Consider the following 230,686-nt stretch of genomic DNA (forward strand, 5'->3'; position numbering starts at 1 on the left):
GGGGGCGCTCGGGCTGGGGGGGGCCGGGGCCCGGCCCCCTCCGCGGCGGGCCCTGGGCGGGGCGGGGGGGGGGGCCGCCCGCGCCGCCGCCGCCCCCCCCCCCCCCCTCCCCCATGCTCAGGCCTCGACGGTCCTGCCGTCGTGCAGGGCGATGGCGCGCTGCATGGCTTTGCGGGCGCGCGGGGTGTCACGGGCGTCGTGGTAGGCGACGGCGAGGCGGAACCAGGTGCGCCAGTCCTCCGGCGCCGCCTCCGTCTCGGCCCGGCGCCTGGCGAACACCTCGTCGGCCGAGTCGCGGTCGACCCGGCCACTGGGCAGGCGCTTGAGCTCGTCCACGGGCAGGCCGCCCTCGGCGTCGAGCTCGGCGGCGAGGGCGTTGGCCCGGCGGACGAACTGGGTGTTCTTCCACAGGAACCACACCCCGATGACCGGCAGGATCAGCACCGCGACGCCGAAGGTCACGGTCAGGAGCGTGCCGGACTGGATGAGCATGACGCCGCGGCTGCCGACCAGCAGGAAGTAGAAGACCAGGACGGCGGCCGTGACGGCGTAGGACAGCTTGGCTCGCATGGTGCCGGTCAGCCCAGGTCCAGGAAGTTTTCCAGGCCGAAGGTCAGGCCCGGGGCCGTCACCACGCGGCGGGCGCCCAGCAGGATGCCGGGCATGAAGCTGCTGTGGTGCAGCGAGTCATGACGGATCGTCAGGGTCTCGCCCTCGCCGCCGAGCAGGACCTCCTGGTGGGCGAGGAGACCGCGCAGCCGGACGGCGTGCACGGGGACGCCGTCGACGCTGGCGCCCCGGGCGCCGTCGAGGGCGGTGGCGGTGGCGTCCGGGGCCGGGGCGGTGCCGGCCGCGCGGCGGGCCTCGGCGATGAGCTGGGCGGTGCGGGTGGCGGTGCCGCTGGGGGCGTCGACCTTGTTCGGGTGGTGCAGTTCGACGACCTCGACCGACTCGAAGTACGGCGCGGCGATCTGCGCGAACTTCATGGTGAGGACGGCCCCGATGGAGAAGTTCGGGGCGATCAGCACACCGGTCCGCGGGGACCGGTCGAGCCATCCCCTCAGCTGCGCGAGACGCTCCTCGGTCCAGCCCGTCGTACCGACGACGGCGTGGATGCCGTGGCCGACGCAGAAGTCGAGGTTGGCCATCACCGAGTCGGGCGTGGTCAGTTCGACGACGACCTGGGCGCCGGACGCGGTCAGTGCCTCCAGCTCGTCGCCGCGGCCGAGGGCGGCCACCAGCTCCATGTCGTCGGCGGTCTCGACCGCTCGGACCGCCTCGGATCCGATCCGGCCCTTGGCACCGAGGACCGCCACGCGCAGCTTGCTCATCTTGTTGCTTCCTTACCGACAGGGTTGGGCGGGACCGACAGGCTCAGGCGACGGCGTCGTGCAGCCGGGCCGCCTGCTTGTCCTTCAGCGGGCCGATGACCGACAGCGAGGGCCGTCGTCCGAGGATGTCGCGGGCGACCGAGCGGACGTCGTCCGGGGTGACCGACGCTATTTTGCTCAGCAGGTCGTCGACGGACATCTGCTCGCCCCAGCACAGCTCGCTCTTGCCGATGCGGTTCATGAGCGCGCCGGTGTCCTCCAGGCCGAGGACCGTGGAGCCGCGCAGCTGGCCGACGGCCCGCTCGATCTCCTCGTCGGACAGGCCGTGCTCGGCGACCTGGTCCAGCTCGTCCCGGCAGATCTTCAGCACGTCGTGCACCTGCGACGGGCGGCAGCCCGCGTACACGCCGAACAGGCCGCAGTCGGCGAAGCCGGAGGTGTACGAGTACACGCTGTAGGCCAGGCCGCGCTTCTCGCGGACCTCCTGGAAGAGCCGCGAGGACATGCCGCCGCCGAGGGCCGTGTTCAGCACGCCGAGGGCCCAGCGGCGCTCGTCGGTGCGGGCCAGGCCGGGCATGCCGAGGACGACATGCGCCTGCTCGGTCTTGCGGCCGAGCAGCTCGACGCGGCCGGCGGTGCGCAGGGCGCGCTGCCCGCCGCGCGGGGCGATGGGCTGGGCGTCCTGGTCCGTCAGCGCGCCGGCCTTCTCGAAGGCGGCGCGGACCTGTCGTACGACCTTGTTGTGGTCGACGTTGCCCGCGGCGGCGACCACCAGGTGGGTGGGGTCGTAGTGCTTCTTGTAGAAGCGGCGGATGCGGTCGGCGGTGAGGGCGTTGACCGTGTCGACGGTGCCGAGGACGGGGCGGCCGAGGGGGTTGTCGCCGAACATGGTGTGCGCGAACAGGTCGTGCACACAGTCGCCCGGGTCGTCCTCGGTCATGGCGATCTCTTCGAGGATGGCGCCCCGCTCGACGTTGACGTCCTCCTCGCGGATCAGCGAGCCGGTCAGCATGTCGCAGACGACGTCGATGGCGAGCGGCAGGTCGGTGTCGAGCACACGCGCGTAGTAGCACGTGTACTCCTTGGCGGTGAACGCGTTCATCTCGCCGCCGACGGCGTCGAGCGCCGAGGAGATGTCCAGGGCCGACCTGCGGGTGGTGCCCTTGAAGAGCAGGTGCTCCAGATAGTGCGTGGCGCCGTTCAGGGCCGGGGTCTCGTCGCGGGAGCCGACGTGCGCCCAGATGCCGAAGGTGGCGGAGCGGACCGAGGGCAGGGTCTCGGTGACGATGCGCAGGCCGCCCGGGAGGGTGGTCTTGCGGACCGTGCCGATGCCGCCGGTGCCCTTGATCAGGGTTTGGGTACGGGCGACGGCCCGCGCCTCCGAGGAGGGGCGGGCCGTTGCCTTGGAGCTACGCGACGTCACTTGTCGGCGTCGTCCTTCGTGTCGTCGGAGGAGGCCTCTTCCTCACCCTCGATCACGGGGATGAGGGAGAGCTTGCCGCGGGAGTCGATCTCGGCGATCTCGACCTGGACCTTCTGGCCCACACCGAGGACGTCCTCGACGTTCTCCACGCGCTTGCCGCCGGCCAGCTTGCGGATCTGCGAGATGTGCAGCAGACCGTCCTTGCCGGGGAGCAGCGAGACGAACGCGCCGAAGGTCGTGGTCTTGACGACCGTGCCCAGGTAGCGCTCGCCGACCTCGGGCATCGTCGGGTTGGCGATGCCGTTGATGGTGGCGCGGGCGGCCTCGGCGGAGGGGCCGTCGGCGGCACCGATGTAGATCGTGCCGTCGTCCTCGATGGTGATCTCGGCGCCGGTGTCCTCCTGGATCTGGTTGATCATCTTGCCCTTGGGGCCGATGACCTCACCGATCTTGTCGACCGGGATCTTCACGGTGATGATCCGCGGCGCGTTGGGGGACATCTCGTCGGGCCGGTCGATGGCCTCCATCATCACGTCGAGGATGTGGAGACGGGCGTCGCGGGCCTGCTTGAGGGCGGCGGCCAGGACGGAGGCCGGGATGCCGTCCAGCTTGGTGTCGAGCTGGAGGGCGGTGACGAACTCCTTGGTGCCGGCGACCTTGAAGTCCATGTCGCCGAAGGCGTCCTCCGCACCGAGGATGTCGGTGAGGGTGACGTAGTGCGTCTCGCCGTCGATCTCCTGCGAGATCAGACCCATGGCGATACCGGCGACCGGGGCCTTCAGCGGCACACCGGCGTTCAGCAGCGACATGGTGGAGGCGCAGACCGAGCCCATGGACGTCGAGCCGTTGGAGCTCAGCGCCTCGGAGACCTGGCGGATCGCGTAGGGGAACTCCTCGCGGGTCGGCAGGACCGGGACGAGGGCGCGCTCGGCGAGGGCGCCGTGGCCGATCTCGCGGCGCTTGGGGGAGCCGACGCGGCCGGTCTCGCCGGTGGAGTACGGCGGGAAGTTGTAGTTGTGCATGTAGCGCTTGCGGGTCACCGGGGAGAGGGTGTCCAGCTGCTGCTCCATGCGGAGCATGTTGAGGGTGGTGACGCCCAGGATCTGGGTCTCGCCACGCTCGAACACGGCGGAGCCGTGGACGCGCGGGATGGCCTCGACCTCGGCGGCCAGGGTGCGGATGTCGGTGACACCGCGGCCGTCGATGCGCTTCTTCTCCTTGATCACGCGCTCGCGGACCAGCTGCTTGGTGAGCGAGCGGTACGCGGCGGAGATCTCCTTCTCGCGGCCCTCGAACTCCGGCAGGAGCTTCTCGGCGGCGAGGCCCTTGACGCGGTCCAGCTCGGACTCGCGCTCCTGCTTGCCGGCGATGGTGAGCGCCTGGGCGAGCTCGGGCTTGACGGCGGCCGTCAGGGCCTCCAGGACGTCGTCCTGGTAGTCGAGGAAGATCGGGAACTCGGCGGTCGGCTTGGCGGCCTTCGCGGCGAGGTCCGACTGGGCCTTGCAGAGCACCTTGATGAAGGGCTTCGCGGCGTCCAGACCGGCCGCGACGACCTCCTCGGTGGGCGCCTCGGCGCCGCCCTCGACCAGCTTGATGGTCTTCTCGGTGGCCTCGGCCTCGACCATCATGATCGCGACGTCGCCGTCCTCCAGGACGCGGCCGGCGACCACCATGTCGAAGACGGCGTCCTCGAGCTCGGTGTGGGTCGGGAAGGCCACCCACTGGCCGCGGATCAGCGCGACGCGGACGCCGCCGATCGGGCCGGAGAAGGGCAGACCGGCCAGCTGCGTGGACGCGGAGGCGGCGTTGATCGCCACGACGTCGTACAGGTGGTCGGGGTTGAGGGCCATGATCGTGGCGACGACCTGGATCTCGTTGCGCAGGCCCTTCTTGAAGGACGGGCGCAGCGGGCGGTCGATCAGGCGGCAGGTGAGGATGGCGTCCTCGGAGGGGCGGCCCTCACGGCGGAAGAAGCTGCCGGGGATCTTGCCGGCGGCGTACATCCGCTCCTCGACGTCCACCGTCAGCGGGAAGAAGTCGAGCTGGTCCTTGGGGTTCTTGGAGGCGGTGGTGGCCGACAGCACCATGGTGTCGTCGTCCAGGTACGCCACGGCGGAGCCGGCGGCCTGCTTGGCCAGGCGGCCCGTCTCGAAGCGGATGGTGCGGGTGCCGAAGGAGCCGTTGTCGATGACGGCCTCGGCGTAGTGGGTCTCGTTCTCCACTAGCGATCTCTCCGTTTACTTGTCGTCTTTCGTCCCTCGGCTGCCCGTGTGGCAGGGGGACATTCCGGAGATGCGCGCCGTGCTGTGCGGGCCGGTCTTCGATCGAAGCACCCGGGTCTCTTCGCCCGGGGGCCACTACCGAGGACCGGCGGCGGCTGGGTGCGCTTCTCCTCAGTCTGTCTCAGTGCATTCTGTCGTGGTGCGTCATGCGTTGTGCTACCACACTACAAAGCAGGGGTGACACTCCGCACGTACAGCAAAGGGAGCGGCCCCCTCACGTGGGAACCGCTCCCTGTACGCCGAGCTACTTGGCGCCCGCCGCACCGCGGCGGATGCCGAGGCGGTCGACCAGCGCACGGAAGCGCTGGATGTCCTTCTTGGCGAGGTACTGCAGCAGGCGGCGGCGCTGACCGACCAGGATCAGCAGGCCACGGCGGGAGTGGTGGTCGTGCTTGTGGGTCTTCAGGTGCTCGGTCAGGTCGGAGATCCGACGGGACAGCAGCGCGACCTGGACCTCGGGGGAGCCGGTGTCACCTTCCTTGGAACCGAACTCGGAGATGATCTGCTTCTTCACTGCGGCGTCGAGAGACACGCGAACTCCTCATGGTCTGAGACTGGCCACCGAGTGCTCCCGGTCTGCATCGCGGGAGAGCTTCCGTTACTCGGGAGGCGGGGATCCGCTGGGCGCGGCCTCCAGAGCGCTGTTCAGCAATGCTCCGGGGGTGCGTACACATACGGCCGTCACTCAGGGTACCAGCCCGAGGTCGGCGTCCGTCGCCGGGTTCCCTTGGCCGGGTGCGGGCCGGGGTGCGGCCACTAGGGTGAGCCGTCGGACAGCTCAACCACGCGGGGAAGGGGTCACGGGAGCATGGCGGAGACCGAGGCGGAGATCAAGGCGCGCAAGGAACGGGAGCGGGACGAGCTCTACGCGCTCGACATCTCCGGTGTCGAGTGGCACAGCGCGCCGGGGACCGAGCAGCACGAGGAGCGGGTCGAGATCGCGGACCTGCCCGGCGGTGCGGTGGCCATGCGGTCGTCCCTCGACCCCGGCACCGTGCTGCGGTACACCGAGGCGGAGTGGCGGGCCTTCGTGCTGGGGGCGCGGGACGGGGAGTTCGATCTGGAGCCCGGCTCCGACGAGCGGCCGTAGCGGCTACGGCTGTAGCGGCTGCGGCCGTAGCCGCTACGGCCGTTTCGTCAGCCTCTACGGCAGCCTCTACGGCCGTTTCGTCGCGGCGCTCTCGATGCCGAGGGCCAGCCACACCCAGGCCTTGCCGTCGGTGTCGGACGGGCCCTCGGCCACCTTGGCGCCGAAGAAGACGCGGCCGCTCTCGACGACGGTGTCGGCCAGCGACGCGGAGGTGAGGCTCCACCCCTCCGCGGGCAGCGCGAACTGGAGGTACGGGGTCTGCGCGCCGGTCTTCGGGTCCAGGGCGAGCAGGGCCGTCGGCGAGATGTGGTCGGTGCTCTCGCGCAGCGCGAGGAGCCGGTCACCGCTCATCCGCAGCGGGCGGAGCAGGGCGTTGCGGCCGGACTCGAACTTCTTGACCGAGTGGCCGGTGGTCAGGTCGAAGCCGACGATCCAGTTGGAGTTGTCGATCAGGTCGCCCTGTTCCTTGCTGGTCAGGAAGACCTGTCCGGCGCCGACCGTGACGGACGGGCACTCGTCGGCGGCGAGGTGGGTGACCTCGTCGGCGCACTCGGCGACGTAGGCGCCGTTCTGGAGCGGCACGGTCGTGCGGTACGCGCCGTGCTCGTCCAGGGAGATGATCTCGGTGATGCCGACGTCGCCGGCCGAGGTGGCGAGGACGGCGGGGTCGGCGGAGAGCATCCGGACGTCCCGGACGCCGGGGGCGAGGTCGTGGGTCCACCGGGTCCGGCCGGTCCCGGGGGCGAGGGCGCGCACCTTGTAGGTGCTCGCCTCGGCCGAGCCGGCCGGGGCGTCGTCCTTCCAGCAGGAGAGGCGGACGAGCAGCGCGCGGCCGCCGGCGGCGCCGAGCGTGTTGCAGTCCTTGTCCGCCTTCACCCGCCAGCGCAGGTCGCCCCGGACCATGTCGTAGGCGTCCGTGCCGCCGCCCCAGGTGACCGCGACGGTGGCGTGTGTGAGGGTGACGCCGGGGGTGTCCTGGGTGCCGGGGCTTCGCGGGGCGCCGAAGCCGTTGCCGGACACCGGGAACTTCGCCTGCCACACCAGCTTGCCGTCGTCGAGGTCGACGAAGGCGACGTGGTCGCACAGGGCGTCCTCGTCGAGGCTCGCCCGGAAGAGGACGGCGGTGCGGTTCTCGACGCTGACGTGCCGGGTCTTTCCGCAGATCGGTCCGGCCAGCGGGAGCTTCCAGGCCTCCTCGCCGGGGGCCGCGTCGGTGCCGATCCGCACACCGACGAGGGTGCGGTTGACGCCCTTGGCGAGGATCTTGTCGGTGGCCCACAGGCCGGGCATCTCGTAGCGCTCGCCGGGAGACATCTCGCTCTCCGAGAAGCGCACCGCCATGACCCCGGTGGTGTCGGCGGGCGGCTTCTCGGTGGTCTCCCGGACGTCGAGCCGGTCCTGGCGCTGGGCGGCCGGGGGCTTGGGGTCGGCGTCCGGGGCGGACGGCCACCACAGCCAGGCCGTGACGGACAGGGCCGCCACCAGGACGGCGGCCACCGCGCCGAGGAGTACCGCCCGGCGCCTGCCGCGGCGCCGGCCGGCCGCCACGGTGGACTGGGTGTAGACGGACGGGGGTGGGCCGAAGCTCACGCCGGGCACTTCCTTCGTCGATCGTGCTCGCGCGCCTCAGCCCGCGCCCGAGCGGGAGGGGACGCGGTCAGTTGCCTGCCATGGACCGTGCCGACGCGTACACGTCGAACACGGCGAGTGCCAGGGGCACCAGGGTCAGCAGTACGAAGCCCTCGAAGATCTCCATGAACCGCCCCCAGAACGGCGTGACACCACGGCGGGGGGCGATCAGGCCGATCGCGGTGAGCAGCGCGCCGGCCGCGGCGACGGCGGCGGCGAGCCAGACCGAGCGGATGTCGAGGCCGTTGGTGTCGCCCTGGAGGGCGTCGCGCACGTACTCCATGGGCGGGTTCAGGGCGAGCCCGAGGCCGAGGAAGACCAGGGCCGCGAGACCGGCGGCCAGAGTGGCGCCGACCTGCGCGGTGTAGCGGAACAGATGGGCCCGCATCAGCATGGCGATGCCGGTGGCCAGGGCGAGGAGCTGCGCCCACAGGTCGCTGGAGAAGCCGAGGACGATCGAGGCGCCGACCGTGACGAGCGCGCAGCCGCCGACCAGGCCGACGAGCAGCTCGTGGCCGCGGCGGACCTGGGCGGCGATGCGCTGGGTGTCGACGGGCTCCTGCTGGGCGGTCTCCTCGTCGGCGTAACCGCGGGCCGGGTTGGGCGGTTCGAAGCCGATGGGCAGCCGGGCGAAGCGCATGGACAGGCCGGGCAGGAAGGCGAGCGCGCAGACCGCGAGCGGCGCGCAGACGGCTGCCGTCTCGATCGGCCTCAGCTCCGTCAGCATCGCGACGAACGTGGTCAGCAGACCGATCGTGGAGGCGAACACGAAGGCCACGAAGGGGCCGTCGCCGCTCGGCGACACCAGCGTCAGCACCACGGAGGCGACGAGCACCGCCGCGCAGGCGAGCAGGAACTGGAGGCGTCCGATGCCCTGGCCCTCCGACAGCGGGAGCAGTCCGGAGCCGGCCACGGCCATGTTCGGCAGGGCGCCCAGGCCGAGCGCGACCGCGGAGCCCCGGTCGTCGTAGACCCGCGCGCGGACGCACGCCAGGGTGGTCAGGAGGACGCCGGCGACGGCGGCGATGATGCCCTGGAGGCCGTTCATGTCGTGGCGGAGCTCCGAGCTCCACACCACGAACGCGAGCAGCGCGGGCAGCACGCCGCCCGCGACCAGGCCGGCGGCGCGGGTGAGGGTGCCGTTCCACAGCGTGCGGTCCTGGGTGACGGCGGAGGCCACCGCCTCGGAGACGTCGTCGAAGACCGCGGGCGGCAGTGACTCGGCGAACGGACGGAGCGTCAGCAGCTCGCCGTCCAGGATGCGTTGGGCCGCGAAGGAGCGGGATCCGTCGAGGACGGTGCCGTCCCGGCGGACGAGGTGGTAGCCGACCGGGGCGCCCTCGGCGGAGCTCTGCTGCGACAGCCGCAGGATCTCCGGGTAGAGGTCGGCGACCGACACGTCGTCGGGCAGCGCCACGTCGATGCGGCTGTCGGGGGCCACGATGGTGACCCGGCAGAACCCGTACCCGGTTCCCGCCCCGGAAGGGGCTCCGGTGCCCGCTCCGCCGGTCGCGCCGGCCGGCGCGGAGGCCGTCATGCTCACCTGTTGTTCCCCCTCGTCGGTGGTGACGTCGGCCGCGGCGTCGAGCACGCGACCGCCTGTAACGATCCTGTGTACGTTGTGCCGCGCCGCCCGCGCCGCCGGTAATGCGCCGCGTTGCCCGGCAGCGACCGCGTTGCCCGGGAGCAGACGGGAAGCACACACATCGAACAGTGCGGATTGCCCGGCTTGTCGGGGTCCGATTCGCAACTGCTCACACGTCTCACGGGCACCCTACCGCCCACCGTTGTCGGTGGTTGTCAGTAGGATCGCGCTTCGCGACCGACGTTCGCCGGACACGGGGCGGCGGACGGAACGGTCGGTCCGGCAAGGGAATTGGTGCGAAGTGAGCCACATCGTCGTCAAGCGCCCACCGAGAGCACTGCCGAGGGAAGTGCCCACGGACGAGGTCGTGCTGCAACCGCCGCCGGAGCTGCCGCGCGGTCAGCAGGAGGGCGCGCTGATGCAACTCCTGCCCATGCTCGGCATGGGCGGGTCCGTGGTGTTCTTCTTCAATCCCCAGGCCCAGCCGTTCATGAAGATCATGGGCATGGTGATGGTGGCCTCCACGGTCGCCATGGGCATCGCGATGCTCATCCGCTACCGGCGCGGCACCCAGGGCCAGATCGCGGACGTCCGCCGCGACTATCTGCGGTACCTGTCGCAGACCCGCAGGCAGGCGCAGAAGACCGCCGAGGCCCAGCGCGACGCCCAGTACTACCTGCACCCTTCGCCGGAGCAACTGTGGGCGCTGGTCGCCGAGGGCAGCCGGGTCTGGGAACGTCGCTCCGGTGACGAGGACTTCGGGCAGGTCCGCGTGGGCCTCGGCCCGCAGGCCCTGGCCACTCCCCTGCTCCCGCCGGAGACCGCGCCGGTGGACCAGCTGGAGCCGCTGACGGCGGGTGCCATGCAGCGCTTCCTGGCCACCCACAGCACGCTCGAGGACCTGCCGATGGCGGTCTCGCTGCGCGCCTTCTACCACGTGTCGATCAGCGGCGAGCCGGCCACCGTGCGCGGCGCCGCCCGCGCGGTGACCGCGTCCCTCGCCTCGCTGCACTCCCCCGAGGACCTCGTCATCGCGATCGCCACCGCGCGCGAGTCCGCGCCCGAGTGGGAGTGGACCAAGTGGCTGCCGCACCTCCAGGCGCGCGGCGAGGCGGACGGCGCCGGCAGCCGGCGGCTGATCACCACCAACCCGATGGAGCTGGAGGAACTGCTGGGCAACCGGCTCGAGGGCCGCCCGCGCTTCCACCCGTCCGCGCCGCCGGTCCCCGAGCAGCCGCACGTGGTGGTCGTCCTCGACGGTGTCTCGCTGCCGCCGACCTCGCTGCTCGCCAGCCCCGAAGGCCTCCAGGGCATCACCGTCCTGGAAGTGGTGCCCGGTGAGCTCACCACCGGCCGCGGCGACCTCTCCGTCGTCGTGCACCCGCGCGAACTGCGCCTGGAGTCGGGCCACGGCATGGTCTACGAGGGCACACCCGACGTCCTGCCCTACGAGGCGGCGGAGGCACTGGCCCGGCAGCTGGCCCCGCTGCGGGTGGCGTCCGGCGGGGACGACGACGAACCGCTGCTCGCCAACCTGGAGTTCACCGATCTGCTGAACCTCGGCGACGCGGCGGGCGTCGACCCCCGGCGCACCTGGCGGCCCCGCTCGCAGTCCGAGCGGCTGCGCGTGCCGATCGGTGTCGGCGAGGACGGCCGGCCCGTGATGCTCGACCTGAAGGAGGCCGCGCAGGAGGGCATGGGCCCGCACGGCCTGTGCGTCGGCGCCACCGGCTCCGGAAAGTCCGAGCTGCTGCGCACCCTGGTCCTCGGCCTCGCGGTGACGCACTCCTCCGAGACGCTGAACTTCGTCCTCGCCGACTTCAAGGGCGGTGCGACCTTCGCGGGAATGGCCCAACTGCCGCACGTCGCCGCGGTCATCACCAACCTCGCCGACGACCTGACCCTGGTCGACCGCATGGGCGACTCGATCCGCGGCGAGCTCAACCGCCGCCAGGAGATGCTGCGCGACGCGGGCAACTACGCCAACATCCACGCCTACGAGAAGGCCCGCGCGGCCGGTGCCGCGCTCCAGCCGATCCCCTCGCTCGTCCTCGTCATCGACGAGTTCAGCGAACTGCTCACCGCCAAGCCGGACTTCATCGAGATGTTCGTGCAGATCGGCCGGATCGGCCGGTCGCTCGGCGTGCACCTGCTGCTGGCCTCGCAGCGCCTGGAGGAGGGCCGGCTGCGCGGCCTGGAGACCTATCTGTCGTACCGGATCGGTCTGCGGACGTTCTCGGCGGCCGAGTCGCGCGCCGCGATCGGCGTCCCGGACGCCTACGAGCTGCCGAACGTGCCCGGCTCCGGCTTCCTGAAGCACGGCACGGACGAGATGGTCCGCTTCAAGGCGGCGTACGTCTCCGGGGTGTACCGCTCCAGCTCCCAGCAGGCCGCCGCGTTCGGCGGGCCGCTCCCGGTGGACCGCAGGCCCGCCCTGTTCACCGCCTCGCAGGTGCCGGTGCAGTACGTGGCCGTGCCGCGGCAGCGCCAGGAGGAGCAGCCGGACCAGACCGACGACGCGCTCGCCGACACCGTGCTCGACGTGATCGTGCGGCGACTGGAGGCGCAGGGCCCGGCGGCCCACCAGGTGTGGCTGCCGCCGCTGGACAGCCCGCCCTCGCTGGACTCGCTGCTGCCCGGCCTCGCGGCCGTCCCGGGCCGCGGTCTCACCCAGCCCGGCTACGAGGGCGCGGGCCGGCTCGTCATCCCCGTCGGCATCGTCGACAAGCCGTACGAGCAGCGCCGGGACCCGTTGTGGACCGACTTCGGCGGCGCGGCCGGCCATATGCAGATCCTCGGCGGTCCGCAGTCCGGCAAGTCGACGCTGCTGCGCTCGATCGTCGCCTCGTTCGCGCTCACCCACACCCCGCAGGAGGTGCAGATCTACGGACTGGACTTCGGCGGTGGCGGTCTGGCGTCCGTGGCGGGCCTGCCGCACGTGGGCGGCGTGGCCTCGCGTCTGGACCCGGAGAGGGTCCGGCGTACGGTCGCCGAGGTGTACGGCATCATGACCCGCCGCGAGGAGTACTTCCGCACCTCGGGCATCTCCTCGATCGCCGAGTTCCGCACCCGCCGCGCGCGCGGCGAGATCTCCACGACCGACCAGCCGTGGGGTGACGTCTTCCTGGTCATCGACGGCTGGGGCAACTTCCGCCAGGACTACGACGGCCTGGAGCCGGCCGTGATCGACATCGCGGCGCGCGGCCTCGGCTACGGCATGCACCTGATCCTCACCGCCTCGCGGTCGATGGAGGTCCGGTCCAACCTCAAGGACCACCTGATGAACCGCCTGGAGCTGCGGCTCGGCGACCCCATGGACTCCGAGTTCGACCGCAAGGTCGCCGCGAACGTGCCGACCGGTGTCCCGGGCCGCGGCCAGACCCCGCAGAAGCAGCACTTCATGGCGGCGGTCCCGCGCATCGACGGCCTGTCCTCCGACACGGACCTGGCGGAGGCGACGCAGGCCCTCGCCGCCGAGGTCTCCCGGCACTGGCAGCAGCCGGGCGCGCCCGAGGTGCGGCTGCTCCCGCGCGAGTTCCCGGCGCAGCAGCTGCCGCCCGGCAACCGCTTCCCGAACCGCGGTGTCGCCTTCGCGCTCGACGAGGACAACCTGGAGCCGGTCTTCGTCGACTTCGAGCAGGACCCGTTCTTCCTGGTCTTCGGCGAGAGCGAGTCCGGCAAGTCCAACCTGCTGAAGCTGCTCATCCAGCGCATCACCGAGCGCTACGACGGCAACGAGGCGAAGCTCTTCGTCGTCGACAACCGCCGCTCCCTGCTCGGTGTGACACCGGACTCGCATCTGGCCGAGTACATCCCCATGTCCAACCAGATGCAGCACCACATGGACGCGCTGGCCAACCTGATGCAGCGCCGCACCCCGACCGCGGAGGTCACCCCCGAGCAGCTGCGCGACCGCAGCTGGTGGCAGGGCCCGACGGTGTACATCGTCATCGACGACTACGACCTCGTGTCCACGTCGAGCGGCAACCCGCTGTCCGGGCTCACCGAACTCCTGCCGTTCGCCCGGGACGTCGGCGTCCGCTTCATCATCGCCCGCTCCACGGCGGGCGCGGGCCGCGCCGGCTACGAGCCGTTCATGCAGCGCATGAAGGAACTCGGCGCCCAGGGCATGGTCCTGGCGGGCGATCCCAACGAGGGCGATCTGCTGGGCGGTGTCCGGCCGCGCCCGATGCCGCCGGGCCGGGGCGTGTTCGTGTCGCGCAAGCGGGGGAAGCCGCTGGTTCAGGTGGGGCAGGTGCCGGACTCGTACCGGTGACGGGTACCACGCCGGCATGGGGCCGCGTCCGCTTCGGCGGGCGCGGCCCCTCGGCCGTTCCGGGGCGGTGTCCGTGGCGGCGGGTCAGCACACGGGAAAGGCGTGTGGCGGGTCAGAACACGGGAAAGGCGTGCGGCGGGTCAGAACACGGGGAGGGCGTGGAGGGAGGCGTCGTTGCGAACGAAGGCCCGGTTGCCGGCGACCGCCAGGTCGTGGTGATCGGCCTCGGGCAGCTCGTAGGTCCAGCCCTCGAAGCCGTCCGACTCGTACACCGCGTTCACGGCGGTGCGGTACGCGTCGTCGTACATCCAGACGCCGGTGCCCTGGACGAGCAGGGGGCTGTTGCCGCTGCCGCTCTTCCTGGCCCGCCAGACCCTGCTGCCGTCCCCGGTGCGCAGGCGCTCGGGCAGCATCCCGCCGACCGCGTAGACGGAGCCGCCGTGGACCGTCACCGGGCCCCACTCCGCGGGGATGTCGTACATGTCCTTGGTCTCGCGGGACCAGATCTTCTCGCCGTCGGTGATCCTGAGCGCGGTCAGCGTCCTGCCGTTGAGGTACACCACCCCGTTCCGGGCGACGGGCGCGACGGAGGCCTTCTCGGCCTGGTCGCGCCGCTCCCAGACGAACCGGCCGTCGTCCGCCGCGACCGCCAGGACATGGCCGTCCGTCGTCGGGAGCACCAGCCGGCCGCCGCCGAGGGCCGCCTTCGCGGTCAGCATGCCGCGGTACCTCGCCGGCAGCGCGGCGGTCCAGCGGACCCGGGCGTCGGAACGCCCCACAGCGCACAGCCGGTCGTCCTGGGTGAGGACGTGGACGACGTCCTGGTCCGCGCCGAGCAGCGCCTTCACGTCGGCGGCCACCGTCCACCTGGCCTCGCCGGTGGACGGCACGAAGGTCGTCAGCGTTCCCTCCGTGTCGACGGCGGCGATCAGCCGGTCGGACAGCGACAGATACCGGCCGGGCCGCAGCCCCGACCGCTCCCACCGCTTCTTGCCGTCGACGACGTTGTAGGCGGCGATCCCGTCGTCCACCCCGACGATCACGACGTCGCGGACCGGGAGCGGGGCGGGCGACTCGTCGGCGACGACGCCGGACACGCTCCACAGCGCCTTCGGGGACTCGCCGACGACGTAGTCACCGGCGTCCGCGTCGAGCAGCCGGGCGCTGGGCGTCTCGACGGCCGGCGGAAGGCGGAACAGCGCCTCCCTGGCCTCCTTGCGCGACTTCTCCTCCAGTTGCCACCAGCCCGTGGTGGCGCCGCCCACGGCGAGCATCGCGCCGCCGGCGGCCAGACCGGTGAGCAGCCGGCGCCGGGGCAGGGCGGCGGGAGCGGCCGTGTCCGGGGGCGCGGTGAGCTGCCGTATCCGGCTGCGGCGTTCCTCGATCTCGGCGGCGAGCGGGCCGCGCGTCCAGAGCCGGGCGCTGTCGCGGGGCGCGGTGAACGCGGTGGCGATCTCACCGGTGGCCGGCCGTGCGGCCTCGTCCTTGGCCAGGCAGGGCGCGATCAGGGCGTGCAGCTGCGGGGACAGGCCGTGCCACTGCGGCTCGCCGTGGACGACCTCGTACTGCACCGCGGCCACATGCCCGCCCTGGAAGGCGCGCTGCCCGGTCGCCGCGTAGACGAGCACGGCACCCAGCGAGAACACGTCCGCGGCGGAGGTCACGCGCCGGCCCAGGACCTGCTCGGGGGCGCCGTATCCCGGCGTGACCGGGATCTGGCCGGTGGTGGTCAGCGTCAGTCCGTGCTCGGGGCGGGCGATGCCGAAGTCGATGACCCGGGGCCCGGTCGCCGTCAGCACGATGTTCTGCGGTTTGAGGTCGCGGTGCACGAACCCGGCGGTGTGCACGTCCGTCAGCGTGCGGGCGATCGACACCGCGAGGGCGCGCACCCTCGGCTCGTCGAGCGGCCCGTGCCGGTCGACCGCCTCGTCCAGGGTCGGGCCCGCGAGGAACTCGGTGGCGATCCAGGGCCGCCCGCCCTCGGTCCTCGCGCCGAGCACCGCGGCCACGCCGGGGCTGCGGACCGCCTGCGCGGCGAGGGCCTCGCGCACGAAGCGCTGGGAGAGGTTCTGGTCGTGGGCGAGTTCGGGGCGGAGCACCTTCACGGCGGCGACGGTCCCGTCCCGGTCCTGGCCGACGTACACCTTGCCCATGCCGCCCTCGCCGAGCACGCCGAGCAGGCGGTACGGCCCGAGGCGGAGCGGGTCGCCGGTGCCCAGGGGTTTCATCGCTGATCGCCTTCTCTTGAGCGGGTGCGGGTCACTGGAGGGGGAAGGCCGCGAGGAACTTGCCGCCGAGCGCGACGGTCACCCCCGCCTTCTCGTGGGCGATGAAGCGGTCGCCGGTCGTCCGGTAGGAGCGCACGGGCGTACGGGAGGAGAGGTCGATCGCCCACAGCGCCGAGGAGCGCCTGCTGTACGCGTGATCGGTGCCGATGACGGGTGCGGCGGTCAGGTCCGCGTCCGCTCCCCCGCCGCCCTTCTCCGTCCAGCGCACTCGTCCGGTGGCGGAGTCGACGGCGACGAGTCCGAGCCCCTTCTCGACGGCGTACACCACGTCACCGACGACGGCCGGAGGGCCGTAGGTGCGGCCCGGGCGCTCGGTCGAGGAGTTCCACAGCTCGCGGCCGTCGCTCAGCCGCAGCGCCTGGAGGGGGCCGTTGCCGAGGTAGAGGGTGCGGGCGTCCGTCGCGAGCGGCAGCCGGAGTTGGTCCGGTGCGCGGCCGTCGACGGACTTCTCCCAGCGGACGGCACCCGTGCCGGTGTCGTGGACGACGAGCCGGACCGTGCCGTCGTCGGTCTCGCGCAGCGCCACCAGGTGGCGCCCGACGACGCGGGCGGTGATGAAGTACAGGCGGTCCGAGCCCGGTTCACGGGCCGGCAGCGCAGTGCTCCACAGCCGTTGGCCGCGGGCGATGTCGACGGCGAACAGGGACCAGGTCTGCGAGGCCGTGAAGTAGCTGTCGTACGCGCCGCGGCCGGCCACCACGTAGGCGACGTCGTCGGCCGTGCAGAGGAGCTGGCTGTAGTCGAGGACGCCGTTGACGTCCGTGAACTCGGCGAAGGGTTCCACCGTCGTACCGCGGGCGACGTCCACGGCCGCCATGACGAGCGGAAAGCCGCCGGGCTTGCCCGCGTTGCCCTCGGACCCCTCCGGCCGCACCAGCCGGATCAGCCGTCGGCCGTCCGTCGCCACCTGCCAGGTCGGCTCCAGCTGGTCCGACGACCACGAGACGTCACCCGAGGCGGCGTCGATGCCCGCCAGCCCCTTGCCGGCGACCAGCGCGACGAGATCGCCCACGACGAGCGGCGTCGCCGGGATCGAGTCGTCGGGCGGGTCGGCGACCTGAAGCTGCCAGAGCGAGTCGAGCTTCTTCGTCGGCAGCACGCTGTTGCTCGGCCCCACGACCGGCGCGAGGGGCGCGGTGCCGGAGTCCCGGCTCCACGCCCAGGCCCCGGCGCCCGCGGCCACCGCCCCGATCGCCAGCCCGCCGCCCGCCAGCAGCAGCCGCCGTCGCGACACCGCCGCGGCCGGCGGTTCCTGCGCGGTGTCCTCCCGGGGCGGGGCGGGCAGTCGCCGCGGGGTGAGCTGCCAGACCTCGGTGGCGCGGCGGGCGATCTCCGCGAGCAGCGCGTCGGGCAGCCGGTCCGCGAAGTGACCTGTGCCGTCGTGGAGCCGGGCCGCCAGCTCGGCGGTGGTCGGCCTGCGGAAGGGGTTCTTGTCGAGGCACTGGGTGAGCGGCGGGAGGAGGCCGGCGGGTACGCCGGTGAGGTCGGGCTCGCCGTAGCGGACCCGGTAGAGCAGGTCCTGGGTCTGGCCGTGGCCGAACGGGGCCCGTCCGGTGGCGGCGAAGACGAGGACGCCGGCGAGCGCGAAGACGTCCCCGGCCGCGTCGTGGTCCTGCCCGGTCGCCTGCTCCGGTGACATGAAGGCGGGCGTGCCCACCGCGGCGCCGAGCCGGGTGAGCCGGTCGTCCCCGATGGCGCGCGCGATCCCGAAGTCGATGAGCTTCGGCCCGTACGCGGTGACCAGGATGTTGGACGGTTTGAGGTCGCGGTGGACGACCTCCGACCGGTGCAGCAGCCCGAGTGCCGAGCACAGTGCGGCCCCGAGCACCCGCACCGCCGGCTCGGGCAGCGGCCCCGCCACCTCCACGGCCTCGTCCAGCGGCGGTCCGAGGACGTACTCGGTGGCCAGCCAGGGCGTCGGCGCGAGCGGATCGGCGTCGACGACCCGCGCGCCGAACTCGGCGCCGATGACCCGGGCGGCGTCCACTTCGAGCCGGAAGCGGGTGCGGGCGGCCTGGTCGGCGGCGATCCCGGGGTGCATGGTCTTGAGCGCGACGGTACGGCCGCCGGCGGAGCGCGCCGCGTACACGGTGCCCATGCCGCCGCTGCCGAGCCGGGCGATGAGCCGGTAGGGGCCGAGGGCGGCGGGGTCGTCGTGGGCGAGGGGAAGCGGCATGGGTTTCTCGTCGTCGTGACCGGTCAGGGACCGGGGTGCGGGGCCGGGGCGGGGGTCGGCGCGGGGGCGGGCGCGGGAACGGGGGCGGCGGGCGCGGCGGTGAGGGCGGCGGGCGCGGGGGTGGGCGGCTCGACCTCCGCGGACAGTACGGCGGCCGACTGGTGGGCGAGTGCGGCCACGACCCGAGGGGGCAGCCAGCCGGGGACGAGCAGTGCCTCGGCGCGGGCGCCTTGGGAGGCGCCCGACTCGCTCAACTCATCAATGACGTGAGCGACTTGGGGTCGGTCGGCGGGGTCGCGGGCCAGGCAGCGCGCCACGAGGGAGCGCAGCGCCGGGGGCAGCTCCTCCCGTGCGGGCACGGTGTGGCCGGTGGCGGCGTAGGCGAGCGTCGCGCCGAGGGCGTACACATCGCCCATGGCGCGCGGCAGACCGCCGGACGCCTGCTCGGGCGGCAGGCTGCCGGCGTCGAGCCCCGGTACGTCGTGCCGCGGGGCGCCCTCCGGCGCGGCGGCCCGCACCGCGCCGAAGCAGGTGAGCCGGGGCCCGTCCGCGGCGAGCAGCACGGCGGCGGGGCAGAGTCCGGCGTGGGCCAGCTGCTGGCCGTGCAGAACGGCCAGGGTCTCGGCGAGGGCGACGCCGAGCGCGCGCACGGTGCGCTCGGGCAGCGGCCCGCCGAGCACGGCGAGCGCGGTCGGGAGGGGCAGGACGGGCAGGTAGGGGCGGGCGTACCAGGGACGGTCGCCGGGTGCGGCCAGTTCGGCGGCCGGGAGGATCCAGGGACCGAGGAGATAGCGGGAGGCCTCGGCCTCCGCCATGTACCGCCGCGGGTCGGTGGCCGGCAGCGGGGTGCCGATCAGGACGGTGCGGTCGCCGTCGGCGCTGCGGGCGATGAAGCGGTGCTCGGGCACGGCCGTGCCGGTGACGGTGCTCGCGCCGTCCAGCCGGGTGACGACCGTGTACGGGCCGATCCGCCGGGCGCCGGTGTCGGCAGCGGGCATGTTCACCTCTGCCACGCCGTGCGGCCGCGCCGCAGCTGGAGCAGGGCGATCACCGTGGTGGCGAGACCGATCACCGTGGCGGCCGCGGACAGGGAGAGCCAGAGAGGGTCGTAGTGGTTGGGGGGTGGTGCGGTGGAGGCGGCGGAGACGGAACTGTCCGCCGTGTCCTGCCCGCCGTCGGAGGGCGTGTCGTCACCGGCCTCGGCGCCGGACGCGGCCAGCAGGTCGCCGCCGTTCTCCTTCGCGAGCGGGTCGACGTCCGCGGCACCGGCGTCGTAGCCGGCGTCCTCCAGCACCTTGCGCGGCCGGATGAGGCCGTAGCCCAGGTACTTGCTCGGGTTGTCCTTGTCCCAGGACCGCCCGGCCGTGTCGATCAGCGCGCGGGTCACCTGGTTCACCGTCCAGTCGGGGTGTGCGGACCAGATCAGCGCGGCGGCGCCGGAGACGAGGGCGGCGGCCGGACGGGTGTCGGGATCGCCGGCGCAGTAGGCGGCGAAGTCGGCGTCGCACCAGCGGGGGATCTTGTCACCGGGGGCCGCGAGGTCGACGTGGTCGCCGTAGGAGGCGGTCTTCGACACCGTGCCGGAGGAGTCGGAGGCGGTCACGCCGACGACGTACGGATCACGCGCCGGATACCCGATCTCGCCCTCCTTCCCTCCGTCGTTCCCGACGGAGGCGATCAGCAACTTGCCCTTGGAGGCGGCGTATTCGACGGCCGCCTCCTCGTTGCCGGTCAGCCAGCGCGAGCTGAGGGACATGTTGATGATCTTCACATCCGTGTCGGCGGCGGCCGTGAGCGCCTCCGAGAGGTCGGGCGTCTTCCGCTTCTCCTCGGCCCCGGCGCGCATGGTGTCGAGCTCGACGCGGTACGGCACGATCCTGGCACCCGGCGCCAGCCCCTGGATGCCGCCTCCGGCCCCGGTGCCGGCGATCAACTCGGCCATGGTCGTGCCCAGTCCGGTGTAGTCGTCGGTGGGCCGATGGCCGACCGCCTCGGGCACCTCGTCGACGAGGACCTGCCCCTTCAGCGAGGGTGTGTCGGCGTTCACGCCGCTGTCGATGACGGCGACCTTGACCCCCTCCCCGGTGCCGGCCTTCCACATCTGTTCGACCTGCATCGGCTCCAGGTACCACTGCTGGGCCTGGACGTCGTCGAGCGTGGTGGCGGTCGGGGCCGCGGCTGCCGCTCCGGCGATCGGAGCCGGTCCGGCGGCGGGCGCGGCCGATACGACGAGGGCACCCGCCAGCGCGCCCACGACGCGCAGACGCCGCCGCCTGCCCTGTGACCCCATGATGTGGCTGAACCCCGTTCACTCGTACCGCACGTGCCGCCGACGCCCGGCACAACAGCAGGGTGGGCGCCTCCCGCGCGCGCCCACCCTGGAACTGCCTGCTGCTGTGCGAACCGGCCGTGACCTACAGGAAGTAGCTGGCGGCCTTCTTGTCGCCTTCCATGTACGTACCACCGGACTGGCCGACGACGTGGCCGATGCCCGTCAGCGCCTGGTGGATGTCGTTGGCTTCCTTGTCCCAGCGGCGCAGCTTCTCACCGAACTGGTCCTGAGCCTGACCGGCCCAGTACTGCTTGCTGCTCTCGACGAGCTTGCGCAGCTCCTGGAGGTCCTGCTCCAGCTGCTTCGCCTCGTTACCGATGGTCGTGGCCGCGAAGTCCAGACCGTCATAAGTTACGGAAAGACCGTCGTTGTTACGGCTCATGCCTGCCTACCTCGTCTCGCTCGAATTCCGGGTGCTGCCGGGTGATGTCCGGTCGACTGCCAGCGTGCTGCTCTGTACTGCCCTGTACTGCTCGGTGCCGCTCGGTGCCCCGAGGGGCGGGCATCACATGGAGTTGAAAGCAGACGACTGGACCGTGGGGGCCCCGTCCTGGAGGTTGATCCGGTTGACGGAGGCGCGGACCTCGTCTTCCTTGGTGTCCTTGATGTTGCGCGCCGTGGTCATGGCCTCCATGACCTCGCCGAGGATGCCGCCGATGTTCTTCAGCGACTCGTTGATCTCGTACTGCTTCTTGTCGAACTCGGCACGGCCGATACCCTGCCACTGGCCCTCGAGGCCGTCGATGACGCCCTGCAGGTTGTGCACCCGCTTGCGGATGTTCTCGTACTTCTCGAACATCTGCTTCTGCATCTGGACTACTGCTGCATCTTCAAGCTTCTGGTCGGTAGCCATGACCAGCCTTCCTTCCACTGTCTGTTATCCGGTCGATCGGTCCCGTGCCATCGCCCCGCGGCTGTGAGGCGCTGGCACCGCTGACGCCGTCCCCCGTGGTCCACGGCTGTGCGACCACTTGACTCGGCGGCTGATCACATCACCTGGCCCGGCGCGCCCGCATCACGGCCACACCGGCACCGCCGACCACGATCACCGCGGCCACGGCACCCAGGGAGATCCACAAGGTGTTGCTGTCGTCGGCGGCCTCGGTGCTCGATCCTGCCGCCGAAGTTCCCCCGGTTGAAGACTTTTCCGGGGCCTGTGACGCGCCTGATGCAGAAGCGGAGGCACCGGGCTCGGCTCCACCGGCGGAGTCACTCCCCCCACCGTCCTGCGCGTCCTTCGCCCCGGCCTTCGCGAGCACGTCCCCACCATTGATCTTCGCCAACGGATCGACATCCGGGGCCCCGGCGTCGTAGTTGGGGTCCGCGAGGACGACCCGGGGACGGATCAGACCGTACCCCGCGTACTTGCTCGGCTCGTCCTTCGGCCACGACCGACTGGCGGTGTCGAGCAGGGCCCGCGTCACCTGGTTGACGGTCCAGTCGGGGTGGGCGGACCAGATGAGGGCGGCGGAGGCGGAGACGAGGGCGGTGGCGTCACTCGTGCCGCCGTATGTGCAGTACTCACGGAACGTTGCATCGCACCATCCAGGAAGGTCCTCACCAGGCGCTGAGAGGTCAGCGAATCCGTTCGAGGACTTCTGGGCGAATTCCGACACAGTGCCCGTGGAATCGACTGCTGACGCACCGATCACATAGGGATAGATGGCCGGCGCGTCCGGATGACCGTCGTTACCTACGGCTGCAACGAGGAGTTTGCCCTTGGAGGCGGCGTACTTGACAGCGGCCTTGCCCTCTTCCGAGGTCATACCGCCGATCGACATGCTGATGATCTTGACATCAGTGTCCGCCGCCGCCCTCAACGCCTGCCATGACAGCGGCGTCTTCTCCTTCTCAGCCCCCTCTTCAATCCCTTCGAGCTGTACTCGATACGGGACGATCTTTGCTCCCGGCGCCAGGCCCTGGATTCCGCCTCCTGCGCCCGTTCCGGCGATCAACTCGGCCATCGTGGTTCCGTGGCCCGTGTAATCGGCGGTGGGACGGTAGGCGACCGACTTGGGTACCTCGTCGACGAGCACCTGGCCCTTCAACGACGGCGTGTTCGCGTTCACCCCGCTGTCGATGACAGCGACCTTGACTCCCTCACCCGTGCTGACCTTCCACATCTGCTCGGTCTGCATGGGTTCCAGGTACCACTGCTGCGACTTGGCGTCAGCCGCAGCGGCGTTCGGGGCCAGCCCCACGCCCACGGCAGCCAGGGTGCCGACGACTGCGCCCACAGTACGCACTCGCCTACCGCACCACGTCCGGAGGAGCGTCCCTGACTTCATGGTGTTCTCAGTCCTCGCTAGAGCTCAGTTGACGACCGGCGGCACGTCGCGCCGCGGCCTGTTAGGCAGGTGTGTCTCCGGGTCTTCGACGAGGTAGTCGGGACGCGGGGTGCCCTGCTCGTCCCGCTCGTCGTCAGGCTTGCCCCGGCCGCCGGGCCCCCGGACGAGACCTGCTCCTCCGCGGGTCATGCCGTTCCGCTCCGACTGGACGGCCGAATTACGTCCCGTCGGACTTCCCGTCACCGGCCTCGCCCCTCCCGTGGAGCCACCACGAGAGGTACCGCCGGCGCCAGCACCCGCACCGGGCCTCGCTCCGGTCTGAGGCGCTCCGACAACGCCACGCTGTCCGACGCCACCGGCCGACGGTCGTCCGTTGTTCACGGAACCGTTGCCGATCACCGTGCCCCGAGGAATCCTCGAGCCGCCCTTCGCCGTGGCGCCACCGGTGGGAGCGGGCCGTCCTCCGACGACACCGTTCGCACGGCCGGCTCCGGTGGCGGGACCGCTGCCCCGCTGGCCCGTCGCACCGGACTGACGCGGGGTGCCGCCTGACACACCGGACTGCCCCATCGGGAACGGCTTGGAACCGGAACCGCCGCCCCTGCCGGTCGCCTGACCGGTCGCGGTCGGGCGGCCCATCTGATTGGTGCCACCCGGGCCGGAGGTCCGCCCATTGGCGGAGTTGGTCAGACCTGGCTGAGAACGGCCCTGCGCGGTCACAGGGTTACGAAGACCCCCGGATCCGCCAGTGGTCCGACCGGACGCGCGCCCGGGAACGGAAGGTCCGTAGTTGTCGAACATGCCCGACGGGCCGGTGGTGGCCGGCGGTGTCGCGGCGATCGGCGGGGTGTGTCCCGTCACAGGTGTGGTCGTGGTCGGCGGCAGAGTGCCCACACTGTCGATGTTTGTACCGACAGCACTGTCCGGGAGCGTGACCTTCCCAGTGGCGGGCGTAGTCGACGTCGGCGCATCGCTGACGCCCTCCGCACGGGCGCGCCCCTGCTGCTCGACCGGCGCTTGATACTCCGCAGCGGCAGCCCTTCCAGCAGCCCCGCCTACCGCGGCCCCGCCGGTTTCGGGTGATCCCCAGTGTTGCTGCGGGCTGGGCACTCCAACGTCGGGCATCGACTGAAACGTGGGGGGCTTCTCCTGCAGCGCAGCCAACTGCTGGCTGGAGACCGCGTAGTACGACGCCAACCGGTTCATCTGGTTGATCGCCTCTTGACGGTCCTTCTCCACCTTGACCGCAGCGTCGTAGTCGTCCTTCTTCGCGGTCTTCTCGGCGTCGGTGAAGCTCTCGGGACGCTTGAGATTCCTCGGGTCACGCGCCGGCATGGCAGCGCGAACCGACGCGAGGCCCATGGCCGCGGCAGTGATCTGGTCGCCGGCCTTGCCCGCGAACTCGCTCAGGTCGGTGGTGCTGGTGACGAGCGAGCCGCCCCACCCGCGGAAGGCCTCGCCCGCCTGCCCCTTCCAGCGAAGCTTGTCGATACGACCCTTGAGCTCGTCCGCCGCAGCTTTGATGGCGTCGCGTGCGTCCCACAGAGCCTTGCCGGAGGACTCCAGGTCCTCGGAGTTCGTCTGCTCGACCAGGTCGATCATTTCATTGAGGTCGAGGTTCTTGGCGTCGAAGTCCGTGCTGGAGAAGACCGCCTTGCCTGGCGCGGTGGAGCCAACCACCGCCCGCAGAGGATTGGTCACCAACCGGTCGAAGAACCCATTCCCCCCCGAGTGCTCAACGTTACGAGCGATGTCAGCGAAGGAGTTCTGGTTGGAGACGCGCTCCACGTCTCCCTTGTGCTGCTCGTCTGTCATTGTCAGAGCTCCATCTCAGACTTGCCCTGGCCGGCGTACTGATCGCTCCGCTTGTCCTGCATCGAGTCGATCTCCCACTGGATTGCCCAGAACCGCCGCCGCTGGTCCTCTTCAAGGGCATCGAAGCCGATGGACGCACCCTTGACGGCGATCCCGATCGCCTCGATCTGCAGATGCAGCGTCTTGGACAGGGTCGTGAGCTGCTCGTGCACGCTGTTGTACTGGGTGTAAAGGCTGTGCGCCTCCGGGAACACGTCGGAGCGACCGCTGCTCAACGACGTGGGCTTGATCGTCTGCGCGCCCACCCTAGTGGGGTTGCCGGCCGACCCCTCAAGGGTCCGCAGCACCCCGTCCACCCGCGACACGAAGTCGCTCAGCACTTCACCACTGGCCTCCAGGTCCGCCGCCCTGGCCGCCGACACGCCCCCCACCATGTCCGCTGGAAGCACGACGCTCCTCCCCGTTTCCCCGTGTTAACCACCGACTCGATCAGATCGGGCCGACCTCTCGCTCGCCGTACGATCGCAAAGCGAGCTGCGTCAGACAACGCTTTTACCACTGTAGTCAACCTGCACATCGGGTCCAACCGTGGTGTGTCTTAACTCAGTTACGAGACCGGTGTACGCGCCACCGTTTGACCGATTTGCCGGTTCGCGGGGGCCGACGGCGGGATGCGCTCGCCCCCTGCCCACGCCACCCGCCGCCTGCCTCTGCGATCTTTGCAAAACCTCCACCCGTCCATCGCCGAAGCGGTTCCACTCGCGATCTCGTCAACCTCGCGCACCACGCCGGTCGCGGCTCCCCGAGGTGCGCGGAGGGAGAGACCCGGCGTTGCTAGCGTGCCGCCGCCTGCTCTCCCCCGTGGGTCTCGGAGCCCTGCGGGGAGCAGCGCACAGTCGATGATCAGCGCCTGGGGAAGGGGCCTGCGGTGGCCTGGGACGAGTGGGAGCAGTTGAAGAGCGAGGCCGTGCGGCATCGACAGGACACCACCGGCATGCAGCTCAACCACGTCGCCGATCCCGGCGGTGCGCCGTACACCCCTCAGGGTGATCTTGAGGTCGGTCAGAGCGACCTCGCCGCGATCGGAAACGCGGCGTACGAGCTGTACCAGGCGTTCGACCACTACGGCGACCACGCGAGGGCCAACTCGCAGAAGGCCGCGGACGGGCTGCGGAGCGAGGGTTACGAGATCGGCTCGGCCCTGGACCACGTGGCGCAGCGCTGGGTGGACCAGGTGCAGTCGCTCCTCGACGCCACCGCCCACATCTCCAATCACCTCGACTACACCAAGGGCGCGCACGCGGGCGACGAAGTGCACATCGCCGGTGTGCTGAGCGGCATCGAGACCCTCGATCGAGGCTTCGACGAGCGGAAGGCCGACTGAACCGATGGATCTCGACGCACTCCGGTACGGGAACTTCCACCAGCTCGGCGAGGCCATCGGTGACTGGGAGGGCATGGCGAAGCAACTCCGCACCCTGGCCGACGACGCGGAGAAGAACCTGAAGGGCAAGGCGCGGAAGGCGAAGTGGGCTGGCGTGAACGCCACCGTCACCCGCGAGTTCATCGACAGGACGGCGGGAGAGTACGCCGACGCGCACACCCAGGCCGACACCATCGCCCGGATCCTCAAGGACACCCGGGGCGAGCTCATCGGCTACCGCACCCAGCTGAACGACGCCATCGACCGCGCGGTCAGGAAACGGCTGGCGGTGTCCGACACCGGCAAGGGCGGCTTCACCGTCACCGCCGCCGACCGCTCCGAGGACGGGTCCGAGCCGGAGGGCAGGAGCGCGGCAGCTGTACAGAAGGACGTCGATGAGGCGCGTGACGAGATCCAGCGCATCCTCGACAAGGCCGGCGAGAGCGATTCCACGGCTGCCAAGGCGCTGCGCCTCATCGTCGACCAGGCCAAGTACGGTTTCGGGGACGTCAGTTACCGCGATCGGGACGCTGCGGCGAAGGCCATCGCCGAGGCCGACGCGATGGCCAGGATCCTCGCCAAGGACCCGCACGACGTGACGAACACGGAGCTGGCCGCGCTCAACGCCGCTCTGGCCAAGTACAAGGACGATCCCCTCTTCGCCGAGGAGTTCGCCACCCAGGCCGGCCCCAAGAGGCTCTTCGCCTTCTGGGCCGGCATCGCGGACCCGTTCCAGGGGGACTACGACCCCGAACGCGCGGAACAGGCCAAGCAGCTCCAGAAGAACCTCGGCATCGTCCTCGGCCAGGCCACGCTCTCCGACAGCGACCGTATGCAGAGCTGGGAGAAGCGGGTGATCGAGCTGGGCCCGCACCAGCTCGGCACCGACGACGCCGGCAATCCGACCGGCTATGCCGTCATGAGCAACCTCATGCGCTTCGGTGACTACGACGACCAGTTCCTCAACGACTACGGCCGTGAACTCCTCGCCTACGACGAACAGGTCAACGGCGAAGGCATCAGCCTCTGGGTCAACAACGCCAACCAGGGCGACCTCAACTTCTGGGGTTACAAGAACGACCGCGGCCGGGACCCCGTGACCGGCTTCCTTGAAGCACTCGGACACAACCCGGACGCCTCGACACAGTTCTTCGCCGCGCCCGACAGCACAGTCGACCCCACCGATGAGGACTACGAGGTCAACGCCCACCTCAAGTATCTGACGCAGGAGCGCGTCTGGGCCTCCGACGTCACTTTGGAGGGCGACCATGGATATGTGGCCGGCCGTGCCTCACTCGGTCACGCTCTGGAGGCCGCTACGACCGGTTACCCGTTCGACGCCACGGCTGATCAGGTCAAGGCGGGCGGCGATCATCGCACCTCGGCCACAGCGGACGTGATGGAGCAGGTGTCCTGCGTCTACGGCAGTGAAGACGGACCGGAGCTGCTGCACAAGCAGCCGGAGATGGCCACCAGCCTGGGCAAGATGGCCGGCGCGTACATCGATGACCTCAACTACAGCCTCTCGGGGCTGGGCGACTACGCACGCGGCAATGATTTCCCCCAGGCTTACGGCGGGTCGCGAGCCGAGTTCGGGAACCAAGGAGCCATCGACTTCCTCAGCGTGCTGGGACAGAACGAGACATCCCACGGGATCGTCACCGCTCAGCAGCACCTCTACACCTCCAGCCTCCTGGACAGATATCCGCCCACCAGTGAGGTCAATTACGACCACGGTCTCGACGCCCTGATGACCGAGGCGCAGGCAAGGGGAATCCTCGACCACTCGCGAGTGCAGCAGGCATCGGCGGACTACGGGGCCGAGTCCGAGGAAGCGAACAAATCCCTCGGCCGCTCCACAGAGTGGGGCAAACTCTTGGCGGGGGCCGTTGTCGGGGCGGGAGTGGCCGCGCTACCGCTCCCCGGATCAACAGCAGCAGGTTTCGCGGTCGCCCCGCTGGCGGCTGATTTCGGCGGCCAGGTGGTGAATACCTTCGTCGGTCAGGAGATCGATGAGGCAAGCGACGAAGCGAAGGAAGATCCGGTCGAGCGATCCCAGATCACGAGCCGGGAGTTCTACCGAAAGGGGACGGGTGATCTCGGGAGGAGTTACGACGCCTACTTCGCCCCATACCAGGAGGCGAAAACCCGGGCGGACGTCGCGCAGACCACCCTGCAATTGAAGACGACATACTTGGCCATGGGCACAGCGGAGGCGCAGGTCCGCGGCAGACTTCCCTACAAGGATTGATGTGCGACTCCTGAAATCGCGAACCGTGGCCATCGGCGCCCTGTTGCTCTTGTCCGCATGCACTGAGCCCTTGGACGACGCGGAGGAGGCCATGGGCGTCACCGCCCGCGAACTCTGCGACGGCACCCTCAGCGTGGATGCCGCTGGCGCGCTGGGGCGCCTTTCAGGCGCCGAAGCCTTCACGGAGCTCACTGGAACGAACGCGGCCGGTGAACCCAACACCTTCTCGGTGACCAGATCCGTAGCCCATCTGCACGACGAAACGACTGAGCGAAGCAGTTGCGCCATCTACGAGGCGACTGAGGGCAGCGACCAACCCCTTCTTGAAATCGACTTCCTTGCGGTCAGGGAGCATCCGCAACCCTTCACGGAATTCGACGGCGAGCTGGCCCCCTTTCCAGTCGGGGCATACGCGGCTACCGGGAGGTATGGTGCCGATCTCTACTTCACCTGCCCGACCACCGGATCAGGAGACTCACTCATCGGCGACACCCGTTTCGTCAGAGGCCAGATGTATTCCGCCTTGCATCCCCTGCGCGACGAAGCCACCGCCAGAGATCACATGGTGATCCTCAACTCCGTCGCCCGAAAAGTGGCCGATGCAGCGGGATGCGCCGCGCAGGCCCGGCTCCCCGCCAAGGTGCCACCCATGTGAAGTCTGTGCCGTTCCCGTGAAGCGGCCCGCCGAGCGGGGGCCATGTGCCTCTCCCCCGAACCTTCACGCCGGACAATCCACGCACAAAAGACCTGCCCTCCTCCTCCGTCGTATCCGGTTGCTAAGTTGACGACCAACTACGCAGACGGGAACCACGGCAGCCACCTGGCACGAGCTCCGGCGCCGAGCAGCACGGGGGAAGGGGTCCACCCATGGCATGGGACGAGTGGGAGCAGCTCAAGACTCAGGCTGCCGAGAGGCAGTCCACGCAGATGCAGCTCAACCAGTTGGACCCTGGAGACGGGTCACCGGGGCACGCCGGAGGGCCGAGTTCGTTCGGCGATCTGAAGGTCGCGAACGCTTCGCTGACCAAGATCAGCAAATCCGCGCACAGCCTCTACAACGCGCTGTGGGACAAGGCTCGCGTGGCCGTCCCGACCAGTGACTCCGCGGCTGCCGACCTGTCGAAGCAGGGCTTCGCGCTGGGCGCGGGGCTTCAGCATGTGTCGAACCGGTGGGAAGAGCAGCTGAAGTCGCTGATGGACGCCTGCGCGCAGATAACCAACCATCTGCAGGTCACCAAGAAGATCCACTCCGGTGACGACAACTACATCGTGCGCCAGATGAGCAGCATCGCCGCACTGGACTCCGGCTTCGACGAGCGGGTCGGGGCGCCGGGCGAGAAGAACCCGGTCTACGGCGAGAAGAGCGACAAGAAGAAGGACGGGTAGCGGCGCGCGCCGTACACGGCACGGCACGGCGCCACTTCGGCCTCACGCCTCTCACCGACTCACTCAGCCACTGCCGCTCGTAACCTCTGGGGATTGAAGACCGATGGACCTCGACACTCTGCGCGACGCCGACTTCAAGCTGCTGGACGATGCCGTCAAGGACTGGTCGACGCTGGTCAAGCATCTCGAAACGCTGAAGAAGGACGCCGAGGACGAACTGCACCAGGCCGCGAACAAGGCGGACTGGGCCGGTGTGAACGCCCAGGTGTCCAAAGAGTTCATCGGCAAGACGGCAGGCGAGTTCAGCGACGCGCACACGCAGGCCACCACCATCCACAAGATCCTCGACGACACGCGCGGTGAGCTGAAGGGCTTCCACCAGCAGCTCGTCGACGCCATCGAGGGCGGCCGGAAGAAGAACCTGACGGTCATCGGGTACGAGGGCGGCTTCACCGTCACGACCAATGTGCCCCCGGAGGGCCGCGCGGCGCAGGACAAGGACAACCAGAGCGACATCACCGCGCTCCGGGACGAGCTCCAGAAGATCCTGGACAAGGCGAGCGAGAGCGACAACTCCGCCAAGACAGTCCTCATGGCGATCGCCGACCAGAGCAAGCTCGGATTCTCGGACGCCTCGTACAAGGACCGGGACAGCGCCGCGGAGGCCGTCAAGCAGGCTGACAGGCTGGCCGCCTTGGCGAAGAAGGATCTCAACGATCTCACGACCAAGGAGTTCGACGAGCTCACCGCCGGGCTCAAGAAATACGGCAACGACGATCTGTTCGCCGAACGCTTCGCCACGACGCTCGGCCCGCAGAAGACGCTGGAGTTCTGGTCCGAGGTCAACGACCCCTACGGCAAGGGCAATTTCGATCTCCACCGCGAGCGCCGGGATCAGTTGGACGATCTTCAGCGCAACCTGGGCATGACACTCGCCAACGCGACGCAGAGCGACTCGGTCGCGATGACCGAGTGGAAGCGCACCATGATCGACAACGCCGACCAGCCGATCTACGGCACCAAGGGCGGCCCCATGGGCTTCCAGGTCATGAGCAATCTGATGCGGACCGGGGACTACGACGACCAGTTCCTGAAGGAGTACGGCACCAAGCTCATGGCCACGGAGCGCAAGCTCACCGGCAATGGGGAGCATGCCAACACGGCATGGCAGCACCAGATGGCCTCCGGTCCTCGGCTGAACCACATCGGTGAGGACAGCGGCGCTGACCCCCTCACCGGCTACCTGAAGGGCCTCTCCAACAGTCCGGCCGCGGCCACCGAGTTCTTCAACCAGGAATACATCTCCAAGAACGATCCGGATAACCCGTTCGAACGGGACTCGGACGACGAGAACGACTACAAGGGCAAAGTCACGCTGTCCAACTTCCAGTATCTCTTCGAGGAGCGGGAGTGGCCTCAGGAGAGCGACAGCAAGGGGGACGACCTTCATACGGGGCAGAACAATCTGGCTCTCGCGCTCGAAGCCGCTACGACAGGGCACCCTGCGGGTGAACTCCCGACTCCGGACACGCCTGCTCACAACAGTGATCAGGCCAGGCTCTTTAACGCCATCGTCACTTCGGTAGCAGACGACCCAGGACGCCTCACGGATCACGAGTACATGTCCGACAGCGTGGGGCAGATCGCATCCGAGTACCTTCCCGATATCAATCGGGCCACTACTGACGTATCAAGGGACTCAAAAACTTGGGAGGACATCGAAAGGCTCTATCCGCTGCAGGGTGCTGACGCCAAGCTGAATCACCCGGATGTGACCAAGTTCCTCTTCGCGGTCGGGCAGAACGATGAGGGGTATGCCGCCGTTGAAGTCGGCCAAGAGGCCTACATGTCCAAGTTGATGGAGCACCACCTCAATCCCGACTTGCCGGCCAACCAGAAGTACTCAGACACCAAAACTACAGTTGAGTATTTTGCTGAGCGTTCAGGCGAGATCTCGGGAACGCTTGGACTCGCCCGCCAAGAGGCCATTGGACAGCCGGGCTCCGACGAGGACAAGGCCTTCGATCACTCCATCGCGCAGCGCAAAAACCTGATCTCAGGCGCTGTTGGCACCGTCGTCGGAGTCGGCACGTCTTTCGTCGCGACGCCTTGGGTCGGCGCGGCGGTGGGTGGGGGCGCCGGTACCGTGACGAGCATGGTTCTTGAGCAGATGTTCAAGGATGCGGAAGGGCACGCGCTGGAGCAGAAGTACAAGCAGATGGGCGATAGCTGGCAGGCCGCTCTCACCACGAACAACGAGTACGTGGGCACAGCCGCCTTGGCCACTGCCGAGAAATATCATCTCGATGGCGAGGACATTGACAGCTGGTCCAGGGAAGCAGCCCGCCAGGGCTTCATCAACGCACGCGCCATCCTCGATGGGCAGGCTCCCGGTAGCACAACAACTCCCGGATAAGACAACGATCTGAGCGAGCAGAATATGAGACGTTTTCAGCACCGCGTGCGACTTCGGCCTGCGCTGGTCACCGTGGGAGTGACCGCACTTCTCGCTGCGGCCTCAGGCTGTACAGAGGACCGCGAGAAGCCGCAGTATGCGGTTCCGCAATCTGCTTGCGGAACACCTGTCAACTCGAAGGAACTTGCCGACTTCCTGCCCGCCGGGGAGGAAGTGACTGTCAAGACGACCTCGAACACCGACAACGTCCGGAAATGCACCATCTCCATCGACGGCAAGTTGATCGTTCAAACGTCGCAGGAATGGTGGAACGAGATGTCGACCTTTGAGTTCGCCCGCGGCATGACGTTGGATGACCCCGACCAACAGTCAAGCGACGGAAGGTACCTCTACTCGGGCTATCAGGCATTCGGTAAGGCATTGAACTGTCGGAGCGACAACCACAAGGAGCAGGTGCTCTTCACAGCGGTTCAAGCATCTGGCTCGAAGCATCGAGATGCCGACGCAATGAGGCAGCTCATCATCGACTTCACTCGCGCGGTGGAGACCTCTGAAACATGTGCTTGACGTCAGACACCGGTCGGCCACGGAGATCCCCGTGATAAACGGGTGGCCTACCGTGATAGCCCCGAGCAGGCAGAGGAAGGCAAAGCCTCTCCGCCACCCCTCACGCACCCCCTGACGATCAGCAAGCACCCTTCCGGGTCGTCACGTCGAGCGTGTAGGCCAGGTAGGTCAGCGTGCTCTCGCCGCCGGAGATGCCGGGCGGGCTGTAGTCCTGGTCCTTGTCGCGCACGCGCTTGACGTGGGTGCAGTATTCGGCGTCGGCGCCGTTCGCGGTGACGCGGAAGTACGCGTCGGCCTCCGTGTTGGTGCCCAGCGGTGCCGCGTCCACCCCGTCCTGGGGCGCGTCGCCGCCGCCGTTCTCGACGATCTCGGTCTCGATGAGCGATTCGTACTCCTCGAAGTACATCGGCTCGCCGGTCCGCCCGTCGACCCGGTGGAGCGAGCCGTCCAGCTCGGACGTGGCCTGCTCCACCGCGCTCTTCAGCTCGTCGTCGCTCCACTTCGAGTCGTCCTCCGCCCCCAGCCCCTGGACGCCCACGACGACGCAGGCCACCGCCATGACGACGAGGGTGATGCGGGCGACCACGAACGCCGCGTCCGGGAGTTCCGGGGCGGAGGGGTTGAGGGATTCGCGCCAGCCTCGGACGCGGTCCGCCTTCACGCAGGCCATGAGGATCAGCAGGGCGGCCAGGACGAAGAGGAGGACCGACATCTTCACCATCATGCGTGGCCGCCCATGCCGTGCCGGCGGCGGCGGGCGTCGCGGATGGCGACCGCCGTTCCGCCGAGGCCCGCGACCAGGACCAGGCCGCCGACCACCACGTAGGTGCCCAGGCGGGTGTTGCGTTCGTCGGCCGTCTCGCCGAAGTGGACCGGGGCGACGGACGGGGCCTTGGCGCCGACCAGGTTCTCCTGGGGGCGCGGGGATTCGATGGGGTTGGCGGGGTCGACGTCGGTGAGGGCCTTGACCGGGTCGATGACGCCCCAGCCGACGTACCTGTCGTGGCCGGGGATGGTGCGTTCGGCGGTCTGCTCGATCTGGGCGACGATCTGCTGGGGGGTCCAGTCGGGGTACTTGGCCTTGAGCAGGGCGGCGACGCCGGCCACGTAGGGGGCGGAGAAGCTGGTGCCGTTGTCGGAGCAGTGGCCGTCGCCGGGGACGGTGGAGATCATGTCGACGCCGGGCGCGGCCACGCCGACGAAGCCGCCGGACTGCGAGAAGGAGGCGCGTTCGTTGTTGCGGTCGGAGGAGGCGACGGCGAGGACGCCCTGGTACGACGCCGGGTAGGTGATCTTGGTGTTGCCGCCGAGGCCGTCGTTGCCGGCGGAGGCGACGACCACGACCCGCTTGCCGAGGGCGTAGTTCACGGCCTGTTCCAGGCTCGCGTCGGGCTTGACGGCGTTGGCGGTGTCCTGGGAGATGTTGATGACGTCGGCGCCGACGTCCACGGCGTGGCGGATGGCGAGCGCCAGGCTGTCCGCCGTTCCGTTGCCCTCGGCGTCGTTCTGCTTGATCGGGATGATGGTGGCCTCGGGGGCGAGACCCACGAAGCCGGTTCCCTTGGCGGGCCGCGCGGCGATGATGCCGGCGACGCGGGTGCCGTGGCCGACGGTGTCGGTGGTGCCGCTGGCGTTGCCGCGCTCGATCTCCTCGCCCTCCTTGTTCTTGGCGGGGAGGAGGTTCTTGCCCTTCGACGCGTCGACGGCCTTCGTGAGCTGCGGGTTCTTCACGTCGACGCCGGTGTCGACGACGGCGACCTGGACGCCCTTGCCCTTGGTCTGCGCCCACAGTTCGTCGAGGTTGACGCGTTGCAGCGCCCAGGGCCTGCCCTCGTACTTCTTCGACGGGAAGGTGCACTGGCCGCTGTCGTCCGCCCGGGCATCGGGGGCCGGGAGGACGAGCTGCGTCGTCGCGGTGAGGGCGGTGGTGGCGAGCAGTGCCGCCATCGCCGTGCGGCCGCGCCTGTGCCTCATGTCGCCTGCCTTCAGCATGGGTTCGCTCTCCTCCGGCTACGCGCCCTGCGGCTGCCGCGCCGCCGCCTCCGACAGCCGCGGTCCGGTGGGCAGGAACGTCGACCAGGCCGCGGGGACGGGCGTGGGGTCGACCTTCTCGTAGCCGAGCCGGGTCTGGGCGATCTTGGCCTCGGCGAGCTGCTGCTTGCGCTGCTCGGCGGAGGTGCCGATGCCCTTGTCGTCGTCGGTCGCGCCGTCGCTGTTGGACTGCAGGGCGTAGCGCAGTCCGGTGTCGGTCACCAGGAAGACGCTGCCGGCCCGGGTCTCGGTGCCCTGGAACTGGCGGTAGAGCTGTCCGGAGCCGGGGGTGACGTACGCGCTGGAGGAGCCGGTGGGCAGCTGCGCGGGGAAGTCGGTGCCGGCCCAGGTGGACAGCGTGGTGGCGCCGCTCTTGGTGTCGACGGAGCGCAGGGTGTTGCAGACGGTGTTGCGGCCGCTGGTGGCGCTGGAGCCGTCGTTGACCGTCCTCGGCTTGTACGTCGGCCACTTCTTGCCGCCGAGGAAGGTGGTGCTCTCGGCGACCGCGCCGGGGCTGACCTGCTGGGCCTCGCCGGTCTGGCCGGTGGCGATGAGGGCGCCGCTGTTGAGCAGCAGCGTGGCGGTGAACTCGGTGATGCGGGCCACCTCGCCGGGCAGGACGACGTAGTACTGCATGCGGGTTCCGTCGTAGGCCTTGATGACCATGCCGACCTTGTCGTACTTCCCGAGGCTGTCCGAGGCGCCCGCCGCGGTGCCGGGGTCGCCCTTGATCGAGGGGATGGTGACCGGGTCGCCCTGGTGCAGGGTGTCGAGCCAGTCCTGGGAGACGCGCTGCGGGGCGCGGCCCTGGGTGTCGAGGGCCTTGAGGAGTTCCTTGTCGGTGGGGTCGGCGAGCGGGTAGGCGGAGCCGCGGGAGTCGACGACGTACTGCGACTTGCCGTCCGGGCCGACGACGTACATCAGGTCGCCGCCGGAGAGCTTGTTCCTGCCCTCGGTCTTCGCCCACTCCTTCTCGGCGAGGACGAACGCCGCCTTCTGGATGGCGCGGCCGCCGTCCGAGGGGCGTTCGCAGACCGCCCAGCGCTTGGCCGCCTCGGCCTCGTCGGCGGAGGGCAGCCGGTCGGGGGCGTACGGGATGCCGATGGTGGCACCGTGCGGCGGCTTGCCGCTGTCGAGGACCTTCTCGTCGACCGTGATGATGCTGTTGTTGTTCGGGTCCAACAGCAGCTTCGCGGACGCCATGTTGAGCACCGGGTGCAGCTGCGTCTTGCCGTCCGTCTTCAGCACGACGTAGCGGGTGGTCGAGTCGCTGGCGACGATGACGTGCTCGCCGGGGCTGTCCCAGCCCTTGGGCGCGGTGGGGCTGAAGAGGCCGATGGCGCCGAACACCGCGAGGATCACCACACCGACGACGAGGCCCGGCCAGACCGCGCTCAGCGGCTTCGGCGCGGCCTCCTCCGAACCCGACGGCGAGGGCCGCAGGAACGACGCCAGTGTGCGGCGCTTCGCGAAGGTGTAGGCGTTGAGTTCATCGCGGCGTGATGCCATCTGTGTCCGCTCTCTCCCCGTTGCGGAGCCCTGGGGGACGGTGACGGCCCGTCGCCCGCTCTTGGTTGCCTCTGGTGCCTCAGTTGTCAGAGTCGGCCCCTACTATGCCTGTTGCGCGGCAGTGCATGTGTCATGGGTAGGCCGCTCAGAGCCGGCAGAAGCCCGTGGACAAGGCTTTTCGGGAGAGATTCGGGGGTTTTGGAGTGATGGCTTCCGCAGCGCGGACCCGGTCGCGATCGCAATCGAGGTCACGATCGGGTGGCAGCGGCCCGGCGGGCTCCCGCGGCCCGGCCGCGGCGGCAGGGGCTGTCACGCCGCACCTCAGAGCCCGTTCGGGGCGCGGAGGCTCGTTCGCCATGCAGCGGCTGGTGCTGCTGGAGCTGGCGGCGGCGCTCGTGGTGTGCGGCTGGATCGTGGGCACGTACGCACTCGTGCCGGCCGCCACCGTCGCCGCGATCCTCGTGGTGATGGCGCTGGTACGACGCCGGGGACGCTCGCTGCCCGAGTGGCTGGCCGGTGTGCAGGCGCTGCGCTCGCGCCGCCGCAGAGCCGCGAACACACCGGTGCCGCCGGGCACCGACTCCGGTCTGGCGCCCGCCGTGGAGTGCGACCCGAGCCTGCGCACCTACAGCTACAGCCGCGGCAACGACCGCGACCAGCGGCCCGTGGGCATGGTGGGCGACGGCGGTTTCCTCACCGCGGTGCTGCAGGTGGAGGCGGACTTCGGCGCCCTGCGTGCCGAGCGCGGCCGCAGGCCGCTGCCGGTCGCGCTGGTGCGGGACGCACTGGATGTCGACGGAATCCGCCTGGAATCCGCACAGATCGTGTTGCACACCCAGCCCGCGCCGGCACCGCACCTGCCGCAGCAGTCGGTGGTCGTGACCAACTACACACAGTTGCAGGCGCAGACCGCCTCCCCCGCGGTCCGCATCCTGTGGATCGCGCTGAAGCTGGACCCCGAGCTGTGCCCGGAGGCGGTGGCCGCGCGCGGCGGCGGTCTCGTCGGGGCGCAGAAGTGCCTGGTGCGGTCGGCGGAGCATCTGGCGAGCCGGCTGACGGGTGCCGGGTTCCAGGTGAGTGTGCTCACCGAGGAGGAGGTCACGGCCGCCATCGCCACCTCGGCCTGCGCCAACCCGATGGTGACCGCCCAGGCCGGGCAGAGCGACGCGGGCCGGCGGCGGACCGAGGAGACCAGCCGCAGCTGGCGCTGCGACAACCGCCGGCACACCACGTACTGGGTGCGCCGCTGGCCCGCGCTCGGCGGCTCCGGGACCGGACTGCCGCAGCTGGTGGCCCAGTTGACGTCGGTTCCGGCGCTGGCGACGACGCTCAGCCTGACGCTGGCCCAGGGCGGGCAGCGGGAGGTCTCGCTCACCGGGCATGTGCGGGTCACCGGGCGCAGCAGCAGCGAGCTGGCCTCGTCCCGGCGGGAGCTGGAGCGCGTGGCACGGCAGGCGCGCACCGGGCTCGCCCGTCTCGACCGGGAGCAACTGCCCGGAGTACTGGCCACTCTGCCGCTCGGAGGTGCCCGCTGATGGCTGCCATGACGACCTCACCCACGACGCCCGCCTCCCCGGGTCCCTCGGGCTTCCCGGGTTCCGCCGGTTCCTCCGGTTCCACCGGCGGGGCCGACGGCACCGGGTTCGCGGAGCGCCTGCGCACCGGCTTCGGCCTGCTGGGGCCCCGGCACCCGCGGCACACCCTGCCGGTCGACCAGTTGGACGCGCTGGCGCTGCCCATCGGTGACGACGGCGTCGTCGTCGGGGTCACCGCGGAGGGCCACCCGGCCGTGCTCGGCGTGAACCGTCCGACGCCGTACGACGTTCTGCTGATCGGCGGTCTGTGGACGGCCCAGGTGCTCGCGCTGCGCGCCGCGGCGACGGGCGCGCGGGTCGCGGTGGAGACCGGCCGTGCGCAGCACTGGTCGCAGGTGGTGCAGGCGGTGGGCGGCGGCCAGTCCGGGATGACCGTGCACGACGTGGGCCGGGTGCCGCCGCTCGGCGCCTCGGCGGGCAGTCCCGTTCTGGTGATCCGGGACTGCGGCATGCGGCCGCCGCGCGGGCGTGTGGTGTCGGCGCCCTGGCAGTCCGTGCTCACTCTGCTGCCCTATCTCAGCCCGGTGGCACCGCGGTTGCTGCGCCAGGCGCGGCTGGTCGGTGTGCAGCGGGTGTCGCCGGACGAGGCGGCCGAGATCGGCCGGGTCATCGGCCTGCCGCGCGCCGAGTTCGAGCCGCTGCCGACCCTCGCCGACGGTGTGACCCTGTGGTGCACGGACGGCGACCGCCAGTACGTGATGACGCAGCCCACGGACGCCGAGATCGGCCTGCTCGGTGTGGCCCGCCGAATGGACTGACCGGTGGCGGGGCCCGAGGAGGCTCCGCCCGCCGCGACTGTCGGTTCGAGGGCAGCCGCCCGGCTTTGTGCCGGACGGGCATCAGGGGCGGACGCGCCTGCCTCGTCCGCCCCTTTCTTGATTAGGCTGGGGCGGGGCACGCAGCGAGTACCCGGCACAGGGTGATGCGCGTTCCGGGGGTGACCCGGGGGGACAGCCCACTGATTCGAACGACAGCAAGGGTCGCCCCCAGACGGTATGAGGGTGCTCGACCACACCAGGAGGAACTGTGAGCAGCGATCGGGACGGGATCCGCGGGGGCTGGGCGACGCCCGGCGATGACCAGCCCGACGCGGAGGCCGCCGTCGAGACGACGGGCGAGTTCACCATCGACTACGCGCCACCTGCCTGGTACACGCAGAACGCGTCCGGGAGTTCCGACGGGGCGGGCATCACGACGAGTTCGGGCGGTTCGGCCCCGTCGTACGCCACGCCGTCCACGCCGCCCGCGGCGCCCTCCATGCCGCCGGCCGCGCCGCCGGTGCCGTTCGCTCCGGCGACGCCTGCGTCCGGTACGCCGTTCACCACTCCCCCGCCCGTGCCGCCCACCGGCGGCCCGTTGGGCGTGCCCCGGCTGCCGGAGGGCAGTGGCTTCGAGCCGCAGCAGCCGGTCCCGCCGCAGCCGGCGCCGGTGGAGCCGGCTCCCGCCGCGCCGCCGGTGACCGCGCCGGAGAGCGCCTTCGGTGCCGGCGATCTGGAGAGCGGCGCCACCATGCGGTTCTCCGCGGCCGCGCTGAAGCGGGAGATCGAGGAGCGGTCCGCGGCGGCCGAGTCCGAGGCGAACGCGCCCGCGACGGCGTCCGCGACAACGTCCGCGACCGAGGGGAACGCTGACGGTCGGGCAACCGCCGAGCCGGGTACGGGCGAGAGCGAGGGCGACCAGGAGTCGGCCACCGCCGCTGCCGACGGTGACGCGGACATCGCCGCTCCGGCGGCCGAGCAGCCCGCCGAGGGCGAGGGCTTTGGTGCCGGCGACGACGCGGCCGAGGGCGAGGGCCGGCACGTCGTCGCGGAACCCTCCGCCGCCGAACCGCAGGAGCAGGACTCCGCGGAGGACCCGGCCACCGCAGACGCAGCCGCAGCCGCGACCGACGAGCCCGAGCCCGAGCCCGATTCCCAGTCCGCGTCCGCGCCCGCGCAGGATGACGCAGAAGCGCCGGCCGGAGCCGAAGCCGAGACCCAGGCCGGCACCGACACTGACGCAGGCGCAGACGCAGGCGCAGGCGCATCCGCCGACGCCGACACGGACACCGACACCGACACCGCCCAGGGCGAGGACACCCAGCCGGAGGCCTCGCACCCCGAGCCCGCCCAGGCGGCCCCGCTCACCCCGCCCGCCGCGGCCGTCCCCGCCCAGCCCGAGCCCGCCCAGCCCCAGCCCGCCGAGCCCGCCCCGCAGGCGCCGCCCGCCGCCTGGGCTCCGCAGCCGGCCCAGCAGGGCGTGCCGCCGCTGCCGCCGTCGTACCAGCCCGCCGCGCCCGCCCCGGCCGCCCAGTGGCCCGCGCAGCCCCAGCCGCAGCCCCAGCCGACGGCCGCGCAGGGCCAGCCGCCCGTGCCCGCGCAGCAGCCGCCGTTCCAGCCGCAGGCGCCCCAGCCCGCGCCCGCCGCCTGGAACCCGGTCGCGCCGACCCCGGCCGCTCCGGGCATCCCGGACCAGCAGCAGCCGCCCGCCGCCCCGGCTCCGGGTCCGCAGCCCGGCTACGGCTTCCCGCAGCCCGGCATGCCCCAGGCCCAGGGCGGCTACGGCTTCCGGCAGCAGCCCGGCGCCCCCACCCCGCCCGCCCCCGACGCCCAGGGCGGTTACGGATTCCCGCAGCCCGGCATGCCTCCGGCGCAGGGCGGTTACGGCTTCCCGCACCCGGGCACGCCGCAGGCCCAGGGGCAGCCCGGCATCCCCGCGCAGCACCCCCAGCAGCCGCACGCCCAGCCCCAGCCGCCCGCCCAGCCCGACCCGGCACACGCACAGGCACAGGCACAGGCACCCCAGCAGGCACCGCAGGCGCAGCAGACGCAGCAGACGCAGCAGACGCAGCAGCAACCCCCACACATCCCGCACCCCCAGACCCCTCAGCACCCGCAGCACCCCCAGCAACCCCAGCACCCCCAACAGCCCCACCCCCAGACCCCTCAGCACCCGCAGCACCCCCAGCAACCCCAGCACCCCCAACAGCCCCACCCCCAGCCCCCCGTGGACCCCCGCACCGGTGCCGCCTGGCCCCAGCCCTTGCAGCACGACCAGCGGCAGCCCACCAACCCCGGTGCCGCGCCGCTCGGTTACACCGCGGCCGTGGAGCTGTCCTCCGACCGGCTGCTCAACAGCCGTAGGCAGAAGCCGAAGAGCAGCCGCCCGGCACCCGGCGGCGGCCGGTTCAAGATCGGCGGGAAGAAGGAGGAGGCCGAGCGGCAGCGGAAGCTGGAGCTGATCCGCACGCCGGTGCTGTCCTGCTACCGGATCGCCGTGATCAGCCTGAAGGGCGGTGTCGGCAAGACGACGACCACCACCGCCCTCGGCTCCACGCTGGCCACCGAGCGGCAGGACAAGATCCTGGCGATCGACGCCAACCCGGACGCCGGCACCCTGGGCCGCCGGGTGCGCCGCGAGACCGGCGCGACCATCCGCGACCTCGTCCAGGCGATCCCGTACCTCAACTCGTACATGGACATCCGGCGGTTCACCTCCCAGGCCCCGTCCGGGCTGGAGATCATCGCCAACGACGTCGACCCGGCCGTCTCCACGACCTTCAACGACGAGGACTACCGGCGCGCGATCGACGTCCTCGGCAAGCAGTACCCGGTGATCCTGACCGACTCGGGCACCGGTCTGCTCTACAGCGCCATGCGCGGCGTACTCGACCTCGCCGACCAGCTGATCATCATCTCCACCCCCTCGGTGGACGGCGCGAGCAGCGCCAGCACGACGCTGGACTGGCTGTCCGCGCACGGGTACGCCGATCTGGTGTCCCGCTCGATCACCGTCATCTCCGGGGTCCGGGAGACGGGCAAGATGATCAAGGTCGAGGACATCGTGACGCACTTCGAGACCCGCTGCCGCGGGGTCGTCGTCGTCCCCTTCGACGAACACCTCGCCGCCGGTGCCGAGGTCGACCTCGACATGATGCGGCCGAAGGTGCGGGAGGCGTACTTCAACCTGGCCGCCATGGTCGCCGAGGACTTCACCCGCCACCAGCAGGCGCACGGCCTGTGGACCAACGACGGCAACCCGCCCCCGGTGGCGGCCCCGCCGATGCCGGGCCACCAGTTCCAGCAGCCCGGCTACCCCCAGCCCGGCCGGCCCTACGCCCCGGAACAGCCGTACGCCCAGCCGGGCCAGCCCCCCGCCGAGCCGGGCCATCCCGGTCAGCCCTACCCGCAGGCCGGCGGCCAGCAGCCGTACCCGCAGGCCGCCCCGCAGCCCTACCCGCAGCAGCCCTACCCGCAGCAGCCCGGCCAGCCGTACCCGCAGCACCCTGGTCACCCGCAGCCCGGCGCGCCCGAGGGCCCGCCGCAGCAGTGACCCCCGGGCATGACGAAAGGGCGGCCGGTGCCTCGCGAGGCACCGGCCGCCCTTCGTCGTCCGACCGCCGCTGAGCGGCGGGGAAAGCAGCGGTTACGCCGACGGCTCCTGGGCCGCCACCAGCTCCCGGCACTGCTGCACGTCCTTCGCCATCTGCTCCAGCAGCGCCTCAAGCGTCTCGAACTTCGCCTGTCCGCGGACGAACGCCAGGAAGTCGACGGCGACATGGAGGCCGTACAGGTCGAGGCCCACGCGGTCGATGGCGTACGCCTCCACCGTGCGCTCGGTGCCGTCGAACTGCGGGTTGGTGCCGACGGAGATGGCGGCCGGCATGGACTCGCCCTGCGCGTGCAGCCACCCGGCGTAGACGCCGTCGGCGGGGATCGCGGTGTGCGGCAGGGTCTCCACGTTGGCGGTGGGGAAGCCGAGTTCACGCCCGCGCTGGGCGCCCCGCACCACGACACCCTCGACGCGGTGCGGGCGGCCGAGGATCTCGGCGGCGCCGGCCACGTCGCCCTCGGCGACCAGGCGCCGGGTCAGGGTGGAGGAGAACGGCTCGCCGCCGCCCGCCTCGCCGGTGACGTACAGGTCGACGACCTCGACCTCGAAGTCGTAGATCTTGCCCTGCTCGGCCAGGAACTCGACGTTGCCCGCCGCGCGGTGGCCGAAGCGGAAGTTCGGGCCCTCGACGACCGCCTTGGCGTGCAGCTTGTCGACGAGCACCTTGACGACGAAGTCGGCCGCGGACAGCTTCGAGAACTCGGCGGTGAACGGCAGCACCAGCACCGCGTCGACGCCCAGCTCCGCCATCAGTTCGCAGCGGCGGTGGTGCGGGGCGAGCAGCGGCGGGTGGCTGCCGGGGCGGACGACCTCACTGGGGTGCGGGTCGAAAGTCACCACGACGGCGGGAACGCCCAGCTCACGGGCGCGGTCCACGGCGTGCCGGATGATGAGCTGGTGTCCGCGGTGGACTCCGTCGTAGGAGCCGATGGTGACGACGCTGCGCCCCCAGTCCTGGGGGATGTCCTCCAAGCCACGCCAGCGCTGCACTGTGACCGCTCCTCGAACCCGTGTCTGACTCTTACGGATGCCTCTTATGCAGGTCTAAGGGTGCCATGCCGGGTGCCCGCCGCCCGCATCGGCATGGGCGCTGTGACCCGTCGCACCCGCCGGACCGCCGGCCACGGTCACACGGGCACCCGCACGCCCGCCAGATTCTCCAGCATGCGACGGGTGCTGGGGCCGACGAGCGCGGCCCAGTCGCCGGGCGCGTCGGCCAGCCAGCCCGCCATCCGCGCGGCGAAGCCGGGCACCTCCCGGCCCAGGTCGAGGAGGCTGCGGTCGAACCGGGTCGCCCCCTCGGGGCTGCGCACGAGGCGCAGTCCGGTGCCGTGCACCAGCTCCCGCAGTCCGTCCGGGGTGTGCCGGGCGGCGGCGCGCAGCAGCGCCTCCAGCACGGCCGGGTCCTGCTCACGGGCCAGCAGGACGTCGCACAGTTCCCGGCGCAGCGGACGGGAGGCGGGCTCGCCGGGGTCGGCGAGCACGGCGGCTAGGGCGGCGCGCACCGGCGCGGTGCCGCCGTTCAACAGGCCGGTGACCAGCGGGAACAGCTCGGTACGGACGGCTGGTCCGTGGTTGAGGAGGCGATCGGCGTACTGGGCGACGGGCTCGGCGAGATCAGGGCGCAGCGCCACCGCCTCGCGGACCAGGTCGGCGACCCGGCGGGCCAGGGCGGGAGCGGTGACGTCGGCGAGCGCGCGCAGCACCTCGCCGATGCCCTCCGGGTGGCGCAGCCGGGCGCGGAAGGCGTCCAGGACCGGCTCGGGATGGGTGGTCAGGGCGGTCGCCAGGGCGCCGGGCGGGAGCTGGGGGTCGCCGGCCGCGAAGAGGTCGAGGGCGCGGGGCAGGTGGTGGGCGCGGGTCCGCGGGTCGCGGACCAGGAGGCCGAGCGCGCCGCCGTGCAGAGCGCTGTCGGCGGGGCGGGCGAGCAGGGTGAGGGCGGCGTGGCGCAGCAGCTCGGCGTCGGCCTCGGTGCGGGCGTACGGCGCCGTGCGCAGCCCGTACGCCACCGCGGCCGCCCGCCGTGCCGGGCGCCTGTCGTGCGCCCAGCGGTCCACGGCCCGGCACACGGCCGCCGGCTCGTCCTCGGCTAGCACGGCGAGGAGTTCCTCGCCGCGCGGGTGCCCGCTGTCGGCCAGCACCTCGGTCAGCTCGTCCAGCGCCGCGTGCCGGTGGGTGTGCAGCAGCGCCTGCGCGGCCGCCGCGACGGTGGCGTGCGGGGTCGCGGGCAGCGGACGCTCGTCGTCGAACCAGCGGGTGAGCAGCGGCTGTACGGCGGTGGGGTCGGCGGTGAGGAGCCGGGCGACGGCGTCGAGGTAGCGCGGGGCGGGGGCCTCGTGCGGGGCCGGGTCGGCGAGGACCAGACGGCGCAGCAGGTCGAGGCGGTCGGCGTCGGCCAGCCGCAGCCCGGCCCAGAAGGCGGGGCCGAACTCGCCGGGGACGGGGCGTCCTCGGCGGCGCCGGTCGACGACGCCGTCGGCGAGCAGGTGCAGCACGGTGCGGTAGGGGGTGGCGTCCGGGACGCGCGGCAGGACCTCGGCGAGCAGCCGTGCGGCCCACCATGGGTGCGGGTCGGTGTCCAGGGCGTGCGCGAGGTCGGCGACGTGACGGGCGAGGTGGTCGGGCCCCTGCTGGCGGGCGACGAGGAGGAGGGCCTGGACGACGGGTCCGATGCGGTGGTGCGGGACGGGCAGGGCGTGGGCGTGCCCGGGGTCGTGCGGCTGGTGCACGAGGGCGCGCAGGGCCTCCGGAAGGTCCAGGTGGATGCCCTGGATCCAGTCGGCGAACTCCTCGTGGGCGAAGCGGTAGCCGCTGCCGGCGGGCACGAGCAGTCCCTCGGTGAGGACGGCGGAGGCCCAGCCGGTGCCGCCGCCGAGGCGGGCCGGTGCGGGTCCCCAGGGGAAGATCTCCTCGAACGACCGGCGGTCCAGTTCGCCCTGTCCGGGGCCGAGGCTGCGACGGGCGGCCTCGTGCACCTGGCCGGAGACCTTGGCCGCCAGACGCCGTACGGCGGTGCCGCGCAGGCCGTTCTCGGCGGCCAGCCGGACGGCCACGCGCAGGCACATCAGGTCCAGGTGGGCGGAGCAGACGTCGTGGTGGTCGAGCGGGGTGGCGTGCGGTGCGTCGGGGACGGCGGCGCGGACCTCGCGGAGCAGCCGGAGGGTGAGGGGGTGCCGGGCGTCGGGTGCGGCGAGGGCGCTGTCGGGGATGCCGTAGCGGGCGCGGGCCTGCCGCGCCTCGGCCTCGGTGAGATCGCCGAGCGGGACACAGGGCGGCAGCCCGGCGTGCGGCGCGGCGGCGGGCGCGCCCTCCGGCGCCGTCGCGTGCCGCGCGCCGCCGTGCAGCGTCTCCGCCGCGAACTGTGCCCCCGCCGTCTCCCAGTACTCCGCCCGGCACGCCACCACCAGCCGGGTCCCCGTCTGCCGCAGCCAGGCGGCGGTGCCCTCGGTCCAGGCGGCCAGGCGGTGGGCGAGGACGGGGGGCATCTCCTCGGGGCTGTCGAGGAGGAGCAGCAGCGGGCGGCCGGAGGCGCGGGCGACGTCGGCGAGGCGTTCGGGGGTGATCTCGCCGAGGGGAGCGGGCCGGGACAGGCCGGAGGCGGCGACGATCCGGGCGGCGCGGGCCAGCGCGCGGCGGGCGGCGTCGGCGACCGAGGTGTCCTCGTCCTGGAGGTCGGCGCCGCGCAGCCACAGGGTGGGCGCCGGGTCCGCGCGGCGGTCGCGGCGGGCGGCGTGGGCGGCGAGCTCGGTGGTGCGGCCGCTGCCGGGCGGTCCGACGAGGGCGAGCACCGCGGCCGGGCCGTGCTCGAACGTGGCGAGCTCCACGGCGACGGAGGTGCGCTCCACCGGCTCGGTGTCCAGGCGCCCGGCGGTGGCGACGCGTCCGGCCAGGGCGCCGGGCGGGCCGTCCTGCCCGACCGAGGTGGCGGTCAGCTCCAGGACCCCGGCGAGGTTCAGGTCGGCGCCGTAGGCGGGCACCGTCGCCGCGTTGCGGGCCAGCAGGTCGGCCAGCGGGCCGGGGCCGGCGGGGCGCAGGGGGACGGCGAAGCCGCAGTCGCGGTGCCCGGAGCGCAGGGCGGTGCCGAGGACGGCGACGAGGGCGCCGGTCCCGGCGTCCACGACCGGTCCGCCGGCCGCGCCGCCGCCGAGCCGCAGCGCGTCGCGGCCGGCGGTGCCGATGGCGAGGTCGAGGGCGTCGTCGAGGTGGTGGCGGCGGTCGGTGGCCGTGTAGGTGACGTCGGCCGGGCCCAGTACGCGTGCCTCGCGCCAGCAGCCGGCGGCGATCCTGACGTAGGTGCCGGTGTCGATCCGGTCCCGGACGGTGAGCGGCAGCGGCTCCAGCCCGAGCCCTTCGGCGCGGACGAGCGCCAGGTTCCGCCGGGGCAGCGGGGTCACCGCGTTGGCGGTCACCACCTGGGTGCGCTCGCCGTCGGGAGTGCGCAGGACCAGCCGGGGCAGGCCGTCGACGGTCTCGTGGCTGGTGAGGACGGTGCCGTGGTGGTCGGCGACGACGCCCACGCCGCGCAGCCGCCCGGCGAGGTCCTGGATGTGGACCAGGGAGTCGTCGCGGGGCGCGGGCCGCGGCGGGGGTGGCACGGGGGCCCGGGGCCCGTCCGTGCGCCCCGGAGGCTGCTCGGGCTGCTCCTGGGGCGGCTGTCCGGAGCGCTGCCGCGGCGGCTGCTCCGTCCGCCGCCCCGGACGATCCTGTGGGCGGGGTCCGCCCCGCCGGCCCGGTGCCGCCATGGTCGAACCTCCCCGCCGTGCCGTTGTGCCTGGCTCCGACGGTAGGGGCGGGATGATCAGCGGGACAGATCGCGCGATGAACGCGCCCCCTTGTGCTCCCCCGGTTCACTCCGAGCGCCTGCCCGGACGGGTGAATGCCCGGTGACCGCTGGATACACCCTAGGGGTGGGGGAACCGAGGGGGGACCGTGGAGCGGCGGAGGGGCCACACCCCGTGACCGCCGCCGCTCCACGGGCGGAGCGTCCGCCCGCGGTCAGCCGAAGACGGCGAGGCTCTTGGCCTTGCCCCGGTGCGCCTCGACGAGCGCCAGGAAGCGGCCCTCGGGGTCGAAGACGGCCACCGCGCCGCTGCCCGCGTACTCCTCGGGCATCTCCAGCCGGACGCCGTTGGTGAGCAGCCGGGCGCGCTTGGCGTCCACCTCCCAGCGCGGGAACGCGGCGGTCGCGGCCTCGGCGATCGGCATCACGGTCAGCTCCTTCTGGAGCTCGTCGAGCGTCTTCGCGCTGTCCAGCTTGTACGGCCCGACGCGGGTCCGGCGCAGCGCGGTGAGGTGGCCGCCGACGCCGAGGCCGGCGCCGAGGTCACGGGCGAGGGCGCGGATGTAGGTGCCGGAGGAGCAGACCACCGACACCACCAGGTCGAGCACGGGAGTGCCGTCCTCGGCGACGGCGTCGCGGACGTCGTACACCGCGAACGACTTGACGGTGACCGGGCGGGCGGGGATGTCGAACTCCTCGCCCTCGCGCGCCCGCTTGTAGGAGCGCACGCCGTCGATCTTGATGGCGCTGACCTTGGACGGCACCTGCATGATCTCGCCGGTCAGCTCGGCGATGCCGGCGTCGACGGCCTCCCGGGTGACCTTGGAGGCGTCGGTGGTGGAGGTGATCTCGCCCTCGGCGTCGTCCGTGACCGTGTTCTGGCCCAGGCGGATGGTGCCCAGGTACTCCTTCTCGGTCAGGGCGAGGTGCCCGAGGAGCTTGGTGGCCCGCTCCACGCCGAGGACGAGCACGCCCGTCGCCATGGGGTCGAGGGTGCCGGCGTGTCCGACGCGCCGGGTCTTCGCGATGCCGCGCATCTTGGCGACGACGTCATGCGAAGTGAAGCCCGACGGCTTGTCCACGATGACCAGGCCGTCGGGCGGGGTGGGCTTGCGGTTCATTCGGCGATGTCGTCCTCGTCCTCGCCCGGCTTGCGGTACGGGTCCGCCTCACCGGCGTACTTGGCGCCGGAGGCGGTCTCGCGCACCTTCTCGTCGGAGGCCCGCGCCTTGTCGAGCAGGTCCTCGATGTTCCGGGCGGTGTCCGGCAGGGCGTCGGCGACGAAGGTCAGCGTGGGGGTGAACTTCACCCCGGCCGCCTTGCCGACCTCGGAGCGCAGGATGCCCTTGGCGCTCTCCAGTCCGGCGGCGGCGGCGTTCCGCTCCTCCTCGTCCCCGTACACGGTGTAGAAGACGGTCGCCTCCCGCAGATCGCCCGTCACCCGGGTGTCCGTGATGGTGACGTGCGAGCCGAGCCGCGGGTCCTTGATCCCGCGCTGCAGCTTCTGGGCCACCACCTCTCGGATGAGGTCCGCCAGCCTCTTAGCCCGCGCGTTGTCGGCCACTGGTCCGTCTCCCGTTCTTTCTCTTCATTACGTTCTCAAGGCTGGGTCGTCAGTCGTCTTCGCCGTGGAAGCGCCGGCGCACCGACAGCAGTTCCACCTCGGGGCGGCCGGCGACCAGCCGTTCGCACCGGTCCAGCACGTCGGTGAGGTGCCCGGCGTCGCCGGACACCAGGGCCAGACCGATGCCGGCCCGCCGGTGCAGGTCCATGTGGTCCACCTCGGCCGCGCTGACCGCGTACTTGCGCTGGAGTTCGGCGACGATCGGGCGGACGACGGACCGCTTCTCCTTCAGCGACCGTACGTCGCCGAGGAGCAGGTCGAAGGACAACGTCCCCACATACATGTGTGTAACCGGTTCACCCGCCGGTACGGGATCGATGGCCCTGCCGTTCGGGGGCAGGGACATCAAGAACGGTACCGCGCGGTCGCCTCCGGCTCGACCGGGTTTCGCCGCGGGCCGTGCCGCGGCCGGGCAAACCGCAGTGGCCGACAGGACATGCATCCCGTCGGCCACTGTCGGTCACCAGCCGTTACACGCGCGGCTTCTCGCGCATCTCGTACGTCGCGATGACGTCGTCGACCTTGATGTCGTTGAAGTTGCCGAGGTTGATACCACCCTCGAACCCTTCGCGGATCTCGGTGACGTCGTCCTTGAAGCGACGCAGGCCCTCGATGTTGAGGTTCTCCGCGACCACCTTGCCGTCGCGGATGAGGCGCGCCTTGGTGTTGCGCTTGACCTCGCCCGACCGGATGAGCACACCGGCGATGTTGCCCAGCTTGGACGACTTGAAGACCTCGCGGATCTCCGCCGTACCGAGCTCGACCTCTTCGTACTCCGGCTTGAGCATGCCCTTGAGGGCCGCCTCGATCTCCTCGATCGCCTGGTAGATGACCGAGTAGTACCGGACGTCCACGCCTTCGCGCTCGGCCATCTGCGCCGCGCGGCCGGCCGCGCGGACGTTGAAGCCGATCACGATGGCGTCCGAGCCCATCGCCAGGTCGATGTCGGACTCCGTGACCGCACCGACGCCGCGGTGCAGGACGCGGATGTCGACCTCTTCGCCGACGTCCAGCTGGAGCAGCGAGGACTCGAGCGCCTCGACGGAACCGGAAGCGTCACCCTTGATGATCAGGTTCAGCTGCTGGACCTCGCCGGCCTTGAGCACCTTGTCCAGGTCCTCGAGGGAGACACGGCGCGTGCGCTTGGCGAACGCGGCGTTGCGCTCACGGGCGGCGCGCTTCTCGGCGATCTGACGGGCCGTACGGTCCTCGTCCACCACCAGGAAGTTGTCGCCCGCGCCCGGGACGTTGGTCAGGCCCAGGACCTGGACCGGCGTCGACGGGCCGGCCTCGGCCACGCTGTTGCCGTTGTCGTCGTGCATCGCCCGGACTCGGCCGTACGCGTCGCCGACCACCATGGTGTCGCCGACCCGCAGCGTGCCGCGCTGGACGAGGACCGTCGACACGGCACCACGGCCGCGGTCGAGACGGGACTCGATCGAGATGCCCTGCGCGTCCTGGTGCGGGTTGGCCCGCAGGTCGAGCGAGGCGTCCGCGGTGAGGATCACGGCCTCCAGCAGGGAGTCGATGTGCAGACCCTGCTTGGCGGAGATGTCGACGAACATGGTGTCGCCGCCGTACTCCTCGGCCACCAGCCCGTACTCGGTGAGCTGACCGCGCACCTTGGTCGGGTCGGCGCCCTCGACGTCGATCTTGTTGACCGCGACCACGATCGGCACGTCGGCCGCCTTGGCGTGGTTGAGCGCCTCGACCGTCTGCGGCATGACGCCGTCGTTGGCCGCGACGACGAGGATCGCGATGTCCGTCGACCGCGCACCACGGGCACGCATGGCGGTGAACGCCTCGTGACCCGGGGTGTCGATGAAGGTGATCTTGCGCTCTTCGTCGTTGACCTCGGTCGCGACCTGGTAGGCACCGATGTGCTGGGTGATGCCGCCGGCCTCGCCCGCGATGACGTTCGTCTTGCGGATGGCGTCGAGCAGTCGGGTCTTTCCGTGGTCGACGTGACCCATGACGGTGACGACCGGCGGGCGGACCACCAGGTCCTCGTCGTCGCCCTCGTCCTCGCCGAACTCGATGTCGAAGGACTCGAGCAGCTCGCGGTCCTCCTCCTCCGGGCTGACGATCTGAACCGTGTAGTTCATCTCGTCGGCGAGGAGCTGGAGCGTCTCGTCGGAGACGGACTGCGTGGCCGTGACCATCTCGCCGAGGTTCATCATGACCGCGACGAGCGACGCCGGGTTGGCGTTGATCTTCTCCGCGAAGTCGGTGAGCGAGGCACCGCGCGACAGGCGAACGGTCTCGCCGTTGCCGCGAGGCAGCATCACACCGCCGACCGACGGGGCCTGCATGGCCTCGTACTCCTGGCGCCGCTGACGCTTCGACTTGCGGCCACGACGCGCGGGACCACCGGGACGGCCGAAGGCGCCCTGCGTGCCACCACGGCCACCGGGACCACCGGGACGACCGCCGAAGCCGGGACGGCCACCGCCGCCACCGAAGCCGCCGCCACCGCCGCCGGGACCGCCCGGACGGCCGGCGAAGCCGCCGCCGCCACCGGGACGACCGGCACCGCCACCGCCACCGGGACGGCCGGCGAAGCCGCCGCCACCGCCGGGACGACCGGCACCGCCACCGCCGCCGGGACGACCGGCACCGGCCGGACCACGGCCGCCGGGGCCGGGACGCGGGCCGGCAGCGGGACGCTGCGGCATCATGCCGGGGTTCGGGCGCGGGCCGGCGGGGCCGCCGCCGGGACGCGGACCGCCCTGCGGACGCGGCATCGAGCCCGGAGTCGGGCGGGCACCGCCCGGAGCCTGCGGACGCGGACCGCCGCCCTGGCCGCCGGGGGCCTGCGGACGGGGACCGGCGCCGGGAGCGGCCGGGCCGCCGGGACGCGCGCCCTGCGGACGGGGCGCCTGCGGGCGCGCCATGCCGGCGTTGCCGCCGGAGGTGAAGGGGTTGTTGCCCGGACGCGGACCGGCCGGACGGGCGCCCGGACGCGGCGCCTGGCCGCCGGGACGGCCACCCTGCGCGGCGGGACGCTGGCCACCCTGCTGACCCTGGGCGGGCGCGGGACGGCCACCGGGCTTCGGGGCACCCGGACGGGCGCCACCGGGCCTGGGCGCGGCGGACGGAGCCGGAGCCGACGGCGGAGCGGTGAACTCCGGGGCGGCCGGCGCCGGACGCGGCGCGGGCGCGGGCTTGGGACCCGGCACCGGGCGCGGGCCGGAGGCGGCCGGCGCGGGGGCCGAGGACTGCTGCGGGGCCGCCGCAGGGGCCGCCGGGGCCGCGGGCTGCTGGGCAGCCGGGGGCTTCGGGGCGGCCGGCCTGGGAGCAGCCGGACGTGCCGCCTGCGCCGGGGCGGGCGCGGCGGGCTTGGGGGATGCCTTCCGGGGGGCGGGCTTCGCGGCGGACTTGCCGCTGCCCTGCTGGAAGGCGTCGGTCAGCTTGCGTACAACCGGCGCTTCGATCGTCGAAGACGCCGAACGGACGAATTCACCGAGTTCCTGGAGCTTGGCCATGACGACCTTGCTCTCGACACCGAACTCCTTGGCGAGTTCGTAGACCCGGACCTTAGCCACTTCGCTCCTTTGAGGTCCGGGTTGCGGCCGGACCGTCGCTAGTTCATGGGCGTACTCATCGCGTACTCATCGAGTGCTCATCGCAATCTCGACCTGCTTTCGACTCGCGAGGTACCAAGCCGCACGGTGTTCCGTACGACACGTTTCCTACCGTGTTGCCTGCTCGGCAACTGTTGTCCGCTCGACGTAGTGGCGCAACGCCTTTGTTTCGAGCGCTCCCGGGGCGCGCAGTGCCCTCGTGAACGCCCGACGACGTACCGCCTGGTCGAGACAGACCAGGGCGGGATGCACATAGGCACCCCGGCCGGGCAGCGTACCGCGAGGATCAGGGGCACATTCGTCCTTGATCGCCACGATGCGCAGCAGCTCCGTCTTGGCCGCTCGTTCCCGGCACCCCACACAGGTGCGTTCAGGGCATGCGCGGACCCGCGTCCGGCCAGACACTCTTAAGTCTACCTCCCCGTACGCACCCCACCCCTTTGGGGCAGGATTCGAACAGTTGCTGCGGACAAACCTGTCGTGATCTGAGCGCCGCGCGGCTTGGATCTATTCCCCGGGCTGCTCGGTGTCCGGACGGATGTCGATCCGCCAGCCGGTGAGCCGGGCCGCGAGGCGGGCGTTCTGGCCCTCCTTGCCGATGGCCAGCGACAGCTGGTAGTCGGGCACCGTCACCCGGGCGGACCGGGCGGCCAGGTCCACGACCTCGACCTTGGAGACCCGGGCCGGGGAGAGCGCGTTCGCCACCATCTCGGCCGGGTCGTCCGACCAGTCGACGATGTCGATCTTCTCGCCGTTCAGCTCGCCCATGACGTTGCGCACCCGGCCGCCCATCGGGCCGATGCAGGCGCCCTTGGGGTTCAGGCCCGAACGGGTGGAACGGACGGCGATCTTCGTACGGTGACCGGCCTCACGTGCGATGGCGGCGATCTCGACGGACCCGTCGGCGATCTCCGGCACCTCCAGCGCGAAGAGCTTCTTCACCAGATTGGGGTGGGTCCGCGAGAGGGTCACGGACGGACCGCGCACACCCTTCGCCACCCGGACGACGTAACTGCGCAGGCGCATGCCGTGCGGGTAGGTCTCGCCGGGCACCTGCTCCTGCACCGGCAGGATGGCCTCCAGCTTGCCGATGTCGACGAGCACGTTCTTCGGGTCGCGGCCCTGCTGGACCACACCGGTGACGATGTCGCCCTCACGGCCGGCGTACTCGCCGAGCGTCGCGTCGTCCTCGGCGTCGCGCAGCCGCTGCAGGATGACCTGCTTGGCGGTGGTGGCGGCGATACGGCCGAAGCCGGACGGGGTGTCGTCGAACTCGCGGGGCTCCTGGCCCTCGTCGAGGTCCTCGGGGTCCTCCTTCGCCCACACGGTCACATGACCGGTCTCGCGGTCGAGCTCCACGCGCGCGCGGCGGCGGCTTCCCTCGGTGCGGTGGTAGGCGATGAGGAGGGCCGACTCGATCGCCTCGACCAGCAGGGGGAAGGAGATCTCCTTCTCCCGTACCAAGCCCCGCAGGGCGCTCATGTCGATGTCCACGGCTACGCCTCCTCTTCCTTCTTGTCCTTGCGGCTGAACTCGACCTGGACACGCGCCTTGGCGATCTCACCGAAGGTGAGCCTGCGTGCGGTGGGCTTGCGGCCCTTGACCCCGGGGACCTCCAGCTCGACGCCCTCGTCGTCGGCGGTGAGGATCCTCGCGACCAGCTCGCCGCCCTCCGTCAGCTGGAACTTCGCCAGCCGGCCGGTGGCGCGCACGAAGTGCCGCTGCTCCGTCAGAAGGCGTTCCGCGCCCGGGGTCCCGACCTCCAGGGTGTACTCGCCCTCACCCATCGCGTCCGTCTCGTCCAGCTTCGCCGAGAGCGCGCGGCTCACATCGGCGATCTGGTCCAGGTCCGCCCCGGCGTCGGAGTCCACGACGACCCGCAGCACTCGCTTGCGCCCGACGGAGTCCACTGCGATCTCTTCGAGATCCAGTCCCTGGGAGCTGACGAGCGGTTCCAGAAGTTCTCGCAGCCTCTCGCTCTGGGTGGTGCTCATCCGGGTGACTCCTCGGCCGCGTGTGCTGTTGTGGGATCTTTCGCGTGTCAGGTCAAAGGGTATCCGGTCCCGGACGGTGTTGCCGTCCACCGGGGCACGGGCGGTGCCGGTGAGCGGCGTCGGACAGGTGCGCGGGTACCGTGATCACGGACAGGCCTCCGCGCCGCCCATGACGTTCGTACGAGCCCCGAGGACGCCAGCCGTGCCGTACCCCCCATCGTCGCGCAACCCCGCGGGGCCGCGCCGGAGAAGCCTGTTCGCCTCGGCCGCCGCGGCCGCCCTGCTGACGGGCTGCACCGACGGTGCCGAGGAGTCCGACGGCGGCCGGGGCGGCAGCCCTTCGGCCGCGGACCGGGCCCGGGCGAGCGCCGCCCGGGACAGCGGGCGCCTGATCGAGCGGTACGACGCGGTCCTGGCCGCGCATCCCGCGCTGGCGCGGCGGCTGGAGCCGTTGCGCGCGGAGGTCGTACGGCACCGCGACGCCTTCGGCGAGACCTCCCGGACGGCGTCCGCCACGGCCACGGCGTCCCCGTCCGGCTCCGCCTCCGCCTCCCCGTCCGCGCCGGCCGCCGTGCCCGCTGACGAGAAGGCGGCGCTGGCCGAACTGGCCGCCGCCGAGCGGACGCTCGCGGACCGGCGTGCCAAGGCGCTGCTGGAGGTGCCGGGTGAACTCGCCCGGCTGCTGGCCTCCGTGGCGGCGGCCGGGGCGGCGCACGCCTATCTGCTGACGGAGACGGCGAAGTGAGCGGGCCGCCGGCCCGGTGGGTGGCCGCGGCGGTGGTACGGACGGAACCGGTGACAGGGGCGGTCGGGTGAGCGAGAAGGCCGAGCGGGAGCTGACGGCGTTGCAGGCGGCGCTGGCGGCGGAGCACGCCGCGGTGTACGGGTACGGGGTCGTCGGCGGCCGGATCCTGGCGAAGCGGCGCGTCGAGGCGCGGGCCGCGTACGACGCGCACCGCGCGCGGCGGGACGCCCTGGTGCGCGAGGTGCGCGAGCTGGGCGGCGAGCCGGTCGCCGCGGCCGCCGGGTACGCGCTGCCGTTCCCGGTGACCGACGCGGACAGCGCGGTGCGGCTCGCCGCCGAGCTGGAGGAACGCCTGGCGGGCGTCTACTCCGACCTGGTGCGGGCGGCGGAGGGCGAGCGGCGCGGCACCGCGGCCGCCGCGCTGCGGGAGGCGGCGGTGCGGGCCGTGCGCTGGCGCGGCGGGAGCGTAGCCTTCCCTGGGCTCGCCGAACGGGCGGGCACCGTATCGGCGTCGGCGACGCCCACGACGTGACGGCCAGCGGAAGGGAACGACTCGCGTATGGCTTTCGAACCGCCGCGGCGTCTGGTCAGGGCGCTCGGTGAGACGGCACCGGACGGTGACGACTGGTTGGAGAGGCTGCCCGAGGCGGCGCGGCGGGCCGTCGCGCTACGCGAGTTGACCGTGGAGCGGGTCCAGGTGCCGGGCGGCCGCAGCAGCCTCGTGGTGCTCGTACGGCGCCCGGACGGCACCCCCGCGGTGCTCAAGCTGGCGCCGCCGCGGGCCCGCCCGGAGAGCGAGCGGGCGGCGCTCGCGCACTGGGCCGGGCGGGGCGCCGTCCAGCTGCTGGAAGCGGACTCGGCCGACGGCGCGCTGCTGCTGGAGCGGCTGCACCCGGATGTCTCGGTGCGTTCGCTGCCGGAGGCGAAGGCGCTGCTGGAGGCGGCGGGCACGCTGCGCCGGCTGTGGGTGGCGCCACCTTCCGGAGAGGGGGCGCACACCTTCGAGACGGTGGCCGGGCGCACCGGGCGGCAGGCCGCGGCGATGCGGGCGAGCGCGGCGGCGGACGCCGAGGTCGCGCCGCTGGTCGAGGTGGCGCTCGCGGCGCGCGAGCAGCTGCTGGCGGCGCCGCCGGAGGAGCGGCTGCTGCACGGCACCTTCCGGCAGAGCAAGGTGCTCGGCGCCGAGCGGCTGCCGTGGCTGGCGGTGGGGCCGGACCCGGTGGTCGGCGAGTGCGCCTTCGACCTGGCGCGGCTGGTCCGCGACCGGGTGGAGGACCTGATCGCCTCGCCGTCGGGTGCGACGACGACCCGCCGCCGGGTGAAGCGCCTCGCGGAGTCCCTGGACGTGGACCAGGACCGGCTGCGCGGCTGGACGCTGTTCCGGGCGGTGGAGTCGGGCGTCAGAGCGCGCCGGGTCGGCCGGGGACAGGACGCCGAGCTGCTGCTGGAGTTCGCGGGCTGGCTGTAGTCCCGCTCCCCCGTCGAGCACGGCGAAGGCCGCCCGGAGCGTCCGGGCGGCCTTCGTACGGGCGGGGGTGACGGTACGTCAGGACGCGGCGGTCAGACGGGCGATCGCCTCGTCGACCGTCAGCTCCTCGCGCTCACCCGTGCGGCGGTCCTTGAGCTCGACCACGCCCTCGCCGGCGCGGCGCCCGGCGACCAGGATCTGCGGGACGCCGATCAGCTCGGAGTCGGTGAACTTCACGCCCGGCGAGACGCCCGCGCGGTCGTCGACCAGGACACGCACGCCGGCGGCCGCCAGCTTGTCGGAGACCTCCAGCGCCAGCTCCGTCTGGAGGGCCTTGCCGGCCGCGACGACGTGGACGTCGGCCGGGGCGACCTCCTTGCTCCAGCACAGGCCCTTGTCGTCGGCGGTCTGCTCGGCGAGCGCGGCGACCGCGCGGGAGACGCCGATGCCGTAGGAGCCCATGGTGACGCGGACCGGCTTGCCGTTCTGGCCGAGGACGTCCAGCTTGAGGGCGTCGGTGTACTTGCGGCCGAGCTGGAAGATGTGGCCGATCTCGATGGCGCGGTCCAGCTTCAGGCCCGTGCCGCACTTCGGGCAGGGGTCGCCTTCCTGCACGACGACGACGTCGACGTACTCGTCGACCTCGAAGTCGCGGCCGGCCACCACGTTCTTGGTGTGCGTGCCGGGCTTGTTGGCGCCGGTGATCCAGGCGGTGCCGGGTGCCACGCGCGGGTCGGCGAGGTAGGTGACCTTGTCCAGGCCCTGCGGGCCGACGTAGCCGCGGACCAGGTCGGGGCGGGCCGCGAAGTCGGCCTCGGTGACCATCTCGACGGCCGCCGGGGCGAAGTGCGCCTCGACCTTGCCCAGGTCGACCTCGCGGTCGCCGGGCACACCCACGGCGACGATCTCGCCGTCGACCTTCACCAGCAGGTTCTTCAGGGTGGCGGAGGCCGGGACGCCGAGGGAGGCGGCCAGGGTCTCGATGGTCGGGGTGTCCGGGGTGGGGATGTCCTCGGCGGCGGGCACGGCGGAGCCGTCGACCGGCTTCAGCTCGTAGGTGATCGCCTCGGTGTTGGCGGCGAAGTCGCAGTTCGGGCAGTCGGCGAAGGTGTCCTCGCCGGCCTCGGCGGGAGCCAGGAACTCCTCGGACTTGGAGCCGCCCATGGCGCCGGCGGTGGCGGCGCAGATGCGGTAGTCCAGGCCCAGGCGCTCGAAGACCCTCTGGTAGGCCTCACGGTGCAGCGCGTAGGACCGGGCGAGGCCCTCGTCCTCCAGGTCGAAGGAGTACGAGTCCTTCATCAGGAACTCACGGCCGCGCAGGATGCCGGCCCGGGGGCGGGCCTCGTCCCGGAACTTGGTCTGGATCTGGTAGAGGATCACCGGCAGGTCCTTGTAGGACGACGCCTGGTCCTTCACCAGCAGGGTGAAGATCTCCTCGTGGGTCGGGCCGAGGAGGTAGTCGCCGCCCTTGCGGTCCTGGAGGCGGAACAGTTCGGCACCGTACTCGTTCCAGCGTCCGGTGGCCTCGTACGGCTCGCGCGGCAGCAGGGCGGGGAGCAGCACCTCCTGGGCGCCGATGGCGTCCATCTCCTCGCGGACGATGCGCTCCACGTTGGCGAGGACCTTCTTGCCGAGCGGCAGCCAGGTCCACACGCCCGCGGCGGTCCGGCGGACGTAGCCGGCGCGGACGAGCAGCTTGTGGCTGAGGACCTCGGCGTCCGCCGGGTCGTCGCGCAGGGTCTTCGCCATCAACTGGGACATGCGCTGGACCGGTGCCTTGGCCATGGTTCTCGTACTCCTGCTGCGTAGGTGATGGCTAGGAGGTTAGCCGGGCGGCACGGGCCGGTGGAAATCGGTTAACGCCTGCGCCGCAGCGGCAGCGGCGCGCCCATCACGGCGTACGGCATGGGGGCGCTGGGGAAGAGGACGCGGCGGGCCAGGTCCTCGTAGCCGAGGGAGTGGTAGAGGCCGCGGGCGGGGCTGTCGGTGTCGATCGCGGAGAGGATCGAGCGGGGTTCGGCGGCGCTGTCGGTGATCGTGGTGATCAGCGTGCGGCCGATGCCGCGGTTCTGGTGGTGCGGGTGGACGTGCAGCTCGGTGATGACGAAGGAGTCGTCGAGCCAGCCCTCGTTCCCCTGGGCGCGCAGATAGGGCTCCACAACCGTGGACCACCAGTGGGTGCGGCTGTTGGGCATGCCGTAGACGAAGCCGGCGAGGAGACCGTCGGGGGTGACGGCGCCGAGGGCGCGGGCACCGGGGTAGGTCATGTGGCGCAGCACGATCTGGCGGCGTACGGCGACTTCGTCGGGGCCCAGGCCGAAGGCCAGCGCCTGGACGGCCAGTGCTTCGTCGATGTGGGCGGGGAGGTCCAGGGGGGCGATCACGATGTCGCGAAGCATGTCGGCGAGCCTACAGGGGGTGCGGGCGGGTCAGAACAGCGCGGATGGCTCAGAACAGCACACTCATGAAGGCGCCGACCTCCTGGAAGCCGACCCTGCGGTAGGTGCGCCGGGCGGCGGTGTTGTAGTCGTTGACGTACAGGCTGACCACGGGGGCCACGTCCGCCAGGGCGTAGCGCAGCACGGCGGCCATGCCGGGGGCCGCGAGGCCCTTGCCCCGGTACTCCGGGGCCACCCAGACGCCCTGGATCTGGCAGGCCTGGGGGGTGGCCGCGCCGATCTCCGCCTTGAAGACGACCTTGCCGTGCTCGTCGAGGCGGGCGAAGGAGCGGCCGGAGCCGACGAGTTCGGCGACGCGGGCCTGGTAGAGCAGTCCGCCGTCGCCGGCCAGCGGGGAGACGCCGACCTCCTCGGTGAACATGGCCACGCACGCCGGCATGATCGTCTCCATCTCGTCCTTGCGGACGCGGCGGACGTACGGGTCCGGGGTGATGTCGCGCGGCATGCGGTCGGTGACCATCAGCGGCTGGCGGGCGCGGACCTCGCGGGCCGGGCCCCAGTGCGGTTCGAGGAGCTGCCACAGCAGGGCGGTGGGCTCGGCGGGGCCGACGATGGAGGAGCAGCGGCGGCCGGCCCTGCGGGCGCGGTCGGCGAAGGCACGGACGGCGCGCGGGGTGGCGCACAGGGGGACGAGGTTGGCGCCCGCGTAGCACAGCGAGGTGAGCATGCCGTCCTCGTACCAGCCCCACATCTCGCCGCCGAGGCGCCAGGGGTCGAGGCCGGCGATCTGCACCCGGGAGGTCACGAAGGCGTTGGCGACGGGCTCGCGCTGCAGGACGGCGAGCGCGGCGTCCAGGTCGCTCGGTTCGAGGACCCGGGAGGTGGTCTGGGTCAGCACGTACGGAGCCCTCCGGGGTCAGCTGCTGGTCTCCGCACTGTACCCGCGGAAGCCGAGCGGTGTCCTTTTCGGGGTGCCGCTCAGCTTCGGGGTGGCCGGTGTCCGGGGCGGTCTCAGCCCGCGACCGCGACCGTCGGCTCGCCGGAGGCGATCCCGTCGGCCTCCATCTGCTCGGCGAGCTTCATCGCCTCCTCGATCAGGGTCTCCACGATCTTGGACTCGGGGACGGTCTTGATGACCTCGCCCTTGACGAAGATCTGGCCCTTGCCGTTGCCGGAGGCGACGCCGAGGTCGGCCTCGCGGGCCTCGCCGGGGCCGTTGACGACACAGCCCATGACGGCGACGCGGAGCGGGACCTCCATGCCGGTGAGGCCGGCGGTGACTTCCTCGGCCAGCTTGTAGACGTCGACCTGGGCACGGCCGCAGGACGGGCAGGAGACGATCTCCAGGCCGCGCTGCTTGAGGTTGAGCGACTCCAGGATCTGGATGCCGACCTTGACCTCCTCGGCGGGCGGGGCCGACAGGGAGACGCGGATGGTGTCGCCGATGCCCTGGGAGAGCAGCGCGCCGAAGGCGACGGCGGACTTGATGGTGCCCTGGAAGGCGGGGCCGGCCTCGGTGACACCGAGGTGCAGCGGGTAGTCGCACTGGGCGGCGAGCTGGCGGTAGGCCTCGATCATCACGACCGGGTCGTTGTGCTTGACCGAGATCTTGATGTCGCGGAAGTCGTGCTCCTCGAAGAGGGACGCCTCCCAGAGCGCGGACTCGACCAGGGCCTCGGGGGTCGCCTTGCCGTACTTCTCCAGCAGCCGCCGGTCCAGGGAGCCGGCGTTGACGCCGATGCGGATGGGAGTGCCGTGGTCCTTGGCGGCCTTGGCGATCTCCTTGACCTGGTCGTCGAACTTCTTGATGTTGCCGGGGTTCACGCGGACGGCCGCGCAGCCCGCCTCGATGGCGGCGAACACGTACTTGGGCTGGAAGTGGATGTCGGCGATGACCGGGATCTGCGACTTCCTCGCGATGACCGGCAGCGCGTCGGCGTCGTCCTGGGTGGGGCAGGCGACGCGGACGATCTGGCAGCCGGAGGCGGTGAGCTCGGCGATCTGCTGGAGGGTGGCGCCGATGTCCGACGTGCGGGTCGTGGTCATGGACTGCACCGAGACCGGCGCGTCCCCGCCGACCGCCACGGAGCCGACCTGGATCTGCCGGCTCTTGCGGCGCTCGGCGAGCTTGGTCGGAACGGACGGCATGCCGAGAGAAATCGCAGTCATCTGCTGTGCAACCCCAAGTCGTGGATCAAAATCCCGGTCCCGTTCAGCGGCGGGCTCCAGGCTTCGAGATTACGGCACCGCCCTGGGCCGAAGCACATCCCACCCGTAAACCACTCGTTGGGAGGCGGCCCGGCGGGTGAACGCCGCCGGGCCGTGGGGAACGCCGGGCGGCTAGGAGATTCTGACCGGGTTAACGACGTCCGCGATCAGTACCAGGATCGTGAAGCAGACGAAGATCCCGGCCACCACGTAGGCCACCGGCATCAGCTTCGCCACGTCGAACGGTCCGGGGTCGGGGCGGCGCAGCAGCCGGGCGGTGTGCCGGCGCAGCGACTCCCACAGGGCGCCCGCGATGTGCCCGCCGTCGAGCGGCAGCAGCGGGAGCATGTTGAACAGGAACAGCGACAGGTTGAAGCCCGCGACCAGCATCAGCGCCATGGCGAGCTGCTGGGTGGGCGGGATGTCGAGGGTGAAGATCTCACCGCCGACACGGGCCGCGCCGACCACGCCCATCGGGGAGTCGGGCTCGCGCGGGGCGCCGTCGAAGGCCGCGTTCCACAGGGCGGGGATCTTGCCGGGCAGGGCGGCGAGGGAGTCGACGGCCTCGCCGACGCGGTCGCCCATCCAGGTCACCGAGTCGCCGAAGTCCTGCTTGACCACGCCGGTGGCGGCGCTGAAGCCGAGGAAGCCGGCGGTGACGTACTCGCCCTCGACGACCTGGCCGTGGGAGTCCTTCTTCAGCACCTGGTTGGTGGCGATGGTGGCCTGGAGGGTGACCTCCTCGCCCTTGCGGTCGACGACGATCGCGACCTTGTCGCCCGGGTGGGAGCGGATCAGGTCGGAGAGCTGGTTCCAGTTGTCGGTGCGTACGCCGTCGAAGGCGACGATCTTGTCACCGGCGCGCAGTCCTGCGGCGGCGGCCGGCGAGTCGGGATCGGAGGCCTTGCAGGTGTCGCGGTTCTGGCTCTGCGGGACCACGCACTTCTGGACCTCGCTGACCGCGGTGGTCTGCTGGGTGACGCCGAAGCCCATCAGCACGACGAGGAACAGCGCGACGGCCAGCACCAGGTTCATGAAGGGCCCGGCGAACATGACGATGACCCGCTTCCACGGGCTGCGCGTGTAGAAGAGGCGGCTCTCGTCGCCTGGCTTCAGCTCCTCGAAGGCGGCCGAGCGGGCGTCCTCGATCATGCCGCGCCACGGCGAGGTGGAGCGGGCCTCCAGCTTGCCGTCGGGGCCCGGCGGGAACATGCCGATCATGCGGATGTAGCCGCCGAGCGGGATGGCCTTGATGCCGTACTCGGTCTCGCCCCGGCGGCGCGAGAAGACGGTCGGGCCGAAGCCGACCATGTACTGCGGCACGCGGATGCCGAACAGCTTGGCGGTGGAGAGATGCCCCAGCTCGTGCCAGGCGATCGAGATCAGCAGGCCGACCGCGAAGACCACTATGCCGAGGATCATCATCAGGGTCGTCATGCACGGGCCTCCGCCGTCATCGCCGTCAGTTCCCGGGCCCGGGCGCGTGCCCAGGTCTCCGCTTCGAGGACGTCCGCGACGGTGAGCGAGGTTCCCGCACGCGGGGTGCCGTGCTCCTCGACGACCCGGGACACCGTCTCGATGATCCCGTCGAACGGCAGCGCGCCGCCGCGGAACGCGTCCACGCACTCCTCGTTCGCCGCATTGAACACCGCCGGAGCGGTGCCCGCGAGCTCACCGACGTGCCGGGCGAGGTTCACGGCGGGGAACGCCTCGTTGTCGAGGGGGAGGAACTCCCAGGTCGAGGCCTTGCTCCAGTCGAAGGCGGGGGCCGCGTCCGGGACGCGTTCCGGCCAGCCGAGACCGATGGCGATCGGCCCCCGCATGTCGGGGGGCGTCGCCTGCGCGAGGGTCGATCCGTCGGTGAACTCCACCATCGAGTGAACATACGACTGCGGGTGCACGACGACCTCAATGCGGTCGAAGGGAATGTCGTAGAGCAGGTGCGCCTCGATGACCTCCAGGCCCTTGTTGACCAGGGTCGCGGAGTTGATGGTGATCACCGGGCCCATGGCCCAGGTGGGGTGGGCGAGGGCGTCCTCGACGGTGACGGCGGCCAGCTCCGCCTTGGTCCGGCCGCGGAAGGGGCCGCCGGAGGCGGTGACGACCAGCTTGCGGACGTCGGCGCGGGTGCCGGCGGCGAGGGCCTGGAAGAGGGCGGCGTGCTCGGAGTCGACCGGGATGATCTGGCCGGGCTTGGCGAGCGCCTTGACCAGCGGGCCGCCGACGATGAGCGACTCCTTGTTGGCGAGCGCGAGGGTGCGGCCCGCCTCCAGGGCGGCGAGGGTCGGGGCGAGGCCGATGGAGCCGGTGATGCCGTTCAGCACGGTGTGGCAGTCGGAGCCGGCGAGCCGGGCGGCCGCGTCGGGCCCGGCCAGCAGCTCGGGCAGCGGCTCACCGGGCCCGTACTCGGCGCTCAGCGCCTCGCGCAGCGCGGGCACGACGTCCTCGCGCGCCACCGCGACGGTCCGCACCCGCAGCCGGCGGGCCTGCTCGGCGAGGAGGCCGACGCGTCCGCCGTTGGCGGAGATTCCGGTGACCCGGAACCGGTCCGGGTTGCGCAGCACGAGGTCGATGGCCTGGGTGCCGATCGACCCGGTGGAGCCGAGGATCACCACGTCCTTCGGGCCGGCGGCCGTCACCGGGTCGTGGACGAGGTGCGGGTCGGCGAGGGGGGCTGGACTGTCGCTCATGCCCCCCATTCTTCCCGTACTCGGACCGCGCGTGTGCTCACGGGGTGGTGCGTCGGAACAACTCCCACTGCCCTTCGACGACGTCCTGCGGTACGCCGCCGAAGTCCTCGGTGCCCAGCAGGTGCGCGCGGAAGGACAGGGTGGTGGAGCCGGTGCGGATGACGGTGAGTTACTCGTACAGCTCGATGGCGGGGTCCTCGACGTCCTGGCTGACGATGCGGAAGGCGTGGGCCTCGTCACCGTGGGCGGGTGCCTCGACCGTCTCGACCTCGACGATCTTCGCCTCGGTGAGCGACCGCTCCTCGGTGAAGCCGTCGGCGCACTTCTCGCCGGCCTCGCCGAGCGCCGCCATGACGGCGGCGGCGTCCGGTGCGGTGTAGGAGCGCAGGTGCACGTCGGTGTCGACGGACGGATCGGCGTACAGGTCCGAGACGGTGCGGACGACCTCGGCGACCGGGTCGTACGGCGTGGCGCCCTTCGTGAGGCTGACGAGCGGCCGGCAGACCTCGGGCTTGGCGGTGTACGCGTCGCTGAGCGGGGCGTCGCCGCCGTAGGGCTCATGGGCGGTGTAGGCCCTGAGGTCGCCGTCGGAGAGGGCGGCGGCGGAGAGCTGGGCCTCGGTGAGCGGCTTCGGGCCGTCCTGGGCCGAAGCCGCGTCCTCGCGGTCGCCGTCGCCGCCGCCGCAGGCGGCCGTGGTCATGAGTACGGCCGCCGCGAATGCGGCGGCCGCCGTGCGTCGTGCTCGTGCGCCGGACATCCCCACCCCTGGGTTCACCTGTGGTCGATCTTGTGGTCGCCGATTGTGCACCACCACGGGCGGAGCGGGGAGGCGGGTCTCAGCGGATCGGGCGGTGGACGTTCTCCCGGGTCGCCGGGCCGGGGGTGGTGTCGGCGATCCACGGGCCGTCGTCCGAGGGGTCGACGATGCCCGCCTCCAGCCACTCGTAGGCGCCGGCGAGGACGTTGCCGACGACCTTGCGGTCGAGCTCGTCGGTGTTGTTCCACAGGCGGGTGAAGAGCGCGTCGACCCGCAGCCGGGACTGGCGGCAGAAGGCGTCGGCGAGCTGGTAGGCCTCGCGGCCGTGGTCGCCCTGGCCGCGCAGGAGCTCCGCGCGGACACAGGCGGCGCTCATCGCGAACAGTTCGGCGCCGATGTCGACGATCCGGCCGAGGAAGCCCTGCTTGGTCTCCATCCGGCCCTGCCAGCGGGACATGGCGTAGAAGGTGGAGCGGGCCAGTTTGCGGGCGGTGCGCTCGACGTGCCGCAGGTGCGGGGAGAGGTCCACTCCGGCGTGCTGGAACTCGGCGTACGCGCGGGGCAGCTGGCCGGGGCCGACGATCAGTTTCGGCAGCCACTTGGCGTAGAAGACGCCCGCGCCGGCGCCCGCCTTCGCCTTGTCGGCGAGGGACTTGTCGGGGTCGATGAGGTCGCCGGCGACGGAGAGGTGGGCGTCGACGGCCTCGCGTGCGATGAGCAGGTGCATGATCTCGGTGGAGCCCTCGAAGATGCGGTTGATCCGCAGGTCGCGCAGGATCTGCTCGGCCGGTACCGCTCGCTCGCCGCGCGCCTTGAGCGACTCGGCGGTCTCGAAGCCCCGGCCGCCGCGGATCTGGACCAGTTCGTCGGCCATCAGGCAGGCCATCTCGGAGCCGTAGAGCTTGGCGAGGGCGGCCTCGATGCGGATGTCGTTGCGGTCCTCGTCGGCCATCTGCGAGGACAGGTCGAGGACGGCCTCCAGGGCGAAGGTGGTGGCCGCGATGAACGCGATCTTCGAGCCGACCGCCTCGTGCAGCGCGACCGGTTTGCCCCACTGCTCGCGGACCGCCGACCACTCCCGGGCGATCTTCAGACACCACTTGCCGGCGCCGACGCACATCGCGGGCAGGGAGAGGCGGCCGGTGTTCAGGGTGGTCAGTGCGATCTTGAGGCCGGCGCCCTCGGGGCCGATGCGGTTCGTGGCCGGGACGCGCACGCCGTGGAAGCGGGTGACGCCGTTCTCGAGGCCGCGCAGGCCCATGAAGGCGTTGCGGTTCTCGACGGTGACGCCGGGCGAGGCGGTCTCGACGACGAACGCGGTGATGCCGCCCTTGTGGCCCTCGGTCCTGGGCACCCGGGCCATCACCACGAGCAGGTCGGCGACCACGCCGTTGGTGGTCCACAGCTTCACCCCGTCGAGCACGTAGTCGTCCCCGTCGGGTACGGCGGTGGTGGCCAGGCGGGCCGGGTCGGAGCCGACGTCGGGCTCGGTGAGCAGGAACGCGGAGATGTCGGTGCGGGCGCAGCGCGGCAGGAAGGTCTCCTTCTGCTCCGGAGTGCCGAACATCTTCAGCGGCTGCGGTACGCCGATCGACTGGTGGGCGCTGAGCAGCGCGCCGACCGCCGGGCTGGCGGAGCCGACCAGGGCGAGGGCCTTGTTGTAGTAGACCTGCGTCAGACCGAGACCGCCGTACTTGGGGTCGATCTTCATGCCGAGGGCGCCGAGCTCCTTCAGGCCGTTGATCGTCTCGTCGGGGATGCGGGCCTCGCGCTCGATGCGGGCCGAGTCGATCCGGGTCTCGCAGAAGTCGCGCAGCCTGGCGAGGAACTCCTCGCCGCGCCGGACGTCCTCGTCGGCGGGGAGCGGGTGGGGGTGGATGAGGTCGAGACGGAAGCGGCCGAGGAAGAGTTCCTTGGCGAAGCTGGGCTTGCGCCAGTGCTGTTCCCGGGCCGCCTCCGCCACTTGGCGGGCCTCACGTTCGGTGACGGTGGGTCGGGTGAGGGGAGTGGCGGACATGAGGCTCACCTCGTCGCGAAGAGGGATCATGGTTACCGACGGGTGCTACCTGATCGTATTTACCCGATAACGGACGGTCCCACCACCCCTCACGCGGCCGTTCGGCCGATCCGGCGGAGGATGTTGCGCCCATGGCCCGTCCGAGGGACCGTTCCCTCGCCGGGTCCTCGCCAGGTCCTCGCCGGGTCCTCGCCGGGTCCTCGCCGGGCCTCTCGCCGCGAGGTTGCGGCCGGGTCGCCGTGAACGGCGCCGAGAAGAAAGCTGTCGAAGCGCTTCGACAACCTATGGACACCCACTCGCGCTGGAGCTACTGTCGAACCACCCTCACCCGCCATTGTTCGTAACGCGCATTGTCGAAGCGCTTCACAAAGCTTGGAGAGCGGATGGTCACCCTCGCCGAGGTCGCCCAGCACGCCGGAGTCTCGGCGAGCACGGTGAGCTATGTCCTCAGCGGCAAGCGGTCCATCTCCACGACCACCCGGCAGCGGGTCGAGCAGAGCATCCGGGAGCTGGGCTACCACCCCAACGCCGGTGCCCGTGCCCTGGCCAGCAGCCGGTCGAACATCATCGCGCTGATGATCCCGCTGCGCACCGACATGTACGTGCCGGTGATGATGGAGATCGCCATCGCGGTGGCCACCACCGCCCGCACCCACGGGTACGACGTCCTGCTGCTCACCGGTGAGGAGGGTCCCGACGCGGTGCGCCGGATCACCGGCAGCGGACTCGCGGACGCGATGATCCTGATGGACGTCGAGCTGGAGGACGAACGGCTGCCGCTGTTGCGTGGCACCGACCAGCCCTCCGTGCTCATCGGGCTGCCCGCCGACACCACCGGGCTGACCTGCGTCGACCTCGACTTCGGGGCGACCGGCGCGCTCTGCGTGGAGCACCTGGCGTCGCTCGGCCACCGGGACGTCGCCGTCATCGGCGAGGCCCCGGCGGTGTACGAGCGGCACACCGGGTTCGCCGAGCGCACTCTCGACGGGCTGCGCTCGCGCGCCCGCGAGCTCGGGCTGCGGGTGCTGCACCGGCCGTGCGAGGGCGGGTACGACGCGATGGCGGCGACGCTCGCCCGGGTCTTCGACGAGCGTCCGGCGACCACCGGTTTCGTGGTGCAGAACGAGTCGGCGGTCGAGCCGCTGCTCGCGCTGCTGCGCCAGCAGGGCCGGGCCGTGCCGGAGGACGTGTCGGTGGTCGCCATCTGCCCGGAGCAGGTCGCCGTGCAGGCCTCGGTGCGGCTGACGTCGGTCGCCATCCCGGCCCAGGAGATGGGCCGGCACGCCGTGGAACGCCTGGTCGCCAAGCTGGACGGGCGCGGCGGCGACGAGGTCGTCCTGATCGCGCCCGAGCTGACGGTCCGCGCGAGCACCGGACCGGTGCCCGCCGCGCCCTGAGGAGCGCGCGCCCCTCCCCCCGCACCCCTCTTCCGCCCGCCCCGTCCGCGCCCGTCTCCCGCGCCCCCGTTGCTCACCCTTTCTCCCGCGCCTCGTTCCTCACCCCTTCTCCCGCGCCCCCTGTGCCGGCCCCGCCCCGGGGCACCCGTGTGGCACCCCCATGTCTTCAGGAGCACGCCTCGTGAATCAGCCTGCCGCAATTCAGCCCAAGGTCAGCCTCGCGCAGTCCTCCCCCACCGTCGGCACGTTCCGCGAGCGGGACGGCGCGCTGGAGTGGAGCGGCCGTCAGGAGACCCTGCGGATCGAGCCGTGGGGCCCGGACGCGGTCCGGGTCCGGGCCCGGCTCGGCGGCCCGGTCCTCGAAGGACTCCCGGGCGCCCTGCTCGCCGACGCCCCGTCCACCGAGAGCACCGTCAAGATCGGCGACGGCGAGGCGCAGCTGACGGTCGGCGCGCTGACCGTGCACGTCGACGCCGAGGGCCTGGTCCGGTTCCTGCGCAGCGCCGACGGCGGTGAGCTGCTGGCCGAGGAGCGCGCCCACTTCTGGTGGCCGGGCCCGCGGCTGTACACCGCCGTCGGCAACGGCCACCACCGGCTGGAGCAGCGCTTCGCCGCGTACGAGGGCGAGCGGCTGTACGGCCTCGGCCAGCACCAGCACGGCCGGCTGGACCAGAAGGGCCTGGTCCTGGACCTGATCCAGCGCAACGCCGAGGTCGGCATCCCGGTGCTCACCTCCAGCCGCGGCTACACCCTGCTGTGGAACAACCCGGCGATCGGGCGGGTGGAGCTGGCGCACAACGGGACCCGCTGGGTGGCCGACTCGGCCCGTCAGCTCGACTACTGGATCACCGCGGGCGCCCCGGCCGACGCCCAGCGCCGCTACAGCGCGGTGACCGGCCGCACCCCGATGCTGCCGGAGTGGGCGGCGGGCTTCTGGCAGTGCAAGCTGCGCTACCGCACCCAGGACGAACTCCTCGCGGTGGCACGGGAGTACAAGCGCCGCGGCCTGCCCATCGACGTGATCGTCTGCGACTTCTTCCACTGGACGCACCTCGGCGAGTGGAAGTTCGACCCGGCGGAGTGGCCGGACCCGGCGGCGATGGTCCGCGAGCTGGACGAGCTGGGCATCAAGCTGGTGGTGAGCGTCTGGCCGTCGGTGTCCCCGCTGAGCGAGAACCACGCGCTGATGGAGCAGCGCGGCTGGTTCATCGGCACGCAGTACGGCCCGACGGCGCACGCGGACTGGCCCGACAAGGAGGTCGCCTCCACCGTCCAGGTGGCCTTCTACGACGCCACCAACCCCGAGGCGCGCGAGTTCGTCTGGTCCCGGGTGCGGGACAACTACCTGGAGCCGTACGGCATCAAGGCGTTCTGGCTGGACGCCTGCGAGCCGGAGCTGAAGCCGGGCTTCCAGGAGAACATGCGCTACTGGGCGGGCCCCGGCCTGGAGGTCGGCAACCTGTACCCGGCCGAGAACGCACGCACGTTCTACGAGGGCCTGAAGGAGTCCGGCGAGGACGAGATCATCACCCTCAACCGCTCGGCGTGGGCGGGCAGTCAGCGCTACGGCGCCGCGCTGTGGTCCGGTGACATCGGCACCGACTTCGCGACCCTGCGCCGCCAGATCGCGGCCGGCCTCAACACCGCGCTGTCCGGCATCCCCTGGTGGAACACCGACATCGGCGGCTTCCACGGCGGCGACCCGGACGACCCGGCGTACCGCGAGGTGATGGTCCGCTGGTTCCAGTTCGGCGCGCTGTCCCCGCTGATGCGTCTGCACGGCTTCCGCGACCCGGGCATGCCGCTGGGCCCGGAGATGACCGGCGGCCCGAACGAGGTGTGGTCGTACGGCGAGGAGGCCGGCGCGATCCTGGAGCGCTATCTGCGGCTGCGCGAGCGGCTCAAGCCGTATGTGCTGGAGGTCATGCGGGAGGCCCACGAGGAGGGCCTGCCGGTGATGCGGCCGCTGTTCCTGGAGTTCCCCGACGACCAGGCGGCCTGGTCGGTGGACGACGCCTATCTCTTCGGCCGGGACCTGCTGGTCGCGCCGGTCCTCACGGCGGGCGCCACGGCCCGCACGGTCCACCTTCCGGCGGGCGCCGCCTGGACGGACGCGTGGACCGGTCAGACGTACCAGGGCGGTGCGGCCGTGACCGTCGACGCCCCGCTGGACCGCATCCCGCTGTTCCTGCGGGACGGGGCGCGGCTGCCCGTCACGGAGTAGGACGCGAGTGCGGCCGGTCCCTCCCCTACGGGACCGGCCGCACGTTCAGGGGGCGGGCGGGGTTCAGCCGCCGCTGACCGTCAGGTTGTTGGTGACGAACTCCAGACCGCCGGACGACGAGGTGATCTCGTAGCCGAACTGGACGTCACCGATGGTCTCGTTGCCCATCCAGCCCTTGGTGTCCTTGATCCACTTCAGGATCGGCAGGATGTTCACCGTGCCGGAGCTGGAGTCCGAGGTGCGCAGGAACGAGAAGACCTCGTTGGCGCCGTTGTTCCCCTTGTAGACGTTCCAGGTGTGGCCGCCGAGCGTGACGGAGCCCTGGGCGGTGCCGAGCGGACCGACGGCGCCGTTGTGGTTGACCCAGAGCATGATCTCGTAGTCGTAGTCGGTGTCCCAGATGTCGTACGAGCTGTTGTACGCGCCGGACGACGGGACGGTGACGTTGTAGCTGCTGGTGAGCGAGGTCAGGGAGGTGATCGACTTGTTGATCACCTTCTTGGCGTTGGGGTACGACTTGATGCCGCCGGTGTTCGGGTGGTCGGCCCAGACGCCCCAGTTGGTGCCGGAGTTGGCCCAGACGCACTGGCTGCCGGCGCCGGAGCCCCAGATGTTGTTGTAGAGGGTGTAGCCGTTCAGGGTGGTGTTGCCCCACTGGTCGCAGGTGTTCCAGACGGCTGCCTGGGCGGGGGCGGAGGCGAGGCCGACGGTGGCCCCGATCGCGAGGGCGGGGGCCAGCATCGCGCGGGTGATCCTGCTCCGTGTGTGTGTTGCCATGGTGTCCCTTCCATGGGTGGGGGGAGGTGCGGGGGGGTGGTCACGTCCTCAGGTCGAGGACGCGGTCCTCTCCGGCGACCAGGTCGAGCGGCTCGGCGCCGGAGGGGGTTCTGAGGTCCACGCGGACGGTGCGGGAGGGCCGGACGACCGCGGTCGCGCGCCCGCGGCTCCAGGCGAGGTCGATCTCGGCCCCGAACCGGGTGCGCACGCCCCGCAGTTCGCCCGCCGTGAGGTGGTCCGGGAGGGCGGGCAGCAGGACGAGGCGGCCGGGGGTGGAGTGCACCAGCGCCTCGATCAGCACGGCGGGCAGGGTGTGCGCGGCGTCCGCGTTGTAGACGTCGCGCTTCGGGTAGTGCGCGCTCATCAGCGAGGCGTGGAAGAAGTCGCCGGCGAGCACTTGGTCGAGGGCGTGCGCGACCCGGTCGCCGTCGCGCAGCCGGGCGGCGATCAGGGCGTGGTGGAGATGGCCGTGCGCGGAGTCGTTCTCGGCGCCGCGCAGGTCGAGCGCCCGGTGGGCGGCGGCCGCCAGGTCCGGGGTGTCGTAGGGGGTGATCTCGTCCAGCGGCCACACGCCGTACAGATGGCTGAGGTGGCGGTGGTCGTAGGAGTCGTCCAGGCCCGGCCGGGCCCATTCGGCGAGGGCGCCGTCCGCGTTGATCCGGTGCGGTGGGAGCCGGTCGGCGAGGGCGCGCCAGCGGTCGGCGTGCTCGGGGTGGTAGGCGGCGGCGGTGAGCAGGGCGTGCCGGGCGGCGGAGAGGTCCATGGCGGCGTTCAGCGCGCCCCAGCCGCCGTTCGCCGGGCGGTTCTCCGGTGAGTAGGAGGGCACGACGACGAGCCGGCCGTCGGTGTCGGTGCGGGTGAGGAAGTCCTCGTAGAAGACGGCGGCTTCGGCGAGCGCGGCGGCGGTGCGCGGGTCGCGGGTGCCGTGCACCTCGTCGTGGTCGACGAGCGGCTTGAGCAGCCAGTCGGCGCCCGCGGTCCACAGGTGCAGCGGGTACTCGCGGCTGAAGTGGTAGGCGTGCCCGGACTCGCCGTCGGTGTGCGCGGGCGCGACCGCTCCGCGGGTGCCGAAGACCGCGCGGGCGTTGTCCCGCCAGTCGGCCAGCTGGCCGTGGACGAGGGTGGCGTGCGCCTCGGTGACCTCGGGCAGGGCGGCGGCGGCCGCGGAGGCGGTCTGGAGGTTCAGGTTGGCGTCGTTGGTGAAGGCGCCGGACCAGGCGGTGTTCCAGTCGCCGGTCCACAGGCCGGTCAGGCGGGGCGGGAACAGGCCGCTGGCGGACAGCAGGTGGTAGCGGCCGGCGGCGAACAGCCTCTCCAGCAGGGCCCGGCTGCGGGGGCGGGTCAGCAGCTGGGAGCCGGGCAGGGCGCGTTCGGCCGGGTCGGCGGCGAGGTCGAGGGTGACGCGGGCGTAGGCGGTGCGGTGCTCGGCGGTGTGCCGGGCGCGCAGGTCGTCGTAGGACTGTCCGGCGAGCAGGTCGCGCAGGGCGCGGCCCTCGGCCGGCACGTCCAGCTCGCCGGTGTGTCGGCGGAGGCGGGTGAGCAGCAGGAGGGAGGCCGCGCCCTCGATCCGGGCGCCCGGGGGTGTGAGCGTGGTCGTGCCGCCGTCGACGACGGCCAGGGTGACGCCGGTGTAGGCGAGGTCGCCGGACGGGTAGCGCACGCGCATGCTGAGCAGGGCGCCGTCGGCGGTGAGGACGGCGCCCTCGCCGATGCCGAGGGAGTGCGGGGCGCCGGGCAGGCGCGGGTCCAGGCGGAGGTCGGCGGTGAGGTCCGGTGCGGTGATCCGCTGGACGATCACGTCGTCGGCGCGGGAGACGAAGACACGGCTGGTCCAGGCGCCGCGCACGGCGGTCACCTCGCCGGTGGCGAAGTCGACGGACCGGTGGTAGCCGCCGTCGGCGGTGTCCGCCCGGCGCAGCCTGGTCTGGAAGGCGGGGTGGAAGGGGCGCACCCACTGGAGCGGGCGGCCGTCGGTGAAGGACTCGGCGGCGGTCAGGTCGCCGGCGAGCAGCCGGTCCTGGAGGGCGCGGAGCCCGGCGGCCAGCTCGGGCGGACGGCGGTGCCGCTCGTCTCCGGTGGGGCGGACGAGGGTGTGGTGGGTGACGACGACCCGGTCGTCGGCCGGATCGCCGAACACGAGGGCGCCGTGGCGGCCGTTGCCGCTGAGGAAGGCGTCCTCCCAGCGGGCGGCCGGGCGCGGCTCCCAGGTGGCGTGCACGGGTGTGCCGCTCACGGCCGCAGCACCGCCACGCCGTAGCGGTCCAGGCGGACCTCGTCCGTCACCGTGGTACCGGTGAGCAGGTCGTGGTGGCGGCCGGGCACCGGCACGGCGACCGGTTCGCGCCCGTGGTTGAGCACGAACAGCAGCTCGCCGCGGCGCACCGCCTCCACCTGGTCCGGGAGGCCGTCGAGGACCGGGCGGGCGCCGGCCTGGGCGGCGGCCCGGGCCAGCAGGGCGCGCAGCGCCTCCGGCTCGGGCAGCGTCGACAGGTACCAGGCGCGGTCCCTGCGCAGCACGGCGGGCAGTCCGTCCAGCTCGCCGCCCTTGTAGGGCACGGTCTCGGTGACGTCGTCGGCGGCCTCGATCTCCTCCGACCACAGCGTGCCGCTGAAGCCGTCGCACTCGGCTCGCTCGTCGGCGTCCAGCGGCCACCACTCGTGCAGGACGCGGATGCCGAACAGTTCGCGCAGCCGGGCGTCCATGCCGCCGGGGCGGACCCGGTCGTCCTCGTCGGCGACGCCGGTGAGGAAGCCGGAGACGAGGGTGCCGCCCTGGCGGACGTAGCCGAGCAGGTTCTCGATCGCCGTGTCCGTGAGGAGATAGAGCTGCGGGACGACGACCAGGCGGTAGCGGCTCAGATCGTGCTCGGGGTGGGCGAAGTCGGTGGTGAGGTGGGCCTCCCACAGGGCGCGGTGCCAGGCGTGCAGCACGTCGGCGTGGTCGACGCGGGTGGACGGGCGGCCCTCCTGGGCGCCGGCCCACCAGGAGTGCCAGTCGTGCAGGATCGCGACGTCGGCCGTGATGCCGGTGCCGGTGACCTCGCCGAGCCTGGCGAGGTCCGCGCCGATCCGCTTGACCTCCTGGAAGGTGCGGCCCCGCTCGCCGGCGTGACTGACCATCCCGGAGTGGAACTTCTCCGCGCCCTGCCGGGACTGGCGCCACTGGAAGTAGCAGACGGCGTCCGCGCCGCGCGCCACCGCCTGGAGGGACCAGAGCCGGTTGAGGCCGCGCGGTTTGGGGTGGTTGACGCCGCGCCAGTTGACCGGCCCGGCCGCCTGCTCCATCAGCATCCACGGGCCGCCGGCCTGGGAGCGGGTCAGGTCCTGGACGAGGGCGCCGTGCTGGGCGCCGAGCGGGTCGCGCGGGTCGGGGTAGAGGTCGACGGAGACGACGTCCTCCTCCTCGGCCCAGCGCCAGCCGTCCTGGCCCGTCCACAGCGGCATGAAGTTGGTGGTGACCGGCAGGTGCGGGCTGTGCCGGCGGACGATGTCCCGCTCGGCGGTGCAGCACTCCAGCAGCATGTCGGAGGTGAAGCGCCGGAAGTCCAGCACCTGGGCGGGGTTGTGCAGGTAGTGGGCGCGGCGCGGCGGGATCACGCCGTCCCAGGTGTCGTAGCCCTGGCTCCAGAAGGCGGTGCCCCAGGCGGTGTTGAGGGCGTCGAGGGTGCCGTACCGGGCCCGGAGCCAGGTGCGGAAGCGGGCGGCGGCCTCGTCGCCGTGGTCGAAGGTGCAGTACTCGTTGTTGATGTGCCACATCGTGAGGGCCGGGTGGGCGCCGTAGCGGGCGGCCAGGTCCTCGGTGACGGCGGCGGCGTGGCGGCGGTAGACGGCGCTGGAGTGCGAGAAGTGCTGGCGGCCGCCCCAGTGCTCGACCCGTCCGTCGGCGTCCCGGGGCAGCGTGTCGGGGTGCAGCCGGCCGAGCCAGGGCGGGGGCGAGGCGGTGGGGGTGGCGAGGACGACACCGATGCCGTGCTCGTGCATCAGGTCCATCAGGGTGTCCAGCCAGCCGAACTCCCGTGCTCCCGGCTCGGGTTCGAGCGTGGACCAGGAGAAGACGCCGAGGGTGACGGAGTTGACCCCGGCGTCCTTCATCAGCCGGACGTCCTCGTGCCAGGTCTCCTCGGGCCACTGCTCCGGGTTGTAGTCGCCGCCGAAGAGCAGTCGGCCGCGGGTGGCGTCGTGCAGGCCGGGCTTGTGCGTCGAGGGCATCAGATGGGCTCTCCGTACTGGATTCCACGTCCGTTGGTGGCGAGGTAGACCCGGCCGTACACCCGCGGGTCGCCGGTGATCGTCTCGCCGGTCCAGCCCCACTGGTGGGCGTCGTCGTTGATCCGCGTCCAGGTCTTCGCGCCGTCGTCGGAGCGCTGCACGACGGTGTTCGCGTCCGTCGCGCCGACCTGGTAGATCGCCGGGTAGTCGGCGCCGTCGGCGGCCTTGCCGAAGCCGAGGGTGTAGGAGGCCCAGCAGCTGTCGACCTTGTGGAAGCTCGCGCCGCCGTCGGTGGAGCGGTACAGGCCGTTCCACTTGGCGCTCAGCCACAGGTCTCCGGAGCGCCCGGGAGCCGCGGCCACCTTGAACTGGCTGTCGCCCGACGGCAGTCCGCGGGCCCGGGCGGCGAAGGTGCGGCCGCCGTCGGTGCTGGCGAGCAGGGTTCCGGCGTCGGTGTCGTAGGCGTAGAACACCGTCGGGTCGACGGGGTCGGCGACCGGTGTGGCGCCCTTCGGGAAGGAGGCGACCTCGGTCCAGGTGGCCCCGTTGTCCGCCGAGCGGTGGGCCGGATACCGGGTGCCGTCCCAGTGCACGAACGTCCACAGCAGGACGGTCCCGTCGGCGTTGGCGGCGATCGGTCCCGGCGCGCTCCTCGCCAGGTCGGGCTGGCTCGCGAAGGGCGCCCAGGTGCGGCCGCCGTCCTGCGAGAACGCGCCGTTGCCCTGGTCGCCCCAGCCGGCGCGCACCACGTACGACGGCTTCGCGGCGGCCTGTGCGAGCCCGGTCGCCGAGCCGAAGACCGGGTTCGTGGCCATGCCCCGCGACGGGGACGCGGTGAGCCGCTCGTGGTACATCACGCCGATGTCCCCGAGCCCGCTGAGCAGGTGTGCCTCGCCGGCCGGCGGCGAGATCAGCTGGCGGACCGCGCTCTCCTCCAGACCGCGGATCCGGGGGGCCCAGTGCTTCAGGTCCCGGGTGCCGTAGAGGGTGGCGCCGGTGCCGAAGACGATGTGGTGCGATTCGTACGGGTCGACGGCGAGCGCCTGGATCCACCAGCCGAACTTGGGCTTCTCGCCGCCCCACTTCAGGTACGGCGTCTCGGACACGTCGAGGACGGCGGAGTCCTTGAGGGAGGTCCAGGTGCGGCCGCCGTTCGTGGAGCGGTACAGCGTGTCGACGGCGGCCCAGCGGTTGTTGGTGGAGACGACGACGGTGCCGGGGCGGCGGGCGTCGACGGCGACGCCGCCGTAGCCGAAGGTGTCCGCCGAGCCGTCGGCCGAGGTGCCGCCCGGCTTCACCGGTGTCACCTCGGTCCATCCGCCGCTCGCGGTGGACAGCTTGTGCACGCTGCCGTCGGACTGCCCGTTGGGTCCGGGCGCGTCGGCGTACGTCACGTACAGCTCGCGGGTGTGGCGGTCGTGGGCGGCGCGGATCGGAACCTTGGCGGAGGCGCCGGTGGGCCGGCCGGGCACGGCCTCCCAGGTGGCGCCGTCGGCGGTGCGGAAGAGGTTGGCTGCCGTGCCGTCGCCGTCGCCCCAGCCGGCGTAGAGCGTCCGGCCCGCCGCGACCAGGAAGGTGACGCCCTGGCCGGTGGCGGACGGGGCGGGGGGGAAGCCGGGCGCCGGCGCCCAGGTGGCGCCCCGGTCGGTGGACCGCAGCAGCCCGTCGTGCCGGGTGCCGAGCCACAGGGTGTCGCTGTCGCGCGGGTCGACCAGCAGCCGCTCCCCCGCGCCCCGGCCGTCCTCGTTGGCGCCGAGCTTCACGGTGAGGTCGGCGCGCTGCCAGGTCCTGCCCCGGTCCGCGGAGCGCAGCACCGCGCCGTTGCCGGCCCAGGCCTGGGAGTACGTGCCGACGGCCAGGTAGAGGCGGTCGGGGTGCGCGGCGTCCACGGCCATCGCCTCGACGCCGAGCAGGTTCCAGTCGTCCCAGCCGATGTGGTCGGTCAGCGGCGTCCAGCGGGCGGCACGCTCCTCCCAGCGGTAGGCGCCGCCGATGTCGGTGCGGGCGTAGGCGAGGCCGCGCACGGAGGGGTGGAAGAGCACTCCGGTGATGAAGCCGGTGCCGCCGATGACGACGTTGCGCCAGCGGTAGGCGGCGTCGGTCGCGGCGGCCCGGGCCGACCCGTGGAACGCCGGAAGCGCGGTGACCGCGGCGGCGGCAGCGGTCCCGGCGAGGACGCTGCGGCGGCTGAGCGGGGAGGCGTGCATGGAGTACCTCGCAGGGTTGGAGTCGTGGACCGGGTCTGCTGCGCCCGGGATCCGGCGGGAGACGGGACGCGCGGCCCGGCGCCGACGGGTTGCCGCCCGCGCGACGACCCGGCGATCACGGCGCCGGCCCAGGGGCGCGGGGAACCGCGCGACGCGCCACGACGGGCTCGCGGCCGACGACGGACAGGAGCGGCGTCGGCCCGCGGCGCCAGAAAGCAGCGCTGTCGGGCAAGAGCGGGCCGGAGAAGGGCGGTGCCGGAACGGAGCGATGTCGGACGGGAGCGGCGCCGCAGAGGAGCGGTGCCGGAGAGGAACGATGCCGCAGAGGAGCGGTGCCGCAGAGGAGCGGCCCGCACTCCGCCGCCCGGGCCTCAGCCCTTCACCGCTCCTGTCAGCATCCCCTTCTTGAAGTGCTTCTGGACGAACGGCGAGACGACGGCCACCGGCAGCAGCGCCAGCACCATGACCGCCATCTGCACGGCCAGCGCCGAGATCTGCCCGGTCTTGATGGCCTGGCTCATCCCGACCGGCTGCTCCTGCTTCTGCACCAGCTGGATCATCACGTTCTGGAGCGGCATCATGTCCTGGTCGCTCAGGTAGATCGACGCGTTGAACCAGGCGCTCCAGTAGCCGACCGCGTAGAACAGCGTGATCACCGCGATGACGGCCCGCGACAGCGGCATCACGATCTTCCACAGGATGCGCCAGTCGCCGGCGCCGTCGATGCGCGCGCTGTCGACCAGCTCGGGCGAGATGTTCATGAAGAACCCGCGCAGCACCAGGATGTTGAAGACGCTGACGGCACTCGGCAGGATCAGCGCGAGATAGGTGTCGGTCAGGCCCAGCGACTGCACCAGCAGGTAGGTGGGGATGAGTCCGGCACCGAAGAACATCGTCGCGAGCAGTGTCATCAGCAGCCAGCGGTGTCCGAGCGAGCCGGTGCGGGACAGGCCGTAGGCGGCGAGGACGGACACCGTCATCGAGAACAGCGTGCCGACGAGGGTGACGCCCAGGCTGACGAGGGCGGCGCGGGTGACCTGACCGCCGCTCAGCAGCTCCTGGTAGGCGATGAAGGTGATGTCCTTGGGGATCACCACCAGGCCGCCGGCCTCGGTGATGGTCCTCTTCGAGGACAGGCTGGTGACGACCACGATCCACAGCGGGAACAGCACGGCCAGGCAGGCCGCGGCGAGCACGATCCCCTTGCCCGCGATGCCGGCGCCGCTGGGCCGTTCCTCCCACACGGGCCGGGGCGGGGCATCCCACCAGCGGGGCTCGCGCACCGGCTTGTCGATGACGGCGGTCACTTCTTGTACACCCCCTGCTCGCCCATGAAGTGGGCCACCTTGTTCGCCGCCAGGACGAGGACCACGCTCACCAGCCCCTTGATCAGGCCCGCGGCGGCGGCGTAGCTGAAGTCCTGGTTGCGGACGCCGTTCCACCACACATAGGTGTCGAGGACCTCCGCCGCGCCGGGCCCGACCGCGTCGCGTTGCAGCAGGATCTGCTCGAAGCCCACGGTGAGGGCGTCGCCGACGCGCAGCACCAGCAGCAGCGCGATCACCGGGCGCAGGGCGGGCAGCGTGACGTGCCACATCCGCCGCCAGCGTCCGGCGCCGTCCATGGCCGCCGCCTCGTACAGGTCGGGGCTGACGGAGGCGAGCGCGGCGAGGAAGACGATGATGCCCCAGCCGGCGTCCTTCCAGACGCCCTCCGCCGTCACCAGGAACTTGAAGATCCCGGGGTCGGTCATGAGGTCGAAGCCCTCGTGGCCGTGCTCGCGCAGGGTCTGCGCGATGATCCCGGCGCCGCCGAAGATCTGCTGGAAGACGGTGATGACCAGCACCCAGGAGAAGAAGTGCGGCAGGTAGAGGATCGCCTGGGACACCGCCCGCACCCGGGGCCTGATCACGCTGTTGATGAGCAGCGCGAGCAGGATCGGGACCGGGAAGAACAGCACCAGCTGGAGGAGGAACAGCACCAGGGTGTTCTGTACGGCGTCCCAGAACGCCGAGTCCTCGAAGATCCGCTGGAACTGCTCGAAGCCCACCCAGGGGCTCTCCAGGACGGCGATGAAGCCGTTGTCGCTGATGTACGGGTCGTACTCCTGGAAGGCGACGACGTTCCCGAGGATCGGTATGTAGTTGAAGATCAGGACCAGCACGACGGCCGGCAGGGTCATCAGGAGCAGTGTGCGGTCGCGGCGGAACCTCAACCGCAGGCTCAGCCGCCCCGGGCGTCTGTCCGGGCCCCGCCCGGGCGGCGGTTCCACCGCCGGGGCCCCGGCCTCGTTCGTCTTCGCCTCGCTCCTGCTGCGAGGCACCGTGCTGTGCGACACGGGCTTCTCCCTTGCCTCAGCCCCGGATCACTGCGCGGAACCGTTGTCGTCGAGCAGCTTCTGGTACCAGTCGCGCAGCTTGTCGCCGCCCTGCGACTTCCAGTCCGCGACGGCCTGCTGCATGTCGGCGATCTTCTTGCGGCCGCGGACGATGTCGTCCTCCAGCTGCTCGAAGTCGTTGGAGAGGTTGGTGTAGCGGGACGGCTCGGTGATCTGCATGCCCCAGAAGGCCGACTTCCTGGTGAAGCCGCCCATCCGCTGCTGCCACTCCACCTGCTCCTTCGCGATGTCCGGGAAGTCCGGGTGCGCGATGGTGGGGGCGGGGCTGGCGAGCATCACATAGGCGTTGACGACCTCCTGGTTGCCCTTGTCGTTCTTGGTGGGCAGGCCGTTCTCGACCGTGTAGTGCGTGCCCTCGACCCCGTAGTTGGTGAGCATGTACTCCTTGGTGCCGTACGGGGCGGCGGTGACGTTCGCGGCGGCCAGCACGTCCTCGATGACGGCCTTGGACGCCTTCTTGTTGACGAAGGCGAAGATGCCCGCCGGGGAGCCGGCCCACAGCTGCGGGTCGCCGCCGTCGTGGCCGAAGATGTCCATGCCGGAGATCCGGAAGTCCGGGTTCTGGGTGGACTGCTCGGCCATCTTGCCCCACCAGTCCGAGATGTTGTTGTTGTAGATCAGCACCTGGCCGGAGGTGAACCGGTCGGCCGAGGTGCCCTGGGTGGCCGCCCTGGCGTCGGGGTGGACCACCCCGGCCGCGTAGAGCTTGCGCGTCCACTCCAGCGCTTCCAGGTACTCGTCCGTCTCGACGCGGTAGACCAGCTTGCCGTCGATCCGGTGCCAGCCGAGCGGCTTCTCGCTGCCGGACAGCACGCCGAAGATGTTGAAGGCGGTCCACTTCATGTCGTCGCAGGCCCACACCTTCGCCTTGGCGTTGGTGATGTCCTTGGCGAGGGACAGGAACTCGTCCGCGGTGCCCGGAAGTTCCCAGCCCTCCTTGTCGAAGACGTCCTTGCGGTAGAAGGGCACGATGCCGGTGACGGACGGGGCGGGCTGGGGCAGGCCGCGCAGCTTGCCGCCGAAGATGGAGTACTGCCAGGCCTCGGTCGGGATGGCGGCGAGGTTCGGGTACTTCTTGACCGCGTCGCCGGAGAGGTAGGGGCCGAGGTCGGCGAACTTGCTGATGATGGCGCTGGGTATCTTGCCGCCCATGTTCCAGCTGGGGATCACCACGACATCGGGCATGTCGCTGGAGGCGAGGACCGCGCCCAGCTTCTCGTCGTAGGTGATGCCGTCCTGGTTCTGCCAGGAGATGTCCACGCCGATCAGGTCGTTCATCGCCTTGTAGTAAGGGTTGTCGCCCTTCGGCGGCGAGCCCCAGAACGGCGACATGATCCTGAGGGAGCCGCCCTTGCCGAGCTTCTTCGGCACCGAGGTCTTGAGGTCTGCGATGTCCAGTGCCCGGGTGAAGCCGATGGCGGAGCCGTTCTTCGCCGGGATGTCCGGCGCCACGACGTTGCTGGCGACGTAGGCCGGCAGCAGCTTCTGGGCCTTCTTGCCCGACGTGGTCCCTTCGCGGGAGTCGCCGTCGTCCGAACCGCCACAGGCGGCGAGCAGCGGCATGCCCCCGGCCACCGCTGCGGTGGCGACCGCCGTGGAGGCGAGGAAGCTTCTCCGGCTCCGGCCGGAGGAGGCGGAAGCGGCGTTCGGCGTCATTGCGTCAACCCTTCGTGGCGCACCAGGACACCCGGCGGTGGGGCCGTCGGCTGCGGTGTCTTGAGTGGAACTGGCTGAGCTGAAGCGTTCCTTCGACTTCTGAAACCGTATGCAGTCGAAGCGCTTCGATGTTGCTGCGAGGTTAAGTGAACCCCGGAGGGCGCACAAGGGTCGTTTCCAAAGTTCCTCGGAGGTGCGGGCCCGGGCCCAGGGCCACCGGCGCCGTCGTACACCCCTTGTAATGTCGGTGGCGTCTCGGAGTTGTTGCCCCGCGATGTCTTGACACCCGACGGTGAGGCGAATGAGCATCGAAGCGCTTCGAAAGCGCCTCGCCGCTCCATCGCAAGGGGAACCCCACGTGACCGCACAAACGCCGCCTACGCCGCCTTTCCGCGATCCGCAGCTGCCGTTCGCGAAGCGCATCGACGACCTGTTGTCGCGGCTCACGCTCGACGAGAAGGTCGCCTTCCTGCACCAGTTCGCCCCGGCCGTGGACCGCCTCGGCGTCGCCGCCTTCCGCACCGGCCAGGAAGCCCTGCACGGCGTCGCCTGGATGGGCCCGGCGACGGTGTTCCCGCAGGCGGTCGGCCTCGGCGCGACCTGGAACCCGGACCTGGTGCGGCGGGTCGGGGACGCGGTGTCGAAGGAGATCCGCGCGATGCGGGCCCGCGACGAGCGCGTCGGCCTCAACGTCTGGGCGCCGACGGTGAACCTGCTGCGCCATCCGCTGTGGGGCCGCAACGAGGAGGGCTACTCCGAGGACCCCAAGCTGACCTCGGCGATCGCCACCGCGTACACGCGCGGTCTGCGCGGCGACCACCCGGTGTACTGGCGCACCGCGCCGGTCCTCAAGCACTGGCTCGCGCACAACAACGAGACCGACCGGGACACCTCCTCGTCCTCGGTCCGCCCGCGCGTGCTCCACGAGTACGACCTGCGGGCCTTCCGCGAGGCCGTCGAGGCCGGCGCGGTGGCCGGGGTGATGCCGGCGTACAACCTGGTCAACGGCCGCCCCAACCACGTCTCCCCGCATCTGCGCGAGCACCTGCGCACCTGGACCGACGAGGAGCTGCTGGTCTGCTCGGACGCGGGCGCGCCCTCCAACCTGGTCGACTCCGAGCACTACTTCGACACCCACGAGGAGGCCACGGCCGCCGCGCTGCTCGCCGGCGTCGACAGCTTCACCGACCACGGCACCGACAGCTCGAAGATCACCGGCCGGGTGCGCGGGGCGCTGGAGCGGGGTCTGCTGACGGAGGCGGACCTCGACACCGCGGTGCGCCGCCAGCTCTCCGTGCGCTTCCGCCTCGGCGAGTTCGACGGCCACGAGGACCCGGGCGCCTTCGACACCCCGGAGCACCGCGAACTCGCGCGGGAGGCGGCCGAGCAGGCGGTCGTCCTGCTCAAGAACGACGGCCTGCTGCCGCTCGCGCCCGGTACCCGGATCGCCGTGGTCGGCCTGCTCGCCGACGAGTGCAAGCTCGACTGGTACAGCGGCAGCCTCCTGCACCGCTCCACCCCGCTGGAAGGCCTGTACGAGCGGTTCGGCGCCGAGCGGGTGTCCTTCGCGGAGGGCGTGGACCGGGTCCGGCTGAAGACGTCCGACGGTACGTTCCTGCACGTCCCGCCGGCCGAGGAGGCGGACGACCGGGCGCGCGGCGCCGAGGGCGCGCTCGACCCGGCGCTGCTCGCCGGCCGCACCGACCTGCCGCCGCTCACCACCGACGCCACCGGCACCGAGCTGGCCCTGATCGACTGGGGCGAGGACGTGCTGACCTTCCGCGCACCCGACGGCCGCTACCTCTCCGTCGCCGAGGACGGCCATGTGCGCGCCGCCGCCGACCAGCCGGGCGGCTGGGTCGTCCAGGAGACGTTCCGCCTGGAACCCCACGGACACGGCCACCTCCTGCGGCATCTGGGTACGGGTCGGCACGTCTGTGTCGCCGCCGACGGCGTGAAGGTTGCCTCCGGATCGGAGCCCCCGGCGGTCTTCGAGCTGCTGGTCACGGAACGCGGCGAGGACGCGGTGACGCGGGTCGCGGCCGGGGCGGACGTGGTCGTGGTGATCGCGGGCAACGACCCGCACCTCAACGGCCGCGAGACCGAGGACCGTACGACGCTGACGCTGCCCGAGCACCAGCGCCGCCTGCTGCGCGCCGCCCGCGCCGCCAACCCGAACACCGTGCTCACCCTGGTGTCGGCCTACCCGTACGCGGTCGACCCCGCCGAGCTGCCGGCCCTGCTGTGGACCGCCCACGGCGGCCAGGCCGCCGGCACCGCCCTGGCGCGTGTCCTCGCCGGCGACGTCTCCCCCGCAGGCCGCCTGCCGCAGACCTGGTACGCCGACGACACCGACCTGCCCGGCCTCCTCGACTACGACGTGATCGGCGGCCGCCAGACGTACCTGTACTTCGAGGGCACGCCCCTGTTCCCGTTCGGCCACGGCCTGTCGTACGCGGACTTCGCCTACGCCGGCCTGTCGGCGCGGGTGACGGACGAGGCGGTACACGTCTCCTTCTCGGTCACCAACACCGGCGCGGTGACCGCCGACGAGGTCGCTCAGCTCTACGGGCGGGCGGCGGACCCGTCGGTGATCCGGCCGCGCCGGGAGCTGCTGGACCACGCCCGGATCACCCTGGCACCGGGCGAGACGAAGGAGCTGTCCTTCGACGTCCCGTCACGCGCCCTCGAGTTCTGGGACGTGGCCCGCGGCGGATGGCGCCTGGACCCGGGCCCGTACGAGCTGCTGGTGGGCGCCTCCAGCGAGGACGTCCGCCTGCGGACGACGGTGACGCCGGACGGCGAGCCCGCCGCGCCGCGCCCGGTGGTCGAACGCGGCCTGGAGGCGGCCGACTTCGACGAGCAGAGGGGTACGGAGATCGTCGACCGGACGAAGGTGTCGGGCGACGCGGTGACCGGCGACAACGGCGAACTGCTCTATCTGGCGTGCGACTTCGGCGCGGGCGTGACGGAGGTGACCGCCGAGGTGGCGGGCGAGGGCGGCACGGTGGAGCTGTCGCTGGACGGCGGCCCGGTGCTGGCGACCCTGACGCTCCCGGCCCCGACCTCCGGCCCGTACGACTACACGGCGGTGACCACCGCTCTCGTCACGGACGGCGTCCACGACGTCCGCATCGGACTGCGCGGCCCACTGCGGCTCGCGCACGTCGGCTTCTCCGGTTGAGGGTCCGGATCAGGCCGACAGGCAGAAAAAACGGCCGCAGCCCCCGCACAGTGGGCTGCGGCCGTTCCCCTCGGGCCTGTCCGTGGCAGGTCAGAGGGCGATACCGGTGAGCACGAGAACGCGCTCGTAGGTGTAGTCGTCCATCGCGAACCGGACGCCCTCGCGGCCCACGCCGGACTGCTTGGCGCCGCCGTACGGCATCTGGTCGGCACGGTAGGACGGCACGTCGCCGATGACGACGCCGCCGACCTCGAGGGCGCGGTGGGCGCGGAAGGCGGCCTGGAGGTCGTGCGTGAACACGCCCGCCTGGAGGCCGTACTTGGAGTCGTTGACGGCGGCGAACGCCTCGGCCTCGCCGTCCACCTTCTGCACGGTGAGGACGGGTCCGAAGACCTCCTCGCAGGCGAGGGTGGTGCCGGCCGGCACGTCGGTGAGGACGGTCGGCGCGTACGAGGCGCCGTCGCGCTTGCCGCCGGTCAGCAGCGCGGCGCCGGCGGCGACGGCCTCGTCGACCCAGGACTCGACACGCTTGGCGGCGTCCTCGCTGACCAGCGGGCCGACGTCGGTGGCGGAGTCGGAGGGGTCACCGGTGACCTGCGCCTCGACGGCGGCGACGATCCGCGGCAGCAGACGCTCGTAGACCGAGGCGTCGGCGATCACGCGCTGCACGGAGATGCAGGACTGGCCGCCCTGGTAGTTCGAGAAGGTCGCGATGCGGGTCGCGGCCCAGTCGAGGTCGGCGTCGGAGGCGAAGTCGGCGAGGACGACCGCCGCGCCGTTGCCGCCCAGCTCCAGGGTGCAGTGCTTGCGCGGCACCGAGTCCATGATCGCGTAGCCGACCTTCTCGGAGCCGGTGAAGGAGATCACGGGCAGCCGCTCGTCCTGGACGAGGGCGGGCATGGCCTCGTTCGGCACCGGCAGGATGCTCCAGGAACCGGCGGGCAGCTCGGTCTCGGCCAGCAGCTCGCCGAGGATCAGGCCGGACAGCGGGGTGGCGGGCGCGGGCTTGAGGATGATCGGCGCGCCGGCGGCGATGGCCGGGGCGACCTTGTGGGCGCACAGGTTCAGCGGGAAGTTGAACGGCGCGATGCCGAGCACGACACCCTTCGGGAAGCGCCGGGTGAGCGCGAGCCGGCCCTGGCCGCCGGCGTCGGTGTCGAGGCGCTGCGCCTCGCCACCGTTGAACCGCCGGGCCTCCTCGGCCGCGAACCGGAACACGGACACCGCGCGGCCGACCTCGCCGCGGGCCCACTTGATCGGCTTGCCGTTCTCGGCGGAGATCAGCTGGGCGATCTCCTCGGTCCGCTCGACGAGCCGCTTGCTGACGTGGTCGAGCGCGGCGGCGCGGACGTGGGCGGGCGTGGCCGCGAACTCGTCGCGCACCGCGTACGCGGCGGCCACGGCCTCCTCGACCTGTGCGTCGGTGGGCACGCTGACCTGCCCGACCAGCCGGCCGTCCCACGGGGAGCTGACGTCGAAGGTGCCCTCGCCGGTGACCGGACGGCCGGCGAGCCAGAAGGCGTGGGTGGAGCTCATGTTCGTGGCCCGTGCCCTTCCGCGTTGGGGGGTGTGCTTGCTGTCGGGGTCCACGGTAGGGGCGTGACGGCGGCGGAGGGCTTGTCCGAAACGTAGTGGTGGGGGGTGGGGGTGCGCCGGTTTGGACCGTCGCGGGCACCTGGCCCTCGTTCGATCGCGCCCCTCGCCGCCCGCGGCCGAGGACGGGGCCGCGCCCCCGCCTACTGCTCCCCCGCCGTCGCCTTCAACGCCAGCCACAGCTCCATCCGGACGTCCGGGTCGTCCAGGGAGCGGCCCAGGATCTCCTCCACGCGGCGCATCCGGTAGCGCAGGGTGTGGCGGTGGACGCCGAGGTCGGCGGCCGCGGCGTCCCACTGGCCGTGGCGGGAGAGCCAGGCGCGCAGGGAGGCGACGAGGTCGCCGCGGCCGGTGGCGTCGTGTTCGTGCAGGGCGCGCAGGAGGCCGTCGGCGAAGGCCTTGACCGCGTCGTCGGCGAGCAGCGGGAGGACCGAGCCGGCCGCCAGCTGTTCGTGCTCGACGAGGATGCGGCCGCGGCGCCGGGCCACCGAGAGGGCCGCTTCCGCCTGCTTGTAGGCGGCGGCCGCGGCGATGGGGCCCGCGGGCGCCGAGAGCCCGGCCACGAGGTCGTCCTCCTCGGCCGCCGGTGCGGATTCGCGCGCGCCGCCGCGGGCCGCCTCCACGCCCGCCGCGTACTCGCCGCAGGCGTGCACCGCCGCGCCGCCGTCCGCGGCCAGGACGACCAGGCGCTCGCCCTCCGGCACGACCAGCACCGACTCGCCGGCCCGGGCGGCGGCGGACTCCACGGCCTCGGCGAGCGCGCCCACGCCGGCCTCACCCTCGGCGACGATCACCCGGAACGGGGCGTCGAGGAGGCCGCCGTACAGGTCGCCCGCCACCGCGCGGGCGTGGTCCGGCTCGCCGGCCAGCATCATCCGCAGCACCGCCGTACCGATCCGCTGTTCGGCGGCGTGCAGGGAGCGGGAGCGTTCCGTGGTGAGGGTGAGGAGGGCGATCGCCGAGTGGACGGCGTAGCGCTCGGCGGTGCCGAGGGCGGCCGCGGTGCCCACCGCCAGGGCCGCGCGCGGGCGGCGGCCGGTGCCGATGGAGTGGAGTTCCACGCGGTCCTCGTGGTCCGGGCCGCCCACGACGGAGCTGGCCGGGGCCGGGCGGTCGCGCAGCCGTTCGACGTCGGCGGTGAGGCGGGCGGCGCGGCGGCCGGCCCAGTCCGGGGCCGCCGCGACGACCGCGCCGGAGGCGTCGTAGAGCGCCGCCCAGCCGTCGACCTGGGCGGCGAGCGCGCCGAGCAGGCCTTCGGGGCCGTCGCCCAGGGCCTGCTTGGTCAGCTCCCGCTGGGCGGCGAAGCCGGCCGTCACCGCGCGGTACTGGTCGGCGGCGATGGCGGCCGAGACCTCTTTGGTGATCGCCAGGAACGGGGTGCGGCGGGGGACCTCCAGCAGCGGCAGGCCCTCGTCCTCGGCCGCGTCGACCATCGCCTTGGGGATGTCGTCGTAGTTCACGCCGACGGCGAAGCCGAGGCCCACGACGCCCGCGCCGGCCAGCCGCCGCACATAGCGGCGCATCGCCTCCGGGTCCTCCGCGTCGAGTTTGAGGGCGGTGATCAGCAGCAGCTCACCGCCCTCCATGTACGGCACGGGGTCGGCCAGCTCGCTGACGTGCGCCCAGCGCACGGGTACGTCGAGACGGTCCCCGCCCGCCCGCACGGTCAGCTTGAGCGCCGAGTGGTGGACGAGGGAGGCGAGCGTGGGAGGCATACGGCCTTCGGCCTTCGATTGGGGAGCGGGTGAGTGATCTTTTGGCCGCCGCGTATGAACGGCCCCTTCGATTCTGCCTCACCGTACGGTCCCCGACCGCCGGTTCACCCCCGCAGGTCCACCAGCAGCGGCGGCGCGTGCTCCCCCTGGACCGTGGTCAGCGACAGTACCGCGTGCCCCGGCGGCACCGCGTGCGCCAGTTCGGAGGCGGACCAGCGCTCCCGCTCGACCTGCCGTACGGTCACCGCCCGCGCGGTCGGCGCCTTGCCGGTGATCACCCGGCGCAGCATGTGCACGGCCTTCCCGGCGGGCGTCTCGGCGATGATCTGCCGGTCGGTGACGTCGCGCGCCTCGGTCCACTCCTTGCCCCACACGTCGGCGAAGTCCTGTCCGTCCCACGGGGTGAGGCCGGACAGCGCGACGCGGCAGCCGGTGGCGCCGAGCAGCGGGCCGCGCAGCGGGCGCGGTACGTCGTCCAGGGTGCGCAGGGTGAGGGCCGCGCCCGCGTTGGCCGAGCGCAGCCGCTGGATGCCGCGCACCGCCTCCGGTGTGACCACGCCGGTCGCGTCGTCCAGGAGCAGGCAGGCGAACAGCGAGCGGTCCTCGCGGACCGCGACGCTCGCCGTGAACTGCGCCAGCACCAGCCGGGCCAGGATCCGGGAGGCGTCCGCGTGACCGCGGGCCGGCAGGTCGATGCGGACCCGCACCGGGTGGTCGAGGGCCTTCAGGGAGAACGGCCGGGTCTGGCCGGAGGTGTCGAAGAAGCCCGCGAAGGCGGGGCGGTCGAGCAGCGCGATCCGGTCGGCCAGCACGCCGCTGACATCGCCGGGGTGCGCCAGCTGCCGCTCGCGCGCGTCCAGCTCCCGCAGCAGCGACTCCCGGCCCGCGTTCTCCAGGGCGGCGCGCAGCGCGGCCAGCGGCCCGGGCGTGCCGTCGAGCAGCTGGCGCAGTTCGGGCACGGACGGGAACCGGTCGTGGACCGCGCGGAACGGGCCGAGCAGCTGGGCGAGGACGGTGGTGGAGCGGCGGCTGTCGCTGCCGGGGTGCGGGTCGGTCAGATCGCCGGCCAGGGCCTCGGCCAGTATGGCCGCGGCCTCGTCGGGGTCCGTCGTCCCGCCGTAGAGGTCGAGGTCGTACTCCGAGTCGGGGTTGCCGACGCGGACGACGACGTCGTAGGCGTCGGCCGGGCCGAGTCCGGCGCCCGCCGCGCCGACCACGACCACCGCGGCCCGTCCGGCGAGCGCGTGCAGGCACAGCGACTCGGCGAGCGGCCGGACCAGGGTGCCGGTCTTGCCGGAGCCGGCCGGGCCGACGGCGAGCAGGGAGGTGCCGAGCAGTTCGGGGCCGAGGGCGAGGCCGGTGCCCCGGTAGGCGTAGGGGTTGCGCGGGTCGTCGGCGGTGGTGCCGAGCCGCACCTGGCCGGTGAGCAGGTCGTGCCGGGCCTGGCGGCCGGGCAGGTCGCGGGCGCCGGAGGGGTGCGGGCAGGCGGCGGAGCCCTCCCGCAGGACGGCGCCGGTGAAGGTGGCCAGGCTGTGCCGGCCGTTGCGCACGCCGTGCCAGGCGCGGGCGATCCGGGCGTGGTCCACGTCCCGCATCAGGCCCTGGCGGGCCTCGGTGGCGAGCCGGTCGGCGGCGTCGCCGGCCCCGGCGGCGCGCAGCGCGGGCCATTCGGCGGGGTCCTGCTCGGGGGCGGGCGGCCGGTGGCTCGTGGCGGGGGCGGAGCGGCGCCAGGCGGGCGGGCCGTAGCGGCGCCACAGTTCACCCCAGCGGCCGAGCCGGCCGACGCCGACCGCGATGGCCAGGCCGACGATCACGTAGTAGGCGTAGACGACCACGACGGCGGCGAAGCTGTGCGGCTGGGCCCAGGAGTCGGGGATCATCGCGTACAGCGGCAGCAGCCACCAGCCGCCGAGGTAGCCGTTCCACAGCAGCGACCAGATCAGCCAGCCGACGAGGAACGCGATCAGCGCGCCGCTGAGGAGCTGCCGGCCGGGGACCACCTCCGGTTCCTCCGCGGGGCGCGGCCGGTGTCCGAAGCGCCACACGCCGGGCGCGGCCTCGGGCCGGGGGGTGCGCAGCCAGTTCAGGAAGGCCGAGCCGTCGGGGAGCGGGGGCATCGCCGGTGCCGCCGGGGGGCGGGGTGGCATCGCCGGGAAGTCCGGTGGTCCCGCCGGACGCGGTACCGGATTGGCGTGCGTGCCCCGCGCGTCCCGGGTTCCGTCGCTGTCCATCGCCCTTGCCCCCTGACCAGCCGTTCCGTCCGACATCGCGTCCGTGTGCGCCCTGTCCACCATCAGCGAGTCAATCTAACGCCCCGGCAAAGGGAGTTCACCGATTGCGCGGCGGGGCGCACCGACGGCACCCGCCCGCCGCAGGAAAGTCCCCGTACGGGCCCCCTATGTCCATCCCGGACAACCCGCCGCGCCGACAACGCCCACATGGAGCATGCCGACCCCCTGCCGCCCGTCTTAACCTGCGAGAAAAGAAGGCAAGAGTCCGGAAACACCCCCCAGGAGCCCTCATGACCGCACTTCCGCAGGAGCGCCGCGTCGTCACCGCCATTCCCGGCCCGAAGTCGCAGGAGCTTCAGACCCGACGCCTCGCCGCGGTCGCGCAGGGCGTGGGCTCGGTGCTGCCGGTGTTCACGGCCCGCGCGGGCGGCGGCATCATCGAGGACGTCGACGGCAACCGCCTGATCGACTTCGGTTCCGGCATCGCCGTGACCTCGGTCGGCGCCTCCGCCGAGGCCGTGGTGCGCCGCGCGAGCGCCCAGCTCGCCTACTTCACCCACACCTGTTTCATGGTCACCCCGTACGAGGGCTACGTGGAGGTCGCCGAGGCCCTCGCCGAGCTCACCCCGGGTGACCACGCCAAGAAGACCGCGCTGTTCAACTCGGGCGCCGAGGCCGTCGAGAACGCCGTCAAGATCGCCCGTGCGTACACCAAGCGCCAGGCCGTCGTCGTCTTCGACCACGGCTACCACGGCCGTACGAACCTCACGATGGCGCTGACCGCGAAGAACATGCCGTACAAGCACGGCTTCGGTCCGTTCGCGCCCGAGGTCTACCGCGTGCCGGTGGCCTACGGCTACCGCTGGCCGACCGGCCCGGAGAACGCGGGCCCGGAGGCCGCCAAGCAGGCCATCGACCAGATCAGCAAGCAGGTCGGCGCCGACAACGTCGCCGCGATCATCATCGAGCCGGTGCTCGGCGAGGGCGGCTTCATCGAGCCGGCCAAGGGCTTCCTGCCGGAGATCGTGAAGTTCGCCAATGACAACGGCATCGTGTTCGTCGCGGACGAGATCCAGTCCGGCTTCTGCCGCACCGGCCAGTGGTTCGCCTGCGAGGACGAGGGCATCGTCCCGGACCTGATCACCACCGCCAAGGGCATCGCCGGCGGTCTGCCGCTGGCCGCCGTCACCGGCCGCGCCGAGATCATGGACGCCGCGCACGCGGGCGGCCTGGGCGGCACCTACGGCGGCAACCCGGTCGCCTGCGCCGGTGCGCTCGGCGCGATCGAGACGATGAAGGAGCTGGACCTCAACGCCAAGGCGAAGCACATCGAGGCGATCATGAAGGGCCGCCTCACCGCCATGGCCGAGAAGTTCGACATCATCGGCGACGTCCGCGGCCGCGGCGCCATGATCGCCATCGAGCTGGTCAAGGACCGCACCACCAAGGAGCCGAACCCGGAGGCGACCGCCGCGCTCGCCAAGGCCTGCCACGCCGAGGGCCTGCTGGTCCTGACCTGTGGCACCTACGGCAACGTGCTGCGTTTCCTGCCGCCGCTGGTGATCGGCGACGACCTGCTGAACGAGGGCCTCGACATCATCGAGCAGGCGTTCGCCCGCATCTGAGCGCGACCCCCGCGCGTCTGATGGAGCCTGCGGCAGACGGTGTGAAGAACGTGTGCGGGGTGGATGGCAGGACGCCGTTCCGGGTGTCGTCCCCGCCCCCGCTGCCGTAGGTTCTACCCAGATGAGAGATACACCCCGCCCACAGGGGACTGTGGGCGAGATCAGGCCGGGGCCTCCCCAGCTTCGACCTGGTCGTGCCCTCGCGCACACCACCGGGGCCTCCGGCTCCGGATCTCCTCACCGATCGGACGGTCGCCCGCCCCATACCCCCCGGGGCGCGCGACGATCCGGTCCGTTCGGCCGCCCCGGAACCACCCCCCCTGTTCCGGGGCGGCCGACCTTTTTCCTCCTTCTCCTGCTGCCGCCGCTCTGCGCCGCCCTCTTCGCGCTGAGCACCTGGCAGGTCGTCTCCGACGGGCCGCTGCTGCGCCTGGACGAGCGGCTGAGCAGGGCGCTCGTCCGTCCGGACGGACTCTCCGGGTTCCTGGCCGACCTCGGGAGCGTGCCGGTGGCCGTCCCCGTGCTGGCGGTCGCGGCCGGGTACGCTGCCTGGCGGGCCCGCGTCAGCGGTACGGACCACTGGTGGCGGCCGGCCGTCGCCGCGGGCGTCCTCATGGCGCTCGTCCCCGCGTTCGTGGTCCCGGTCAAGGAGCTGACCGACCGCCCCGGCACCCCGGCCGTGCCGCCCGGCACCGGCTACTTCCCCTCCGGCCACACCGCCACCGCCGTCGTCGCCTACGGCTGCGCGGCCCTGCTCCTGCTGCCGTGGCTGCGGCGGGCCGCGGCCCGCCGCGCGGCGGTCGTGCTGTGCGCCCTGCTCAATCTCGGCGTGGGCCTCGGGCTGGTCCGGCACGGCTATCACTGGCCGCTGGACGTGGCGGCCAGCTGGTGCCTGGGCGCGGTCCTGCTGAGCCTCTACGCCGCCCTGTTCAGCCGAAGTAGCCGTCGAACGTCCGCTGGAACTCCCAGCCGCCGAACCGGTCCCAGTTGACCGACCAGGTCATCAGGCCGCGCAGGCCGGGCCAGGTGCCGTGGGTGGTGTACGAGCCGCAGTTCGCCTTTCTCGTCAGGCAGTCGAGGGTCTTGACCACCTCGGCCGGTGCCACGTACCCGTTGCCCGCGTTGGTGGTCGCCGGCATGCCGATCGCCACCTGCTCCGGGCGCAGCGGCGGGAAGACGTTGTTCGCGTCGCCCGCGACCGGGAAGCCGGTCAGCAGCATGTCGGTCATGGCGATGTGGAAGTCGGCGCCGCCCATGGAGTGGTACTGGTTGTCGAGGCCCATGATCGGCCCGCTGTTGTAGTCCTGGACGTGCAGCAGGGTCAGGTCGTCGCGCAGGGCGTGTATGACGGGCAGGTAGGCGCCCGCGCGCGGGTCCTGGCCGCCCCACTTGCCGGTGCCGTAGTACTGGTGGCCCAGCTGGACGAAGAAGGTCTCCGGCGCCATCGTCAGGACGAAGCCGTCGCCGTACTTCGCCTTCAGGGTCTTCAGGGCCGAGATCAGGTTCACGATCACCGGGGTCTTCGGGCTCCTGAAGTCGGTGTCGTCGGCGTTCAGGGAGAGGGAGTGGCCCTCGAAGTCGATGTCCAGGCCGTCCAGGCCGTACTCGTCGATGATCCTCGAGACGGAGGAGACGAAGGTGTCGCGGGCGGCGGTCGTGGTGAGCTGCACCTGGCCGTTCTGGCCGCCGATGGAGATCAGCACCTTCTTGCCGGCCGCCTGCTTGGCCTTGATCGCGCTCTTGAACTCGGCGTCCGACTCCACGTTCGGGCACTCGGTCACCGGGCAGCGGGTGAAGCGGATGTCGCCGGAGGTGACCGAGGTCGGCTCGCCGAAGGCCAGGTCGATGACGTCCCAGCTGTCGGGGACGTCGGCGAGCCGGGTGTAGCCGGAGCCGTTGGCGAAGGTGGCGTGCAGATAGCCGACGAGCGCGTGCGGCGGGAGGTCGGAGGGGCCGCCGCCGGAGCCGGGCGCGGTCGTCGCGGTGACCGTCGCCGAGCGCGCGGACTCGCCCGCGTCGTTGACGGCGGCGACCTGGAAGGCGTACGCCGTCGACGGGGTGAGACCGGTGACGGTGGCCGTGGTGCCGGTGGCCGTCTGGACTCTTGTGCCGTCGCGGTAGACGGCGTAGCCGGTGGCGCCGGTCACGGGTGACCAGGACAGGGCGACGGAGGAGGCGGTGACGGTGCCGGTCCGCAGGCCGGTCGGGGCGGCGGGCGGCTGGGCGGGGCCGGCGCCGGGGCCGGTCAGGGTGAGGTCGTCGGCGTGGTAGGCGCCGGTGCCGTACCAGCCGTGGGTGTAGACGGTGACCCGGGTGGTGGCGGGGCCGGTGCGGAAGGTGGTGGTGAGCTGCTGCCAGTCGGTGGCGGACTGGGTCCAGGCGGAGACGTCGGTGGTGCCGGTGCCGGACGCGCCGAGGTGGACGTAGGAGCCGCGGACATGGCCGGTGAGCGTGTAGGCCGAGTCCGGTTTCACGGTCACGGTCTGCGCGCAGCGCGCGTTGTCGCTGCCGGCCGGGGTGGCGCGCAGGGCGGAGCTGCCGCTGCGTACGGGTGAGCCGACCGTCGTGCCGGCCGTGCAGGTCCAGCCGTCGAGGCCGGCTTCGAAGCCTCCGTTGCGCAGCAGGTCCGCGTCGGCCGCACGGGCGGCCGACGTGAGCGCGGTCAGGCCGGACAGGGTCAGTGCCGCGGCGGTGAGCACGGCGAGCGGTCTCATCCGGTCCAGTGGTCGGGAGCGGTCCACAAGTGCCTCCGGGCATGGGGGAATTGGAGGGGTGGAGCGCTCACAACTTGGTCCAGACCAATCATCGTGTCAAGAGGGTCAGCGTTCCTCCTCCGTGGCCAGACCCGCCGCCGCCTCGTGCATCGCCAGCTCCAGCAGCGCCGGATCGGTGAGCGTGCCCGACCCGTCCGGCGGCACCAGCCAGCGCACCCCGCCGGTCGCCCGGCCCGGATACGGCACCACGATCCAGGTGCCGGCCCCGGCCGTACGGATGCCCGTGCCCAGCCAGCGCGCGGCCGTGCCCGGCGGCACCAGGAACCCCGTGCGGGCGTCGCCGAGGTCGGCGAGCACCGGACCGGTCCGGTCGAGGATGCGGGTGAGCACATCGAGCGTGCGCGGGCCCAGTGCGCCCGGCAGGATCAGCACGTCCCAGGCCTTGCCGGCCGGGAGCAGCGCGACCCCGAGGGGGTTGCGCTCCCACTCCCAGCGGCACGCCTCGGGATCCGGTGCGACGGATGCCAGCCACTCGACCGCCGTCTTCGCCCCAGTCATGGAAAAGACCTCCCTGGTTCTCTCGTGGACGCCGGTTGCGTCACGAGGGAGAGGGAGGTCCTCCGGTGTGCATTACGCGACTTCGCGCGCTTCTTTCAGGTGACCTGGATCACGCCGGCCGCCGTGGGCCCGGGCAAGGCTGTCAGCTGTCAGCTGTCGAAGCCCAGCCCCAGCCGGTCCATCGTCCGCAGCCACAGATTGCGCCGCCCGCCGTGCGAGTCCGCCCGGGCCAGCGACCACTTGGTGAGCGCGATACCGGTCCAGGCGAACGGCTCCGGCGGGAACGGCAGCGGCTTCTTGCGGACCATCTCCAGCTCGGTCCGCTCGGTGCGCTCACCCGCCAGCAGATCCAGCATCACCTCGGCGCCGAACCGGGTCGCGCCGACGCCCAGGCCGGTGTACCCGGCCGCGTACGCCACCTTGCCCTGGTGCGCGGTGCCGAAGAACGCCGAGAAGCGCGAGCAGGTGTCGATCGCGCCGCCCCAGGCGTGGGTGAAGCGGACGTCCTCCAGCTGCGGGAAGCAGGTGAAGAAGTGCCCGGCGAGCTTGGCGTAGGTCTCCGGGCGGTCGTCGTACTCGGCGCGCACCCGGCCGCCGTACGGGTAGATCGCGTCGTAGCCGCCCCACAGGATCCGGTTGTCGGCGGACAGCCGGAAGTAGTGGAACTGGTTGGCGCTGTCCCCGAGCCCCTGCCGGCCCTGCCAGCCGATCGCCGCGAGCTGTTCCGCCGTGAGCGGTTCGGTCATCAGGGCGTAGTCGTAGACCGGGACCGTGTAGGCCCGCACCCGCTTCACCAGGTTCGGGAAGATGTTGGTGCCGAGCGCCACCCGGCGGGCGCGGATCTGGCCGTAGGGGGTGCGTACGGCCATGCCCGCGCCGTAGGGCTTCAGCGTGAGCGCGGGCGTGTGCTCGTAGACGCGCACGCCGAGCCGCACACAGGCCCGCTTCAGGCCCCAGGCGAGCTTCGCGGGGTTCAGCATGGCCACGCCCCGCTTGTCCCAGAGGCCGGCCCGGAAGGTCGGCGAGTCGACCTGCGCGCGGACCGCGTCGGCGTCCAGGAACTCGACGCCGTCGGTGAGGCCGTGGCGGTCCATCTCCTCGTACCAGTCGCGCAGCTCTCGCGCCTGGTACGGCTCGGTGGCGACATCGATCTCGCCGGTGCGCTCGAAGTCGCAGTCGATGCCGTGCCGGGCGACCGCCTTCTCGATCTCGTCGAGATTGCGGGCGCCCAGCTCCTCCAGCCGGTGGATCTCGTCCGGCCAGCGGGCGAGCCCGTTGGGCAGACCGTGGGTGATCGAGGCGGCGCAGAAGCCGCCGTTGCGGCCCGAGGCGGCCCAGCCCACCTCGCGGCCCTCCAGCAGCACCACATCCCGCTGCGGGTCGCGCTCCTTGGCGACGAGCGCGGTCCACAGTCCGCTGTAGCCGCCGCCCACGACCAGCAGGTCGCAGGTCTCGGCGCCGGTGAGCGCGGGCTCGGGGTGGGGCTTGCCGGGGTCGTCCAGCCAGTAGGGCACCGGCTGGGCTTCGGAAAGAGACTTCGTCCAGTTCTTACTGCCACGACTCATGGCGCTTGGGGCCATGATTTCAACTCCCAACGGAATGCGTGTTACAGAGGGGTCAGGCCTTTTGCCGGTTACGGCGATTGCCGACGACCATCGAGACGAGAACGAGCAGCACGGCGATGACGAACATGGCCGTACCGATGACATTGATCTGCACGGGCGTTCCGCGCTGCGCCGAACCCCACACGAACATGGGGAAGGTGACGGTCGAGCCGGCGTTGAAATTGGTGATGATGAAATCGTCGAAGGAGAGCGCGAAGGCGAGCAGCGCGCCCGCGGCGATTCCGGGTGCCGCGATCGGCAGGGTGACCCTGAGGAAGGTCTGGAGCGGGCCGGCGTAGAGGTCCTGGGCGGCCTGCTCCAGCCTCGGGTCCATCGACATGACGCGCGCCTTGACGGCCGTCACGACGAAGCTGAGGCAGAACATGATGTGGGCGATGAGGATCGTCCAGAAGCCCAGCTGGACACCCATGTTGAGGAAGAGGGTCAGCAGCGAGGCCGCCATCACCACCTCGGGCATCGCCATGGGCAGGAAGATCAGCGAGCTGACGGCGCCCCGCGCGCGGAAGCGGTACCGCACCAGCGCGAAGGCGATCATCGTGCCCAGCGCGGTCGCGCCGAGCGTCGCCCAGAACGCGATCTGGAGGCTGAGCGAGAGCGAACCGCACAGATCGGCGACGCCGCACGGGTCGGTCCAGGCGTCCGTGGAGAACTTCTGCCACTCGTAGTTGAAGCGCCCCTTCGGATCGTTGAAGGAGAACACCGTCACCACGACGTTCGGCAGCAGCAGATAGCCGAGGGTGAACAGTCCCGCGATGACGACGAGACGGCGCTTGAGCCAGTTGACGAAGGCCATTTAAACCAGATCCTCCGTCCCGGACCTGCGGATGTAGAGCGTGACCATGATGAGGATCGCGAACATCAGGATGAACGAGAGGGCGGCGGCCGTCGGATAGTCCAGGATCCGCAGGAACTGCGACTGGATGACGTTGCCGATCATGCGGGTGTCGGTGGAGCCGAGCAGATCCGCGTTGACGTAGTCGCCGGCGGCCGGGATGAAGGTCAGCAGCGTGCCGGAGACGACACCCGGCATCGACAGCGGGAAGGTGACCTTGCGGAAGGTGGTGAAGGGCCGGGCGTACAGATCGCCCGCAGCCTCGTGCAGCCGGCCGTCGATCCGCTCCAGCGAGGTGTAGAGCGGCAGGATCATGAACGGCAGGAAGTTGTACGTCAGACCGCAGACCACCGCGAGCGGCGTGGCCAGCACCCGGTCCCCGGAGGTCATGCCGAGCCAGCTGGTGACGTCCAGGACGTGCAGCGAGTTCAGCGCCCCGACGACCGGCCCGCCGTCGGCGAGGATCGTCTTCCAGGCGAGGGTGCGGATCAGGAAGCTGGTGAAGAACGGCGCGATCACCAGGATCATGATCAGGTTCTTCCAGCGTCCCGCGCGGAAGGCGATCAGATACGCCAGCGGGTAGCCCAGCAGCAGACACAGGACCGTCGCGGCACCGGCGTACAGCACCGAGCGCAGGAACTGCGGCCAGTACTCGGACAGGGCGTCCCAGTAGGCGGCGAAGTGCCAGGTGACCTCGTAGCCCTCCTCCAGGGAGCCCGTCTGCACGGAGGTGGAGGCCTGGTAGACCATCGGCAGCGCGAAGAAGACCAGCAGCCAGAGGATGCCGGGCAGCAGCAGGAGGTACGGCGTCCAGCGGCCGCGGCGGCGCGGCGGCTTCTTCTCGGGTGCGGCCGGCGCCAGCGGCGGCGGCGCCTCGGTGAGCGTCGACATCAGGCCTCTTCCTCGACCTTCTCCACCCCGGCCGCGATGTCCTGGGCGGCGTCCAGGCCGAAGGTGTGGGCCGGGTTCCAATGCAGGACGACCTCCGCGCCGGGAACCAGACGGGCGTCGCGGTCGACGTTCTGGACGTAGACCGAGAGCGCGGCGCCGGCCGGGCTGTCGACGACGTACTGGGTGGAGACGCCGATGAAGCTGGCGTCGGCGATCCGGCCCGTGACCCGGTTGCGGCCGGCCGGGATCTCCCCGGCGTCGTCGGCGTGGGTGAGGGAGATCTTCTCCGGCCGTACGCCGACCAGGACCCGGCCGCCGGCGGTGCTCGGCGCCGAACATCGCGCCTCGGGCAGGACCAGCTTGCCGCCGCCGGCCCGCAGCACGATCTCGTCGCCGCTCGCGGTGTCCACCTCGGCCTCGATCAGGTTGGAGGTGCCGAGGAAGTTCGCGACGAAGGTGGTCCTCGGGTTCTCGTACAGGTCGGCGGGGGCGCCGAGCTGTTCGACGCGGCCGGCGTTCATCACCGCGACCGTGTCGGCCATCGTCATGGCCTCCTCCTGGTCGTGCGTGACGTGCACGAAGGTGATGCCGACCTCGGTCTGGATGCGCTTGAGCTCCAGCTGCATCTGGCGGCGCAGCTTCAGGTCCAGGGCGCCGAGCGGCTCGTCGAGCAGCAGCACCTTGGGGTGGTTGATCAGGGCGCGGGCGACCGCGACGCGCTGCTGCTGGCCGCCGGAGAGCTGGTGCGGCTTCTTGCGCGCGTGCTCGCCGAGCTGGACCAGCTCCAGCATGTCGTCGACCTGCTTCTTCACGCTCTTGATGCCGCGCCGGCGCAGACCGAAGGCGATGTTCTCGAAGATGTCGAGGTGCGGGAAGAGCGCGTAGGACTGGAAGACCGTGTTGACCGGCCGCTTGTACGGCGGCAGCCGGGTCACGTCCTGCTCGCCGAGGTGGACGGTGCCGGCGGTCGGCTCCTCCAGGCCCGCGATCATGCGCAGGGTGGTGGTCTTGCCGCAGCCGGAGGCGCCGAGCAGGGCGAAGAAGGAACCCTGCGGCACGGTCAGGTCGAGCGGGTGCACGGCCGTGAAGGAGCCGTAGGACTTGCTGATACCGGAGAGGCGGACGTCGCCGCTGTTGTCTGTCGTCATGGTCGTCACGCCCCTGTGAGCTTCGCGAACTTCTCTTCGTAGGCCGTCTCTTCCTTCGAACTCAGTGAGCGGAAGGCGCGAGACTTCGCGGCCATGGCCTTGTCGGGGAGGATCAGCGGGTTGTTCGCCGCGTCCTCGTCGAGCTTCGCCAGCTCGTCCTTCACCCCGTCGACGGGGCACACGTAGTTGATGTAGGCGGCGAGCTGGGCGGCCGGACCGGGCTCGTAGTAGTAGTCGATCAGCCGCTCGGCGTTGGTCTTGTGCCGGGCCTTGTTCGGCACCAGCAGGTTGTCCGTCGAGGTCATGTAACCGCTGTCGGGGATGACGAAGTCGACGTCCGGGCTGTCCGCCTTGAGCTGGACCACGTCACCGGCCCACGCGACACACGCCGCGAGGTCGCCCTTGGTGAGGTCCGAGGTGTAGTCGTTGCCGGTGAAGCGGCGGATCTGGCCCTTGTCGACGGCCTTCTGCATCCGGGCGATCGCCGCGTCGAAGTCGTCGTCGGTGAACTTCCCGGGATCCTTGCCCATGTCGAGCAGGGTCATGCCGACGCTGTCGCGCATCTCGGACAGGAAGCCGACCCGGCCCTTGAGCTTGGGGTTGTCGAGCAGGTCGGAGATCGACGTCACCTCGACGCCGTCCAGCGCCTTCTTGTTGTAGGCGATGACCGTGGAGATACCGGTCCACGGGTACGAGTACGCCCGTCCCGGGTCCCAGTCCGGGCTGCGGAACTGCTGGGACAGGTTGGCGTAGGCGGTCGGCAGGTTGGACGGGTCCAGTTTCTGCACCCACCCGAAGCGGATCAGCCGCGCGGCGAGCCAGTCGGTCACACAGATCAGATCGCGTCCGGTGGCCTGGCCGGCCGCCAGCTGCGGCTTGATCTTGCCGAAGAACTCGACGTTGTCGTTGATGTCCTCGGTGTACTCGACCGTGATGCCGGTCCGCTTCTTGAACGCGTCGAGCGTCGGGTGGTGCTTCTCGCTCTCGTCGACGTCCATGTACTCGGTCCAGTTGGAGAAGCTGACGGTCTTCTCCTTGGCCGAGTGGTCCTCGGACGAGACCCCGGAGGTCTTCGCCGCCGGCGGGATGCCGCAGGCGCTCAGCGCCCCGAGACCGCCGACCGCGAGCGCGCCGCCCGCGGAGGCGCGCAGCAGGGAACGGCGGCTGAGAGCGGCCCTGCCGCCCCGGAAGCTGCGCCGCATGGCGGCCACTTGGGCCGGGGACAGGCGGTCGGGCTCGTACTGCTCCATGCGCGTGGTGCCCTTTCGGGAGGTCGGTCGGCCGCGGGTCAGGCGGCCTGGGTGCTATCGGTCCCCGAAGACGGTGCGGTGCCAGTCCTTCTCGGCCACCGCGGTGTTGTCGAACATGACGTGCTTGATCTGCGTGTACTCCTCGAAGGAGTACACGGACATGTCCTTGCCGAAGCCGGACGCCTTGTAGCCGCCGTGCGGCATCTCGCTGATGATCGGGATGTGGTCGTTGACCCACACACAGCCCGCCTTGATCTCGCGGGTGGCCCGGTTCGCCCGGTAGACGTCCCGGCTCCACGCGGAGGCGGCGAGGCCGTACGGGGTGTCGTTGGCCAGCGCGATCCCCTCGTCGTCGCCGTCGAAGGGCAGGACCACCAGGACCGGCCCGAAGATCTCGGACTGGACGATCTCGCTGTCCTGGGGCGCGTCGGCGACCAGGGTCGGCCGGTAGTAGGCGCCGTTCTCCAGCTCGCCCTGCGGTGCCTCGCCACCGGTGACCACGCGCGCGTACGCCCGCGCCCGGTCGACGAACCCGGCGACGCGGTCCCGCTGGACGTGCGAGATCAGCGGGCCGAGGTCGGTGCCGTCGGCGAACGGGTCGCCGAGCCGGACGGTCTCCATCAGGGCGGCGGTCCGCTGGACGAACGCCTCGTACAGCGGGCGCTGGACGTACGCACGGGTGGCGGCCGTGCAGTCCTGGCCGGTGTTGATGAGCGAGCCCGCGACCGCGCCGTGCGCCGCCGCCTCCAGGTCGGCGTCGTCGAAGACGACGAACGGCGCCTTGCCGCCGAGCTCCAGGTGGAGCCGCTTGACGGTGGCGGTGGCGACCTCGGCGACCCGCTTGCCGACCGGGGTGGAGCCGGTGAAGGAGGTCATGGCCACGTCGGGGTGGCCGACCAGGTGCTCGCCGGCTTCCCGGCCGGTGCCGGTGACGATGTTGACGACACCGTCCGGGATGCCCGCGTCCCTCGCCGCCTCGGCGAAGAGCAGCGAGGTCAGCGGGGTGAGCTCGGCGGGCTTCAGGACGATGGTGTTGCCCGCGGCGATCGCCGGGAGGATCTTCCAGGCGGCCATCTGGAGGGGGTAGTTCCAGGGGGCGATCGAGCCGACGACGCCGATGGGCTCGCGGCGCACGTAGGAGGTGTGGTCGCCGGAGTACTCGCCCGCGGACTGGCCCTGGAGGTGCCGGGCGGCGCCCGCGAAGAACGCCGTGTTGTCGATGGTGCCCGGCACGTCGAACTCGCGGGTGAGCTTCAGCGGCTTGCCGCACTGGAGGGACTCCGCGCGGGCGAACTCCTCGGCGCGGTCCGCGAGGACGCCGGCGAGCCGGTGCAGCGCGTCGGAGCGCTCGCCGGGGGTGGCCCCGGCCCAGCCGGGGAAGGCGGCGCGGGCCGCGGCCACGGCCGCGTCGACGTCGTCGGTGCCGGCCAGGTCGTAGGTGAGGACCGCCTCGCCGGAGGCCGGGTCGACGACGGTGTGCGTACCGCCGGAAGTGCCCTTCGCCGGACGTCCGGCGATGAACTGCGCGCCGGCTGCGAAGCGTTCCTGTGCGGGGAATCGTTCCGGGGTGGTGGTGCCCGGGTTGTGCATGTCGCTCTCCTCCGCCGTAACCCCGCCGACCATGCGGTCCGAAAGGGTGGGTGGCGTAGCTCCAGCTCGATTTGAGTGCCGATCCTGACAGAGCAATGGCACTCCAACAAGTGATTCCGTTGTTGCCTTTTGGTTACGCGACGGAATCTGTCGACCAGGTGTCGAGCCGAGGGGAAAAACGGGGGACGGAATGTCAGTGGTGGGTGCGAGACTCGCGTGCATGGAGAAGATCGACTCGAGGGAAGCGCTGGTCAAGGAGGTGCGGGACGGCTCCCGGGTGAAGTATCTGCACTTCTGGGGACACCGCCCGCTGCCCGACGGACGGGTCGGGCCGAGCTGCCTGAGCCAGTGGTGGCCCTCCCCCTTCACGGTCGACGGAACGCGGTACGCGACGGCCGAGCACTGGATGATGGCCGGCAAGGCCCGCCTCTTCGGCGACGCGGAGGCGGAGCGGCGGGTGCTCGCGGCGGAGCACCCCGCGGCGGCGAAGAAGGCGGGGCGGCTGGTCAGGGGGTTCGACGAGGGTGTCTGGGAGCGGGAGCGGTTCGGCATCGTGGTCGAGGGGAGCGTCCGGAAGTTCGCCGCGCACCCGCAGTTGCGGGCGTTCCTGCTGAACACCGGGGAGCGGGTGCTGGTGGAGGCCAGTCCGGTGGACCGGGTGTGGGGCATCGGCCTCGCCGCGAACGACGACGGGGCGGCGGACCCGCGGCGGTGGCGCGGGCTGAACCTGCTGGGGTTCGCGCTGATGGAGGCGCGCGAGCGGCTGCGGCGGGGAGAACCCACCGGCTCCGCGTGACGCGCCCCGGGGCCGCGGCCCCGGTCAGGCCACGAACACCAGCACGCCCATGGTCACACCGAGGACGATCCCGGCGGCGCCGCAGATGATGCCGGCCAGCGCCTGACCGGGATTGGTGGCCTCGCCGCGGCCGGCCTTGCCGCGGCCGATCGCGCCGAAGATCACGCCCAGGACGCCGAGGACGATCGCGAGCGGCCACAGGCAGAAGACGATCGCCGCGAGGATGCCGAGCACGAGCCCGGCCGTCCCCATCCCGTTCGCCTCCACCGGAGGCATTCCGGGCCAGCCGTAGTAGCCCGGGGCGGCCGGGCCGTGAGCGGGCGGATAGCCGTACCCACCGGGATAGCCGTACGCCACCTGGCCGGGCCCGCCCGGAGCGATGGGCGGCGGCGGGACGGAGGCGTCCTGGGCGGGGGGCGCGAAGGGGTTGGCCTGCGCGGCGGGTCCGGGCGGGGCGAAGGGGTCGGCCGGGGCGGCCGCTCCCGGTGGGGCGAAGGGATTGGTCCGCGTAGCCGGCGGGGGGTACGGCGTGCTGTGGCTCGGCGGGGCACCCGGGCTCGGCGGAGCGGTCGGGGCGGCCCACCGGGCGGGGTGCCCGTCGGCCGGCAAGGAGGTGATCGTCTGCTGATCGTGCACCGAGGGCGGACCACCGGCGAGCGTGGCACCAGGACCACCGGCGGCGGGGGGCGCCCAGGGGTCGGCGTCGGAGGGTGCGGCGTCGGAGGGTGCGGGGGCCGGGGTCGGCGGGCCGGGCTGAGCGGGGGCCGGGGCGGGGCTGGCCGGCTGTCCGGGCTGATCGGGGGGGGGGGCGGGGGTCTGTCCGGGCTGAGCGGGAGCCGGTGTGGCGGTCCGTCCGGAGTCGGCCGCCTGCGACCGCTCCTTGCCCTCCTTCCCCAGCGAAACCTTCGGGCCGGTGCTCGGGCTCGGGCTCGGGCTCGGGGCCTGCTCCTGCGGCGGTGTCCAGGGAGTCTGCGTGGCGTCCTGGTTCGGGGGTGCGGCGCCGTGCTCGGCGTCGGCCTCCGGCGTCACCGGCGGCTGCGCGTCGTCGGACATGCGCGGATCCCCTCTGTTGTGCGTTCCGTCATGCTACGGCCACGGGCGGCGCGGAGTCCGGCGGGGCCGGGCCCGCCCGGCGCCCGGCCCGGCCTACGATGACGGCGGCCCACCGATCAGCCGATCACCCGCGCCCCGCCCACCGCGAGGGGCGCCGTTCCCGGGGAGGAACCCGTGACCGACCGTCTTGTCACGCCCGCCGCAGGCGACCCGCACGCCTTCATCGCCGGACTGCCGAAGGCCGAGCTGCATGTGCACCACGTGGGCTCCGCCTCCCCCCGGATCGTCGCCGAACTGGCCGCCCGGCACCCCGACTCGAAGGTGCCGACCGACCCCGAGGCGCTGGTCGACTACTTCACCTTCACGGACTTCGCCCACTTCATCGAGGTGTACCTGTCGGTCGTCGACCTCATCCGCACCCCCGAGGACGTCCGCCTGCTGACCTACGAGGTGGCCCGCGACCTGGCCCGCCAGCAGGTGCGGTACGCGGAGCTGACCATCACCCCGTTCTCCTCCACCCGTCGCGGCATCGACGAGCTGGCGTTCATGGACGCGATCGAGGACGCCCGCAAGGCGGCCGAGGCCGAGTTCGGGACCGTGCTGCGCTGGTGCTTCGACATCCCCGGCGAGGCGGGCCTGGAGGCGGCCGAGGAGACGACCCGGCTGGCCACCGACGACCGGGTGCGCCCGGAGGGCCTGGTCTCGTTCGGTCTCGGCGGCCCCGAGATCGGCGTACCGCGCCCGCAGTTCAAGCCGTACTTCGACCGCGCCATCGCCGCCGGACTGCGCTCGGTGCCGCACGCCGGCGAGACCACCGGCCCGGAGACGGTCTGGGACGCGCTGACGCAGCTGCGCGCGGAGCGCATCGGCCACGGCACCAGCTCGGCCCGCGACGAGAAGCTGCTCGCGCACCTCGCCGAGCACCGCATCGCGCTGGAGGTGTGCCCGACCTCCAACATCGCCACCCGCGCGGTCCGCAGCCTCGACGAGCACCCCATCAAGGAGTTCGTGCGAGCCGGGGTCCTGGTCACCGTCAACTCCGACGACCCGCCCATGTTCGGTACGGACCTCAACTCCGAGTACGCCGTCGCCGCCCGCCTTCTCGACCTCGACGAGCGCGGACTGGCCGACCTGGCGAAGAACGCGGTGGAGGCGTCCTTCCTCGACCCGGCCGGCAAGGCACGGCTGGCCGAGGAGATCGACACGTACACCGCCGCCTGGCTCGCCCCCTGACCCTGCGGTCCTGACGGGGCAGCACAATGGGCGCATGCGCAATGTGACCGCCGTGGCCCACCGCGGCGCCCCGTACCACGCCCGTGAGAACACGCTCGACTCGCTGCGGACCGCGCTCGAACTGGGCGCGGACGCGGTCGAGATCGACGTACGGCTGACCCGGGACGGTGTTCCGGTGCTGCTGCACGACGAGACGCTGAAGCGGCTGTGGGAGCTGGACCGGCCGGTGCTCGCGCTGACGGCCGCCGAGCTGGACGGGCTGACGGAGGGACAGGTGCCGACGCTGGCCTCGGCGTTGGCCGCAACCGAGGGCAGCCGGGTGATGCTGGACCTGCCCGGCACCCCGGACGTCCGGGCGGCGCGCCGCGTCGTGGACGCGGTCCGCGCGTGCGGAGCCGACGACCGGGTCTACTACTGCGCGGGCGCCGCCGCGATGCTCGCGGTGCGTGCCGCCGACCCGGCCGCCGAGATCGCCCTGACCTGGACCACGCTGGCGCCACCGCGGCCGGCGGTGCTGGACGCGGTACGCCCGCGCTGGCTCAACTACCGCTTCCCGCTGGTCGACCGCGACCTCGCCGCCCGCGTCCACCACGACGGCTATCTGCTGTCCGTCTGGACCCCGGACACCCGCCGCTCCATGCGCCGCCTCCTCGACCTGGGCGTCGACTCGATCACCACGAACCGCGTGGACACCTTGTGCGCGCTGCGCCGCGAGGCCTGATCGCGCACCACGTCGTGGGCCACCGCGCGCGGCTGATCGGACCAGGTGCGAGACGCCCCCTAGTCGCGCGGCCCCGCGAACTCCAAAGGCGGTGCGATGGCCTGGGCGTCCGCGCCCTCGCCCACCCACAGCCCGATCAGCAGCGCCGCCGTCGCCTCGACCAGTCCGGCCCGGTCCAGGCCGCCGGCGTGCAGCGGCTCGCAGCCGAGGTCGCGCACCAGTCGTCGTACGGCGGACAGAGCGGCCTCGTCGTCGCCGCAGAGCGGCACCGCCAGCGGGCGGCCGTCGAAGACGGGCGGGGTCAGCCGCCAGACGTCGACGTGGCAGAGGTTGAAGGCCTTGACCACGTGCGCGCCGGGCGCGGCGGCGGCGATGCGTTCGGCGGCCGAGGGCCCGCCCGCCGTGCGCAGTGCGAAGCCCGGTCCGACCGGGTTGGTGCAGTCGATCAGCGTCCGGCCGCGCAGCGCGTCGGCGAGCCCGCCGACCACCTCCACCACCGCCTCGTACGGCAGTGCCAGCAGCACCGCGTCCCTGCCGTGCTCCGCCGCGGCCCGCAGTCCGCCGTCCCGGCGGCCCCCGGCCACCACCTCGTGCCCTGCCTGCCGCCACCGGGTGCCCAGGGCGTCGGCCATTCCTCCGGTACCGAGAATTCCTATCTTCATGCCCAGCACGGTAGGGAGCCGATCGGGCACCATTCGGTAGGTGACCTCCGACCAGGCCTTCCTCGCCGACTGCCGCGCCCGGCTCGCCTTCGATCTGCTCGCCAACACCTGGAACTCGGTGGTGCTGTGGGCCCTGAGGGACGGTCCGTGCCGTCCCGGGGAGCTGCGGGAGCGGATCGGCGGGATCAGCCAGAAGGTGCTGACGGAGACCTTGCGCAGGCTGGAGTCCAACGGGCTGGTGACTCGGCGCGCGTACGGCGGTGCGCCGCCGCGCGTCGACTACGGACTCAGCGATCTGGGACGGACGCTGCTGGCGCCGATCGACGCCTTCGGCGCCTGGGCTTTCGAGCACGGCGACGAGGTGATGGCGGCGCAGGAACGCTACGAGCGGGAGCGCGGACCGCGGACCGGCCCTTAGGGGTATCGCCTGACAACTCCCCCAGCGGACGCGGTGGTTGCTCCGGGTGGGACCAGGGTCGGGCACCCTCCTCGCCGACGATCCCGGCGCGGCCGGACCGGCTCAGGATGATCAGTGTCACTCGCCGATCACCAGGAGCAGCCCGCCATGCGTCTCAGCCGCCGTACGACCGCCGTAGCCGCCGCCCTCGCGCTCGCCCTCGCGGCGGGCGGCCCGCTGGCCGCCGCACCCGCCTTCGCCACCCCCGCCGCGCCCGACACCTCCGCCGCCTCCGCGCCGGCCACCGTCGACCGCCCGGAGCGGTCGGCTCCGGACGCCGCCGCGCTGAGCGCCGCGCTCGACGGCGTGCCCGACGCGCACGCCACCGCAGCCCTGGTCAGGGTCGGCGGCACGGACGGTGTCTGGCGGGGCAGCGCGGGCGTACGGGATCTCGTGAGCGGTCGCGCCGCACACCCGGACGCCCGCTTCCGCGCCGGTTCCACGACCAAGGTGGTGACCGCGGCCGTCGTCCTCGATCTCGCCGCGGAGGGCCGGATCGACCTGGACCGGCCGGTGCAGCAGTACCTGCCAGGACTGCTCGGCCCGGACTTCCTGCCCATCAGCGTGCGGCAGCTGCTGAACCACACCAGCGGCATCCAGCCCGGCAAGGCCCTCGGCGCCACGGTCGAGGAGGCGTACGAGCACCGCTTCGACACCCTCACCCCGGACGAGGTGGTGGCGACGGCGGTGGCGAAGGGCCCGGCGTTCGATCCCGGCGACCGGCAGCAGTACCTGAACATCAACTACACGGTCCTCGGCCTGCTGATCGAGAAGGTCACCGGCCACTCGTACGCCGCCGAGGCGTCCCGGCGCGTGCTGCGCCCCGCCGGGATGCGGCACACGTCCTTCCCGGGCACCGACCCCCGTATCCACGGCCCGCACAACCGCGGCTACCAGGCGATGGCGCGGCCGGACGGCACGACCCGGCTGGTCGACGTCACCGAGTGGAACCAGGCGGACCGCTGGGCGGCCGGGGACATGATCTCCACGACGGCCGATCTGGAGCGGCTGGTCGAGGCCCTGTTCCGGGGCCGGATCGTGCCGCGGCCGCAGCTGGAGGAGATGTTCACGGTCCCGGCGGACATCGACGGCGCGACCTACAGCGCCGGGCTCCAGCGCTTCGCGTACGAGGGCCGGGTCTACTGGTTCAAGTCCGGTGCCCGCTACGGCTACAGCTCGGCGGTCGCCGCGACCCGCGATCTGAGCCGCACCCTCGTCTACTCGGTCAACGACACCGACGCGAAGGACACGTCGGGCAACCCGGTGGTCCAGGCCATCGTGGCAGCGGCGCTCAAGTAGCCGGGGAGCACAGGCAGCCGGGAGCACGGGGAGTCGGAAAGCCGCGGAGTCGGAAAGCCAGGGCGTCGGGAAGCCGGGGAGGCGGAAAGCCAGGGCGTCGGAAAGCCAGGGAGGCGGGAAGCCGCGGAGGCGGAAAACCAGGGCGTCGGAAAGCCAGGGAGGCGGGAAGCCGGGGAGCACGGGGAAAGGGGCGGCGTCCTGGGAGGCCGCCCCCTGCGCCCGCGTCAGCCCGCGGCCTTGAACCCGCGTAGCCGCAGCGAGTTGCCGACCACGAACACCGAGGAGAAGGCCATCGCCGCGCCCGCGATCATCGGGTTCAGCAGGCCCGCCGCGGCCAGCGGCAGCGCGGCCACGTTGTAGGCGAAGGCCCAGAACAGGTTGGACCTGATGGTGCCGAGGGTCCGGCGGGAGAGGCGGATCGCGTCGGCGGCGGCGCGCAGGTCGCCGCGGACCAGGGTGATATCGCCGGCCTCGATCGCCGCGTCGGTCCCGGTGCCCATGGCGAGTCCCAGGTCGGCCTGGGCGAGGGCGGCCGCGTCGTTGACGCCGTCGCCGACCATGGCGACCGTACGGCCCTCCGCCTGGAGCCGCTCGACGACCGCGACCTTGTCCTCGGGCAGCACCTCGGCGATCACCTCGTCGATGCCGACCTCCGCGGCCACCGCCTCGGCGACGGCCCGGTTGTCGCCGGTGAGCAGCACCGGCCGCAGTCCGAGGGCGCGCAGCCGGGCGACCGCCTCCGCGCTGGTGTCCTTGACCGCGTCGGCGACCTCCAGGACGGCCCGGGTCTCGCCGTCCCAGGCGACCGCGATGGCGGTCCGGCCGGCCGCCTCCGCCTCGGCCCTGGCGCGCTCCAGGTCCGCCGGCAGGGAGATCGCCCATTCCGCCAGCAGCTTCCGGCGGCCGACGAGGACGGCGTGGCCCTCGACGACGCCCTGCACGCCGAGTCCCGGGACGTTGGCGAAGTCCTCCGGGACCGGCAGCGTGCCGGTCCGCTCGGCGGCCGCGGCCGCGACGGCCCGGGCGACGGGGTGCTCGGAGGCGTTCTCCAGGGCTCCGGCCAGCCGCAGCACGTCCTGGGTGTCGGTGCCGTCGGCGGCGTGCGCGGCGAGCAGGGTCATGCGGCCGGTGGTGACGGTGCCGGTCTTGTCGAGGACGACGGTGTCGACGCGGCGGGTGGACTCCAGCACCTCGGGGCCCTTGATGAGGATGCCGAGCTGGGCGCCGCGGCCGGTGCCGACCAGCAGCGCGGTCGGCGTGGCGAGCCCGAGGGCGCAGGGGCAGGCGATGATCAGGACGGCGACGGCGGCGGTGAAGGCGGCGGTCAGTCCGGCGCCGTTGCCGAGCCAGAAGCCGAGGGTGCCGAGGGCGAGCGCGATGACGACCGGGACGAAGACTCCGGAGATGCGGTCGGCGAGCCGCTGGGCCGCGGCCTTGCCGTTCTGCGCGTCCTCGACCAGGCGGGCCATCCGGGCGAGCTGGGTGTCGGCGCCGATGCGGGTGGCCTCTACGACTAGCCGGCCGCCCGCGTTGACGGTGGCGCCGGTGACGCTGTCGCCGGCCCCGACCTCGACGGGGACGGACTCGCCGGTCAGCATCGAGGCGTCCACGGCGGAGGTGCCCTCGACGACCGTGCCGTCGGTGGCGATCTTCTCGCCGGGGCGGACGAGGAAGCGGTCGCCGCTCTTGAGCTGCGCGACGGGCAGGCGCACTTCGGCGCCGTCGCGCAGCACGGTGACGTCCTTGGCGCCCAGTTCCATCAGCGCCCGCAGCGCGGCGCCCGCCTTGCGCTTGGAGCGGGCCTCGAAGTAGCGGCCGGCCAGGATGAACGCGGTGACGCCGGCGGCGGCCTCCAGGTAGATGTTCCCGGCGCCGTCGCCGCGGGCGATGGTCAGCTCGAAGGGGTGGGTCATGCCGGGGGTGCCCGCGGTGCCGAGGAAGAGCGCCCACAGCGACCACAGGAACGCCGCCGAGGTGCCGACCGAGATCAGGGTGTCCATGGTGGCGGCGCCGTGCCGGGCGTTGGTCCAGGCGGCGCGGTGGAAGGGCCAGGCGGCGTAGGTGACGACGGGTGCGGCGAGGGCCAGGGACAGCCACTGCCAGTACGTGAACTGGAGCGCGGGCACCATGGCCATGGCGATCACCGGGACGGACAGGACGACGGCGGTGACGAGCCGTTCGCGCAGCGGCTTCAGCTCGTCGGTCTCGGGCACCGGTTCCGGGGCGGCGAGCGGGGGCGCGGGTTCCCGGGCGGTGTATCCGGTGGCCTCGACGGTGGCGATCAGGTCGGGGACGGTCACGTTCTCCTCGTAGGTCACCTTCGCCTTCTCCGTCGCGTAGTTGACGGTGGCGGTCACGCCGTCCATGCGGTTGAGCTTCTTCTCGATGCGTGCCGCGCAGGAGGCGCAGGTCATCCCGCCGATGGCGAGTTCGACCTCGGTGGCTGCGGGGGTGGTGGTGATCATCGGTCCTCCTGGGCTTCCGGTGCGCCGGCTCTCGGCCCGCCTCTTCACTTGATACCCCCAGGGGGTATAAGGTGCTCACATATATACCCCCTCCGGGTACCCAGATCAAGAGTCGCAAGAGCCGTCAGGAGTCAGAGATGCGTCCCCTCCACAAGATCGGTGCCTTCGGCGCCGCCCTGGCCGTGTCCTTCGCCGCCGCCTACGGGATCGGCAGCGTCGTCTCCCCGGTCTCCACCGACAGCGGCGGCCACGAGTCGGCCGCCCACTCCACTCCCGCGCCCGCGGACACCTCGCCGGGCGGCCTCCAGATCTCCGAGCGCGGCTACACCCTGGACCTGCGCACCCCGCGCCTGCGGGCGGACGAACCGAGCACTTTGCGCTTCGTCGTCCGCGACGCCGAGGGCCGGCCGGTGACCGAGTACCGGCGCGAGCACGAGAAGGAGCTGCACCTGATCGTCGCCTCACGCGACCTGACGGCCTACCGCCACCTGCACCCGACCCGGTCCGCCGACGGCACCTGGACCACCACCGCCGACCTCCCGGAAGCCGGCGGCTACCGCGTCCTCGCCGACTTCACCCCGGCCGCGGAGCGCGAGGGCCTGACTCTCGGCGCCGACCTCGCGGTCTCCGGCGCCTACACGCCGGACGCCCTGCCCGCCGCCGCCGCGACGGCCACCGTGGACGGCTACACGGTCACCCTCGACGGCACCCTCCGGGCCGGCGGCGAGAGCGACCTCACCTTCACCGTCCGCCGCGACGGCCGGCCGGTCACCGGTCTCCAGCCCTACCTCGGCGCCTACGGCCACCTCGTCGCCCTGCGCTCCGGCGACCTCGCCTACCTGCACGTCCACCCGCACGAGGAGGCCCACGGCACCGGCACCTCCGGCCCCGAGGTCGCCTTCTCCGCCACCGCACCCAGCGAGGGCGCCTACCGCCTGTTCCTCGACTTCAAGGCGGACGGCGAGGTCCGCACCGCCGCCTTCACCGTCCACGCGGGCGAGCGGGCTGCCACCCCGGCCGCACCGCAGCCGGAGGAGACCCGCGAGCAGGGGGGCCACGAGGAGGAGACCCCGCACGGCCACTGAGCAACCGCGCCCCTCACAGCCCGGCGATCACGTCACAGCCCGGCGATCACCTCTCAAGCGGGCGATCACCTCTCAAGCGGGCGATCACGTTCCACCGCTTCCCGAACTCCGCCCGCTCCTGCGACGTGATGTCCCGCGCGAGCGCCGGCCGCTCGCGCATCGCCGAGTCCGGGAAGATCAGCGGGTCCTCCGCCGGCGCGGCCGTCTCGCGGCCCTTGGCGGAGGCCGGCACGTCCCGGGCGGCCGGGACGGGGCAGACGTAGTTCACCCAGGCGGCCGGCTCGGCGGCGGCCTCGGGGGCGTCGTAGTGGTCGATCAGCCGCTCGGGTTCGCCTTGTGCCGGGCCAGGTCGGGAAGGCCGGTGAGGGCGGCGGCGGCGAGGGCGCGCAGCAGGGAACGGCGGTAGGGGTACGAGGTCTCCGGGGGGGCACCCGGGAAGGATGCCGGGCCCGGCCGCACGGGGACGATCGACGAGGCGTCGAGCGGGAACGGACACATCCGACACCCTTGACTCCGGCCGCGAGACCCGATCGGCCGAGGAGACGACCACTCCCGGACGCGACGTGACCCCGGAGACGACCACTCCCGGACGCAAAGTGCCCCGGAGACGACCCGGCCCCTGACATGACGCCGCCCCGGACATGACGCGGCCCCGGACGGTCCGTCCTCCGTCCGGGGCCACGAGTCACGGGTTCACCGTTCGCGCGGGGTTCACGCGTCCAGGGACGTCATGACGTGCTTGATGCGGGTGTAGTCCTCGAAGCCGTAGCCCGACAGGTCCTTGCCGTAGCCGGACTTCTTGAAGCCGCCGTGCGGCATCTCGGCGACCAGCGGGATGTGGGTGTTGATCCACACACAGCCGAAGTCGAGCTTCTTGGACATGCGCATCGCACGGCCGTGGTCCTTGGTCCACACCGAGGAGGCGAGGGCGTACTCGACGCCGTTGGCCCACTGGACCGCCTGGTCCTCGTCGGTGAAGGACTGGACGGTGATGACCGGGCCGAAGACCTCGTTCTGGACGATCTCGTCGTCCTGCTTGAGGCCGGAGACCACGGTCGGCGCGTAGAAGTAGCCCTTGTCGCCGACCTGCTGGCCGCCCGCCTCGACCTTGGCGTGCGCGGGGAGGCGCTCGATGAAGCCGGCGACCTGCTTGAGCTGGTTGGGGTTGTTCAGCGGGCCGAAGAGCACGTCCTCGTCGTCCGGCTGGCCCGTCTTGGTCTCGGCCGCGGCCTTGGCGAGCGCGGCGACGAACTCGTCGTGGATGGACTCCTGGACCAGGATGCGGGTCGCGGCCGTACAGTCCTGCCCGGCGTTGAAGAAGCCGGCCACGGAGATGTCCTCGACCGCCTTGGCGATGTCGGTGTCCTCGAAGACGACGACCGGCGCCTTGCCGCCCAGCTCCAGGTGGACGCGCTTGACGTCCTTGGCCGCGGACTCGGCGACGGACATGCCGGCGCGCACCGAGCCGGTGATGGAGGCCATCGCCGGGACCGGGTGCTCGACCATCGCGCGGCCGGTCTCGCGGTCGCCGCAGATGACGTTGAAGACGCCCTTGGGCAGGATCGAGCCGATGATGTCGGCGATCAGCACGGTGGAGGCCGGGGTGGTGTCCGACGGCTTGAGGACGACGGTGTTGCCCGCGGCGATGGCCGGGGCGAACTTCCACACGGCCATCATCATCGGGTAGTTCCAGGGCGCGACCTGGGCGCAGACGCCGACCGGCTCGCGGCGGATGATCGAGGTCATCCCGTCCATGTACTCACCGGCGGAGCGGCCCTCCAGCATCCGCGCGGCGCCCGCGAAGAAGCGGATCTGGTCCACCATCGGCGGGATCTCCTCGGTGCGGGTCAGCCCGATGGGCTTGCCCGTGTTCTCCACCTCGGCGGCGATCAGCTCCTCGGCGCGCTCCTCGAACGCGTCCGCGATCTTCAGAAGGGCCTTCTGCCGCTCGGCCGGGGTGGTGTCCCGCCACGCGGGGAACGCGGCCTCGGCGGCCGCCATGGCGGCGTCGACGTCGGCCTGCCCGGACAGCGGTGCGGTGGCGTACGCCTCGCCGGTGGCGGGGTTCACCACGTCGGTGGTCCGTCCGTCGGCGGCGTCCCGGAACTCTCCGTCGATGTAGTTGCGCAGGCGACGCAGTTCGGTGGTCACTGCCGGCCCTCCTGTCGGTGTCCATTCCTTGAGATGCCCACCCTAGTCGCTCGACCCACGGTTTCAACACCCCCCAACCGCTCAGATCTGCGAAATCCGCAAGCTTCAAACTCGTAAACAACGGATTTCATCAATCCCGCCTTGCGAAACTGTCGAGTCCTCGTGCACAGTGAGGTCGTGGCCAGTCGAAGCGCAGACCAGAGGGACTCCCGCGAGTCCAGGAACGGCACCCCCCAGTTGGATGCCGTCTCCCTCGCCATCATCGAGCAGCTCCAGGAGGACGGCCGCCGGCCGTACGCCGCCATCGGCAAGGCGGTCGGCCTGTCCGAGGCCGCCGTGCGCCAGCGCGTCCAGAAGCTGCTCGACCAGGGCGTGATGCAGATCGTCGCCGTCACGGACCCGCTCACCGTGGGCTTCCGCCGGCAGGCGATGGTCGGGATCAACGTCGAGGGTGATGTGGAGTCCATCGCCGACGCGCTGACTGACATGTCGGAGGTGGAGTACGTGGTGATGACCGCGGGCTCGTTCGACATCCTCGCGGAGATCGTCTGCGAGGACGACGACCACCTGCTGGGCGTCATCAACAAGCGCATCCGGGCCCTGCCGGGCGTGCGCTCCACCGAGAGCTTCGTCTACCTGAAGCTCAAGAAGCAGACCTACATGTGGGGAACCCGATAACCGTGAGGACCCGATAACCGTGAGCACCAAGGACCTCAGCCGATCCGCGTACGACCACCTGTGGATGCACTTCACCCGCATGTCGTCGTACGAGAACGCCCCCGTCCCGACCATCGTCCGCGGTGAGGGCACCTACATCTTCGACGACAAGGGCAAGCGCTACCTCGACGGTCTCGCGGGCCTGTTCGTGGTCCAGGCCGGTCACGGCCGCACGGAACTCGCCGAGACGGCCGCCAAGCAGGCGAGCGAGCTGGCCTTCTTCCCGGTGTGGTCCTACGCCCACCCGAAGGCCGTCGAGCTGGCCGAGCGCCTCGCCCACGAGGCCCCGGGCGACCTCAACAAGGTCTTCTTCACCACCGGCGGCGGCGAGGCGGTCGAGACCGCCTGGAAGCTCGCCAAGCAGTACTTCAAGCTGGTCGGCAAGCCCACCAAGTACAAGGTCATCTCCCGCGCGGTCGCCTACCACGGCACCCCGCAGGGCGCCCTGTCCATCACCGGCCTGCCGGGCCTGAAGGCCCCCTTCGAGCCGCTGGTGCCCGGCGCGCACAAGGTGCCGAACACCAACATCTACCGCGCCCCGATCCACGGCGACGACCCCGAGGCCTTCGGCCGCTGGGCGGCCGACCAGATCGAGCAGCAGATCCTCTTCGAGGGCCCGGACACCGTCGCCGCCGTCTTCCTGGAGCCGGTGCAGAACGCCGGTGGCTGCTTCCCGCCGCCGCCCGGCTACTTCCAGCGGGTCCGCGAGATCTGCGACCAGTACGACGTGCTGCTCGTCTCCGACGAGGTCATCTGCGCCTTCGGCCGCCTCGGCACCACCTTCGCCTGCGACAAGTTCGGCTACGTACCGGACATGATCACCTGCGCGAAGGGCATGACCTCGGGCTACTCCCCGATCGGCGCCTGCATCGTCTCCGACCGGCTCGCCGAGCCGTTCTACAAGGGCGACAACACCTTCCTGCACGGCTACACCTTCGGCGGCCACCCGGTCTCCGCGGCCGTCGGCCTCGCCAACCTCGACATCTTCGAGAAGGAGAAGCTGAACCAGCACGTCCTCGACAACGAGGGCGCCTTCCTGCAGACCCTCCAGAAGCTGCACGACCTGCCGATCGTCGGCGACGTCCGCGGCAACGGCTTCTTCTACGGCATCGAGCTGGTGAAGGACAAGCACACCCGCGAGTCCTTCAACGAGGAGGAGACCGAGCGCGTCCTGTACGGCTTCCTGTCGAAGGCGCTCTTCGACAACGGCCTGTACTGCCGTGCCGACGACCGCGGCGACCCGGTCGTCCAGCTCGCCCCGCCGCTGATCTCCACCCAGGAGACCTTCGACGAGATCGAGCAGATCCTGCGCGCCACCCTCACGGAGGCGTGGACGAAGCTGTGATCAGCTGACGCGCCGATCTTCCGCAAGGATGATCAACCACGGCCCCGGTGCCGCCCGTTCGAGTGAGAAACGGGCGCCCGGGGCCGCGTGCTGTCCGGGCTCCCGCCCCGAGCTGCCTAGCGTGCCAGTGACCGATCGGCCCCGCCTTCGTTCCCCCGCACGGGGGAACAGGCACGGGAACTACGGATCTGAACCGAGGTGTACGCCCATGGAGGCCCCGCCGGACAACGACGTGCTGTGGGCACGGTCGCTGCACTTCACGCACCAGGACGGCTCACCGGCGCTCAGCGGGGTCTCGCTCGGCGTCCGGGAGGGCGAGATCCTGGCCGTCACCGGCCCGCGCGGCAGCGGCAAGAGCACCCTGCTGGGCTGCCTGTCCGGACTGCTGCCGGTGCGGCGCGGCGAGGTCTGGTTCAACAGCGTCCCCGTGCACACCATGGGCCCCCTCACCCGGGAGCGGCTGCGCCGGGACCGGTTCGGCTGGATCGACCCGACCCCCTCACTCGTCCCCGAGCTGAACGTCTGGGAGAACGCCGCGCTGCCGCTGATGCTGCGCGGCAGCACCCGCCGACGCGCCAAGGTCGCCGCCCTGGAGTGGCTGGAACGCCTCGACATCGGCGACAAGGCCCGCAGACGCCCCGCCGAACTGCGCCAGGCGGAACGGCAGCGCGCCTGCATCGCCCGCGCCCTCGCACCCGCGCCGACGGTCCTGTTCGCCGACGAGCCGACGGCCCCCCTGCACCGCGCCGACCGGGGCCACGTGCTGCGCACGCTCACCACGGCGGCCCGCTCGCACGGCATCACCGTGGTCCTCGCCACCCACGACGCGGAGACGGCGGCGCTGGCCGACCGCACGGTCTCGCTGCTGGACGGACGGCGGGTGCACACCGTCCATCTGCCGCCGGCGCCCGAGACGGAAGGCCGGGCCGCGTGCTCGCTCTCCGCCTGACCCGCAGCGCCCACCCGGCCGTCCAGCTGCGCCGCCTGCTGCTCTCGGCGGCCTCGGCGGGCACGGGTTTCCTGCTGCTGTCCGCCCTCGGTTACGCGCTCGGCCACCCCGGTGACCCGGCCGGCGCCCTGCTGCTCCGCCTCGCCTGGTGCGCGGCGCCGCTCGCCGCGACCGCGCACTTCGCCGTCGCGGTGGCCCGCACCGACCCGGCCGCCGGCCCGCGCCCCGGCCTGTCGGCCATCGGCCTGGGCCCGGCCCGGCTGATGGCCGTCTCGGCGGTGACCACGGCCCTCGCCACCACACTCGGCTCCATGCTGGCCCTCCTCGTCTTCCTGCATCTGCGCGGCGACCTCACCGGCATGCCCTTCGACGGCGCGGCGGCCGACTTCCTGGCCGCGGACCAGCCCCTGCCGCTCCCGGCGGCCCTCACCCTGCTGGCCCTGGTCCCCGCGACCGCGTCCCTGTCCGTCGCCCTGGTGCTCCGCCCCCGCGACCCCCGCCCCGCGACCGCCGGCCAGCTGCGCCGCTTCGGCCGCTTCGGCGCGTACGGCGGCGGGACGGGGGCCCAGGAGACGTTCGGGGCGTACGGGAGGTTCGGGGCGCGCCTCGGCCGGACGGCGGGCGACCGGACGACGGGCGACCGAACCGCGGGCGAGCAGGCCCCAGGAGGCCGGGCCGCGACCGACCGCACCGCGGGCGAGCAGGCCGCAAGCAGCCGGACCACGGGTGAGCGGACCGCCGCCCCGGCGCCGCACACCGCGACCGACCTCGCCGACGCACCCCCGGCCCGGCCCGAGCCCCCGGCCGCGGGCCCCGCCGCCGCCCTGCCCTGGGGCATCGCCACCGTCGCCGCCGGCCTCGCCACGGAGGCCTGGGCCGGCCGCACCACCACCCCTGCCGAGCTGACCGTGCCCAGCGGTCTGGCCACCGGTCCCGTGGGCGTCCTCCTCGGCTGGGCGCTGACCGCCGTGGGCCTCGCGCTGGCCGGCCCCGGCCTCACCCATCTGTGCGGCCGGCTCCTCCAGGCGGTGCGCCCCAGCGCCCTGCGGCTGCTCGCGGGCCGGGCCCTGATGGAGGAGTCCGCGCGCATCGGCCGCCCCCTCGGCGTGGTCTGCGCCGTCGCCTCCGCCGGGTACGCGCTGGCCACCCTCCAGGACCCGGCCGCCCTCGGCCCACTGACCACCCTGGGCGCGGTCCTGGTCGCGGGCTGCGCCACCGCGACCCTCCTCACCTCCGCCGTGGAGGCGCGGCAGTCCCGCGCCGACACCACCGCCGCCCTGGTCCGCCTGGGTGCCCCGGCGACCGTGCTGCGCGGCGCGGCCGCCCTGCGCGCGGGTGCGCTGCTGGCGGTGTTCGGCCCGCTGACCCTGATCGTCGCCGCGCTGGCGGCCCAGCCGCTGGCCCGCTGAGACCGCGAACGGGCCGCCGGGAACTCGTCCGAGGAAAATCCCCGTACCGCGATGAGTTCTCGACGGCCGCCCGGTCTACCCCCACGAACGGCACACAGAGCACCGCGCGACCCGAGGGAGAGGCCCCCCATGTACCAGCAGATGATCTTCGTGAACCTGCCCGTCGGCGACGTCGACGCCTCGCGGACGTTCTTCACGGAGCTCGGCTATTCGATCAACGAGCAGTTCAGCGACGAGTCCACGGCCAGTGTGGTGATCAGCGACACCATCATCGTGATGCTGCTCAGCAAGGAGAAGTACGCGCAGTTCACCAAGAAGGAGATCGCGGACGCCACCCGGACCAGCGAGGTCCTGATCGCGCTGAGCGCGGAGAGCCGCGAGAAGGTCGACGAACTGGTGGACAAGGCGATCGCGGCGGGCGGCTCGGCCAGCGGTGAGACCCAGGACCTCGGCTTCATGTACGGCCGCGCCTTCGACGACCTCGACGGCCACACCTTCGAGGTCGCCTGGATGGACCCGGCGGCGATCGAGGGCTGACAGGCCGTCGGCCCGGCTGCCTAGCATGGGCGGGTGCATCAGACACCCGCCCGGCCGGAGCAGCCGAACCACGCCTCCCACGACCGGGAGATCGAGTCCCTCGCCGAGTTCGACGAGGTCGTCTCCCAGCAGCGGACGCTCGCTCACTTCCGCGTCCAGGCCGTCGATCTGACGGACCGCACGGACGTCCTGCTCACCGTCGACGTCACGGGCGCCGTCTTCCTCGGCTGCCCGATGGACCCCGAGGCGGCCGCCCGGGTGCGGGCCGCCGGAGCGCTGGCCTTCCCGCCCGTACCGGGACTGCCCTTCGACCCGTACCGGGGCTTCGTCTACACCCCGGACGAGCTGTTCGACGGGCTCGCCGACGGCTACGAGGCCACCCCTGACGCCCGGTCCTACGCCTGGTTCCAGCGGACCCGGGCCGACGGCGACATCTTCGCGTCCATGCTGCGCGCCGTCCACGACGACTCCGTCTCCGACGCCCTCGACGAACTCCTCGTCGGCGCGCGGGTGGTGGGCGTCATGGGCGGCCACGCGATGGCGCGCGGCACCGACGCCTACGCCGGCGCGGCCCGCCTCGGCCGGGAACTGGCCCGCTCCGGCCTCACCGTCGCCACCGGCGGCGGTCCCGGCGCGATGGAGGCGGCCAACCTCGGCGCGTACGCGGCCCCGTTCGAGAACGGCATGCTCACCGAGGCACTCCGACTGCTCGCCAAGGCGCCCTCGTTCGTCCCGTCCGTCACCGACTGGGCACGGGCCGCCTTCGAGGTGCGCGGCAACTGGCCCGGCGGCGGCCCCTCGGTCGGCATCCCGACCTGGTTCTACGGCCATGAGCCGCCGAACGCCTTCGCCGCGCACCTCGCCAAGTACTTCTCCAACGCCACTCGCGAGGACGGCCTGCTAGCCCGCTGCACCGCCGGTGTGGTGTTCCTGCCGGGCGCCGCCGGCACCGTCCAGGAGATCTTCGACAACGCGACCCCGAACTACTACGAGTCGCGGGGCGAGCCGACCCCGATGGTCCTGGTGGACCGCGAGCACTGGACGGAACGGCTGCCGGCCTGGCCGCTGCTGCAGGCGCTGGCGCGGGAGCGTCCGATGGCGGCCCGGATCGCCCTGGTCGACCGGATCGAGGAGGCCCCGGCGGCGTTGAAACGTCTCGGCGGTTAATGAGCGGGCAAAGCCAACCCCCGTGCCGGGCATATGCATTGACACTTCTTATGGAGCGCTTATAAACCTGTGAGCCTCTTGGGAGTGCCGGGACAGCCGCCGCGTGCCGGCGGCACCCCGTCACCCCGCCAACCCCCCTCATGCGTATATCCCGTAAGGACAAACGTGTCCATAACCCGTCGTAACGTTGCGCGTTCCGTGCGTGTGCTCGGTGTCGCCTCCGCTTCCGCCGCGCTCGCGCTCGGTGTCGCCGGCACCGCCCTCGCCTGCGACATCAGTGAGTTCTCCGCCGCCGCCGAGTGCGCCGGCGGCAAGGGCGTCATCACGGTCACCGACAAGGACCCCTCGGGCGTCCCGGCGACCGTGACGGTCTACCTGGAGAACAACGGGGCCGACGAGCGCCTGGTCGGCACCCAGGACGTCAAGGGCTCCCGCGAAGGTGTCACGATCACCTTCGAGGAGGACTGGAAGCCGAACGCCACCTACCGCATCCACGTCAAGGCCGGGAACCAGGTCGACGAGGACATCAAGCCGAACCTGACCACCCCGTCCACCCCCTGCAAGCCCGGCGACGAGACGCCGACCCCGACGCCGACCCCGTCCGAGACGCCCTCGGACACCCCGCCGGCCACGCCGACCCCGTCGGCCCCGGCCGAGTCCGCCACCCCGACCCCGTCCGCCCCCGAGGGCAGCACCGCGCCCGCGGACACGGCGAGCAACGCGCCGTCGCCCGCGGCCGGGGAGTCCAACCTCGCCGAGACCGGCGCCGGCTCCAACACCGGTCTCATCGCCGGCATCGCGGCCGTCCTGGTCGTCGTCGGCGGTGGCGCGGTCTTCTTCGGCCTGCGCCGCCGCGGAGCGAACAGCGACCGCTGATCACCCGCCGCAGCGACCGCTGATCACCGACCGCACACCCGGCCCGTCCCCCGCACGACCGAGGGGGGCGGGCCGTCCGCCGTGAACCGGCGGTTCAGCCGAACGTCGCCCGCTGGAGCCAGAACTCCAGCAGCTCCCGCTCCCCCAGTTCCCCCAGCACCTCGAGCTCCGCGCCGCTCGATCAGCCACCCGGCGTTCAGCCCCGGCCCGGCGTCGGTGGCGTGCAGGTGGATGCCACGGCCCGGCCCGCGCGGTTCGGCCGCCGCCTCGTCCCGCGCCGACCGCTGCACGAACCGCACGATCTCCAGCCACTCGTCCACGGCGTCGGCCGCCACCTCGGGCGCCACCTCGTAGGGCAGCCCGGCGGCGAGCGCCGCGTCGGCACGGTGGACGGTGATCTCGTGGGTCGTACGGCGGGCCCGGAACCCGGCGTCCGGAATCCCGGCCCAGCCCCACACCCCGGCGTCCGGCCCGGCCTCGCGCAGCGCAGCGCAGCGCGGCGCGGCGCAGCGCGGCGCAGCGCGGCGCAGCGCGGCGCAGCGCGGCGACGACCGCCTCCGCGCTCTCGGCGCGGCAGGCGTCCAGCGCGGCCGCGTCGCCGGTGGCCTGCGGTCCGGCGCCGCCCGGGACCTCGCTCCGGTCGACTTGCTCCGCCCGGTCGACGTGCTCCGCGGCCCGCGTGCGCACCAGCAGCTCCAGCGACCGGTGCGGGCAGGTCGGCACGGTGGCGGAGAGATCGGCGCCGGAGGTCACCACCGACCTCAACCGGCGTACCTGGTGGTCCGTTTCGGCACAGTAGCGGTCGTGTGCGAGTCGGCTCATGACGCGCACCCCACGACCGGCGTGATCAGTCGAGCACCACGATCTCGGCCGCGTCGAACTCCACGCCCACCGCGTCCCCCACCTCCGGCGCCGCCCGCAGCGCGCACGCGGCCTCCAGGCGCGGGGCGTCCTCGGGCTGGAGGTGCACGGCGACATGGGTGCCCCTGAAGGTGCGCCCGGCGACCGTGCAGCGCAGTCCCTCGTCGGCGGCGACCAGACGCACGCCAGCGGGCCGGACCAGCAGCGTGCGCGCGCCCTGCGCGGAGCCCTCCGGCACCGGCAGCTTGCCCCACGGAGTGGCGGCGGCCTCTCCGGCGACGGTGGCGTCGACCACGTTGTCGAAGCCGAGGAAGCGGGCCACGAACGCGTCCGCCGGCCGCTGCCACACCTCCAGCGGCGTCCCGGACTGGGCGATCCGCCCGTCCCGCATCACCACGACCCGGTCGGCCAGCGCGAACGCCTCGCCCTGGTCGTGGGTGACGGCGAGCACGGTCGTGCCCAGCCGGCCGAACAGCTCCCGCAGCTCCACCACCAGCCGCTCCCGCAGCGAACGGTCGAGCTGGCCGAGCGGCTCGTCCAGCATCAGCAGCCGCGGCCTCGGCGCGAGCGCGCGGGCCAGCGCGACCCGCTGCTGCTCGCCGCCGGAGAGCGCGGCCACCGCCCGCCGCCCGGCCCCGGGCAGTCCGACCAGCTCCAGCAGCTCCTCGACCCGCTCGGCCTGCCGGCCCCGGGACAGGCCGTGCATCCGCGGCCCGAAGGCCACGTTCCCGGCGACGTCCCGCTGCGGGAACAGCTGATGGTCCTGGAACATCAGGCCGACGCCCCGCTTGTGCGCGGGCACGCCCGCCTGGTCACGCCCGTCGAGCAGCACCCGCCCGGCGTCCAGCGGCTGGAGCCCGGCCACCGCCCGCAGCAGCGTGGACTTCCCGCTGCCGCTCGGCCCGAGCACACACACCACCTCGTGCTCGGCGACGCCCAGGTCGACGGCGTCCAGCACGGCCCGCCCGCCGAACCGCACGGTGGCGTTCTCCAGGCCCAGCAACTCGGTCGGCATCTAGAACTCCCCGGTCCGGTCGGTCCGCAGCCGCTCCAGCACCAGCAGCGCCACCGCGCACACCACCATCAGAATCGTCGACAGAGCCATCGCCTGCCCGTAGTTGAGGTCGCCGGGCCGCCCCAGCAGCCGGGCCACGGCGACCGGCAGGGTGGGGTTGTCGGGCCGGGCGATGAACACCGTCGCCCCGAACTCGCCGAGCGACACCGCGAACGCGAACCCGGCCGCGACCAGCAGCGCCCGCCGCACCATCGGCAGATCGACCTCCCGCCACACCCGCCACGGCGACGCCCCGAGCACCGCCGCGGCCTCCCGCAGCCGTACGTCGACGGCGCGCAGCACGGGCAGCATGGTCCGCACCACGAAGGGCACCCCGACCAGCGCCTGCGCCAGCGGCACCAGGATCCACGTGGCCCGCAGGTTCAGCGGCGGCTCGTCGAGCGCGATCAGGAAGCCGAAGCCGACGGTCACCGCGGAGACGCCGAGCGGCAGCATCAGCAGCGCGTCGAACCCGCGCACGAACCGGCCGGCGTCGCGCCGGGTGAGGGCCGCGGCGGCGAGGCCACCGATCAGTACGGCGATGGCGGTGGCGGCGAGGGCGTACTCCAGCGAGTTGCCGACCGCCTCGATCGGCGGGACCAGGAAGGTGCCGCCGTCGGCGCCGGTCAGCGCCTTGTAGTAGGCGAAGCCGGGAGCGTCCAGGGACCGCTGCACCAACACGGCCAGCGGCAGCAGCACCAGGACCACGACGGTCGCGAGCACCCCGGCCAGCAGGGCCCACTGCCCGGCCCCGCGCGGCCGGCGCGCGGTGACGGCCGCGTCCACCAGCCGCAGCGCGCTCTCCCGCCGCCGCACGGTCCAGGCGTGCACCGCGAGGATCGCGCCCACCGCGGCGAACTGCACCAGGGTGAGCACCGCGGCCGTGGACAGGTCGAATATCTCCGAGGTCTGCCGGTAGATCTCCACTTCGAGGGTGGAGAACGCCGGCCCGCCGAGGATCTGCACCACACCGAAGGAGGTGAAGGTGAACAGGAACACCATCAGCGCGGCGGCGGCCACGGCGGGCCCGAGCGCCGGCAGGGTGACCTGCCGCCAGGCCCGCAGCGGCGAGGCGCCGAGCATCCGCGCGGCCTCTGTCTGCCGTGGGTCCAGCTGCGCCCACAGCCCGCCGACCGTGCGGACGACGACGGCGTAGTTGAAGAAGACGTGCGCGAGCAGGATCGCCCACACCGTGGTGTCCAGCCGTACGCCCCACAGCTCGTCCAGCAGCCCGCCGCGCCCGAGCAGCGCCAGGAACGCCGTCCCGACCACGACCGTGGGCAGCACGAACGGCACCGTCACCACCGCGCGCAGCAGCTGCTTGCCAGGGAAGGCGAGCCGGGCGAAGACATAGGCGGCGGGCAGCGCCAGCAGCAGGGTGAGGGCGGTGGAGGCGAGCGCCTGCCAGGTGGTGAACCACAGCACGTGCCGGATGTCCGGCTGCGCGAGCACGTCCCCCAGCCGTCCGAGCCGCCAGGCCCCGTCGACGTTCAGACCGCGGGCGACGATCGCGGCGACGGGGTAGGCGAAGAAGACGGCGAAGAACGCGACGGGCAGGGCCATGAGCCCGAGCCGCGCCGCCGCGCCCTTCGCGCCGCCCTTGCGGGGGGCTACTTCAGTACGAGCGAGGTCCACGACTTGACCCAGTCGTCTCGGTTGTCGGCGATCTTCGCCGGGTCCATGGTCTGGGGGTCCTTCGCCTGCGGGCCGTACTTCACGAACTCCTCGGGCACCTGGGCGCCCTCCCGCACCGGGTAGACGAACATGTTCAGCGGCATGTCGTCCTGGAACTTCTTGGTGAGCAGGAAGTCCAGGAGGGCCTTGCCGCCCTCGGGGTTCTTCGCGTTGCTCAGCAGGCCGGCGTACTCGACCTGGCGGAAGCAGGTGCCGGTGGCGACGCCGGTCGGCGCGGTCTCGGGCCTGGGGTCGGCGTAGATCACCTCGGCGGGCGGCGAGGAGGCGTACGACACCACGAGCGGCCGGTCGGCGCCGGCCTTGCGGCCCCCGGCGGAGCCGGAGAACTCCTCGTTGTAGGCCTGCTCCCAGCCGTCGACCACCTTCACACCGTTGGCCTTCAGCTTCTTCCAGTAGTCCTGCCAGCCCTCGTCGCCGTACTTCGCGGCGGTGCCGAGCAGGAAGCCGAGGCCCGGCGAGGAGGTGGACGCGTTCTCGGTGACCAGCAGGTCCTTGTACTGCGGCTCGATCAGGTCATCGAGGGATTCGGGCGGGGTCAGCTTGTGCTCGCTGAAGTACGCCTTGTCGTAGTTGACGCAGATGTCGCCGGTGTCGACCGGCGTGACCCGGTGCTTCTCCTGGTCGACGCGGTACTCGGGAAGGATCAGGTCGGAGCCCTTCGCCTCGTACGACTGGAACAGGCCGTTGTCCAGGGCGCGGGACAGCAGGGTGTTGTCGACGCCGAAGAACACGTCGCCCTGCGGGTTGTCCTTGGTCAGGATCGCCTTGTTGACGGCCTGGCCGGCGTCGCCGTCCTCCAGGACCTTGACCTGGTACCCGGACTCCTTCTCGAAGGCGGCGAGAACGTCCTTCGAGACGGCCCACGAGTTGTGGCTGACGAGCGTGACGGTCTTGGAGCCGCCGCCGGACGCCTGGTCCGTGTCGGACGATCCGCACGCGGACAGGCCGACCATGCCGAGGCCCACGACCACGGCCGCGAACCGCTTGCTGGTGATGCTCACTGAATTCCTCCTGGGTGACCAGGAAGAGACGCGGCCCTGCCCGGGACTTCGAGGAGTCCCGGGCAGGGCGCAACAGCCAGAGTGATGACCGATCTCCCTACCCAGAATGACCTGGGCCAGGTTCGGAGGGTCTGCGGCCCGATGCCGCACTCTCAGCGCTGTGGCGCTCCCCTGTCGGAATATGAAGATGTGGTTGCCGTGCTTACGGCGGTCAGACTACCGCTCGGTGGCGGCGAGCTGACCACACGCCCCGTCGATCTCCTGACCACGGGTGTCCCGGATCGTCACCGGCACACCGTGCGCGGCGATGGCCTCCACGAACGCCTTCTCGTCCTCCGGGCGGGAGGCCGTCCACTTCGACCCGGGCGTCGGGTTCAGCGGGATGAGGTTGACATGCACGGGCTTGCCCTTGAGCAGCCGCCCGAGGCGGTCACCGCGCCAGGCCTGGTCGTTGATGTCCCGGATCAGCGCGTACTCGATGGACAGCCGGCGGCCGGACTTCTCCACGTAGTCGAACCCGGCGTCCAGGACCTCCCGCACCTTCCAGCGCGTGTTGACCGGGACGAGGGTGTCGCGCAGCTCGTCGTCGGGCGCGTGCAGCGAGATCGCGAGCCGGCACTTGAAGCCCTCGTCGGCGAACCGGTGGATCGCCGGGACCAGGCCCACCGTCGACACGGTGATACCGCGCTGCGACAGCCCGAGCCCGTCCGGAGCGGGGTCGGTGAGCGCCCGGATGGCGCCGACGACCCGCTTGTAGTTGGCCAGCGGCTCGCCCATCCCCATGAACACGATGTTCGACAGCCGCGCGGGCCCGCCGGGCACCTCACCGTCGCGCAGCGCCCGCATACCGTCCACGATCTGGTGCACGATCTCGGCGGTCGACAGATTCCGGTCCAGACCGGCCTGCCCCGTCGCGCAGAACGGGCAGTTCATCCCGCACCCGGCCTGCGAGCTGATGCACATGGTCACCCGGTCCGGGTAGCGCATGAGCACCGACTCCACCAGCGTCCCGTCGAACAGCCGCCACAGCGTCTTGCGGGTGTCGCCCTGGTCGGTCGACAGATGCCGTACGACGGTCATCAGCTCAGGGAACAGCGCCTCGCGCAGCCGGTCACGCGACCCGGCGGGAATGTCGGTCCACTGCTCCGGGTCGTGCGCGTACCGCGCGAAGTAGTGCTGCGAAAGCTGCTTGGCGCGAAACGGCTTCTCCCCGATCTCGGCGACCGCGGCCTTCCGCTCGGCGGGCGAGAGATCGGCAAGATGCCGCGGCGGCTTCTGAGCTCCGCGCGGCGCGACGAAAGTGAGTTCTCCGGGCTTGGGCATGGTGCTACCAGTGTCGCAGATCCATTTGGGTGGACCTGGCGGCTGCCGCCGGCCACGAAACCGTCGGTGACAGCCGGCACAGCCCCGCTAGCCGAGGCGCCTCTGGCGCACGTACCGGAGGATCACGAAGGCGATCGCGGCGAGCTGTGCGAAGACCCAGATGCCGATCTCCACCCCTCCCATGCCGCTGCCGAGCGCCACCAGCGCCAGCGCGAAGACGGCGATGATCAGCACAAGGCTGATGATCAAGCTACGCAAGGTCCTACCCCCACACTCGTGCAGACTCGTGGCCTGCGCCCCTGTGAGCATGATCGCAGGTGGTGATCGCCGCGTACAGATCTTGGTCGCCCGGCACGTCAGGGGGCCCGGGAGCGGGCGGAAGCCGGGACGGAAAGAGCCCCCGCCATGGAGAGGCGAGGGCTCCTCGGGTCTGTCGGTGCCGCCGGTCAGCCGCTGCCTACGAAGATCACCAGCAGCAGCCACACCACCGGCGCCGTCGGCAGCAGGGAGTCCAGTCGGTCCATGATGCCGCCGTGGCCCGGGAGCAAGGTGCCCATGTCCTTGATGCCGAGATCGCGCTTGATCATGGACTCGCCGAGGTCGCCGAGCGTGGCGCTGGCCGCGACCGCGAGACCGAGCAGCAGTCCCTGCCACCAGGTGCCGTCGTCGACCAGGTACTGCATGCACAGCGCGCCCACCACCATGGCGAACGCGACCGCTCCGAGCAGGCCCTCGCGGGTCTTGCCGGGGCTGATCCGCGGGGCCAGCTTGTGCTTGCCGAACCGCCAGCCGACGGCGTACGCGCCGGTGTCGCTGACGACGGTCAGCAGCAGGAACGTCAGCACCCGGTAGGGCCCGTCGTCGGCCGTCAGCAGCATCGCGACGAACGTGGCCAGGAACGGCACGTAGAACGCGGCGAAGACACCGGCCGTGACGTCCTTCAGGTAGCCCTCCGGCGGTTCCGTCATCCGCCAGACCAGTACCGCCAGCGCGGTGAGCGCCATCGCCACCCACGCGCCCTCGGCGCCCCGGACGTATCCGGCGACCACCATCGCCGCGCCGCCGACCGCGAGCGGCACCAGCGGCGCCCGGATGCCCTTGCGCTCCTCCAGCCGCTTGGTCAGCTCCCACAGCCCGACCACCACGGCGACCGCGACGACTCCGACGAACACGGCCTTGACGACGAAGAGCGAAGCGATGATCACCGCGCCGAGCCCGACGCCGACCCCTATCGCGGCACCGAGGTCCCGGCCCGCGCTCTTCTTCTGCGGCGCGGGGACCGGCTGCGGGGCGTCGTGCATGGGCTCCGGATTCTGCGGAGCCGCCCCGTGGGGCCGCGCCGCCGTGCTCTCGTCGCGGGACGTGCCGTCGCGGTACGCACCGTCGTGGTACGTGCCGTCGCGGTACGCCGCGTCGCCGTACGTCTCGCCGGGCGTCCGGCCGTACGGCTGCTGGTCGCGGAACGACTGGTCGCGGTACGTCTCGTCGGGGAACGTCTGGTCGTGGAACAAGGGACCGCTCAGCCGAGCGGCCCCCCGGTCGTCATCCTGGTTTCCGCCGTCTGCGGATACGCCGGGCACGATGGGCATGGGCCGAGTCTGCTGCGCGTCAAGCGCATCGTACGCGGGACCCGCCGGGGTGGCCCCCTGGACAGGTCCCTGGTCGGACGGCCCCCAGTACCCGGTCTGCGGCGCCCCCCAGGAAGAGTCGTTCATCAGACCTCGAGCAGTTCGGCTTCCTTGTGCTTCAGGAGCTCGTCCACCTGGGCGACGTACTTCGCGGTGGTGTCGTCGAGCTCCTTCTCCGCACGCCGGCCCTCGTCCTCGCCGATCTCGCCGTCCTTGATCAGCTTGTCGATGGCGTCCTTGGACTTGCGGCGCACCGAGCGGATCGAGATCTTGGCGTCCTCGCCCTTGCCCTTGGCGACCTTGATGTACTCGCGGCGGCGCTCCTCGGTCAGCTCCGGGAACACCACACGGATGATGTTGCCGTCGTTGCTCGGGTTGACGCCCAGGTCGGAGTCGCGGATCGCCTGCTCGATGTTGCGCAGCGCGCTCTTGTCGAACGGGGTCACCACCGCCATGCGCGGCTCCGGCACGGAGAACGAGGCCAGCTGGTTGATCGGCGTCGGTGCGCCGTAGTAGTCGGCCACGATCTTGTTGAACATCGCCGGGTGCGCACGGCCGGTGCGGATCGCGGCGAAGTCCTCCTTGGCGACCACGACGGCCTTCTCCATCTTCTCCTCGGCTTCGAGGAGGGTCTCTTCGATCACCACTTGCTCCTGCGTGTCTTGAGTAGGCCCGGCTGCGGTTCCCTGATGCGGTCGGCGGCCGGCTGCGTCGCGTCTTCTTCCTGCACGGTTCCCGACCGGCAGGACATTGTCCATCCCCCGGTCAGGGGCCGTGGTCCACAGGTCAGTCCCGGTTGTCCTGGTCGCCCACCAGCGTGCCGATCTTCTCACCCTTGACGGCCCGAGCGATATTGCCCTCGGCCAGAAGCTCGAAGACGAGGATCGGCAGCTTGTTGTCGCGGCACAGCGTGACGGCCGTGGCGTCGGCGACCTTCAGGTCGCGCGTGATGACCTCGCCGTAGCCGAGCGCGTCGAACTTCACGGCGTCGGGGTTGGTCTTCGGGTCGGAGTCGTAGACCCCGTCCACTCCGTTCTTGCCCATGAGGAGCGCCTCGGCGTCGATCTCCAGGGCGCGCTGGGCGGCGGTGGTGTCGGTGGAGAAGTACGGCATGCCCATACCGGCGCCGAAGATCACCACACGGCCCTTCTCCAGGTGGCGCACGGCGCGCAGCGGGATGTACGGCTCGGCGACCTGGCCCATGGTGATGGCGGTCTGGACCCGGCTGTCGATGCCCTCCTTCTCCAGGAAGTCCTGGAGGGCGAGGCAGTTCATCACGGTGCCGAGCATGCCCATGTAGTCGGAGCGGGCGCGGTCCATGCCGCGCTGCTGGAGTTCGGCGCCGCGGAAGAAGTTGCCGCCGCCGATGACGACCGCGATCTGCGAGCCGTCACGGACGACGGCCGCGATCTCGCGGGCGATCTTGTGCACCACGTCGGGGTCGACGCCCAGGCCCCCGCCACCGGAGAAGGCCTCTCCGGACAGCTTCAGCAGAAACCGGCCGGGCACTTTGCCGTCGTCGCTCTTCTGGGCCTTGGTGGTCATGGGGATCCCGCCTCTTTCACGTGTTGCACATACGAAGAAGGCCACTGCCGGTGGGGTGTCGTTCGCATCCCATGCGCGGCAATGGCCTCCTCGTCAGATCTGCTGTCGCCCGCCACACGTGTGTGCGTGGCGGCGTACGCAAACGACTGCACCCGACCCTATCGGCATCGAGTACCCGTTGCGGTACGGACTCAGATGCCGACCTTGATGCGCGAGAAGCGCTTCAGGGTGACACCGGCCTCGTCCAGAACCTTCTGGACCGACTTCTTGTTGTCGAGCGCGTACGGCTGGCCGAGCAGCGTGGCGTCCTTGAAGAAGCCGTTGACACGACCCTCGACGATCTTGGCGATCGCGGCCTCGGGCTTGCCCTCGGCGCGGGTGGTCTCCTCGGCGATGCGGCGCTCGGACTCGACGACCTCGGCCGGCACGTCCTCCTTGGAGAGGTACTTCGGCGCGAAGGCGGCGATGTGCTGGGCGATGCCCTTGGCGACCTCGGCGTTCGGCTTGTCCAGCTCGACGAGGACACCGATCTGCGGGGGCAGGTCGGGCATCGTGCGGTGCATGTAGGCAAGCACGAAGCCGTCGGCGAACTGCGCGAAGCGGTCCAGGACGATCTTCTCGCCCAGGTTGGCGTTGGCCTCGTCCACGAACGCCTGGACGGTCTTGCCGGCCTCGATCTCGGAGGCGAGCAGGGCCTCCAGGTCGGCCGGGGAGGTCGCGGCGACGTGCTCGGCGATGGCCTGAGCCGCGGCCTGGAACTTCTCACCCTTGGCGACGAAGTCCGTCTCGCACTTCAGCTCGACGAGGACACCGGAGGAGTTGTCGTCGGCGATGATCGAGACCACGGCGCCGTTCTCGGCGGAGCGGCCCTCGCGCTTGGCGACGCCCTTCTGGCCCTTGATACGCAGCGCCTCGACGGCCTTCTCGACGTTGCCCTCGGCCTCGTCCAGCGCCTTCTTGCAGTCCATCATGCCGGCGCCGGTGAGCTCGCGGAGCTTCTTGACGTCGGCGGCGGTGTAGTTCGCCATGAGTCTGTGAATCTTTCTCGAAGTCGGGAAGATCGGAGATCTGCACGGTCCACGACTCAGGGTATGGATCGCAGACGCTGCGCTGATCTACGGGTGAACGGCGGGAGCGGACTTCACCGCGCCGAAGGCGCGATGGGATGCAGTACCGCTCCCGCCGTCAACGGCTGACGCTGACGGTCAGGCCTGCTCGCCCTCGGCGGCCGGAGCCTCGGTGGCCGGGGCCTCCTCGGCCGGAGCCTCGGTGGCCGGAGCCTCGGCGGCGGGCGCCTCGGCGGTGGCCGGGGCCTCCTCGGCCTTCTTCTCGCCCTCGAGCAGGTCGCGCTCCCACTCGGCGAGCGGCTCGCCGGCGGCCTTGTCACCCTTGCCGGCCTCGGCCACGCCGGAGCGGGACATCAGGCCCTCGGCGACCGCGTCGGCGATCACACGGGTGAGCAGGGTGACGGAGCGGATCGCGTCGTCGTTGCCCGGGATCTTGTAGTCGACCTCGTCGGGGTCGCAGTTGGTGTCGAGGATGGCGACGACCGGGATGTTGAGCTTCCGGGCCTCGCCGACCGCGATGTGCTCCTTCTTGGTGTCCACGATCCAGACGGCGCTGGGCACCTTCTGCATCTCGCGGATACCACCGAGGGTCTTCTCCAGCTTGGCCTTCTCGCGCGAGAGCACGAGAAGCTCCTTCTTGGTCAGACCGGACGCGGCGACGTCCTCGAAGTCGATCTGCTCGAGCTCCTTGAGGCGCTGCAGACGCTTGTAGACGGTCGAGAAGTTGGTGAGCATGCCGCCCAGCCAGCGCTGGTTGACGTAGGGCATGCCGACGCGGGTGGCCTGCTCGGCGATGGCCTCCTGCGCCTGCTTCTTCGTGCCGACGAACATGACCGTGCCGCCGTGGGCGACGGTCTCCTTGACGAACTCGTAGGCGCGGTCGATGTACGACAGCGACTGGAGCAGGTCGATGATGTAGATGCCGTTGCGCTCCGTGAAGATGAAGCGCTTCATCTTCGGGTTCCAACGACGGGTCTGGTGACCGAAGTGGACGCCGCTCTCCAGCAGCTCCCGCATCGTGACGACGGCCATGGCCGTGTTCTCCTTGGTTCTCGGTTGTGCCGCGGATGCCGGACGGCTCCCGCGCCTGACGCCCCGGCGCGCCGTTGCCACTAAGGACCGAGGGGCGCTGACTCCGGGGCACCGGCTGGGCCGGCTCCCGATGTCGGGGCGTGCGAAGTCGACCCGGTGACCCGGATCGCCATCAGAAGTGTACGGGACCGGCGGAGTGCCGGGTGACGCCGCTGTCCACAACCGGGGAGCGGTCCACAGGCCGGGGCCTTGATCGGCGGGTTCGCGGGACGGTTGTCGCATGCGAGCGAAGCGATACGCCCCGGTGCGGCGATACGCCCATCTGCTGTACGTCCTGCCGGGCGCCGTCCTGTGCGCCGCGCTGCTGTGGCCGGCGTCGGCCGCCCCGGCGCCCCCGGACACCGAGGTGCCGGTGGTCGGCCGCAGCTGGCCGCTGGCGGGCCGCCCCGCGATGCTGCGGCCGTGGGACCCGCCGCCGACGCCGTACGCGCGGGGTCACCGCGGGGTCGATCTGGCGGCCCGCCCGGACGCCCCGGTCCTCGCCGTGGCACCCGGCCGTGTCTCCTACGCCGGGCGGGTGGCGGGCCGGGGCGTGGTCTCCGTGGAACTCGCCGGTACGGGCACACCACCCCTGCGGACGACCTACGAGCCGGTGCGCGCCGTGGTGCGGAAGGGGGACACGGTGGCGGCGGGCGCCGTCCTGGGCACGGTCGAACCGACCGGCTCCCACTGCCCGGCGACCTGCCTGCACTGGGGCCTGCGCCGCGGCACCGCATATCTCGACCCGCTGACGATCATGCCGCCGCTGCTGCTGAACGGCGGCCCGTCGGTGCTGCTGCCGGTACTGGGCGTACCGCTGCCCGGCCGGTGAGAGGACCGGGCGGCGTCAGCCCAGAACCCCCCGCAGGACCATCCGCACCGCCGCCTCGGCCACGACCTCCGGCTCCTCGGCGCCGAGCTCGATCCGCCGTACGGCCGCGTCCACGACGCCCTGGAGCATCATCGCCACCGGCCGTGGCTCGGCGTGTCCCAGCTCCCCCAGCGCCTCGACGATCATCGCGACGAGCGACCCGTGCGCCGCCCGGATCTTCTCCCGGGCCCCGGCGTCCAGTTCGCTCGCCGAGATCGCCACGACGGCCCGGTGCCGCCGGTCCCCGACGAGTGTCAGCTGCTGCCGCACATACGCCTCGACCTTGGCCTCCGGCCCTTCCACCGCGGCCATCGCCGCCTGGACCTCGGCGGCCCAGACGGGGAAGTCGACCTCGCACAGCTCCTCGACCACCGCGGCCCGCGACCGGAAGTACTCGTACACGGACGACCGCGCCAGCCCCGTCCGCTCGGCGAGGGCCGGGAAGGTCAACGCCTCCGTACCGCCCTCGGACAACAGCGAACGAGCCGCGTCCAGCAGGGCGGCTCGCTGCATCGACCGGTGCTCGGCCACGGAGGCCGCTCGAATCCTTGGCACGTCAACCACTCTACGGATCGACCACCCTCGGCGGGAGGGACCTCGCCTCACCGCCCGAACGCGGCCAGCTTCGCGCGCAGCTGGAGCACCGACTTGGTGTGGATCTGGCTGACCCGGCTCTCGGTCACGCCCAGCACGTTGCCGATCTCGGCGAGGGTCAGGCCCTCGTAGTAGTACAGCGTGACGACGGTCTTCTCGCGCTCCGGCAGCGTGTTGATCGCCCGCGCCAGGAACCGCCGCAGTTCCCGGTCCTCGGCGACCTCGACGGGATTGTCCGCGGCGGTGTCCTCCAGCGTGTCCATCACACTGAGCCCGTCCCCGCCCTCGCTGCCGACGTGCAGCAGTTCCTCCAGCGCCACCACGTTGGCCAGCGACAACTGGCTGAACACCGCGTGGAGTTCGTCCACCGCGATGCCCAGCTCGCCGGCCACCTCGCCCTCGGTGGGGGTGCGCCGCAGCCGCGCCTCCAGCGTGGCGTACGCGCGCTCCACGTTGCGCGCCTTCTGCCGTACGGAGCGCGGGATCCAGTCCAGCGCCCGCAGCTCGTCGATCATCGCGCCGCGGATCCTGGTGATCGCGTAGGTCTCGAACTTGATCTCCCGGTCGACGTCGAACTTCTCGATCGCGTCGATGAGCCCGAAGACGCCGGAGGACACGAAATCGGCCTGTTCCACGTTGGGCGGCAGCCCGACGCTGACCCGGCCGGCCACGTACTTGACGAGCGGGGAGTAGTGCAGAATCAGCTGCTCGCGCAGCCGGCCGTCACCCGTGGCCTTGTACGACCGCCAGAGCTCGTCGAGCGTGGAGGGAGCGGGCGGCCGCACGCCGCCACCGTCGCGGGCGGCTGGGGGGATCGCCGCCCGGTCGGACCCGGAGGTGTGCTGGGGCATTCGTCGCCTTGTGCCGTTCTGCCGTGAAGGGTGATACCTGGGGGAGCTGTCGCTCTGGGGTGGAGTTGCCTGACTGTGTGGGGATCCTCGTGAGCGTAGCGTGACTGGGCTGTCGCGGTGCGCGAACGTCGGAGCGCGCAGGGGGCGCAGATACGTTCCTGTACGCGCCCCTTCGCGGTACTGCGGTCGCGCTGTGTGACTACCGCGGTCCATCAACTCCGTGAATTCCCAAGCCTGTCGGGGTTCCCCCGGACGGCCGAACACGCTGGGTCAGCATGGACTTGGATCATGGCGAACGGAGATCATCGCCTGGCGTGTCAACTTCCAGCCGTCGTCGTGTCGTTCGACGTAACCAAGTGCTCGAAGCTCGTACAGCCTCGCGACGGCGTCGTCCTCGGACGTCTGCGCGCCCCGCGCGATCTCCCCCGGCCGGGCCGCACCGCGCCCGGGCAGCGCGGCCAGCACCCGCCGGGCACCGGGGGCCAGCAGGTCTCTCGGCAGCACCGGCCCGCGCCGGTCCGGGGCCAGCTCGCCCATGGCACCGACCAGCTCCACGACCTCCGCCGCGTCGGTGACCAGCACCGCGTCCCCGCGCAGCAGCTCGTGCACCCCGGCCGACAGCCCGCTGGTCGCCGGGCCGGGCACCCCCATGGTGTGCCGCCCGAGCCGCTGGGCCGCCCGCGCGGTGACGAGCGAGCCGCTGCGATGGGCGGCCTCGACGACCACGGTGCCCCGCGTCAGCGCGGCGATCACACGATTGCGCAGCACGAATCTGCTCGGCGTCGGATGGTCCCCGGGCGGCAGCTCGCCGATCACCAGTCCCTGTTCGGCGATTCTGTTGATCAGCTGGGTGTGGCCGCGCGGGTAGGGCCGGTCGACCCCGCAGGCGAGGACGGCGACGGTGGCCCCGCCCGCGCCGAGCGCGCCACGGTGCGCGGCCCCGTCGACGCCGTAGGCACCGCCGGAGACCACCACCCAGCCGCGCTCGGCGAGCCCGGCGGCGAGGTCGGCCGCCATATGGGCGCCGTACTCGGTGCAGGCCCGCACCCCGACGACGGCGACGGACCGCAGCGCCCACATCCGCAGACCGGCCCGCCCCCGCACCCACAGGCCCAGGGGCCGGGCGTCGCCGAGGTCGTCGAGCTGTCCGGGCCACTCCTCGTCGCCCGGGCTCACGAACCGCACTCCCGCGGCCCGCGCGACGGCGAGGTCCCGCTCGGGCTCGGCCCGCAGTGCCCGGGCCCGCAGCCCGTGCCACCGCCGCCCACTCACCCCGGGCGGCGGCCGCTCCTCCCGCAGCCGCCGCACGACCTCCCCGGTCCCGAGCTCGCGCACCCAGCGTCCGCCGATCTCGTCGCCGGGCTCGAAGACCCGGGTGAGCAGGACCCGGTCGAGCAGGACCCGGTCGGGCAGATCGGGGCTCTCGTCGCTCATGTCAGCGCCCCGATGGCCATCGGCACCCCGCGCGGGACGCCGGTGCGCAGCTGGAGCGCGAGGGCCACGTCGGTCGCTTCGGGCCGGTCGTGGCCCACCAGGTCGGCGACGGTCCAGGCGACGCGCAGCACCCGGTCGAGGCCGCGCGCGGTCAGCACCCCGCGCTCCAGGCTGCGCTCGGCCTCGTCCATGGCCCCGCTCGCCGCGTGCCAGCGGCTGCGCAGCTCCCGGCCGGGGACCTCGCTGTTGGTCCGCCAGGGCGTGCCCGCGAGCCGGGCCGACGCCCGCTCCCGCGCCGCCCGCACCCGGGCGGCGACCGTCGCCGTGTCGTCGCCGCGGGCGCCGCGGCCGGCCAGTTCGGCGCGGGAGACGCGGTCCACCTCGACCCGCAGGTCGACCCGGTCGAGCAGCGGCCCGGAGAGCCTGGCCTGGTAGCGGCGGATCGCCGACGGCGGGCACTCGCACAGGTCGTCCGTCCGCGAGAAGCGTCCGCAGGGGCAGGGGTTGGCCGCGAGCACCATGAGGAACTTCGCCGGGAACCGCACCACTCCCGCGCTGCGCGCGATGACGACGTGCCCCGCCTCCAGCGGCTGCCGCAGCGCGTCGAGGGCCTGGCCGCTGAACTCCGGTGTCTCGTCGAGGAAGAGCACGCCGCGATGGGAGAGCGAGACGGCACCGGGCCGTGCGATGCCCGGGCCGCCGCCGACCAGTGCCTGCATGGTGGCCGAGTGGTGCGGGGCGCAGTAGGGCGGGACGTCGACCAGGGGCTTGCCCGGCGGCAGCAGGCCCGCCACCGAGTGCACGGCCGTCACCTCCAGCGACTCCTGCCGGCCGAGCCGGGGCAGGATGCCGGGCAGCCGCTCCGCGAGCATCGTCTTGCCGGCTCCGGGCGGTCCCTCCAGGAACAGATGGTGGCCGCCCGCCGCCGCGACCTCCACCGCCGTACGCGCCGAGACCTGGCCCACCACGTCGGCGAGGTCGTGACCGTGGTCGTGCTGGGCGGCGCCCGCGGCGTGCATGCCGGTGGCGGCACCGGTGCCGGGGACGCGCAGTCCGGCGAGCAGCGGGTCGGGGCGGCCCAGCTCGTCCTGCTCCTCCTCGGGCACCGGCTCGTCGGCCAGGACGGCGATCAGCTGGCGCAGGCTGCGCACGCCGAGCACCGAGACCCCAGGGACCAGGGCCGCCTCGGCGGCCGCGCACTCCGGCACGACCACCTGCTCGTAGTCGGCCTCGGCCGCCGCCAGCACGGCGGGCAGGATGCCCCGTACCGGCCGCACCCGGCCGTCCAGGCCCAGCTCGCCGATCATCACGATGTCGGCGAGCACCCGCGGGTCGATGCGCTCGCAGGCGCCGAGCACCGCGCAGGCGACGGCCAGGTCGAAGCCACTGCCGGCCTTGGGGACGGAGGCCGGGCTGAGGCCGACGGTGAGCTTCTTCTGCGGCCACTCGCCGCCGGAGTTCACCACCGCCGCCCGCACCCGGTCCCGGCTCTCCGTCAGGCTCTTGTCCGGCAGCCCCACCAGGGTGAAGGCCGCGACGCCGGGTTCCAGATCGGCCTGCACCTCGACGACCACGCCCTCGACACCGACGAGGGCCACGGCACAGGTGCGCGCGAATCCCATCTCAGGCCACCCCCCGCGCGTGCTCCACCACAGGCGCGCCGCGGCTCGGCAGGACGACGCCGACCAGGTCGATACGGACCCCGCCGGGCGGTGCTCCCCCGTGTTCCTGGAGCCAGCGTTCCGCCAGCCGCCGCAGGCGGTCCGCCTTGACCGGCGTGATCGCCGCCATCGGGTGCTGGAACGGCCCGGCCCTGCGGGTCTTGACCTCGCAGACCACCAGGACGTCGCCGTCCCGCGCCACGATGTCGATCTCGCCGGTCCGGCCCGCGCGCCAGTTGCGCTCCAGGACCGTCATACCGGCCTCGGTCAGCCGTCGTGCGGCCAGATCCTCGCCGTACCTGCCGAGTGCGCTCCGCGCGAGATGTGCGCTCTGCGCCTGATGTGCGTCCCGTGCCCGATGTACGTCCTGTGCCAGATGTGCGTTCATGTCGGCACCACCTCCGGCGCCAACCGTCACGCATCCGCCACCAAGAAGTGGATCTTGGTGGACAACCCGGCGGTTGTGGATAAGGCGATCACCCGCCGGGCAGTTCCAGATCGCTCTTGTTCAGCTCCTCGATGTTCACGTCCTTGAACGTCAACACACGTACCTGCTTCACGAACCGGGCCGGCCGGTACATGTCCCAGACCCAGGCGTCCGCCATGGACACCTCGAAGAACACCTCACCCTGGACCGAGTGCACCTGCATCTCGTAGTCGTTGGTCAGATAGAAGCGCCGCTCGGTCTCGATCACATACTTGAACAGACCGACGACATCGCGGTACTCCCGATAGAGCTTGAGCTCCATCTCGGTCTCGTACTTCTCGAGGTCCTCGGCGCTCATGGCATGTTCCCCTTCAGCCGTGCGATCCCACCATTGTGCGCCAGTCCTGTGAGCCTCTAGACGATTTCCGTGTCAAGGATCTCCGGACGGGCGGGGGGACCCTCGTCGAGCAGCCTGCTCAGCAGCCCGGCGAGTCTGGTCGGATACACCGTCTCACGTGACCGGGTCAGTTCCTGACACGTCCACCACCGAGCTCCGACGACGCTGCGCCGCTCCAGCTCGGTCAGCCCCGTGGCCTCGGGCACCACCTCGGCCGTTCGGGCCGTCCGGGCCAGGTAGTACCACTCGTCCTGGTTCCAGCGGCGGCCCGCGAACGGGAAGGAGCACATCCGCCGCCACAGCACCGGCCCGAGCTCGACCTCCGTGATGCCCGTCTCCTCGGCGAGTTCCCGCAGCGCGGCCTGCGCGCGGGTCTCGTCGCCCTCGACACCACCGCCCGGGGTGAACCACCAGTCGTCCGCCGGATCGTCCGGTTCATGGCCGTGCAGCAGCAGAATGCGGTCCCGCGGGTCGAGCAGGACGACACGGGCCACCTTCCGCACCTCGCCACGCACCGCGTCCTCACCCGCACCCGAGCCCGCGCCGGCCTCGCAGCCGGCGTCCGCGCCAACGCCGTGACCACCGTCCCCGCCGACACCGTGACCACCGTCCGCGCCGACGCCGGAACCGCCGTCCGCGTCAGACGCCGCCACCGGCCCCGTCACCGGCTCCGCCGACTCAGTGGCCACCGGAGGTCCCCGTCCGCCCCCGCGAGCGTGCGGCCCGTTGCGCGATCGGCCCGTAGGCGGCCCCGCCGAGCACCAGGACGGCGCCCACGACCACCAGCGTTCCGATCGTCCGCAGCGGCCCCGGCTCGGACAGCCCGTCGCCCAGCGCCTCGAAACCGGTGGCCCGCGGCAGCATGCCGTCCATGGGCCAGACCACGGCGTCCACCCGCGCGGAGACCTTGTCGCGGGACACGCTGCCACTCGCGGCGTCCGTCAGATGGGCGGTGGAGTCCAGGGAGCCGTGCCGCTCGTCACCGAGCAGGAACAGCCGGCCCTCGGGCACGGTCACGGTCGGGAAGTCCGCCGCCTGCCCCTCGGGCAGATACGGTTCCTCGACCTCCTTGCCGTTGACCGTCAGCCGGCCCTCCTGGCAGCAGGTCACGGTGTCACCGCCGACCGCGACGACCCGCTTGACCATCGGCGCGTCACCCCAGGTGGGGTCCTTGAAGACGACGACGTCGCCGCGGCGCACGTCCGCGCCGTCCACGCGCTGGGCCAGTACCCGGTCGCCCGCGCCGATCGTCGGCGCCATCGAGGTGGTCGGCACGGTGTAGGGGCGATAGACCACCGCACCCCAGGCGAAGGAGCCCAGGAACAGCACAAGGCCCAGCGCGACCGCCAGCCCGGACAGTCGCTGTCCGGTCCGGCCGCCCGCCGGGCCGTTGCCTGTGCCCCCGCTCCGCGGGGCCGTACGTGTCGTGCTCTCGCCACCCATGGGTCCGCACCCTACCCGGCGGTACCCGCACCGGTCAGCCCTGCGGCTCCCGGTGCGCAGGCGAGGCCGGGGCCGCCGCCCCGGCCTCGGTTCAGCGGGTGTCGACGATCTTGAACCGCTTGCGGCGCCACAGCGCCACCGGCACCACGCCCGCCAGGACGAGCGCGTGCGGCGCGGCCGGCAGGGCCGCGGCGGCCGACGACTGCTCGTTCAGACCGGGCTGGTCGAAGGTGTCCGGCACCGGAAGGGTGCCCCAGCGGTTGATCGGCCAGGCCTTCACGACGGCCCGCCCGACGACCTCGTCCACCGGGACCATGCCCTGGTACTTGTCCGACTGGTTGTAGCGCGAGTCCCGTGAGTTCTGCCGGTGGTCGCCCATCACCCAGATGAAGCCCTCGGGCACCTTCACCTTGAACTGGCCGCCCTGGTCGTCCACGCTGCACGGCGTGTTGCCGGGATAGACGTACGGCTCGTTCAGCGCCTTGCCGTTGACCTTCAGCGGGCCGGTGCCCTTGCACTCGACCGTGTCGCCGCCGACCCCGATGACCCGCTTGATCAGGTCCTTCTCCTCGGCGGACGGCATCAGGCCGATCCAGCTGAGGAAGGTCTGCAGGGCGTTCGGGTCGGGCGTCGGCTCACCGATCAGCCACTTGTCCGGGTCGTGGAAGACGACGACCTCGCCGCGCTCCGGCTCGGAGCCGAACCATGGGGTCAGCTTGTCGACCAGGACCCGGTCGCCCTCCTGGAGGAGGTTCTGCATCGACTGGGAGGGGATCGAGAACGCCTGCACCAGAAACGTCTTGATCAGCAGCGCGAGCACGAGCGCGATACCGATCAGGATCGGCAGCTCCTTCCAGAAGGAGCGCTGCTTGCGCTGCTGTGCGGGGGCGGGGCCGTCCGGCCCCTGGTCCCCGGCCCGGTTCTGATCGTCCGTCACCCTGCCGTCCTCGGCCGCCGCTGTGTCACTCCCGGAGGTCCCGGCGCCGTCCACGGCCGGGTCGGCCGCTTCCACGGGGTGTCCGCGGTGCTCCTCGCCGTCGTGTCCGGACCGTGCGCCAACCGCCACATCCCCCACGCCAACTCCTAACTCTGTGCCGCTGCCTGCCCCGAAGACGGCGCAGGCCCACCACTCCCATAACGAGCGGGAGTTCCGCAGGGCTCGGGAGCTGCATCATTGCGTTCGGATCCGAAGCGTTCGGATCCAGGGGTCGCGGATCTGTCACGTTCGGAGCGTCGGAGGCAACCCTATGCGACTCCTGGGCGGCTGCGGCCGACCCTGAGGCCGGGTCGGACACGGTGGCGAAGGTTTTCGGTTCGTCGAGCGTGGTCCAGTGGTTGAACGGCCAGGCGATCACCATGGCCCGTCCCACCACCTCGTCCTCGGAGACCGTCCCGCCGTAGTCGGTGTCCTGGTGGACACGGGAGTCCGCGGAGTTGGCCCGGTGGTCGCCCATCACCCACAGCCGGCCCTCGGGGACGGTGACGTCGAACTCCTGGGTGGAGGGGGCGTTGCCGGGATACAGGTAGTCCCCCTCGTTCAGGGGAACGCCGTTGACGGTGACCCGGCCTTGCGTGTCACAGCACTTGACGCGGTCCCCGCCGACTCCGACGACCCGTTTGATGAGGTCCTTCTCGTTGTCGGAGGGCAGCAGGCCGATGAAGGTGAGCCCTTCCTTGACCTGCTTGACGACGACGGGGTCGTCCTTCTTCTGGGTGGTCTGCTCGTCCTTGAGCCAGCCGCCGGGGTCCTTGAAGACCACGACGTCGCCGCGCTGCGGCTCGGAGCCGAACCACGGCGTGAGCTTGTCGACCAGGACCCGGTCGCCGATCTGGATCGTCTGCTCCATGGAGCCCGACGGGATCACGAAGGCCTGCACCAGGAAGGTCTTCAGCACCAGGGCTATGAGGACGGCGACACCGACGAGGAGCGGTATCTCCTTGATCGCGGACCGGCGCCGGCGCCGCTTGACCTTGCGCTGGAGCTTGCGCCGCTCCGCGCGGGTGCGCCCGCCGGACGGGGTGGAGGCGCGCCGGGTCCCGGTGGGCAGCAGGTTGTCGGCGGGGTCGGCGGGGACCCCGCGCGGTTTGCCGCGGTTACCCATGGGCACCGTCCGCGGCGGGCACCCGCGCGTAGGCGTCGGGCCGGTGCAGACGGGTGAGGTGGCCGACGGGCCAGACGATCCAGTCGGCGCGGCCGATCACACCGTCGACGGGGATCATGCCGCCGCCGGGTGAGCCCAGGTGGTCGCGGGAGTCGCTGGAGGCGCTGCGGTGGTCGCCGAGGACGAAGAGGGTGCCGTCGGGCACGACGACCTCGAAGGGCACCGAGGACGCCCCGTCGCCGGGGTACAGGAAGGCCGACTCGTCGACCGACCGGCCGTTCACCCGCAGCCTCCCCTCCTTGTCGCAGCAGACCACGTGGTCTCCCCCCACGCCCACGACGCGCTTGATGTAGTCGGCGTCCCCGAAGTATCCGGTGCCGTCGAACACCACGACGTCCCCCCGCCGCGGCTCGGCTCCGAAACGGTACGCCAACTTATTTACGAGAACGCGGTCGCCGATCCTCAATCCGTCCTCCATGGATCCGCTGGGGATCTGGAAGGGCTGCAGCACCAGGGTGTTGAGCAGCAGCAGGAAGAGCAGGCAGACCAGCGCGGTGAGGGTGCCCCGTCCGCCCGGCAGCCAGTCGGCGATCCGCGACACCAACGCGAAACGCGACCGGTCCTCCGGCCCTTCGACGTCCGAGGTGTCCTCGGGGTCGCAAGGGCGGGAGGAGCGGTCGCGCTCCGTCGGCTGTGCTTCGGTGTCCATCGAGGCCAGATGCTATCCGGCCTCGCTCTGGACCCCGGCGCGACGTCAGCTGTCGCGCTTCTCCTTGATCTTCGCCGCCTTGCCGCGCAGCTCGCGCAGGTAGTACAGCTTGGCGCGGCGGACGTCACCGCGGGTGACCAGCTCGATCTTCTCCACGATCGGGGTGTGCACCGGGAAGGTGCGCTCGACGCCGACGGAGAAGGAGACCTTGCGGACCGTGAAGGTCTCGCGCACGCCGGAACCCTGGCGACGGATCACCACGCCCTTGAACTGCTGCACACGGGAGCGGTTGCCCTCGATGACACGGACGTGCACGTTGACGGTGTCACCCGGGCGGAAGGCCGGGACGTCGCTGCGCAGCGACGCGGCGTCGACGGTGTCGAGCAGGTGAGACATTTCGTCTGCTTTCTTCGCTGATGCCACAGGTCATCAACGGGATCTAGATGTTCTGGATGAGAGTCGTGCTCGTCGGAACGGGCGTCGTGTCCCCCTGTGGCAGGGGCGCACGCCGGACGGCGCACAACAGCGGTCTATTGTTCCACGCCGTCGGTCCTGCGCCAAAATCGACCGTGCCGCTCGCCCTCCGGGTCGGGCGCCCAGCCCAGGATGGAGAGCATCTCGCGGTCCTTCTTGTCGAAGGCCTTGGGGTCGCAGCGTTCGATGAGGTCGGGCCGGTGGGCGGTGGTGCGGCGCAGTGCCTCGTCCCGCCGCCAGCGGGCGATCTTGCCGTGGTGGCCGCTGAGCAGCACCTCCGGGATCCCGCGGCCGCGCCACTCCGGCGGCTTGGTGTAGACGGGCCCTTCCAGCAGGTTGGCCATGGCGCCGGGCGCGAAGGAGTCGTCCCGATGGGACTCGGCGTTGCCGAGGACGCCGGGCAGCAGCCGGGCCACGGCCTCGGTGATGACGAGGACGGCCGCCTCGCCGCCGGCGAGCACGTAGTCCCCGATGGACACCTCGTAGACCGGCATGCGGGTGGCGTACTCGTCGACGACCCGCCGGTCGATGCCCTCGTAGCGGGCCGGGGTGAAGATCAGCCAGGGGCGCTCGGAGAGCTCCACGGCCAGTTCCTGGGTGAAGGGGCGGCCGCTGGGGGTCGGGACGATGAGCGCGGGGCCGCGGGAGCCCGTCTCGTAGCCGTCGGCGAGCGCGGAGTCCAGGGCGTCGCCCCAGGGCTCGGTCTTCATGACCATGCCGGGGCCGCCGCCATAGGGCGTGTCGTCGACGGTGTTGTGGCGGTCGTACGTCCAGGTGCGCAGATCGTGCACGCGGACGTCCAGCTGGCCGCGCGCGCGTGCCTTGCCGACGAGGGAGACGTTCAGCGGGTCCAGGTACTCGGGGAAGATCGTGACGACGTCGAGCCGCATGTCAGTCCTCGTCCTCCGAGGCCTCGCGGCTGGAGGCGATCTCCGCGCGGTCGTCGATCAGGCCGGGCGGCGGGTCGATGACGGCCCGCTGCTCCTCCAGGTCGATCTCGGTGACGATCTCCTCGACGAACGGGATCATCACCTCGGTGCCGTCGGGGCGCTCGACGATGAAGAGGTCCTGGGACGGCAGGTGGGAGATCTCGGTGATCCGGCCGATCTCGGTGCCGTCCAGGGTGACCACGTCCAGGTCCATCAGCTGGTGGTCGTAGTACTCGTCCTCGCCCTCGGGCAGTTCGTCCGGGTCGATGTCGGCGATCAGCAGGGTGTTGCGCAGCGCCTCGGCGGCGGTGCGGTCGGTGACGCCCTCGAAGCGCAGCAGCAGCCGGCCGCTGTGGACGCGGCCGGTTGCGATGGTGAGGGGTCCCGTGGCGGCGGGATCGGTGGCGAGTACGGCTCCGGGGGCGAGCCGCAGTTCGGGCTCGTCGGTGCGGACCTCCACGGTGACCTCGCCCTTGATGCCGTGGGCACGGCCGATCCGTGCGACTACCAGCTGCACTGTGCTTGCTCTCCTGTCGGAACGACTGCGAGCCGAAGACGGCTCATACGACTGCGGGCCGGGGACGGCCCAGAGGCCCTCCCCGGCCCGAGCCGGTGCTGCGTTGCGTCAGCGGACTTGGTCCACGTCGACGAGGTCGACGCGGACACCGCGGCCGCCGATGGCGCCCACGACGGTACGCAGAGCACGTGCGGTGCGACCGTTGCGGCCGATCACCTTGCCGAGGTCGTCGGGGTGCACCCGGACCTCCAGCACGCGTCCGCGACGCAGGTTGCGCGAGGCGACCTGCACATCGTCAGGGTTGTCGACGATGCCCTTCACGAGGTGCTCGAGAGCCTCCTCGAGCATGATCAGGCCTCGGTCGACTCGGAGGACTCGGCCGCGGCCTCGTCCTTCTTCTCAGCCTTCTTCTTCTGGGTGATCGCCTCACCCTTGCCCTCGTCGTCGCCGCCCAGGGCCTCGAACGTCGGGCGCGCCTTCTTGGGCTCGGCCACGAGCAGCGGAGCCGGGGCGGGCTCGCCCTTGAACTTCTGCCAGTCGCCGGTCTTCTTCAGGATGGCGAGGACGGGCTCGGTCGGCTGCGCGCCGACACCCAGCCAGTACGCCACGCGGTCGGCGTCGACCTCGATGACCGACGGGTTGTACGTCGGGTGGTACTTGCCGATCTCCTCGATCGCACGGCCGTCACGGCGAGTGCGGGAGTCGGCGACGACGATGCGGTAGTGAGGCGAACGGATCTTGCCCAGACGCTTCAGCTTGATCTTGACTGCCACGGGAGTGGAATCTCCTGGATTGACGTGGTTGGGCACGGCGAGATTGCCGCGTGGGGTTGCGGTACCCGAGTGCCCGATGGACGCGTCAGCCGGAGGAGAGAGGGGTCCTGTGCGGCTGTCGAGTACAGCTGACCATTCTGCCACACCGCGCGGGGCGGTCCGACCGAGGGCGGGCGCCCGGGCAGGCCGGAGGCGCGCCCGGCGTCTCATGACCCTACGCCGGGCGCGTTCCCGGTGAGCGCGGGGGCCCGGCGAACCCGGACCCGGCTGCCACGAGCAGCCGGGACCTCAGCTCGCCGCGGCACCCACGATCTCGGGGATCCGGAACGGCTTGCCGCACCCTCCGCAGACGATCGGGGCCTGCGCCAGGACGGACGGCACGACACGGACGTTGCGGCCGCAGTCGCACACGGCCTTGACCCGGACGCCTCCGCCCGAGGATCCGTGCCGGGCTGCCGGGCCGCGGAAGCTGCGGGCGGTGTCGGCCGAGGTGGCCGCCGTGTGGGCCTTCAGGGCCCGCTGGAGGCGCTCGATGGTCGGACGGTAGCGGCGCTTGGCCTCGGGGTTGAGCGTGACCAGCGAGAAGCCGCTGCTGGGATGCGGTTCCTCGGGGTGGTCCAGGCCCAGCTCCTCGGCGATCGCGAGGAATCGGCGGTTGTGGTAGCGGCCGGCGCGGGAGGTGTCGCGGATTCCGCGCGCGGCGGCGATGCCATGGACTGCCTCATGAAGCAGTCGCTCGAAGGAGAGCTCGTGCCCGCAGGCGGACGACGACTCCCCGATCAGGGACTCGGGCGCGGCAAGGTCGGGCAGCTCGGGGTGGTACCGCTGAATGTCGGCCCACGCCTGTGCCAGCTCTGCGGCGAGAACAGGTGGTGTCGTGCTCACGTAATGACAACGAGCCGGAGTCCCGCTGTGTTCCTATTCCGGGCCATCCCAAATAATTTGCACGTACCCGTCAGTTGCCGCTGATGCGTCCTGACGAGGGCGGGTGCGCTGATCTGCGGAGAAGCCACACAGCTCATCACAAGGTGGTACGTAGCCTGACGCCCCGGCGTGTACTCCCTGCCCGTGCGCCGGGGTGCGGGTCGCTCGCCGGTGCGCAAGGGGCGTTTCGGCCGCCTCGTGTGCTTCGGTCAGCGCCACCGGCCCCCGTGACGTTACCGGGTGCCGCGCAGGCCCTCCGCACCGCCCCGTCCCCGCAGGACCAGACACCCTACGGCCCCAGGTTGCGGGGATGTGAATTCTCGCCACGTCGGCCTCGGATCCCCAACCTTGGGGCCCTCACCACTGGACGCCGCCGCGAGCCGGGAGTTTCCTGGCATACGGGGGGCGAGCGCACGTCACGGGGGTTCGAGGCAACGGGGACAGCGGCAGATTCCGGCGGAATGGGGCGCTTACATATGACACCTACGCTCGTGCGTCAGCACCCGGTGACGGGACAGGCATCCCGCGTGGACTTCAGTGCCCGCGCGCGTGACTGGTCCGAGATCCAGGAGCGGATGCTCGTACCGCTCTACGAGGCCGTCTACGAGCGATTGGACGTGGGCCCCGGCGCACGCCTGCTCGGCCTCGGCTGCGGCAGCGGGCTGGCCCTGCTGATGGCGGCCTCCAGAGGCGCGCAGGTCGCCGGGGTGGAGGCCGGCTCACCCGAACGGCTCACGCTCGCGCGGGAGCGGCTGGCCGGGGAGACCCGGTCCACGCGCGAGGGGGCGGACGCTCCCGCGCTCGGCGGCTCCCTCGGCGAACTGGACTCCCGTACGGGCCGGGGCGGTGCGCCGGCTCGCCCGTACGACCTCGTGACGGCCTTCGAGCCGATCGGGTGCCGCGCCGGTGACGCGGACGGCCTCGCCGGTCTGCTCACCTCGGCGGTCCCGTTCGCGGCGCGCGGCGCCGCGGTGGTGCTGGCGGGCTGGGGGCCGCCGGAGCGCTGTGCGACGACGGCCGTGCTGCGGGTGGCCGACAAGCTGGCCGATCCCTCTCGCGGTGCCGGGCGCTGGCGTCCGGCACTGCGTGACGACCTGGAGGAGGTCGCCGAGCGCGCCGGTCTGCGCCCGGACGGCTCCGGACGGGTCGCCTGCCCCTTCGGGTACGCCGGCCTGGACAGCGCGGTGCGCGGGCTGCTCTCCACCGGGCTGTTCGACGCGGCGGTCGCCGCCACCGATCCGGCCCAGGTCGAGGAGGAACTGCGCGAGGCCCTGCGCCCGTACCGCCGCCCGGACCGGACGGTGTGGATGCCGAACGTCTTCCGCTATCTGGTGGCCCGGGTGCCCTAGCCGGGCACCCCGGCGCAGTCAGGCCTCGGCGTCCTTGTGGGGGCGCAGGATGCCGGCGATCCGGTAGGCGTCCGCCTCCTCCAGCGTCTCGCGCTCCAGCAGCGCCTGAGCCAGGTCGTCCAGTTGGCCCCGGTGGTCGCGCAGCTTGCGGCAGGCCTCCTCGTAGCAGTCGTCGACGATGCGGCGCATCTCGCCGTCGATCACGTCCAGGGTCTGGGGCGCGGCGGCGAGGCCGTACGCCTGCTGCGCGTCGTTGGGCAGGGCGGAGAACCGGCCGACCCGCTCGCTCATGCCCCAGCGGGCCACCATGCCGCGGGCGATGTTGGTGACCTGTTCCAGGTCGTTCTCGGCGCCGGTGGTGATCATGTCGAAGACGACGTGCTCGGCCGCCATCCCGCCGAGCGCGCCGATGATCCGTCCGCGCAGGTACTCCTCGGTGTACGCGTACTTGTCCGAGTCCGGGGTGGACAGGGTCACGCCGAGGGCCCGGCCGCGCGGCACGATGGTGATCTTGCGGACCGGGTCGGCGCCGGGCTGGAGCATGCCGAGGAGGGCGTGTCCGCTCTCGTGGTACGCGGTGCGGCGGCGCTCCTCCAGAGGCATCACCAGCGCGCGTTCGGCGCCCAGCTGGACCTTCTCCAGGGCCTCGGAGAGGTCGGTGGCCGTCACGGTCCGCTGGTGGCGTTTGACGGCGAGCAGGGCGGCCTCGTTGGCGAGGTTGGCCAGTTCCGCGCCGGTCATGCCGGGGGTGGTGCGGGCGACCTGGGCGAGGTCGACGTCGTCGGCCAGCGGGATCTCACGGGTGTGGATGCGCAGGATGGCCTCCCGGCCGCCGCGGTCCGGCGGCGAGACGTTGACCACCCGGTCGAAGCGGCCGGGGCGGGTCAGCGCCGGGTCGAGGATGTCCGCGCGGTTGGTCGCCGCGATCACGATCACGCCCTCGGAGCCGGAGAAGCCGTCCATCTCCGTGAGGATCTGGTTCAGCGTCTGCTCCCGCTCGTCGTGGCCGCCCACCGAGGCGCCGCCGCCGCGCGCGCGGCCGATGGTGTCGATCTCGTCGATGAAGATGATCGACGGCGCCACCTTGCGCGCCTCCGTGAACAGCTCGCGCACCCGGGAGGCGCCGACGCCGACGATCATCTCGATGAACTCGGAGGCGGACGCCGAGAAGAACGGCACCCCGGCCTCGCCCGCGACGGCCCGCGCGAGCAGTGTCTTGCCGGTGCCGGGCGGTCCGGCGAGCAGCACGCCGCGCGGCATCTTGGCGCCCATCCGCCGGTAGGCGTCGGGGTTCTTCAGGAAGTCGACGACGTCGTTCAGCTCGCCGGCGACCTCGTCGATGCCGGCCACGTCCGCGAACGTGGTCCGTTTCTCCCCGGACTCCAGCTCGACCGGTTTGGGCGGTGTCTTGCGGCCGAACATGCCGCCCGGGCCGCCCATCCCGGTGCGCATCCGCCGCGCGATGACGATCCACAGCACGACCAGGATCAGCATCGGCGCCAGCGAGATCAGCAGGTTGACCAGCAGGCTGCGCTGCTGGACCACCGGTTCGGCGGTGACGGTGACGTCGTTCCTGGTGAGGTCCTCCCACAGCTGGTCGTCCGCGAAGGCGGGCCGCTGGGTCTGGAACTTGGTGTAGGTGCCGTCGTCGCCGGGGGCGTCCCGGGCCGTCTTCAGCTGGCCCTGGATCGCGTCGCCCTTGGAGTAGATCTTGCTGACGTTGCCTTCCTCGACCTGTCTGCTGAACTCCGTGTACGAGATCGTCGGCTCGTCGCCGTCCCGGTAGAAGGACAGCACGAGGTTGGCGATCAGGAAGACGATCAGTGCGGCGGCGGCCAGGCCCCACCAGCCGCCGCGTATCCGCCGTCCGCCGGAGGGCGGCTTGGACGGCTCCTCTGGAGTGCCCTCGGTGCGCCACGGCTTCTCCGGGGACTTGCGCGGGGGCGCAGCGTTGCTCATATCGGGACGTTACGTCAGGAAAGCCGCGATGGCATCGGCTGCGTACGACGCTGGGGCGCCCCTCGTGCCGAGGAGCGCCCCAGGGACGGGTGAACGGGCAGGTCAGCCCATGAACTTCTTGAACTCGTCCGGCAGCTCGAAGTCCTGCGGGGCCTGCTGGCCCGGCACCCCGAACGCGCCGCCGTTCTGCGCGGCGGCCGCACGGCGGGCGACCTCCTCCTGCTCCTGCTGCTTGCGCTTCATCGGGTTGCCCGAGCGCTGCTTGCCCTTGGCCTTCTTCGGCTGCTTCTTGCTGCGGCCGGGGCCGCCGCCCATGCCCGGCATGCCCGGCATGCCCGGCATCCCGCCGCCCTGCGCCATGCGGGACATCATCTTGCGGGCCTCGAAGAACCGCTCGACGAGGTTCTTCACCGCGCTGACCTCGACACCGGAGCCCTTGGCGATACGGGCGCGGCGGGAGCCGTTGATGATCGTCGGGTCCTGGCGCTCGGCCGGGGTCATCGACTTGATGATCGCGGCGGTGCGGTCGACGTCCCGCTCGTCGAGGTTGTTGATCTGGTCCTTGATCTGGCCCATGCCGGGCAGCATGCCGAGCAGCTTGCTGATGCTGCCCATCTTCCTGACCTGCTCCATCTGGGACAGGAAGTCGTCGAGCGTGAAGTCCTGGCCCTTCTTGGACGCCAGCTTGGAGGCCATCTTGGCGGCCTCTTCCTGGCTGAAGGTCTTCTCCGCCTGCTCGATCAGGGTGAGCAGGTCACCCATGTCGAGGATGCGGGAGGCCATCCGGTCCGGGTGGAAGGCGTCGAACTCGTCGAGCTTCTCGCCGTTCGAAGCGAACATGATCGGCTTGCCGGTGATCTGCCGGATCGACAGCGCGGCACCACCGCGGGCGTCGCCGTCGAGCTTGGAGAGCACCACGCCGTCGAAGCCGACGCCGTCGCGGAAGGCCTCGGCGGTGTTGACCGCGTCCTGGCCGATCATCGCGTCGACGACGAAGAGGATCTCGTCCGGGGACACCGCGTCCCGGATGTCCGCGGCCTGCTGCATCATCTCCTGGTCGATGCCGAGGCGGCCGGCGGTGTCGACGATGACGATGTCGTGGACCTTGGACTTGGCGAACTCGATGGAGTCCTTGGCGACCTTGACCGGGTCGCCGACGCCGTTGCCCGGCTCGGGCGCGTAGACCGCGACACCGGCGCGGTCGGCGACGACGCTGAGCTGGTTGACGGCGTTGGGGCGCTGGAGGTCGCAGGCGACCAGCAGCGGCGAGTGGCCCTGCTCCTTCAGCCAGCGGCCGAGCTTGCCCGCGAGCGTGGTCTTACCGGCACCCTGGAGACCGGCGAGCATGATCACGGTCGGCGGCTGCTTGGCGAAGCGCAGCCGGCGGGTCTCGCCGCCGAGGATGGTGACCAGCTCGTCGTTGACGATCTTGAGGACCTGCTGGGCGGGGTTCAGCGCCTTGGAGACCTCGGCGCCGAGCGCGCGCTCCTTGACGTTCTTGATGAACGTCCGGACGACCGGCAGGGCCACGTCCGCTTCCAGGAGCGCGATGCGGATCTCGCGCGCGGTGGCGTCGATGTCCGCCTCGGAAAGCCGTCCCTTGCCGCGCAGGTTCTTGAAAGTCGCTGAGAGGCGATCGGAGAGAGTATCGAACACGGCGCTCGCGGTCCTCGGGGTCGGTGACGGGCGGATGAATCGCCCTCCAGGGTATCCGGACGGCTGCGGTGGGGTCTCCACCGCGTTGCCACGCCGGCGAGGACCCCGCGCTCGCGGGCGTCACCCGCGCAGCATCTCCTCCAGCTTCCGCGCCACCGCCGTGGCCTCGTCCGCGGGCAGCGGTACGCCGTCGGAGCCGGTGACGTAGAACGCGTCGACCGCGTTCGCGCCGAGCGTGGAGGCGTGCGCGCTGCGCACCCGGACCTTCGCGTCCTCCAGGGCCCGCCCGATGCGGAACAGCAGGCCGGGCGCGTCCTGGGCACGGACCTCGATCACCGTGGCGTGCCGGGAGGCGGCGGAGGCGACCGTCACCCGCGCCGGCGGTGCCACGACCCCGCGGCGGCGTGGATAGGCGGCGTCGCGTTCGGCCAGCCGGGCGGCGATGTCCAGGCTGCCGTCCAGCGCCCGTACGAGGTCCGCGCGCAGCCGGGCGGCCTGGGGCAGGGAGCCGTACTCGGCCGCCACCCGCCAGTCGAGCAGCAGCACCGAGCCGCCGACGCCGTCGGGCAGCTCCAGGGCGCGCAGCTCGGCGGTGCGGACGGTGAGGCGGTGCACGGCCAGGACTCCGGCGACGGCGGGCAGCACGCCCGGCTGGTCGGGTACGGCGATGAGCAGTTCGACGCCCAGCGGCTCGGGGTCGCCGGCCGCCGGCTCCGCCTCCGCCGCCGGGGGCTCGGTCTGCGCCCGCAGCGACAGCACCGGGCCGCCGGTGCGGTACGCCTCGACGGCGAGCCGTTCCTGCTCGGCGGTGGGCGCGGCGGCCTCGGGCTCCTCGGGGGCGTCGCCCGCGAGCACCGCGGAGACGCGTTTCACCAGGTCGGCGACGAGGGAGCCGCGCCAGGACGACCAGGCGGCCGGTCCGGTGGCCAGGGCGTCGGCCTCGGTGAGGGCGTGCAGCAGTTCGAGGGTGCTCTGGGTGCCGACCGCCTCGGCGACCGACCGGACGGTGGCCGGGTCCTCAAGGTCGCGCCGGGTGGCGGTCTCCACGAGCAGCAGATGGTGGCGTACGAGGGCGGCGAGCACGGCCACGTCGTCGCGGTCGAAGCCGATCCGGCCGGCCACGTCGCGGGCGATGATCTCGCCGGCGACCGAGTGGTCGCCGGGCCAGCCCTTGCCGATGTCGTGCAGCAGCGCGGCGACCAGCAGCAGGTCGGGACGGCTGACCCGGCGGGTGAACTCGGAGGCGCGCACGGCCGTCTCGATGAGGTGCCGGTCGACGGTCCAGATGTGCACGGCGTTGCGCTGCGGCCGGCAGCGCACCCGCTCCCAGTCGGGCAGCAGCCGGGTGATCAGCCCCTCGGCCTCCAGTGCCTCCCACACCTCGACGGTCGGGCGGCCGGAGCCGAGCAGGGTGACGAGCTGTTCGCGGGCCTCGGCGGGCCAGGGCGTGGGCAGCGGGCGCACGGTCGAGGCCAGTCGCCGCACGGCGTGCAGGGAGAGCGGGAGTCCGGCCTGCGCGGCGGCGGCCGCGGCACGCAGCGGAAGCACGGGGTCGCGTTCGGGGCGCGCGGCGCGGGCGAGCACCACCTCGCCGTCCTGTTCCACGACACCTTCGGCCAGCGGGGAGCGCTCGGCGACGGGCTTGCCGCCGCCCAGCATGGCGCGCAACCGGGGCCGCACGGCGCGCGAGCGCAGCACGCGCCCCACTTCACGCCAGGTGACATCACTGGCGTACGAGATGAGCCGCGCCGCCTCGTACACCTGCCGCAGCAGGGTGTCGGCGTCGAGCAGGCCAAGCTCGGCGGCGACCTGGTCCTGCTCCTGGAGGGCGAGCCGGTCGGTGGCGCGCCCGGTGGCGAGGTGCAGGGCGTCCCGCACGTCGAGGAGCCGGCGCCGGGCGTCGGCCAGGCCCTCGCGCGGGGCGTCGGCCAGCCAGGAGGCGGCGACGGCACGCAGCGCGGTGGCGTCCCTGAGGCCGCCGCGGGCCTCCTTCAGATCCGGTTCCAGCAGGTATTGGAGCTCGCCCTGGCGTTTCGCGCGCTCGGCGCACAGCTCCTGGAGCTCGGGCAGGCGCTTGGGCGCCTGGTTGCGCCAGTCGGCGAGGACGGCCGTGCGCAGTCCGGCGGTGAGACCGAGGTCACCGGCGAGGTGTCGGGCGTCCAGGAGACCGAGCTGGACCTTCAGGTCCTCGCCGGCGGTCTTGCGGGCCTCGGCCGGGGTGCGCACCGAGTGGTCGAGCGCGAGTCCGAGGTCCCATACGGGGTACCAGAGGCGGTCGGCGAGGGCGGCGATCGCGTCGGCGTCGGCGCCGTCGTGGAGCAGCAGCAGGTCGAGGTCGCTGCGCGGCGACAGCTCCCCGCGGCCGTAGCCGCCGACGGCGATGAGCGAGACGCCCTTCAGCCCGCCGCCCGCCGCGACTCCCGCGTCGAACAGCCCCGACAGCCAGTCGTCGGTCAGCTCGGAGAGGGCGGTACGGCGCGGCGGCCCGGACCGCGCCCCCTCCTGGAGGAGGCGCAGCCGGGCCGCCGCGTAGCCGCTGGGTCCCGAGTCCTCTGCTTCCGTACGTGCGTCCGTACTCGTCACCCAGCGACTCCTGTTCTCTTCGTCAGAGCGCGTTCCGCCGGATCGCTTCCGGCGCGCTTCTCGTCAGAGCGCGTCCGGGCCGCGCTCGCCGGTGCGGACCCGCACGGCCGTCTCGACCGGGAGGGACCAGACCTTGCCGTCACCGATCTTGCCGGTGCGGGCCGCCTTGACGATGACGTCGATCAGCTGCTCGGCGTCGTCGTCCTCGGCCAGCACCTCGATGCGGATCTTGGGGACCAGGTCGACGGTGTACTCGGCACCCCGGTAGACCTCGGTGTGTCCCCGCTGACGACCGTAGCCGCTCGCCTCGGTGACCGTCAGGCCGTGCACGCCGAAGGCCTGGAGGGCTTCCTTGATCTCGTCGAGCCGGTGGGGCTTCACGACGGCGGTGATGAGCTTCATGCGTCCACCTTCTTGTTCTCGGCCTGGGCGACCGGGGTGGCGGGCACGGAGGCGGAGCGGGAGGTGCCGCCGCCGGCGCCGCTGAAGTCGTATGCGGTCTCCGCGTGCTCGGCCTGGTCGATGCCGGTCACCTCGTCGTCCTCGGGGACCCGCATGCCGATCGTCTTGTCGAGGACGAAGGCGAGGATCGCGGAGACGACCAGGGAGTAGGCGAGGACCGCGAAGACACCGGCGGCCTGCTTGCCCAGCTGGGCGGCGTCGCCGCCGTAGAAGAGGCCCTTGACGTCGGACTGGCCCTCGCCGGAGGCGAAGAAGCCGATGAGCAGCGAGCCGACGACACCGCCGACGAGGTGGACGCCGACGACGTCGAGGGAGTCGTCGTAGCCGAACTTGTACTTCAGGCCGACGGCCATGGCGCACAGCAGACCGGCGATGGCGCCGACCGCGATCGCGCCGAGCGGGTCGACCGCGCCGCCGGCCGGGGTGATGGCGACCAGACCGGCGACGGCACCGGAGGCGGCACCGAGGGTGGTGAACGCGCCGTGCCGCAGCTTCTCGTAGATCAGCCAGGCGAGCATGGCGGCGGCGGTGGCGACCTGGGTGTTGACGAACATCAGGGAGCCGACGCCGTCGTCGTTGCCGAGCCAGGAGCCCGCGTTGAAGCCGAACCAGCCGAACCACAGCAGACCGGCGCCGAGCATGACCAGCGGCAGGCTGTGCGGGCGCATCGGGTCCTTCTTGAAGCCGACCCGCTTGCCGATGACGAGGATCACGCCGAGCGCGGCGGCACCGGCGTTGATGTGGACCGCCGTACCACCGGCGAAGTCGATCACGCCCAGCTCGAAGGCCCAGCCGCCGGTGCCCCAGACCCAGTGGGCGACGGGGAAGTAGACGACGGTGGCCCACAGCGCGATGAACAGCGCCCAGGCGGTGAACTTGACCCGGTCGGCGAGGGCACCGCTGATCAGGGCCGGGGTGATGATCGCGAACATCAGCTGGAAGACGGCGAAGACGAGGACCGGGATGGTGTAGCCGTCCCAGATCGCGTCCTTGTCGATGCCCGTGAAGCCGACGTAGTCGGAGTTCCAGGCGAGGATTCCGCCGGAGTCGTTACCGAAGGCCATGGAGAAGCCGTACAGCACCCACAGGATGGTGACGATGCCCAGGCTGATGAAGCTCATCATCAGCATGTTCAGGGTGCTCTTGACCCGGACCATGCCTCCGTAGAAGAAGGCCAGGGCCGGGGTCATCAACATCACAAGGGCGGAGCAGATGAGCATGAAGCCGGTGTTGGCGGCAGAGATCTGCGGCTCTGCGGCAAGCGTGATGGCTGGTGCCATCGGCGTCTCCTCGTCGTTGGATACGGCCCCGTGCGGGCGAAGCCTGGAGCGGAGTGAGGGGTGGGCCGGTTATGCGCCAAGAGATTGGCGCAGCGCGGTTTCGGTGGAAGCCCCTCGTTGTTTCGCGGCGGTGACGAAGGCGCCGTGCGTGTTACGCGTCGATGAATTGGCAGATCTCGGGCCGCGCGATCGTTATCGTGGCGCAACCTTCGAAGGAAGCAAGAAACCGGCCGCGGGCGGCCTTCCGATGACCTGGCGTGGGGGAGCCGAGTCGGGCAGTTCGGGAGGGCCGGCCGCGGCCGGGGCTTGGGGTGGAGCGGTCTCTCAGACCGCCGCCACGGTTCTCAGACCGCCTCCGCGGTCTCCGGCAGCTCGGCGGCGAGCTTGTCGGTGAGGTCGACGACCTCGGCGAGATCACCGAAGTCGCGGGCGGCGGTGTCGACGGTCTTTCGGATACGAGTGTTCACCCGTTCGGAGCGGACCTTCTTGGCGATGTGCATGGCCTGTTCGGCGAAGACGGCGCTCTTCTCCGGCTCGCGCTGGAGCAGATGGACGCTGGCCATGCCGATGAGGTTCAGCGCGTACGACCGCTGGTGCTCGGTGTCCTGGGCGAACAGCTCGACGGCCCGCTGCATCAGCGGCTCGGCCAGGGAGGCGTAGGTGGGGCTGCGGCCGGCGACATAGGCGAGATCGCGGTAGGAGTGGCTGTTCTCGCCGTACAGCTCGGCCTCGGAGAAGAAGCGGATCCAGTCGGGGTCCGGCTCGTCCCAGTCGTCGGCCTCGGCGAAGGTGTCCTCGGCCATCCGCACGGCCCGTTTGGTCTTGCCGGGCTGGCCCATGTTGGCGTAGGCGCGGGCCTCCATCGCATACAGCATCGACTGGGTGCGCGGGCTCGCGCAGTCGCGGCTGCCGTACTGCGCGAGGTGGATCAGCTCCAGGGCGTCCTCGGGCCGGCCCAGGTGGATCATCTGGCGGCTCATGCTGGACAGCACGTACGAGCCGAGGGGGCGGTCGCCGGCCTCCTTGGCGGCGTGCAGGGCGAGGACGAAGTACTTCTGGGCGGTGGGCTGGAGGCCCACGTCGTAGCTCATCCACCCGGCCAGTTCGGCCAGTTCGGCGGCGACCTTGAAGAGCTTGCGGGTGGTGGCCTGCGGCTGCGGCTCCTGGAGCAGGTCGGTGACCTCGTGCAACTGGCCGACGACCGCCTTGCGGCGCAGCCCGCCGCCGCACTGGGCGTCCCACTGCCGGAACATCACGGTGGTGGACTCCAGCAGGTCCAGCTCGGGCTTGGACAGCCGTCCGCGCGCGCGGGTGGTCGGCACGGCCTGGGGTTCCTGCGGCAGGGCGGGCGGGGCGGGGACGAGCCAGCGCTGCATGGGCTCGATGAGGGCCGGGCCCGCGGACAGGGCCAGCGAGGTTCCGAGGAAGCCGCGCCGCGCCAGCATCAGGTCGCTGCGCGAGAACTCGCTGAGCAGGGCCACCGTCTGCGGACCCGTCCAGGGCATGTCGACACCGGACGCGGAGGGTGACTGGCGGACGGTGCGCAGGCCCAGGTCCTCGACGGAGACGACGCAGCCGAACCGCTCGGAGAACAGCTCGGACAGGATCCTCGGGATCGGCTCGCGCGGGTTCTCGCCGTCGAGCCAGCGCCGGACCCGCGAGGTGTCCGTCGAGATGTGGTTGGCGCCCAACTGCCGTGCCCGGCGGTTGACCTGACGGGCGAGCTCGCCCTTCGACCAGCCGCTGCGCACGAACCACGAGCCCAACAGCTCATTCGGGCGCTTCTCAGCGTTCGTCCCGCTTCCGCCGTTGCCGCCCACTGGAACGCCCCCATCCCTCAGACCGCTTGTCATCGAGTGCGCCAAGCCTTATCAGAATGCCCGTCAAGCGGGCCGCCCGTCTCGGGATTGTCACCCTTCGAACGGGAATCCGACTTGCCTCCGGCATACCCACAGGGGCATGTGCCCCGACCTATCGTGCACTCAAAGTAATCCTACGATCACCCGTCCGGCCATGGCGAATCGGGAAACGCCACCATTCGCCACCCCTTCGAATGAACTCACGGCCGCCGCCACACGATTCACTTGACACAGGACAGGCGGTGATGAGCGGAGCGATGCACTCAGGGGCGCGCACCTCCGAGTGCACCACCCGGCACGCCTCCGGACGCCGAGTGGATCGCGCGGCACCGGGCAGCCGGGACGGGAGGACGTCACGTTCCGCAGTCGGCTCGATCCGCCTCGTAACCACCGGTGCGTCGGACCCGTTGGAGGGGGCATGGGCTTCACGATCGGCAGCAGTCGGGGCATCCGCGACATCCGGTCCGGCTCGCGCCGCCGCGGCCGCACCTCGGAGTGCACCGCCGTGGCCGAGTACACCGGACTGTGGGGATGGGACGTCGTCCCGGGCGCGCGGGCCGCCGCGGGCCTGTGCTCCTGCGGCCGCCCCGACTGCCGCGCACCGGGCGCGCATCCGCTGACGTTCGCCCCCAGGGTGCCGGCCGGCGCCACCCTCGACGAGGTGACCGACGCCTGGGCGGAGTTCCCGGGTGCGGCGGTGATGCTGCCGGTCGGCCAGGCGTTCGACGTGATCGAGGTGGCCGAGTCGGCCGGCCGGCGGGCCCTGGTCCGACTGGAGCGCATGGGCCTCCCCCTCGGCCCGGTGGCCGCCACCCCGGACGGCCGGGCCCACTTCCTCGTCGCCCCCGGGGCCGCGGCCGAGCTTCCCGCGCTGCTCTACCGGATGGGCTGGGACGACCCGAGCCTGGACCTGCGCGGGCTCGGCAAGGGCACCTTCATCACCGCGCCGCCCTCCGACCGCGGCGGCCTCGGCCCGGTCCGCTGGCTGCGCTCCCCCGCGCTGGACTCCGCGACCCGCCCGCCGGAGGCCCGGCTGCTGCTCGGCACGCTGGCCTACGTGGCGCACCGCTCACGGGCGTAGCGAGCACGGGCACCGCTCACGGGCGTAGCGAGCACGGACGGAGCGCGTACAGACGGAGTGCGCACGGACGAGGCACCGAGCGGACGCGGCTCTCCCGGCGCGACGCGGCGGCCCGTACGACGAAGCGCCCGTCCCCTTTGTTCACCAGGGGGCGGGCGCTTCGTGGTGCGGGCGGGTTCGCGGGTCCGCTCACTCTCCGATGAGCGCGTCGACGAACGCCTCCGGCTCGAACGGCGCGAGGTCGTCCGCGCCCTCGCCGAGGCCGATCAGCTTGACCGGGACACCCAGCTCGCGCTGGACGGCGACCACGATGCCGCCCTTGGCGGTGCCGTCGAGCTTGGTGAGCACGATGCCGGTGATGTCGACGACCTCGGCGAACACGCGGGCCTGCACGAGACCGTTCTGGCCGGTGGTGGCGTCGAGGACGAGCAGCACCTCGTCGAGCGGGGCGTGCTTCTCGACGACCCGCTTGACCTTGCCGAGCTCGTCCATGAGCCCGGTCTTGGTGTGCAGCCGCCCGGCCGTGTCGATGAGCACCACGTCGGCGCCGATCTCCTTGCCCTCCTTGACGGCGTCGAAGGCGACGGAGGCCGGGTCGCCGGCCTCGGGGCCGCGCACGGTGTGGGCGCCGACGCGCTCGCCCCAGGTCTGGAGCTGGTCGGCGGCGGCCGCGCGGAAGGTGTCGGCGGCGCCCAGGACGACGGAGTTGCCGTCGGCGACCAGGACACGGGCGAGCTTGCCGGTGGTGGTGGTCTTGCCGGTGCCGTTGACCCCGACGACCATCACGATGCCGGGCTTGCGGCCCTCGGGCTCGGTCTTCACGGTGCGGTCGAAGCCGGTGCCGACCAGCGTCAGCAGCTCCTCGCGCAGCAGGCCGCGCAGCTCCACGGGGGTGCGGGTGCCGAGCACCTTCACCCGCTCGCGCAGCCGCTCGACCAGCTCCTGAGTGGGCTGGACGCCGACGTCGGCGGTGAGCAGGGTGTCCTCGATCTCCTCCCAGGTGTCCTCGTCCAGGTGCTCGCGCGAGAGCAGCGTGAGCAGGCCCTTGCCCAGGGCGTTCTGGGAGCGGGAGAGGCGGGCGCGCAGGCGCACCAGGCGCCCGGCGGTGGGCTCCGGGATCTCGATCTCCGGAGCGACGACAGCGGGTGGCTCCTCGACGCCGACCGGGGCCGAGCCGCCCGGGAGGTCCACCTCCTCTATCGTGCGGCGCGGTTCCTCCTTCGGCGTCTCGGCCTCGTCGCCGACGTGCGGCTCGGCGGGAGGAGCGGTGAGGTCGGGCGTGGTGGGGGGCGGCGGGGGCAGCGACTTCTTCCGCCGGCTGCCGACCACGAGCCCGCCGAGCGCGCCGAGCACGACCACGGCGATGACTACAGCAAGGATGACGATGTCCATAACCCGTCCAGTATCAGCCATGGGCCTCGACCCGCCCCAGCTTGTGACACGCGGCCGCGGCGCGAAGACGTACTGCCCCGGCTCGTCGTGCGAGCCGGGGCAGTACGTCTTACGGGTATCGAGGAGCGGGCAGCGGGGACTTGGCCCTCTCCTCGACTTCCAGGAGGGCCGGTCAGCCCATGTCCTCCAGCTTCTTGCCCTTGGTCTCGGGCACGAACTTGAGGATGAACGGGATGGAGAGGAAGGCGAACACCGCGTACGCGACGTAGGTGAGCGAGAGGTTCCACTCCGAGAGGTCCGGGAAGGTGATGGTGATCACCCAGTTGGCGATCCACTGGGCCGAGGCGGCCACACCGAGCGCGGCGGCGCGGATCTTGTTCGGGAAGACCTCGCCGAGCATGACCCAGACGACCACACCCCAGGACAGGGCGAAGAAGAGCACGAACGCGTTGGCGGCGATCAGCGCCACGGCACCCTGCGCGGTCGGCAGCGGGTCGCTGCCGTGCTGGTAGGAGAAGGCCCAGGCGGCCAGCGCCAGCGAGATGCCCATGCCGACCGAGCCGATGAGCGCCAGCGGCTTGCGGCCGATGCGGTCGACGAAGATCATCGCGATCACGGTACCGATGATGTTGATGATCGAGGTCTCGAACGAGTAGAAGAAGGAGCTCGACGGGTCGACGCCGACGGACTGCCACAGCAGGTTCGAGTAGTAGAAGATGACGTTGATGCCGACCAGCTGCTGGAAGACGGAGAGGCCGATACCGATCCAGACGATCGGCAGCAGACCGAAGCGGCCGCCCAGCAGGTCCTTGAAGGTGGACTTGTGGTCGCTGCGCATCGCCAGGTCGATCTCGCTGACCCGGGCGTCCAGGTCGATGTCGCCCTCGACGTCGGCGAGCACCTTCTTGGCGTCGTCGGTACGGCCCACGCTGATCAGGTAACGCGGCGACTCGGGGATCGCGAAGGAGAGCAGGCCGTAGATCACGGCCGGCACCAGCATCACACCGAGCATCCACTGCCAGGCCTCCAGGCCGGCGATCTCGCCGCGCTCCTCACCGTCGGCCATGTTGAGGATGGCCCAGTTCACGAGCTGCGAGATGGCGATGCCGATGACGATGGCGGCCTGCTGGAACGAGGCGAGCCTGCCTCGGTAGGCGGGCGGGGCGACCTCGGCGATGTAGGCCGGGCCGATGACCGAGGCCATACCGATGGCTATGCCGCCGAGCACCCGCCAGGCGGCGAGGTCCCAGGCGGCGAACGGCAGACCGGAGCCCACCGCGCTCACGGCGAACAGGACGGCGGCGATCTGCATGACGCGGATACGGCCGATGCGGTCGGCGATCCGGCCCGCGACGGCCGCGCCCACGGCGCTGCCCAGCAGGGCGCAGGCGGCGACCGTTCCGGTGGCACCGGAGCTGAGGTCGAACCGGGCCTGGATGCCGCCGTTCGCACCGTTGATGACAGAGCTGTCGTAGCCGAACAGGAAACCGCCCATGGCGGCTGCGGCGGTGATGAAGACGACGTGCCCGAGATGTTCGGGGTGCGCCGACTTGGCTCCTGACTGAGGTGCCTGCGCTGTGCTGGTCACGTGGGTAACTCCTCGGGCCGCCGGCAGCGCTGCCGGCGTGGGGGCGAGCCCTTCCAGGCGGGGGGCGGGTCGAGTGCTCCCAGTGGTGCACAGGCCCCGGCCGCTCACACCTGAAGGTAAAAGCAACGTTGCAGAGACTATGCCTTCAGTTTTCGAAGTCAATAGGCCAAGACTGTAAGTTTTCAGCCACGCCAGATCAGTCTTGTGTTCACTTCTTGAAGGATGTGTGAGAGTAAGCAGGTCACGACTGGTGTAGACCGGTGCCCCGTAGCGCGCGATCAACGCAGGCGCTGGCTGATGACCTTCGACACACCGTCGCCCTGCATCGAGACGCCGTACAGCGCGTCGGCGACCTCCATCGTCCGCTTCTGGTGCGTGATGACGATGAGCTGCGAGGCCTCCTGCAACTCCTGCATGATCCGGATCAGCCGCTGGAGGTTGGTGTCGTCGAGCGCGGCCTCGACCTCGTCCATCACATAGAACGGACTGGGCCGGGCCTTGAAGATCGACACCAGCAGGGCCACAGCGGTCAGCGACCGTTCACCGCCCGACAGCAGGCTGAGCCGCTTCACCTTCTTGCCCGGCGGCCGGGCCTCGACGTCCACGCCGGTGGTGAGCATGTTGTCGGGGTCGGTCAGGATCAGCCGCCCCTCACCGCCCGGGAACAGCCTCCCGAACACACCCTCGAACTCGCGGGCCGTGTCCCGGTACGCCTCCGTGAAGACCTGCTCGACCCGCAGGTCGACCTCCTTCACGACCTGGAGCAGGTCCGCGCGGGTCTTCTTCAGGTCCTCCAGCTGCTCGCTGAGGAACTTGTGGCGCTCCTCGAGCGCCGTGAACTCCTCCAGAGCGAGCGGATTCACCTTCCCGAGCTGCTGATACGCCCGTTCGGCCGCCTTCAGCCGCTTCTCCTGCTCCGCGCGGACGAACGGCCTCGGCCGGTGCCGCGGATGCTCCGGATCCTCCGGCAGCTCCTCGCCCTCGGCCGGCGGCGAGGGCGGTACGAGCTGGTGCGGGCCGTACTCGCCGACCAGCCCCTCCGGCTCCACACCCAGCTCCTCCAGCGCCCGGGTCTCCAGCTGCTCGATCCGCAGCCGCTTCTCGGCACCCAGCACCTCGCCCCGGTGCACCGAGTCGGTGAGCTTGTCGAGCTCCGCCTTCAGATCCCGCCCGCGCGTACGGGCGGCGGCCAGCTCCCGCTCGCTGAGCGCCTTGGCGGCCTCCGCGGCGGTGCGTTCGGCGTCGGCGCGGGCCAGGGAGACCTCGACGTGCGCGAGCAGCACGCGGGCGCCCGCGGCGACGGCCTCGGCGACGGCCGCCTCGTGCCGCAGCCGGGCGCGCCGCTGCTCCGCACGCGCGCGTGCCTCACGTTCGGCACGGGCCGCGCGGTCCAGGGAGTCGGCACGTCCGGCCAGCCCTTTCACCCGCTCCTCGTGCGTACGGACCTGAAGCCGGGCCTCCATCTCGGTCTGCCGCGCGTTGGCGCCGTCGGCGGCGAGCCGGTCACGCACCGAGGTGTCCGGCTCCTCCTCGATCGGCAGCTCCTCGGCCACGGCGAGCCGCTCGGCCAGCTCCTCGGCCTCCTCCAGCGCCCGGTCCAGCGCCTCCTGCGCCCGCGCGGCCGCGGCGACCGACCGCTCCGCCTCACCCGCGGCACCGCGCGCCTGCCCGGCGAGCCGCCCCAGCTGCTGCGCCACGGCCGACTTCTCCCGGTCGGCGGCCCGGCGCCGCTCCCCCAGTTCCTCCACCAGCCCGGCACACTCCCGGCGCCGCTCGGCCGCCGCCCGCTGCGCCTCGGCCAGCTCCTCGCACCGCACCGCCAGCTCCGCGAGCTCGGTGGCGGCCTCGTCCACGGAGGCCTGCACCTCCAGCAGACTCGGCGCCCCCGCGGACCCGCCGTGCGCGAAGTACGCCCCCAGCAGGTCCCCTTCCGCGGTCACCGCGGTCAGCTCGGGCCGCGCGTAGACCAGCTCCTCGGCCTCCTCCAGGGTCCCCACGACCACGATGCCCCGCAGCAACCGCCGTACGGCGGGCATCAGCTCGCCGGGAGCGCGGACGAGGTCGGCGGCGGCTCGCGGAGCCCTCTGGCCCTCCGAAGCATCCCGCTCCTCCTCACTCCCTCGCTCCTCCCCGGCCCCACGCTCCTCCGGGGCTCCGGGTTCCTCCGGGCCCCCCGCCAGCAGCAGCGCGGCCCGGCCGCCGTCCTGTTTGCGGAGCAGGCGAATCGCTTCGGCGGCCATCGCGGGAGTGGTCACCGCGATGGCGTCGGCGGCGGCGCCGAACGCCGCGGCGAGGGGCACCTCGTAGCCGGGTGTCACGGTGAGGAGTTCGGCGGCGGGGCCCAGCAGACCGGTGAGACGGTCCCGCGCGGCGAGCAGCGCGCCGGTGCCGTCCTTGCGGCGCAGGCCCAGGGCCAGGGCCTCGTGGCGGGCGTGGGTCGCGGCCCGGCTGCGTTCGGCGGCGGTGACGGCCTCGCGGGCGGCGGCGTGCGCGGCCTCGGCCTCGGCGAGCCGCGCCTTGGCGTCCTCGTGCCGCTCGGCCAGCTCCGCGTCGCCCGCGTCGAGCCCGTCGACCTCGGCCTTCAGCGCCTCGTACTCCTCCTGCGCGGCGACGGCCCGCTCCTGCGCCTCGTCACGGGCGGCGGCCAGCCGGTCGATCTCGGACTGGGCGGCGGCCGCCCGCGAGCGGGCCGCGTTGACCTGGCCGTTCAGCCGGGCCAGCCCTTCGCGCCGGTCGGCGATCGCCCGGGCGACGTCCTTGAGGCGGCGTTCCTCCGCGGCCAGCTCGCGCTCCAGTTCGGCGCGGTGCGCGACCGTGTCCTCCAGCGCGTGCTGCGCCGCGTCCAGGGCCGCCTCCAGTTCCGCCTCCTGCTCGCGGACCCTCGCGGCCTCGCGCTCCAGGTCCTCGGGGTCGCGGCCGCGCCGTTCCTCGGGCGGGGCGGAGGTGGCGCTCTTGACCCGCGCCTCGGCCAGCGAGACGGTGCCGCGCACCCGCTCGGCGAGCTGGGACAGCTCGTACCAGGTGTGCTGGGCGCGCTGGAGGCGCGGGGTGAGCCGGCGCACCTCGTCCTCCAGCAGGGCCTCGCGCTGGAGCGCCTTGCGCAGCTCCTCCTCGGCCGTCTCCTTGCGTTCCTTCAGCGCGGCCTCGTCGGCGACCTCGGCCCGCAGTGCCTCGCGCAGCCGTACGAGGTCGTCGGCCAGGAGGCGCAGCCGGGCGTCGCGCAGGTCGGCCTGGATGACGGCGGCCCGGCGGGCGACGGCGGCCTGGCGGCCCAGCGGTTTCAACTGCCGGCGCAGTTCGTCCGTCAGGTCCTGCACGCGCGCGAGGTTGGCCTGCATCGCGTCCAGCTTCCGCAGCGCCTTCTCCTTGCGCTTGCGGTGCTTGAGGACGCCCGCGGCCTCCTCGATGAAGGCGCGGCGGCCCATGGGGTCGGCGTGCAGCACCGAGTCGAGCTGGCCCTGGCCGACGATGACGTGCATCTCGCGGCCGATGCCGGAGTCGGAGAGGAGTTCCTGGATGTCGAGCAGGCGGCAGGTGTCGCCGTTGATCTGGTACTCGCTGCCGCCGTTGCGGAACATGATCCGCGTGATGGTGACCTCGGCGTACTCGATGGGCAGCGCCCCGTCGGAGTTGTCGATGGTCAGCGACACCTCGGCCCGGCCGAGCGGCGGACGGCCGGTGGTGCCGGCGAAGATGACGTCCTCCATCTTGCCGCCGCGCAGCGACTTCGCGCCCTGTTCACCCATGACCCAGCTGAGCGCGTCCACCACGTTGGACTTGCCCGAGCCGTTCGGGCCGACGACGCAGGTGATGCCCGGCTCGAACCGGAGCGTGGTGGCCGAGGCGAACGACTTGAACCCGCGAAGGGTCAGGGCCTTGAGGTGCACGCCGCCGGACTCTACCCGCCGGGGTTGTCTCACTCCACGAACGCGCGGTTTCGCCGGTGAACGCGCAGGGCACACCAGACGTTATAGAAGCTGAAGGATGCCGGGGGGAAAGAAAGAAGGGACGCCGAGGCGTCCCTTGCAATTTCTGACAGCCGAGCGGTTGATACGAGCAGCCCAACCACTGCGTGTCGTTGTGTGATGCAGTGATCAGGTGAGCGCAGGCTCCGCCTGGTGTGCGTCGATGCTCTCCATGATCTCGTGGTGAGAAGCGGCAGCCGTCAGGGCGTCGTTCTCCGCCTGGATGCGTACAAGCTCGGATTCCAGGTCCTGGACGCGCTGCTGGAGCCGTCGCATCTCGGCGAGGAGTCGCGGGTCGGAGCCGCCGACGTAACCGAGAAGCGCCTTTGCCATGATGGATGGTCCTCCACAATGAGTGACCGACCGAAGCGGTGTGGGTCGTGAGGGATTCGCACCCGCGGTGCTTGGCACTATGGAGTTCTTGCTGCCGTTCAACCATGCCAAACAGCTGAGGTGCGCGGGGCTTTCAGCGTCTCACCAAAAAGTTTGACGGTCAACACGATCACGCCCCGTATTGACGGCAACCCGCGTGCGCGCGGCCGGGAAGCGGCGGCGCTGCGACTCCTGCGGGGCCTCAGGGCGTGGCGATCATCTTTCCGTGCGGAGCCTTCCACGGCAAGGGGTTCTTGGCAACCACCTGGGGCTTTCCCTCAGGGGCAGCTGCCCACGGCATGTACCACCGCCCGTCGGCGGTCGCCGGGCGGCACCGGATCAGCGGATCGCGAAGCCGTCGTAGCCGCCGCGGGGTGTGTCCCAGATCTCGGTGACACCGTCCACGCGGCCGGGCGTGTCGTCCCCCTCCAGCCACTCCAGCAGTCCCTGGCAGCCCTGGCGCGACCCTTCGGCGACCACCTGGACGCGACCGTCGGCCAAATTGAGAGCAAAACCACTCAGACCGCCGATCTCCAGCGCCTTGGCCCGCGTGAACCAGCGGAAACCCACGCCTTGCACGTGTCCACGCACCCAGGCGACCAGTCGTACATCCTCGCTCATGGGTGCAACCTAACCGGGCAATGTCTCTCGGGACACTTCCTCCCCCACCGCCATGCGGTACCGTCCAGCCCCAATGCATCTCATATGAAACTCACTCGATCAGGTGAGTTTGGTTGACCGCCGGGGCGAGTCGACCGTGAGGACGAGCACGAGGGACGAGGAAGGCCGATACATGGGACGCCACCGACGCTCCGCCGCCGGCCGAGCCGCCACGGGCCGCGCCACGGGGGTCACGCCGGCACAGGGCGGCGGCAGCCGTGGTCCGCTCCGCACGAGCGACCACCCGGAGCCGGGCATCGCGCCCTATCTGAACCCCGAGGCCTACGCCCAGGCGCAGGCCCGCAGCGACGCCTACCTCTTCGCCACCGGCGAGGACCACCGCGGCGGCGGCACCGGCGGCTACTCCCCCGAGGGGTCCGCGTCGCACGGACGCTCGCACCGCCGCCGCAAGAAGGGCGCGACTCCGGTCCGCACCGGTCTGCTCGGCGTCTCCGCGGCGGTCGCCCTCGGTACGGTCGCGGTGGCCACCGGTGTGCTGCCCGGCGGCGACAACTACACGCTCGGCGGCGGCAGCGGCGACCGGGTGCAGGCCACCGAGGGCGGCTCCGGCAACACCGAGGGCCCGCTGGGCGGCACCTCCGGCAGCGCCGAGACCCAGGACAGCGGCGCCTCGGCGAGCAGCGGCACCGAGGGCTCCACCTCGCCGTCGGCGGCTCCCTCCACCTCCGCCTCCTCCCCGTCGGCCTCGCCGACCACGGAGAAGCCGTCCGAGAAGCCCTCCGAGAAGCCGACGACCACCCCGTCGAAGAAGCCCGAGCCGAAGCCGACGCCGACGCCGTCGCGTACGGCGACCAAGGCGCCGGAGCAGACCAGCGCCCCCGTGACCGTCTCCGCGCAGAGCGCCGCCGAGGCGGAGGTCCTGCAACTGGTCAACGAGGAGCGGGCGAAGGCCGGTTGCCGCCCCGTGGCCGCCAACAGCGCGCTGTCGAAGCTGGCCCGGGACTTCAGCGAGGACATGGCGGCACGCGACTTCTTCGACCACACCGACCCCGGCGGGGCGACCCCGTGGGACCGGGCGGAGAAGGCCGGCATATCCGACCTCGGCGGCGAGAACATAGCCCGCGGCCAGTCCGACGCGGCAGCCGTCATGGAGGCCTGGATGAACAGCCCCGGCCACCGCGCCAACATACTGAACTGCGAGTTCACCACCCTCGGAGTCGGAGTCCACTTCGGCCCGGGCGGCCCTTGGTGGACGCAGGACTTCGGCTACTGAGACAACCGCGGGTCAGAGGGCCAGGCGTCCTCGTGGGCCGTGTCCGGGCCGTCGGCGGCGGGTGCCCTCTCCGAGAAGACGCGGTACTGAGTGGCTCGATGCTCACCCGCGTGCAGCAGCGAGGCGTAGAAGTGCCGCGGCGCGTGCATGCCGTGGTCTCGCCCAGTCTCGACGCCCACGTCCCGAAGGGCCGGCCGAGCCGATGTTCACGCATTCGAGTCCGGGAGGCACCCGGCAAGAATGATCTTGCTGGGGTCCCCCAGGACCTGGGGCGTTCCGCACAGGGGAGGTGGTCAGGCGATGACCCCTGAGGAGCAGGATCTGGTCATGGGCCTGGTGATCGCACCGGGCGAAGGCGCGACGAACACGCTCGACGAGGTGCTCGCCCATTTCGGCGAGTCCGACGGTGGAGCCCTGGCGCTCCGGCTGCTCCGGGACGCCATGGAGCGCCGGGACGCCGACGACGTCGAGATGGCGTTGATCGTCCATGCCGCCGCCGACGCCTCGGGCGAGGAGTTCCTGGAGCCGTTGATCGAGCTGTTCCCTGCCGACTGGCACAGGGGGCACGAGGACACCGTGTCCGTGTTGGGCAAGCTCCGCTCGCCCAACACGGTGCCGACGCTGGTCAAGGCGGCTCGCTGGGTTCCCGAGCACCTGGAATGGGACGAGAACCGGGCGCTCGCGGTGAAGGCGATCTGGGCTCTCGGCGCCATTCCCGGCCCGGAGGCCCGGGAAGCCCTCGAGGGCTTGCGCGACGACGAGAACGAGATCATCCGTGAGAACGCGCTGAAGCAGCTCGCACGCCGCGGCGAGCTCTGACCGCGAAGTCGTGGCCGTTCCTCCGGAACGCCCGGCCGCGCTTCCTCGGCCGGTCGTTCCGACCGGGGCGCAGGTGGGCCAGGAGGAGCTTTACGCCGGTGCCAGGTTGGATGATGGGTGTATCGATCAATCCTCGTCGGGCCGCCACAGCCGGCGCAGAGCGTCCGGCAGCAGGACGCCGCCGTGGTGGGGGCCTGTGTCCGCCGCCTCCCAGGACAAGGCCGAAGTAGCAGCAGGCACCAGGGCGGCGGCTGGAGTTCAGTCGTCGAACACGTTCAGGAACTTGGTCGACGACCACCGAAACTCCTCGTCGTCGTCGCGCGACTCCAGCACGCCGGCTTCCACGAGCGCCAAGAGGGTGGCATGGAGAGCCCGCCCGGCCGGGTTGTCTTCCCAGAAGATCCTCTTGCTCCGCGAGAAGGGAACGTCAGCCTTGAGCACACCGAGGCTCAACCCCAGCTCGTACGCGGCCTGGTCCCAGTAGACCCAGTCCTCCAGCGCTTTCGAAAAGACCATCTCGGTCACTCACCCTTCTCCTCGTCACCGTTCCTCGAGGATCACGGCCCCGACGTCGTGCTTCACGGGGCAGGTCCACGATCAACGCCGACAACCGCTGACAGCCAAGTCGCAGGTCGCAGCGTTGATCGTAGACAAGGGCAAGGGCGCAGGTCAGGAAGCCGGCCCCGCACCTCTTCGGCCCTCCACCAGCGCACGCCCCATCCGTCCCACGGGTCTCACGCCGCCGCGCGGCCCCTGAGGAGGAGGCGGGCCGTTTCCGTGACCCGGCGGCCCAGGTGTTCGGCGGTCGCCGTGTCGGCCTTGTGGACGGCGTCGGCGCCCTCGTCGATGTTGGTCTGGGCGGCCGCTCCGGCGTAGAAGCCGAGGCGGTTGAGGTCGTTCTCGGAGCCGGAGGTGCTGTTCCAGCCCGGGTGCAGGCCGAGGTTGACCCAGTGCATGCCGTGCTGCGCGGCGAGGGTCTGGAAGAACTGCAGGGTGTGCAGTTTGTCGCCGCTCTTGGAGCCGGAGTTGGTGAAGCCGGCGGCCAGCTTGTCCCGCCACTCCTGGCCGAACCAGCGCTTGGAGGTGGCCTCCGCGAACACGTGGAAGGCGCCGGAGGCGGTGCCCATGTAGGTCGGGGAGCCGAAGACGATGGCGTCCGAGCGGTCGAGGACCGCCCACTGCTCCTCGGTGATCTCGTCCACCTTGATCAGGTGGACCTCGGCACCGGCGTCGGCGGCTCCGGCGCGGACCGCCTCGGCGACGACGGCCGTGTGGCCGTAACCCGAGTGGTAGGCGATGGAGACAACAGGGGTGGTCACGAAAAGTGCTCCTTCTGGAAGGCAGGCAGGGGCGCCGGGCAGCGGCAGGCCGACCGGGGACAGCACGAGCAAAGCACTAACTTTCAGAAAGCGCCACCCCTAAGTTTGCGCTGTCATCCCCTAAGCTGGACGCATGACGACCACCTCGGAGCGCTCGCCGGAGCAGACCCTCCCCTATGACGTGTTCTCCAAGGCCTGCCCTTCGCGCGGCACCCTGGAGCACGTCACGGGACGCTGGGGCGCGCTGACTCTGGGCGCCCTGCACGAGGGTTCGTTCCGCTTCAACGAGCTGCGCCGCCGGGTCGACGGCGTCAGCGAGAAGATGCTGTCCCAGACGCTGCACGCGCTGGAGCGCGACGGCCTGGTGCACCGTGAGGCCCAGCCGACCAACCCGCCGCGCGTGGACTACGAACTGACACCGCTGGGCCGCGAGGTCGCCGAGCGCCTGATGGGCCTCATCCAGTTCGTGGAGGGCCGCATGGACGACGTCCTCGCCGCCCGCGAGAGCTACGACGCGACCCGTCGGCCGCTGCCGTGACCGACGGCTCGGCTACGCCGACACCTTGGGCGGGCGCTGGCAGCGCGGGCAGTAGTAGCTGGAGCGGTTCATCCAGGGGCGGCGGCGCATCGTCGTGTCGCAGCGGCGGCAGGGCAGCCCCTCGCGTCCGTAGGCGTCGAGGGAGCGGTCGAAGTAGCCGGACTCGCCGTTGACGTTGACGTACAGGCTGTCGAAGCTGGTGCCGCCCACCGCGAGCGCCGCGTTCATCACGTCCCGGACATGGCCGAGGAGTTCCAGGGTGCGCGGGCGGGTGAAGGTCGAGGTCGGACGGTCGTAGTGCAGGCGGGCCCGCCACAGCGCCTCGTCCGCGTAGATGTTGCCGACGCCGCTGATCAGCGACTGGTCGAGCAGGGCCCGCTTGATGGTGCTGCGCTTGCGGCGCAGCGCCTGGTGGAACGCCTCCTCGTCGAACAGCGGGTCGAGAGGGTCGCGGGCGATGTGCGCGATGACGTCGGGCAGGCCGTCGGGGGTGGTGTCGTGCAGCGACAGACCGCCGAAGGTGCGCTGGTCGACGAAGCGCAGCTCGGTGCCCAGGGCGTCGGCGAAGCGGACCCGGATGCGCAGGTGTTTCTCGTCGGGCGCGGTGCGCGGCTGGACCAGCAGCTGGCCGCTCATGCCGAGGTGGGCCAGCACGGACCGGTCGGTGTCCTCCAGCGGCAGCCACAGGTACTTGCCGCGCCGGCTCGGAACGCCGAAGCGGTGTCCCACGAGCTGGTGCGCGAAGTCGTCGGCGCCCGCGGTGTGCCGGCGGACGGCACGCGGGTGCAGCACCTCCGCGTCGGCGACGGTCCGGTGGGCGACCCACCGCTCCAGGCCGCGTCGTACGACCTCGACCTCGGGCAACTCGGGCATGGAACCCCCGTGGATACCGATGGATGAGCCGAGCGCCCGTCCCGGCGGACCGGGGCGGGCGCTCGGCTGTGCCGTGCTGTGGGTCAGGCGGACGCCGAGGCGTCGGCACTGTCGTCGGCGACCGGAGCGGCTTCGACGGCGGCGGCCGTCTTGGCCCGCTCGTCCGCCGCGGCGCGGATGGCCCGCCAGGCGGACTCCGCGGCCTGCTGCTCGGCCTCCTTCTTGCTGCGGCCGGTGCCGGTGCCGTACGAGACGCCTCCGACGCGGGCGGCAGCAGTGAAGGTCTTCTCGTGATCGGGGCCGGTCTCCGTGACCAGGTACTCGGGCACGCCGAGGCCCTCGGTCGCGGTGAGCTCCTGGAGGGAGGTCTTCCAGTCCAGTCCGGCTCCGAGGTTGGAAGACTTTTCGATCAGCGGGTCGAACAGGCGGTGCACCAGCTCCGCCGCCGAGTCCAGGCCCTGGTCGAGATAGACCGCGCCGATCACCGCTTCCAGGGTGTCGGCGAGGATGGACGCCTTGTCCCGGCCGCCCGTGCCCTCTTCACCGCGGCCGAGCCGGATGAAGGAGCCGAGCTCCAGCGTTCGTCCCACCTCTGCCAGCGCACGCGAGTTGACCACCGCGGCCCGCAACTTGGCCAGCTGGCCTTCGGGCAGGTCGGGGTGGGTGCGGTACAGCGTGTCCGTGACGACGAGGCCGAGCACGGAGTCCCCGAGGAACTCCAGCCGCTCGTTCGTCGGCAGACCGCCGTTCTCGTACGCGTAGGAACGGTGGGTCAGCGCTCGCACCAGAAGGGCGGACTCGACCTTGTAGCCGAGCCGCCCTTCCAGAAGCGTGTGGGACGAGGCCTGGTTGTCCGCAGAGTTCTTCTTCGGCGTGGACACAGTGCCTCTCACCAGCCGCTCAGACCTCGAGGACCTGGCGCTTGTTGTAGGTGCCGCAAGACGGGCACGCGATGTGCTGCTGCTTGGGCTCGTGGCAGCGCTCGCACGCAACCAGGGTGGGGACCGCAGCCTTCCACTGCGACCGGCGGTGGCGCGTGTTGCTGCGCGACATCTTCCGCTTCGGAACAGCCACGGCTACTTCTCCTGCTTCTCGTCGGCGCGTGCTGACTGAGGCGCGCCGCCGCTCATCTCGTCCTTCTCGCCGTCTTCGAGTGAACCGGCGAGTCCCTGCAATGCCGCCCAACGGATGTCGACGGCGTCATGGTGGTGGTCCGGGTCGTCCGCCAGCCGCGCCCCACACTCGGAGCACAGGCCCGGGCAGTCTTCCTGGCACACCGGCTGCATCGGCAGTGCGAGCACCACCGCATCGCGCAGCAGAGGTTCGAGGTCGAAGAGTCCGTCCTCTAGGAAGAGCCTGTCCTCGTCGTCCTCGGCGTCGTCGCCCGGTTCCGCGATCACACGGCCCCGGTCGTCGGCGTCAGGGTACGAGAACATCTCCTGGAAGTCCGCTTCGAGCTCCAGCTCCAGCGGCTCCAGACACCTTACGCACTCCCCCTCGGCCGTGGCACGGGCGGTGCCTGTGACGAGCACCCCTTCGAGGACCGACTCGAGGCGGAGTTCGAGCTCCACCGGCTTGCCTTCCGGCACCCCGATGACTCCCTGGATACCGAAGTCCCGGGGAGCGTCGATCGTGCGGGTCAGGCGCTGGAGCGCACCAGGACGCCGCCCCAGCTCGTGCGTATCGAACACGAGAGGGTTGCGGTGGTCGAGGCGGGCGTTCAGGGCCATTCCTGCTTTCGATCTTCTGAGCTCTTTCGGACGCCGCCCTCCGGTGCTTGCGGGCAGCGCTGATCGCGAACGTAGGCGCGACCGAAGAGCCAGGATACTGGACCTTTCGCTCTCGGCCCAATCCGCGGGTCAGCCGTTGCCCCGGCCCTGCTCGTACGCCCGCAGCTGCTCGGCACTGATCATGCTCGTGTCGAAGAGGCTGGTCTCGTCGAGCGCGTATCCCTGGTGCCCGCCCTGCGCGGCCTGAGGCGCCTGCGGGGGCTGGGGAGGCTGCTGGGGCTGCTGGGGCATCTGGTGCGGGTCGTAGCCGCCCTGCTGGGGGTCGTAGCCCTGGTAGGCGTCGCCTCCCGCAGGACCCGCCTGTCCCGCTGGAGCGAAGCCGGAGGCGGCGTAGGGGTCGGCCTGCTGGTAGCCGTACGGGTCCTGCTGGGCGTAGCCCTGCTGGTAGCCGCCGTAGGGGTCCGGCTGCTGCTGGTAGCCGTACGCCGGCTCCGGCTCCCTCTGCTGTTGCTGCTGCCGGGCGGGCTGCTCGGTCCGGGCGTCCTGCTCGGCCAGCGCGGCGAGGTCGGCCAGGTAGTCGGCGTCGCTGGAGTGCTGGACGGTGGTGAGGTCGCCGGCGAGGGCGCCGAGGTCGTCCGAGGCGATCCGGCCGTGCAGCGTCTGACGGCCGCGGCCGACGGCCTCCAGGGTCTTGGCGAGCACCGCCTCGAAGGCGCCCAGCTTGGCGTCGACGTACTGGTCGGCGGTGCGGCGCAGGGTCTCGGGGTCGTGGCTGCGCTCGGGGGCGTCCTCGTCGGCGTAGCCCTGCTCGTCGAGGCCGGGGCCGGTGCCGAGCAGCTTCTCGCGGCCGCGGCCGACCGAGCCCAGGGTCTTGGTGAGGACGACCTCGAAGTTGGCGAGCTTGGAGTCGACGTAGTCGTCGGCCTCGGCGCGGACCTCCTCGGCCTCCTTGCGGGCCTCGGCGAGGATCCGGTCGGCCTCGGCCTGGGAGCGGCGGGCGACCTCGGTGTCGGAGATCAGGGAGCCGCGCTCGGCGTGCGCGCCCTGGATGATCCGCTCGGCCTCCTGGCGGGCCTGCTCGACCATCTGCTCGCGGTCGCCGATCAGCTCCCGCGCCTGGGCGAGGGAGTCGGGCAGCGCCGCGCGCACCTCTTCCAGCATCGAGAGCAGTTCGGCGCGATTGACCACGCACGAGGCCGACATCGGCATCGACCGGGCACTGGAGACCGCCGCGACGATCTCGTCGAGCTTCTTCTGCACGTCCACCGTGTGCTCGCCACTCTCTACAGCTGTGTTGGAGACGGACGGGACGACTGTACGGCCATGGGGCGGCCGCGGGACACCGGGTGACGGCCCGTCAGTGCGTCAGTCCTGGCGCAGCCGCTCCGTGAGGGCGTCGAGGACCATCGGGGGCACCAGGTGGGAGACGTCGCCGCCCCAGGCCGCGACCTCCTTGACCAGCGAGGACGACAGGAAGCTGTAGGTGGGGTTGGTCGGCACGAAGAGCGTCTCGACTCCGGTGAGGCCGTTGTTCATCTGGGCCATCTGGAGTTCGTAGTCGAAGTCGCTGACCGCGCGCAGGCCCTTGACGATGGCGGGGATGTCGCGCTGCTTGCAGAAGTCGACGAGGAGACCGTGGAAGGCCTCGACCCGGACGTTGGCGTACTCGGCGGTGACCTGGCGGATCAGGTCGATCCGCTCGTCGATCTCGAACAGGCCCTTCTTGGACTTGTTGATCATCACCGCGACATAGACCTCGTCGTAGAGACGGGAGGCGCGGGCAATGATGTCGAGGTGTCCGTTGGTGATCGGGTCGAACGACCCGGGACAGACGGCACGGCGCACTTGAGGTCCCTCGCTCTCCGGTCCGGTCATGGTGCGTCTTCGCACGTAGAGGCGGCGCGACCGTACCAAAACGTTCCCTCTCCGTAGCGCCGGGCCCTCAGCGGCTCGAAGCCGTCCGGCCACCGGAACTCACCGCCTCTGGTGCTGCGCTCCACGGTGACGAGGGCGTCCGCCGCGAGCCACCCCTCCGAGCGGAGTGTGAGCAGGATCTCGCGAAGATCGTGATCTGTGACTCGGTACGGCGGGTCCAGGAAGACGAGGTCGTACGGCTCCTCGGGCGGTGCGGTACGGATGATCTGTTCCGCTTTGCCCGCCCTGACCTCGGCGCCGGGCAGGCCCAGGCTGCGGACGTTCTCCCGGACCGTGCGGGCGGCCCGGGCGTCGGCTTCGACCAGCAGGGTGTGAGCGGCGCCCCGCGACAGGGCCTCCAGGCCGACCGCGCCGGAACCGGCGTACAGGTCCAGGACCCGCTCGCCGTCCAGCGGGCCGCCGAGCAGGGACTGCCAGGTGGAGAACAGGCCCTCGCGCGCGCGGTCGGAGGTGGGGCGGGTTCCGGTCCCCGGGGGGACGGCCAGACGGCGTCCACCGGCGCGGCCGGCGATCACGCGGGTCATGTCCTGGGTCCTTGTCGGTGTGCTCGGGTGGGGCGGGCTCGGACGGGTGGGTTCGGATGGGTGGGCTCGGGCCGGTGTGCTCGGGGCCGGTGAGCCCCGCGCCGGTGTGGGCTGGCCCGGCCGGTGAGCCCGGCGCCGGTGTGCCTGGCGTCGGCCGGTGTGCCCGGCTCGGGTCGGGCGCCTCGGCGACCGCTCCCAGTCTGTCAGCCCTTTTCCAGGTACTGCTCCCTCTCCTCGTCCACCAGGGCGTCCAGAGCGATGCGCAGGGCGGGCAGGCCGCTCAGCTCCGGGTCGGCGGCGACCACCTTGGTGGCCTCCTCGCGGGCCTCGGCGATGATCTCCTCGTCCTCGATGACGGCGAGCACCCTGAGGCTGGTGCGGGCGCCGGACTGGGCCTGGCCGAGGACATCGCCCTCGCGGCGCTGTTCGAGGTCGATCCGGGACAGCTCGAAGCCGTCCAGGGTGGACGCCACCGCGTTGAGCCGCTGGCGGGCGGGGCTGGCCTCGGCCATCTCGGTGACCAGCAGGCACAGGCCGGGCGCCGAGCCGCGGCCGACGCGGCCGCGCAGCTGGTGCAGCTGGGAGACGCCGAACCGGTCGGCGTCCATGATCACCATCACGGTGGCGTTGGGGACGTTGACGCCGACCTCGATGACGGTGGTGGCGACCAGGACGTCGGTCTCGCCGGCGGCGAAGCGGCGCATGACCGCGTCCTTGTCGTCGGGGTGCATCCTGCCGTGCAGGACCTCGACCCGCAGGCCCTGGAGGGGGCCCTTGGCAAGCTGGTCGGCGACGTCCAGGACGGCGAGCGGGGGCCGCTTCTCCGCCTCGTCCTCGGCGGACCTGCCCTTCTTCGTTTCCACCGCCTCGTCGCCGATGCGGGGACAGACGACGTACGCCTGATGGCCGCCCGCCGCTTCCTCGCGCACCCGCTCCCACGCGCGGGAGAGGAAGTGCGGCTTGTCGGCGACGGGGACGACATGGCTGGCGATCGGTGAGCGGCCGGCCGGGAGCTGGTCGAGGACGGAGGTCTCCAGATCGCCGAAGACGGTCATCGCGACCGTGCGCGGGATCGGGGTGGCGGTCATGACGAGCAGGTGCGGCGGCTGCTTGCCCTTGCCGCGCAGGGCGTCGCGCTGCTCGACGCCGAAGCGGTGTTGTTCGTCGACGACGACCAGGCCGAGGTCGTGGAACTGCACCTTGTCCTCGATCAGCGCGTGGGTGCCGATCACGATCCCGGCCTCGCCGGTGACCAGGTCGAGCAGCGCCTGCCGGCGGGCGGCGGTGCCCATGGAGCCGGTGAGCAGCACGACCTTGGTGGCGTGCTCGGTCCCGCCGAGCATGCCGCCCTCGGCCAGGTCGCCCATCATCTCCACGATGGAGCGGTGGTGCTGCTGGGCGAGGACCTCGGTGGGCGCGAGCATCGCGGCCTGCCCGCCGGCGTCGACCACGGCGAGCATGGCGCGCAGGGCGACCATCGTCTTGCCGCTGCCCACCTCTCCCTGGAGCAGCCGGTGCATCGGGTGCTCGGTGGCGAGGTCGTCGAAGATCTCCTTCGAGACCTTGCGCTGGCCGTCGGTGAGGGTGAAGGGGAGGCGGTCGTCGAAGGCGGCGAGCAGGCCGTCGGGGCTCGGCCTGCGGGCGACGGCGGCGAGCTGGGCGTCGGCGTGCCGGCGGCGGGCCAGGGCGACCTGGAGGACGAAGGCCTCGTCCCACTTGAGGCGGTCGCGGGCGGCGGCGACGTCCGCCTTGGTGTGCGGGCGGTGGATCTTGAGCAGGGCCTCGGGCAGGGGGAGCAGGCCGCGGCCCTCGCGCAGGGTGGGCGGGAGGGGGTCGGCGGCCTCCTGGGCGCTGGGCAGGACGGTCTGGATCGCCTTGCCGATCTTCCAGGACTCCAGCTTGGCGGTCGCCGGATAGATGGGGATCAGGGCGCCCGCCCAGGTCTCCACCGCCTCCTCGCTGTCGCCGCGCAGCAACTCGTAGGCCGGATGGGCGAGTTGGAGACGGCGGTTGAAGACGGAGACCCGGCCGGAGAACATCGCGTGGGTGCCCGGCAGCAGCTCCTTGAGGGGTTTGTGCACGCCGTTGCCGAAGAAGACCAGCTGGAGCCGGCCGCTGCCGTCGGTGATGGTCACCTCCAGTCGCTGGCCCTTGCCGCGCGGGGCCTTGGCGGAGGCAAAGGTGTGCAGACGGGCGTCGGCGACCTGGGCGACCACGGTGACGTGTTCGTCCATGGGCAGGTCGGCGAGGTGGGTGAGCTGGCCCCGTTCCTCGTATCTGCGCGGGTAGTGGTGCAGGAGGTCACCGACGGTGTGCAGGCCGAGGTGCTCGGCCATCACCTTCGCGGTGGCGGGGCCGAGCACCTTCTTCAGAGGTTCGTCCAGTGCGGGCACGAGATCCATTGCACACCACCGCACTGACAATGCGTAGCGACGCCCTGCACCGGTGCCGTATCGGTCTCGGGAAACCCCTGGTCAGGCGGCTCGCTGGGGCTCTAGGATGACGCGCTCCGGCCATCCTTTCGCGGTCACCGCCTCACCGGGGCCGCCCGACCCCGCGCCGACGCCCCTCCCCCCACCGGCGCTGTGACGATGGACTCGCAGACCTCACAGTCATCACAAACATCCCAGGCTCCTTCCTCGCCTCACACGTTCCAGGTCGACCTGCGCGGTCTGGTGGACCTGCTCTCCCATCACCTCTACTCCAGTCCCAAGGTCTACCTGCGGGAACTGCTCCAGAACGCGGTCGACGCCATCACCGCCCGACGGGCCGGGGAGCCCGACGCGCCCGCCCGGGTGCGGCTCCACGCCGAAGGCGGCACGCTGCGGGTGGAGGACTCCGGCGTCGGGCTCACCGAGTCCGACGTGCACAGCCTGCTGGCCACCATCGGCCGCAGCTCCAAGCGCGCCGAGGGCATCCAGGAGGCCCGCTCGGACTTCCTCGGGCAGTTCGGCATAGGCCTGCTGGCCTGTTTCGTGGTCGCCGAGCGGATCCGGGTCGTCAGTCGCAGTGCCCGTACGCCGGATGCCCGGCCCGTGGAGTGGACGGCGTCGGACGACGGCTCGTACACCGTGCGGACGCTGCCGGACGAGGCGCGGCCCGAGCCGGGCACCACCGTGCACCTGGTGGCGCGGGCCGGTGCCGCGGAGTGGCTGTCCGAGGAACGCGTCCTCGCGCTGGCCCGGGACTTCGGCGCGCTGCTGCCGTACGACGTGCGGGTGGGCGAGGAAGAGGTCACCGACCTGCCCGCGCCCTGGGACCGGCCGTACCACTCCCCCGCCGCCCGCCGGGTGGCCCTGGCCCGGCACTGCCACGAGCTGTTCGGGTTCACCCCGCTCGACTCGATCGAGCTGGACCTGCCGGTCGCGGGCATACGCGGCATGGCGTACGTCCTGCCCAGCGCGGTCAGTCCGGCCCAGCGCGCCCGGCACCGGGTGCATCTGAAGGGCATGCTGCTCACCGAGCGGGCCGAGCAGCTGCTGCCGGACTGGGCGTTCTTCGTGCGCTGCGTCCTCGACACCGACAGCCTGCGGCCGACCGCCTCGCGCGAGGCGCTGTACGAGGACGAGACGCTGGCCGCCGTACGGGAGGCGCTGGGAGAGCGGATCCGGTCCTGGCTGACCGGGCTGGCGGCCGGCGACCCGCAGCGGCTGACGGCGTTCCTGGCGGTGCACCACCTGGGGGTGAAGTCCCTGGCGCGGCACGACAAGGAGATGCTGCGCACGATGCTGCCGTGGCTGCCCTTCGAGACGACCGACGGGCGGCTGTCCCTGGAGGAGTTCGCGCAGCGCCACCCGGTGGTGCACTTCACGCGGACCGTGGAGGAGTTCCGGCAGGTCGCCCCGATCGCGTCCGCGCAGGGCATCGGCGTCGTCAACGGCGGCTACACGTACGACAGCGAACTGGTCGAGGCGCTGCCCTCGGTCCGTCCCGGCTCGGTGGTCGCCGAGCTGGACGCGGACACCGTGACCGCCCACCTGGACACCGTCGACGCGGCCGAGGAGCTGGCCCTGACCGGCTTCCTGGCCGCCGCGCGGGCCGCGCTGGACCCGCTGGGCTGCGATGTCGTCCTGCGCGCCTTCCATCCGCTGTCCGTGCCCGCGCTGCACCTGGACGACCGCGACGCGCGGCACGAGCAGGCCCGCGCGGACGCCGAGGAGCAGGCCGACGAGCTGTGGGCGGGCATCCTCGGTTCGCTGCGCGGCGGCGCCCCGCGCGCGCGGCTGGTGCTGAACCATCTCAATCCGCTGATCCGGCGGATCAGTTCGCTGCCCGACCCGGAGCTGATCGGCACGGCCACGGAGTCCCTGTACGGCCAGGCCCTGCTGATGGCGCAGCGCCCGCTGCGGCCCGCCGACTCGGCGTTGCTGAACCGGGCGTTCATCGACCTCCTGGAATGGGCCACTCACCGCGAGGACGAGCACTGATGAGCGACATCACGGACTTCGACGCCCTGCGCCGCGCGATCGCGGAGAACTCCGCGCGGCCCGAGGGCCCGGCCCGCAACGCGCGCGCGGAGCAGCTGCTGGCGGCGGCCGAGCGGCTGGACGTCCCGCTCGCCGTGATCGAGGCGCTGGGGCACCAGCTGGCCGTCTACAACTACAGCTCCGAGAAGGACAAGATGTTCGTCCCCTTCGCGCGGCTGCTGCGCATGTGGGACGAGCGCCCCGGGGACTTCGACGAGCAGGAGGCCCATTCGCTGCACTGGGTCTTCAAGTGGATGACGACCGGCATGCTCGACCAGCCGCACATCCCGCTCGCCTCGATCGAGAAGTGGCTAGGCGAGATGGAGCACCGCTACCGGCTGGCCGGGCACTCGGAGCGGGCGGTGCGCGGCGCCGAGTTCCATGTGGCCGCGCACCTCGGGGACGTGCCCCGCGCGGAGCGCGCGTTCGCGGCGTGGCTGGCCGCCGACCGGGACGCCATGGCCGACTGCCACGCCTGTGAGCTGGACGGCCAGGGCTGGTGGCAGGCGGAGCGGGGCCGGGACGAGGAGGCGCTGCGGTTCTGGCGGCCCGTCCTGGAGGGCGAGTTCAGCTGTGCCCACGAGCCGCACGCGGCGCTCGCCTCCTCGCTGCTGCCGCTGGTGCGGCTCGGCCGGCTGGACGAGGCGCGCGCCCACCACCTGCGGGGCTTCCGGCTGGTGCGGTCCATGGAGAGCATGCGTTCCGCGTACGCGGAGCACGTCGAGTTCTGCGCCCTGACCGGCAACGAGGCGCGCGGTCTGGAGCTGCTGGCGGAGCGCCCGGCGTACTTCACGGACACCGGGCAGCCGCGCAGCCGGCTGGAGTTCCTGAGCGTGGTGGCACTGCTGATGGGCCGGCTGACCGCGCTGGGGCTGGGCGACCGGCAGGTGCCGGGGCCGCCCGGGCGGACGTGGACGGCACGCGAACTGGGCGGGCACGCGCGCGAGGAGGCGCTGGCGCTGGCGGCGCGGTTCGACCGGCGCAACGGCACGGCGCACGTCAGCGAGCAGGCCCGCGCGCGGATGGACCGGCAGCCGCTCGTGGACCGGCTGCCGCTGGGCGTACGCACCCCGCGCCCGGCGCACACGGCGCACACCTCCGCGCCCGCTCACACCTCCGCGCCCGCTCACGCCTCCGCGCCAGCGTCCACCCCGGCCGCCCAGCCCTCCGCGCCGCCCACCGCCCGCACCGGCTCGGACTCCGGCGCGCAGCCGGACCTGGAGGCCCTGCTGACCGAGGCCCGGCGCCTGTCGGACTCGCTCCGGCCGCACGCCGTGGAGGCGTGGGCGGCCGTCGAGCGCGCCGCCGAGGGCGTCGAGCTGGCGCCGCGCGACCGCGCGGAGATCGCCGACCACCGGGCCATGGACCTCGGCCCGGAGGGTGTCGCCCTGTTCGAGCGGGCCGCTGAGCTGTACGCCGAGGCGGGCGACCCGGGCGAGGCGCTGGCGGCACGCGCGCGTGCGGCGTACGTCCGTGCCCTCGCGGGCGATGTGGACGGGGCCGTGACCGCGGTCGCCGAGCCGTACGACCTGGTCCTCGCGCTGTACGCCGAGGACGGCACCGGCATACGCCAGACCGCGTCCGTGCTGATGGGCCGGGCGCGGATCCTGATGCGGCGGGTGCACGAGGCGGAGGAGCGGAACGCGCCCGGGACGGTGTCCGGCGTCGAGACCGAGGAGGCCGCCGCGGCCGGGGCGGCACCGCGTCCGGCCGACACCGCTCCGGCCGACACCGCCGACACCGCTCCGGCCGAGGCCGAGGCCGAGGCGGCCGTCCGGGAGGTGCTGGCCCTGGTGGACGGGCACACCGGCGGCGATGTCCGGCTGGCCTCACGGGCCGCCGAGGCACGGGCGATGCTGGCGGAGCTGGCGGCCCGGGCCGGTGACCTCCGAACGGCGGCGGCGCTGTTCGCGCGGGCCGCCGGGGAGTTCGTGGCCGCCGGGCTGCCGTGGTTCGCCGTGGAGTACGAGGCCCGGCTCGCCGCTCTCGCCCACCACCTCGGCGATGTCGCGGAGGCGGAGCGGGCGCTGCGGTCGGCGCTGGAGCACGGCGGGGACCAGCTGGAGCCGGTGGGGCGGGCACAGCTCAACCTCCAGCTCGCCGAGGTGGTCGGCGGCCGGGGAGCCGCCGAGGAGGCCGCCGAGCACGCCCTGGAGGCGGCGCACTGGGCCGACGAGGCCGGCGAGGGCCGCACGCTCGGCGCCTGGGCACGGCAGCTGCTCGGCGGGTTCCTGCTGCGGCTCGGCCGGTGGGCGGAGGCCGCGGAGGTGCTGGAGTCGGCGCTGCCCGACGTGAACGCCGAGACGCACGGCGACGGCGCGGTCGTGCAGACCCTGTGGTGGCTCGGCGACTGCCTGAGCGAGCTGGGCGAGCACCAGGAGGCCGCCGAGCGCCGTCTCCAGGCCGCCGAGATCGCCCGGCACTGGCCCGAGCAGCACGACCACGCCACCCTCGCCCACCTCGCCGCCGAGTCCCTGGGCCACGCCGAGCTGCCGGCCGAGGCCGACCGGGCCTACGACCGCGCGGGCGGCCTGTGGCGCTCGCTGGGGAACGTCCACGGCCTCGTCCGGGCCCTGCGCGCCCGCGCCTGGCTCGCGCTGCGCGGCCAGGGCGGACCGGACCGCGCGCGGGAGCTGATGACGGAGGCGCTGCGGGAGTGCGCGGCGGCGCTGGACACGGCGCCCGACGAGGAGGCGCGGCAGCGGCTCGCCGCCGAACTGGGCCACACCCACCGCCAGTTCGGCGACCTGCTGGCCCGCTCGTGCGCGGAGGACGCCGAGGACTGCTCGATCCAGGACGCGTTCGAGGCGGCCCTGGCCCAGATGGCCCAGGCCGTCGCGGTGTTCGCCGCCCTGGGCGACGACGCGCGGGACGGCCGCACCGGCGCCGAGCTGGCCGCCGGCTGGCTGGAGGCCGATCTGGGCCGCTCGGCCGAGGCCGCGGCACGCGCGTGTGCGGTGCTGGCGGCGTACGGCGACGCCGGGGAGGAGGACGAGGCGGCGCGGGCCCGCCGCGCGGAGGCGGAACAGATGCTGCGGGTGGTGCGGGAGCAGGGCGAACGCTGACCGGCCGGTCGACTCACTCCACCCCGATGAGCACCAGCGACCCCTGCCGCCCGCCGCGGTAGACGACCGTGTCCACCGCGAGGTAGGCCGCGCGCACCCGGGCCTCCAGCCGCTCGGCGACGGCCTGCGGGGCCTGGTCGCCGAGGACGATGGTGACCAGCTCCCCGCCGGCCGCGAGCATGCGGTCGAGGACCGTCTCGGCGGTGGCGGTGACGTCCGAGCCGATCACCGCCACGTCGCCGTCGATGAGTCCGAGGACGTCACCGGCCTGGCAGATCCCGGCCATGGTCCAGAACTGGTGCTCGGCGACGGCGACCTCGGCGTAGCGGGTCGCTCCGGCCGCCGAGGTCATGGACACGACGTCCTCGTCGAAGCGGCGCTCCGGCTCGTGCACCGCGAGCGCCGCGATGCCCTGGACCGCGGACCGGGTCGGGATGAGGGCCACCCGGATGCCCTCCGCGCGGGCCTGCTCGGCCGCCACCGCCGCGGTGTGCCGCAGGTCGGCGTCGTTGGGCAGCAGGACGACCTCGCGCGCGTGCGCCCGGCGTACGGCCTGGAGCAGCTCCCCGCTGGCGGGCGGCTCTCCGGGCCGGGCGAGCACGGTGGTCGCGCCCGCGTCGGTGTACAGCCCGGCCAGGCCCTCGCCGGGCACGACGGCGACCACCGCGCGGGGCACCCGTTCCTGGGCGGGCCGCTCCCCGCGCGAGGTGTGCGCGTCCCCCGCGCCGAAGTGGGTGATCCGGATCCGGTACGGCCGTCCGGCCTCGACGCCCGCCTCCACGGCGGCGCCCGCGTCGTCCACGTGCACATGGACGTTCCACAGCCCGTCGCCGCCGACCACGACGAGGGAGTCCCCGAGCGCGTCCAGCCGCCGCCGCAGCCGGACCACGGCGACGTCGTCGGCCTCCAGGAGGTAGATCACCTCGAAGGCCGGTCCGCCCCCCTCCGGTCCCGCCGCCCCCTCCGTACACGTATGCGGCCCACGGACCGCCTCGCCTTCGACCTCGACCGCGGCCTCCGTCTCGCGCTCGGCCCCGCTCTCGCCCGCCACCGCGCCCGCGCCGTGCCGCCCCTCGCCGACCCCGCGCGCGTACGCCCCGGACAGCGCCGTCGGCACCCCGCGCGGCGCCTCGCCCGTGAACGTCTCCACCAGCGCGCCCAGCACCGCCACCAGCCCGCGCCCACCGGCGTCGACCACCCCGGCGCGTTCCAGCACCGCCAGCTGTCCGGGGGTCGCGGCGAGCGCCGTGCGGGCTCCTTCGTAGGCGGCCCGCGCGACGGCCCCGCAGTCGTTCTCGGCCTCGCCCGACTCCCCGGCCTTCGCGGTGGCCTCGGCGGCGTCGGCGGCGGCCGAGGCGACGGTGAGGACGGTCCCCTCCACGGGGTGGGCGACGGCCTGGCGGGCGGAGTCGGCGGCCCGGCGCAGGGCCGTCCGCAGTCCCGCTCCGTCGGTGTGCGCGGTGCCGCCGTCGGCGGCCAGCACCTGGGACATGCCGCGCAGCAGCTGGGCGAGGATGGTCCCGGAGTTGCCGCGCGCCCCGATCAGCGCCCCGTGCGCCATCGCGCGCACGGCCTCGGCGAGCGACGGCTCGTCCGCCTCCCGCGCGGTGCCGGCCCGGGGCTGGGCACCGGCCTCCCGCTCGGCGGCGTCGGCCGCGGCCTCGCGCGCCACTCCCCGCGACCCGGAGCCGACCTCGTGCCCCGCGAACACCGCCTCCACGGCCGCCGCGGCCGACTCGACGGTCAGGTAGAGGTTTGTGCCGGTGTCGCCGTCCGCCACCGGGTACACGTTGATCGCGTCGATCTCCTCGCGCGCCCGCCCGAGGGCCTGGAGCGCGAGACCGCACCAGGTGCGCACCGCGAGAGCATCGAAGAATGTCTGCGGCACCTGCGCCACCTGCGCCTCCTTGAGCTGCTGGACTGGACGCAGCGTAGACCCAGGGCCGGTGTCCGCCGGAAGTGGCCCGGCGCGGGCCCCGGACCAGCCGTGGTAGTTTCGTTCCACGGGAGCAGCCGTTGTATGCTGCTCCGGTTGCCCGATCTGATCGGGCCGTTCCCCTGGCAACGCCACTCAGATCTCAGATTGCTCCTAGCGCCTAAGATCTCGATCCCGGCATGCCGGGATTAACCGTAAGTGCATCTGAAGTCTTTGGAGTGACCCGTGGCTGCCAACTGCGACGTCTGCGGCAAGGGGCCGGGCTTCGGCAACAACATCTCGCACTCGCACCGCCGTACGTCCCGCCGCTGGAACCCGAACATCCAGCGTGTGCGTACCGTGGTGGGCGGGACGCCGAAGCGCGTGAACGCTTGCACCTCGTGCATCAAGGCCGGCAAGGTCTCGCGCTGACGCTCAGCTGAGCGCGCGGCCACTGCCGGTTCGCTGCTTTAAGCCGGTCCACCTCGGTGGACCGGCTTCTTGCTGTGTCCGGATGTGCCCCCGGTCACCTTCGCACCAGCCGATCGCAGGCGGACGCCACCCGCGATCGGACCCGGACCCGGTCTAGGTCCCGGTCCCGGTCTCGGTCTCGGCTGCGGTCTCGGCTGCGGTCTAGCCGCGCGGCGCCTTCAGGGCCCAGCCGTGGTCCACCGGCCCGATGCCGCCGCCGAGGGCGAACCCCGCGGCGATCGCGCCAGTGACGTACTCCTTGGCCGCCGTCACCGCCTCCGGCACGGTCCGCCCCAGGGCGAGGTGCGAGGCGATCGCGGAGGCGAGGGTGCAGCCGGTGCCGTGGGTGTGGCGGTTGTCGTGCCGGGGCGCCCGCAGCCAGTGCTCCTCGGAGCCGTCGGTGAGCAGGTCCACGGCCTCGCCGGACAGATGACCGCCCTTGATCACCACCCAGCGCGGACCGTACTCCAGGACGGCCTCCGCGGCCCCCCTCATCCGGTCCCGCGACTCGACCACGAGGCCGGTGAGCTGCCGGACCTCGTCGAGGTTCGGCGTGGCGACGGTCGCCACCGGCAGCAGTCTCCTCCGTACGGAATCCAGCGCGGAGGACGCCAGCAGCGGGTCCCCGTGCTTGGAGACCCCGACCGGGTCCACGACGGCCGGCGCGTCCGTCCCGGCGATCAAGTCGGCGACCGCCTCGACCAGTTCCGCCGAGGCGAGCATGCCGGTCTTGACCGCCTGGACGCCTATGTCGTCCACCACACTGCGGTACTGCGCCCGCACCGCCTCCACCGGCAGTTCCCAGGCGCCCTGCACGCCCAGGGAGTTCTGCGCGGTCACCGCGGTGAGCACGCTCATGCCGTGCACCCCGAGCGCCAGCATGGTCTTCAGGTCGGCCTGGATGCCGGCGCCCCCGCCGGAGTCGGACCCGGCGACCGTCAGCACCCGCGGTGGAGCACCCGCGCCGCTCATGACTCCATGTCCCCGAAGTGGTCCCAGCCGCCCTTGCTGGTCCAGGGCGCACCGTCCACGGTGACCTGCGGCAGCGCCGAGGGGTTGAGCACCTCGCCGATGACCTTCCAGCGGGCGGGCAGCTTCACGTCCGGCGGGAAGGTCGCCACGATCGCGTGGTCCTCTCCCCCGGTCAGCACCCATTGCAGCGGGTCCACGCCGACGGCCTGCCCGATGTCGTTCATCTGGGACGGGATGTCGATCGCGCCGGAGCGGATGTCGATGCGGACCTTGCTGGCCTCCGCGATGTGCCCGAGGTCGGCGATCAGTCCGTCGCTGACGTCGCACATCGCGGTCGCGCCGAGCCCGGCCGCGGCCGGACCCGCGTGGTACGGCGGTTCGGGGCGCCGGTGCGCCTCGACGAAGGCGCGCGGCGAGCGGAAGCCGCGGGAGAGCACCGCGTACCCGGCCGCCGACCAGCCGAGCCAGCCGGTCACCGCGACCAGGTCGCCGGGCTGGGCGCCGGCCCGGGTCACCGGCTCCTGGTTGCGCAGATCGCCGAGCGCGGTGATCGACACGGTGATGGTGTCACCGCGTACGACGTCGCCGCCGACCACGGCGGCACCCGCCACCTGGCACTCGTCGCGCAGCCCGTCCATCAGCTCGCTCGGCCAGGTCACCGGCAGTTCCGCGGGCACCACCAGGCCGAGCAGCAGCGCGGTCGGCACGGCGCCCATGGCGGCGATGTCCGCGAGGTTCTGCGCGGCGGCCTTGCGGCCCACGTCGTACGCCGTGGACCAGTCGCGGCGGAAGTGCCGCCCCTCGACGAGGATGTCGGTGCTGGCCACGACCCTGCGGTCGGGAGCGGCGACCACCGCGGCGTCGTCGCCGGGGCCGACCCGGACCGCCGGGGTGGTGGTGAGACGGGAGGTGAGCTCCCTGATGAGCCCGAACTCACCGAGCTCACCAACAGTGCCCTTCATTGCCCTTACGCCCCTTCTCTGTCCCTGTGCATGCCCGGTCGCGCGTCATCAGTGTCCTCGATACGGTCGAAGTGACCGCAGGCGCGGTCCCTCTGAGCGTCAACCTCTGTCATGCCTGCACCCCGGCGCGCCCGGCCCGGTTCCCGCAGGTCTCCCCGCGGCGAGCGGCGACGCGATACCGTGGCGTTCCTTTTCCCCACATGATCCTCGTGGCCGCCCTGGAGGTTCCGTGGTACAGGCGTACATCCTGATCCAGACGGAGGTCGGCAAAGCGTCGACCGTCGCCGAGACGATCAGCAAGATCCCTGGGGTGATCCAGGCCGAGGACGTGACAGGTCCGTACGACGTCATCGTGCGCGCGCAGGCCGACACCGTCGACGATCTGGGCCGCATGGTGGTCGCCAAGGTGCAGCAGGTGGACGGCATCACCCGCACCCTGACCTGCCCGGTGGTCCATCTGTAGCCCCCGTCTACCCTGTGCCGGTGAACTCTTTCCGTCACCGGCTCATCGGCCTGCCCGCGCTCGCCCTGCTGATCGCCACCGCGGGCTGCTCCTCAGCAGACGACAGCGCGTCGGCGGCGGTTCCCAGCCCGGACGCGACGGTGACCGAGCTGTGCCGGAAGCTGGACAAGGCGCTGCCCGAAAAGGTGGCCGGTCTGAGTCGCGAGGATCCCGAGCCGCCGTCCACGCTGACCGCGGGCTGGGGAAACCCGGAGATCATACTGCGCTGCGGTGTCCCCCGGCCGCCGAAGATGATCGACCCCGAGGTCGCGGAGGGGCGGGACCCGGACGCCGTGCCGGGCGGGGTCGACGGGGTCGACTGGCTCCAGGAGAAGGCGGGCGACGGCTTTCGGTTCACGACCGCGAACCGGCCGGCCTATGTCGAGGTGAACGTGCCGGAGGGCGTGGACGGCTCGGCGGTGCTGATCGACCTGGCACCGGCGGTGAAGTCGGCGATCCCGCAGTGAACCGCCGACCGACCGCTGTCGGGGTGGAGGGTCAGCGAAGGCCCGTGGACCTGCGCAGTGCCGCCTGGATCAGCCGGTCCACCAGCTCCGGGTAGCCGATCCCGGTGGCCTGCCACATCTGCGGGTACATCGAGATGGGCGTGAAGCCGGGCATCGTGTTGATCTCGTTGATCACGAACTCGCCGTCCTCGTCGAGGAAGAAGTCCGCGCGGACCAGGCCCTCGCAGGAGGCGGCCTCGAAGGCCTCCACCGCGAGCCGCCGCACCTCGGCGGTCTGCTCCTCGGTCAGCGGGGCCGGCACGATGCCGGGCGTGGAGTCGATGTACTTGGCGTCGAAGTCGTAGTACGCGTGGGTGTCCGGCGGCGGGATCTCGGCGGGCACGGAGGCGCGCGGGCCGTCCTCGAACTCCAGCACACCGCACTCGATCTCGCGACCGCGCACCGCGGCCTCCACGAGGATCTTCGGGTCGTGGCGGCGGGCCTCGGCGATCGCCTCGTCCAGGCCGGAGAAGTCCTCGACCTTGGTGATGCCGATCGACGAACCGGCACGCGCGGGCTTCACGAACAGCGGCCAGCCGTGCGCACCCGCGAAGTCGGCGATCCGCCGCCGGGCACCGGCCTGGTCCTGCTCCCACTCACGCGGCCGGATCACCAGGTACGGGCCCACCTTCAGCCCGAACGACTCGAAGACCCGCTTCATGTACTCCTTGTCCTGGCCGACGGCCGAGGAGAGCACACCCGAACCCACGTACGGCACCCCGGACAGCTCCAAGAGGCCCTGGAGCGTGCCGTCCTCGCCGTACGGGCCGTGCAGCACCGGGAAGACCACGTCGACCTCGCCCAGCGCCTTGGGCACCGAACCCGGCTCGCTGTAGACGACTTCGCGGTTGTTCGGGTCGACCGGGAGCACCACACCGCCCTCGCCGGACTCGGCGAGCTCCTCGACGCTGGGCGTACGGCGGTCGGTGATCGCCATCCGCTCGGGCTCGTCGGCGGTGAGCGCCCAGCGGCCGTCGCGGGTGATACCGATCGGCAGGACCTCGTACTTGGTCCGGTCGATGGCCTTGAGGACGGCGCCGGCCGTCACCACGGAGATCCCGTGTTCGGAGCTGCGGCCGCCACAGACCACGGCCACCCGCGGCTTGCGGGTCGGCTGCTGCTCGGGGCTCTGGGGGAGGTTCTCGGTGCTCATATCGCGATGAGAGTACCCGGAGGCAGGGCCGGGAGACAGCGTCCACCCCGCGGGTTCGCTCAGCGTCGTTCCGGCTTCGCGCTGCGCGACATCAGCTCCTTGAGGGCGACCACCGGCGGCTTGCCCTCGTGGACGATTCCGACGACCGTCTCGGTGATCGGCATGTCGACGCCGTGCCGGCGGGCCAGATCCAGCACCGACTGGCAGGACTTGACGCCCTCGGCGGTCTGCCGGGTGACCGCGATGGTCTCCTGAAGGGTCATGCCCTTGCCGAGGTTGGTGCCGAAGGTGTGGTTCCGGGACAGCGGCGAGGAGCAGGTCGCCACCAGGTCGCCCAGGCCGGCGAGTCCGGAGAAGGTCAGCGGGTCGGCGCCCATGGCGAGGCCCAGCCGGGTGGTCTCGGCGAGACCGCGGGTGATGAGCGAGCCCTTGGCGTTGTCGCCGAGTCCCATGCCGTCCGCGATGCCGACGGCCAGCCCGATCACGTTCTTGACCGCGCCGCCGAGTTCGCAGCCGGCCACGTCGGTGTTGGTGTACGGGCGGAAGTACGGCGTGTGGCAGGCGGCCTGGAGCCGCCGGGCGACGGCCTCGTCGGTGCAGGCGACCACGGACGCGGCCGGCATCCGCGCGGCGATCTCGCGGGCCAGGTTGGGCCCGGTGACCACGGCGATGCGGTCCTGGCCGACCTTGGCCACGTCGTCGATGACCTCGCTCATCCGCATGGCGGTGCCGAGTTCGACGCCCTTCATCAGCGACACCAGGACGGTGTCCGGGGCCAGCAGCGGCACCCAGGCGGCGAGGTTGCCGCGCAGCGTCTGGGACGGGATGGAGAGCACGGTGAAATCGGCCCCGGCCGCGGCCTCGGCGGGGTCGGTGGTGGCCCGCAGGTTCTCCGGGAGTTCGAAGCCGGGCAGGTAGTCGGGGTTGGTGCGGGTGGAGTTGATCGCCTCGGCGACCTCCTCGCGGCGCGCCCACAGGGTGACCTCGCAGCCCGCGTCGGCGAGCACCATGCCGAAGGCCGTGCCCCACGAACCGGCGCTGAAGACCGCCGCCTTGACCGGCTTGCTCACGTGCCCTGCCCCTCTTCCCGGCCGGAGTGCCCGGCCGCTTCCCGGCCGCCCCGGCCGGCCGCCCTGCCCTGCGCCTGCCCCTCGGCCGGCACCTCGGTCGACGCCTCGTTCCGCGCCCCGCTCCGCGTCTGCGCCTGTGCCTGGGCACGGGCCTGTGCCTGTGCCTGGGTGCGGCGCCGCTGCTCGATGCGCTCGCGCTTGGGGTCGTACGGCGTCTCGGGCGCCTTCTCGCCGCGGATCCCCTCCAGCTGGCGGGTGATCGCGGCCATGATGACCTCGGTCGCCTCCTTGAGGACGTCCGCGGTCATCTCCTTGTCGTAGAACCGCGAGAGGTCCACGGGCGGGCCGGCCAGCACCCGGCTGGTCTTGCGCGGCAGCAGACGGGGCTTCTTGGCGTACGGCGGCAGCAGTTCGTTGCAGCCCCACTGGGCGACCGGGATCACCGGGCACTTGGTGCTCAGGGCGACCCGGGCTGCGCCGGTCTTGCCGGTCATGGGCCAGCCGTCCGGGTCGCGGGTGAGGGTGCCCTCGGGATAGAAGGCGACGCATTCACCGCGCTCCACGGCGTCGATCGCGGCCCGGAAGGCACTGAGCGCGTCCGTGCTCTCGCGGTACACGGGGATCTGTCCGGTGCCGCGCATCGCGGCGCCGACGAATCCCTTCTTGAAAAGGCCGCTCTTCGCCAGGAATCGCGGAACACGTCCGGTGTTGTACTGAAAGTGCGCGTAGGCGAAGGGATCGACGTGCGAATTGTGGTTCACCACGGTGATAAATCCGCCCTCGGCCGGAATGTGCTCCATTCCACGCCAGTCCCGCTTGAGCAGAACCACCAGCGGCGGTTTGCAGATCACCGCGGCGAAGCGGTACCAGAAGCCGATTCTGCGGCGGGGCACGCGGACACCTTCCTCTAGGCCTCTAGGGCTGCCACCCGGCCCGGGGGCCGCACAAGTGTCGCCCCAGGCCGTCGGTCTGTCGAGAACACCGTACGCCCCGAGCACCCGGCCGCCCGCTGGGCCGGGGGACAATGTCCGTGACAAGAGAGGGACGGAACGCCGGTGCAGTGGACCTTGGTGATACCCCTGAAGCCCTTGGCGCGGGCGAAGAGCAGGCTCGCGGACACCGCCGCCGACGGGCTGCGCCCGGGTCTCGCCCTCGCCTTCGCGCAGGACACCGTGGCCGCGGCGCTGGCCAGCCCCGCGGTGCGCGATGTGGCCGTCGTCACGGGCGACCCGCTGGCCGGCCGGGAGCTGTCCGCGCTGGGCGCCCGGATCGTCGCGGACGAGCCGGAGGGCGGTCTGAACACCGCGCTGGAGCACGCGGCGGCGACCGTGCGCGCCCTGCGCCCCGAAAGCGCCGTGGCCGCCCTCAACGCGGATCTCCCGGCGCTGCGCCCGTCGGAATTGGCCCTGGTACTGGACGCGGCCGCGGAATTCCCGCGGGCTTTCCTGCCGGATGCCGCGAATATCGGGACGACCCTGCTGGCCGCCGCTCCCGGCCGGGAATTGTGTCCGGCCTTCGGCAGGGATTCCCGGGCCCGCCATCGTGCGTCCGGCGCACTGGAACTCGGACCGGCGGGAGTGGATTCGGTACGCCAGGACGTCGACACCGGCGCCGACCTGCGCGCGGCGCTCGCGCTGGGCGTGGGTCCCCGTACGGCGGCGATGGCCGCGCGCCTGCTGATTCCCGGGCAGTAGGCTGCCGTCATGCAGGCGACCGCATACACGTACGACGTCGACACCCGCAGCGGACAGGTGCTGCTGGACGACGGCACGCCCGTCCCCTTCGACAGCGCCGCGTTCGACGCCGGCGGGCTGCGGCTGCTGCGGCCCGGCCAGCGGGTGCGGATCGAGACGGAGGGCGAGGGCGAGGCCCGCCGGATCACGCTGGTGACGCTGCAGACCCTCTGAGCCTCTTCAACTCTTGGAAAAGCCCTGCTCAGATCGTGTGCGCGGGGCCTGTGCACACGCCGCGGGCCGGGCTCCCGAGGGAGTCCGGCCCGGCGCGTGAGTGCCCTGTGCCTGCCCTTACTTCTTGCGGGCGGTGGCCTTCTTGGCGGTCGTGGTCTTGCGGGCCGACGACTTCTTGGCGGGGGCCTTCTTGGCCGTGGCCTTCTTCGCCGGAGCCTTCTTGGCGGCGGCCGTCGACTTCGTGGCGGTGGCCTTCTTGGCGGGGGCGGCGGTCTTGGCCGTCGTGGTCGTGGCCTTCTTCGCCGGCGTCGCCTTCTTCGTGGTGGCCTTCTTGGCCGTGGCCGTCGTCTTCTTCGCGGCGGCCGTGGTCTTCTTGGCGGCGGCGGTGGTGGTCTTCTTCGCCGGCGTCGCCTTCTTGGCGGTGGTCTTCTTGGCGGCGGCCTTCTTCACGGTCGCCGAAGCGCCGCCGGTCAGGCTGCCCTTGGGGGCCTTCTTGACGGCGACCTCGCCGCCGCGCGGCAGCTTCTTCGAGCCGCTGACCAGGTCCTTGAAGCCCTGTCCCGCCCGGAAGCGCGGCACCGAGGTCTTCTTGACCCGAACCCGCTCGCCCGTCTGCGGGTTCCGGGCGTAACGGGCCGGGCGGTCGACCTTCTCGAAGGAACCGAAGCCGGTGACAGAGACCCGCTCACCTGCGACGACCGCGCGGACGATGGCGTCCAGCACATGGTCGACGGCATCGGCGGCCTGCTGGCGGCCGCCCATCTTGTCGGCAATCGCTTCTACGAGCTGCGCCTTGTTCACGTCTTCCCCTTCGGAGACATCGCCAGAACGAAAGTGTTCAAGCTTTTTCGCACGTTAGGCAGATATATACCGCAAATCAAACACGAAACGGGCTAATCACCCTTGTGCCGCAACAGACTCGGCGGTACCGGACTTGTTCAGGCTTCCTCTTCGGGGATTCGCCCCTCGTCGAGATCGGCCGTGAACCGCTCCAGACGCCTTGCCGCGTCGGCGAGATCGTGCTTGGCCGCGGCCGTGATGACCAGCAGCTTCCGGGTCAGCGCCATCCGTACGCCCTCCGGGACTTGCAGTGCGCGCACTCTTGCGTGCGCTTCCTTGAGCCGGTTCGCGACCGCCGTATAGAGCTCGAGTTGGCCGTCACGTTCCATGCACAGATTGTGCCATCTGGGGCGAGTTGTCGCCTGCTCGGGGTGCAACTGCCGCCGCGAACGGCCCTTCGGGCGCCCGCCGCGACCGCGCCGCCAGAGCCCGCGTACCCCGGCAACAACCGCTCTAACGTGGGAAGTTGAGGCGCCCGCGAGGCGCCCCTGCGGCCGTCCGGGTACGAAAACGGCTGTACCCCCGATCGGGCCGATCGGGGGTACAGCCGGGGTGTTCGGGTGGCCGAAACTCGACCTTCGCGGGCCGTCCGTGCGGGCCGGGCCGGGGCGCGGGTCAGACCTGGAGCGTCCGCGGCTTGTACGCGGGGCGCTTCGCCTCGTAGGCCTCGATGTCCTCCTCGTTGCGGAGGGTGATGGAGATGTCGTCCAGCCCGTTCAGCAGCCGCCAGCGGGAGTTCTCGTCCAGCTCGAAGGGGGCGGTGATGCCCTCGGCGCGCACCTGGCGGGTCTCCAGGTCCACGGTGATCTCAGCGGTGGGGTCCTTCTCCGTGAGCTCCCACAGCGCGTCCACGATCTTCTGCTCCAGAACCACCGTGAGCAGGCCGTTCTTGAGCGAGTTGCCGCGGAAGATGTCGGCGAAGCGGGACGAGATCACCGTCTTGAAGCCGTAGTTCTGCAGCGCCCAGACGGCGTGCTCACGGGAGGAGCCGGTGCCGAAGTCGGGGCCGGCGACCAGCACCGTGGCGCCCTGGCGCTCGGGACGGTTGAGCACGAACTCCGGATCCTTGCGCCAGGCCTCGAACAGCCCGTCCTCGAATCCGTCCCGCGTGACCTTCTTGAGCCAGTGGGCGGGGATGATCTGGTCGGTGTCGACGTTGCTGCGGCGCAGCGGGACGGCCCGGCCGGTGTGGGTGGTGAATGCTTCCATGACTGATCAGACTCCAGCGGGCGTACGGGTCTCGGCGTCGGACAGGTCGGCCGGGGAGGCCAGGTGTCCCAGGACGGCGGTCGCGGCCGCGACCTGCGGCGACACCAGATGCGTACGGCCGCCCTTGCCCTGCCTGCCCTCGAAGTTGCGGTTGGAGGTGGAGGCGGAGCGCTCGCCCGGGGCCAGCTGGTCCGGGTTCATGCCGAGGCACATCGAGCAGCCCGCGTGCCGCCATTCGGCGCCGGCCTCCTTGAAGACCACGTCCAGGCCCTCGGAGACGGCCTGCAGACCCACCCGTGCGGAGCCCGGGACGACCAGCATCCGTACCCCGTCGGCGATTTTGCGGCCGCGCAGCAGTTCGGCGGCGTTGCGCAGGTCCTCGATGCGGCCGTTGGTGCAGGAGCCTACGAAGACGGTGTCCACCTTGATGGAGCGCAGCGGCTGACCGGCCTCCAACCCCATGTACTCCAGGGCCTTTTCGGCGGCGAGGCGCTCCGAGGCGTCCTCGTACGAAGCCGGGTCGGGGACGGACGCCGAAAGCGGGGCGCCCTGGCCCGGGTTGGTGCCCCAGGTGACGAACGGTGACAGCGCGGCGGCGTCGATGACGACCTCGGCGTCGAACTCGGCGTCGTCGTCGGTGCGCAGCGTCTTCCAGTACTCGACCGCGGCGTCCCAGTCGGCGCCCTCGGGGGCGTGCGGACGGCCCTTGAGGTAGGCGAACGTGGTCTCGTCGGGGGCGATCATGCCCGCGCGGGCACCGGCCTCGATCGACATGTTGCAGATGGTCATCCGGGCCTCCATCGAGAGCTTCTCGATGGCGGAGCCGCGGTACTCCAGGACGTAGCCCTGGCCGCCGCCGGTGCCGATCCGCGCGATGATCGCCAGGATCAGGTCCTTGGCGGTGACGCCCTCGGGCAGCTCGCCGTCGACCGTGATCGCCATGGTCTTCGGGCGGGTCATCGGCAGCGTCTGGGTGGCCAGCACATGCTCGACCTGCGAGGTGCCGATGCCGAACGCCAGCGCCCCGAAGGCGCCGTGCGTGGAGGTGTGCGAGTCGCCGCAGACCACGGTGGTGCCGGGCTGGGTCAGACCCAGCTGCGGGCCGACGACGTGCACGACGCCCTGCTCGACGTCGCCCAGCGGGTGCAGCCGGACGCCGAACTCGGCGGCGTTCTTGCGCAGGGTCTCCAGCTGGACGCGGGAGACCGGGTCGGCGATCGGCTTGTCGATGTCGAGGGTCGGGGTGTTGTGATCCTCGGTCGCGATGGTGAGGTCGAGGCGGCGCACCTTACGGCCGCTCTTGCGGAGGCCGTCGAAGGCCTGCGGGCTGGTCACCTCGTGCAGCAGGTGCAGATCGATGTAGAGGAGGTCGGGCTCGCCCTCGGCGCGCCGGACGACATGGTCGTCCCAGACCTTCTCCGCGAGTGTCCTACCCATCGCTTTCCCTCCGGCCGGCAAAGGTGCGCCGACCCAACTAGAGATCCGTGAGGAAGCAGCGCCCGCGCCCCTGGTTCCGGGCGTCCGCCGCCAGGCCCGTACCTCACACGGGCCGCTGTGCCTTCGTGACATCCAGAGTGGCGTGTTCCACGGAAAATTGAACTTGCGTTTCACAGAGTGAGACGCAAGTATCGTTGCATGGACAACAGTAGCGGCGTCGGCGTTCTGGACAAGGCGGCCCTCGTCCTGAGCGCTCTGGAGTCCGGTCCGGCCACCCTCGCGGGTCTGGTCGCGGCCACCGGACTGGCACGACCCACGGCCCACCGCCTGGCCGTGGCCTTGGAACACCACCGCATGGTGGCGCGCGACATGCAGGGCCGTTTCATCCTCGGCCCGCGGCTAGCCGAGCTGGCCGCGGCGGCGGGCGAGGACCGCCTGCTCGCCACCGCCGGCCCGGTGCTCACCCACCTCCGGGACGTCACGGGCGAGAGCGCGCAGCTCTACCGCCGCCAGGGCGACATGCGCATCTGCGTCGCCGCGGCGGAGCGCCTGTCCGGCCTGCGGGACACCGTCCCGGTCGGCTCGACGCTCACCATGAAGGCGGGCTCCTCGGCGCAGATCCTCATGGCCTGGGAGGAGCCGGAGCGGCTGCACCGCGGCCTGCAGGGCGCCCGTTTCACGGCGACGGCGCTCTCGGGCGTCAGGCGCCGCGGCTGGGCCCAGTCGATCGGCGAGCGCGAGCCGGGCGTCGCGTCCGTCTCCGCGCCCGTGCGCGGCCCGTCGAACCGCGTGGTGGCCGCGGTGTCCGTCTCCGGCCCGATCGAGCGCCTGACCCGCCACCCGGGCCGTATGCACGCCCAGGCCGTCATCGACGCCGCCGCCCGCCTCTCCGAGGCCCTGCGCCGCACGGGCTGATCCCGCACCTCTCGCAGCCCTCGGGAAAAGGCGGCCTCAACGCCGCGGCAGCCTTTCCCGACGGCACGGTGACCGGAGCCGGACCCTGGAGACCTTTCAGGAAGGCCTAGGCCTCCACTCCCGAGCCCGGCCGGTAGGCGAACCGCTCCTTGGCGGAGCGTCCGCGCGCGGCGACCGGTACCTGCCCGTGCGCCGCGGCCAGCCCGAACGCCGGCATGTCCGCGTAGATCGCCTCGTAGGAGCCCTGCGGCACCACATAGGCCTCGTGCCACAGTCCGACGTGCTGCCGCGCCTTCCCGGCCCGCTCCTTGCGGTTGATGATCGCCCACGCGCGGTGATGGAACATCTCGGGCGAGTGCGCGTAGGCGTAGAGCTTCTCCTTGGACTCCCAGTACTGCACGACGTAGTACGTCCGCGGCGACGCCGTCAGCAGCACATGCCCGAGCAGCCCGCGCTCCGGCCGCGCGAGCAGTTCCCGCAGCATCCGCGGCATCGCCAGGAACACCGGCACCCAGTGGCGCACCGCCCAGAAGTGGTTGATCCGCATCCCGATCAGCAGCACCACGACATCGCCCTCGGCGTCCGCGGTGGTCCGTCCGGCCGTGACCTTCTTCCCGAACATCACATCCCCCTTCCCGTGCTTGGATAGTGCCGTTATCCAAGAAGGAGCACAAGAGATGCGGCTCGCCGAACTCAGCAAGCGCAGTGGCGTGTCCACCGCGACGATCAAGTACTACCTGCGCGAAGGCCTGTTGCCGCCCGGCCGCCAGATCAACGCGACGACCGCCGAGTACGACGAGGACCATCTGCGCCGGCTGCGCCTGGTGCGCGCGCTGATCCAGGTGGGCCGGATCCCGGTGGCGAACGCCAAGGAGATCCTGGGCCACGTCGACGACGACTCCCTGGGCCGCACGATCCGCCTGGGCGCGGCCCTGTGGGCGCTGCCGCAGGGCCCGGAGCCGGACGAGGCGGACCCGGCGGTGGCCGCCGCCCGTGAGGAGGTGGACCGGCTGCTGCGGACCCTCGGCTGGGAGAGCGCCCGGGAGATCGGCGCCCTCTCCCCCGTCCATCGCTCGCTGGTCGTCGCGGTGGCCACCCTGAACCGGCTCGGGTACGCCTGGGACGCGGAAGTCATGGCGCCGTACGCCGAGTTGATGCACGAGGTGGCGCGGCGGGATCTGGACCGGCTGGAGAGCCATGGTTCGGAGGCGGAGCGGGTGGAGACGGCGGTCGCGGCGGCGGTGCTCTTCGAGCCGGTGCTGCGGGCTCTGCACCGCCTGGCGCAGGAGGAGGAGTCCGCGCGGCGCTACGGCATCGTCTGAACACGCCACGCCGAAGGGGCCTCCGCCGAAGCGGAGGCCCCTTGGGACTGGTACCCCCGACCGGATTCGAACCGGCGCTACCGCCTTGAGAGGGCGGCGTGCTAGGCCGCTACACAACGGGGGCGTGGACTCTGCGTTTCCGCAGGTCCGAGCTGGTCTACCTGGACTCGAACCAAGACTAACTGAACCAGAATCAGTCGTGCTGCCAATTACACCATAGACCAATGATGGTTTAGACCAGTCAGTACCCCCGACCGGATTCGAACCGGCGCTACCGCCTTGAGAGGGCGGCGTGCTAGGCCGCTACACAACGGGGGCCCTAGCGATCCTGCATCGATGGCAACGGGAGCGACCCGGTTGCCTTCGCGGGAAGGATCAGTACCCCCGACCGGATTCGAACCGGCGCTACTGCCTTGAGAGGGCAGCGTGCTAGGCCGCTACACAACGGGGGCTTTGCAGATGAGCTCTGCGAGCTGGCCTACCTGGACTCGAACCAAGACTAACTGAACCAGAATCAGTCGTGCTGCCAATTACACCATAGGCCACTGGAACGCAAGCCCCGTGCGGGGATCTTGTTCTAGCTTGCTCCTCCGGGACCCGGCCTTTCGGCCCGCTCCCCGGCGGCGCAGAAAGAACATTACCCGAAGGTGGACGGGGCTCCAAAACGGGTATCCGCGCCGAGCAGCGCGGGGAGTTCGGAGAGGGACGCGATCCGGTGCGGTCCGGGCGGCGCCGTCACGGTCACGGAGCCGCCCACGCGGTCGATCCAGACCGACAGCAGCCCGGCGTCGGCGGCGCCGCGGCCGTCGATCTCCGGGTGATCACCGACGTACGCCACCTGGTGCGGAGGCAGGGACAGGGCCTCGCAGGCGGCGAGGAACGCGGCGGCCTGGGGCTTGGAGACGCCGAGCTCCGCCGCGCACAGGATGGTCTCGAAGCGGTGGTGGACACCGAGCACCCGCAGTTTGCGGTCCTGGACGAAGAGGCTGGAGTTGGAGAGCACCGCGTGGCGGTGGCTGGCGGCGAGGGCGTCGAGGACGGGCACGACGTCGGGGAACAGGGCCCAGGCGGCCTCGTAGCGAGCGAGATAACGCTCGAACCAGGCGTCGGCCTCGGCGTCGGTCAGCGGCCGGTCCAGGAACACCCGCACCCGGTCCCGGCGCTGGCCCTCGAAGGAGCACTCCCCCGCCGCGAACCGCGCCCACTGACGGTCGGTGACCTCCCGCCAGTGCACGAGGGCCTGTTCGGGGCCGTCCCAGCCGGCCAGCAGGCCCTCGGCGGCCAGATGGGCGCGCATGCCCTCGCGGTCCGCGCTGGTGTAGTCGAAGAGGGTGTCGTCCACGTCCCAGACCACGGCGCGAATGCTCATGAGCCGACGGTAACGCGCGAGCGCGCACCGTGTCCGGGGGATGACGAAGGGGCGGTACCCGGAAATGCCGGGTACCGCCCCTCCCGTCGCGCGTGGCTCTGTCGTCGCGTCCTTACGCGGCCAGTCGGGCCAGGGCTGCGTCGACGCGGGCCAGCGTCCGCTCCTTGCCCAGGATCTCCAGGGACTCGAAGAGCGGCAGGCCGACGGTGCGGCCGGTGACGGCGACACGGACCGGGGCCTGGGCCTTGCCGAGCTTGAGGCCGTGCGCCTCGCCGGCCGCCAGGACGGCCTCCTTCAGCGACTCGGCGGAGCTCCAGTCGGCGGCCTCCAGCTTCTCGCGGGCCGTCCGCAGCAGCGCGTCGCTGCCCTCCTTCATCGCCTTGGTCCAGCTCGCCTCGTCGAGGACCGGCTCGGGGAGGAAGAGGAAGTCGACGTTCTCCGTGATCTCGGAGAGCACCTTGAGGCGGGTCTGGGCGTGCGGGGCGATCGCCTGCCACTGGGCCTCGTCGAAGTCCTCCGGCGCCCAGGTGGCGAAGGGCGCCTTCAGCCAGGGGCGGCAGCGCTCGGTGAACTCCTTCACGTCCAGCAGGCGGATGTGGTCGCCGTTGATCGACTCGCACTTCTTCAGGTCGAAGCGGGCCGGGTTGGGGTTGACGTCCTTGACGTCGAACGCCGCGACCATCTCGTCCATCGTGAAGATGTCCTGGTCGGCGGAGAGCGACCAGCCGAGCAGCGACAGGTAGTTGAGCAGGCCCTCGGGCAGGAAGCCGCGCTCGCGGTAGAGGTTCAGCGACGACTGCGGGTCGCGCTTGGAGAGCTTCTTGTTGCCCTCGCCCATGACGTACGGCAGGTGGCCGAAGTGCGGGACGCCCTTGGCGATGCCCAGCTCGATCAGCGCCTTGTACAGGGCGATCTGGCGCGGGGTGGAGGAGAGCAGGTCCTCGCCGCGCAGGACGTGGGTGATCTCCATCAGGGCGTCGTCGACCGGGTTCACCAGGGTGTACAGCGGGGCGCCGTTGGCGCGGACGATGCCGTAGTCCGGGACGTTCTCCGGGGTGAAGGTCAGCTCGCCGCGGACCAGGTCCGTGAAGGTGATGGTCTCGTCCGGCATCCGGAAGCGGACGATCGGCTCGCGGCCCTGGGCGCGGTACGCCTCGACCTGGGCGTCGTCGAGCTCGCGGCAGTGGCCGTCGTAGCCGGACGGCTTGCCGGCGGCGCGGGCGGCCTCGCGGCGGCTGTCCAGCTCCTCCTGGGAGCAGTAGCAGTGGTAGGCGTGGCCGGCGTCGAGGAGCTTGGCGGCGACGTCCTTGTAGAGGTCCATGCGCTGCGACTGGCGGTACGGCGCGTGCGGGCCGCCGACCTCGGGACCCTCGTCCCAGTCGAAGCCCAGCCAGCGCATCGAGTCGAGCAGCTGCCGGTACGACTCCTCCGAGTCACGGGCCGCGTCGGTGTCCTCGATGCGGAAGACCAGGGTGCCGCCGTGGTGCCGGGCGAACGCCCAGTTGAACAGGGCGGTGCGGACCAGACCCACGTGCGGGTTACCGGTCGGCGACGGGCAGAAACGGACGCGTACAGGAGAGCCGGATGCGCTAGCCACGCTTGACAACCTTGTTGGTGAGAGTGCCGATGCCTTCGATGGTGACGGCGACCTCGTCGCCGACGTTCAGGGGGCCGACCCCTGCCGGGGTGCCGGTGAGGATCACATCGCCGGGGAGCAGCGTCATGGCCTCGCTGATGTTGACGATCAGGTCCTCGACGGAGTGGATCATCTCGCTGGTGCGGCCGAGCTGGCGCTGGAGGCCGTTGACCGTGAGCTGGATGGTGAGGTCGGACGGGTCGAGGTCCGTCTCGATCCAGGGGCCGAGCGGGCAGGAGGTGTCGAAGCCCTTGGCCCGGGCCCACTGCTTCTCGCGGCGCTGGACGTCGCGCGCGGTGACGTCGAGGGCGCAGGTGTAGCCGAGGACGACGTCCTTGACGCGCTCCCGGGGGACTTCGCGGCACATCCGGCCGATGACGACGGCCAGCTCGGCCTCGTGGTGCAGTTCCTCGGAGAAGGAGGGGTACTGGATGGCGTCGCCGGGGCCGATCACCGAGGTGGACGGCTTGAAGAAGGCGAACGGGGCGTCGGGGACCTCGTTGCCGAGTTCCTTGGCGTGCTCCGCGTAGTTGCGGCCGAAGGCCACGACCTTGTTGGGGAGCACCGGCGGCAGCAGCCTGACCTTGTTCAGCGGCACCTTGGTGCCGGAGAGCTCGAAGTCCGCGAACGGGATGCCCTTGATGATGTCGAGGACGAGCTCGTCCGGCTTGTCGCCCTCGACCGCGCCGAAGGCGACGTTCCCGTCGATGGAGAACCTGGCGATGCGCACGGGATGCTTTGCCCCTTGACTGAGCTGGCGGGAGTCTGACGCTCCAGGCTAACGCGGCAAAGGGCGGGCGCCTCGCGCATTGCCGCGCGAGGCGCCCTGGTCGACCCGGTGGAGGTGTGAGCCCTCCTCGCCGTGGGGTACTACTCCGCGACGGAGGCGCCCACGGGGACCTCCATCAGGACCGTACGCTTGGGGTTGGCGGTCTGGGCGGGGAGCTCGACGGGGTGCTCCGGCTGCGCCGGGGTCTGCAGTTCGCCGGCGTCCTTCAGGTGCGCCAGCGTCGTGCGCCGCGGGTTAGCGATCTTGAGGAACATCGTCGTCGTCTTCACGGGTGTCCTTGAGGGTTGTCAGAACGGTGACTCCTGTAAAGCGTCAGGCTAAACATGCGGATTCCCGTCAAAGGGCGGAAGGTCTCATGATCTGCGTGTGAGTTTGCTCACGAAGTAGTGCACAAACCGGTCAATTCAGGCCCGCGGCCCATGCCCACGAAACGGACATCACGCACCTGAACCCATCATTCCGCTCCTGATCATGGCGACTGGGACACCGGGCGCACCTCGGCGGCTCGTAGGCATATGTCCGTTATAAGGCGGAGGTCGCTCTACACCTGGTAACCCGGACCTCACGTGCTGTCACGGAGGTCACAGCCTGACCAACGGACCTTGTTGGAGATCCGGCACTGTGCTGGAATTCCACGGACCGCCGCAGGAACGAGCCGGCGCACCGGGCGCGACACCGCGCCGAGTGGCGGCGAGAAGGGGGAGCCAGCGCCGGTCACTCACGACCACCCGGGGACGTATTCAGGGCGTCCCCGACGACGCCGACACCGTCCTTCCGTTCGCGGAGGGACGCCTGGTCCAGAGGTTGCGACGCTAGTGCAGGGACGTTTCAAGAGGGATGGCAGCGCTTCGGCGGAGCCGGAGCCGCACGGCGGGACTGGCCCCATGGCCGGCAGCTCCTCGCCCCAGCACGCCCAGGGCCAGAGCCCGTCCGGTGACGGCGGTGCGCGCTCCGGGCGCCCCGGCACGTCCGCGCCCACGGGCCCGGCGAGCCCCGGTTCCGCGGCCAAGCCGCAGGGCCCGACCGGCCCCGGTCCGCGAATAGCCCTGCGCAACTGGCGGATCTCCACCCGCCTGGTCGCGCTGCTGACCCTCCCCGTGGTCGCGGCGACCTCGCTGGGCGCGCTGCGTATCAGCCAGTCCATGGACGACATGCAGCAGCTCGACAACATGAAGCTGCTGACGGACATGACCAAGCAGGCCACCGAGCTGGCCGCCGCGCTCCAGGAGGAGCGTGACAAGTCGGCCGGTCCGCTGGCGCACGGCTCGACCTCCAGCGCCATCACCGTCAAGGGCTACCGGGACAAGACCGACCGGGCCCTGAAGGCCTTCCTCGACTCCTCCGAGGAGATCGACAGCGCCAGCCGGGACGGCAACCTCCAGGGCGTCCGGGACAGCGTCGTCGGTCTGGCGCGCGACCTGATGACGCTCAACAAGGTCCGCAGCACGGCCTACGAGGCCAAGAACAACAACATGCAGACCGTCGAGGCCTACCACCGACTGATCGAGCACCTGCTCGACCTCTCGCAGGACATGGCCGAGGCGACCAGCAACCCCGAGATGATCCAGCGCACGCGTGCCCTGGCGGCCTTCTCCTCCGCCAAGGAGTACGCCTCCATCCAGCGCGCGATCCTCGCGGCGGCGCTGCCCGCGAACAAGACGACGTACGGCAACCTGTCCGCGAACGACCGCCTCTACGCGGAGTCGGCGCTGCAGAGCCAGAAGTCGGACATCAGCAGCTTCCGCAGCATCTACGGCGACGAGAACGCCGCCGAGCTGCTGCGGCCGATCGAAGAGAACAACGCCACCATCGAGGCCACCGACCTGTACGCGTCCCGCGCGTTCGGCCGGGCCGAGGGTCTGGACGGCCTGGACAAGCGGTCGTACCAGGACTGGGTGGACGACAGCTCGGCGAAGATCGAGCAGATGAAGAAGATCGAGCGCTCGCTGCTCGAGGAGATGGAGCAGAAGGCCCGCGAGCTGCGCAGCGAGTCGGAGCAGGAAGCGATCATCTCCGGTGCGCTGATCCTGCTCGTGCTCGGTGTGTCGCTGGTCGGCGCCTTCGTGGTGGCCCGCTCCATGATCCGCTCGCTGCGCCGGCTGGAGGACACCGCGACCAAGGTCGCCGCCGAGCGCCTGCCCGAGCTGGTCAAGCAGCTGTCCGAGTCCGACCCGCAGGACGTCGACACGTCCGTGGAGTCGGTCGGTGTGCACTCCCGGGACGAGATCGGCCGAGTGGCCGCGGCCTTCGACGACGTGCACCGCGAGGCGGTCCGCCTCGCCGCCGAGCAGGCCCTGCTGCGGGGCAACGTCAACGCGATGTTCACCAACCTCTCGCGCCGCTCCCAGGGTCTGATCCAGCGCCAGCTGTCGCTGATCTCCGAGCTGGAGTCCCGCGAGGCGGACCCGGACCAGCTGGCCTCGCTGTTCAAGCTGGACCACCTCGCCACGCGTATGCGCCGTAACGGTGAGAACCTCCTGGTCCTCGCGGGTGAGGAGCCCGGCCGGCGCTGGACCCGTCCGGTTCCGCTGGTCGACGTGCTGCGTGCCGCCGCGTCCGAGGTGGAGCAGTACGAGCGCATCGAGCTGGCCGCGGTGCCGACGACGCAGGTCGCCGGCCGGGTCGTCAACGACCTCGTGCACCTGCTCGCCGAGCTGCTGGAGAACGCCACCTCGTTCTCCTCGCCGCAGACCAAGGTCAAGGTCACCGGTCACGCCCTGCCCGACGGCCGGGTGCTGATCGAGATCCACGACACCGGTATCGGCCTGTCCCCGGAGGACCTGGCCGCGATCAACGAGCGGCTCGCCTCGCCTCCCACCGTGGACGTGTCGGTCTCCCGCCGCATGGGTCTGTTCGTGGTCGGCCGGCTGTCCCAGCGGCACGGCATCCGCATCCAGCTGCGCCCGTCGGACTCCGGCGGTACGACCGCGCTGGTCATGCTTCCCGTCGACGTCGCCCAGGGCGGCAAGAAGCCGCAGCCCAAGCAGGGCCAGGGCGCCGTCGGCTCCGGCGGTCCGGCCGCCGCGCAGGCCGCCGCGGGTGCCGCCGCGGCCCGCCGCCAGAACGGTGGCGCGCTCGGCGGCGGCGGCAACGCCGGTGCCCTGGGTGCCGGTGCGGGCGGCGGTGGGCTGCTCGGGGCCGGTCAGGGTCCGCGCGCCGCACTGCCGGGCCGGGACGCGGGCGGTCGCCCGGGTGGTCCCGGCGGCCAGGGCGGTCCCGGTGGCCAGGGTGCGCCGGGTGGCGCGCGCGGGCCGCAGGGCCAGGCTCCCCAGCAGGGCCGTCCGGCTCCGGCCGGGGCGGGTGCCCCGCAGGGCTTCCAGTCCGCCGGCCAGGGCGGTGCTCCGCAGCATCCGCAGTCCGCGGGCCAGGGCGGTGCGCAGGGTCAGGACTCCCGTGGCGGGAGGGCCGCCCAGCGCCAGAACGCCGGCCAGAACACGGGCGGCGAGCGCGGCCGGCGCGGTCAGCAGCCGCAGCTGCCGCCGCGCGGCGGCCCGCGCCCCGAGCTGCCGGGCGGCAACGCGCAGCCCCGCGTGCCCAGCTGGAGCGACGAGAACGCGCAGCCGCCGGTGGGACGTGCCTTGCCCGACGCCCCGCGCGGCCACGAGGAGCCGGACGTCTCGCAGACGTCCCGGATGCCGCGGATCGACGACCGCCAGGGCCCCGGTGCCACGGCGGAGATGCCGGCGATCCCGCGCGCCGAGGAGCAGCAGCTCCCCTCCGGCGGCGGTGACTTCGGCCGCCAGGGCGCGAACAACCAGCAGCAGACGGGCCAGTTCGCCCGCCCCGACCAGTACGGCAACACGGGCCAGTTCCCGGCCGCGCAGAGCTACGACAACGGCTCCACCGGCCAGTTCGCCGCCCCGCAGGGCTACGACAACGGCTCCACGGGCCAGTTCCCGGCGCAGCAGGGCTACGACAACGGCTCAACCGGCCAGTTCCCGGCGCAGCAGGGCTACGACAACGGCTCAACCGGCCAGTTCCCGGCGCAGCAGGGCTACGACAACGGCTCAACCGGCCAGTTCGGGATGCCCGCGCAGGACGGCTCGGGCACCGGGCAGCACGCGCTGCCCGACACCCGCCAGAACGCCCAGGGCCGGTTCGACCGGCCGCAGAACGACTTCGGTGCCCAGCGTGGTCCGCAGCGTCCGCAGCCGCGGCAGGGACGTCCGGAGCCGGAGGCGCTGCCGCCGGCGCCCGGCCCCGGTGACGGCCGTACGCCGCTGTACGACACGCTGGAGACCAACTGGTTCCACGGCCAGCAGGGCCAGCCGGGCCAGCCGCAGGGCCAGCAGGCTCAGCCGGCCCCGCAGGCCCGGCAGGAGCGGCCGCAGAGCAACGGCTCCGCGCCCGCCCCGGCCCCGCAGCAGCCGCAGGCCCCGACCGGACCGCAGCGCGCGGCCTCGGCGGCCTGGCGCAGCTCGCCGAACGACGACCTCGTGAAGCAGGCGGAGCGCGTACGGCAGCCCGCCGCGGGCGGGGTCACCACTTCCGGCCTGCCGCGCCGGGTGCCCCGGGCGAACCTCGTCCCGGGCACGGCTCAGCAGCAACCGAATCAGAGTGGTCCGCAGGTCTCGCGTGCTCCCCAGGACGTGCGCGGCCGGCTGACCAACCTCCGTCGGGGTATCGCACAGGGCCGTCAGGCCGGTTCGGGCCAGACGGGTAGCTTCCCGAGCCCCACTCACCCGCAGGAGCGTTAGTTGAGCCCGATGAGCCAGGCTGCACAGAACCTCAACTGGTTGATCACCAACTTCGTGGACAACACCCCCGGGGTGTCCCACACCGTCGTCGTGTCCGCCGACGGTCTCCTGCTGGCCATGTCCGAGGGCTTCCCGCGCGACCGTGCCGACCAGCTGGCGGCCGTCGCGTCCGGACTCACCTCGCTCACGGCCGGGGCCTCCCGGATCTTCGAGGGCGGCAGCGTGGCGCAGACCGTCGTCGAGATGGAGCGAGGATTCCTCTTCCTCATGTCCATCTCGGACGGCTCGTCACTGGCCGTCCTGGCGCACCCCGAGGCGGACATCGGCCTCGTCGGCTACGAGATGGCCCTTCTCGTGGACCGGGCGGGCGCGGTGCTCACCCCGGACCTGCGCGCCGAACTGCAAGGCAGTCTGCTCCACTGACCGACCCAAGATCCACCCGTCTCACCAAATCACCGTCCGGCCGACACAATCCCCCCACCGGCCCCCGTCAGACGGCTTGACTGACCGACTTGCTGTCCCGCCCGGAGGATTCATGACCCCGCCCACCGCCTCTCATGATCCGTACTCAGATCCGTACGGGGACGAGGGCGACCAGCCGCTGGTGCGTCCCTATGCGATGACCGGCGGCCGGACCCGGCCGCGCTACCAACTCGCCCTCGAGGCGCTGATCAGCACCACGGCCGACCCGGCAGCGCTCATGGGGCTGCTTCCCGAGCACCAGCGCATCTGCCATCTGTGCCGCGAGGTGAAGTCGGTCGCCGAGGTGTCGGCCCTCCTGGCCATGCCACTGGGTGTGGCCCGAATCCTGGTCGCGGACCTCGCCGAGGCCGGACTGGTCGCCGTCCACCAGCCGGGTGGCGACGAGAACAATGGCGGTGCGCCGGACGTGACACTGCTCGAAAGGGTGCTCAGTGGACTTCGCAAGCTCTAGCGGCGCGGTTGCTCCGGGGCGTTCCACCACGTCCGCGAAGATCGTGGTGGCAGGTGGCTTCGGCGTGGGCAAGACCACGTTCGTCGGCGCCGTCTCGGAGATCAACCCGCTGCGCACGGAGGCCGTCATGACGTCTGCTTCGGCGGGCATCGACGACCTCACCCACACCGGGGACAAGACCACCACCACGGTGGCCATGGACTTCGGCCGTATCACGCTGGACCAGGACCTGATCCTGTACCTGTTCGGCACACCGGGCCAGGATCGCTTCTGGTTCATGTGGGACGACCTGGTGCGCGGCGCCATCGGCGCGGTGGTGCTCGTGGACACCCGGCGTCTCGCCGACTGCTTCCCCGCGGTGGACTACTTCGAGAACAGCGGTCTGCCGTTCGTGGTCGCCCTCAACGGCTTCGACGGCCATCAGCCGTACCAGCCGGAGGAGGTCCGCGAGGCGCTCCAGATCGGACCCGACACCCCGATCATCACCACGGACGCCCGCCACCGCGCGGATGCCAAGTCCGCGCTGATCACGCTGGTCGAGCACGCGCTCATGGCGCGGCTGAAGTAGCACCGGCACGCGGGGGCCGACGGCGTTCGCCGTGGGAGTTCCGGCATGGACACCGAAGCCGACTGTGGCCTTTGACACGGTCGGCTCCGGTGTTCATAACGTTTCGGCAGAGGAATCCGCCGGGGCCGCCACGCGTCGCGGTCGGCTGGTGTCGCTGTGCGCACGAAGGCCCCGTCTTTTGACGGGGCTCGCTCTTTATGACCGTTTTATCTGCGGCTTACATCACGGGGAATCCCCGCTTTCCCATGTTTGGAAGAGCACTGGTCCACGTGCTGGAATGCCTGAACTGCCCAATAGTCAAAGCCGTACTCATCGGTCGATGGCGAACCGGGCTCTGAGACACTGCGGCACGACGTAGGTGCCGACCGCCGAGAGGTTGTTGGTCGAGTGAGGCGAAGCAAGAACGGTCCCGAGCCGCCCGCCCGGGGCAACTTCACCCCGCCGCCGCGCGGAGCGGCGTCCGCCCCCGTCGTGCCCGGTTCGGAGCCGACGGCCGCACCCGCTCCGAGCGGCGGCCGTTTCTCCCCGCGCAACTGGCGGGTGGCGACCCGGCTGAACGCGATCCTGCTCATACCCGTGGTGGTCGGCCTGGTCATGGGCGGCTTCCAGGTGAAGAGCTCGATCGACACCTGGCAGGAGGCCGAGGACGCGAAGAACACCGCGCGTCTGGTGCGGGCCTCCCTCACCTACGCCGACGCGCTCTACAAGGAGCGCGACACCACCGCCGCTCCCCTGCTCCAGGGCAAGGGCGCGGACGACGCGGATGTGATCGCCGCCCGCAAGGCGACCGACGAGGCCGCCGACGCGTTCGACGAGGCCGCCCAGAACATGCCCGCCAAGGCCGGCCTCGAACGCCGCCTGGAGCTGTTCCGCAAGGTGGAGCCCAAGCTCGACGCGCTGCGCCAGGCCGCGTACACCTCCCGCCTGAAGGGCGTGGACACCGAGGAGGGCTACGTCGCCGTCGCCCACCCGCTGATGGAGTTCGCCAACGAGCTCGGTCTGGGCACCGGCAACATCACCAGCTACGGCCGTACCGTCTACGCCATCTCGCTGACCAAGGCCGCGCTGTCGCTGGAGCGGTCCATCGGTATGCACCTCCTGGTCAAGCCGGGCCCCGGCACCGGTGACTTCGCCACCCAGCGGGTCTCGCTGTCCTCGTACGCCTACCTGGAGCGGATCGCTCGGGAGGAGTACATCGGCGGTGGCACCGAGGCCGACGCGGACAAGCTGGAAGCGGCCGAGAAGCAGGTGCTGACCGACGCCGCCGCACAGGCCAAGGACGCCTCCGCGCAGGACCCGAACTACAAGGCGCCGCCGTCCGACCCGACGAAGATGGTCGCGGCCGTCGCGGGTCTGAAGACGACCGCCCAGGCCGACCGGGACGCCATCGCCGCACTCGGCGTCACCCAGGCGAACTGGTGGGCGGTCAACACCCTCAAGTACGACGCCTACCGGACGATCGAGTCGGACCTCGCGGACGCCGCGGTGGCGGAGGCCTCGGACATCGCCGACGACGCCCGGACCGACGCGTTCATCATCGGCGCCGCCGTCGTGATCGCGCTGCTCGCCGCGTTCATCCTGGCCGCCATGGTGGCCCGCCAGATGAGCCGCTCGATGCGCCAGCTGCGCAACGCCGCCTTCGGCATCGCCGAGCAGCGTCTGCCGATGCTGGTCGACCAGCTCTCCCGCACCGACCCGGGCCGGGTCGACACCCGTGTCGCGCCCATCCCGATCGCGTCCACCGACGAGATCGGCGAGGTCGCCCGCGCCTTCGACCAGGTCCACCGCGAGGCGGTGCGGCTCGCCTCCGAGCAGGCGCTGCTGCGGGGCAACATCAACGCGATCTTCACCAACCTCTCGCGCCGCAACCAGTCGCTGATCGAGGGCCAGCTGACCCTCATCACCGACCTGGAGAACAACGAGGCCGACCCGGACCAGCTGGAGAACCTGTTCCGCCTGGACCACCTGGCCACCCGTATGCGCCGCAACGGCGAGAACCTGCTGGTCCTCGCCGGCGAGGAGCCCGGCCGCCGCTGGGACCAGCCGGTTCCGCTGGTCGACGTGGTGCGCGCCGCCTCCTCCGAGGTGGAGCAGTACGAGCGCATCGAGATCTCCGGTGTGCCGGAGGCCGAGATCCACGGCCGTGCCGTGACCGACCTCGTGCACCTGCTGGCCGAGCTGCTGGAGAACGCCACCACGTTCTCCTCGCCGCAGACCAAGGTGCGCGTCACCGCGACCCGTCTCCCGGACGGCCGCGTGATGATCGAGATCCACGACAAGGGCATCGGCCTGACGGCCGAGGACTTCGCGGACATCAACCACAAGCTGGCCAACCCGCCGACCGTGGACGCCGCGATCTCGCAGCGCATGGGTCTGTTCGTGGTCGGCCGGCTGTCCGACCGGCACGGCATCCGTGTCCAGCTGCGCCCGTCGGGCGAGCAGGCCGGAACCACCTCGCTGGTCATGCTGCCGGACGCGATCACGCACGGTGGTGGTGGCGAAGGCGCCGTGGACCGCGAGGAGTTCACCGTCTCGCAGATCATCCCGGAGCAGCAGTTCCAGGGTGGCGAGGACTTCGGCGGCCAGCCGATGCGCACCGCCGCCGAGCTGGGCTTCGACGACACCGCCTACACCCAGGTCCCGGACGACCTCCGCGACCTGGACCCGGTCGGCCGCTCCCTGACCCGGGAGGGACGCCGCCAGGCCCTGGAGGCGCAGACCCACGGTCAGCAGCCCGGCCAGGACAACGCTGGTGAGACCGCGTACGGCACGGACGGCTTCGACAACGGCCAGGGCTACGACAACGGCCAGGGCGGCTACGCCGAGCAGTCCGGTTACGGTCAGCAGCAGGCGTACGAGGAGCAGCAGCAGCCGTCGTACGACGAGCCGTACTTCGCGCAGGACGGCGGGCTGTCGCAGAACGACGGTTTCCCGTCGGTCGGCGGCTATCCGGAACCGCAGTATGCGGAGCCGGGGCACGACGACCGGTCCGGCGCCCAGGCCACCGGCCCGGAGAACTACTCGGGCTTCGAAGAGCAGTCCTACCAGGCCGACTGGCAGCAGCAGGACGGTTACCAGAACGGCTACCAGGACCAGTACGCTCCCGAAGCGGAATCTGTGCAGGCCGCTGACGCGGGTCAGCGGGACCACGTAGGCTTCGACCGTCCGGGACCGGCTCCCACGGCCGGCCACCAGCTGACCGACGCGGGGCTTCCCCGCCGTGGCTCCGCCGGGGGCGGCGCCCCCGGCGGCGCGCAGCAGGTGCGCCGCGAGGCACCGGCCCCCGCCCCGCAGAACGACGGCGGTGACGGCTGGCGCTCGGCGAACGACGAGCGGTGGCAGCAGGCCTCGCAGCTTCGGAAGCCCAAGGCGGGCGGAGTGACCTCCTCCGGCCTGCCGCGGCGGGTACCCAAGGCCAACCTGGTCGAGGGTGCCGCGGAGTCGACTCCGCAGGGAGGCCCACAGGTCTCCCGCGCTCCCGAGGACGTCCGGGGCAGGCTGAGCAACCTGCGCCGGGGTGTGCAGCGGGGACGCACCGCAGGAAGTGAAACGAACGGCCAGGGCTTCGGTCCTGACAGCACCTACAACCAGGAGCGTTAGTGTGAGCCCGATGAGCCAGGCGGCACAGAACCTGAACTGGTTGATCACCAACTTCGTGGACAACACCCCCGGGGTGTCCCACACCGTGGTGGTCTCCGCCGACGGACTCCTTCTGGCGATGTCCGAAGGCTTCCCCCGCGACCGTGCCGACCAGCTCGCGGCCGTCGCCTCCGGTCTGACCTCGCTGACGGCCGGGGCCTCCCGGATCTTCGAGGGCGGCAGCGTGAATCAGACGGTTGTGGAGATGGAGCGAGGATTCCTCTTCATCATGTCCATTTCCGACGGGTCGTCCCTCGCGGTTCTGGCCCACCCGGAAGCGGACATCGGTCTCATTGGGTACGAGATGGCCCTTCTCGTGGACCGCGCGGGCACGGTTCTGACCCCGGATCTCCGTGCGGAGCTCCAGGGGAGCCTTCTCAACTAACAGACAGACGGTGCGTTTTCGCGTCCCGGGGCCGTAAGGTTTCGGGACGCGGCTCCACACGGATGGGTGCCCGGTGCAGTCGGAGGAGGAGAAAGTGGCAACACCCCCAGGCGGTTCGTCTTCGGGAAACTGGTCGTACGGCCCTGCCCAGGGCCAGAACGACGGTTCCCAGAACCGGTACAACTTCCCCTCCACCCCGAGCCACCGGCAGCCGTACGCGCCGCAGGGCCCCGGCCCCGCGCCGTACGACCAGCCGCAGGCACCGCGCATCCAGCCTGTGCAGCCGCAGCGCCGCACCCCTGAGCCGGCGCCCGCCGGGGCGTCGAACAACCCCCTGGTGCGCCCGTACGCGATGACGGGCGGCCGCACCAGGCCGCGCTACCAGCTCGCCATCGAGGCACTGGTGCACACCACCGCGGCTCCGCACCAGATGCAGGGTCAGCTGCCCGAGCATCAGCGGATCTGCAACCTCTGCCGTGAGATCAAGTCGGTGGCCGAGATCTCGGCCCTGCTGACGATCCCTCTCGGCGTGGCCAGGATCCTCGTCGCCGACTTGGCGGAGGCGGGCCTGGTCGCCATCCATCAGCCCGGCGGCGACGAGAGCGCCGGCGGCCAGCCAGACGTGACACTGCTCGAAAGGGTGCTCAGTGGACTTCGCAAGCTCTAGCGGCGGTCCTTCCCGCTCCACCACCTCCGCGAAGATCGTGGTGGCGGGCGGCTTCGGCGTGGGCAAGACCACGTTCGTCGGCGCCGTCTCGGAGATCAACCCGCTGCGCACGGAGGCCGTCATGACGTCTGCTTCGGCGGGCATCGACGACCTCACCCACACCGGGGACAAGACCACCACCACGGTGGCCATGGACTTCGGCCGTATCACGCTGGACCAGGACCTGATCCTGTACCTCTTCGGTACGCCCGGCCAGGATCGCTTCTGGTTCATGTGGGACGACCTGGTGCGCGGCGCCATCGGCGCGGTGGTGCTCGTGGACACCCGGCGTCTCGCCGACTGCTTCCCCGCGGTGGACTACTTCGAGAACAGCGGTCTGCCGTTCGTGATCGCCCTCAACGGCTTCGACGGCAACCAGCCGTACCAGCCGGAGGAGGTCCGCGAGGCGCTCCAGATCGGCCCGGACACCCCGATCATCATCACCGACGCCCGCCACCGCGCGGACGCGAAGTCGACCCTCATCACGCTGGTCGAGCACGCGCTGATGGCGCGTCTGCGGTAACGCTCCGCTCTTCGACAGCCCCCGGCGGCCACTGGGCCGCCGGGGGCTGTCGCTTGCCGGCTGCGGCTCGGCTCGCGGGTGGCTGGTCGCCCGGTTCCCCGCGCCCCCTGGGCAGACGGAAGGGCCCCTCTCCTGTGAGAGGGGCCCTTCCGTGTCCTGCCTGCCGGTTCAGCGCCAGCTGTGCGGGGCGCGGAAGCCGGACTCGCGCTCCAGGCGCCGCCAGCGGGCCTTGGCGCGGGCACGGTGGGTCGGGGCGGGGGTGTGGGCGGCCGCGCGGGCCAGGAGGATCGCCGTGAGGGCGGCGACCTCCTCGGGCTCGGCGTGGCCCTTCTCGACGCGAATGTCGGGGAGGTTCATGGGTGTCAGTCTCCGTGGGTGAGGGGTCCGCGGGGTTGCCGCGGTGGTACCGCCGGGTTACTGCGGGGGGTTGCCGTGCTTGCGGGAGGGCAGGTCGGCGTGCTTGGTGTGCAGCATCGCCAGGGACTTGATCAGCACCTCACGGGTCTCCGCCGGGTCGATGACGTCGTCGACCAGGCCGCGCTCCGCGGCGTAGTACGGGTGCATCAGCTCGGACTTGTACTCCTTCACCATCCGCGCGCGCATCGCCTCGGGGTCGTCGGCCTCGGCGATCTGGCGGCGGAAGATGACGTTCGCGGCGCCCTCGGCGCCCATCACGGCGATCTCGTTGGTCGGCCAGGCGTAGGTGAGGTCGGCACCGATGGACTGGCTGTCCATGACGATGTAGGCGCCTCCGTAGGCCTTGCGCAGGATCAGCGAGATCCGCGGCACGGTGGCGTTGCAGTAGGCGTAGAGCAGCTTCGCGCCGTGCCGGATGATCCCGCCGTGCTCCTGGTCGACGCCCGGGAGGAAGCCGGGGACGTCGAGGAAGGTGATGATCGGGATGTTGAAGGCGTCGCACATCTGGACGAAGCGCGCGGCCTTCTCCGAGGCCTCGATGTCCAGGACTCCGGCGAGCGCCTGCGGCTGGTTGGCGACGATGCCGACGACCTGGCCGTCGAGGCGGGCCAGGGCGCAGATGATGTTGCGCGCCCAGCGCTCGTGGATCTCCAGGAACTCGCCGTCGTCGACGATCTCCTCGATCACCTTGGCCATGTCGTACGGCCGGTTGCCGTCCGCCGGGACCAGGTCGAGCAGCAGGTCGGAGCGGCGGTCGACCGGGTCGGACGACTCGGAGCGCGGCGGGTTCTCGCGGTTGTTCTGCGGGAGCAGCGAGAGGAGGTAGCGCACCTCGGCGATGCACGTCTCCTCGTCGTCGTAGGCGAAGTGGCTCACGCCGGAGGTCTCGGCGTGCACATCGGCGCCGCCCAGGCCGTTCTGGGTGATCTCCTCGCCGGTGACCGCCTTGACGACGTCGGGGCCGGTGATGAACATCTGGGACGTCTCACGGACCATGAAGACGAAGTCCGTCAGCGCCGGGCTGTAGGCCGCGCCGCCGGCGCACGGGCCGAGCATCACGCTGATCTGCGGGATGACGCCGGACGCCTTGGTGTTGCGCTGGAAGATGCCGCCGTAACCGGCGAGGGCGGAGACGCCCTCCTGGATACGGGCGCCCGCGCCGTCGTTCAGCGACACCAGCGGGGCCCCGGCCGCGATGGCCATGTCCATGATCTTGTGGATCTTGGTGGCGTGGGCCTCGCCGAGGGCGCCGCCGAAGATCCGGAAGTCATGGGCGTAGACGAAGACCGTCCGGCCCTCGACCGTGCCCCAGCCGGTGATGACACCGTCGGTGAACGGCTTCTTGGCCTCCAGGCCGAAGCCGGTCGCCCGGTGCCTGCGGAGCTGTTCGACCTCCCGGAAGGAACCGGGGTCGAGCAGCAGTTCGATACGCTCCCGGGCGGTCAGCTTGCCCTTGGCGTGCTGCGCCTCGGTCGCCTTCTCGCTCGGGCCCGCCAGTGCCTGCGCACGGATCTCGTGCAGCTCGGCCACCCGGCCGCGCGCGTCCGTCGGCTCACCCGTCGCCTCATCCAAAACGGTCATGTAGCGACCTTACGAAGGAGACCAAGGATTGCGAGCCGTCGACTCCGTACAGTCTCCGGCTCGTTTTCCTGGTACCCCTGAACAGAACCTCCGAGCTGTGCAGGCTTTCCAACTGCTCAGGGGGGCTGACCGTTGTAGGGCTCTCACAAATCCATCAGCCGAGAGCCACCTCACATTCATGCGTGGCACATGCCATCCCCGGAGTGACACGCAGCCGCAGCCGGCGTCCGGTGGCGAGGATCGCGACCGTCTCGTCGGCCCGGATCACCCCGCGCACCGGACGGTCCCAGACGATCTCCAGCGGTACACCCGTACGAGGTGGTTCGCTGACGGAGAGGCTAGCCGTACGGCCGTGGCGGCGGACCAGCACGGTCGCCCCGGCGGACGCGCCGAGCGGGCCCGCCCGTCCCGGGCGCCAGAAGACGGCGGCCGTCAGGCCGAGCGACGGCACCGCGACCGCCTGCCGGCCGGCGTCGTTGGCGAGCACAGTCAGCCACCCCCGGTCGGCGGCGCGGGCGGCGACCGTGCCGCGGGCGGCGCCCGGCATGAGCACGTACACGTAGTCGGCGTCCGCCGGGTCGGTGCCGTGGTCGAGCCAGAGGGTCTGCCAGCGCCGGGTGCGCCGCTCGGTGGCGCTGGTGGTGTTGATGTCGGACCAGGCGCCGGTGCGGTCCTCGCGCAGGGCGCGCAGCCGGCCGTACGGGACGATCCAGCCGCCGTGGCCCTCCAGGTGCGCCCAGCCGGGGCCGCGGACGAAGGCCTGGGTGCCGCCCTCGCCGAGGTTGCGGTTGTCGACGACCGTCTCGACCGGGACGCCGTCCGCGCAGGTGATGCCGGCGCCGAGGCAGACCACCGCGTCGGCGAGGAAGAACCAGGACTTGCGGGCCTGAAGGGTCGAGCCGAGGCCCTTGAGATGCTGGCCGACGGCCGCGAACTCGCCGTCCGTGGTGCCGCCGACCCAGCGGACGTCCGGCCTGGGCTCGCCCCACTCGCCGCCGGCGCGGTCGGGCAGCCGCCGGGTGGAGACGGTGGTGCCGGGCAGGCGGTACCAGTCGACGGTCGGCCAGTACCAGTCGGTGTACTGGTCGCCGAGGCCGGGCGCCCACCAGGACAGCATCCCGGCGCCGGTGTGCCAGCCGCGTGGGTTCTCCCCGTTGCCGCACTCGTAGTACGCGATCCGGTCGCTCGCCATGGCGAGGCCCGCGGTGAAGGCGGGCCGGCGGTGCACCGCGCGGTCCATGGCCGCGAAGAGGTGATGGCCGACGGGCTCGGGGGCGGCCGGGACGGGGGCGGCGGCGATCGTGTGCAGCCGCGCCAGATCGGCCACGTCGAACTGGCGCGCGGTGAGCAGCGGGCTCACGGTGTCGCGCTCGATCCAGCCCTTGACGGCGGCGTACCAGCGCTCCCGCTCGGCGGGGCTCGCGCCCTGGGCGAGGAGGGCGATGGCGGCGATGATCCCCTGCCCGTGGAAGTGGTCGCCGCGCATCACCCGCCGCTCGTCGCTCCTGAGGAGCCCCCGGCTGATGGCCCGCCCGTTGACCATGTCCATCACCAGACCGTCGTGGATCAGCGGGGCGTAGGCGCGCTCGACGCTGTCCAGGACGATCTGCCGGGCGGGGTCGGTGACCTCCCAGGCGGAGCCGGCGAGCAGGGCGAGGAGCCGGCCGAGGCCGTCGAGCAGGACCTGGCCGTAGGTGCCGGAGTAGGCGACCCAGGTGTGCTGGACGAACGATCCGTCGGCGTACAGGCCGTCGCCCCGGGTGACGTACGGGAAGACCGGCGAGAGCGCGTCCCGGGCGAGCGCGATCCGGTCCGGGGCGCGGCCGAGGATGCCGCGCACGGCGACCGAGCGGCACAGGTCGACCCGGTTGGCGCCGGTGGAGGTGCCGGAGTAGTCGGCGAACATCGTGTCCGGGACGAAGTGGTCGACGGCGGCGCAGGCCGCGGCGATCCGGGCCTCGCCCAGCCGCTCGTACAGGGCGGCCGTGATGTCCGTCAGCAGCCGCGGGCTGCCGATCTGCCACTCCCACCAGTTGCCGTAGCGGGTGGTGCCCGGGTGGTAGACGGTGGCGGCGAGGTGGTCGAGGCCGCGCAGGACGGCGGTGAGGAGGTCCGGGTCGCCGGTGGCGCCGGTGCCCGGCTGGACGTAGGCCCGGGTCATCGTCCACAGGCGGCTGTAGCTGCGGGTGATGCCGGCCGGCGGGTCGAAGGGGGCGTCCGGCCACAGGGAGTTCGGCGGCGGCGCCGCGGGCAGCGTGGCGGCGAAGCCGCGGGCGAGCTCGCCGGTCTCGGCGAGGCGGGCGGCGTACGGCTCGGCCGTGGGGTCGTAGCCGCTGCCGAGGGTGAGATCGAGCCAACGGCGGCGCAGGGTGTCGTACGGGTCGGCGTCGGCGGCGGTGTCGGTGTCGGCGTCGGTGCGGGGGCCGGCGGCGGCCCGCGCGGCGGCGGGGCGGGCGGCGGCGGCCATGGCCAGGCCGGTGGCGAGGAGGACGGCTCTGCGGCTCGGCAGGGCACGGCGTAAGGACGTCATGTTCATGCCCTCTAGCAGCGGAAGGCGGGCGGGGGAACCGCCGCGGGAGCGTTCGCTCGGGCCGATGCGACGCGCCACTCAGCCGAATCGGTGCAGCAGCCGCCGGTACAGCCCCGGCGCCAGGCCCCGCACCCGGCCCGGCAGGGACATCCAGCCCGGCACATAGACCTCGTCCCGCTCCCGGCGGACCGCCTCCCACACCGTGCGGGCGACGCTGTCCGGCGAGGTGGGGCGAGGCCGCGAGCGGCGGTACGGGGTGCCGCGGCGGGCGAAGAACTCCGTGTCCACCGGACCCGGCACCACCAGCGTCACCCCCACCCCGGTGCCCCGCACCTCCTGCCGCAGCGCGTCCGCGAACGCGGCCACCCCCGCCTTGGCCGCCGAGTACACCGCCTCCTCACGCACCCCGACACAGCCCGCGATCGAGCCGACCAGCACCACCCGGCCCCGGCCCGCCTCCACCATCGCCGGCAGCACCTCCCGGACCAGGTGCAAGGTGGCGGCCAGGTCCACCCCGAGGACCCCGTCGATCGCGTCGTGCGGCATGGCGGCGAACGGGCCCGCCCAGCCGATGCCCGCCCCCGCCACCAGCACGTCCACCCGCCCCGTCGCCGCCAGCGCGGAGCGGGCCAGCAGCCGCGGCCCGCCCGGGACGGCGAGGTCCGCGGGCAGTACGTCGGCCGAGGCGCCGACGGCCGTCTCGGCCAGCCGGTCCCGGTCCCGGCCGCTCAGCAGCAGATGCCAGCCGCCCTCGGCGAACCGGCGGGCGGTGGCGGCGCCGATGCCCGAGGAGGCACCGGTGACCAGGCAGACCGGCCGGTCGTGGCGCGGCGGCCGAAGAGCCTGCGCCGCGGCCGGGGCGGGTCGGGCGGGCACGGCGCTCGCCCGTGGATCGGAGGTGGAGCCGGTGTGGGTCACGGGTCGGTCTCCCTGCGCAGTTCGTCCGGTTTTCCGGGCCTCGCTCTCCAGGACACCGCCGAAGCCGTCACCGGCGCCAGTTCTGCGGTCCGTCCGCCGCCGTCGGCTCACCCGAACCGGCGGGTACGGGCGCGCACGCCTCACGTGGGTCAGGGCGCCCCCGGCACCCGGTCTCCCGCACGGCGGAACCACCCCTGCGTGCCGCTCGGTGCCGCCAGGCGGAGGTACGGGCGGTGCACGACCCGGGATCGCCGGGATACGAAGGGGAGACCTCCGGAGGTGACCATGCGTGTGCTCCTCGTCCACCCCAGCGCCCTGATGTACTCCGAGATCTTCCTGCGCCTCGAACCCCTCGGCCTCGAACGGGTCGCCGGCGCGGCGCGTATCGCCGGGCACGACGTCCGGGTCGTGGACCTCCAGGTGCTCGGCCCCGACCGGCTGCGCGCCGAGGTGCGGTCCTTCAGGCCCGAGGCGCTGGGCGTCTCGCTGAACTACCTCGCCAACATCCCCGAGGCGATCGAACTCGCCGCGCAGGTGAAGCGGGCCGTGCCGGGCTGCTTCGTCTTCTTCGGCGGGCACAGCGTGTCCTTCGTCGCCGAGGAGGTGCTCGAACAGGCGCACGGCGCGGTCGACGCGGTGGTCCGCGGCGAGGGCGAACCGGCGATCGGGCCGCTGCTGGCGGCGATCCGCGACGGGGGCGTCGAGGGGGTGCCCGGGGTCGTCACGGCGGCGGGGCGCGGGCCCGCGCCACTGATGCTGCACAGCATCGACGGGCCGCCGCCGGCGCGGGACCTGATGCGCAACCGGCGCCGCTACTTCATCGGCGAGCTGGACCCGTGCGCGTCCATCGAGTTCACCCGCGGCTGCCCCTGGGACTGCTCCTTCTGCTCGGCGTGGACGTTCTACGGCCGCAGCTACCGCAAGGCCACCCCCGAGGCGGCCGCCGCCGAGCTGGCCTCCATCCGCGAACCCAACGTGTTCATCGTGGACGACGTGGCGTTCATCCGGCCCGAGCACGGCAACGCGATCGCCGCGGAGGTGGAGCGGCGGCGGATCCGCAAGCGGTACTACCTGGAGACGCGCAGCGATGTGCTGCTGCGGCATCCGGAGGTGTTCGAGCGGTGGGCGCGGCTCGGGCTGAAGTACATGTTCCTCGGCATGGAGGCGATCGACGCGGAGGGGCTGGACCTGTTCCGCAAGCGGATCAGCCCCGACGAGAACTTCAAGGCGCTGGAGACCGCGCGGCGCATGGGCATCCAGGTCGCCATCAACCTGATCGTCGACCCCGCGTGGGACGAGGAACGGTTCCGGGTGGTGCGGGAGTTCGCGCTGTCGGTACCGGAGATCGTGCACTTCACCGTGATGACGCCGTACCCAGGTACGGAGATCTGGCACACCGAGTCGCGCCGGCTCACCACCCGCGACTACCGCCTCTTCGACATCCAGCACGCCGTGGTCCCCACCACGCTGCCGCTGGGCCGGTTCTACGAGGAGCTGGTGCGCACCCAGGCGGTCATCAACCGCAAGCACCTCGGGGTACGGACCGCCTTCGGCGCGGCGGCGGTGCTGGGCCGCAATCTGCTGCACGGGCAGACCAACTTCGCCCGGATGCTGTGGAAGTTCAACCAGGTCTACAACCCGCGGCGCCAGCTCGCCGACCATCTGATGCCGGTGCGCTACGAACTGCCGCTGCCGCAACGCGTCGACGTCGGCGACCGGCGCAAGCTGTACGTGCACACGCGGGACCGCGAGACGACCGAGTGACAGTCACCGGGTGAGAGCCACCGGGTGAGAGTCACCGGGTGACGGTGACGGGGTGACGACGACTCAGTAGGCCGACCGGAGGGGCTGCCGACCGATGGCGATCGCCGTGCTCGCCGCGCTCGCCGCCGGCGCCTGCTTCGCCGTCGCCGGGCTGCTCCAGCAGTGGGCCGCGGGGGCGCGCCCGGACGACGAGGCGCTGCGGCTGCGGCTGCTCGGCGGGCTGGCCCGCGATCCGCTGTGGCTGGGCGGCATCGCGCTGGCGGTGCTCGCGTACGGGTTCCAGTCGCTGGCGCTGGCGTTCGGTCCGCTGAGTCTGGTGCAGCCGCTGATCGTCGCGGAGCTGGTGTTCGCGGTGCCGCTGTCGGCACGGCTGCACCGGATGCGGCTGGGCCGCCGGGAGTGGCTCGGCACGGCCGCGGTGGCCGTCGGGCTGGCGGCGGCCCTGGTCACGGCCCGGCCGCACGGGGGCCGGCCGGCGTCCGCGAGCCCGCTCGCCTGGCTGCTGATCCTCGGCGCCACCCTCGCCGTGGTCTGCGCCGCCCTGGCCGCCGCCCGGCGGCTGACCGGGCCCTGGCGGGCCTCGGCGACGGCGCTGGCGGCCGGGGTGGTCATGGGCACCCAGTCCGTCCTGCTCGCGGCGACCGTGGACCGGCTGCGGCACGGCCTCGGCGCGGCGCTGTCCGCCTGGCAGACCTACGCGCTGGTGGTGGCCTCGCTCGGCGGCCTGCTCCTCATCCAGACGGCGTTCCAGCAGGGCCCGCTGGCCGCGAGCATGACGGTCCTCGACGCGACCGAGCCGGTGGTCGCGGTGACCGTCGGCACGGCCGTCTTCGGCGAGTCGATCACCATGTCCTGGCCGCTCAGCGCCCTCACCCTGACCGGCCTGCTCCTGGCCGTCACGGGCATCGCCACCCTGGACTCGTCCCCGGTGGTGGCGGCGTTGCACGAACGGAGGGGGCGGGTGGAGGACGGTTCCAGGCGGACGTGAACCGGGGCGGAGGGGGCGCGCTCCGCCGGAACCCGGCCCCCGCCCTCAGCGCTCCGGACCCACCCCCCGCCGTCAGCGCTCCTCCCGGACCCAGCCCCCGCCCTCAGCGCTCCGCCCGAACCCGGCCCCCGCCCTCAGCGCTCCGAACCCAGCCCCCGCCCCCACCGCTCCTCCCGGACCCACAGCGGCAGAAGGTCCTCCCGCAGGACCCGGTCCCAGCTCGGGTGGGTCTCGCGGGCGGTCGCGGCGGCTCTGCGGCCCATGCCGGTGAGGCGGGCCGGGTCGGTGAGAAGGGTGCTGAGGGCCGCGGCCCAGGCGTGCGGGGTGTCCACGGGGACGATCACGCCGTCCTCGCCGGGGGCCGTCAGCCAGCGGGTGGTGCGGGCGCCCGCCGGGAGGAGGACGGGCAGGCCGCTGGCCATGGCCTCGGCGACGGCGTTGCCGCAGGTCTCGGTGCGGGACGGGAAGGCGAAGAGGTCGCAGCCGGCGTAGACGCGCGCCAGGCGGTCCTGCGGAAGGGGGCCGAGCAGGGTGACGTCGGGGGCGAGGGAGCGCCGGACGGGCTCGGCCTCGGTGCCCGCGCCCGCCAGGACCAGGTGGACGGGCAGTCCCCCGGCGCGCAGCAGGCGCACGCTGTCGGCGAGCAGCGGCAGGCCCTTGGAGGCGTCCAGCCGGCCGGCGAAGAGGATCAGCGGGCGGTCGGCGGGGATGCCGTGGGCGCGGGTCAGTTCCGTGCGGGCGGCGGGGTCGGGGTGGAAGCGGGTGTGGTCGATGCCGCGGCGCAGCAGGGCGACGCGGTGGGCGCCGAGGACGGGGACCAGTTCGGCGCAGCCCGCCGGGGTGGGCGCGAGGACGCGTTCGCAGGCGTTCAGGAGGCGGTCCCGGCGTCGGCGCAGCCGGCGCTCGGCACCGCGCGCGAGCGGCTCGGCCGCGGCGGGCAGCCGGCGGGCGGCCAGGTAGCGGGCGTAGACGGCGGCGAGGGCGGGGACGTCGGTGTGCACGGAGGCCACCAGGCGTGGTGCCGGGCCGCCGCGGCGGGCGGTGCGGCGGGCCAGGCGGACGGCGGTGGCGGCGTAGGCGAAGCCGTGGGTGAGGTGCCAGACGTCGTGGCGGGGCAGCAGGGCGGCGAGCCTCGGGTGGTAGGGGGCGAGGTCGGTGACGTCCTCGGCGCCGCGGGCGGAGGTGAGGGCGCCGGAGCCGAGCACGGGGCGGAGCATGACGAGGCGGACGTGGGGCGAGAGGGCCTCGACGCGCTCCTGGGTACCCAGGTAGTACACCGTCAGGTCCAGCTCGGGCGCGGTGTGCGGCAGCCGGGCGGCGCTCTCCGCGAAGCGCTCCCAGCACTTGACGTGGCCGCCCGATGTGCCGCTGCGCATCAGCTCGACCAGGACCGCGACCGAGGTCACGGGCGCCGAGTACCACTCGTAGGAGTGATCCAACCGTATGACCTCGCCCTAGATGTTGAATGTTGAACGGAATAGGTCTACGGTGGTCCTTGTTCCCCTCGTTGAACATTCAACATTCCGTCCCCAAGGAGCACGCCATGACCCTCGACCTGGCCACCCTCACCGGCGACTACACCCTCGACCCGGCCCACACCACCATCGGCTTCACCGCCCGCCACGCGATGGTCACCAACGTCAAGGGCAAGTTCCTCGACTTCAGCGGCTCGCTGCACCTCGACGGCTCGGAGCCGGCCCGCTCCAGCGCCTCCATCGACGTCAAGATGGACAGCATCGACACCGGCAACGCCGACCGTGACGGCCACCTGAAGAGCGCGGACTTCTTCACGACGGACCAGTTCCCGACCATGACGTTCCGCTCCACCAAGGCGGAGTCCCTGGGCGGCGACGACTACCGGATCACCGGCGACCTGTCGATCCTCGGCGTCACCAAGCCGATCACCATCGACCTGGAGTTCAACGGCCTCGCCAAGGACCCGTTCGGCAACGAGCGCGTCGGCTTCGAGGGCCGGGCCACGATCCTGCGCTCCGAGTTCGGCCTGACCTGGAACGCCGCACTGGAGACCGGCGGCTTCCTGATCTCCGACAAGATCAAGCTGAACTTCGACATCTCGGCGATCAAGAACGCCTGAGCCCGCGGCCCGGGTTCCGCCCCGGGCCCCGCTCCGGCCCCCCGAGCGCGCCCGCCCTCCACTCCCCCGAGGAGGGCGGGCGCTCGCCGTTCAGCCGGCCGCGCCCTCCAGCTTCCCGATCGCGGCGGCCAGCCGGGCGGCCCGCCGCTCGGGCGTACGGGCGCGCAGCAGGTCCAGGACGACGAGGTAGCGGTCCGTCCTGCCGAGCGCCTCGAAGGCCGCCTTCGCCCGGGGACTCCGCTCGAGCGCCGCCGCGAGATCGTCGGGGACACCGGCGTGGCGCTGCGACTCGTAGGCCGCCGCCCACCGTCCGTCCGCCCTGGCCGCCTCGACCTCCGCCAGACCGGTGGGGCGCATGCGTCCGGCGTCGGTGAGTTCCGCGACCCGGCGCACATTGACCATCGACCAGAGGCTGCCGGTGCGGCGCGGGGTGATCCGCTGGAGGTAGTGGGTCTCGTCGAGGCCCTTGCGCTGTCCGGTGATCCAGCCGTGGCACAGGGCCGCGTCGTTGACCTCGGCGGCGGTGACGGAGGGCAGGCCCGACCCCTTCTTGGCGACCCGCACCCACAGACCGGGATGCGGTGCCGGGTGCCGGGCGAGCCAGGCGTCCAGCTCGGCGACGGACTCGAAGGCGAGGGGCTGCTCCGGAGTGGTCATACCGGCACGGTAGGCCGCCAGTAGGACAGAAACCGACCTCGATCGCCCCCTCGCCCGCAACCCTCGCCCGCAAAAGGCCGTGCGCGCGGGCGCGGTGGCGTGGTTGGGTCGCCGTCATGAGCTGGCTGCCGCACGACTTCGTCCACCCCGTCCACGTCGAGGTACCCGGCGGCGGGGGCCACCGGCTGCGCCCGATCAGCGGTGCGGACGCGCCGCTCGACTACCCGGCCGTGATGGGCTCGCGCGAGCGCCTGTGGTCGCTCTTCGGCGCGGCCTGGGGCTGGCCGGCGGCCACCATGTCGTACGAGGCGAACCAGGCGGATCTGGAGCGGCACGCCGCGGAGATCGAGGCCCACCAGTCGTTCAACTACACGGTGGAGAACGCGGACCGCACCGCGCTGCGCGGCTGTGTCTACATCGATCCGCCGGAGAAGGCGGGCGCCGACGCCGAGATCTCCTGGTGGGTGGTGGACGAGGAGGCGGGCGGCGCGCTGGAGCGGGCGCTGGACGCCTTCGTGCCGCGGTGGATCGGCGCGGACTGGCCGTTCGCGCGGCCGCGGTTCATCGGGCGGGACCTGACCTGGGACGAGTGGCTGCGGCTGCCGGACCACGCGTGAGCGGCGGGGCGGCGGGCGGTCAGAACCCGCCGCCGAAGTCGCCGCCGCCACCGCCGAAGTCGCCGCCGCCGAAGCCTCCGCCGCCGCCGAAGTCACCGGTGTCGAAGTCGGCGCCGGACACGTCGCCGCCCTCGTAGCCGCCGAAGTCGCCGTAGTCGGAGCCGTAGTCGGACGCGTAGGCCGGGGTGGCCATCATGCCGCCGAGCATGGTGCCGACGAGCAGGCCGGGCAGCAGGCCGCCGCCGAAGTAGCCGCCCGCCCAGGGGCCGTAGGCGGGGCCCGCGTCCCAGTAGGGGCGCCGGCCGTAGTCGGTGTCGACCTCGCGGACCATGGGGTCCTGTCCGTCGGCGAGCCGGGCCTCGTCGGCCGCGCACACGGGCACTTCACGGGAGGCACCGCCGGACGGCGTCCACACGACGTCGGCGACGGACGGGCCGTGGCGCGGGTCGAAGAAGCAGGGCGGCCGGCGTTCGGGCGGCGGCCGTCCCTCGCGGCGGGCGGCGAGCGAGGCGAGGGCGAAGCGGCCGTTCTCCAGCGACTCGGTGACCGGGCGCACGTCCTCCGGTCTGCGGGCGGCGGCCATCTGCGCCTTCGCCGTGTCGTAGGCGTCCAGGGCGTGTTCGAAGTCGGCGCGCATCGCGTCGTCGGCGCCGGGTTCGGCGGGCCGGAAGTCGAGCCGGTCCAGTTCCTCGCCGAACGCGGTGATGTCCTCGTCGACGACCACGCGCAGCTTCTCCAGCGCTGCCCGCTGCTCCTCCTCGTGGCGGCGCCGGTTGCGGCGGACCACGGCGTACGCGCCCGCGCCGCCGGCGGCCAGTACCGCGCCGGTGGTGACCAGGGCGGTGGTGGAGACGCCGTCGCCGTCGCCGGAGCCCCAGGAGGCGGGGGCGGTGCCGCCGACGCCGCCGCGCAGGGCGTCGTCGACGAAGTCGTTCAGCTGGGCCTTGGCGTCGCCCGCGTCCTGCACGGCCGCGACCAGGTTGGACACTCCCTGGCGGCTGAGCACGCTGCTGTCGGCGCGCGCGTCGAACCGCTCGCCGAGGCGGACACCGTACAGGCCGGTGATGCCGGTCTCGGTGCGGAGGTTGCGGAAGAGGTCCTGGGTCGGCTGGTCGGCGGGGAGGACCGCCACGAACACCGGTTTGTCCGCGTCCTCGATCTTGTCCGCGAGCGCTTCGGCGTCTGCTTCGGACAGCACGTCGGAGGCGGCGGGATCGACGTAGACGGGACTTTCCCGCAGGGCCTGGGCGACCTCGGTGAGGTCGGTGGCCGCGTGCGCTCCGGGCGCACCGGCCGACAGCACCGCCAGTGCGGCGATGACCGGCACGATCAGCAGGCGTCCGAAGGTACGCCCCAACGCGGCCTTCATACCTTCGAAGCTACCCGAAAAGGGTGATAAATGGACATCGGGCCCGGAGGGAGATGCCCCGGGCCCGATGTCCCGGCCTCAGGCCGTCGCCCGGTGGGCGGTGATCAGCTTGTCCACCGCCGCCCCGTACCGCCCGGTCAGCAGCAGCTGGTCCGCCTCGGCGAAGGGCTTGGCGAAGGCGGCGGTGATGTCCTGCCCCGCCGCGCGCTGCACCAGCAGCCGGGCCCTGGTGACCAGTGCCCGCCCGGTCTGCTCGGCGCCCGCCCGCTCGGCCGCCCGCGCCGCGACGGCCAGGGCGTGCAGGGTGGCGGTGCCGCCGGAGGGCACCTGGGTGCGGGTGGTGAGCCCCCAGCCGTACGGGAACTGCGGGTCGTAGGCCGTGTCACCGACGTTGACCGGCAGCTGCGCCTCGGACCTCGGCCAGGTCACGGGCAGCTGCCCGGTGAAGGCGCGCCGCCCGTACAGCACGTCCGCCACGCCGTCGCCCTCGGTGCCCGGCAGCCAGGACGCCACCAGCGCGTCGATCGATCCGAGCCGGTCGCCGAGGAGCTGGGGGCGGCCGGAGACGATCAGCACCACGCACTGCACGGCCGCGCACACCGTGTCGACGGCGGCCTTGTCGGCGGCGGACAGCTCCAGGTCGTGCCCGTTGCCGACGTCGCCGACACCCTCGGCGTACGGGGTCTCGCCGACGACGACCACGCCGACGTCATGACCGGCCAGCGGCCGCGAGGCGTCCTTCGACCAGGTGACGTCCGCGCCGGTGCTCCGGATGCCCTCCAGGATCGTGGTGCCCGGCGTGATGTCGCCGGAGGCGCCCTGCCAGGTGACGGTCCAGCCACCGGACTGGTTGCCGATGTCGTCGGCGTTGGACCCGGCGACGTACACCTTCTGCGAGGCCTTCAGCGGCAGCACAGCGCCGTCGTTCTTCAGCAGCACCTGGGAGGCGGCCACGGCCTCGCGGGCCACCGCGCGGTGGGCGGCGGAGCCGATCTCCGAGGCGGCGGAGGTGTCGGCCCAGGGCTGCTCGAAGAGGCCGAGGCGGAACTTCTGGGTGAGGACGCGGGCGACGGCGTCGTCGATCCGCTGCTCGCTGATCCGGCCCGCGCGGACCTCGTCGACGAGGGTGTCGCGGAAGTCCTTGTAGGCGTACGGGACCATGATCATGTCGAGGCCCGCGTTGACCGAGGTCCGCACGTCCGAGGCGAGGTCGCCGGGGATCTGGTCGATGGCCGCCCAGTCGCTGATGACGAACCCGTCGAAGCCCATCCGCTCCTTGAGCACATCGGTGAGCATCCCGGCGTGGGCGTGCATCTTCACCGGCCCCTGGTCGTCGCCGATCAGGTCCAGGGAGGAGTACGAGGGCATCACCGTGCCGACGCCGCGGTCCACGGCCTCCTCGTACGGGGCGAGGTGGACGGCCTCCAGCTCCTCGCGGGTGACCCGGGTGACGCCCTGGTCGATGGTGTAGGTGCCGGTCGTCGAGGAGCCGTAGGCGGTGCCGCCGTCGGCGACGAAGTGCTTGGCGGTGGCGAGGACCTTGTCGGAGCGGTCGAGGTCCCGGCCGTCGGCCCGGCCCTGGAGGCCCTGGATCACCGTCTCCATCGACTCGACCAGCGCCGGGTCCTCGCCGAACGACTCGTAGGAGCGGCCCCAGCGCTCGTCGCGGGTCACGCACAGGCAGGGCGCGAAGTCCCAGGGGACGCCGGTGGCGCGGACCTCGGCGGCGGTCACGGCGCCGGTCTCGCGGGCCAGCCGCGGGTCGCGGGTGGCGCCGATGCCGATGTTGTGCGGCATGACCGTGGCGCCGACCAGGTTGTTGTGGCCGTGGACCGCGTCGACGCCGTAGATCAGCGGGATCTGGAAGCGGGTGGCCTGCGCCCTCAGCTGGAAGGCGTCGATCATCCTCGCCCAGCCCCCGGCGGTGTTCGGGGTCGGCGTGGAGCCGCCGCCGGAGAGCAGCGAGCCGAGGTCGTAGGCCGCGATGTCACCGGGCGCGGTGAGCGCGCCGCGCTCGGCCTGGGTCATCTGGCCGGCCTTCTCCTCGAGCGACATCCGGTCCAGCAGGTCCGCGACCCGCTTGCGCACCGGCAGCCGCTCGTCGAGGTACGGCAGTCCGTGGGCGTCGACGACGACCTGCGGGGTCTCGGCGGGGGCCTTGGCGCCGGTGACGGTCAGCTTGACCGGGATGGTCTCGGCGGGCTCGGCGGACCGGTCCTTGCGGGTGGGCACCTGGATGGTGCGCACCGTGCCGGAGGCGGTGCCCGCGGGGAAGGTGAACTCGCCGCGGACGGGCGTGTAGTCGCCGACCGAGGCGGTGCCGCCGGCCGTCTCGTAGGAGACGGTCACCGGTTCGTCGATGGGTGCGGAGCCGGTGGTGGCGACGGTCAGCCGGAGCGTCGCGGTGTCGCCCTCGCGGACCGGGTGGACGGCGGCGTCGGTGGTGACGGAGGCGCGCAGCGACTGGTCGGCGCGGCCGTACAGCTCGACACCGTCCAGCGCGAACTCGCCCGGCGCACCGGTGGGGAGGGTGACGGCGTACCCCCACATCGCGGTGAGGCCGAGGACCTGGTCGATGCCTCCGACGGGCTGGTAGTCGGTGCGGTACGCGAAGTCGGTGAAGGGGATCTCGATCCGCTTCCAGCCCGTGAAGTCGTCGGTGAAGGACGCCGTCCACAGTTCGGAGGCCTCGCCGTGGGCGCCGCCGTCCTTGAGCTCGAAGGTGATCCGCCGGCCGTCGCCTCGGCCGTCCCACCAGAAGCGGATGCCGCGGTGCGCGGACCAGTCGTGGGCGGGTTCGGTCGCGGCGTAGTCGTGGGTGAAGCCGCCCCAGCCGCTGATGTCGTAGGTGCCGGCGAGGACCTTCTGGCCCTCGGGGGCGTCCGGGCGGTCGGCCAGCCGGAGCGTGGGCGGATCGTCCGTGTCGCCGCCCCAGGTGAAGATGCCCTCGGCGGGCTGCTGCGCGAAGGGCACCTCGCCTTCGAAGCGGTCGACGGCGACGGGGGCGGGGTCGTCGGCGGAGGCGCGGGCGGCGGTGCCGGCGGCGGCCGGCGCCATGGGCAGCAGGGTGGCGAGTAACGCGGCGGAGACGAGCAGGGCGGCTCTCGGCATGGACCTTCCCTCGACTCTCTGGTTCACTCTGGATCCGACAGTTCACTCAGGGCTTAGATCAGCTCGTGAGTTAACTAGGGGCCCGGAGGCGCGTCAAGACGCCCGGTCAGGCCGGGCCCCGCACTCGACTCCCTTGTCCGACGGCGTTGTTGCGCCGACCTGTCCCGCGGACGCGCGGAGCCCCGGCGAGTCCGGAGAACTCGCCGGGGCCCGGTGCCGCACGCCGGTCACTCCGCCGGCTGTACGCCCGCCCGCAGCAGTCCGTAGGTGTACGCGTCCTCCAGCGCCTGCCAGGACGCGGCGATGACGTTCTCCGCCACGCCGACCGTGGACCACTCGCCGGCACCGTCCGAGGTGGAGATCAGCACCCGGGTCGTGGACTGCGTGCCGTGCACGCCCTCCAGGATGCGGACCTTGTAGTCGACCAGGTCGAGCTTGGCGAGCTGGGGGTAGATCTTCTCCAGCGCCACCCGCAGCGCCCGGTCGAGGGCGTTGACGGGGCCGTTGCCCTCCGCGGTGGCGACGATCCGCTCGCCCTTGGCCCACAGCTTGACGGTGGCCTCGTTGGCGTGGGTGCCGTCGGGGCGGTCCTCGACGATGGCCCGCCAGGACTCGACCTCGAAGTAGCGCAGCGGCCTGCCCTGGACCTCGGTGCGCAGCAGCAGCTCGAAGGAGGCGTCCGCGGCCTCGTAGGTGTAGCCCTTGAGCTCGCGCTCCTTCACCCGCTCGACGACCCGGCCGACCAGTTCGCGGTCGCCGCCGAGGTCGATGCCGAGCTCCTTGCCCTTGAGCTCGACGGAGGCGCGGCCGGCCATGTCGGAGACCAGCATCCGCATGGTGTTGCCGACCCGCTCGGGGTCGATGTGCTGGTAGAGGTCCGGGTCGACCTTGATCGCGGAGGCGTGCAGACCGGCCTTGTGGGCGAACGCGGAAACTCCCACGTACGGCTGATGCGTGGAGGGCGTCAGGTTGACGACCTCCGCGATCGCGTGCGAGATCCGGGTCATCTCGCGCAGCCGGCCCTCGGGCAGCACCTTCTTGCCGTACTTCAGCTCCAGCGCCGCGACGACCGGGA

Annotated in this window: 189 protein-coding genes, 5 tRNA genes, 2 pseudogenes and 1 riboswitch (1 of these 197 cut by a window edge); of the genes and pseudogenes, 59 read left to right on the plus strand and 137 right to left on the minus strand. The window is 71.9% G+C overall.

Translation table 11 applies throughout. The annotated features are described in order from the left end of the window. Window positions 1-117: 117 nt before the first annotated feature. The 5 genes from ABT232_RS06885 to rpsO all read right to left on the minus strand — a co-directional run bounded on the left by ABT232_RS06885 (window position 118) and on the right by rpsO (window position 5,568). On the minus strand, window positions 118-570 hold the full coding sequence (locus ABT232_RS06885; protein WP_351836926.1) for a tetratricopeptide repeat protein: 453 nt from the start codon (window positions 568-570) through the stop codon (window positions 118-120). 8 nt (window positions 571-578) lie between these two features. Then, a complete protein-coding gene (dapB, locus tag ABT232_RS06890) occupies window positions 579-1,331 on the minus strand; it encodes a 4-hydroxy-tetrahydrodipicolinate reductase (RefSeq protein WP_351836928.1) in 753 nt (250 codons plus the stop codon). Window positions 1,332-1,374: 43 nt separating this feature from the next. Next, window positions 1,375-2,754 (minus strand): M16 family metallopeptidase, encoded by a 1,380-nt coding sequence (locus tag ABT232_RS06895; protein ID WP_351836930.1) that lies wholly within the window; start codon window positions 2,752-2,754, stop codon window positions 1,375-1,377. After that, window positions 2,751-4,976 carry a polyribonucleotide nucleotidyltransferase gene (locus ABT232_RS06900; protein ID WP_351836933.1) on the minus strand — a complete coding sequence of 742 codons (2,226 nt, stop codon included), beginning with the start codon at window positions 4,974-4,976 and terminating at the stop codon, window positions 2,751-2,753. Before ABT232_RS06900 ends, ABT232_RS06895 begins: the two co-directional genes overlap by 4 nt. Before the next feature lie 304 nt (window positions 4,977-5,280). Next, window positions 5,281-5,568 (minus strand): 30S ribosomal protein S15, encoded by a 288-nt coding sequence (rpsO, locus tag ABT232_RS06905; RefSeq protein ID WP_351836935.1) that lies wholly within the window; start codon window positions 5,566-5,568, stop codon window positions 5,281-5,283. A 276-nt stretch (window positions 5,569-5,844) separates the two neighbouring features. On the opposite strand from rpsO, the gene ABT232_RS06910 reads away from it, so the two are divergent. Next, on the plus strand, window positions 5,845-6,126 hold the full coding sequence (locus ABT232_RS06910) for a DUF397 domain-containing protein (RefSeq protein ID WP_351836936.1): 282 nt from the start codon (window positions 5,845-5,847) through the stop codon (window positions 6,124-6,126). Between the two features lie 66 nt (window positions 6,127-6,192). Here ABT232_RS06910 and ABT232_RS06915 read toward each other — a convergent pair whose 3' ends face one another. Then, a complete protein-coding gene (locus tag ABT232_RS06915) occupies window positions 6,193-7,716 on the minus strand; it encodes an outer membrane protein assembly factor BamB family protein (protein ID WP_351836939.1) in 1,524 nt (507 codons plus the stop codon). Window positions 7,717-7,783: 67 nt separating this feature from the next. Further along, window positions 7,784-9,292, minus strand: coding sequence for a type VII secretion integral membrane protein EccD (gene eccD / locus ABT232_RS06920; RefSeq protein WP_351837414.1), 1,509 nt, complete (start codon window positions 9,290-9,292; stop codon window positions 7,784-7,786). A gap of 349 nt (window positions 9,293-9,641) precedes the next feature. Here eccD and eccCa point away from each other — a divergent pair, with 349 nt between their 5' ends. Next, window positions 9,642-13,616, plus strand: a complete 3,975-nt coding sequence (gene eccCa, locus ABT232_RS06925; protein WP_351836941.1) for a type VII secretion protein EccCa — start codon at window positions 9,642-9,644, stop codon at window positions 13,614-13,616. Between the two features lie 140 nt (window positions 13,617-13,756). Here the strand turns inward: eccCa and ABT232_RS06930 are convergent, their stop codons facing one another. From ABT232_RS06930 to ABT232_RS06970, 9 genes are all read right to left on the minus strand, one after another. Further along, window positions 13,757-15,844, minus strand: a complete 2,088-nt coding sequence (locus tag ABT232_RS06930; protein ID WP_351836944.1) for a protein kinase domain-containing protein — start codon at window positions 15,842-15,844, stop codon at window positions 13,757-13,759. A gap of 31 nt (window positions 15,845-15,875) precedes the next feature. Then, window positions 15,876-18,080: a serine/threonine-protein kinase gene (locus tag ABT232_RS06935; protein WP_351836947.1), complete on the minus strand. Its 2,205-nt coding sequence runs from the start codon at window positions 18,078-18,080 to the stop codon at window positions 15,876-15,878. A 23-nt stretch (window positions 18,081-18,103) separates the two neighbouring features. Then, entirely contained in the window at window positions 18,104-19,078 is a 975-nt protein-coding gene (locus tag ABT232_RS06940) for a protein kinase family protein (RefSeq protein ID WP_351836949.1), read from the minus strand. Window positions 19,079-19,080: 2 nt separating this feature from the next. Further along, complete coding sequence (locus ABT232_RS06945; protein ID WP_450871633.1) at window positions 19,081-20,343, minus strand: S8 family serine peptidase; 1,263 nt, start codon at window positions 20,341-20,343, stop codon at window positions 19,081-19,083. Window positions 20,344-20,494: 151 nt separating this feature from the next. After that, on the minus strand, window positions 20,495-20,794 hold the full coding sequence (locus tag ABT232_RS06950) for a WXG100 family type VII secretion target (RefSeq protein ID WP_351836955.1): 300 nt from the start codon (window positions 20,792-20,794) through the stop codon (window positions 20,495-20,497). A 123-nt stretch (window positions 20,795-20,917) separates the two neighbouring features. Further along, window positions 20,918-21,265, minus strand: coding sequence for a WXG100 family type VII secretion target (locus ABT232_RS06955; RefSeq protein WP_351836958.1), 348 nt, complete (start codon window positions 21,263-21,265; stop codon window positions 20,918-20,920). 139 nt (window positions 21,266-21,404) lie between these two features. Beyond that, entirely contained in the window at window positions 21,405-22,658 is a 1,254-nt protein-coding gene (locus ABT232_RS06960) for a S8 family serine peptidase (RefSeq protein WP_450871630.1), read from the minus strand. A gap of 66 nt (window positions 22,659-22,724) precedes the next feature. Further along, the gene (locus tag ABT232_RS06965; RefSeq protein WP_351836961.1) at window positions 22,725-24,515 is read right to left on the minus strand and encodes a hypothetical protein; all 1,791 of its coding nucleotides are present in this window, start codon (window positions 24,513-24,515) and stop codon (window positions 22,725-22,727) included. 2 nt (window positions 24,516-24,517) lie between these two features. Then, entirely contained in the window at window positions 24,518-24,964 is a 447-nt protein-coding gene (locus tag ABT232_RS06970) for a DUF2563 family protein (RefSeq protein WP_351836964.1), read from the minus strand. 479 nt (window positions 24,965-25,443) lie between these two features. Here ABT232_RS06970 and ABT232_RS06975 point away from each other — a divergent pair, with 479 nt between their 5' ends. From ABT232_RS06975 to ABT232_RS07000, 6 genes are all read left to right on the plus strand, one after another. Next, a complete protein-coding gene (locus ABT232_RS06975) occupies window positions 25,444-25,899 on the plus strand; it encodes a hypothetical protein (protein ID WP_351836967.1) in 456 nt (151 codons plus the stop codon). 4 nt (window positions 25,900-25,903) lie between these two features. Beyond that, on the plus strand, window positions 25,904-28,189 hold the full coding sequence (locus ABT232_RS06980; RefSeq protein WP_351836970.1) for a hypothetical protein: 2,286 nt from the start codon (window positions 25,904-25,906) through the stop codon (window positions 28,187-28,189). 70 nt (window positions 28,190-28,259) lie between these two features. Then, window positions 28,260-28,844, plus strand: coding sequence for a hypothetical protein (locus tag ABT232_RS06985; RefSeq protein WP_351836973.1), 585 nt, complete (start codon window positions 28,260-28,262; stop codon window positions 28,842-28,844). Between the two features lie 212 nt (window positions 28,845-29,056). Further along, window positions 29,057-29,575, plus strand: coding sequence for a hypothetical protein (locus tag ABT232_RS06990; protein WP_351836976.1), 519 nt, complete (start codon window positions 29,057-29,059; stop codon window positions 29,573-29,575). A gap of 103 nt (window positions 29,576-29,678) precedes the next feature. Beyond that, window positions 29,679-31,991, plus strand: a complete 2,313-nt coding sequence (locus ABT232_RS06995) for a hypothetical protein (RefSeq protein WP_351836978.1) — start codon at window positions 29,679-29,681, stop codon at window positions 31,989-31,991. Window positions 31,992-32,069: 78 nt separating this feature from the next. Next, window positions 32,070-32,558 (plus strand): hypothetical protein, encoded by a 489-nt coding sequence (locus ABT232_RS07000; RefSeq protein WP_351836981.1) that lies wholly within the window; start codon window positions 32,070-32,072, stop codon window positions 32,556-32,558. A gap of 118 nt (window positions 32,559-32,676) precedes the next feature. On the opposite strand, the gene ABT232_RS07005 is transcribed toward ABT232_RS07000, so the two are convergent. Genes ABT232_RS07005 through eccB form a run of 3 tightly spaced genes read right to left on the minus strand, consistent with a single transcriptional unit; the run spans window position 32,677 to window position 36,098 of the window. Then, window positions 32,677-33,270, minus strand: a complete 594-nt coding sequence (locus ABT232_RS07005) for a hypothetical protein (protein ID WP_351836983.1) — start codon at window positions 33,268-33,270, stop codon at window positions 32,677-32,679. 8 nt (window positions 33,271-33,278) lie between these two features. Continuing rightward, a complete protein-coding gene (gene mycP, locus ABT232_RS07010) occupies window positions 33,279-34,532 on the minus strand; it encodes a type VII secretion-associated serine protease mycosin (RefSeq protein WP_351836985.1) in 1,254 nt (417 codons plus the stop codon). A 36-nt stretch (window positions 34,533-34,568) separates the two neighbouring features. After that, window positions 34,569-36,098 (minus strand): type VII secretion protein EccB, encoded by a 1,530-nt coding sequence (gene eccB / locus ABT232_RS07015; protein WP_351836988.1) that lies wholly within the window; start codon window positions 36,096-36,098, stop codon window positions 34,569-34,571. Window positions 36,099-36,304: 206 nt separating this feature from the next. Between eccB and eccE the strand changes: the two genes are divergently transcribed. From eccE to ABT232_RS07030, 3 genes are all read left to right on the plus strand, one after another. After that, complete coding sequence (gene eccE, locus ABT232_RS07020) at window positions 36,305-37,633, plus strand: type VII secretion protein EccE (protein ID WP_351836991.1); 1,329 nt, start codon at window positions 36,305-36,307, stop codon at window positions 37,631-37,633. After that, window positions 37,633-38,451 (plus strand): hypothetical protein, encoded by an 819-nt coding sequence (locus tag ABT232_RS07025; protein ID WP_351836994.1) that lies wholly within the window; start codon window positions 37,633-37,635, stop codon window positions 38,449-38,451. Before eccE ends, ABT232_RS07025 begins: the two co-directional genes overlap by 1 nt. A 268-nt stretch (window positions 38,452-38,719) precedes the next feature. Next, entirely contained in the window at window positions 38,720-42,004 is a 3,285-nt protein-coding gene (locus tag ABT232_RS07030) for an SCO5717 family growth-regulating ATPase (RefSeq protein ID WP_351836996.1), read from the plus strand. A 93-nt stretch (window positions 42,005-42,097) separates the two neighbouring features. Here the strand turns inward: ABT232_RS07030 and ABT232_RS07035 are convergent, their stop codons facing one another. From ABT232_RS07035 to rimP, 9 genes are all read right to left on the minus strand, one after another. Further along, entirely contained in the window at window positions 42,098-43,054 is a 957-nt protein-coding gene (locus ABT232_RS07035; RefSeq protein ID WP_351836999.1) for a bifunctional riboflavin kinase/FAD synthetase, read from the minus strand. Between the two features lie 137 nt (window positions 43,055-43,191). Beyond that, window positions 43,192-46,659 (minus strand): trypsin-like peptidase domain-containing protein, encoded by a 3,468-nt coding sequence (locus tag ABT232_RS07040; RefSeq protein WP_351837002.1) that lies wholly within the window; start codon window positions 46,657-46,659, stop codon window positions 43,192-43,194. Window positions 46,660-47,059: 400 nt separating this feature from the next. Further along, window positions 47,060-47,965, minus strand: coding sequence for a tRNA pseudouridine(55) synthase TruB (gene truB, locus ABT232_RS07045; protein ID WP_351837005.1), 906 nt, complete (start codon window positions 47,963-47,965; stop codon window positions 47,060-47,062). Further along, window positions 47,962-48,408 (minus strand): 30S ribosome-binding factor RbfA, encoded by a 447-nt coding sequence (gene rbfA / locus ABT232_RS07050; RefSeq protein ID WP_351837007.1) that lies wholly within the window; start codon window positions 48,406-48,408, stop codon window positions 47,962-47,964. The genes truB and rbfA overlap by 4 nt, the downstream gene beginning before the upstream one ends. Before the next feature lie 49 nt (window positions 48,409-48,457). Next, window positions 48,458-48,751, minus strand: coding sequence for a DUF503 domain-containing protein (locus ABT232_RS07055; RefSeq protein WP_351837010.1), 294 nt, complete (start codon window positions 48,749-48,751; stop codon window positions 48,458-48,460). A 187-nt stretch (window positions 48,752-48,938) separates the two neighbouring features. After that, window positions 48,939-52,013, minus strand: coding sequence for a translation initiation factor IF-2 (gene infB, locus ABT232_RS07060; protein WP_351837013.1), 3,075 nt, complete (start codon window positions 52,011-52,013; stop codon window positions 48,939-48,941). A 147-nt stretch (window positions 52,014-52,160) separates the two neighbouring features. Further along, window positions 52,161-52,457 carry a YlxR family protein gene (locus ABT232_RS07065; RefSeq protein WP_351837016.1) on the minus strand — a complete coding sequence of 99 codons (297 nt, stop codon included), beginning with the start codon at window positions 52,455-52,457 and terminating at the stop codon, window positions 52,161-52,163. A gap of 102 nt (window positions 52,458-52,559) precedes the next feature. Next, on the minus strand, window positions 52,560-53,546 hold the full coding sequence (gene nusA, locus ABT232_RS07070; RefSeq protein WP_351837019.1) for a transcription termination factor NusA: 987 nt from the start codon (window positions 53,544-53,546) through the stop codon (window positions 52,560-52,562). A gap of 2 nt (window positions 53,547-53,548) precedes the next feature. Beyond that, on the minus strand, window positions 53,549-54,046 hold the full coding sequence (gene rimP / locus ABT232_RS07075) for a ribosome maturation factor RimP (protein WP_351837020.1): 498 nt from the start codon (window positions 54,044-54,046) through the stop codon (window positions 53,549-53,551). A gap of 202 nt (window positions 54,047-54,248) precedes the next feature. Here rimP and ABT232_RS07080 point away from each other — a divergent pair, with 202 nt between their 5' ends. The 3 genes from ABT232_RS07080 to ABT232_RS07090 all read left to right on the plus strand — a co-directional run bounded on the left by ABT232_RS07080 (window position 54,249) and on the right by ABT232_RS07090 (window position 56,259). Beyond that, entirely contained in the window at window positions 54,249-54,791 is a 543-nt protein-coding gene (locus tag ABT232_RS07080) for a hypothetical protein (RefSeq protein ID WP_351837023.1), read from the plus strand. 67 nt (window positions 54,792-54,858) lie between these two features. Beyond that, window positions 54,859-55,323, plus strand: coding sequence for a ferritin-like domain-containing protein (locus tag ABT232_RS07085; RefSeq protein WP_351837026.1), 465 nt, complete (start codon window positions 54,859-54,861; stop codon window positions 55,321-55,323). 27 nt (window positions 55,324-55,350) lie between these two features. Continuing rightward, window positions 55,351-56,259, plus strand: a complete 909-nt coding sequence (locus tag ABT232_RS07090; RefSeq protein WP_351837029.1) for an aminoglycoside phosphotransferase family protein — start codon at window positions 55,351-55,353, stop codon at window positions 56,257-56,259. Between the two features lie 78 nt (window positions 56,260-56,337). Here the strand turns inward: ABT232_RS07090 and ABT232_RS07095 are convergent, their stop codons facing one another. The 8 genes from ABT232_RS07095 to ABT232_RS07130 all read right to left on the minus strand — a co-directional run bounded on the left by ABT232_RS07095 (window position 56,338) and on the right by ABT232_RS07130 (window position 66,330). Then, window positions 56,338-58,044: a proline--tRNA ligase gene (locus ABT232_RS07095; protein WP_351837032.1), complete on the minus strand. Its 1,707-nt coding sequence runs from the start codon at window positions 58,042-58,044 to the stop codon at window positions 56,338-56,340. A gap of 71 nt (window positions 58,045-58,115) precedes the next feature. Then, the gene (locus ABT232_RS07100) at window positions 58,116-58,658 is read right to left on the minus strand and encodes a GNAT family N-acetyltransferase (protein WP_351837034.1); all 543 of its coding nucleotides are present in this window, start codon (window positions 58,656-58,658) and stop codon (window positions 58,116-58,118) included. A 49-nt stretch (window positions 58,659-58,707) separates the two neighbouring features. After that, window positions 58,708-59,556, minus strand: coding sequence for a GNAT family N-acetyltransferase (locus ABT232_RS07105; RefSeq protein WP_351837037.1), 849 nt, complete (start codon window positions 59,554-59,556; stop codon window positions 58,708-58,710). Window positions 59,557-59,669: 113 nt separating this feature from the next. Further along, window positions 59,670-60,827 (minus strand): flavodoxin-dependent (E)-4-hydroxy-3-methylbut-2-enyl-diphosphate synthase, encoded by a 1,158-nt coding sequence (gene ispG, locus ABT232_RS07110; RefSeq protein WP_351837039.1) that lies wholly within the window; start codon window positions 60,825-60,827, stop codon window positions 59,670-59,672. Between the two features lie 171 nt (window positions 60,828-60,998). Beyond that, complete coding sequence (locus ABT232_RS07115; RefSeq protein WP_502975340.1) at window positions 60,999-62,303, minus strand: M50 family metallopeptidase; 1,305 nt, start codon at window positions 62,301-62,303, stop codon at window positions 60,999-61,001. Continuing rightward, the gene (gene dxr, locus ABT232_RS07120; RefSeq protein ID WP_351837042.1) at window positions 62,300-63,556 is read right to left on the minus strand and encodes a 1-deoxy-D-xylulose-5-phosphate reductoisomerase; all 1,257 of its coding nucleotides are present in this window, start codon (window positions 63,554-63,556) and stop codon (window positions 62,300-62,302) included. Before dxr ends, ABT232_RS07115 begins: the two co-directional genes overlap by 4 nt. 169 nt (window positions 63,557-63,725) lie before the next feature. Beyond that, window positions 63,726-64,313, minus strand: coding sequence for a hypothetical protein (locus tag ABT232_RS07125; RefSeq protein ID WP_351837045.1), 588 nt, complete (start codon window positions 64,311-64,313; stop codon window positions 63,726-63,728). Between the two features lie 79 nt (window positions 64,314-64,392). Next, window positions 64,393-66,330, minus strand: a complete 1,938-nt coding sequence (locus ABT232_RS07130) for an acyl-CoA dehydrogenase family protein (protein ID WP_351837047.1) — start codon at window positions 66,328-66,330, stop codon at window positions 64,393-64,395. A gap of 383 nt (window positions 66,331-66,713) precedes the next feature. On the opposite strand from ABT232_RS07130, the gene ABT232_RS07135 reads away from it, so the two are divergent. Both ABT232_RS07135 and ABT232_RS07140 read left to right on the plus strand, forming a co-directional pair. Then, a complete protein-coding gene (locus ABT232_RS07135; RefSeq protein ID WP_351837048.1) occupies window positions 66,714-67,727 on the plus strand; it encodes a LacI family DNA-binding transcriptional regulator in 1,014 nt (337 codons plus the stop codon). Window positions 67,728-67,908: 181 nt separating this feature from the next. Then, window positions 67,909-69,951 carry a glycoside hydrolase family 31 protein gene (locus ABT232_RS07140; protein WP_351837050.1) on the plus strand — a complete coding sequence of 681 codons (2,043 nt, stop codon included), beginning with the start codon at window positions 67,909-67,911 and terminating at the stop codon, window positions 69,949-69,951. Window positions 69,952-70,014: 63 nt separating this feature from the next. Here the strand turns inward: ABT232_RS07140 and ABT232_RS07145 are convergent, their stop codons facing one another. The 7 genes from ABT232_RS07145 to ABT232_RS07175 all read right to left on the minus strand — a co-directional run bounded on the left by ABT232_RS07145 (window position 70,015) and on the right by ABT232_RS07175 (window position 81,198). After that, window positions 70,015-70,728 carry a glycoside hydrolase family 12 protein gene (locus tag ABT232_RS07145; protein ID WP_351837053.1) on the minus strand — a complete coding sequence of 238 codons (714 nt, stop codon included), beginning with the start codon at window positions 70,726-70,728 and terminating at the stop codon, window positions 70,015-70,017. A 40-nt stretch (window positions 70,729-70,768) separates the two neighbouring features. Beyond that, a complete protein-coding gene (locus tag ABT232_RS07150; protein WP_351837056.1) occupies window positions 70,769-72,961 on the minus strand; it encodes a glycosyl hydrolase family 95 catalytic domain-containing protein in 2,193 nt (730 codons plus the stop codon). Next, window positions 72,958-74,937 (minus strand): beta-galactosidase, encoded by a 1,980-nt coding sequence (locus ABT232_RS07155; RefSeq protein WP_351837059.1) that lies wholly within the window; start codon window positions 74,935-74,937, stop codon window positions 72,958-72,960. Before ABT232_RS07155 ends, ABT232_RS07150 begins: the two co-directional genes overlap by 4 nt. Next, the gene (locus ABT232_RS07160; RefSeq protein WP_351837062.1) at window positions 74,937-77,144 is read right to left on the minus strand and encodes a WD40/YVTN/BNR-like repeat-containing protein; all 2,208 of its coding nucleotides are present in this window, start codon (window positions 77,142-77,144) and stop codon (window positions 74,937-74,939) included. The genes ABT232_RS07155 and ABT232_RS07160 overlap by 1 nt, the downstream gene beginning before the upstream one ends. A 371-nt stretch (window positions 77,145-77,515) precedes the next feature. Beyond that, complete coding sequence (locus ABT232_RS07165; RefSeq protein ID WP_351837065.1) at window positions 77,516-78,451, minus strand: carbohydrate ABC transporter permease; 936 nt, start codon at window positions 78,449-78,451, stop codon at window positions 77,516-77,518. Next, on the minus strand, window positions 78,448-79,482 hold the full coding sequence (locus ABT232_RS07170) for an ABC transporter permease (protein WP_351837068.1): 1,035 nt from the start codon (window positions 79,480-79,482) through the stop codon (window positions 78,448-78,450). Before ABT232_RS07170 ends, ABT232_RS07165 begins: the two co-directional genes overlap by 4 nt. A gap of 27 nt (window positions 79,483-79,509) precedes the next feature. Next, window positions 79,510-81,198, minus strand: coding sequence for a type 2 periplasmic-binding domain-containing protein (locus tag ABT232_RS07175; RefSeq protein ID WP_351837070.1), 1,689 nt, complete (start codon window positions 81,196-81,198; stop codon window positions 79,510-79,512). A 358-nt stretch (window positions 81,199-81,556) separates the two neighbouring features. Between ABT232_RS07175 and ABT232_RS07180 the strand changes: the two genes are divergently transcribed. Further along, window positions 81,557-84,382, plus strand: coding sequence for a glycoside hydrolase family 3 C-terminal domain-containing protein (locus ABT232_RS07180; protein ID WP_351837073.1), 2,826 nt, complete (start codon window positions 81,557-81,559; stop codon window positions 84,380-84,382). A 90-nt stretch (window positions 84,383-84,472) separates the two neighbouring features. On the opposite strand, the gene ABT232_RS07185 is transcribed toward ABT232_RS07180, so the two are convergent. The 3 genes from ABT232_RS07185 to ABT232_RS07195 form a co-directional block, all read right to left on the minus strand. Beyond that, a complete protein-coding gene (locus tag ABT232_RS07185) occupies window positions 84,473-85,918 on the minus strand; it encodes an aldehyde dehydrogenase family protein (RefSeq protein ID WP_351837076.1) in 1,446 nt (481 codons plus the stop codon). 200 nt (window positions 85,919-86,118) lie between these two features. Continuing rightward, window positions 86,119-87,690: a PucR family transcriptional regulator gene (locus ABT232_RS07190; RefSeq protein ID WP_351837079.1), complete on the minus strand. Its 1,572-nt coding sequence runs from the start codon at window positions 87,688-87,690 to the stop codon at window positions 86,119-86,121. A 104-nt stretch (window positions 87,691-87,794) separates the two neighbouring features. Continuing rightward, on the minus strand, window positions 87,795-89,921 hold the full coding sequence (locus tag ABT232_RS07195) for an ATP-binding protein (protein ID WP_351837081.1): 2,127 nt from the start codon (window positions 89,919-89,921) through the stop codon (window positions 87,795-87,797). A gap of 290 nt (window positions 89,922-90,211) precedes the next feature. On the opposite strand from ABT232_RS07195, the gene gabT reads away from it, so the two are divergent. Further along, on the plus strand, window positions 90,212-91,546 hold the full coding sequence (gene gabT / locus ABT232_RS07200; protein WP_351837084.1) for a 4-aminobutyrate--2-oxoglutarate transaminase: 1,335 nt from the start codon (window positions 90,212-90,214) through the stop codon (window positions 91,544-91,546). A 508-nt stretch (window positions 91,547-92,054) separates the two neighbouring features. Next, entirely contained in the window at window positions 92,055-92,537 is a 483-nt protein-coding gene (locus ABT232_RS07205) for a phosphatase PAP2 family protein (protein ID WP_351837086.1), read from the plus strand. On the opposite strand, the gene ABT232_RS07210 is transcribed toward ABT232_RS07205, so the two are convergent. The 8 genes from ABT232_RS07210 to ABT232_RS07245 all read right to left on the minus strand — a co-directional run bounded on the left by ABT232_RS07210 (window position 92,476) and on the right by ABT232_RS07245 (window position 102,154). Then, the gene (locus ABT232_RS07210) at window positions 92,476-94,260 is read right to left on the minus strand and encodes a chitinase (protein ID WP_351837089.1); all 1,785 of its coding nucleotides are present in this window, start codon (window positions 94,258-94,260) and stop codon (window positions 92,476-92,478) included. The genes ABT232_RS07205 and ABT232_RS07210 overlap by 62 nt on opposite strands. A gap of 105 nt (window positions 94,261-94,365) precedes the next feature. Then, window positions 94,366-94,818: a hypothetical protein gene (locus ABT232_RS07215; protein ID WP_351837092.1), complete on the minus strand. Its 453-nt coding sequence runs from the start codon at window positions 94,816-94,818 to the stop codon at window positions 94,366-94,368. Between the two features lie 149 nt (window positions 94,819-94,967). Then, on the minus strand, window positions 94,968-96,398 hold the full coding sequence (locus ABT232_RS07220) for an NAD(P)/FAD-dependent oxidoreductase (protein WP_351837095.1): 1,431 nt from the start codon (window positions 96,396-96,398) through the stop codon (window positions 94,968-94,970). A gap of 37 nt (window positions 96,399-96,435) precedes the next feature. Next, complete coding sequence (locus ABT232_RS07225; protein WP_351837097.1) at window positions 96,436-97,236, minus strand: ABC transporter permease; 801 nt, start codon at window positions 97,234-97,236, stop codon at window positions 96,436-96,438. Continuing rightward, window positions 97,237-98,166: an ABC transporter permease gene (locus ABT232_RS07230; protein ID WP_351837099.1), complete on the minus strand. Its 930-nt coding sequence runs from the start codon at window positions 98,164-98,166 to the stop codon at window positions 97,237-97,239. It abuts the gene before it with no gap. Next, window positions 98,166-99,314 (minus strand): ABC transporter ATP-binding protein, encoded by a 1,149-nt coding sequence (locus ABT232_RS07235; protein ID WP_450871629.1) that lies wholly within the window; start codon window positions 99,312-99,314, stop codon window positions 98,166-98,168. The genes ABT232_RS07230 and ABT232_RS07235 overlap by 1 nt, the downstream gene beginning before the upstream one ends. A 5-nt stretch (window positions 99,315-99,319) precedes the next feature. Continuing rightward, window positions 99,320-100,564 (minus strand): ABC transporter substrate-binding protein, encoded by a 1,245-nt coding sequence (locus ABT232_RS07240; protein WP_351837105.1) that lies wholly within the window; start codon window positions 100,562-100,564, stop codon window positions 99,320-99,322. Between the two features lie 54 nt (window positions 100,565-100,618). Then, window positions 100,619-102,154 (minus strand): gamma-aminobutyraldehyde dehydrogenase, encoded by a 1,536-nt coding sequence (locus tag ABT232_RS07245; RefSeq protein ID WP_351837108.1) that lies wholly within the window; start codon window positions 102,152-102,154, stop codon window positions 100,619-100,621. A gap of 190 nt (window positions 102,155-102,344) precedes the next feature. Here ABT232_RS07245 and ybiA point away from each other — a divergent pair, with 190 nt between their 5' ends. Beyond that, window positions 102,345-102,950, plus strand: a complete 606-nt coding sequence (gene ybiA / locus ABT232_RS07250) for a riboflavin biosynthesis intermediates N-glycosidase (protein WP_351837110.1) — start codon at window positions 102,345-102,347, stop codon at window positions 102,948-102,950. Between the two features lie 24 nt (window positions 102,951-102,974). Here the strand turns inward: ybiA and ABT232_RS07255 are convergent, their stop codons facing one another. After that, window positions 102,975-104,003: a DUF4190 domain-containing protein gene (locus tag ABT232_RS07255; protein ID WP_351837113.1), complete on the minus strand. Its 1,029-nt coding sequence runs from the start codon at window positions 104,001-104,003 to the stop codon at window positions 102,975-102,977. Between the two features lie 88 nt (window positions 104,004-104,091). On the opposite strand from ABT232_RS07255, the pseudogene ABT232_RS07260 reads away from it, so the two are divergent. Further along, a pseudogene (locus tag ABT232_RS07260) lies at window positions 104,092-105,236 on the plus strand (adenosine deaminase); the annotation flags it as partial. 34 nt (window positions 105,237-105,270) lie between these two features. Then, window positions 105,271-105,957: a glycerophosphodiester phosphodiesterase gene (locus tag ABT232_RS07265; protein ID WP_351837115.1), complete on the plus strand. Its 687-nt coding sequence runs from the start codon at window positions 105,271-105,273 to the stop codon at window positions 105,955-105,957. 59 nt (window positions 105,958-106,016) lie between these two features. Here ABT232_RS07265 and ABT232_RS07270 read toward each other — a convergent pair whose 3' ends face one another. After that, window positions 106,017-106,619 (minus strand): NADPH-dependent F420 reductase, encoded by a 603-nt coding sequence (locus ABT232_RS07270; RefSeq protein ID WP_351837118.1) that lies wholly within the window; start codon window positions 106,617-106,619, stop codon window positions 106,017-106,019. Between the two features lie 40 nt (window positions 106,620-106,659). On the opposite strand from ABT232_RS07270, the gene ABT232_RS07275 reads away from it, so the two are divergent. Together ABT232_RS07275 and ABT232_RS07280 are read left to right on the plus strand one after the other, a co-directional pair. Further along, on the plus strand, window positions 106,660-107,037 hold the full coding sequence (locus tag ABT232_RS07275; RefSeq protein WP_351837121.1) for a winged helix-turn-helix transcriptional regulator: 378 nt from the start codon (window positions 106,660-106,662) through the stop codon (window positions 107,035-107,037). Window positions 107,038-107,184: 147 nt separating this feature from the next. Next, window positions 107,185-108,375: a serine hydrolase domain-containing protein gene (locus tag ABT232_RS07280; protein ID WP_351837425.1), complete on the plus strand. Its 1,191-nt coding sequence runs from the start codon at window positions 107,185-107,187 to the stop codon at window positions 108,373-108,375. Window positions 108,376-108,599: 224 nt separating this feature from the next. Here ABT232_RS07280 and ABT232_RS07285 read toward each other — a convergent pair whose 3' ends face one another. Next, window positions 108,600-110,840: a heavy metal translocating P-type ATPase gene (locus ABT232_RS07285; RefSeq protein ID WP_351837122.1), complete on the minus strand. Its 2,241-nt coding sequence runs from the start codon at window positions 110,838-110,840 to the stop codon at window positions 108,600-108,602. 137 nt (window positions 110,841-110,977) lie between these two features. Between ABT232_RS07285 and ABT232_RS07290 the strand changes: the two genes are divergently transcribed. Next, window positions 110,978-111,925 (plus strand): DUF8832 domain-containing protein, encoded by a 948-nt coding sequence (locus ABT232_RS07290; RefSeq protein WP_351837124.1) that lies wholly within the window; start codon window positions 110,978-110,980, stop codon window positions 111,923-111,925. A 46-nt stretch (window positions 111,926-111,971) separates the two neighbouring features. Here ABT232_RS07290 and ABT232_RS07295 read toward each other — a convergent pair. Together ABT232_RS07295 and ABT232_RS07300 are read right to left on the minus strand one after the other, a co-directional pair. Continuing rightward, window positions 111,972-112,282, minus strand: a pseudogene (locus tag ABT232_RS07295) (spermidine/putrescine ABC transporter substrate-binding protein); the annotation flags it as partial. Window positions 112,283-112,636: 354 nt separating this feature from the next. Continuing rightward, complete coding sequence (locus ABT232_RS07300; protein ID WP_351837127.1) at window positions 112,637-114,076, minus strand: gamma-aminobutyraldehyde dehydrogenase; 1,440 nt, start codon at window positions 114,074-114,076, stop codon at window positions 112,637-112,639. Between the two features lie 162 nt (window positions 114,077-114,238). Between ABT232_RS07300 and ABT232_RS07305 the strand changes: the two genes are divergently transcribed. From ABT232_RS07305 to ABT232_RS07335, 7 genes are all read left to right on the plus strand, one after another. Continuing rightward, window positions 114,239-114,754: an Lrp/AsnC family transcriptional regulator gene (locus ABT232_RS07305; RefSeq protein WP_351837128.1), complete on the plus strand. Its 516-nt coding sequence runs from the start codon at window positions 114,239-114,241 to the stop codon at window positions 114,752-114,754. Between the two features lie 19 nt (window positions 114,755-114,773). Continuing rightward, a complete protein-coding gene (locus ABT232_RS07310; protein ID WP_351837131.1) occupies window positions 114,774-116,138 on the plus strand; it encodes an aspartate aminotransferase family protein in 1,365 nt (454 codons plus the stop codon). A gap of 208 nt (window positions 116,139-116,346) precedes the next feature. Beyond that, window positions 116,347-117,087, plus strand: a complete 741-nt coding sequence (locus ABT232_RS07315) for an ABC transporter ATP-binding protein (RefSeq protein WP_351837134.1) — start codon at window positions 116,347-116,349, stop codon at window positions 117,085-117,087. Beyond that, window positions 117,069-118,496: a hypothetical protein gene (locus tag ABT232_RS07320; protein WP_351837137.1), complete on the plus strand. Its 1,428-nt coding sequence runs from the start codon at window positions 117,069-117,071 to the stop codon at window positions 118,494-118,496. Before ABT232_RS07315 ends, ABT232_RS07320 begins: the two co-directional genes overlap by 19 nt. Window positions 118,497-118,625: 129 nt before the next feature. Beyond that, complete coding sequence (locus ABT232_RS07325) at window positions 118,626-119,033, plus strand: VOC family protein (protein WP_351837140.1); 408 nt, start codon at window positions 118,626-118,628, stop codon at window positions 119,031-119,033. Window positions 119,034-119,066: 33 nt separating this feature from the next. Then, window positions 119,067-120,200, plus strand: a complete 1,134-nt coding sequence (locus ABT232_RS07330; protein ID WP_351837143.1) for an LOG family protein — start codon at window positions 119,067-119,069, stop codon at window positions 120,198-120,200. Window positions 120,201-120,365: 165 nt separating this feature from the next. After that, complete coding sequence (locus ABT232_RS07335) at window positions 120,366-121,076, plus strand: LAETG motif-containing sortase-dependent surface protein (protein WP_351837146.1); 711 nt, start codon at window positions 120,366-120,368, stop codon at window positions 121,074-121,076. Window positions 121,077-121,099: 23 nt separating this feature from the next. Here the strand turns inward: ABT232_RS07335 and ABT232_RS07340 are convergent, their stop codons facing one another. From ABT232_RS07340 to rpsB, 11 genes are all read right to left on the minus strand, one after another. Continuing rightward, window positions 121,100-121,813 (minus strand): maleylpyruvate isomerase N-terminal domain-containing protein, encoded by a 714-nt coding sequence (locus ABT232_RS07340; protein WP_351837428.1) that lies wholly within the window; start codon window positions 121,811-121,813, stop codon window positions 121,100-121,102. 110 nt (window positions 121,814-121,923) lie between these two features. Continuing rightward, window positions 121,924-122,952: an ABC transporter ATP-binding protein gene (locus ABT232_RS07345; protein ID WP_351837149.1), complete on the minus strand. Its 1,029-nt coding sequence runs from the start codon at window positions 122,950-122,952 to the stop codon at window positions 121,924-121,926. Beyond that, window positions 122,953-124,626, minus strand: a complete 1,674-nt coding sequence (locus ABT232_RS07350) for an ABC transporter permease (protein ID WP_351837152.1) — start codon at window positions 124,624-124,626, stop codon at window positions 122,953-122,955. Next, the gene (locus ABT232_RS07355) at window positions 124,602-125,639 is read right to left on the minus strand and encodes a thiamine ABC transporter substrate-binding protein (protein ID WP_450871632.1); all 1,038 of its coding nucleotides are present in this window, start codon (window positions 125,637-125,639) and stop codon (window positions 124,602-124,604) included. Before ABT232_RS07355 ends, ABT232_RS07350 begins: the two co-directional genes overlap by 25 nt. 124 nt (window positions 125,640-125,763) lie before the next feature. Further along, a riboswitch (TPP riboswitch) is annotated at window positions 125,764-125,870 on the minus strand. 33 nt (window positions 125,871-125,903) lie between these two features. Continuing rightward, entirely contained in the window at window positions 125,904-127,010 is a 1,107-nt protein-coding gene (gene rlmN / locus ABT232_RS07360) for a dual-specificity RNA methyltransferase RlmN (protein ID WP_351837158.1), read from the minus strand. An 87-nt stretch (window positions 127,011-127,097) separates the two neighbouring features. Next, the gene (locus ABT232_RS07365) at window positions 127,098-127,259 is read right to left on the minus strand and encodes a hypothetical protein (protein WP_351837160.1); all 162 of its coding nucleotides are present in this window, start codon (window positions 127,257-127,259) and stop codon (window positions 127,098-127,100) included. 197 nt (window positions 127,260-127,456) lie between these two features. After that, window positions 127,457-128,725 carry a phosphatidate cytidylyltransferase gene (locus ABT232_RS07370; protein WP_351837163.1) on the minus strand — a complete coding sequence of 423 codons (1,269 nt, stop codon included), beginning with the start codon at window positions 128,723-128,725 and terminating at the stop codon, window positions 127,457-127,459. Further along, window positions 128,725-129,282, minus strand: a complete 558-nt coding sequence (gene frr / locus ABT232_RS07375; RefSeq protein ID WP_351837165.1) for a ribosome recycling factor — start codon at window positions 129,280-129,282, stop codon at window positions 128,725-128,727. The genes ABT232_RS07370 and frr overlap by 1 nt, the downstream gene beginning before the upstream one ends. A gap of 142 nt (window positions 129,283-129,424) precedes the next feature. Then, window positions 129,425-130,183 (minus strand): UMP kinase, encoded by a 759-nt coding sequence (gene pyrH, locus ABT232_RS07380; protein WP_351837166.1) that lies wholly within the window; start codon window positions 130,181-130,183, stop codon window positions 129,425-129,427. Between the two features lie 191 nt (window positions 130,184-130,374). Beyond that, entirely contained in the window at window positions 130,375-131,211 is an 837-nt protein-coding gene (gene tsf / locus ABT232_RS07385) for a translation elongation factor Ts (RefSeq protein ID WP_351837169.1), read from the minus strand. A 177-nt stretch (window positions 131,212-131,388) separates the two neighbouring features. Next, window positions 131,389-132,282 carry a 30S ribosomal protein S2 gene (gene rpsB / locus ABT232_RS07390; RefSeq protein ID WP_351837172.1) on the minus strand — a complete coding sequence of 298 codons (894 nt, stop codon included), beginning with the start codon at window positions 132,280-132,282 and terminating at the stop codon, window positions 131,389-131,391. 280 nt (window positions 132,283-132,562) lie between these two features. Between rpsB and ABT232_RS07395 the strand changes: the two genes are divergently transcribed. Continuing rightward, window positions 132,563-133,153, plus strand: coding sequence for a murein hydrolase activator EnvC family protein (locus ABT232_RS07395; RefSeq protein WP_351837175.1), 591 nt, complete (start codon window positions 132,563-132,565; stop codon window positions 133,151-133,153). Window positions 133,154-133,168: 15 nt separating this feature from the next. On the opposite strand, the gene ABT232_RS07400 is transcribed toward ABT232_RS07395, so the two are convergent. From ABT232_RS07400 to ABT232_RS07480, 17 genes are all read right to left on the minus strand, one after another. Continuing rightward, window positions 133,169-133,723, minus strand: coding sequence for a TetR/AcrR family transcriptional regulator (locus ABT232_RS07400; RefSeq protein WP_351837430.1), 555 nt, complete (start codon window positions 133,721-133,723; stop codon window positions 133,169-133,171). 71 nt (window positions 133,724-133,794) lie between these two features. Then, window positions 133,795-134,637, minus strand: coding sequence for an RNA polymerase sigma factor WhiG (whiG, locus tag ABT232_RS07405; protein WP_351837176.1), 843 nt, complete (start codon window positions 134,635-134,637; stop codon window positions 133,795-133,797). Window positions 134,638-134,907: 270 nt separating this feature from the next. Then, window positions 134,908-136,071, minus strand: a complete 1,164-nt coding sequence (gene dprA, locus ABT232_RS07410; RefSeq protein ID WP_351837178.1) for a DNA-processing protein DprA — start codon at window positions 136,069-136,071, stop codon at window positions 134,908-134,910. Next, entirely contained in the window at window positions 136,068-137,693 is a 1,626-nt protein-coding gene (locus ABT232_RS07415; protein ID WP_351837180.1) for a YifB family Mg chelatase-like AAA ATPase, read from the minus strand. The genes dprA and ABT232_RS07415 overlap by 4 nt, the downstream gene beginning before the upstream one ends. A gap of 1 nt (window position 137,694) precedes the next feature. Beyond that, window positions 137,695-138,150 (minus strand): YraN family protein, encoded by a 456-nt coding sequence (locus ABT232_RS07420; protein ID WP_450871627.1) that lies wholly within the window; start codon window positions 138,148-138,150, stop codon window positions 137,695-137,697. Between the two features lie 58 nt (window positions 138,151-138,208). Further along, complete coding sequence (locus tag ABT232_RS07425) at window positions 138,209-138,517, minus strand: DUF2469 domain-containing protein (RefSeq protein WP_003965949.1); 309 nt, start codon at window positions 138,515-138,517, stop codon at window positions 138,209-138,211. Between the two features lie 56 nt (window positions 138,518-138,573). Next, window positions 138,574-139,059 (minus strand): NUDIX hydrolase, encoded by a 486-nt coding sequence (locus ABT232_RS07430; protein WP_351837433.1) that lies wholly within the window; start codon window positions 139,057-139,059, stop codon window positions 138,574-138,576. A gap of 175 nt (window positions 139,060-139,234) precedes the next feature. Beyond that, entirely contained in the window at window positions 139,235-139,999 is a 765-nt protein-coding gene (gene lepB / locus ABT232_RS07435; protein WP_351837186.1) for a signal peptidase I, read from the minus strand. A 91-nt stretch (window positions 140,000-140,090) separates the two neighbouring features. After that, entirely contained in the window at window positions 140,091-141,074 is a 984-nt protein-coding gene (gene lepB / locus ABT232_RS07440; protein ID WP_351837189.1) for a signal peptidase I, read from the minus strand. After that, window positions 140,962-142,101, minus strand: coding sequence for a signal peptidase I (lepB, locus tag ABT232_RS07445; protein ID WP_351837192.1), 1,140 nt, complete (start codon window positions 142,099-142,101; stop codon window positions 140,962-140,964). Before lepB (ABT232_RS07445) ends, lepB (ABT232_RS07440) begins: the two co-directional genes overlap by 113 nt. Continuing rightward, on the minus strand, window positions 142,094-142,810 hold the full coding sequence (gene lepB, locus ABT232_RS07450) for a signal peptidase I (RefSeq protein ID WP_351837195.1): 717 nt from the start codon (window positions 142,808-142,810) through the stop codon (window positions 142,094-142,096). The genes lepB (ABT232_RS07445) and lepB (ABT232_RS07450) overlap by 8 nt, the downstream gene beginning before the upstream one ends. A 45-nt stretch (window positions 142,811-142,855) precedes the next feature. Then, window positions 142,856-143,206, minus strand: coding sequence for a 50S ribosomal protein L19 (gene rplS / locus ABT232_RS07455; protein WP_351837198.1), 351 nt, complete (start codon window positions 143,204-143,206; stop codon window positions 142,856-142,858). A 134-nt stretch (window positions 143,207-143,340) separates the two neighbouring features. Beyond that, complete coding sequence (gene trmD, locus ABT232_RS07460; protein WP_351837200.1) at window positions 143,341-144,174, minus strand: tRNA (guanosine(37)-N1)-methyltransferase TrmD; 834 nt, start codon at window positions 144,172-144,174, stop codon at window positions 143,341-143,343. A 1-nt stretch (window position 144,175) separates the two neighbouring features. Further along, window positions 144,176-144,730: a ribosome maturation factor RimM gene (rimM, locus tag ABT232_RS07465; RefSeq protein WP_351837203.1), complete on the minus strand. Its 555-nt coding sequence runs from the start codon at window positions 144,728-144,730 to the stop codon at window positions 144,176-144,178. 108 nt (window positions 144,731-144,838) lie between these two features. Beyond that, complete coding sequence (locus ABT232_RS07470) at window positions 144,839-145,078, minus strand: RNA-binding protein (RefSeq protein ID WP_014176063.1); 240 nt, start codon at window positions 145,076-145,078, stop codon at window positions 144,839-144,841. A gap of 2 nt (window positions 145,079-145,080) precedes the next feature. Further along, on the minus strand, window positions 145,081-145,503 hold the full coding sequence (gene rpsP / locus ABT232_RS07475) for a 30S ribosomal protein S16 (protein WP_351837206.1): 423 nt from the start codon (window positions 145,501-145,503) through the stop codon (window positions 145,081-145,083). Between the two features lie 288 nt (window positions 145,504-145,791). Continuing rightward, window positions 145,792-146,388 carry a hypothetical protein gene (locus ABT232_RS07480; protein ID WP_351837208.1) on the minus strand — a complete coding sequence of 199 codons (597 nt, stop codon included), beginning with the start codon at window positions 146,386-146,388 and terminating at the stop codon, window positions 145,792-145,794. A 515-nt stretch (window positions 146,389-146,903) separates the two neighbouring features. On the opposite strand from ABT232_RS07480, the gene ABT232_RS07485 reads away from it, so the two are divergent. Next, window positions 146,904-147,776 carry an SAM-dependent methyltransferase gene (locus ABT232_RS07485; protein ID WP_351837211.1) on the plus strand — a complete coding sequence of 291 codons (873 nt, stop codon included), beginning with the start codon at window positions 146,904-146,906 and terminating at the stop codon, window positions 147,774-147,776. A gap of 18 nt (window positions 147,777-147,794) precedes the next feature. Here ABT232_RS07485 and ftsH read toward each other — a convergent pair whose 3' ends face one another. From ftsH to nsdA, 6 genes are all read right to left on the minus strand, one after another. Beyond that, window positions 147,795-149,735 (minus strand): ATP-dependent zinc metalloprotease FtsH, encoded by a 1,941-nt coding sequence (gene ftsH, locus ABT232_RS07490; RefSeq protein WP_351837214.1) that lies wholly within the window; start codon window positions 149,733-149,735, stop codon window positions 147,795-147,797. Window positions 149,736-149,837: 102 nt separating this feature from the next. Then, window positions 149,838-151,391, minus strand: a complete 1,554-nt coding sequence (ffh, locus tag ABT232_RS07495) for a signal recognition particle protein (protein WP_351837217.1) — start codon at window positions 151,389-151,391, stop codon at window positions 149,838-149,840. A 120-nt stretch (window positions 151,392-151,511) separates the two neighbouring features. After that, the gene (locus ABT232_RS07500; RefSeq protein ID WP_351837220.1) at window positions 151,512-153,974 is read right to left on the minus strand and encodes a [protein-PII] uridylyltransferase; all 2,463 of its coding nucleotides are present in this window, start codon (window positions 153,972-153,974) and stop codon (window positions 151,512-151,514) included. 63 nt (window positions 153,975-154,037) lie between these two features. Further along, a complete protein-coding gene (locus ABT232_RS07505; protein WP_003997576.1) occupies window positions 154,038-154,376 on the minus strand; it encodes a P-II family nitrogen regulator in 339 nt (112 codons plus the stop codon). After that, a complete protein-coding gene (locus ABT232_RS07510; RefSeq protein ID WP_351837223.1) occupies window positions 154,373-155,716 on the minus strand; it encodes an ammonium transporter in 1,344 nt (447 codons plus the stop codon). The genes ABT232_RS07505 and ABT232_RS07510 overlap by 4 nt, the downstream gene beginning before the upstream one ends. A 344-nt stretch (window positions 155,717-156,060) precedes the next feature. Further along, a complete protein-coding gene (gene nsdA / locus ABT232_RS07515; protein ID WP_351837226.1) occupies window positions 156,061-157,536 on the minus strand; it encodes a transcriptional repressor NsdA in 1,476 nt (491 codons plus the stop codon). Window positions 157,537-157,993: 457 nt separating this feature from the next. On the opposite strand from nsdA, the gene ABT232_RS07520 reads away from it, so the two are divergent. Then, a complete protein-coding gene (locus tag ABT232_RS07520; protein WP_351837228.1) occupies window positions 157,994-158,656 on the plus strand; it encodes a bifunctional DNA primase/polymerase in 663 nt (220 codons plus the stop codon). Window positions 158,657-158,845: 189 nt separating this feature from the next. On the opposite strand, the gene ftsY is transcribed toward ABT232_RS07520, so the two are convergent. From ftsY to ABT232_RS07545, 5 genes are all read right to left on the minus strand, one after another. Further along, the gene (gene ftsY / locus ABT232_RS07525) at window positions 158,846-160,048 is read right to left on the minus strand and encodes a signal recognition particle-docking protein FtsY (RefSeq protein ID WP_351837231.1); all 1,203 of its coding nucleotides are present in this window, start codon (window positions 160,046-160,048) and stop codon (window positions 158,846-158,848) included. A 172-nt stretch (window positions 160,049-160,220) separates the two neighbouring features. Then, window positions 160,221-161,636: a sugar porter family MFS transporter gene (locus ABT232_RS07530; protein ID WP_351837233.1), complete on the minus strand. Its 1,416-nt coding sequence runs from the start codon at window positions 161,634-161,636 to the stop codon at window positions 160,221-160,223. Window positions 161,637-161,914: 278 nt separating this feature from the next. Next, window positions 161,915-165,523, minus strand: coding sequence for a chromosome segregation protein SMC (smc, locus tag ABT232_RS07535; protein ID WP_351837236.1), 3,609 nt, complete (start codon window positions 165,521-165,523; stop codon window positions 161,915-161,917). Window positions 165,524-165,730: 207 nt separating this feature from the next. After that, complete coding sequence (locus ABT232_RS07540; protein WP_351837238.1) at window positions 165,731-165,934, minus strand: hypothetical protein; 204 nt, start codon at window positions 165,932-165,934, stop codon at window positions 165,731-165,733. Window positions 165,935-166,312: 378 nt separating this feature from the next. Next, a complete protein-coding gene (locus tag ABT232_RS07545) occupies window positions 166,313-166,594 on the minus strand; it encodes an acylphosphatase (protein ID WP_351837240.1) in 282 nt (93 codons plus the stop codon). 172 nt (window positions 166,595-166,766) lie between these two features. On the opposite strand from ABT232_RS07545, the gene ABT232_RS07550 reads away from it, so the two are divergent. Both ABT232_RS07550 and ABT232_RS07555 read left to right on the plus strand, forming a co-directional pair. After that, complete coding sequence (locus ABT232_RS07550) at window positions 166,767-167,867, plus strand: CAP domain-containing protein (protein ID WP_351837242.1); 1,101 nt, start codon at window positions 166,767-166,769, stop codon at window positions 167,865-167,867. A gap of 300 nt (window positions 167,868-168,167) precedes the next feature. After that, window positions 168,168-168,686, plus strand: a complete 519-nt coding sequence (locus tag ABT232_RS07555; protein ID WP_351837244.1) for a HEAT repeat domain-containing protein — start codon at window positions 168,168-168,170, stop codon at window positions 168,684-168,686. A gap of 258 nt (window positions 168,687-168,944) precedes the next feature. On the opposite strand, the gene ABT232_RS07560 is transcribed toward ABT232_RS07555, so the two are convergent. Both ABT232_RS07560 and ABT232_RS07565 read right to left on the minus strand, forming a co-directional pair. Then, on the minus strand, window positions 168,945-169,211 hold the full coding sequence (locus tag ABT232_RS07560; protein WP_351837247.1) for a hypothetical protein: 267 nt from the start codon (window positions 169,209-169,211) through the stop codon (window positions 168,945-168,947). Between the two features lie 209 nt (window positions 169,212-169,420). Then, a complete protein-coding gene (locus ABT232_RS07565) occupies window positions 169,421-170,005 on the minus strand; it encodes a flavodoxin family protein (protein WP_351837250.1) in 585 nt (194 codons plus the stop codon). Window positions 170,006-170,138: 133 nt separating this feature from the next. Here ABT232_RS07565 and ABT232_RS07570 point away from each other — a divergent pair, with 133 nt between their 5' ends. Further along, window positions 170,139-170,543: a winged helix-turn-helix transcriptional regulator gene (locus ABT232_RS07570; protein WP_351837252.1), complete on the plus strand. Its 405-nt coding sequence runs from the start codon at window positions 170,139-170,141 to the stop codon at window positions 170,541-170,543. Between the two features lie 12 nt (window positions 170,544-170,555). Here the strand turns inward: ABT232_RS07570 and mutM are convergent, their stop codons facing one another. From mutM to recG, 8 genes are all read right to left on the minus strand, one after another. Further along, complete coding sequence (mutM, locus tag ABT232_RS07575; protein ID WP_351837255.1) at window positions 170,556-171,416, minus strand: bifunctional DNA-formamidopyrimidine glycosylase/DNA-(apurinic or apyrimidinic site) lyase; 861 nt, start codon at window positions 171,414-171,416, stop codon at window positions 170,556-170,558. An 83-nt stretch (window positions 171,417-171,499) separates the two neighbouring features. After that, the gene (rnc, locus tag ABT232_RS07580) at window positions 171,500-172,309 is read right to left on the minus strand and encodes a ribonuclease III (protein WP_450871626.1); all 810 of its coding nucleotides are present in this window, start codon (window positions 172,307-172,309) and stop codon (window positions 171,500-171,502) included. A gap of 7 nt (window positions 172,310-172,316) precedes the next feature. Next, entirely contained in the window at window positions 172,317-172,490 is a 174-nt protein-coding gene (rpmF, locus tag ABT232_RS07585; protein ID WP_003951102.1) for a 50S ribosomal protein L32, read from the minus strand. A 2-nt stretch (window positions 172,491-172,492) separates the two neighbouring features. Next, window positions 172,493-173,146, minus strand: coding sequence for a YceD family protein (locus ABT232_RS07590; protein WP_351837257.1), 654 nt, complete (start codon window positions 173,144-173,146; stop codon window positions 172,493-172,495). 129 nt (window positions 173,147-173,275) lie between these two features. Beyond that, the gene (locus ABT232_RS07595; RefSeq protein ID WP_351837259.1) at window positions 173,276-174,412 is read right to left on the minus strand and encodes an ATP synthase F0 subunit B; all 1,137 of its coding nucleotides are present in this window, start codon (window positions 174,410-174,412) and stop codon (window positions 173,276-173,278) included. A 99-nt stretch (window positions 174,413-174,511) separates the two neighbouring features. Then, window positions 174,512-174,991 (minus strand): pantetheine-phosphate adenylyltransferase, encoded by a 480-nt coding sequence (coaD, locus tag ABT232_RS07600; RefSeq protein ID WP_351837439.1) that lies wholly within the window; start codon window positions 174,989-174,991, stop codon window positions 174,512-174,514. A 26-nt stretch (window positions 174,992-175,017) separates the two neighbouring features. Continuing rightward, window positions 175,018-175,605, minus strand: a complete 588-nt coding sequence (rsmD, locus tag ABT232_RS07605) for a 16S rRNA (guanine(966)-N(2))-methyltransferase RsmD (RefSeq protein WP_351837262.1) — start codon at window positions 175,603-175,605, stop codon at window positions 175,018-175,020. Window positions 175,606-175,808: 203 nt separating this feature from the next. Next, entirely contained in the window at window positions 175,809-178,007 is a 2,199-nt protein-coding gene (gene recG, locus ABT232_RS07610; protein WP_351837265.1) for an ATP-dependent DNA helicase RecG, read from the minus strand. A 189-nt stretch (window positions 178,008-178,196) separates the two neighbouring features. Between recG and ABT232_RS07615 the strand changes: the two genes are divergently transcribed. After that, window positions 178,197-180,032 carry an HSP90 family protein gene (locus ABT232_RS07615; protein ID WP_351837267.1) on the plus strand — a complete coding sequence of 612 codons (1,836 nt, stop codon included), beginning with the start codon at window positions 178,197-178,199 and terminating at the stop codon, window positions 180,030-180,032. Beyond that, window positions 180,032-183,136 (plus strand): tetratricopeptide repeat protein, encoded by a 3,105-nt coding sequence (locus ABT232_RS07620; RefSeq protein ID WP_351837270.1) that lies wholly within the window; start codon window positions 180,032-180,034, stop codon window positions 183,134-183,136. Before ABT232_RS07615 ends, ABT232_RS07620 begins: the two co-directional genes overlap by 1 nt. A gap of 13 nt (window positions 183,137-183,149) precedes the next feature. On the opposite strand, the gene ABT232_RS07625 is transcribed toward ABT232_RS07620, so the two are convergent. Next, window positions 183,150-185,033, minus strand: a complete 1,884-nt coding sequence (locus ABT232_RS07625) for a DAK2 domain-containing protein (protein WP_351837273.1) — start codon at window positions 185,031-185,033, stop codon at window positions 183,150-183,152. A gap of 264 nt (window positions 185,034-185,297) precedes the next feature. Between ABT232_RS07625 and rpmB the strand changes: the two genes are divergently transcribed. After that, window positions 185,298-185,483: a 50S ribosomal protein L28 gene (gene rpmB / locus ABT232_RS07630; protein ID WP_003993230.1), complete on the plus strand. Its 186-nt coding sequence runs from the start codon at window positions 185,298-185,300 to the stop codon at window positions 185,481-185,483. A gap of 201 nt (window positions 185,484-185,684) precedes the next feature. Here rpmB and thiD read toward each other — a convergent pair whose 3' ends face one another. Next, window positions 185,685-186,494, minus strand: coding sequence for a bifunctional hydroxymethylpyrimidine kinase/phosphomethylpyrimidine kinase (gene thiD, locus ABT232_RS07635; RefSeq protein WP_351837275.1), 810 nt, complete (start codon window positions 186,492-186,494; stop codon window positions 185,685-185,687). After that, the gene (locus ABT232_RS07640; protein WP_351837277.1) at window positions 186,491-187,456 is read right to left on the minus strand and encodes a thiamine-phosphate kinase; all 966 of its coding nucleotides are present in this window, start codon (window positions 187,454-187,456) and stop codon (window positions 186,491-186,493) included. Before ABT232_RS07640 ends, thiD begins: the two co-directional genes overlap by 4 nt. A gap of 229 nt (window positions 187,457-187,685) precedes the next feature. Here ABT232_RS07640 and ABT232_RS07645 point away from each other — a divergent pair, with 229 nt between their 5' ends. Beyond that, a complete protein-coding gene (locus tag ABT232_RS07645) occupies window positions 187,686-187,919 on the plus strand; it encodes an Lrp/AsnC family transcriptional regulator (RefSeq protein ID WP_003997603.1) in 234 nt (77 codons plus the stop codon). Between the two features lie 20 nt (window positions 187,920-187,939). Then, a complete protein-coding gene (locus ABT232_RS07650) occupies window positions 187,940-188,425 on the plus strand; it encodes a DUF3515 domain-containing protein (RefSeq protein ID WP_351837279.1) in 486 nt (161 codons plus the stop codon). A 31-nt stretch (window positions 188,426-188,456) separates the two neighbouring features. Here the strand turns inward: ABT232_RS07650 and ABT232_RS07655 are convergent, their stop codons facing one another. From ABT232_RS07655 to ABT232_RS07665, 3 genes are read right to left on the minus strand one after another with little or no spacing between them, the layout of a single operon-like run. Beyond that, a complete protein-coding gene (locus tag ABT232_RS07655; protein WP_351837282.1) occupies window positions 188,457-189,617 on the minus strand; it encodes a D-alanine--D-alanine ligase family protein in 1,161 nt (386 codons plus the stop codon). 59 nt (window positions 189,618-189,676) lie between these two features. After that, window positions 189,677-190,687, minus strand: a complete 1,011-nt coding sequence (locus ABT232_RS07660; protein ID WP_351837285.1) for an NAD(P)H-dependent glycerol-3-phosphate dehydrogenase — start codon at window positions 190,685-190,687, stop codon at window positions 189,677-189,679. Next, window positions 190,684-191,580: a lysophospholipid acyltransferase family protein gene (locus tag ABT232_RS07665; protein ID WP_351837287.1), complete on the minus strand. Its 897-nt coding sequence runs from the start codon at window positions 191,578-191,580 to the stop codon at window positions 190,684-190,686. Before ABT232_RS07665 ends, ABT232_RS07660 begins: the two co-directional genes overlap by 4 nt. A 162-nt stretch (window positions 191,581-191,742) precedes the next feature. On the opposite strand from ABT232_RS07665, the gene cofC reads away from it, so the two are divergent. Continuing rightward, window positions 191,743-192,381 carry a 2-phospho-L-lactate guanylyltransferase gene (cofC, locus tag ABT232_RS07670; protein ID WP_351837290.1) on the plus strand — a complete coding sequence of 213 codons (639 nt, stop codon included), beginning with the start codon at window positions 191,743-191,745 and terminating at the stop codon, window positions 192,379-192,381. A gap of 9 nt (window positions 192,382-192,390) precedes the next feature. Further along, window positions 192,391-192,594, plus strand: a complete 204-nt coding sequence (locus ABT232_RS07675) for a hypothetical protein (protein ID WP_351837292.1) — start codon at window positions 192,391-192,393, stop codon at window positions 192,592-192,594. 117 nt (window positions 192,595-192,711) lie between these two features. On the opposite strand, the gene ABT232_RS07680 is transcribed toward ABT232_RS07675, so the two are convergent. The 4 genes from ABT232_RS07680 to leuC form a co-directional block, all read right to left on the minus strand. Next, a complete protein-coding gene (locus ABT232_RS07680) occupies window positions 192,712-193,395 on the minus strand; it encodes an HU family DNA-binding protein (RefSeq protein ID WP_351837294.1) in 684 nt (227 codons plus the stop codon). A 137-nt stretch (window positions 193,396-193,532) separates the two neighbouring features. Then, entirely contained in the window at window positions 193,533-193,763 is a 231-nt protein-coding gene (locus ABT232_RS07685) for an SCO5555 family protein (protein ID WP_351837295.1), read from the minus strand. 286 nt (window positions 193,764-194,049) lie between these two features. Then, window positions 194,050-194,643, minus strand: a complete 594-nt coding sequence (gene leuD, locus ABT232_RS07690) for a 3-isopropylmalate dehydratase small subunit (protein ID WP_351837298.1) — start codon at window positions 194,641-194,643, stop codon at window positions 194,050-194,052. A gap of 6 nt (window positions 194,644-194,649) precedes the next feature. Then, entirely contained in the window at window positions 194,650-196,080 is a 1,431-nt protein-coding gene (gene leuC, locus ABT232_RS07695) for a 3-isopropylmalate dehydratase large subunit (protein ID WP_351837301.1), read from the minus strand. 198 nt (window positions 196,081-196,278) lie between these two features. Between leuC and ndgR the strand changes: the two genes are divergently transcribed. Next, window positions 196,279-196,995 (plus strand): IclR family transcriptional regulator NdgR, encoded by a 717-nt coding sequence (gene ndgR / locus ABT232_RS07700; protein WP_015036427.1) that lies wholly within the window; start codon window positions 196,279-196,281, stop codon window positions 196,993-196,995. Window positions 196,996-197,101: 106 nt separating this feature from the next. Here the strand turns inward: ndgR and ABT232_RS07705 are convergent, their stop codons facing one another. Continuing rightward, window positions 197,102-197,617 carry a DUF4188 domain-containing protein gene (locus tag ABT232_RS07705; protein WP_351837304.1) on the minus strand — a complete coding sequence of 172 codons (516 nt, stop codon included), beginning with the start codon at window positions 197,615-197,617 and terminating at the stop codon, window positions 197,102-197,104. A 55-nt stretch (window positions 197,618-197,672) separates the two neighbouring features. Between ABT232_RS07705 and ABT232_RS07710 the strand changes: the two genes are divergently transcribed. Continuing rightward, window positions 197,673-198,317, plus strand: a complete 645-nt coding sequence (locus tag ABT232_RS07710) for a MerR family transcriptional regulator (protein WP_351837307.1) — start codon at window positions 197,673-197,675, stop codon at window positions 198,315-198,317. A 48-nt stretch (window positions 198,318-198,365) separates the two neighbouring features. Here the strand turns inward: ABT232_RS07710 and ABT232_RS07715 are convergent. The 9 genes from ABT232_RS07715 to ABT232_RS07755 all read right to left on the minus strand — a co-directional run bounded on the left by ABT232_RS07715 (window position 198,366) and on the right by ABT232_RS07755 (window position 202,381). Then, a tRNA-Glu gene (locus ABT232_RS07715) sits at window positions 198,366-198,441 on the minus strand. Between the two features lie 28 nt (window positions 198,442-198,469). Next, window positions 198,470-198,541 (minus strand) — tRNA-Gln (locus tag ABT232_RS07720). Between the two features lie 21 nt (window positions 198,542-198,562). Continuing rightward, a tRNA-Glu gene (locus ABT232_RS07725) sits at window positions 198,563-198,635 on the minus strand. Between the two features lie 61 nt (window positions 198,636-198,696). Further along, window positions 198,697-198,769, minus strand: a tRNA-Glu gene (locus ABT232_RS07730). A gap of 21 nt (window positions 198,770-198,790) precedes the next feature. Beyond that, window positions 198,791-198,862: transfer RNA gene (locus ABT232_RS07735), tRNA-Gln, on the minus strand. Between the two features lie 92 nt (window positions 198,863-198,954). Next, complete coding sequence (locus tag ABT232_RS07740; protein ID WP_351837310.1) at window positions 198,955-199,686, minus strand: HAD family hydrolase; 732 nt, start codon at window positions 199,684-199,686, stop codon at window positions 198,955-198,957. 112 nt (window positions 199,687-199,798) lie between these two features. After that, window positions 199,799-201,283: a glutamate--tRNA ligase gene (gltX, locus tag ABT232_RS07745; protein ID WP_351837313.1), complete on the minus strand. Its 1,485-nt coding sequence runs from the start codon at window positions 201,281-201,283 to the stop codon at window positions 199,799-199,801. Next, window positions 201,276-202,052, minus strand: coding sequence for a fumarylacetoacetate hydrolase family protein (locus tag ABT232_RS07750; RefSeq protein WP_351837316.1), 777 nt, complete (start codon window positions 202,050-202,052; stop codon window positions 201,276-201,278). The genes gltX and ABT232_RS07750 overlap by 8 nt, the downstream gene beginning before the upstream one ends. A 140-nt stretch (window positions 202,053-202,192) precedes the next feature. Beyond that, window positions 202,193-202,381: a hypothetical protein gene (locus ABT232_RS07755; RefSeq protein ID WP_351837318.1), complete on the minus strand. Its 189-nt coding sequence runs from the start codon at window positions 202,379-202,381 to the stop codon at window positions 202,193-202,195. Between the two features lie 546 nt (window positions 202,382-202,927). On the opposite strand from ABT232_RS07755, the gene ABT232_RS07760 reads away from it, so the two are divergent. The 8 genes from ABT232_RS07760 to ABT232_RS07795 all read left to right on the plus strand — a co-directional run bounded on the left by ABT232_RS07760 (window position 202,928) and on the right by ABT232_RS07795 (window position 213,564). Then, the gene (locus tag ABT232_RS07760; protein WP_351837321.1) at window positions 202,928-206,809 is read left to right on the plus strand and encodes a nitrate- and nitrite sensing domain-containing protein; all 3,882 of its coding nucleotides are present in this window, start codon (window positions 202,928-202,930) and stop codon (window positions 206,807-206,809) included. Between the two features lie 9 nt (window positions 206,810-206,818). Continuing rightward, window positions 206,819-207,232 (plus strand): roadblock/LC7 domain-containing protein, encoded by a 414-nt coding sequence (locus ABT232_RS07765; protein ID WP_190018698.1) that lies wholly within the window; start codon window positions 206,819-206,821, stop codon window positions 207,230-207,232. A gap of 112 nt (window positions 207,233-207,344) precedes the next feature. Beyond that, window positions 207,345-207,743, plus strand: coding sequence for a DUF742 domain-containing protein (locus ABT232_RS07770; RefSeq protein ID WP_351837323.1), 399 nt, complete (start codon window positions 207,345-207,347; stop codon window positions 207,741-207,743). Continuing rightward, on the plus strand, window positions 207,724-208,311 hold the full coding sequence (locus ABT232_RS07775; protein WP_351837326.1) for a GTP-binding protein: 588 nt from the start codon (window positions 207,724-207,726) through the stop codon (window positions 208,309-208,311). The genes ABT232_RS07770 and ABT232_RS07775 overlap by 20 nt, the downstream gene beginning before the upstream one ends. A 387-nt stretch (window positions 208,312-208,698) precedes the next feature. Then, window positions 208,699-211,911: a sensor histidine kinase gene (locus ABT232_RS07780; protein ID WP_351837328.1), complete on the plus strand. Its 3,213-nt coding sequence runs from the start codon at window positions 208,699-208,701 to the stop codon at window positions 211,909-211,911. Between the two features lie 10 nt (window positions 211,912-211,921). Beyond that, window positions 211,922-212,335: a roadblock/LC7 domain-containing protein gene (locus ABT232_RS07785; protein ID WP_004983065.1), complete on the plus strand. Its 414-nt coding sequence runs from the start codon at window positions 211,922-211,924 to the stop codon at window positions 212,333-212,335. A 94-nt stretch (window positions 212,336-212,429) separates the two neighbouring features. Further along, window positions 212,430-213,002, plus strand: a complete 573-nt coding sequence (locus ABT232_RS07790; protein ID WP_351837331.1) for a DUF742 domain-containing protein — start codon at window positions 212,430-212,432, stop codon at window positions 213,000-213,002. Then, complete coding sequence (locus tag ABT232_RS07795) at window positions 212,983-213,564, plus strand: GTP-binding protein (protein ID WP_351837333.1); 582 nt, start codon at window positions 212,983-212,985, stop codon at window positions 213,562-213,564. Before ABT232_RS07790 ends, ABT232_RS07795 begins: the two co-directional genes overlap by 20 nt. Before the next feature lie 168 nt (window positions 213,565-213,732). Here ABT232_RS07795 and ABT232_RS07800 read toward each other — a convergent pair whose 3' ends face one another. From ABT232_RS07800 to ABT232_RS07815, 4 genes are all read right to left on the minus strand, one after another. Continuing rightward, window positions 213,733-213,921, minus strand: coding sequence for an acyl-CoA carboxylase subunit epsilon (locus tag ABT232_RS07800; RefSeq protein WP_351837336.1), 189 nt, complete (start codon window positions 213,919-213,921; stop codon window positions 213,733-213,735). A 57-nt stretch (window positions 213,922-213,978) separates the two neighbouring features. Then, complete coding sequence (locus ABT232_RS07805) at window positions 213,979-215,562, minus strand: acyl-CoA carboxylase subunit beta (protein ID WP_351837339.1); 1,584 nt, start codon at window positions 215,560-215,562, stop codon at window positions 213,979-213,981. 154 nt (window positions 215,563-215,716) lie between these two features. Continuing rightward, entirely contained in the window at window positions 215,717-218,098 is a 2,382-nt protein-coding gene (locus ABT232_RS07810) for a polysaccharide lyase 8 family protein (protein WP_450871955.1), read from the minus strand. Window positions 218,099-218,170: 72 nt separating this feature from the next. Beyond that, window positions 218,171-219,010 carry an SDR family NAD(P)-dependent oxidoreductase gene (locus ABT232_RS07815; RefSeq protein WP_450871956.1) on the minus strand — a complete coding sequence of 280 codons (840 nt, stop codon included), beginning with the start codon at window positions 219,008-219,010 and terminating at the stop codon, window positions 218,171-218,173. Between the two features lie 285 nt (window positions 219,011-219,295). Here ABT232_RS07815 and hpnR point away from each other — a divergent pair, with 285 nt between their 5' ends. Continuing rightward, window positions 219,296-220,774 (plus strand): hopanoid C-3 methylase HpnR, encoded by a 1,479-nt coding sequence (gene hpnR, locus ABT232_RS07820; protein WP_351837345.1) that lies wholly within the window; start codon window positions 219,296-219,298, stop codon window positions 220,772-220,774. A 94-nt stretch (window positions 220,775-220,868) separates the two neighbouring features. After that, window positions 220,869-221,762 carry a DMT family transporter gene (locus ABT232_RS07825; RefSeq protein ID WP_351837347.1) on the plus strand — a complete coding sequence of 298 codons (894 nt, stop codon included), beginning with the start codon at window positions 220,869-220,871 and terminating at the stop codon, window positions 221,760-221,762. 134 nt (window positions 221,763-221,896) lie between these two features. Here the strand turns inward: ABT232_RS07825 and ABT232_RS07830 are convergent, their stop codons facing one another. Further along, the gene (locus ABT232_RS07830) at window positions 221,897-223,201 is read right to left on the minus strand and encodes a glycosyltransferase (protein ID WP_351837350.1); all 1,305 of its coding nucleotides are present in this window, start codon (window positions 223,199-223,201) and stop codon (window positions 221,897-221,899) included. A gap of 104 nt (window positions 223,202-223,305) precedes the next feature. On the opposite strand from ABT232_RS07830, the gene ABT232_RS07835 reads away from it, so the two are divergent. After that, window positions 223,306-223,857 carry a YceI family protein gene (locus ABT232_RS07835; RefSeq protein WP_351837353.1) on the plus strand — a complete coding sequence of 184 codons (552 nt, stop codon included), beginning with the start codon at window positions 223,306-223,308 and terminating at the stop codon, window positions 223,855-223,857. A gap of 90 nt (window positions 223,858-223,947) precedes the next feature. Here the strand turns inward: ABT232_RS07835 and ABT232_RS07840 are convergent, their stop codons facing one another. Next, a complete protein-coding gene (locus tag ABT232_RS07840; protein WP_351837356.1) occupies window positions 223,948-224,514 on the minus strand; it encodes a YdeI/OmpD-associated family protein in 567 nt (188 codons plus the stop codon). A 116-nt stretch (window positions 224,515-224,630) separates the two neighbouring features. On the opposite strand from ABT232_RS07840, the gene ABT232_RS07845 reads away from it, so the two are divergent. After that, entirely contained in the window at window positions 224,631-225,131 is a 501-nt protein-coding gene (locus tag ABT232_RS07845) for an N-acetyltransferase (protein WP_351837359.1), read from the plus strand. A 19-nt stretch (window positions 225,132-225,150) separates the two neighbouring features. Here ABT232_RS07845 and ABT232_RS07850 read toward each other — a convergent pair whose 3' ends face one another. From ABT232_RS07850 to cimA, 3 genes are all read right to left on the minus strand, one after another. Then, entirely contained in the window at window positions 225,151-226,500 is a 1,350-nt protein-coding gene (locus ABT232_RS07850; protein WP_351837362.1) for a hypothetical protein, read from the minus strand. A 78-nt stretch (window positions 226,501-226,578) separates the two neighbouring features. Further along, a complete protein-coding gene (locus ABT232_RS07855; RefSeq protein ID WP_351837365.1) occupies window positions 226,579-229,611 on the minus strand; it encodes a glycoside hydrolase family 3 protein in 3,033 nt (1,010 codons plus the stop codon). A gap of 227 nt (window positions 229,612-229,838) precedes the next feature. Further along, window positions 229,839-230,686: the 3' portion of a citramalate synthase gene (cimA, locus tag ABT232_RS07860; protein ID WP_351837367.1), read on the minus strand. Its footprint extends 757 nt past the window's final position; only the last 848 of its 1,605 coding nucleotides appear in the window; the start codon falls outside the window, past its right edge; the stop codon is at window positions 229,839-229,841.

The sequence above is a fragment of the Streptomyces sp. NPDC001532 genome, from assembly GCF_040298625.1.
Taxonomy (GTDB): Bacteria; Actinomycetota; Actinomycetes; order Streptomycetales; family Streptomycetaceae; genus Streptomyces.

Bases quoted from the DNA above. Each gene is read 5' to 3' on its own strand.
- ABT232_RS06885 (WP_351836926.1), bottom strand. From the start codon at position 570: ATGCGAGCCAAGCTGTCCTACGCCGTCACGGCCGCCGTCCTGGTCTTC.
- dapB (WP_351836928.1), bottom strand. From the start codon at position 1,331: ATGAGCAAGCTGCGCGTGGCGGTCCTCGGTGCCAAGGGCCGGATCGGA.
- ABT232_RS06910 (WP_351836936.1), top strand. From the start codon at position 5,845: ATGGCGGAGACCGAGGCGGAGATCAAGGCGCGCAAGGAACGGGAGCGG.
- eccD (WP_351837414.1), bottom strand. From the start codon at position 9,292: ATGACGGCCTCCGCGCCGGCCGGCGCGACCGGCGGAGCGGGCACCGGA.
- ABT232_RS06930 (WP_351836944.1), bottom strand. From the start codon at position 15,844: ATGAAACCCCTGGGCACCGGCGACCCGCTCCGCCTCGGGCCGTACCGC.
- ABT232_RS06935 (WP_351836947.1), bottom strand. From the start codon at position 18,080: ATGCCGCTTCCCCTCGCCCACGACGACCCCGCCGCCCTCGGCCCCTAC.
- ABT232_RS06940 (WP_351836949.1), bottom strand. From the start codon at position 19,078: ATGCCCGCTGCCGACACCGGCGCCCGGCGGATCGGCCCGTACACGGTC.
- ABT232_RS06950 (WP_351836955.1), bottom strand. From the start codon at position 20,794: ATGAGCCGTAACAACGACGGTCTTTCCGTAACTTATGACGGTCTGGAC.
- ABT232_RS06955 (WP_351836958.1), bottom strand. From the start codon at position 21,265: ATGGCTACCGACCAGAAGCTTGAAGATGCAGCAGTAGTCCAGATGCAG.
- ABT232_RS06965 (WP_351836961.1), bottom strand. From the start codon at position 24,515: ATGACAGACGAGCAGCACAAGGGAGACGTGGAGCGCGTCTCCAACCAG.
- ABT232_RS06980 (WP_351836970.1), top strand. From the start codon at position 25,904: ATGGATCTCGACGCACTCCGGTACGGGAACTTCCACCAGCTCGGCGAG.
- ABT232_RS06990 (WP_351836976.1), top strand. From the start codon at position 29,057: ATGGCATGGGACGAGTGGGAGCAGCTCAAGACTCAGGCTGCCGAGAGG.
- ABT232_RS06995 (WP_351836978.1), top strand. From the start codon at position 29,679: ATGGACCTCGACACTCTGCGCGACGCCGACTTCAAGCTGCTGGACGAT.
- ABT232_RS07005 (WP_351836983.1), bottom strand. From the start codon at position 33,270: ATGTCGGTCCTCCTCTTCGTCCTGGCCGCCCTGCTGATCCTCATGGCC.
- mycP (WP_351836985.1), bottom strand. From the start codon at position 34,532: ATGAGGCACAGGCGCGGCCGCACGGCGATGGCGGCACTGCTCGCCACC.
- eccB (WP_351836988.1), bottom strand. From the start codon at position 36,098: ATGGCATCACGCCGCGATGAACTCAACGCCTACACCTTCGCGAAGCGC.
- eccE (WP_351836991.1), top strand. From the start codon at position 36,305: ATGGCTTCCGCAGCGCGGACCCGGTCGCGATCGCAATCGAGGTCACGA.
- ABT232_RS07025 (WP_351836994.1), top strand. From the start codon at position 37,633: ATGGCTGCCATGACGACCTCACCCACGACGCCCGCCTCCCCGGGTCCC.
- truB (WP_351837005.1), bottom strand. From the start codon at position 47,965: ATGAACCGCAAGCCCACCCCGCCCGACGGCCTGGTCATCGTGGACAAG.
- ABT232_RS07055 (WP_351837010.1), bottom strand. From the start codon at position 48,751: ATGTATGTGGGGACGTTGTCCTTCGACCTGCTCCTCGGCGACGTACGG.
- rimP (WP_351837020.1), bottom strand. From the start codon at position 54,046: ATGAGCACCACCCAGAGCGAGAGGCTGCGAGAACTTCTGGAACCGCTC.
- ABT232_RS07090 (WP_351837029.1), top strand. From the start codon at position 55,351: ATGGCTTTCGAACCGCCGCGGCGTCTGGTCAGGGCGCTCGGTGAGACG.
- ABT232_RS07095 (WP_351837032.1), bottom strand. From the start codon at position 58,044: ATGGCCAAGGCACCGGTCCAGCGCATGTCCCAGTTGATGGCGAAGACC.
- ABT232_RS07100 (WP_351837034.1), bottom strand. From the start codon at position 58,658: ATGCTTCGCGACATCGTGATCGCCCCCCTGGACCTCCCCGCCCACATC.
- ispG (WP_351837039.1), bottom strand. From the start codon at position 60,827: ATGACTGCGATTTCTCTCGGCATGCCGTCCGTTCCGACCAAGCTCGCC.
- ABT232_RS07115 (WP_502975340.1), bottom strand. From the start codon at position 62,303: ATGACGACCCTGATGATGATCCTCGGCATAGTGGTCTTCGCGGTCGGC.
- dxr (WP_351837042.1), bottom strand. From the start codon at position 63,556: ATGAGCGACAGTCCAGCCCCCCTCGCCGACCCGCACCTCGTCCACGAC.
- ABT232_RS07125 (WP_351837045.1), bottom strand. From the start codon at position 64,313: ATGTCCGGCGCACGAGCACGACGCACGGCGGCCGCCGCATTCGCGGCG.
- ABT232_RS07130 (WP_351837047.1), bottom strand. From the start codon at position 66,330: ATGTCCGCCACTCCCCTCACCCGACCCACCGTCACCGAACGTGAGGCC.
- ABT232_RS07135 (WP_351837048.1), top strand. From the start codon at position 66,714: ATGGTCACCCTCGCCGAGGTCGCCCAGCACGCCGGAGTCTCGGCGAGC.
- ABT232_RS07145 (WP_351837053.1), bottom strand. From the start codon at position 70,728: ATGGCAACACACACACGGAGCAGGATCACCCGCGCGATGCTGGCCCCC.
- ABT232_RS07155 (WP_351837059.1), bottom strand. From the start codon at position 74,937: ATGCCCTCGACGCACAAGCCCGGCCTGCACGACGCCACCCGCGGCCGA.
- ABT232_RS07160 (WP_351837062.1), bottom strand. From the start codon at position 77,144: ATGCACGCCTCCCCGCTCAGCCGCCGCAGCGTCCTCGCCGGGACCGCT.
- ABT232_RS07175 (WP_351837070.1), bottom strand. From the start codon at position 81,198: ATGACGCCGAACGCCGCTTCCGCCTCCTCCGGCCGGAGCCGGAGAAGC.
- ABT232_RS07185 (WP_351837076.1), bottom strand. From the start codon at position 85,918: ATGAGCTCCACCCACGCCTTCTGGCTCGCCGGCCGTCCGGTCACCGGC.
- ABT232_RS07190 (WP_351837079.1), bottom strand. From the start codon at position 87,690: ATGCCTCCCACGCTCGCCTCCCTCGTCCACCACTCGGCGCTCAAGCTG.
- ABT232_RS07195 (WP_351837081.1), bottom strand. From the start codon at position 89,921: ATGGACAGCGACGGAACCCGGGACGCGCGGGGCACGCACGCCAATCCG.
- gabT (WP_351837084.1), top strand. From the start codon at position 90,212: ATGACCGCACTTCCGCAGGAGCGCCGCGTCGTCACCGCCATTCCCGGC.
- ABT232_RS07210 (WP_351837089.1), bottom strand. From the start codon at position 94,260: ATGAGACCGCTCGCCGTGCTCACCGCCGCGGCACTGACCCTGTCCGGC.
- ABT232_RS07215 (WP_351837092.1), bottom strand. From the start codon at position 94,818: ATGACTGGGGCGAAGACGGCGGTCGAGTGGCTGGCATCCGTCGCACCG.
- ABT232_RS07220 (WP_351837095.1), bottom strand. From the start codon at position 96,398: ATGGCCCCAAGCGCCATGAGTCGTGGCAGTAAGAACTGGACGAAGTCT.
- ABT232_RS07225 (WP_351837097.1), bottom strand. From the start codon at position 97,236: ATGGCCTTCGTCAACTGGCTCAAGCGCCGTCTCGTCGTCATCGCGGGA.
- ABT232_RS07230 (WP_351837099.1), bottom strand. From the start codon at position 98,166: ATGTCGACGCTCACCGAGGCGCCGCCGCCGCTGGCGCCGGCCGCACCC.
- ABT232_RS07235 (WP_450871629.1), bottom strand. From the start codon at position 99,314: ATGACGACAGACAACAGCGGCGACGTCCGCCTCTCCGGTATCAGCAAG.
- ABT232_RS07240 (WP_351837105.1), bottom strand. From the start codon at position 100,564: ATGGAGCAGTACGAGCCCGACCGCCTGTCCCCGGCCCAAGTGGCCGCC.
- ABT232_RS07245 (WP_351837108.1), bottom strand. From the start codon at position 102,154: ATGCACAACCCGGGCACCACCACCCCGGAACGATTCCCCGCACAGGAA.
- ybiA (WP_351837110.1), top strand. From the start codon at position 102,345: ATGTCAGTGGTGGGTGCGAGACTCGCGTGCATGGAGAAGATCGACTCG.
- ABT232_RS07255 (WP_351837113.1), bottom strand. From the start codon at position 104,003: ATGTCCGACGACGCGCAGCCGCCGGTGACGCCGGAGGCCGACGCCGAG.
- ABT232_RS07265 (WP_351837115.1), top strand. From the start codon at position 105,271: ATGCGCAATGTGACCGCCGTGGCCCACCGCGGCGCCCCGTACCACGCC.
- ABT232_RS07270 (WP_351837118.1), bottom strand. From the start codon at position 106,619: ATGAAGATAGGAATTCTCGGTACCGGAGGAATGGCCGACGCCCTGGGC.
- ABT232_RS07280 (WP_351837425.1), top strand. From the start codon at position 107,185: ATGCGTCTCAGCCGCCGTACGACCGCCGTAGCCGCCGCCCTCGCGCTC.
- ABT232_RS07285 (WP_351837122.1), bottom strand. From the start codon at position 110,840: ATGATCACCACCACCCCCGCAGCCACCGAGGTCGAACTCGCCATCGGC.
- ABT232_RS07290 (WP_351837124.1), top strand. From the start codon at position 110,978: ATGCGTCCCCTCCACAAGATCGGTGCCTTCGGCGCCGCCCTGGCCGTG.
- ABT232_RS07315 (WP_351837134.1), top strand. From the start codon at position 116,347: ATGGAGGCCCCGCCGGACAACGACGTGCTGTGGGCACGGTCGCTGCAC.
- ABT232_RS07325 (WP_351837140.1), top strand. From the start codon at position 118,626: ATGTACCAGCAGATGATCTTCGTGAACCTGCCCGTCGGCGACGTCGAC.
- ABT232_RS07345 (WP_351837149.1), bottom strand. From the start codon at position 122,952: ATGCCGACCGAGTTGCTGGGCCTGGAGAACGCCACCGTGCGGTTCGGC.
- ABT232_RS07355 (WP_450871632.1), bottom strand. From the start codon at position 125,639: ATGGTCGGCCTGTCCGCGTGCGGATCGTCCGACACGGACCAGGCGTCC.
- rlmN (WP_351837158.1), bottom strand. From the start codon at position 127,010: ATGCCCAAGCCCGGAGAACTCACTTTCGTCGCGCCGCGCGGAGCTCAG.
- ABT232_RS07370 (WP_351837163.1), bottom strand. From the start codon at position 128,725: ATGAACGACTCTTCCTGGGGGGCGCCGCAGACCGGGTACTGGGGGCCG.
- pyrH (WP_351837166.1), bottom strand. From the start codon at position 130,183: ATGACCACCAAGGCCCAGAAGAGCGACGACGGCAAAGTGCCCGGCCGG.
- tsf (WP_351837169.1), bottom strand. From the start codon at position 131,211: ATGGCGAACTACACCGCCGCCGACGTCAAGAAGCTCCGCGAGCTCACC.
- rpsB (WP_351837172.1), bottom strand. From the start codon at position 132,282: ATGGCCGTCGTCACGATGCGGGAGCTGCTGGAGAGCGGCGTCCACTTC.
- ABT232_RS07395 (WP_351837175.1), top strand. From the start codon at position 132,563: ATGCGAGCGAAGCGATACGCCCCGGTGCGGCGATACGCCCATCTGCTG.
- whiG (WP_351837176.1), bottom strand. From the start codon at position 134,637: ATGCCCCAGCACACCTCCGGGTCCGACCGGGCGGCGATCCCCCCAGCC.
- dprA (WP_351837178.1), bottom strand. From the start codon at position 136,071: ATGAGCGACGAGAGCCCCGATCTGCCCGACCGGGTCCTGCTCGACCGG.
- ABT232_RS07415 (WP_351837180.1), bottom strand. From the start codon at position 137,693: ATGGGATTCGCGCGCACCTGTGCCGTGGCCCTCGTCGGTGTCGAGGGC.
- ABT232_RS07425 (WP_003965949.1), bottom strand. From the start codon at position 138,517: ATGAGCGCCGAGGACCTCGAGAAGTACGAGACCGAGATGGAGCTCAAG.
- lepB (WP_351837186.1), bottom strand. From the start codon at position 139,999: ATGGGTGGCGAGAGCACGACACGTACGGCCCCGCGGAGCGGGGGCACA.
- lepB (WP_351837192.1), bottom strand. From the start codon at position 142,101: ATGGGTAACCGCGGCAAACCGCGCGGGGTCCCCGCCGACCCCGCCGAC.
- lepB (WP_351837195.1), bottom strand. From the start codon at position 142,810: ATGGACACCGAAGCACAGCCGACGGAGCGCGACCGCTCCTCCCGCCCT.
- rplS (WP_351837198.1), bottom strand. From the start codon at position 143,206: ATGTCTCACCTGCTCGACACCGTCGACGCCGCGTCGCTGCGCAGCGAC.
- trmD (WP_351837200.1), bottom strand. From the start codon at position 144,174: ATGCGGCTCGACGTCGTCACGATCTTCCCCGAGTACCTGGACCCGCTG.
- ABT232_RS07470 (WP_014176063.1), bottom strand. From the start codon at position 145,078: ATGCTCGAGGAGGCTCTCGAGCACCTCGTGAAGGGCATCGTCGACAAC.
- ABT232_RS07485 (WP_351837211.1), top strand. From the start codon at position 146,904: ATGACACCTACGCTCGTGCGTCAGCACCCGGTGACGGGACAGGCATCC.
- ftsH (WP_351837214.1), bottom strand. From the start codon at position 149,735: ATGAGCAACGCTGCGCCCCCGCGCAAGTCCCCGGAGAAGCCGTGGCGC.
- ABT232_RS07505 (WP_003997576.1), bottom strand. From the start codon at position 154,376: ATGAAGCTCATCACCGCCGTCGTGAAGCCCCACCGGCTCGACGAGATC.
- ABT232_RS07510 (WP_351837223.1), bottom strand. From the start codon at position 155,716: ATGGCACCAGCCATCACGCTTGCCGCAGAGCCGCAGATCTCTGCCGCC.
- ABT232_RS07520 (WP_351837228.1), top strand. From the start codon at position 157,994: ATGGGCTTCACGATCGGCAGCAGTCGGGGCATCCGCGACATCCGGTCC.
- ftsY (WP_351837231.1), bottom strand. From the start codon at position 160,048: ATGGACATCGTCATCCTTGCTGTAGTCATCGCCGTGGTCGTGCTCGGC.
- ABT232_RS07540 (WP_351837238.1), bottom strand. From the start codon at position 165,934: ATGGCAAAGGCGCTTCTCGGTTACGTCGGCGGCTCCGACCCGCGACTC.
- ABT232_RS07545 (WP_351837240.1), bottom strand. From the start codon at position 166,594: ATGAGCGAGGATGTACGACTGGTCGCCTGGGTGCGTGGACACGTGCAA.
- ABT232_RS07550 (WP_351837242.1), top strand. From the start codon at position 166,767: ATGGGACGCCACCGACGCTCCGCCGCCGGCCGAGCCGCCACGGGCCGC.
- ABT232_RS07555 (WP_351837244.1), top strand. From the start codon at position 168,168: ATGACCCCTGAGGAGCAGGATCTGGTCATGGGCCTGGTGATCGCACCG.
- ABT232_RS07570 (WP_351837252.1), top strand. From the start codon at position 170,139: ATGACGACCACCTCGGAGCGCTCGCCGGAGCAGACCCTCCCCTATGAC.
- mutM (WP_351837255.1), bottom strand. From the start codon at position 171,416: ATGCCCGAGTTGCCCGAGGTCGAGGTCGTACGACGCGGCCTGGAGCGG.
- ABT232_RS07590 (WP_351837257.1), bottom strand. From the start codon at position 173,146: ATGGCCCTGAACGCCCGCCTCGACCACCGCAACCCTCTCGTGTTCGAT.
- rsmD (WP_351837262.1), bottom strand. From the start codon at position 175,605: ATGACCCGCGTGATCGCCGGCCGCGCCGGTGGACGCCGTCTGGCCGTC.
- recG (WP_351837265.1), bottom strand. From the start codon at position 178,007: ATGGATCTCGTGCCCGCACTGGACGAACCTCTGAAGAAGGTGCTCGGC.
- ABT232_RS07615 (WP_351837267.1), top strand. From the start codon at position 178,197: ATGGACTCGCAGACCTCACAGTCATCACAAACATCCCAGGCTCCTTCC.
- ABT232_RS07620 (WP_351837270.1), top strand. From the start codon at position 180,032: ATGAGCGACATCACGGACTTCGACGCCCTGCGCCGCGCGATCGCGGAG.
- thiD (WP_351837275.1), bottom strand. From the start codon at position 186,494: ATGAGCGGCGCGGGTGCTCCACCGCGGGTGCTGACGGTCGCCGGGTCC.
- ABT232_RS07640 (WP_351837277.1), bottom strand. From the start codon at position 187,456: ATGAAGGGCACTGTTGGTGAGCTCGGTGAGTTCGGGCTCATCAGGGAG.
- ABT232_RS07655 (WP_351837282.1), bottom strand. From the start codon at position 189,617: ATGAGCACCGAGAACCTCCCCCAGAGCCCCGAGCAGCAGCCGACCCGC.
- ABT232_RS07675 (WP_351837292.1), top strand. From the start codon at position 192,391: ATGCAGGCGACCGCATACACGTACGACGTCGACACCCGCAGCGGACAG.
- ABT232_RS07685 (WP_351837295.1), bottom strand. From the start codon at position 193,763: ATGGAACGTGACGGCCAACTCGAGCTCTATACGGCGGTCGCGAACCGG.
- leuD (WP_351837298.1), bottom strand. From the start codon at position 194,643: ATGGAAGCATTCACCACCCACACCGGCCGGGCCGTCCCGCTGCGCCGC.
- leuC (WP_351837301.1), bottom strand. From the start codon at position 196,080: ATGGGTAGGACACTCGCGGAGAAGGTCTGGGACGACCATGTCGTCCGG.
- ndgR (WP_015036427.1), top strand. From the start codon at position 196,279: ATGGACAACAGTAGCGGCGTCGGCGTTCTGGACAAGGCGGCCCTCGTC.
- ABT232_RS07705 (WP_351837304.1), bottom strand. From the start codon at position 197,617: ATGTTCGGGAAGAAGGTCACGGCCGGACGGACCACCGCGGACGCCGAG.
- ABT232_RS07710 (WP_351837307.1), top strand. From the start codon at position 197,673: ATGCGGCTCGCCGAACTCAGCAAGCGCAGTGGCGTGTCCACCGCGACG.
- ABT232_RS07740 (WP_351837310.1), bottom strand. From the start codon at position 199,686: ATGAGCATTCGCGCCGTGGTCTGGGACGTGGACGACACCCTCTTCGAC.
- ABT232_RS07765 (WP_190018698.1), top strand. From the start codon at position 206,819: ATGAGCCAGGCTGCACAGAACCTCAACTGGTTGATCACCAACTTCGTG.
- ABT232_RS07770 (WP_351837323.1), top strand. From the start codon at position 207,345: ATGACCCCGCCCACCGCCTCTCATGATCCGTACTCAGATCCGTACGGG.
- ABT232_RS07785 (WP_004983065.1), top strand. From the start codon at position 211,922: ATGAGCCAGGCGGCACAGAACCTGAACTGGTTGATCACCAACTTCGTG.
- ABT232_RS07800 (WP_351837336.1), bottom strand. From the start codon at position 213,921: ATGAACCTCCCCGACATTCGCGTCGAGAAGGGCCACGCCGAGCCCGAG.
- ABT232_RS07805 (WP_351837339.1), bottom strand. From the start codon at position 215,562: ATGACCGTTTTGGATGAGGCGACGGGTGAGCCGACGGACGCGCGCGGC.
- ABT232_RS07810 (WP_450871955.1), bottom strand. From the start codon at position 218,098: ATGAACATGACGTCCTTACGCCGTGCCCTGCCGAGCCGCAGAGCCGTC.
- hpnR (WP_351837345.1), top strand. From the start codon at position 219,296: ATGCGTGTGCTCCTCGTCCACCCCAGCGCCCTGATGTACTCCGAGATC.
- ABT232_RS07825 (WP_351837347.1), top strand. From the start codon at position 220,869: ATGGCGATCGCCGTGCTCGCCGCGCTCGCCGCCGGCGCCTGCTTCGCC.
- ABT232_RS07835 (WP_351837353.1), top strand. From the start codon at position 223,306: ATGACCCTCGACCTGGCCACCCTCACCGGCGACTACACCCTCGACCCG.
- ABT232_RS07840 (WP_351837356.1), bottom strand. From the start codon at position 224,514: ATGACCACTCCGGAGCAGCCCCTCGCCTTCGAGTCCGTCGCCGAGCTG.
- ABT232_RS07845 (WP_351837359.1), top strand. From the start codon at position 224,631: ATGAGCTGGCTGCCGCACGACTTCGTCCACCCCGTCCACGTCGAGGTA.
- ABT232_RS07850 (WP_351837362.1), bottom strand. From the start codon at position 226,500: ATGAAGGCCGCGTTGGGGCGTACCTTCGGACGCCTGCTGATCGTGCCG.
- ABT232_RS07855 (WP_351837365.1), bottom strand. From the start codon at position 229,611: ATGCCGAGAGCCGCCCTGCTCGTCTCCGCCGCGTTACTCGCCACCCTG.